Raw genomic sequence first — 212,699 nt, 5'->3', positions numbered from 1 at the left:
GACACCGCCGAACACAACTTGAAAAAGCCCCCCAACATTGTTGGGGGGCTTTTTCGTGTCCCCGAAACACCCCCCGGGATCGAGCGAACGGTACACCCGTCGCCTCGGATCGACCGAACGTACCGTTCGCACCATCACGGGCGGGGCAATCGAGGCGAACCGGACGCTGTCACAGCGCTGATTCCAATGTCTCGCAGAGCATTTCGAGTGCCCGAGGGTACTGGGACGGCGAGGGCGTGCTGTATCCGACAACGATGCCGTCGGAGCCGGCGGAAGACGCGTCGGGGTGCCGGAATGTTGACAGCCCTTCAAGTCCGAGGCCGCGCGAATTCGCGGCAGCCATCACGGATTGTTCGCTGCCACGGGGCAATCGAACTACGGCATGAAGTCCCGCGGAGATCCCCTCGACCCGAACTTCGGGTACTCGCGCAGAGAGGATCGCAACCAGTTGATCGCGTCGTTGTCGGTAGGAAACCCGCATCTTCCGAATGTGACTGTCGAACCGTCCTGACTCGATGAAATCTGCCAGCGTCAGCTGATCGGTTGAACTGACCCAACGCTCGTACGGCCCTTTGACTGCGAGCACGGGTTCGATCAATCTGTCCGGCAACACCATCCAGCCGATACGAATGGCCGGCGAGAGCGTCTTGCTCGCGGTTCCGAGGTAGGCGACGTGTTGTGGGGCGATCCCCTGTAGTGCGCCGACGGGCTTTCTGTCGTAACGGAATTCACCGTCGTAGTCGTCCTCCAGTATTACTCCGCCAGTGCTCGACGCCCATTCGACGGCAGTTGCCCGCCGTGCGGGTGTGAGTGGTCCGCCGAGTGGAAACTGGTGCGTCGGCGTCAGAAGTGCGGCTCCGGCGGTAGTGGATGCCAATTCGTCTGTGCACGTGCCTGATTCGTCAACCGAGATAGGAACGGTTCGTATGCCCTCGTCGATCAGTAACTTCCGGTGTAGATGAAGACTGTAAGCATCCACTGCAAATGTTCCGCCGAGGGTGCGGGCTAGAAGCGCGATCCCGTGACCTGAACCGGCGCTGACCACTATTCGATTCGGGTCTACCCGCACCCCTCTGGTTCGGCCCAGGTACCCGGAGAGGGCGTTGCGAAGTTCGACGCGACCTCGGGGATCAGTGGCTGCAAACGCGTCGTTAGGTGCTGCGGTTAAAGCCCGTCGGGCAGACGAAATCCAGGCCGAACGAGGAAAGGCTGATACGTCAGGCGATCCGGGCATCAAACTGTGTGTGAAGCGCACTGTCGATGGTGCGGGCGCCGCGTCATTGCGGGAGTCCGCGAGCGAAGCGACGACGGTGCCGGAGCCCTGACGTGTCGCGAGCCACCCGGCTGCGGCGAGTTCGGCGTAGCAATCGGCCACGGTGTTTCGCGCTATGCCGAGGTCGTGTGCAAGTGTGCGCGACGGCGGGAGTCTGGTGCCAGGCTTCAAGACACCGCCGTCGATCGCGTCGCGAAGTGCCTGCAGAAGCGCTGCTTTGACGCCGACGCCGTGCGGCAGTTCGATGTGCAGATCGAAACCGAGATTGGCCCACGAATTCACTCGCAAATTGAACCATGTTTGAGGGTCATTGCGAGATTATCGTTCTAGGTATGACAACAACAGGGCAACGACTCAACATCGCACAGCTGGCACCCGACGTTTACAAGGCCATGGTCGCGCTGGACAGTGCTGCACGTAAGGGCCTGGATCCCACACTGGTCGAGTTGATGCTGACGCGTGCGTCGCAGTTGAATCATTGTGCATGGTGCTTGGACATGCACACACGTGATGCGCGCAAAGCCGGCGTGACGGAGCAGAAGCTGTACCTGCTGAACGCATGGGAGGAAGCCCGGGATCTCTACTCCGACAAGGAGCGCGCAGCCCTCGCATTGACGGAGGCCGTCACAGTTCTCACCGACGGGTTTGTTCCCGACGCCGTATACAACGAGGCGTCCGAGCACTTCGCCGACGCAGAGCTGGCTCAGCTCATCAGTGTCATCTTGACCATCAATGCATGGAACCGCATTGCCGTCACTTCGCGTATGGCACCGCCTGTCCGGGACTGATTCCCCTCGTGTGGATAGTCTCGCGGCATGGATCTTCGACTTTCGGGAAAACGCGCAATTGTTGCTGGTGGTAGCAAGGGGATCGGGCTTGCGATCGCCAGAGGTTTAGCCGAGGAAGGCGTCGATCTCGCGATACTTGCCCGAACAGAACAGTCAGTGACCGACACAGCCCGAGAACTGGCGTCGGAGTTCGGGATTCGAGCAATCGGCGTGGCCGCCGATACGCGAGACGACGACGCAATTCAGGCGGCGGTACGTGAGGTTGTCGCGACGTTGGGTGGCGTCGACATTCTGGTCAACTCTGCGGCAACCCCGTGGAGCGCTGGAAGGCCAACGGATTTCTGGTCGACGACCGATGACGTAGTGCGGGGAGAAGTCGAGGTGAAGGTTCTCGGCTATCTCCGTACGGCCCGGGCAGTCGCCCCGCACATGGTGGCGCAGGGCTGGGGCAGGATCATCAACATCAGTGGCCTGGGCGCGCGTACCGCCACCTCGATTGCGCATACGGTGCGCAACGTCAGTGTCTCGGCGCTGACGAAGAACTTGGCCGACGAGTTGGGCCCCAGTGGAATCAATGTAACGGTGGTTCATCCTGGAGTGACTCGAACCGAACGACTGAATGCACGGATCGAAGACGAGATAAATCTGACGGGGCAATCGCTCGCCGAGGTGGAAGCGGGGATTGCCACCAACTCGATTCGCAAGATCGTCGACGCCGCCGAGGTGGCCGACGTCGTCACGTTCCTGGCGTCGCCGCGCAGCGTCGCGATCACGGGTGACGCGGTTGCTGTCGGCGGCGGTATTCCGGGGCCGGTGTACTACTGACCTGCACGGAAGAGTATAAATACATCTTGTGTCTATGTTGCATTCCACGGCGGAGTCGGTATTCCGCGAAGTGAAGGAACTCATCCTGTCCGGGGAGTTACCCGGTGGTGAGCTCATCAGCGAGGGCGAGATCGCCAGTCGAATGGAGTGCAGTCGTACTCCCGTGCGTGAGGCGTTTCTGCGGCTCGAAGCCGAAGGGTGGATGCGCCTGTACCCGAAGAAGGGTGCATTGATCGTCCCCGTGGCGGACGGCGAGGCCGAGCATGTGGTCGCGGCGCGGCAACTGGTAGAGACGCAGAGTGTGCGTGTTGTAGCTGACCGACCGCAGGCTCGTAGCGGATTGATTGCAGCTTTGCAGGCGAGCATGGCCGAGCAGCGCGAGCTAGCCGACGGCGGCGACGTCGCAGCATTCAGCGCCGCCGACGCAGATTTCCATAAGATGATCGTTGCTGCGGGTGACAACCCTCTGCTCGATACCTTCTACGCCGGTCTGCGGGATCGACAGCGGCGCATGACGGCACGATCGATCTCGCTCGACCCAGGCAAGCTCCCCAGGATTCTCGAAGACCATGCCGAACTGGTCAGCCTTGTCGAGGCCGGCGATGCCGATGCATACAACACCGCGGTGCTGGCGCATATGCGTCGTGTTCATGGTCTCGGACTGCGGGGAGGTCTGTGATGAGCGTCGAAACTGTGTTGTCGAACAGGTCAACGGAAAACCGTTCTGCCCGAGCCTGGCTCATGGTTGCCGCCAGTATGTTCGCAGTTGCCTGGGGCGGGAACGAGTTCACACCGCTGTTGGTGATGTACCGAATCGACCACGGCTATTCGCCCGTGATGGTCGACTTCTTCCTCTTTGCCTACGTAGTAGGGATCGTTCCTGCGCTCTTGCTCGGTGGCCCGCTGTCCGATCGGCTGGGTCGACGCCCGATCATGCTCCCGGCCCCGTTCATCGCGATCGCAGGCTCGACGCTGCTGGCTTTCGGAGCAGATTCCGCAGCCGTCCTGATTGTCGGACGTATTCTCTGCGGTATCGCGCTGGGAATCGGCATGGCCGTCGGCGGTTCCTGGGTGAAGGAACTATCTGCAGCTCCTTGGGATCCGGATGCCACCGAGGGCTCTGGTGCCAGGCGTGCCGCGATGAGTTTGACCGCCGGTTTTGCGTTGGGTGCGGGCTTCGCCGGCGTGTTGGCACAGTGGGCGCCACTGCCCAGCGCGTTGGCTTATGTCTTGCATATCGTGATCACTGTGCTTGCGGGAGTTGCCTTGTGGCGCGCACCTGAGACTCGCGCCGCGCAACCGAAGACCGAGCGTCGACGGTTGATCGACGACCTGAAGATTCCGTCCGCCGGTCATCGCCGATTCCTGTACGTAGTTGTTCCGTTGGCGCCGTGGGTGTTCGGAGCAGCAAGTGTCGGGTACGCAGTCATCCCCGCGCTGATGACCGGCCACAGTGGCAACGCGCCGGTCGCTTTCTCGGCGTTCCTCTGTGTTGTTGCCTTGGCCTGCGGATTTGCGATCCAGTCCCTCGGACGCAAGATCGACACGAACAGCAGTGCACGCGGCGCCGTCGTCGCGCTGGTGTTCCTGGTAATCGGAATGGCTGCAGCGGCCTTGGTGGCGTCGTCGCTGACAGTTGCCGCCGCGATTGTTGCGGCTGCGATCCTGGGCTGCGGGTACGGAATGGCGTTGGTGTCCGGCCTGCTCGAGATTCAGCGCATAGCCGGGCCGGATGACCTCGCCGGCCTGACCGCAGTGTTCTACTCGATCACCTATATCGGGTTCGCGGTTCCGGCGGTCTTGGCGATGCTGTCGGAAAGCACTCCGGCGCTGAGCTATACGGCAACCCTGTTGTTCGGCTCTGCGGCAGCTGCGGCCTGCCTCGTACTCGTACTGTTCAAATCCCGGTCGCATCTCCCGGCGGATGAATCGGCTATGGTCAAGGCGGGCTGAGCCTGGCCCACGAATCAGGAGGAATACTCAATGGGGACTTGGGGTTCGGGTCCGTTCGAAAACGACGCGGCCGGCGATTTGCTTGTGGCGGTTCGGGCCGGTGAGTTCGACATCGCCGATTTCACCAGCCATGTCGACGACGAGTACGTCGAGGTGGACGATTCGCAGGCGGCAATCGCGATCGCTGAGATTGTTGCGGTGGCGCACGGACTCCTACCGGCCCCTGAGCAACTCGACGGTATCGATGCCGTTGCCTACACCGCGTCCTTGACCCCGGAGCAGCGCGAATGGATTCTCGCGACACTCGAGCGCACGATTGCCGACCCCGAAACTTCCGAACTCTACGAGTTGTGGGCCGAGAACGGTCCGGAAGATGTCGAGGAATGGCGGGCGCCGATCCTGAAAAGGTTGGAGAGCCTCAAAACCCTGAGCTGAGGTGGACCGATCGATGACTCAGGTCCGGCGAGGTAGGGGTTTCTGATTGAGCCACGCGTCCCACAGTGGACGCAGCGGGATGTCGGTGAATCGTGATGCCAGATCTGTGAACTGCTCGGTGCTGACAGTGCTGTGGCGGTGCTTGGTAGTCCACTGACGGAGGAGCTCGAAGAACTTGTCGTCTCCCAGAACCCCGCGCAAAGTGTGCAGGGTAAGTGCGCCGCGTTTGTAGATTCGATCGTCGAACATCATGGCCGGCCCGGGATTGCCGAGGATGAGATCCTGAGGCTTGCGCATCAGTCCTTGATAAGCGTTGGCCGCAAGGGCTTCGGACGACGGGCCACCAGAGTTCTCGGACCAGATCCACTCCGCGTAACAGGCAAAACCTTCGTGTAGCCAGATGTCGCACCACGCGCCGATCGTGAGGCTGTTGCCGAACCACTGGTGTGCCAACTCGTGTGCGACAAGGCGTTCGGAGCCGCGTCGGCCGGTGCAGTGATTGGCGCCGAAAATCGAGAGCCCCTGTGCTTCGATGGGAATCTCGAGTTCGTCGTCGGTGACCACGGCGGTGTAGTCGGCAAAGGGGTACGGGCCGAACAGTTTGCCGAAGACGTCGAGCATCTGCGGCTGGCGTGAGAAGTCGACGTCGAACTCGTTGTGCAACCGGGGTGGATGAACCGCGAAGATCGGGACCCGGCCGGAGCTGACCTGCCGATGCTCGTACTGCCCGATCTGAATGGTCGCCAAGTAGGTGGCCATGGGCTCGGTCTGCTCGTACACCCAGGTGGTTGCGCTGGCGCGGGTTTGCTTGCGCACCAATGCGCCGTTGGCGAGTGCGTAGAACGGTGAATCGGTGGTGATCGAAATGCGGTACGACGCTTTGGAACTGGGGTGGTCGTCGCACGGGAACCACGACGCGGCCCCGTTGGGCTGGCTCGCGACGAGGGTTCCTTCGGTGAGTTCTTCCCAGCCGACTTCACCCCAGAGACCTTTGATGGGTTCGGGATTTCCGGTGTACTGAACGGTGACCGAGAGCGCTCCGCCGGCGGGAATCTTGGTGCCGGGCGTGACGATCAGCTTGTTGTTCTGGCGGGAGTACTTGGCGCCGCGGGCGCCGTTGACCGACACCTTGGACACCTGCAGGTTCTGGGCAAGATCGAAGCTGAACTTGGATCGGTTCTCGGTGGTGACGGCGGTGATGACGGCTTTGCCGGCCAGACGGTTACTGAAAACCTTGTAGGTCAGTTCCAATTCGTACCGGGATACGCGATATCCGCGGTTGCCGTTCTGCGGCAGGTACGGATCGATCGGCTCGTCGAGCATCTTGTTCGGCTTCACGAAGCCGCCCATGGGGCAATGGGGTTGCCCTGCCACCGGGTCGACGGCGGAACGGTGTCACCTCGCATGACCAATGATGCAGGTCCGACGGTTGCGCCTGCGCCGATTCCGGCTGCGGGTAGCGCGACACAGTGTGGTCCCAGCGTTGCTCCTGCTCCCAAGGTGACGGTGTCCATGGCCATAATCCGATCATGGAAGAGGTGAGTTTGCACGACGCACCCCCGTTCGACGGTTGCCCCGTCACCCAAAGTCACGAGATCTGCTTCGGGTAGCCAGTACGACTCGCACCAAACCCCTTTGCCTATTTTGGCGCCGAGTCCGCGCAAGAAAATGTTCAGTACGGCAGTGCCAGTTGCTGCTCGTGCGAACCAGGGAGCGGCAACAGTCTCGACAAAGGCGTCAGCAACCTCGTTGCGCCAGACGAAGGAACTCCAGAGTGGATGCTCCACCTTCTTGATCTTGCCGACGACAAGCCACTTGGCCGCGACGGTGATCGTCCCGGCAACGGCGCCCGCGATCAGCAAGACGACGCCACTGAGCAGAGCGGCGAACCAGAATCCGACAGCGCCGGCGAGGGCTTCGAGTGCAAACAGCACGCCAAGGCCGATGCCGAAGGTGACCATGACGGGGATGAGTCGGCAGGTTTCCACGACGCCGCGGGCGATCTTGAGACGCGTCGGGGGATTGAAGGTGCGGGCCGCGTCGGTGTCTCCGACTGCACGACGCAGGCGCACGGGCGGGCTACCGAGCCAGGAGGATCCGGACTTCGCCTTCGACGGCGTCGCGGACAACACCGCAACAAGCCCGTTCTTGGGGACGCGTCGGCCGGGGGCGGTCATTCCGGAGTTGCCGAGGAATGCGCGCTTGCCGATCTTGGCGTGCTCGATGTGCATCCAGCCGCCGCCGAGCCCGTAGCTGGCGACCATGGTGTCGTCGGCGAGGAACGCGCCGTCTGCGACGGTCGTGAACTTGGGAAGGAGCAGGACGGTGGACGCTTCGACGTTCTTGCCGATCTTGGCGCCGAGGAGGCGCAACCAGCCGGGCGTGAGCAGGCTGGCGTACAGCGGGAAGAGGAAGGTGCGGGCGGAGTCGAGTAGACGCTCGGTGGCCCAGACCTGCCAGCCGATCCGGCTGCGGACGGGGTGGTATCCCTCGGTCAATCCGATCGACAACAGGCGTACTGAGACTAGCGTGATGACGGCAAAGACCAGCAGGCTCAGAATCGTCGCGAAGGGAAGCATGATGAGCGACTGGGCAATTGCGCTACCGAGGGTTTCGGTGTTGCGAATCCACCAACCGATCAACACGATTCCGGCAACGAGAGCAAAGATCGGGACACCGGCAAGGAAGACGGACGTGATGCCGTACACCGGAACCCAGCCGGGGGCGCGCTTCGGATGTTCCGACGGCCAAGGATGATTCGCTTTGCCGACCTTGGTGGCTGGCGAACCTGCCCACTGCTGATTGGCTTTCACCCGGCCGAACACAGCTGATCCGGGTTCGACGACGGCGCCGCGTCCGACACGGGCACCGGGCAGAAGTGTGGAACGCGAACCGATAGAAGCACCGGCCCCGATCTTGATCTCACCGATATGAATGAGATCGCCGTCGATCCAGTGACCGGACAGGTCGACTTCGGGTTCGACGGAGCACCCGTCGCCGAGTTCGAGCATGCCGGTGACGGGCGGCAACGTGTGCAGGTCGACGCCGTGGCCGATGTCGGCTCCGAGGGCTCGCGCGTAGTACAACATCCACGGTGCGCCCGAAAGATTTGCTGCGCCACTGGCTTCGGTGAGTCGCTGAGCGATCCACAGTCGCATGTGTTCACTGCCGCCGCGCGGGTAGGTGCCCGGCTGTAGGTTGCGCAGCAGGGCTCGGGTGCCGATCACCGCGATGGTCATACGGCCGATCGGCGTGATGAAGACGATGAATGCCAACAGAATCCACCACCACGAGACCGTCGGCGCCCAGCTGACGTCGACGAACCACGCGAGAACGTTGTTCGCGATCGCGATCCAGGTAACCCACTGGAGTCCGGCCAGGGTGGTGATCGGAACCGTTGCCGCAACCTGAGCCAGTTGGGTTTTCAGAGGCGTGGGCGTGACGATACGTGGTTCGACGGTTTCCGTAGGAGCCAATTCGTCGAGGTATTCGGCCAGGGACCCCAACCGTGGATGATCGTAAAGCTGGGCGACGGTGACCTCGGGGAAGCGTTCGCGTAGTGCCGTCACCAGCTGGGCCGCGGAGAGTGATCCGCCGCCCACTTCGAAGAAATCGTTGTCGAGGCCGGTGATCTGGGCGCCGAGGATGGAACCCCACAGTCCCGCGACCCAGGCCGCGGTTCCGTCGAGTCCGAGTGCGGCTCCGGCATCTTCGCCGGCACCGGGAAGGGGCCAGGGGAGAGCGTTGCGGTCGACCTTGCCGGAGGTACGCGTCGGGAGTTCGTCCATCAACGCCAGACGCGGGACGAGCGCTGCCGGCAACTGTTCGCTGAGCGTCGCGTGCGCTGCCTTGAGGTCGAAAGCGGGGTCGGTACTCGCGATGTATCCCACGAGTATTTGGTTTCCGGCCGCAGTCTTCTTGACCGCGGCTGCGGCACCACTGACACCGGGAAGGTTCTGCAGCGCGTTGTCGACCTCGCCGAGTTCGATCCGTCGGCCACCGAGCTTGACCTGATCGTCGGCCCGGCCCTGGAACATGAGCCCCTCGAGCTCGAGCCGGACGAGGTCGCCACTGCGATAGGCACGCTCCCAACCGAGTGAGGGCATCGACGCGTACTTCTCGGCGTCTTTTGCCGGGTCGAGATAGCGGGCGAGGCCGACGCCACCGATCACCAGTTCGCCCACCTCCCCGACTGCGACGGGGTTGTTCTGAGCGTCGACGACTGCAAGGTCCCAGCCGTCGAGGGGGAGCCCGATGCTGACGGGACTCTTGCCGTCCATCAAAGCCCCGCACGCAACAACCGTCGCTTCGGTCGGTCCGTACGTGTTCCACACCTCGCGGCCTTCGACGGCCAGGCGTTCGGCCAACTCGGGCGGGCAGGCTTCACCGCCGAAGATCAGGAGGCGGACAGCTTCGAGGGCCTCGGCCGGCCACAACGACGCCAACGTGGGAACAGTGGAGACGATGCTGACGTCGCGGGAGACCAGCCACGGCCCGAGGTCCATGCCACTGCGCACGAGTGATCGCGGTGCGGGAACCAGGCAGGCGGCATGACGCCACGCGAGCCACATTTCCTCACACGACGCGTCGAAGGCGACGGACAGTCCCGCGAGAACACGGTCACCGGGCCCGATCGGCTCGTCCTGAAGGAACATGCGGGCCTCGGCGTCGACAAACGCTGCGGCATTGAGGTGGGTGACGGCGACGCCCTTGGGTGTGCCGGTGGACCCGGAGGTGAAGATGATCCAGGCGTCGTCTTCGGGCAGGGGATCGCGCACGGGTGGGTGCTCCAGCCGCTTCGGTGCCGTGCCAGGCCCGATGCCGTCACCCGTGATGATCGCGGCTACCTGGGCTTCACCGAAAACGAGTTCGGCGCGCTCTTCCGGATCATCGGCGTCGACGGGTACGTAGGCAGCGCCGGCCGCGAGGATCGACAGGATTGCCACGTACAGCGAACGCGAACCGGACGGCATCCGGATGCCGACGCGATCACCCGCGCCGACTCCGGCATCGGCGAGCCAGCGCGCGCCCTGTTCGATTTCGCCCAGCAGTTCGGCGTACGACAGCGTCGTCTCACCGTCGTCGATGGCAGGTGCTTCGGGGTTGGCCTGCGCGGATGCCCGCACGATGTCGATGAGGGTGCGCGGCGCAGGTGCCTGCGTCGAGCGGAGAAATACGGACGGAATCCCGAAAGACGATTCCGTTTCCGCGTGCGGCTGGAGTGGCAAACCCGTTGATCCTGTTCTGCTCATGAATCTCAGTCGTGCGACCTGTCGAGTTGTTATCTCATGACAAGTTTGCGAGTTGGTGAACAGTTCTGCCTAATGCAACATGCCGACGCGGCGCTTATTCCGAATTCGTGACGCTCTGCAGGTGTCCTTCGGCCGAATCGGCGAACTCCGGAGTGTCGAACACTTCGCCGCCCAGCGGGTCGACGGCACGAGAATCTGCGGAGATGTCGACGACGCCGGTATCCGGGTTGATGTTGACCGCGTGCTGCGGGACTTCGTGGACTGCGACGAACATGTGGGTATCACTCGGATCAGTGGTGATTCCTGATTGCGACGGCGTCAGCCCGGCGAAGCTCGACGAGATGTTCAGGTCGCGCAATCGTTTGGTCGACGGTTGTGGCACGTCGACCGAGCTGTTGGTGGTCGAGATCCGCAAGTACCGCGGAGCCGCGGCAACCTCGTATCGGAACGCCTTGAGCATCGACAGGCACGCCAGCACCATGATGATCGAGAACGGAACCGCCGTCGCGATAGCCACGGTTTGCAGGGCGGTCAGTGATCCACTGCCGCCGACCAGAAGCAGAACAGCCGCGGCGGCGCCGGACAGGAAGGTCCAGTAGACCCGGGTGATCTTGGATGTCTCGAGATTGCCGCCCGTCGCGAGAATGTCGATGACGATCGAACCCGAGTCGGCCGACGTCACGAAGAAGAACACGATGACAACGATCGCGAGAACACTCGAGATAGTGCCGAGCGGAAGACCGTCGAGCAGCGTGAACAGCGACGTGTTGGTATCGACGGCGCCGGACGCGTCGAGCATGGTGCCCTCGTTGCGCTGACGCAGGATGCCGGAGTTGCCGAAGATCGTGAACCACAGCGAACCGACGAGTGTGGGCGCGAGCAGAACACCGAACACAAATTCACGGATGGTGCGTCCACGCGAAATGCGGGCGATGAACATGCCGACAAACGGCGCCCAACTCATCCACCATCCCCAGTAGAAGATCGTCCACGCGCCGGCCCAGCCGTCGTCGGCAAACGGTGAGGTGCGCAGCATCAGTTCCGGAAGGGCCTGAACGTAGCCGCCGAGGTTCTGCACCCAGGACTGCAGGAGGAACAGCGTGGGGCCGAGGATCAGCACGAACAGAGCCAGAACCGCGGCCAGGATCATGTTGATGTTGGAGAGCCACTTCAGTCCTTTGGTGACACCGGAGACCACGGAGAAAGTAGCCATACCGGTCACGATGACAATGATGGCGATGACCAACCAGTTGTCGGTCTCCACCCAGCCGAGGTAGTCGAGGCCGGCGGTAATCTGCTGAACACCGAATCCGAGCGAGGTCGCGACGCCGAACAGGGTGCCGACGATCGCAACGACGTCGATGGCGTGCCCGATCTTGCCCTCGATGCGGGCGCGTCCGAGTAGGGGTTCGAGGAGCCAGCGGATCGACAGCGGGCGACCCTTGCGGTAGGTCATGTACGCCAGTCCGAGGCCGACGACAACGTAGATTGCCCACGCGTGCAGGCCCCAGTGGAACATCGTCAGTTCCATGGCCTGATTTGCGGCCGCGTCGGTCGATCCTGCTACCCGGCCCGCGACCGGCGGGTCCACGTAGTGCGAAAGTGGTTCTGCCACTCCGTAAAACACCAGACCGATGCCCATGCCTGCACTGAAGAGCATGGCAAACCAGGACATCATGCCGAACTCGGGTTGTTCGTCGTCGCGGCCGAGTCTGATGTTGCCGATCCGGCTGATCGCGCAGTAGAGCGCAAAGACCACAAATCCGGTGGCAGACAGGATGTACCACCAGCCGACACCATCGGTGATGGCGTTGTTGAGGCTCTGGAAGGCGTCGGACGCAGTCCCGGAGTAGATCACAGCAAAGGCGATCAACCCGAAGATCACTATCGATGCCGGGACGAATACGGGTTTCCGTAGTCCCCTCCACGCGTTTTTGACCGCAGTCATCTCGCTCCTTCATACAGTTCAGCGTTCTTGTCGCACTCCGGCGACATCGTCGACGCGCTCAGCCCTCGTACGGCGGCCACAGGTCACGTAGGTGGGCATGCGCTCGCACCATCGCAGTAAAGACCGGGCTATTGCTTTGCAATTCAACGTAGCTGCGCAGTTCTGTCGACTCAAATGAATGAAAGATGGTGCAGTGTTGACGAATCTGCCGGTCTTGTTCGACTATCGATCTGTATTTTGTTGCTGTTTAAGGATTCTCGTAATCGTTTGCTCGAAATCTGTTCGAATCTCTCTGGAATACAAGGAATGAAGGGTCAATGCGAGATTCGGAACGAATCGTATTTGTCAAACTCGGTGAATGATTCTGTAGGTCAAGCGGTTATGGCCCGTGAATGCTCCTCGGAAGGTTGCGGTGCCACGGAGGCCGAAACGTTACCGTGATGGTGGTCACCACGAAGAGATGTCGGGCGATTTGTCGGAGTCGAGAGCGTGTTCTGCGTTGGGGTTGACAAGCCGGTTGACTCCTGCCATTCTCGTTTGCAGGTCACGAGTACCAGTGTTCAGCCCCGGCTTGCTGGTCGGCAACCCTCCTCCGCGGTGGGGTGCTCCGGGTGACGACCCGGCTGTATCCGAAAACGGATTCGGCAAGCGCGGACTCTTCCGGGGACATCACCCGAACGAATGAGTCCTTGAACGTGAGGATTGTCTTCGATGACTGCTGTTCTGAGTGCCGATACCTGCACCGCTCCCATTGCCAAGGTTTCTGGCGCCGACCTACAGGTTCCCCTCGTCCAGGGTGGCGAGTGTTCCTACGCGAACTTCGACTACGCAGCGAGCGCGCCCGCATTGGCCCAGGTCACCGACCGCATTGCAGAACTTCTTCCCACGTACGCCAGCGTTCACCGCGGTGCCGGATACGCCTCCCGGATCTCCACGCTGACCTACGAGAACGCTCGCGAATCGGTTGCTCGCTTCGTGAACTGCGCTGACGATCAGGTTGTCGTCTTCACCCGCAACACCACGGACTCGCTCAATCTTCTCGCTCAGTCCGTGCCCGGCAGCACCGTCGTTCTCGACGTCGAGCATCACGCAAACCTGTTGCCCTGGAACGACGCTCGCATCGTCACGGCCGCCGATACCGTCGAAGAGACCATCGAGCGCCTGATCGCGGAACTGTGCACCAAGCCCGCCGCGCTCCTCGCCATCACGGGAGCGTCCAACGTGACCGGCGAGATCCTGCCGATCGCACGCCTCGCGGACATTGCACACCGTTGTGGTGCACGCATCCTCGTCGACGCCGCTCAGTTGGCTCCCCATCGTCGTATCGATCTGCAGGAATGCGGAGTCGACTACCTCGCGTTCTCGGGTCACAAGCTGTACGCACCGTTCGGTGCCGGCGTCCTCGTCGGTCGCCGCGACTGGCTCGACGAGGCCAAGCCGTACCTTGCCGGTGGCGGCGCTGTCCGTGAGGTGACGCTGGAATCCACCGAGTGGGCCTGTGCTCCCGCCCGTCACGAGGCCGGTTCGCCCAACGTCCTCGGTGCTGCTGCAATCGCCGCAGCCTGCGACGCCCTGACCGCGCTCGACTTCGACGCCATCTCGGAGCACGAGAAGGCGCTCACCGCTCAGCTGACCGACGGACTGGCCGCCATCGCCGGCGTCAACTTGCTCCGGTTGTGGGCCGATGCTCCCGACGCCGTCGGAATCGTCACCTTCACGGTCGACGGCTACGAGGCCGGCGAGGTTGCCGCATTCCTCTCCGCAGAACACGGCATCGGCGTCCGCGACGGACGCTTCTGCGCGCACCCGCTGCTCTCGCGTCTCGGCCTGTCCGGCGGTGCCGTGCGCGCCAGCCTCGGATTGGGCAGCAGTTCCGACGACGTCACCCGCCTGATCAACGCCGTGAGCATCCTGGTTTCGAATCAGCGTGATTGGAACTACGAAAAGACCGCCGGTGCATGGAATCCCGTGCCCGAGACCCGCACTTTCCTTGGTGGCACCGCCGGCGACGCCGGCGCAGCCGAATGCGTCTGAGCCCACATCCGGATGCACTGATTGAAATAGGCAACTAACATGGCAGACATGACAACTGCGACGTTTGGAATGTGTACGAGCTGACGATCGTCTCGCGCTCACCCCTCCCTCCATACTTTCGGAGAAACACATGTCTTCTATCGCATCTCATTCCCTGCATGTAGCTGTTGAACTCACCGGATTCGGCCACCACCCCGCCGCCGAAGGAGCTCCCGGAAACCTTCCGCTCATCGGCGCGGATTACTGGGTGGATCTCACCGAAGGTGACACCCTTCTCGATCTGACGGCCTTCCCCGTCAATGTCATTCGTATCCGGGCCACCGACCTGCGCGACGCGCAGGCTCAGCGCGCCCAGATTCGTGCAGCGATCGCCGAGGACGGCCGCGATCCCGACTCTGTTGCAGTGTTGGTCGATCTCGAAGTTCTGATCGCTCCGGAAGCGCGGGCCGCGCGTAAAGAGTTGGCGCAGTTGGACAGTGCGCTGAACGTCCCGCGAGTCCCGGCGTCGCTGCATTACGTCGGTACGCCGTCCGGGCTCGGCAGTTTGATTGCCGATATTCGAGCTGCCGACGTCGCAGACGGTGTGACTTTGCTCCCGTTGTCGTTGCCTCGAACCCTCGAACATCTTGTCGGCGAAACCATTCCGTGGCTGCAGTCGCGGGGATTGGTGACTCCGGCCACCGCTGTCGACGAAGTTCTCGGTCGCTTCGGATTGCCCCAGCGTCAGCGCACTCTCGCGTCCTGATCACCGATTGCATCTGCGTACAGGTGGAACAGCGAGGGTAGTTGGTCGGCGCCGTCCACCTGCGCCAGAAGTGTCCAGCACTGCGCAGTGATCGACCGCGCTCTCTTGCCGATCCAGTTGGTGGGCAGTAGTTCCGGTGGCAGGAGCGGATCGGGTTCCATTGCTCGCGTGAATTCCGCGGCGAGTTCGACGGTCATCGTGACGGCGTCGGTGGCAGTGAAGGCTGAGGTGTTCCGCAGTTTTTGCAGGCGCGAGGTCGCCACGTTCAGTAGCTGATCGTATCCGGCCACGATCTGATCCAGCGGCCACAATTGTGCGGCAATCTTCGACGGGTCTTCGAGGGTGCCCACTTTCAGATCGCGAGTGGTAAGCGAAGACAGATACTGTTCGACGTCGAGTTGGGCGGCCGCATCGAGAACATAGGGTTCCCACGCGTGCGGCGAGACGTACAAGCCGCCCTGCACCAGGGCTCCACCGAGATAGGTCACCCTGGTGCGCAGTGCATCTCGCGCTTTCCGCGACGACTCCGGAATTGCGAATCCCACCACATGCCAGCGCCCATCCCACGGCGCCTCGGTGCCTCGATCTTGTTGAAAGGCGAGCCGAACGAACTCGACGTCGGGTTCCATCTCCCGCACGGCTTTCGCGGTTGCCCGCAGCGTGGCCTTGCGCCCACGCCCCTCCTGTGTGAACTTTCCCTCGGCGACCAACCGCTTGATGCACAGTCGAACCTGCTGGTCCGTCATGTCGAGGGCGCCGGCGGTGGCATACAGGGTGTGCCCGTCGACAGTTCCGTCTGCGCGCAGAAGTCCCTCGATCAGAATCCGCGTGGGTACGTCGACAGCTGTGTCGGTCATTGCCCGGCCCTTTCTTTTCTTATCGACATCTTCGCCCCTAACTGTACTATCCAATTAGAAACGATCGTTTGACATTCGTACGTTAGGGCGGGGAGATGGCGGTGCAATCGGTGAGCGAGAGGACGAACATCCCACGTTTACGCAGGTGGGTGATCACTTCTCTGGGGGTGGTCGTTCTACTGATCATTGGTCTGGTCGGCTGGACCCTGTACCAAAACACCTACGACATCCGTGAGGAAAAAGTGACGATCACCGGGGGATTGGTGCCGCTTCAGGGAGTCCTGGCACTTCCCGATCGCGGTGACGGTCCCTTCGGGCTCGTGGTTTTTGTCCACGGAGACGGACCGATCGATGCAACACACGAGACCTTCTACCGGCCGCTCTGGGAGTCGTTCGCGCAGGCAGGCTACGCGTCACTTTCGTGGGACAAACCGGGGGTCAACGGGGCGCCGGGCAATTGGCTGGATCAGAGCATGGATGATCGAGCCGCGGAGACAGAAGCGGCGATCGAGTGGGCGCGGGGACGCTCGGATATCGATCCGGCTCGCATCGGCCTGTGGGGTGCAAGTCAGGCAGGCTGGGTGATGCCCAAGGTGGTAAACCTCGATTCGGACATCGCGTTCGTCATTGCTGTGGGTCCCGCGATCAACTGGCTAGAGCAAGGTGAATTCAATACTCGTGCAGAGCTTTCCGAACGGAATGCGTCGGCCGACGAGTTCGGGAAGGCCCGGGCCGACCGAGCGAAGAATTTGGAACAGTTGGCCAGGGACGCGTCGTTCGACGATCTCGTGGTGTCAGGTGAGGCTGACGGTCTCACCGAAGATCGCTGGAACTTCATCCGGAAAAACTATCGGTCTGATGCCCGAGCCGATCTCGAAACCGTGGATGTTCCGGTGCTCTTGATTCTCGGCGGACATGACGTGAACGTCGACGTGGCAGATACGGAATCGGTGTATCGCGAATTGCTCGACTCACCAGGGCAATTGGTGGTCAAGAAGTACCCTGAAGCGACTCATTCGCTGGTGGAAAAGAACCTCGAAGACTCCGAACTGATGTCGACCCTGGTGGCCGTCCTTGCACCTCGTTCGCTCTTCGCGCCCGGGTATCTGGCGGACCAAACCGCATTCTTGGCGGGAATTCAGGGCTGAGTGAAGTGACGGACTGTGATGCCGTGCTCGTCGATCCGGACGGTTCCGTCCTCGTACATACGCTCAGATGACCATGTGGCAGTAGATGCGGTCGCCACGGTGCACTGCCCCGGTTGCCAGTTCGGCAAGCGCGGCGAGAAATGGCACCGATTCCTCGGAAGGCTCGACCGTCTCGTCGATTGCCCAAGCGCGAGCCGCTGCCATCACACCTTCGGCATCCAAACCGGCTAGTGCGTCCCGTAGTTCGTCGGCGACGGTCAGGACGTAGGCGTCGCCGTCGTCGTTGACGGCAACCAGCGATCCTCGCCTGGGTCCGGCTGTGATCTCGTCATATGCCTTGCCGGTGAGCACCGACTCGAGGCGGCTGAGCGAGACGATCGGGTCGACGCCCTTGGCTTGCACAGGGTCGATCGGCCCGTCGTCCAATGCGGTGGCTGCGGCGGCATCCGAGGGGGCTGCGAAGTAATCGGTGATGGCAGACATACGCCGCATATTCTCACATCTGTCTGACCGCCGGTGGGCCTGGAGATTAGGAAACCGTCGGCACCTGATGGTGTCGACGGCTTCGCAAGTGTCAGTGCCCGCCTTGCGCCTCTCGGCAAGTGGCCGCTCGAAGCGGCATTTCTGGGGTGGTACCCGGGGCAAAGAACCGAACACCGACAGCCAGTACAACGACCGGGTCCTGGAAGTTATTCCGCAGCCGTCACCTGCGGGTATTGATCATCCGAAGCGCAAAACGGAACAAGACCGCAGCGCCAAGGCCGACAGCGAGGCCCGCAAGAACGTCGGTGAGAAGGACTCCGATACCAACACCGAGGACCGTCGCGGCCGCGACGGCAAGGGCGACATCAGCGCGAGGAGCGGCTATCGCGAGGTCCTTTCCCGAGAATCGAACGAGTGCCGGTCCAGCGGAGCATGCCATAAATCCGTTCTCTGTGGGTGTGACGCGGCGGGCGAGGCCGACTCCGACTTCTCTGAGACAAACGCGAAGCGGGACGCAGTCCGAGTCGCGTAGGCGTCATTTGCTGTTTCGGCAAGGAACGTTGCACCAACCGTGGAGATTACTCATCCTGGAATGCATGAGCCCCGAACACCATGACCACGAACACCATGACCACGAACACCATGACCACGAACACCATGACCACGCACACCAGAACCACGACAACCACGCTGACGCGACCGAGAACCCGTATGCCAAGGCGGATGCCCAATTCTGGAACTCGCTGTATGAGGAACGCCCAGCACGGTGGAGCGGAAACCCCAACCCGCAGTTGATCGCCGAGGCTTCCGACCTCGCGCCGGGTACCGCACTCGACGTCGGCTGCGGCGAGGGCGCCGACGCTCTGTGGTTGGCACGCCGCGGGTGGAAGGTCACGGGCACGGATATTTCGTCGGTGGCGCTCAGTCGCGCTAAGGCCCACGTCGAGGGCTCTGGCGTTGATATCGAGTGGCTGGAAGCAGACCTGACCAAGTGGGATCCGCAGGGCCGTTCGTTTGATCTGGTGTCCGCGCAGTTCTTTCACATGCTCGAACCCGCACGCGGGGAACTGTTCCGAGCGCTCGGTGAACTGGTTGCGCCGGGTGGCCATCTGCTGATTGTCGGCCACTCGCCCCACGAGTCGCCGACGGAGCACCATCGGGCAATGCTGCACACGCCGGACTACGTGGAGTCGCTGTTCACGGATGGGTGGAAGGTGTTGGTCTCGGAGTCGCGGGAGCGCGATCTTCCCGCGAACCCCGAGATGCATCACACCACGGATACCGTTGTGCTGCTTCAGCGATTGAGTGCGAGTACCGACAGCAGCTCGTAAGCGACGTGAGCCGCTGCGATACCGGTGATCTCGGCGTGGTCGTATGCCGGCGCGACTTCGACGATGTCGGCGCCGACCACGTTGAGGCCCACCAAACCTCGCAGTGTGTTCAGCAATTCGCGCGACGTCATGCCGCCCGCTTCGGGTGTTCCGGTACCCGGAGCGTGGGCGGGATCGAGTACGTCGATGTCGACCGAGACATACACCGGGCCACCGTCGAGGCGCTTACGCATGCGATCGACGATGCTGGCGACGCCGTCGACCTCGTAGTCGTCGCTGCGAATCACCTGGAAGCCGAGCACTCGGTCGTCCTCGAGGTCCTTCTCGCTGTAGAGCGGTCCGCGGATGCCGATGTGCTGTGAGCGCTCCATGTCGATGAGGCCCTCTTCGCTGGCGCGGCGGAAAGGTGTTCCGTGCGTGAAGGGTTGGCCGAAATAGGTGTCCCACGTATCGAGGTGGGCATCGAAGTGCAGCACGGCGATGGGTCCGTGATCGCGTGCGAGTGATCGCAGGATCGGCAGCGCGATGGTGTGGTCGCCACCGAGTGTGAGCACCGAGGAGCCGTCGGCGCGCAGGTCGGTGACCGCGGATTGAATCGTCGTCAACGCTTCCTGGATGTCGAAGGGGTTGACGCCGATGTCGCCGAAGTCGGCAACCTGCTGGTTGGCGAAGGGGGAGACCTTCAAAGCCGGGTTGTACGGACGCAGCAACTTCGACGCAGCGCGGATGTGACCAGGGCCGAAGCGCGCGCCGGGACGGTAGCTGACCCCTGAGTCGAAGGGGATCCCCAGGATGGTCACGTCGGCGCGCGACACCTCGTCCAGACGCGGCAGGCGCGCAAAGGTGGTCGGTTCGGCGTATCGGGGGACTCGAGTCGCGTCGACTGGGCCGATGAATGATCCGGCGTCGTTGGTGGCCATGTGTGGGGTCCCTGCTTGTGAACGGCACATCGGTGATGTAGCTCTCTGTGCAAGTATGGTTTCTTCAAGAAGCCTATTTGTCAACTCTTGTTTCCTATAAGGGACAGATTGTGTTGAAGGAGTTACCGCGTGGTGAAGATGAAGGACAGCTCGGAGCCTGGTGGGCCGCAGATCGGGGCCAGGCTCAAGGCTGCCCGTCAGTCGAAGCGGTTGACCCTCGACGACCTGGCCGCTTCGTGCGGAGTGACCAAGGGATACCTGTCGAAACTCGAGCGCGATCACGTCAACGCGTCGGTGGCGACCCTGATCAAGGTGTGCGCTGCACTGGAGATCCCCGTCGGCTCGCTGTTCGAGAACGCGACAGCAGGTGAGGTGGTGCGCGCCGACGCTAGGCCACAGATCAGCTTTGGCGGCGAAAAGATGGCGGAATTCCTGCTCACGCCGTCGAATGAGCGTCGCATCCAGGTGCTGATGAGCGAAATCGAACCCGGTGGGGGAAGTGGGCGGGAGTACTACAGTCTGCCGGCCGATGTGAACTTCGTTCACGTCCTCGAAGGTGGTTTGCGGGTGTCGTTCGAGGGTGGGAGAACCGACCCGGAAAGTGAGTCCGTCGACGCGGAGGACGTGGTCCTCCAGGTGGGGGATTCGTTCACCTTTGCTCCGCGTCACAACCACAGTTTCTCGGCTGAGGGCACCGTGCAGGCCAAGGTTCTGTGGGTGTTGAATCCGGCTTTGCCTGAGGGTCCACGCGTTCCTGCCTGATATCCCAGGTTGATTTTTAGGAAACTCTAGTTGACAGATTGGTCGTTGCCGATCACCCTTTGTAGTCGTCCCCGTCGCATACTGACGTCACGGAACTTCTCGAGGAGCGCACGATGAAGGTCGATTCCCTCCGTGTCGGACTGTTTCAAGGCCCGCTCACGTCGAAAGATGCCATTGCGTCGGTGGAGTGCAATGTGGAGGCGATCGGGGCCGCAGCACGCGCAGTGGCGGCGTCGGGGGCATCCATCCTGGTGACGCCGGAGATGTCCGCAACGGGATACAACATCGCTGGACTGGTCGGAACGCGCGCGGAACCGGCGGACGGACCGATCTTCGATGCGATTGCGGCGGTCGCGGTCAGCACCGGAATCACCATTGTCTACGGCTATCCTGAACTCTCCGGCAGCGATGTCTACAACAGCGTGCAGGTAGTAGGGCGCAACGGCCTCTCGCTTGCCAACTACCGCAAGACGCATCTCTTCGGGGCGCTCGATCGTGAGAATTTTGTGCCAGGCGACACTTTGGTTATCGGATTCGATCTCGACGGAATCCGGTGTGGTCTGTTGATCTGTTACGACGTCGAATTCCCCGAAGCTGTTCGTGCCCATGCTGATGCCGGAACCCAGTGGTTGATCGTGCCCACCGGACTGATGGCTCCGTACGAACACATTGCACAGCAAGTTGTTCCGGCTCGTGCCTACGAGAACCAGATGTTTGTGACCTACGTCAATCGCTGTGGTTCGGAGTCCGAACTCACCTATTGCGGGTTGTCGTGTGCGATCGATCCGACCGGTAGGGAACTGGCCCGAGCGGGTGCCGCGCAGGAACTGATTCTTACCGATATCTCCGCCGCGGTTGTCACTCGATCACGTTCGCTCAATACACATCTCGATGATCGTCGACTCGATCTGTATCCCGACTATCGCTCCCAGCGAGAGGGCCGCCGATGACCGTTCCCGTAGCTCCGGACAGTTCCTCCGAGCCGGGGCCGTTGCCTCCGCTGACGATGTTCGGCCCCGACTTTCCCTTTGCCTACGACGATTACGTGGCCGACCCGGCTGGGTTGGGATCGGTGCCCGACGTCGCGTTCGGTACCGAAATCGCGGTGATCGGCGGCGGGCTTGCCGGCATGATCGCGGCGTACGAGCTGCTCAGAATCGGACTCAAACCGGTTGTCTACGAGGCAGATCAGATTGGCGGCCGAATGCGCTCGGTCGAATTCGACGGCTACCCGGGCGTAGTGGCGGAAATGGGTGCGATGCGATTCCCGCCGTCGTCGACAACGCTCTTCCACTACCTCGACGAGATGGCGCTAGAGACCCAGGAGTTCGCCAACCCGCTGGCGGAGGTGACCCCGAGTACCGTCATCGACCTCAAGGGCGAAAGCCACTATGCGCACACACTCGAGGATTTGCCGCCGATCTTCACCGAGGTCGCACAGGCGTGGGCACGCACTCTGGAAGACTACGCCGATTTGATTCCCATGCAGCAGGCAATTCGGGACCGCGATACCGCTGAGATCAAGCGGATCTGGAACGAGTTGGTGGTGCGATACGACGACCAGACGTTCTACGGATTCCTCGCCGCGTCGAAGCACTTCAAGTCCTTTCATATGCGGGAAGTGTTCGGGCAGGTAGGATTTGGTACCGGCGGCTGGGATACGGATTATCCCAATTCGATCCTCGAGATCCTTCGTGTGGTCATCACAGCAGCCGATGACGATCACCGTGGCATCGTCGGTGGATCGCAGCAGTTGCCGTTGCGGCTGTGGGACCGAACCCCCGCGCAGATGAGGCACTGGCCGGCAGGCACAACGGTTTCTTCGCTGAATGGCGGGAAAACGCGGCCCCGTGTCACTGAACTGCGACGTACCGAACCGTGTCGGTTCACGGTTGTCGATGCCGAGGGTTTCATCCGAACATATGCGAGTGCCATTGTGACTGTGCAGAGCTGGATGCTTCTCAACAACATCCGCTGCGCCGACGATCTGTTCCCGATCGATCACTGGACTGCGATCGAGCGAACCCATTACATGGGCTCGACCAAGGTATTTGTTCTTGTCGATCGTCCGTTCTGGAAAGACAAGGATCCCGAGACCGGTCGCGATTCGGTGTCTATGACACTGACCGACCGCATGAGTCGCGGCACGTACCTCCTCGATCAAGGGGAAGGGAAACCCGGCCTGATCTGTCTGTCGTACACGTGGTCGGATGATTCGTTGAAGTTGTTGGCGCTGAACGCTACCGAGCGCATGGAGATCATGTTGCGCTCCTTGGAAGAGATCTACCCCGGCGTCGATTTCCGTAGTCACATCATCTCCAGTCCGGTCACGCTGTCCTGGGAAACCGAACGCGACTTCATGGGTGCCTTCAAGGCAAATCTGCCCGGGCATTACCGGTACCAGGAGCGGCTGTTCTCGCACTTCGTGCAAAGTGACCTGGAACCGCGTCATCGCGGAATCTTCCTCGCGGGCGATGACATCTCCTGGACGGCGGGCTGGGCCGAGGGAGCGATCCAGACGGCGATCAACGCAGTGTGGGGCGTCGTCCACCATCTGGGCGGTTCTACGCCGTCCGGGAATCCTGGTCCTGGGGACGTCTTTGCGGATCTGGCGCCGATCCGGCTGGGTGACTGACCCGAGATTTGCAACTGCCGGATTGTCGTGTCCGGGGAGGGTTTGTACTCCTATCGGGCACGAACTTTATTCGGTGATGCACGTAACACTGGAAAGTGTTCGGATCCAATACTTTCCAGGAGGGTGTTCAATGGCGAGCACATCAACGGCAACCAAGTCAGAATTCGCGGACTCAGCGGATCCAGCGTTGGGACTGGTTGCCGAGTTGGCAGCAGCAGGGCAACGACTGGTATTTCGTCAGGGCGACGAACTGACCGGCGTGGTTCTGTGGCCGTCCGGAGAGCCCTCCCTCTCCGACCTGTGCGAGAACTTCGAATCCCTCGGACTTCGAGTGTCGACGCACCGCCCGCTTCCGACAGTTCTCGGATCGGCGCATCATTTCACCTTCGAGCCCTGCGCCTTCGACGGCGGTGCACTCGAGAAGATGGCCTCGGCTTTCGAAGCTGTTGTTGCCGGTAGGACCCGGATGGACAACTTCTCCAGCCTGATCGGCCGAGCCGACATCACGTGGCGTGACGCAGAGTTGCTGCGCGCGGCGTGCCGGTTCCTCGCGCAGGCACGCATCGGGCTGTCCGAAGGCTACATCGTGGGAGTACTGCAAGCGAAGCCCCTATTCGTTCGGGCGGCACTCGGACTGTTCACTGCGCGATTCGACCCGGCAGTGCCGAAGCGCAGTGTGGCGGTTGCCGCCGCGATCACCTTGATCGACGAGTTGGTCGACAGCGCAGACACTCTCGACGAAGATCGGGTTCTTCGCGGTGTTCGCTCGTTTCTCCAGGCAACATTGCGGACCAACTGGTACCTGCGCGACGGCGCCGGCAATCCGCTGTCGTATGCGTCGTTCAAGATCGACTCCCAGGTTCTGTCGACGCCGCAGAAAACCGTTCCGTTCCGCGAGATCTACGTCAGCGCACCCAACGTCGAGGGCGTTCACCTGCGTAGCTCGTCGGTGGCCCGTGGCGGCCTGCGATGGTCCGATCGCTTCGAGGACTTCCGCACCGAGGCCTTGAGCCTCATGAAAACCCAGAGTGTCAAGAACTCGCCCATCGTTCCGACCGGAGCCAAGGGCGCTTTTGTCGTGCGCGGAACATCCACGCCCACACCGGACCAGGTGCAGGAGTCGTACAGCACGTTCATTCGCGGACTGCTCGACGTGGTGGACAACATCGTCGACGGCTCGCCGGTACATCCGGCCGAAGTGATCGCCTACGACGGTGAAGACTCGTATCTTGTCGTGGCAGCGGACAAGGGAACCGCCCGGTTCTCCGACGTGGCGAACGGCATTGCGATCGAGCGTGGTTTCTGGCTGGGCGACGCCTTTGCGTCGGGTGGTTCGGCCGGCTACGACCACAAGGCCATGGGCATCACCGCCCGCGGCGCGTGGGTGGCTGTGCGACGCCATTTTGCCGAACGTGGTGTGGACGTCGACACTGATCCTTTCACCGTCGCGGGGATCGGCGACATGTCCGGCGACGTGTTCGGCAACGGAATGTTGCTCTCGCACAAGATTCGTCTGGTTGCGGCGTTCGACCACCGCCACATCTTCATCGACCCGAACCCGGACCTGGAGGCCACGTTCAGTGAACGCGCCCGCCTCTTCACCGTGCCGCGCTCGTCCTGGGACGACTTCGATCGCACCGTGATATCGAGCGGCGGCGGCGTGTGGCCGCGCAGCGCAAAGTCCATCAGTCTTCCGCGCGAGGCCCGCGACGCACTCGGAATCACCGAGGAGAAGCTCACCCCGCAGGAATTGATCCGGGCGATCCTGTGTGCGCCGGTCGACCTGTTGTGGAACGGGGGCGTTGGCACCTACGTGAAGGCGTCGGGCGAGAGCAACGTCGACGCGGCCGATCCGTCCAACGACGGTGTTCGTGTGAGTGCGGACGAATTGCGTGCCGGCGTGGTGGGGGAGGGCGGCAATCTCGGTTTCACACAGCGCGCGCGGATCGAATACTCTGCCGGCGGTGGACGAATCAACGCCGACTTCATCGACAATGCGGCCGGTGTTGCGACGTCGGACCGAGAGGTCAACATCAAGATCGCTCTTGCAGGGTTGGATTCCGGCTCACGAAATGCGCTTCTGGCGTCGGCCCAGGACGAGGTAGCCGCGTCGGTACTGAAGGCCAGCGAGGATCAAACCCTTGCCATCAGCCTGGCCGAGCATCGGGCACCGGCACTTCTCGACCAGCACGAGCGGCTGATCGAGAATCTGATTGCGGCGGGCGCCATGAAACGCGTCGAAGAATCGCTGCCGGATGCCAAGTCGCTTGCCGTGCGGGCCCGGGCAGGTCAGGGGCTTCTTCGCCCCGAACTTGCTGTGCTGGTTGCTCAGTCGAAGAATGTGCTGACTGCCGAGTTGGGTGCTTCCGAGGCCCCTGACAACAAGATCTTTGCCGACCGGCTGACGCAGTACTTCCCGCCGTCGGTGGTCGAGGCAGCGCCAGAGGCTGTGCAGGCGCACCGACTCGGACGCGACATCATCATCACTTCGGTGGTCGACGAACTGGTCAACCGCGTAGGGCCGGGTGTGCTGTTCCGGCTGGAAGAGCACTTGGGTGTGCGCAGCCCGGAAGCGTCGTTGGCGTATGCGGTGGTCAGTGAGGTGCTCGGCACCGAGGGTCTGCGCCGCGACATTCTGAACTCCGATCTTGATGCTGCCGAACAACTTCAGGCACTTGATCGACTGCAACAGTTGCTCGAGTCCGAAATGAGCTGGGTGCTGCGACGGCCAGGAGCGGCCGGACGGTTTGCGGTGAACCCGCGGGCAGACATCGATCGATGGTCGGGGCCGGTGCGCGAACTCACGGCGGGGCTGAACTCGAGCGAACGTATCGAGGTGTCCTTCGGAGCTCTGGCGTTGGCCGACCTTGCACTGCAGGAGAATACGTCGGTCCAGGCGGCTGCGACCGTCTACCGTGAGCTCGCTGCAGAGCTTGATCTGGGTGACGTACTCGGCGGCGTCGACGTTGCCGTCGGAGCTTCACACTGGGAGGTCATGGGCAGCGCTGCCGTTCATGCTCGATTGACGACGCGATTCGCGGATCTGGTATCAGGTGCTCTCGACGACGATCGCGACGGTGTGGTGCAGCGGTGGTCGAGCGCCAATCTCGATGCTGTGCACCGATTTACGACGTTGATGTCCAGTGTTCGCCGCAGCGGTTCGCTCGACACTGCGCGACTGTGCACCGTCGACGCGGAACTCGAACTGCTGATCCGCGGCACATCGTCGTTCTTGTCAGCGGCTCTCCCAAGCGAGTAGCGACAGCAGCAGTTCAGCTCTGACCCTGGCCTCGCCGAGGTCGCATCGCAAGAGTTCTTCGACGCGGGTGATGCGACCTCGGAGAGTGTGCCGGTGGATACCGAGTTCGGAAGCGGCAGATTCCCATTGGCCGTTGGCCTCGAGGTAGGCGCGGAGCGAGATCGCGAGGGCTGTTCCGTGTTTGTCGTCGTGTTCGGTCAGCACGGGAATCGTGTCGGCGGCCATGGCAACAAGCGCTTCTCTTGCGGGTTCGGACGCAAGAATCGTCGAACCCGTCAGTGCATCGAATTCGAGAATGCGCGCTGTAGCCGTTGTGAGGTTGGCTGCAGCGCGGGCTTGGACAAGTGCGCGCGAAGCGTCGAGGATTGGGTGCGGCGTGCTGATCCCGGCGCGAACAGCTTTGGATTCGCTCGGAGACAGCTGCGCCAGAAGCGCTTGTGCGGTGTCGACGGTATCGGTGCCACGAAGCAGCACGGTGAGTGCGGTGTTCTCCACTTGGGCAAAAAGAGGCCTTCCTGCGCGTGCAAGTGCGCTGTCCAGCTCGCGTAGAGCAGGTCCCAGCGCTGATCCTCGGATGTGGACGACGCGTACCAATCCGTTGGTGTCGCTCGCTTCGCCGAGATACGACGGCACGGAGTCTTCGGCGATTCGTCCGTCGAGTAGCAGTCCGAATGCCATCGAGTTCAGTTTGGATCGTTCGGCCCGCAGGCGCACTGGCTTCTCGAGTTCCAGGGTCAACAGTGAAACAGCATGTCCGAGAAGCACTCTGTCGATGTTGCTCAGTGGCCCCGAACCGGCCAGTGCAAGGTAGCCGTGCCAACTGTCGATCACGCCGACCGGGGAGAGCGTAAGCGTCCGCTCGGGGGTGCTCTGCGAAATCGATGCCGGTGCATTGGGATCGCGAGTGGTCGCGGCCACGGCACGCACCTCGGCGATCAGCGACTTCTGATTTGCGGGATGTACGGCGGTAATGCGGTCGCCGACAAACGCAACCGAAGTTTTTGTCGCCGTGGCCAGTTCGCGCACGATCGCGGAGACACCGCCGCGCAGCGCAACCCGGGTGATGCGCGTCTGTACTTCTGCCGCGCGCAGGACGGACTCGTACTCCTGCTGACTCAGCCGGGTCATCACCGCGCGGGTGACTGCCGCGAACGGGGTGGTGAACGGAACGTCGAGCAGGGGAAGTCCGCGACCGCGGGCAGCTGCGAGAAGTTCCGGCGGGACCTCTTTGTGAGAAAGTCCCGTTCCGAACCCCAGTGCTGACACTTCCGCCGACGCCAAACGGTCGACGTAGTCGGCAAAATCAGCGGCAGTAGCGCCCACGAATGCAAGCCCGGTAGTGAGCACCAGTTCCCCGCCCGAGAGCCACGGAGTGGGGTCCGTCAGCTCTGTGGCCTGTGCAAACGTGACCGGCTGAGTGGATGACGACGGGTCGGTCAGCAATGTCAGCGACAGGTGCTTCTGACGCAGTAGCCAGGAGATCGGAACGGTCACGAGTTCAAGGCTAGCGGGAGCTGCCGATATGGAGTAGGCCTGAGTATGTAGATATCCATTTCGGCACTGCTCGATGGTGCTCGCGCGTCGCATACTCGAATGCAATACACAACCGAGAGGGTGGTCACATGAGTGCAATCGAATACCGGCTTCCGCAGGAACGTCGCATCGTCACGGAGTTCCCGGGCCCGCGCTCGGCTGCGCTCGCAGAGCGTCGTAAGAAGGTTGTCGGAGCAGGCGTCGCGTCCACCCTTCCGGTGTACGTCGCTGACGCGGACGGCGGAGTGATCGTCGATGTCGACGGCAACTCGCTCGTCGATCTCGGTGCCGGTATCGCCGTGACCAGCGTCGGTGCATCCAACCCGGCTGTTGTCGCCGCAGTTCAGGATCAGGTTGCACACTTCACCCACACCTGTTTCATGGTCGCTCCGTACGAGGGCTACATCGAGGTCGCCGAGCGCCTGGCCGAACTCACCCCCGGTGACCACGAGAAGCGTTCCGTTCTGTTCAACTCCGGCGCCGAAGCCGTCGAGAACGCCGTCAAGATCGCGCGTCACGCAACGGGTCGCGACGCCGTTGTGGTGTTCGATCACGCGTACCACGGCCGCACCAACCTCACGATGGCACTGACGGCAAAATCCATGCCGTACAAGAGTGGCTTCGGTCCCTTTGCCCCCGAGGTCTACCGCGTTCCGATGTCCTACCCGTACCGCGAGGGCCTGAACGTCGACGGTTCGAAGATCACCGGTGAGCAGGCCGCACAGCGCGCCATCACGATGATCGAGAAGCAGATCGGCGCGTCGAACACGGCAGCCATCCTCATCGAGCCCATCCAGGGTGAGGGCGGATTCATCGTTCCCGCAGAAGGATTCCTCCCGACGCTCGTCGCGTGGGCCAAGGAAAACGGTGTCGTCTTCATCGCCGACGAGGTCCAGGCAGGCTTTGCTCGCACCGGTGCCTGGTTCGCCAGCGACCACGAGGGAATCGTCCCGGACCTGGTCACGCTTGCCAAGGGCATCGCCGGCGGCATGCCGCTCGCAGCTGTCACAGGCCGCGCCGACCTGATCGACGCAGTCCACCCGGGCGGTCTCGGCGGCACGTACGGCGGTAACCCCGTCGCCTGCGCCGCGGCGCTGGCATCCATCGACCAGATGCACGAGCTGGACCTCTGTGGTCGCGCCCGCACCATCGAGACCACCGTCGTCGGTCGAATGAACGCGCTGGCAAAGGAACTCGACGTCATCGGCGACGTTCGTGGACGCGGCGCCATGCTCGCCATCGAGCTGGTCAAGCCCGGCGGACAGGAGCCGGATGCCGACATCACGAAGGCCATCGCAGCTGCGTGCCTCGCGGCAGGCGTTGTGATCCTCACGTGCGGCACTTACGGTAACGTCATTCGTCTACTCCCTCCGTTGGTCATTTCCGAAGAACTGCTCGACGACGCCCTGACCGTCCTCGAGTCTGCTATTCGCACTGCAGCACAGGAGAACTGACATGTCGAACGTCTCGGAACTTCTCGATTCCGTACCCCAAGGTCTCTGGCTGGGCGGCAAGCTCACGCCGGCCGAGAAGACCTTTGCGGTCTACAACCCGGCAACCGGCGAAGAGTTGGCTCAGGTAGCCGACGCCACTGCAGCTGACGGTATCCGCGCCCTCGATCTCGCTGCTGCGGCACAAGATGATTGGGCCGCGACGCCTGCTCGGAACCGTGGCGAGATCTTGCGTCGCGCGTTCGAGTTGTTGCACGCCCGCGCCGAGGACTTCGCGCTGATGATGACCCTGGAAATGGGTAAGTCGTTGGCCGAGAGTCGCGGTGAGGTCAACTACGGTGGCGAGTTCCTGCGTTGGTTCAGTGAGGAAGCCGTCCGCATCGGTGGACGTTTCACACAGGCTCCGGCCGGTAACGGTCGCATCCTTGTCACCAAAGAAGCCGTCGGACCGGTTCTGGCGATCACGCCGTGGAATTTCCCGTTGGCCATGGGAACCCGAAAGATCGGACCGGCACTTGCGGCCGGCTGCACCATCATCGTCAAGCCGGCCGAGGACACTCCGCTCACCATGCAGCTTCTCGGCCAGGTATTTGCCGACGCCGGCCTGCCTGACGGTGTGCTCTCGATCCTCCCGACCTCCGACGCCGCAGCTATCAGCGGACCGCTGATGGAAGACGCACGTCTGCGCAAGGTTACGTTCACCGGTTCCACCGGCGTCGGAAAGCTGTTGGTGCGCAATGCCGCTGACAAGCTTCTCCGCACGTCCATGGAACTGGGTGGCAACGCTCCGTTCATCGTCTTCGACGATGCCGACATCGATGCAGCTGTCGACGGTGCGATGCTTGCGAAGATGCGTAACGGCGGCGAGGCGTGCACCGCAGCTAACCGCATTTACGTTGCCAACTCGGTGCGCGAAGAATTCACCGACAAGTTCACCGCCAAGGTTGCGGCCTTGAAGGTGGGCGCAGGTGACGCCGAGGGTACCAACATCGGCCCGCTGATCAACACCAAGCAACTCGCCACCGTCACCGGACTCGTCGACGACGCCGTGTCCAAGGGTGCGCGCGTTCGCACCGGTGGATCGGCGCCCGAAGGCCCGGGGTTCTTCTTCACCCCGACCGTTCTCGACCAGGTGCCCGCCGACGCGCGCCTGCTGAAGGAAGAAATCTTCGGACCTGTTGCAGCCGTAGTCGGTTTCGACACCGAAGACGAAGCCATCGCCGCAGCGAACAACACCGAGTTCGGGCTTGTGGCGTACTTCTACACCCGTGACATCGATCGCGCGATGCGCGTCTCGGCGAAGCTGGACACCGGCATGGTCGGCGTCAACCGCGGCGCGATCTCCGATGCCGCAGCACCGTTCGGTGGTGTCAAGGAATCAGGCTTCGGTCGCGAAGGCGGAACCGAAGGTATCGACGAGTACCTCGACACCAAGTACGTAGCGCTGTAAGTTCTTCCGCGAACAACGAAGGCCTCGCCGGATTCCCGGCGAGGCCTTCGTTGTTCGAGGTTATTGTCCCAGCGGAGTGGGGCGGTAGTACTTGCCCTCGTGATAAAGAAGCGGCGCCGCGGCGGAATCATCGTCTTCGTCGGCGTGAACTCGGGTGACAAGCCCGACAACAAGGGTGTGGTCGCCCACCGGAATCAACTGATCGACCGTGACGCGCATCCAACTGGGCGTGCCGTGCAGAACCGGCTCGCCGGTATCGAGGACAGCCCAGAGTGATTGATCGGCAAAACGCTGATCGGCGCTGCGCGCAAAGCGCTGGGCCAAATGTTGTTGGTGTTCACCGAGAAGATGAATCACCAAGGACTTTGCGGCCTTCAGGGCGGTGATGCTCGACGACGTCTCCGCGATGTTGAACGACACGAGCGGCGGCTCGAGCGAGAGCGACGAGAACGAGGTCGCCGTGAACCCTACCGGTCCGGTGCCGGAGTCGAGGGTGACAACAGTGACTCCCGCGGGGTGACGGCCCAGTGCGGCCCGGTAGTCGGCGGCGCAGATGCCGGTGGACAACTCGGGCGCGGTGGTCGCGTCGGGTGTGGTTGGGTTGGAAATATCGTTCGGCGTGTCAGTCAACGGGGCTCTCCGGTGGGAAATTTGGTCTTTCGACCCACTATAAGCGCGCGTCTGACCGTCCTTAGTCCATATCCACGGCAAGGCCGGCCGTGATGCGCAGCAGTTCCGGATACGTCGTGCGGAAGACTGTGTTCGGATGGCCCGCCGCGGCCCACAGGATCGGATACTGCTCGAGCGCGGTGTCGACGTACGTCGGCAGGTTGGTGGGGTGCCCGAGCGGCGCCACTCCGCCGATGGGTTGACCCGTTGCGGCCTTGGCCATCTCCAGCGGAGCCCGGGTCAGTTTGCCTTCGAGGCGCTCACCCGTTGCCTGCAGATTCACCTGGTGCGCGCCTGAGACCAGCAACAACACTGGATCGTCGTCGAGTAGGAAGACGAGTGACTTGGTGATCGCGCCCACCTCCACCCCGACAGCTGCCGCTGCTTCTTCGGCAGTGTGCGTCGCGTCGGCTTGCGTGACGATGACGCCGTGATGACCGCGAGCGATCAGGGTTTCGGCGACGTGCGAGGCGTTGGGGTGGAGGAGGCTCGTCATGAATTCAAGAGTAGGACTAGTCGGCGATTGTCACAGCCGGAGTTGGCACTGTGTCGGCGGACTTTCGGTTCTTCCTGATTGTAAATCCGAACAACATGGCGGCGCCGACCACGGCGTACAGGAAAAGCGTCAGCACGGGCTGGCCGACTCCGACGTTGCCGAAGTACACGATGCTTCGAACACCCTCGGTGCCGGCGCCCGGAGTGATCCACCGGCCGATCGCGGCATAGAACGACGGGAGCACATTCGAGCCGAAAGCGCCTCCGGCACTGGGATTGCCGAGGATGACAAACACTGCGATCGCCAACGGGACGGCGAGAACGCCGATTGCCGCGCGGAGTCCGACCGTGAACATTGCCGTACCGAACACGACGGCACTTCCCAGCAGCGAGAGCGGGAGCCAGTGCCCGGCAAAGGTCCCGAGAACATGCGACGTGATGAGTGCGCCAAACGCCCCGGAAATCACCGAGTACACGGCGATCACACCGGTATGCGCAGCTGCCTGGCGAAGCGTCTTCGGTGCACCGATGAACAGGCCGATTGCTGCGGCAAAGAGGTAGCCGCCCACAACCCAGCCGATCGAGAGGTAGAAGCCGGACAGGCCGCGGTTGTCGTGAGCGCCCACCGGGATCTCGTCGCGCACCACGAACTCGCGGTTCTGGCTGCTCTCGACCTGGGCAAAGATGGATTCGAGTGACGTCGCAATGGAGCTACCGCCCGCGCTGGCGGTGATCAGGGTGTCGGCTCCCGCCGGATTGATGACAAACGCACCCTGGATCTCGCGATCGTGGAGCATCCGACGCGCTGCGGCGGTGTTGTCGCCAACGCGCGCGTCGAGCGGGCTGCCGTCGATGGCGTTGAGCTTGTCGGCGACCTGCTGATCCATGCCGGCCGGTGTGCCCTGATCTGCGATGACCACAATCTCGATGTCACGTGGCGTCGGCTGATGGAACGCGGCGACATAGCTGAGGATGAAGCCCATCTGGAGCAGGATCATGCCGACGAACAGCGCGACCATGACTTTCGGGGCGCCGTATTTGGCCAGCAAGTTGTCGCTGGGGTGTTCGTGCTGCGGCGTGGGTGTTTCCGGTGCGGCGTGTGCCGGATGCGTTGTGGTCACGATGAGTCCTGATCTTGTCGAAAGTAAAGAGCTTGTCAATACCCGAGGTATTGAATACTCTAGGTATCGTGACTGAATCCCGTCAACCGGACTTCGTACCGGTAACCCGCCCCGGACGCGACGTTGTGCGGCAAAGACTGCTCGACGCTGCGGCGGAAGAATTTGGGGAGCAAGGATTCAGTGCTGCACGTCTCACCGAAGTGGCCCGCCGAGCGGGCTTCACGAAGGGCGCCGTCTACTCCAACTTCGATTCCAAACAAGATCTGTTTGCCGAACTTTTTGCGCAACGGTCACTCGAACTTGCCGGGAGAGTGCTCGCCGAAATCGCCGGCATGAGTCCCACCGACGCGGCCGGTAAGGGTGGCGAGGCAATCGCGTCGTGGATGGCCGGCAACCCCGGGTGGTTGCTGCTCGTCCTCGAATTCGGGGTCCTCGCCGGACGTGACCCCCAGATCGCCCAGGCGTACCTCCGAGAGCGTCGGCACCTACGTAGTCAACTGGTGGAATTGATCGGAGCGCGAGCCCGGGAATGGGGCGTCGAGGATGCCTTCGATGTGCGGACTACCGCAATCTCCTTGATGGCCTTGATATCCGGATTGGTTCTCGAACACTCCGTGGACCCGGAAGAAGTCGATCAACAAGCAATGGGCGCCGCAGTGACCGCTCTGTTTGCAGGCGCAGTCGCGCGGGCCGGTTTGCCAACCAGCTAACGCATCGGCGTCTGGGTGGCGTCGCAGTCGCGGATATTCGGCGCCGCGCGCCAATTGTGCGCCCGCAGGGACAACTAGCCGCGCGGCTGAACATTAGCCGCGCGGCAACCGCATCAATTCCGACATAGCAAACAAAACGCCCGCGACCGGAATCGGCCGCGGGCGTTCGAGCAAAGAAACTCAGACTGTTGCTGGAGTGTTCTCGTCGAGTTTCGGATCTTCGTTCGCGATCCGCTTGTTTCGGATAACGCTGCTGATAAAGGCCGCGCCGATCAAGAAGACACCAACAAGGCCGGTGATGATCTCGTTGATGTGAACACCGATGGACACCATCAGGATGACGGCCAGAGCGCCGATGGCCCAGTGAGCGCCGTGCTCGAGGTAGACGTAATCGGACAGCGTGCCCTTGCGGACGAGGAAGACGGTGATGGAGCGGACGAACATCGCGCCGACAAAGCCGAGGCCGAGAGCGATGATGATCGGGTCCGAGGTGATCGCAAACGCGCCGATGACGCCGTCGAAGGAGAAGGACGCGTCGAGGACCTCGAGGTACAGGAACAGGAAGAATCCGGCCTTACCTGTTGCCTTGGCCAGCTCGGTGGGTCCGCCGGACCTGACGGTCTCTTCGTCTTCGTCCTCTTCGGGAAGGTTGAAGAGTTCACCCAACCCGTTGACGGCGATGTACGTGATCATGCCGAGCACGCCGGAGATCATGACCGTCGTGACCTTGTCGTCTGCGGCGAGGAACGAACCTGCCAGAACCAGAGTGAGGCCGGCAACGACAACTGCGAGCTGATCCAGCTTGCCGATCCGCGCAAGGGGCTTCTCGAGCCAGGACAGCCAGGTGATCTCACGCTCTTCGAAGATGAAGCCGAGGAACAGCATCAGCAGGAACATGCCACCGAAGGCGGCGATGGTCGGGTGAGCGTCGGTGATCAGTGTTTCGTAGCTCGGATCGCCGTTGGGGAAGTAGGCGGCGTCGTCGGCCGGCGGGTTCAGCGCGAGGTCGAGTGCCGCGATCGGACCCAGGCCCGATGCCGCCCACACGATGACAAGCGGGAACACCAGACGCATACCGAACACCGCGATCACGATGCCGACGGTGAGGAAGATTTTCTGCCAGAAATCACTCATTCTTCGCAGAACGGTGGCATTGATGACGGCGTTGTCGAAGGAAAGCGAAATTTCCAGAATTGACAGGATGACAACGAGGAACAGAGCCTCGGGTCCGCCGTAGATGAACGCGACGATCATCGCGATGATCGAAATGCCGATCGATAAACCGAATATTCGCAGTACCACGGAGCGTGGCCCTTTCTAGTTGGTCAGTGCGCAGTGGTTACTGCAGCGGTTATCTCACCGCAATCGATACGAAGCCGGGGAGAGTTCCACAGCGTACTGCGGAACTCTCCCTTTGGTCAGCTCGACGGTAGGTCGACTATCAGACGTTGACGCCGTAGTCGCGTGCGATGCCCGCGAGGCCCGAGGCGTAGCCCTGGCCGATAGCGCGGAACTTCCACTCTGCGCCGTTGCGGTACAGCTCGCCGAAGACCATGGCGGTCTCGGTGGAGGCGTCCTCGGACAGGTCGTAGCGGGCAAGTTCGTTGCCGTTGGACTTGTCGACAACGCGGATGTACGCGTTGCGGACCTGGCCGAAGGACTGCGAGCGTGCTTCTGCGTCGTAGATCGAGACGGGGAAGACGACGCTCTCGATGTTGGCCGGAACAGCGGCGAGGTTCACGTCGATCTGCTCGTCGTCGCCTTCGCCTTCACCGTCGGTGTTGTCACCCTTGTGCTCGATCGAGCCGTCGGGCGAACGCAGGTTGTTGAAGAAGATGAAGTGCTGGTCGGAGACGACCTTCTTGTCTGCACCTGCGCCGATTGCGCTGGCGTCGAGGTCGAAGGCTGCGCCGGTGGTGGAACGTGCGTCCCAGCCCAGGCCGACAACCACTGCGGTCAGGTTCGGGGCCTCCTTCGTGAGAGAGACATTGCCGCCTTTGGTCAAGCTGACGCCCATTCAGGGGTCCTTTCAAGAGAAGAGACATGGCCCGCGACGACGATTGGCCGTCTTGGGAATGTGTTTACCTCCTCCACCCTAACGGCACTTCGGGTGTGGCTGCGGTAACAGTGGAAATCGAAACGGAAGCGCAAGCAGTCGGCCCCGTAGGATTCAATCGTGGTAGGCAGATGGTCGGAGCGCTTCAATCGGGGGGTGAGCGTGGAGGAGTCGATCAGTCGTGCGCGGGAGGCGCAGACTGCGATGGTCTCGGCGTTTCTCGACATGGACAAGCGTCAGACGATTGCTTCCGCTGCTGTCAAAGCGTCGACCGAGCTCTTCCCCGAGCGTGGTCTGGGCGAGGCCTGGAAACCGGTGAGGGACAAGTGCTACGTGGCGGTGTCGAACTACCTGTCCACGAGCGAGCAGTACGGGAACGACCAAGCTCTCCATCGTGATGCGCGCACTGCCACTGCGGCCTTCGAGAAGTCGGTGGCCGAACTGGTATCCGCAGCTCAAAGCATTGATGCCTTCTACAACGGCAATCGAAGCCACCTCGAGCAGGCCACGGCGACGATGTCCACGATTCCGGTTCTCGGTCAGCAGGCGCGCACGGCTGCCGAAGCCGCTCGCCGCGCGTTGAGTGATACCGATCGGCGCTATTGCGAGTACCCGTCGGTAGTTGCGTCGTCGGAGCATCTGGACGCGTCCGTTGCCGCGCTCGCTCGGGCGGAACACGGTGAGCGGGCAGACGAAATCCGGGTCGAAGCCGAGCGGGTCAACGCCGCGGCAGCAGCACTCACGGAAGCATTGGCCCAGGCACCGTCCACACAGCGACATGCGCAGACGACGGTGTCGGCTGTGTCGACGAGGCTGGCGGCGGTGCGAACGCGGGTGGACCGCCTCGACCCTGCGTATTCGGCATTGCTCCGGGAGTTCAATGCCGCGAGTTCAGCAGATCTGGTCAACAACAGCAGTCGGAGTCGTGAACATATCGATAACGCCGCTGCCGATTTGAACGAGGCAATGCAGGCTTTGGATGTGGGCAATCCGGAACATGCGTTGGCGTTGATGGCAGATGCGCGTCTTCATCTTGCCGAGGCGGAAGCCTGCGTCGATGCTGTGACGGATCGTTTGACAACACTTCGGGCAGTTCGGGCAGATCCGACAGAAAAAGAGCGTCAGGTCCGTTTTCGTTTGAAAGACGCGCAGATGTTTGCCGTCAATCACGGTTTGGTGGCGGAATGGGGGTCCGTGCTCGATGCGCAGTTGGCGCGGATCGAACGGGCGGCTGCGTCACTGACGGGAACTCATCCGGACTACTGGTCGTATGTCATGCAGTTGGATTCGGTTTCGGCGTTCATCGCCGAAGTCGTCGAAAAGATGCGAACGCAAGCAGGAAGACGCTGACCAAGAACTGAATATGCAGGTCGGGGCCGATCGGGGGATCGGGATGGACACCCGAAAAATCAAGTGGGGGATGAAACGTGGAATTGCCATCGGTCATAGAGAGAAGAGACATGCAGCACTTTCAACACCTCGAGGATGATGTGCGGGAACAACTGTTCCTGCATGCTCCCCGGACCTTCAGCGACTCCGACGAGCGAGACCTGCTGGCGATCGCTTTGGGCGCGACTCTCTACGTTCCCGCCACGCGGGCAGGGTTGGCCGAGATCGTGGAGAAGCGCGCTGGCGAAGGTGTCAGTTCGATGGTTCTCGATCTCGAGGACGCCGTCGCGGACGACGAGGTGGAAACTGCGCGGGCCAATGCCGTGGCCGCGCTCGACAAGATCGCGGCAACGGATGCGGTCGGCATGTTGCTCTTCGTCCGGGTCCGTGAAGTGTCCGACATCGCGGACATTGCACAATCGCTGACGATTGGGCGCGCTGCGCTGACCGGATTTGTCATCCCGAAATTCGGGAGTGAATCCGGCGAGTCATTCCTCGATGCCGTCGCTGACGCGTCGGAAGCGCTCGGAAAGCATCTGTACGCCATGCCCGTGCTCGAATCGCCGGAACTGGTACACCGTGATACCCGCGATCATGAATTGCGCAGTGTCCAAGAGCTTCTGGCTCGTCATCGGGATCGCATTCTCGCGGTTCGCATCGGCGCCACCGACATGTGCAGCACGTTCGGTATCCGCCGTGACCGCGACTTGACGATCTACGACGTGCGTGTAGTTGTCGATGTCATCGCCGACATCGTCAATTACCTTGGCCGAGCCGATGGTTCGGGTTTTGTCATCACCGGGCCGGTGTGGGAGTACTTCGCGGACCACGAGCGTATGTTCCGCCCGATGCTGCGTGCGACGCCGTTCGAGGAGCACGACGCGGTGCGGTTCCGGCAGCACTTGGTGAGCCGCGACCTGGACGGTTTGTTGCGGGAAATCGCTTTGGATCGGGCCAACGGCATTCAAGGTAAGACGGTTATCCACCCGTCGCACGTTGCCGCGGTCAATGCGTTGTCCGCAGTCACCCATGAGGAGTACCACGACGCTCTCGACATTTTGGGCGTCGAGGTGGGTGGGGTGCAGGCGTCCGGCTACCGGAACAAGATGAACGAGATGAAGCCGCACCGCAACTGGGCTAGGCAGACAGCCTTGCGTGCACGTGTTTTCGGCGTGACCAACAAGGGGATCACGTTTGTCGAACTGCTGACGGCGTTGGTTGATCGATGACCAGCAGCGTGGGGTCGGTTCCCTGGGCCACAGAAGAATTCGGATTGGATCTTGTACACGGCGACTCCGCTGTCGGACGGACGGTGCCGGAGTTGGTGATTCCCGGACTGCGTCGCAATCCGCGCCGTGCGCACCTGTTGGTGTCGACGGTACTCGGCAAGCACATCCCGACGCCGCCATCGGTTGTCATCGGGGCCGCCGACGATCTGGGTGATCTGGTGCGCGAGCGCCTGGGCGTCGGCGTTGACGTTGTTGTGCTCGGATTTGCCGAAACTGCAACAGGTTTGGGCCATTGTGTTGCTGCCCGCCTGCATGCTCACTGCTACTTGCATTCGACGCGCCGCGACGTACCAGGGGCTACTACGTTGGCCGGGTTCGAGGAGGGGCACTCGCATGCGACAAGTCACCTGATGCAACCGACGTCGGCGGAACTGTTCGAGAACAATTTGCCCCTGGTGTTGGTAGACGACGAAATATCGACCGGTGCAACAGCTATCGATGCCATTCGCGCACTGCACGGCCAGTGCCCGCGCGAGCGGTACGTCGTGGCCTCGCTGGTGGACATGAGAACCGACGAGCATCGCGCGGCCAGTGAGGCTGCCGCGGCAGAATTGGGAGTGGCTATCGATTACGTCAGTCTCGCATCGGGTTCCACTGTTCTGCCGCTCGGTCTGACGGAACGAGTGACGGCGCTGGATGCTCCCACTCTCAATATTGCCGGTACCGATCGCGGTTCGGTCACCAGAGTGGACATTCCGTGGCCGGCGGCAGTACCGGACGGAGGCCGTCACGGATTCCTCGACGCGGATTCGGCAGGTTTCGACAGCGCGGTCGAAGCCGCTGTCAGGGTTCTGGATTCGACGGTGGCACCAGACCGTGCACTGATCGTGGTCGGTCACGAAGAGTTGATGTATCTCCCTCTTCGCATTGCGAGCGGTCTCGAACGCGGCGGCCGCCAGGTGCGGTACCAGACGACCACGCGGTCTCCGGCATACGTCATGGACCATGTGGGCTACCCGCTGCGTCGTGGATTCACCTTTGTCGCACCGGAATCCGGCGAGAACGAGCCGCGCTTTCTGTACAACGCGCAGTGGCCGGACGTGGCCGTCGACGCACTTGTCGTGCTGATCGTGGACGAACCTGCCGACACCGATCGCCTGATGGCGTCCGGCGGTGTCGTGGAGGCACTGAGAAATGCCGGGACCGATGTTGTCGTGGCAACGGTGCGCGGCGCAGACCCGTCGACGTTGCGGGATTCGAGAGAAGGTGAAGGCACATGACGGCGCCTCTGGTCGGACCCGAGTTCGGTTCGTATGCACCCGATGAAGTGACATGGTTGCTCAAGGACCTGTCTCATGTAGACCTCGAGGCGGACGTTGCGCTGCGGGAGAAGCGTATTCAGTCGGGTGAAGCACATTATGCCGAATCCCTTCCCATCGAGTACCAGCCCGATGCGGCGTATCGCGAACTGTTCGAAACCGTGTTGTCGGAGAGTGCGCCCAGGTTGGCGCGTGCGGTCGGAACGGTCACAGACCTGGTGCTGGCCGAGCGCGGCTCCGACGTCGTATTGGTCTCGCTGGCCCGCGCGGGCACTCCGGTGGGAATTTTGATGCGGCGGTGGGCGCAGCACGTCCACGGATTGACCTTGCCGCACTACGCCGTGTCGATCGTGCGGGGTAAAGGCATCGATTCTGTCGCGCTCGATTATCTTGCGCGCCATCATGATGCGTCGAACATCGTCTTTGTCGACGGCTGGACGGGCAAGGGTGCTATTGCCCGGGAACTCGAGGCCGCTCTCGCCGAATATCATGCGGCGGGCGGCGCCGAATTCAATCCGGACCTCGCTGTTCTCGCGGATCCCGGATACTGCGTTCGGACCTACGGCACCCGAGACGATTTCCTGATCGCGTCGGCGTGCCTCAATTCGACTGTGTCCGGTCTGGTCTCACGGACGGTTCTCAACGACACCCTCATCGGACCCGGGGACTTTCACGGCGCGAAGTTCTACGCCGATCTGGCCGACGTCGATGTGTCCAACCGTCTACTCGACGTCGTCTCGGCGGAATTCGACAACGTACGGAGTGATGTCGCGGATTCACTTGCCGCTGTGCGCGCTTCGGATCGGACACCGACCTGGGCAGGCTGGGAATCGGTGGAGAAGGTGCAGGCGGAATACGGGATTTCGACCGTGAACTTCGTGAAACCGGGTGTCGGCGAGACCACCCGCGTGCTGCTTCGCCGACTGCCCTGGAAGGTGCTCGTTCGCGAGAGCAGAGCACCCGAACACGCACACATCCGTCTGCTGGCCGAAGCTCGCGGCGTCCCGGTCGAGGAAGTACCCGATCTTGCGTACTCCTGCGTCGGATTGATCAAGGACATCACATGAGTGCGTCACCGGTACTGGTTGCGACCGATCTGGATCGCACGATGATCTATTCGAAAAACGCGATCGGCGGGGATCCCACCGGCACCGATCTGACCTCGGCACAGCACTACGTGTGCGTCGAGTACTACGACGGCGGTCCGCTGTCCCACATGAGCACCGAGACCATCGATCAGCTCCGGGCGCTCAGCGCGGCAACGCCGGTGATTCCCACGACCACCCGGACTATCGCGCAGTTCCAGCGCATCGACCTGCCGGGCGCTCCGTGGAAATACGCGATCACGAGCAACGGCGGCAACATCCTGGTGGACGGAAAGCCCGATCTCCGCTGGCGCAGCGAGATCGACCGATCGACCCGCACTGCCGGGATGGAGCTGGCGCACGTTTACAGTGAACTGGAAACCCGCATCGACGTCAGCTGGGTCAGTTCCATGCGGGTGGCAGACGAGCTGTTCCCGTACTTGGTAGTGGACTTGTCGACCATCCCGGCCGATTTCGAAGCGGACTGGAGTGCCTGGTGCACCTCACGCGGTTGGAACGTCTCGCGACAAGGCCGGAAGATCTACACGATGCCGGACGCGGTCTCGAAATCTCGAGCCCTCGCCGAGGTGCGAGCCCGCCTCGTCGACGCGGGCGAACTCACGCCGGACGCCACTGTCCTGTCGGCCGGAGACGGTGCACTCGATGCGGACATGCTCGAATATGCGGACTTCGCGATCCGGCCCCGGCACGGTGAGCTGGAAGAACTCAACTGGCAACGGCCGACCGTTACTGTGACAGAAGGATCCGGTATCGCGGCGAGTGCGGAGATTGTGCGTTGGTTCTCCGCCCACGTTGCCGCGATGACGGTCGGAACACCGCAAGAGTCCGAGCAGCTCTCTAAGTAATGCACGCTCTGAAATGAAGGAGATGTAGTTGTCTGTATCGCTTGCCAAAGGTCAGAACGGTCCGTTGGATGTGCCGGAGGTGATTGTCTCAGTGCAGTTGGCCGCCGCCGCTGACCTCTCCGCACTGCTCGTGGCCGGCAACGGCAAAGTGCGCTCCGACGCGGACTTCGTCTTCTTCAATCAGCCCACCGGGCCAGGCGTGCAGTTGGTTCCCAACCCGGGTGGCATCGCGTCGCTCAAGGTTTCGCTGGCCGGTGTGCCTGCCGACATCGAGCAGGTTCGTGCGGTGATCACTCTCGACGACACTTCCTCGAATTTCGGGCGCACCGCGGCGCCGACGGCTCGGGTATCGGATGCCGCCGGAAACGTGCTGTACGAGTACGTGATCGACGGGCTGTCCAGCGAGTCCATCGTCATCGCGCTCGAGGTGTACCGACGTCAGGGCGCGTGGAAGGTCCGCGCCGTCGGGCAGGGCTATGCCGGTGGATTTGCAGCGTTGGTGACGGATCACGGTGTCTCCGTCGACGACGCACCAGCACCCGCTGCCCAGGCCGCACCCCCGCAACCGGCCTACAGCCCGCCGCCGCAGCAGCAGCCGGTCTACAACCAGCCTCCCCAGCAGCAGCCGGCCTACAACCAGCCGCCGCAGCAGCAGCCGGTCTACAACCAGCCGCCGCAGCAGCAGCCGTCGTACAACGCGCCGCCGGCCCCGCCCGCGCCGCCGGTGTACAACCAGCCTCCTGCCGCACCGGCTGAGGTGAGCCTGGTGAAGGGTCGCCCCGTCAGCCTCACCAAGGGGCAGAAGGTCACGCTCCGCAAGGAGGGCGGCGTTGCACTCACTCTGATCCAGATGGGGTTGGGCTGGGACCCGATCAAGAAGAGCGGCATGTTCGGCAGCCGCACGGCCAATGTCGACCTCGATGCGTCGGCGCTCCTGTACGCCGACGGCAATCTGGTCGACGTCTGCTACTACGGACAGCTCACGTCGAAGGACGGGTCGGTGCGTCACATGGGTGACAACCTGACCGGCGACGGTGATGGTGACGACGAAGTGATGACGGTCGATCTCCAGCGCGTGCCTGCGCACGTCAACGCGGTGATCTTCACGGTTACGTCGTACCGCGGGCACACTTTCGAGCAGGTGCAGAATGCGTTCTGCCGTTTGGTCGACAGCACCACCAACTCCGAATTGGCTCGGTACACGATGCAGGGCGGTATGGCGTTCACCGGAATGGTGATGGCAAAGGTGTACCGGCAGAACGGTGAATGGAAGCTGCAGGCGATCGGCGAGGGCATCCAGGCAAAGCACGCCGGCGAAGCCGCACCACAGCTGGGCCGTTTCCTGATGGCGTAGTGAGTGAAATTCGGTTGGGGTGTGAAAGGGCTTGGCTCGGTAGATGATTAATCGTGGGATTCGGTTCGGTTCAGTTGCGGCCACCGTGGTGGGACTGGTTCTGACGTTGGCGGGTGCCGGCGCCGCACACGCGTCGGTTCCCGTGGACTCCGGAGAGAACGCAGGCATCAAGTACACCGCTCTCGGAGACTCCCGGGCGTCGGGACCACGCTTGGAACCGATGTACCCCGACGGGTGCTCGCGGTCGTACGAGAACTTTGCGGGCAAAGTATCGCGCGAACTCGGAACCTCGGAGTTCGCGGACGTGTCATGCAGTGCTGCTCGTAGCGAGAACATCATCTCCACACCCCAACTGATTCCGACGCAGTGGCCGGTCCAATTGGATGCAGTACACCCGGACACAAATCTGATCACCCTCTCGGTCGGGGGCAACGACTCGAACACCCTGATCGTGGGGGCACTGTGTGCTGCTCCCGCACCGGGCGTCGATCGCGGATGTCGCAACGATCCGCTCACCGAGTCCCTTGCGCAGTCCGGCATCGATCAGGCTGCCGATTCGCTCGACAAGACTCTGGCTGCGCTGACGCAGCGGGCTCCGCAGGCGCGGATCTACATGGTCGGAGCAGGCGGGATGATCGGTGCCAGGGCGTGCTGGCCCAATGTTCCGTTCTCGGACGGTGACGCGGCGTGGTTCATGAACTACTACGCGCGTTTCAACACACAATTTGCCGCGATCGCCGGCCGGTACGGCGTTCACGTCATCGACATCGCCACGGACGCGGTAGCGGGTGGACACGACGCCTGTGCTGCGCCGGAACAGCGGTGGTTCGAGGGCATGTTCTCGGAGTCGACGGCGCAGCGTTTGCATTTCACAGCGAGCGGAATGACCGAAGTTGCAGGCCGAATTGTGGCAGATCTGCGAGCGAACCCCATCGGCGTGGCATAGTTCTCGGCTGTGACTGTGGAGTTCGTTCCTGGACAGAATGCGCCGCTGCAAACATCCGTCGTGACGTTTCGTGCGTCCAGCCAGACGCCGTTCGACGTGTCTGCGATGGTGACGGATACGCGCCTGCAGGCCCTGTCGTCCGACGCTTTTGTCTTCTACAACCAGCCGTCGACGGCCGGCGTGCAGCTGACAGGCGACGTCGTCCGGGTCGATCTCGATCGTCTTCACCCCGATGCGGCAGCGGTGCTGTGCATCGTGAGCGTCGATCCGAGTGCCGCCGCAGCCGGGGCCTTTCGGGTTGCCGGTTTGTCTGCGCGGCTGAGCGATGAATCCGGTTCGGTACTCGGCGAATTCGACATTCCCACCGCAGGTTCGGAGACCGCAGTCATCTGCTGGGAGTTGTACCGGCGAAACGGCGCGTGGAAGGTTCGAGCAGTCGGACAAGGCTATGCGGGCGGTTTGGCCGAACTCATCGGCGTTCACGGAGTCGAGGTAGACGACGCGCCGGCAAACGCGGGAAGCCCTACTGCGCCGGTGCGCGACGATCAGGTTGTGGAGCCCGTCGAAGAGGGCCGCGCACTCGAACGTATGTGGATGATCTTCGAAGACGCATCGAGGTCGGCGGCGTCGCTGATATCGAGCAGCGAATACGCGATGACGAGGTTGGACGAGGAACTGTCGGTAGCGGTAGCTGACGCGAGCACCCGCAACTCGCCGGCCGGTATTGCCGCCCGTGAAGCTGCGCAGAAGCGTCACGACGAACTGGTGGCGACAGCCCGCGAGAGCCATACGCGAGATTCCGCGCAATTGGCCCATGAGCTGACCGTCGTGGATTCGGTGATTCCGCGGGCGATGGCGTCGTGGGAATCACCGGTATGGGCGGCGGGTTCGGCGAGGGAATCTCTGACGTCGAGTGATGGTGTGCGACTTGGCATGTTGTCCGCACCCGACCGAAGTTCGCTGAGCGTGCCCTACTGCATGCCGCTCCCACTGCCACGGCCGATCTGGGTGGACAGCACCTCCGGGGCAGCGGCGGTCGCTGTGGTCAGTGCGTTGACGCTGCGAATCATGGCTGCCGGGCCGATGCCATTGCTTGACGTCGTCGATCTGACCGGGTCGTACACGTTGCTGACGGATCGTTTGTCCGCGCAGTTGGCCGGGCCGGTAATTCGCACGCATCAGGAGATTTCTGCGCGGTTGACGGAGTTGGCCCAAGCTGTGGATTTGGCGGGGCTGGCAAGAAACAGCGGCCAGGAGTTCGCGATGTCTCACGACGCCGGCCCGAGCACTCCACGACTACTGATACTCGGCGACTTCCCGCATGGGTATTCGGCGCAGGACGCCGAGGCGATCATGTTTCTCGCCGAGCACGGACCGATGATCGGATTGTCGATACTGCTTGTCGGAGATGACGAGTCGAGCTCGACCGAGGAGAGCATCGTGGCCTTGGCACATGGGTGCCGCCACGTTCCGGCGGCCGGTGAGATCGACGTCCACGATCCGTGGACGGGCTCGCACTGGGTCTTGGTCCCGGACACCCTCAATCCGGCCACGCAACCGCAACTCTTTGCCGCGTTCGACAAACTCTGACTCGATCAGAGTTCGTCGAGCGTAATAATCCCGTCCTGCAATGCACGTGCAAGCAGGCTCATCTTCGTGGGGGCTCGCCGACCGACGGCCGCGTATTTCCCTCGAATTCGCATCAGATGTGTGTTGATTGTCCCGATCGAGATGAGCAGCTGCGCGGACACGACGGTCTTACTGTCGGATTTGAGCCAGTGCCGGAGCACTTCGATTTCGCGGCTGGAGAGACCGGGATCGCGTGGCGGCGCAGCGGGTTGTTCGGGCGACCCGGTCACGGAAGTGCTCCTCGATCTTGACTGATTGCAGGGCCGCAAGCATATAAGAACCTACCGGAAGGTTTTAATTGCAGGGGTGGATGGCAAAATTCGGGGCTCCCAGGCAAAGTGGTTGGTACGACTACGCGCGGTGCGTGGCGGCTCTACCCGAGGAGACTCATGGCATTCTGGGATCAGCTGAAGGCTAAGGCTCAGGAAATGAACAGCCAGCTCAAGACCAAGACGAGCCAGTTCCAGAACAAGGAGTTCAAGAACGCAAGTATGGCGATGTGCGCGTTGATCGCGGCCGCAGACGGCTCGATCGACCCGGCGGAGCGTCAGAAGACGTCGGCATTGATCATGAGCAACGAGTCGCTGGCGGTCTTCCCGCCGGCAGAGTTGAGTCAGCAGTTCGATTGGTACTGCAGCAAGCTGACGTCGGACTTCGAGTTCGGAAAGCTAGAGGCAACCGCGGCAATTTCCAAGCTCAAGTCCAAGCAGGATCAGGCTCGCGCGGTCATTCAGATCGGCATCATCATCGGCGGCGCCGACGGCAACTTCGATCAGCATGAGCGCGCAGTAGTGCGGGACATGTGTTTTGCGGTCGGAATTGCTCCCTCGGAATTCGATCTCTGATAGTTCTCTTGCAGAAAGCGGGTGCGGTGCCACTGGCACCGCACCCGCTTTTGTCTCGTCAGTACTCCGGGTAACCGTCCTCGGGGCCGAGCATGCGCTCGATCCGGGTACATGTGATCTTTGCCAACTCGTCGACGCAGATCTTGCGTTCCACGGATGCCGGATTAGTCAGGCGGACGCGGATGTTCTCGAGGAGATCCTGGGCATCGTGCCCGTGTGAGCACCAGATGTATCGGAACCCGAAGGTCGACTCGTATTCCTCACCGGCTCGGCGGATGGTGGCCATCAGTGATTCGTCGGAATCCCAGATCGCGCATTGTTCGAGGTGGGATGGCACACTTTGGGCGCGGACGCCGACGGGCGGATGGCAGTGCAGGGCATTTTCGACATCTGTGTCGGACAGGTTGAGCAGTGCGTTCTCCGCTCGGGCCAGGATCTCCGCGTAACTGGCAAACGGGCGACCGTCGCTGACCCATCCAGCCCACGTCATCGAGCAACAGCATTCGTACAGCGCATGGATTGCCTTCGGGCGGGGCAGTTCGTTGAAGCGTTCCAACCCGATCGACTGATGTAGCAGCATGTGCCCTCCCGGTCGGTTCCTGAGGCAGTGTTGGGCGTCCTGCCACGGGTTAGCCAGATGTGCGATCACCATCGATGATCCGACGTTTACCTGCGAATGGGAAGGTTTGCCAGCTCGAATTTTCAGGTTCTTAACACGTGGGAAATCCGTTCAACCGACGTGAACATGGGGCCGGCGGGAGCGTCGACGTTCGGCGCGGCGCAGTACTTCGCGGGTTACCGGAGCGGTTTCGCCTTCGCCGATGAACAGGAAACGAAGCAGGTTGGTCAGAGGATTTCCCTCGGACCATTCGAAGTAGACATCCGGGATCACGCCAGTGAGATCGCGAGCCTTCAGGAGAACGGCTGCGATGGTGTTCGGCACTGCCGGACTGTCCACTCGCAGGACGCGGTGTCTGCCGCGGCGTCGGCCGTGGACAACAAGATCGGTGCTGAAATCGGAGGAGTCGGTGACATTGACTTCCATGAAGATGATCGATTCCCCTCGGGGGATGTTGCTGTGCACTCGTTGCTGGAGTTCCTTGACTCGGTACTCCTTTTCGCTGAGGTGGGCGGCGTCGTGCGCGACAATTGCGAGATAGCCCCGGTGCGTGGCTTCGTTGATGAATTGCACAGCGGTGTCGTCGAATTCGACGGATTTAGCGCGCAGCTCGAACGCGCGTGTCACCCTCGACAGGAGGGATACGACCATGATCGCAGCGATGAAGAACGATGCAACTTTCACCCCGTCCGGTCGTTCGATGATATTGGCGATGGTTGTGTAGACAAAGAGAGCTGCAACAAAACTGAAGGCTACGAACAGTTTTCGATTTCCACGTCTGCGCACGGACAGGGTGACTGCCACCGCCGCGGAGGAGATGAGAACCAACACGCCGGTTGCGTACGCGGAACTCTGGGCGTCGACGCTTGCATCGAAGTAGAACGTCACGGTGATCGCGATGACGCTGAACACGAGCACGAGTGGGCGGACCGCGCGAGCCCACGACGGGGCCATTCCGTACCGGGGGAGATATCGGGGAACAAGATTGAGGAGACCGGCCATCGCGGAAGCGCCGGCAAACCACAGGATGAGGATCGTGCTGAGGTCGTAGGCGGTGCCGAATATCTGCCCGAGATAGTCGTGAGCAAGAAACGCCAAGGCACGCCCATTTGCAGCGCCACCCGGCTGAAACTCGTTCTCCGGGATGAGAATTGTTGTCACCAGGCTCGACGTCAGCAAGAACCCACTCATGATCAAGGCGGCCGCGGTGAGTAGATGTTTAGTGCCGCGGATACGGCCCTCCGGTTGCGCTTCGGTGTCGCGTGGCCCGCCTTCGATCTGCGGCATCACGGCAACACCGGTCTCGAAACCCGAAAGGCCCAGAGCAAGTTTCGGGAATACGATCAGAGCGATCAGGATCATCATCGCGGGATTGCCGTGTTCCGTCGACATGGCTCGGGTCCAATCGGTGACCAATGCGGGAGCGCTCACGATGTGCCACAGGCTCACGCCGATCACCACGAGATTCAGCGTCAGGTACACCGCGACGAGTCCGACCGCGATGCCGATGGCCTCGGTGAAACCGCGAAGGAACACCGCTGACAGCAGTGCCAGGAGAACCAGCGTGATGACAACGGTCTGTCCGGAGAGAAATGTTGGCGCAAAAGGATTTTCGACGAGGTGGGCGGTTGCATCCGCAGCCGAGAGCGTCATCGTGATCATGAAGTCCGTTGCGGCAAATCCCAGTAACACCAAGACGAATATCTTGCCGCGCCACTTCGGAAGCAGTCGTTCGAGCATGGCAATCGAACCTTCGCCGTGCGGACTCTCCCGTGCCACGCGTCGGTAGACGGGTAGTGCGCCGAACAGGGTGAGAAGGATGAGCACAACCGTGGCCAACGGGGCCAAGGTGCCGGCTGCGAGGGCGGCGATCCCAGGTTGGTACCCGAGCGTGGAGAAGTAATCGACCCCGGTCAGGCACATGACTTTCCACCACGGGTGGCGATGTTCCTGCTTTGACGTGATGCGGTGTGGACCCAGGTGTCCGCCGGGTTCTTCGGTGATGTCTGCGAGCATCCACGACCTCAGCCGACGTCTAGGAGTGTCCGGTTCGGCGGTCGTCGCCATAGTGATCGCTCCTCGTGCGCAGGCTCGATCAACCGGGTACCCGTTTTCCGGTTCTCAGCATTTCCGGTTCTCAGCGGATTCGCAGGAATCTCGAGCTGAATTCTTCGGGAAGCGGGTCTACATTGAAGTAGTCGAACTTCGCCGCAGGCTTGACTTTTGGAACCTGCGACGAGAATGCGGAGTCGAGAGGATCGCGTAATGGCTACTACTGTGGAGACCAGGAATCCGAGAAGTTCGAGCGTGCGGACCGTCCCGCTGGCTCAGTACATCGAAGAGCACCCGACGGTGCGGGTTTTTCCTCCGACGAGCGAACGCGCCGCGCGGATCGCGATGCAGACGATGTGGGCGCTGATTGCCGTGTCGCTTGTGATCTTGGTGCTGGATGAGGCCGGGCTCTTCGGCTGATCGCAACTCGAGGTTACTCTTGAGTAATGAGCGAACAGAAGAGCTGGAATGCGTTCACCGTAGAGCGCGAAGACCACATTGCCCAGGTCACGTTGATCGGCCCGGGCAAGGGCAACGCGATGGGCCCGGATTTCTGGAGTGAACTTCCCGAGATCTTTGCGGACCTCGACGCCGATCCCGATGTGCGCGCTGTCGTCATCGCCGGTTCCGGCAAGCACTTCTCGTTCGGTCTTGATCTGCCGGCGATGAGCGGTGAATTCGGTGCTGTCCTCGCGGACAAGGCTCAGGCCGGTCCGCGAACCAAGTTCCACGACATGATCAAGCGCATGCAGTCCGGCATCAATGCAGTCGCGGATTGCCGCAAGCCGGTGATTGCCGCAGTTCAGGGTTGGTGCATCGGCGGCGGCGTCGACCTCATCACGGCAGCAGACATTCGCTACGCAAGCGCCGACGCCAAGTTCAGCATCCGTGAGGTCAAGGTCGCCATCGTTGCGGACATGGGCAGCCTCGCCCGTCTGCCCGCGATCATCGGCGACGGACACCTGCGCGAACTCGCGTTGACCGGCAAGGACATCGACGCTGCGCGCGCCGAGAAGATCGGCCTCGTCAACGACGTGTTCGACGACGCAGACGCCGTGCTTGCCGCAGCCCGCGCAACTGCCCAGGAAATTGCGCTCAACCCGCCGCTCGTCGTCCACGGCATCAAGGACGTGCTCGATCACTCGCGCAGCGCGAGCGTCGACGACAGCCTGCGCTACGTCGCAGCCTGGAACGCGGCGTTCCTGCCGTCGCAGGATCTGACGGAAGCCATCACCTCGGTCTTCCAGAAGCGCCCTCCGGTCTTCACCGGGGAGTAGGTCAACGGGGAGTAGGCAAACGAAAATCCCCGCGCACCGGAAGGTGTGCGGGGATTTTTTGTGCGCAGATCTTTCAGTGACCGCCGTTGGCAGCGAGACGTTTGATCGAAGCCTCGACCTCGGCCTCTGCCTCGGCGCGGCCGACCCAGTTTGCAGCCTCGACGTGCTTGTTCGGCTCCAAGTCCTTGTAGTGGACGAAGAAGTGCTTGATCGCGTCAAGCTCGAACTGCGAAATGTCGCTGAGGTCCTGGATGTGATCCCAACGCGGATCACCTGCAGGAACGCACAGGACCTTGTCGTCTCCGCCGGCTTCGTCGACCATTTTGAACATGGCAACGGGACGAGCTTCGACGATTACGCCGGGGTACACCGACTCGGGCAGCAGAACCATGGCGTCCAGAGGATCGCCGTCCTCGCCGAGGGTGTTCTCGATGTATCCGTAGTCAGCCGGGTAGCCGAAGGCGGTGTAGAGGTAACGGTCCAGCTTGACGCGGCCGGTCACGTGGTCGACCTCGTACTTGTTGCGCTGACCCTTGGGGATCTCGATGGTGACGTCGAACTCCACGCCGATTCCTCGCTGTCGTGTCGGTAATGATTCGTCCGGAAGGATATCGGGTCAAGGATAAGGTTGGCTGACCACCCAGCAGGGCGAGCACAGACGGAGGGGCGTTGGCGGGCCAGGGAAAGAAAAAGATCGGCTCGTTGGAAGAGCGCAAACGACGCACAGTGCGCATTCTGCTGGCGGTGTGTGTGGTCGCGGTAGTCGCGATCGCGGCAGTGTTGGTTGTCGCACTGGGAACTTCCGAAGAACCCACGCAGAACGCGATTGTCACGACATCGCCACAACCGAGCCCGGTGACGCCGTCGCCGCAGGTAGTTCCTGTTCCGGCAGACGCGCCGATACCGTCGGAGGCTGGAATTGCCGCGGCCATCGGACCGGCTGTCGCGAACCCCGACCTGGGGAAATTCACCGGCGTTGTCGCTGATGCGCTCACCGGGCAGGTTCTGTGGAGCGCCGACCCGTCGACGCCCATGACACCGGCATCCACCACCAAAGTGCTGACGGCAGCTGCTGCGCTGCTGGCATTGCCGCTCGATCATCGACTGTCGACGACAGTGGTCCAGGGTGCTGCGCCGGGGCAGTTGGTGCTGGTCGGTGGCGGTGACCCGACATTGACCGCAACGCCGAAGGGGCAGAGCGGGTACTACGCAAACGCTGCGCATATTGCCGATCTTGTCGATCAGATCAAAGCGTCGGGAACGCCGGTGGACAGCATCGTCGTCGACAGCGGTCTGTTCAAAGGTGACACCATGGCGCAGGGATGGTTCCCGGCCGATATCGCTGCGGGATACATCACACCCATCGAATCGGTGATGATCGAGGGCGGTCGATTCGACGGCTCCATGGACGAATCACCGCGTTCGGAAACTCCCGCATTGGACGCGGGGAAGGTTCTGGCACAGGCACTGGGCGTCGACGCGGCCAAAGTCTCGGCAGGAACTGCGCCCGCCGGCGCCAAGGCGATCGCGAGCGTGCAGTCCGCACCGCTCAGTGACCGTCTGATCCAGATGATGGAACATTCCGACAACGTGCTCGCCGAGACCATCGGGCGCGAGGTGGCGATTGCGTCAGGCACCGAAGCGTCGTTCGCTGGGGCAGTGGAGGGAACCGCCAAGACTCTGCGCGCCGCCGGCTTCGATTACACCGGTGTGACGCTGTTCGACTCGAGTGGACTCTCCGTCGACGATCTCATTCCCGCGGAGGTTCTCGATCGAGTGATGACCGCCGCAGCGGGAGACGGCGACCCGAAGCTGCGGCCGTTGCTCGACTATCTGCCTGTTGCCGGTGGAACCGGCAGCTTGTCCGACCGATACGCGTCGGGCAATCGGACCGGCGCAGGCTGGGTGCGTGCCAAGACGGGAACTCTGTCGACGGCTAGTGCGTTGTCAGGTTTTGTGGTGGATCAAAACGGGCGAGTGCTCACCTTTGCGCTCATGTCCAACGATCGGCCACCGGAAGTCAGCCGTCCGGCTTTGGACGCCATCGCCGGAGCATTGAGGAATTGCGGGTGCCAATAGTGGCAGCAGAGAACGACTCGACAACTCTGGGTGGAGCGGTCGACTGGAGTCTCGCGACCAAAGCCGGCATCAAATTGGCGCGCGGTGGTCCGGCCATGTCGCGCTACACCGCCGAAACCGCCACCGCAGAGCTGGCTGACGCGTCGAAGCGTGCCGAACTGCCGGTGCGCGATGTCACCGGTCTGGCCGACGGCCTGCCCGTCCCGGCAGCGGAGGTTCTCGACCGCGCCGGCTGGATCACTGCGGCGTCGCGGTCGATGGCCCATCTCACCGGCGCCGATCCGGACGGCAACGGAAATCTGCTGGTCGGCAAACCCGCGGGTTTGCAGGCAGGTGCGATGCTCGCCTACCTGTCGTCGGCGATTCTCGGGCAGTACGACCCCTTCACCGGCGAAAACGGCACGCTGCTTCTGGTCACGCCGAACATCGTGTCCGTCGAGCGTTCGCTCCGACTCAACCCGAGTGATTTCCGGCTATGGGTCTGCCTCCACGAAGTGACGCATCGCGTGCAATTCTCGTCGTCACCGTGGTTGGCGGATTACATGAAGGAATCCGTCGAAACATTGAGCGCGAGCGTCGACGAGTCGATGACGGATGTCGTTGGTCGTCTCACCGCCGAACTGCGGTCCAGGAAGAACCCTGCAGCCGACGGTGACGACGCCACCCCCGGCGGAATCATCGGGCTGCTGCGTGCGTCGCAGGCGGAGCCGCAACGCGAAGCACTTGATCGCATGCTGGTTCTCGGCACTCTGCTCGAAGGTCACGCCGACCACGTGATGGATGCAGTCGGGCCTGCCGTTGTGCCGTCCGTCGCCACGATTCGCGCCGCCTTCGACAAGCGCCGGCAACGCAAGTCCAATCCGGTCCAGCGCATCATCAAGATGCTGCTCGGCATGGACGCCAAGATGGCGCAGTACGTCCGAGGCAAGGCGTTTGTCGACGCCGTGGTTCTCAAAGTCGGGATGGAGCAGTTCAACACCATCTGGACCGGCCCGGAAACACTGCCGTTGCTCGACGAGATCGACCATCCCGACGCGTGGGTGACACGCGTTCTCGGTTAGACGGTGCTGCCTGAAACTGCGTCACTGCTGGAAATGCGGCTGGCGCTGCGGGGGTGGCTGCGTCGCTACCACTCCCACGGCCGGGTGTGTGTGGCGCTGTCCGGTGGTGCTGATTCCTTGGCGCTCACTGCCGCTGCGGTGGCCGAAGCGGAGTCGGTGGACGCGCTGATCGTCGACCATCGTCTGCAGGAGGGCTCGGACGTCGTCGCTCGCGCCGCCGCTGATCAGGCACTGGCTCTGGGAGTTCGCTCGGCGCGGGTACTCACTGTCGACGTCCACGGTAACGGCAGCCTGGAGGCCGCCGCCCGCGATGCGCGCTACGAGGCACTGGACGGCAGTCGGGGAGATGCACCGGTTCTGCTCGGACACACCCTCGACGACCAGGCCGAAACGGTTCTTCTCGGACTCGCCCGCGGATCCGGTGGTCGATCCATTCAGGGAATGCAGGCCTTCGACGATCCGTGGGGTCGGCCGCTGCTCGGCGTGCGACGCGGCGTGACCCGAGCCGCCTGTGAGGACCTGTCGATCACGCCGTGGGAGGACCCGCACAACACCGACGACGAGTTCACGAGGGTTCGATTGCGGCACGAGGCCTTGCCGCTACTCGAGGAAATTCTTGCGGGCGGAGTTGCCGAAGCACTGGCCCGCACTGCCACACAACTACGTGAGGACGGGCAGGTTCTCGACGCGCTTGCCGGCGCCGTACTGCTTCGCGTTGTTGTCGACGGGGAAGTGGAAGTGGACACACTTGCCGAATCGGCCGGCGCGATCCGACGGCGCGTTCTTCGGAGCTGGCTTCTGGGCAGTGGTGCAAAAGCGTTGACGGACAAGCAGTTACGAGCCATCGATGCCTTGATTGCCGATTGGCGGGGGCAAGGTGGTGTCGCGATCGGTGGCGGAACCCCGGAGTCGAGGTTGGTGGTGGTTCGTCGACGTGGCAGGCTGACCGTCGGATTCGAAGACCGACGAAGGGTTTGACGCGTGTACGAGGGTGACATCGCATCGGTACTGATTACCGAGGAACAGATTCGTCAGCGAACGGCCGAACTCGCGGAGGAGATCGCGGCGCGTTACCCCGTCGGTGCACCCGAGGGTGACCTGCTTCTGATCGGTGTTCTCAAAGGCGCAGTCTTCTTCATGACGGACTTTGCCCGGGCTCTCCCGATTCCGTCTCAGATGGAGTTCATGGCCGTCAGCTCTTACGGGTCCTCGACCTCGTCTTCGGGCGTCGTCCGCATTCTCAAGGACCTCGACAAGGACATCGCCGGCCGCCACGTGCTGATCGTCGAGGACATCATCGACTCCGGTCTCACGCTTTCCTGGTTGATGCGCAACCTCAAGACCCGGAACCCCGCGTCGCTCGAGGTCGTCACGCTGCTCCGCAAGCCCGACGCCGTGAAGATCGACGTCGACGTTCGTGACGTGGGCTTCGACATTCCCAACGAATTTGTCGTCGGTTACGGACTCGACTACGCCGAGCGTTACCGCGATCTGCCGTACATCGGATTGCTGGATCCCGAGGTCTACGGCGGCTGAACTCGCTGCCTCGCGTGAGGTAGGAGTGTGTGTTCGGTCGCTGAGCACGACTTTGGAGTGTGTGTTCGGACGCTGAGCACGACTTTGGAGTGCGTGTTCGCTTACAGGGAACTATGCGCTGTGGTTGCTCGGGAACCTCGTGGTCCTGGTCGTCGTTGAAATTGCAGACGATCGTTTCGATCGACCTCGACGGCTGCTGACGGGCACAGACAGGACCGACCACGGTAACCTGCAGGTGTCCGGTTGACAGCCGGCGGCGACCGGCAGACCCGCACTCCCGAAAGGACCGGCCACATCGGCCGACCTGTATGAACCGTAAGACTGTGTTCCGTAACGTGCTACTCGTAGCCGTCGTGCTGATGGTGATCTACGCCTTCAGCTACTTCGGTAACGACACCCGTGGCTTCAAGACCGTCGATACGTCGGTCGCGATCTCCCAGATAGACGCTAAAAACGTCACGTCTGCGCAGATCGACGACCGTGAGCAGCAGGTTCGCCTGTGGCTCAAGGAAGGTAACGACGCGACTGGTGGTCAGACGCAGATCTTGGCGAAGTACCCCGAGAGCGCGTCCCAGCAGATCTTCCAGGACATCGAGGGTGCCGGGCTCGAGAAGTTCAACACCACCGTCACCACTCAGAGTTGGCTGACGTCGATTCTGTTGTTCGTCCTGCCGATGATCATTCTGTTCGGCATCTTCTTCTTCGTCATGAACCGCATGCAGGGCGGCGGGGGACGTGGCGGTGTGATGGGCTTCGGTAAGTCGAAGGCCAAGCAGCTGTCCAAGGACATGCCCAAGACCACGTTCGCCGATGTCGCCGGTGCGGACGAAGCTGTCGAAGAGCTGTACGAAATCAAGGACTTCCTCCAGAACCCGACGCGCTACCAGGCCCTCGGTGCCAAGATCCCGCGCGGTGTGCTGCTGTACGGGCCTCCCGGTACCGGTAAGACGCTCCTCGCTCGCGCTGTTGCAGGCGAAGCTGGTGTCCCGTTCTTCACCATCTCCGGTTCCGATTTTGTCGAGATGTTTGTCGGTGTCGGCGCGTCGCGTGTTCGTGACATGTTCGAGCAGGCCAAGCAGAACAGCCCTTGCATCATCTTTGTCGACGAGATCGACGCCGTCGGTCGTCAGCGTGGCGCAGGCCTCGGCGGCGGGCACGACGAACGTGAACAGACTCTTAACCAGTTGCTCGTCGAGATGGACGGTTTCGGCGACCGCACCGGGATCATCCTGATCGCCGCAACCAACCGCCCCGACATTCTCGACCCGGCTCTGCTACGTCCGGGCCGCTTCGACCGCCAGATTCCCGTCGGTGCCCCCGACCTCGCCGGCCGACGCGCCATCCTGCGTGTTCATTCGCAGGGCAAGCCGATCGATCCCAACGCAGACCTCGAGGGTCTCGCCAAGCGGACCGTCGGTATGTCGGGTGCAGATCTGGCCAACGTCATCAACGAGGCCGCACTGCTCACGGCGCGTGAGAACGGCACCGTCATCACGGAAGCCGCACTGGAGGAATCCGTCGACCGCGTTGTCGGTGGACCGCGTCGCAAGAGCCGCATCATCAGCGAGCACGAGAAGAAGATCACCGCGTACCACGAGGGTGGACACACACTCGCGGCGTGGGCGATGCCCGACATCGAGCCTGTCTACAAGGTCACCATTCTCGCTCGCGGTCGCACTGGCGGCCACGCGATGACGGTGCCAGAGGACGACAAGGGTTTGATGACGCGCTCCGAGATGATCGCTCGCCTCGTGATGGCGATGGGTGGACGCGCCGCGGAGGAATTGGTCTTCCACGAGCCCACCACCGGAGCGTCGTCCGATATCGACATGGCCACCAAGATCGCTCGCGCGATGGTCACCGAATACGGCATGAGCGCCAAGCTCGGTGCAGTCCGCTACGGGCAGGAGGGCGGCGATCCGTTCCTCGGCCGTTCGATGGGCGTGCAGTCCGACTACTCGCATGAGATCGCCCGTGAGATCGACGAGGAGGTGCGCAACCTCATCGAGGCCGCGCACACCGAAGCGTGGGCAATTCTCAGCGAGTACCGTGACGCCCTCGACCTCATTGCCAGCGAACTGCTCGAGCGTGAGACGTTGACCCGCAAGGATCTCGAGAAGATTCTTGCCGGCGTCGAAAAGCGTCCGCGCATCACGGCGTTCAATGATTTCGGTGGCCGCACGCCGTCGGATCGTCCGCCGGTCAAGACGCCTCGCGAATTGGCGATCGAGCGTGGCGAGACGTGGCCGGAGCCGGCTCCGGCGCCCGTGCTCGTGAAGTCGGGTGCGCCCGCTGCCTCGAGCATCGGCGGTTCCAACGGTTACGCGCAGCCCAATGCTCCGCAGCAGCAGCCTGCGGCCCCCCAGCAACCCGCACCTGCGCCGGGTACTCCCGACTACGGAGCACCGGCCGGTTGGTCGGCTCCGGGTTGGCCGCCGCGCGAGAACGAGACGCAGGCGTACCCCGGCCAGCAGACCGGCGGATACCAGGGCACGCCCAACCAGGGCGCTCCCAACCAGGCACAGCCTGCGCCGGGCCAGTACGGTCAGCCGGCACCGGGTCAGTACAGCCAGCCGGCACCGGGTCAGTACAGCCAGCCGGCACCGGGTCAGTACAGCCAGCCCGCACCCGGTCAGTACGGTCAGCCGCAGAGCCATCCGGGTGAGCAGGCCTATGGTCAGCAGAATTCGGGCCAGCAGCAGAATCCGGGCCAGCAGTACCAGGGCCAGCCTCAGTACCCGACCCAGCATTACACGGGTCAACAGGGTCAACCGAGCTACCCGGTGCAGTACCCGGACGGTGGGCCGTTTGCCGATCCGAACCGTGGAAATGCCGGTGGAAACACGGGCGTCGAGGGTCAGGATCAGTGGCTGGCGCCGGAGTCGGATCCCAACGCCGCGTCGAGCGACGACGGACCGAGCACCATGCGCTGGGACGGACCGGACGGATCTCGCTGACCAACCGCCGTTAGGCTCATGCGGCGGGGTATGAAACAAACTCTCGAGGAGCGTTCGGTTGTCGGTGAATGAAGTGGTCAGTGAACTGGTATCGGTTGAAACAGGGCGGCCGTTCGATCAGGCCCGTGCAGAAGCAGCGGTCCGTGAACTGTTGATCGCGGTGGGCGAGGATCCGGACCGTCCCGGTTTGCTCGACACACCCGCACGGGTGGCTCGGTCGTACAAGGAGATCTTTGCCGGGCTGTACTCCGAACCGGATCAGGCACTCAACACCACGTTCGACGAAGGACACCAGGAACTGGTGCTCGTGCGAGACATTCCGATGTACTCGACCTGCGAGCACCACTTGGTCTCGTTCCACGGAGTGGCACATGTCGGCTATATCCCGGGTAAATCCGGCAAGGTCACCGGACTGTCCAAGTTGGCGCGAGTTGTCGATCTGTACGCAAAGCGGCCGCAGGTCCAAGAACGGCTGACAAGCCAGATCGCCGATGCGTTGATGCGCAAGCTCGATCCGCGCGGTGCCATCGTCGTCATCGAGGCCGAGCATCTGTGCATGGCGATGCGTGGTATCCGCAAGCCCGGTGCGAACACGACGACGTCGGCTGTTCGTGGGCTCCTGCAGTCCAGCGCGGCCTCGCGTTCCGAGGCTCTGGACCTCATTCTTCGTAAGTGAGCGCAGTGAACTCGGCGGGCGGCGTGTCGACGGATCCGGGTCGGACGCTGGTGATGGGGGTCCTCAACGTCACCGCTGATTCATTCTCGGACGGTGGACAGTTCCTCGATCGAGATGCGGCGCTTGCCCGCGGACTGGAACTGAAAGCTCTGGGCGTAGACATCGTCGATGTCGGTGGCGAATCGACCCGGCCCGGAGCCTCGAGGGTTGATCCGAAAGTGGAAGCGGGACGGGTAGCGCCGGTCATCGAGGAGTTGGTGGCCGCGGGCATTCGCGTCAGCGTCGACACCATGCGCGCATCGGTTGCCGCTGCCGCGATCGAAGCCGGCGTCGACATCGTCAACGACGTATCCGGCGGTCGCGCAGATGCCGACATGGCGTCGGTGGTTGCCGATGCCGGGATTCCGTGGGTTCTGATGCACTGGCGTTCGGCGAGTGACTACGTTCACCGCGGCAGCGCCGATCACTACGACGACGTTGTCAGCGACGTTCGTGACGAACTGCTGACTCAGGTCGACCTCGCGCTGAAAGCGGGTGTCGATTCCTCTGCCATCATCCTCGATCCGGGCCTGGGGTTCGCGAAGAACGCCGACCACAACTGGGCACTGCTGCGGGCGTTGCCGGAGTTCACGGCGTTGGGTTTTCCTGTTCTGGTGGGGGCGTCGCGTAAGCGTTTCCTCGGGTCGCTGCTCAGCGATTCCGACGGGACGCCGCGGCCGCCGGCCGGCCGTGAAACTGCGACGGCGGTGGTCTCCGCGCTTGCCGCACGTGATGGCGCGTGGGGTGTTCGTGTTCACGACGCCCAGGCGTCACTCGACGCTATCGCTGTTGTGGAAGCGTGGTCTCGTGGACGGGAAAGGGACTGACATGGGCGATCGGATCGAGTTACGAGGATTGAAAGTCCGTGGCAATCATGGTGTTTTCGACCATGAGAAGCGTGACGGTCAGGACTTCTTCATCGACATCACGGTGTGGATGGACTTGGCCCCGGCAGCCGCGTCGGACAATCTCGAACACACGCTGCACTACGGCGAGTTGGCCGAGGCTGCCGCAGCGATTGTCGGTGGACCGTCACGCGATCTCATCGAAACCGTTGCTGCCGAGATCGCCGACAACGTCATGACGGATACGCGGGTGCAGAGCGTCGAAGTTGTTGTCCACAAGCCGTCGGCACCGATCCCACTCGTGTTCGCAGACGTTGCTGTCGTTGCTCATCGGACGAGGCAGAAATGACTCGGGCCGTTCTGTCGATCGGCTCGAACATCGGCGATAGCCTGGCCCATTTGCAATCTGCGGTCGACGGTCTCGGAGACGCCGTAGTGGCTGTGTCACCGGTGTATTCGACCGCGCCGTGGGGTGGCGTCGAACAGCAGGATTTTCTCAACGCCGTCCTACTCGTGGACGATCCGACGGCCGGAAGCTACGACTGGCTGCTGCGGTCGCGCAAACTCGAGGAAGACGCCGATCGGGTGCGTGATCAGCGATGGGGCCCGCGGAGCTTGGACGTCGACGTGGTGGATTGTGAAGGAATTGTCAGTGCTGATCCGGAGCTGACGCTGCCGCACCCGCGGGCACATCTGCGGGCCTTTGTACTCATTCCCTGGCTTGACGTCGAACCAGGTGCAACCCTGATGGTCGATCAGGAGGTTCGGGCTGTTGCGCAGGTGCTCGCGAACCTCGATCGCTCGGAGCGCGACGGAGTTCGCGTCACGGATTCGGTGCTGATTCGGTGACCGAACAGGATCGGGGCATGAAACCGACAAAAATCAGCGAGCTACTGGTTTTGACCGGTGTGGCCGCGGTTGCCACCTGGATTCTGATTCGTGTGTTCTACGGTTCGATGCCGCCCATCCCGGTGTACGCGGGCGCGTCGCTGTATCTGGCCGCGATCGCCGAGGTGATCCTCGCGTTTGTCATTCGGTCCCGGATCAAGGGAAGCCAGATCGGCGACGGTTATCGACAACTGCACCCGATCGCTGCGGCACGGGCCCTCGCGCTCGCAAAAGCGTCAGTACTGGTCGGTTCAGCTACCACCGGGGTGTGGATCGGAGCACTGGTGTATCTGATCCCACAACGATCCGTTTTGAAAGCTGCCGCCGAGGACACGCCGGGGGCGTGGGTCGGACTTGGTGCAGCAATTGCGCTGGTAGCAGCCGCGCTGTGGCTCGAACACTGTTGTAAGACGCCAGAAGATACACCTGACGAGCCGGCGCACTGAGCGCTGCGGTAGGCGAATCGCATGGGTAAGGTCCATGGCACCTGCGCTCTCGACAAGTACCCTGGCAACCATGACGAATTCTGGTCGATCGAAGTCTGCGCGCCGTAGCAAGCGCAGCGCGAGCCAGATGATCGTTGCCGGTCTTCTTGCTCTCGCCGTCATTGCATCACTGTTTCTGATCTTCAGTAACAGTGTTCAACTCCTTCGTGTCGGACTGGTGGTGGCGCTCTGGGCAGCCACGCTGGGTGCGATCGCGATGACGAAGTACCGCCGCGAATCGGCGCTCGACAAAGCAAAGGTCGCGGATTTGCAGACCGTGTACGAGCTGCAGCTGGAGCGTGAGATTTCCGCTCGACGCGAATACGAGTTGAGTGTCGAAAGTCGTATCCGCCGCGAAGTCGGCACCGACTCGGCAGAACTGTCGGCACTTCGCGAAGAATTGGTGGCGCTGCGACGCAATCTCGAAGCGCTCTTCGACGGTGGATTACTCCCCGAACGCCCGGCTTTGAAGGCCGACTCGACGCGCGTTGGAGAACTCGGCGGCGGTTCCTACAGCGCATATCAACCCGCAGCATCGGGCCTGTACGTACCCGGTGCCGGTCAGAACGCCACCAATTCCCCGAGCCCTCAGGTAGGTGGGTTGGCGTCGCCGAACGACGGTCCGGTCACCGCCGAAACCACCGTCGTATTCGAGGAAGTCGCGTGGCGCGAGGTAGCTGCGAAGAATGCGGCAGTGAAAGATGCTCAGGTCAAACGCAATTCGCAGCAGGCGCAAGGTGCGCAGCGCGGCGAGAACCGTGAGCCTGCTGTTGCCGCAGTGAAGCCTGTGGTTGTCACGCCGCCGATCGCGAAGCCTGCAGTTGTGAAGCCTGAGACCGTCAAGCCTGTCGCCAAGCCTGTCGCCAAGCCGGTCGCCAAGCCGGTCGTTGACGAGCCAGTAGTCGAAGAAGTGGTCGAGGTAGTCGCCGAAGTAGTCGAAGAGCCAGTGGTCGCCGAAGTTGTCGAAGAGCCAGTAGTCGCACCTGCAAGCAGTGCTCCTGAGCCAATTGTCACACCTGCAAGCAGTGCTCCTGAGCCAATTGTCACACCTGCAAGCAGTGCTCCTGAGCCACCATCCGAACCCACGGAGGAACCACGTCGTCGGCGTCGCGCAGTCCCAGACAGTGCCGACAGCGGTGCTCACTCCAACGGTTTGACGGTGGCCGAGATCATGGCAAATCTCAGTTCTGCGAATCCGGCGGAAGGCTCGGGGCGTCGTCGGCGCCGTGAAGATTGAGAGCCGTTGAGTCCTAGATCACTCGCTCGTCCATAGCGTCGCGTCTGGCGCGGGGGATATCCTCGTCGAAGAACGTCTGGTACCCGCAGAGCGGGACTGGAACGAACGAGAGGAATCCGGTGACTTCCTTCGGGATCACTAACGGACCTGTGCCTGCGCGATTGACGGTTGGAATTGTCTCGGCAGGGCGGGTCGGAACTGCTGTAGGCGCCGCACTCGAGCGCGCTGGACACATTGTCGGCGCATGCTCTGCTGTCTCTGCGGCATCAGTTGCGCGGGCGGCTAAACGACTGCCCGATTCCGAGATCCTGCCTGCCGCCGATGTTGCAGCTCGTTCGGAATTGTTGATTCTTGCAGTTCCGGACGATCAACTGGCGGATCTGGTCAAGGGCCTGGCAGCTACGAACGCAGTCAAGCCAGGGACACTTGTGGCCCACACATCCGGTGCCAACGGGATTTCGATCCTGGCTCCGTTGACGGAACTGGGCGCGCTGCCATTGGCTATCCATCCGGCGATGACGTTCACCGGGCATGACGAGGACACCGCACGGTTGTCGTCGGCGTGCTTCGGGATCACCGCTGCAGATGACATCGGGTACGCGATCGCTCAATCGCTGGTCCTCGAGATCGGCGGCGAACCGGTTCGGGTCCGCGAGGAGAACCGTGCGCTGTACCACGCTGCATTGGCGCACGGCAGTAATCACCTCGTCACGCTGGTGGTGGATGCCGTCGAGGCGCTGCGCGCGTCGTTGCAGGGAGATGAGCTGCTCGGTCAGCAGTTGATCGACGGCGATCCCGGAGGAGTTGCAGAGCGGGTTTTGCAGCCACTTCTCTCCGCTGCCTTGGACAACGCATTACGACGCGGCCCGTCGGCATTGACGGGTCCGGTGGCTCGCGGTGATGCCGCGGCTGTCGAGACACATTTACGAGTACTGACGGATCTCGACCCGGAGCTTGCAGCCGGATATCGAGCGATGTCCTTGCGATCGGCCCAGCGGGTGGGCGCCCCCACCACATTGTTCGACATCTTGACTGAAACGGGAGGTGACCGTCGTGAGTGATTTGCAGGGCGGATACAAGCGCGGCGAACTGACAGTGCACCACGAGCCGGACATGATTCGGCGTGTGTCGAAGGCCTTGCGCGGAGTGGGTCGCCAGGTGGCGTTGGTTCCGACGATGGGCGCTCTTCACGCGGGGCACATCGAGTTGGTTCGTCAGGCCAAGATCACGGGAGCGGTTGTCGTCGTCTCCATCTTCGTGAATCCGCTGCAGTTCAGTGCGGGCGAGGACCTGGACGCGTACCCGCGCACCCTCGACGCGGACCTCGATCTGCTTCGGGCCGAGGGCGTCGAGTTGGTGTTCGCGCCGAGCGCGAAGACGATGTACCCGCGCGGTCAGCGCACGACAGTAATGCCGGGTCCGTTGGGCAGCGAACTCGAAGGCGGCGCCCGCCCGACGCACTTCGCAGGCATGCTGACGGTGGTGGCGAAGCTGCTGCAGATCGTGGCTCCCAACCACGCGTACTTCGGGGAAAAGGACTACCAGCAGCTGACGCTGATCCGTCAGATGGTGTGGGATCTCAACTTCGACGTGCAGATCATCGGTGTTCCGACGGTCCGCGAGTTCGACGGACTTGCATTGTCTTCCCGCAACCGTTATCTCGACGAGAGCCAGCGGACCGCGGCCGTGGCATTGTCGGCGGCGTTGATCGCCGGCGCTCATGCTGCCGCCGGTGGTGCGGAAGCGATCCTCGAGACTGCGCGCGCCGTTCTGACCGCGGTGCCCGAGATCGAGGTCGATTACCTCGAAGTTCGTGGTGTTGATCTCGGACCCGCCCCGGAGCGCGGCGACGGCCGACTGTTGGTGGCCGCCAAGCTCGGCACCACCCGGTTGATCGACAACGTGGGAGTCGCGGTGGGAACCGGATTCCTCGAACGTGACACCGACCCTTCCGCCGACGCTGTTGACGACCTGCTGTCTCACTGAGCCCCCTCACGAGTAAAGGACCTTGGATATGTTTCGCACCATGATGAAGTCGAAGATCCACCGCGCGACGGTGACTCACGCCGATCTGCATTACGTCGGCTCGGTCACGGTCGACGAGGATCTGATGGATGCCGCCGATCTGCTCGAAGGTGAGCAGGTGTGCATCGTGGACATCGACAACGGTGCCCGCCTCGAGACCTACGTCATTGCGGGTGAGCGCGGCAGCGGTGTCATCGGAATCAACGGTGCGGCAGCGCATCTGGTCAAGCCGGGCGATCTCGTGATCCTCATCGCGTACGGCGTGATGAACGCGCAGGAAGTCAAGGAGTACAACCCGCGAGTCGTGTTCGTCGACGCCGACAACAACCAGGTGGAACTTGGTTCCGACCCAGCGCACGCACCCGAAGGTTCCGGTCTGATCACTCCTCGTATGCTGTCGACCCTGGACGCCGAGCGCGAATCCAGTCTGGTCTAACCGTGCTGCTCACGGTCGACGTGCGGAACACCAACATCGTTCTGGGATTGTTCTCCGGGGTTGGTGAGTATTCGAAGTTGTTGCAGGACTGGCGGATGCGTACCGATCCGCGGATGACGGCTGATGAATTGGCGTTGACCTTCCGCGGGCTGCTGGGGCAGCATGTCGATCAGATCACCGGTGTCGCGGCGTTGTCGACGGTACCGTCGGTGCTGCGTGAGATTCGCGTGATGCTCGGGCGGTACTGGGGACATGTTCCGCACGTTGTGGTTGAACCAGGTGTGCGAACCGGAGTGCCGCTGCTGGTGGACAATCCCAAAGAGGTGGGTGCCGACAGGATCGTGAACAGCCTTGCTGCGCATTATCTTTACGAGAGCCCCTGCATCGTTGTCGATTTCGGAACGTCGACGTGTATCGACGTCGTGTCGGGCAAGGGTGAGTTTCTGGGCGGCTGTATTGCGCCGGGCCTCGAGATCTCGACCGACGCCTTGGCGTCGCAGTCTGCCGCACTGCGGAAAGTGGAATTGGTGCGTCCGCGTTCGGTGGTCGGAAAGAACACCGTGGAGTGCATGCAGTCAGGAGCGGTGTTCGGCTTTGCCGGTCTTGTAGACGGATTGGTACGACGCGTTCGTGAGGAGTTGCCGGAGTTCGGTGGCTTGGACGTCGCGGTGATCGCCACGGGAGACAGTGCACCGCTGATCATTCCGGAGTCCGCCACCATCGAGCACCTCGAACGGGATCTCACGCTCGAGGGGTTGCGGTTGGTGTTCGAGCGCAATCAGGCGCGTAGGGGATCGGGTCGACGGCCGATAGCGTGACCGTCCATGTGTGACGTAGGGAATTCTCTCCACAGGTTTCGCGATCGCAGAAGTTGTGCCACAATGGTCAACGTGAATCGCTGCATGAGTGCTCAGGAGTGTTGTCGAGGCTGACCGCTGCCTTGACCAATTCACATCTCCTTGGAGCTAGCTCGTGCTACCCACATATTCTGCAGATCTCTCTGTTTTGACCCCTACTCTTGCATCTGGTCGTGGTGTTTCCGCAGGTAACGGTGCTAATCGCGGTTCGTCCGGACGACGTCAGAACCGGGCTTCGTTGCCCACCCGCTTGCGTCCCGCTGATCTTCTGCGCCTCACTGACGAGGGTGCAAACGGTGTTCTCGACGGACGTTTCGATCACCTCATTCCCGAGGCGTTCCCGACCGTCGAGCGGTGGTCCACTCGCTTGTATGCCGACGACGACGTCGACGTCTGGCTCATCAGCTGGGTTCCGGAACGTAACACCGAATTACACGACCACGCAGGTTCTTTCGGGGCACTCACGGTTCTCAGTGGTTCGCTCACCGAATATCGCTGGGCCGGTGAAGAATTGGTGGAGCGTCAGCTCGACGCCGGCGATCAGGCGGCATTCCAGCTCGGGTGGGTACACGACGTCGTATGGACACCGCCGCAGCCCGGATCGAAGATCGAAATAAGCTCTGATTCACCGACTTTGAGCGTCCATGCCTACTCGCCGCCATTGACGGCAATGTCCTACTACGAAGTCACGGACAACAACACACTTCGTCGCACACGTACCGAGCTGACCGACCAGCCCGAGGGAGTTTGAAAATGACTATCGACCAAATGCTCGACGACGCTCGCGCACAGATCGATCGTATGTACGTCTTCCAGCTCACCGAAGCCTTTCATCGCGGGGCGATCTTCGTCGACATTCGCCCGCAGGCGCAGCGCGCCATCGAGGGAACTCTTCCCGGCGCACTCGCGATCGAGCGGAACGTTCTCGAGTGGCGACTCGACCCCACCAGCAGCGCACACCTCGCGTTGGCCACCGACCACGACGTCGAGTGGGTGATCGTCTGCTCGGAGGGCTACACCTCGAGTCTGGCCGCTGCGTCGTTGCAGCAACTCGGCCTGCGTAACGCCACCGATCTGGTTGGCGGATACAAGGCGATCAAGGCTGCGGGCTTGCTCGGTGCGCTCAGCGGAGTGCGTCATTGCACCCGTGAGTTGGCGGCGGTTTCCGCCCACTGAGGCGGCCGGCGGGTTTGCCGGAACGCTTTCGGGCTCACCCCGTGATGTCGGGTGAAGGCGGTTGTGAGGGCAAAGGGGCTCGAGTAACCCACTTCTCGCGCGATCGACGACACCGTTCGTGCCGGGTCTGCGAGCAGATCTGCCGCCACCGACAAGCGCCACTCGGTCAGGTAGCCAACCGGTCCGATCCCCATGAGACCGGTGAACCGGCGCGCGAAGGCGGCTCGCGAACAGCCGGCTTCCTGGGCCAAAGCCGCGACCGTCCAGGGGTGTTCCGGCCGATTGTGTATGAGCCGCAAGGCATGCCCGATGATGGGATCCTCGTAGGCCTTGATCCATCGCGGTGATCGATCCGGGTTCGCCGCGAACCAGGTACGGACCGCCGAGATCAGAACCAGGTCGAGGAGCCTGTCCAACAACACTTCCTGTCCTGGCCCGTCCGCGGCGATTTGTTGTTCCAGAAGCGTCGTCATCGGCGTGGTTTCCATGCTGCGACGGACTACCGCGACGGGTGTCAGGCTGTCGAGAATCTGCCCGCTGACGTAAGAGTCCAAACGGTATGTGCCCGTGAGCATGACGGTCTGGCCACTGGTCGAGTTGCCCCAGGTGCGAACGCCGAGAACTGACATGTCCTCGAGTGGCGATCCGTCGACTGCGGCGCAGTTTTGTGCCTCGTCGATGAGTACGTGGACTGGCGTGCCCGGGTGATCGGCGACCGTATAGGGGTCGGGGCCGCGCAGGAGTGCAATGTCGCCGGCCTCGAGGTTCTCGGTCTGTCCGGTGTCCGAGACGACGACTGCGGTGCCGCGAACCAGAATCAGCACGGTGACGGGTGCGTGGTCCTCGATACTTAATGACCAGGGCGGATCGAGCAGCGAGCGCAGCAGAAAAGCGCCCTCCGCCCGCGATCCGGCCAGCATCATCGACAATGCATCCATGATTGGACGGTAGACGCTGACGTATGTTTTTGCGACCTTCAGCTATGGATCGTATTGCCTCCGCGCGATCGAATGAGTTCATGACTACAACAAGCGACATTCAATCGGCAGTGGTGATCGGTGGTACCGGCAAGACCGGTGCGCGCGTTGCGCAGAGGCTGACGGCGGTGGGAATCCGTACCCGAATCGCGTCGAGAACATCCGGGACGCGTTTCGACTGGAACGATCAGACGACGTGGCAGCCCGCGATGTCCGGTGTCGAAGCGGCATACGTGACCTATGCGCCGGACCTCGCAGTGCCGGAATCGAGCACCCACATCGAGGAACTCGCGGAGCTTGCGTACAGCGAAGGGGTTCGTCGCATGGTGCTCCTGTCCGGGCGCGGTGAACCGGCGGCGCAGAAAGCCGAGCAGGTTCTGGCCGACAGCGGTCTGGAATGGGCTGTGGTGCGGGCCAGTTGGTTTGCCCAGAACTTCAGCGAGGGGTATCTACTCGATCCGATTCGGGAAGGCCACCTGGAACTTCCGGTAGGCGGGGTGGGGGAGCCGTTCATCGACGTCGACGATCTCGCCGATGTGGCGGTGGCCGCATTGACTCGGACCGACCTCCTCGGCCGAGTTCTCGAGGTGACGGGTCCGGAGTTGCTCACCTTCGCGGAGGCCGTTGAGGCGATTTCGGCGGCGTCGGGGCGTGCGGTGTCATTCGAAACGATTGGACTGCAACAGTTTTCCGACGGCATGGAAGAAGTTGGCGTCCCGAGTGATGTCGTCGAGTTGCTCACGTACCTGTTTGCCGAGGTTCTCGACGGACGAAATCAAAGTGTGACCGGCGTCGTCGAAGAGGTCCTGGAACGACCCGCTCGAGATTTCACCACTTTTGCCGCCGAGGCTGCTCGAACGGGGGTCTGGTCGTGAAGAAATCCGAGATCTTCTTGGAGTTGCTCGTCGGCGTGACTGCGCTCGGCGCACTCGTTGCCGGTGGCGCGTTGTTCGCGTTCTCATCCTTCGTAATGCCCGCTCTGCGGTCGGTCGATGCACACGCCGCGATCACGTCGATGCAGGCGATCAACGTCGAAGCACCGCGGAGCGCCTTGATGCTGCCCCTCGTCGGATCGGCGCTCACCGCGATCGCCGCCGGAATCTGGGCATCGATCTCGAGACCGGACGGTTGGGTGCTCGCTGTTGTCGGTTGCGTCGGGGTGCTCGCGTCCTTCGCGGTGACAGCGATCTACCACGTCCCACGCAACGACGCTTTTGCCTCGGTCAGGGCTACCGACGCAGGCGCATGGTCGTCGTACGAGGCCGGTTGGACGATATGGAATCACGTCAGGGTTGGGCTGTACCTGTTGTCGGGAATCGTGCTCGCGGTGGCCGCGGTGCTACCAGCAACAAACGCGGTGGACACGGCCCAGTAGTCTTGTACCCCGTGAGTGATGTAGAAGCCCAGCCAGTCGACGACACCCCCGAGCAGCTCCGTATCCGGCGCGAGAAGCGTGAGCGGATCCTGGCGCAGGGGCAGGAGGCGTACCCCGTCTCGGTTGATCGCACGCATACTTTGGCGCAGATCCGTGCCGAGTTCCCGGAACTCGAAGCTGACACCGCTACCGGCGTGATTGTCGGCGTCGTCGGCCGCGTCATCTTCATGCGCAACACCGGCAAGCTGTGCTTCGCGACTTTGCAGGAGGGCGACGGTACCCAGCTGCAGGCCATGATCAGCCTCGCCGGCGTCGGCGAAGAGGCACTGGCCGCCTGGAAGTCGGACGTCGACCTCGGCGACTTCGTCTTCATCCACGGTGAGGTCATCAGCTCCCGTCGGGGTGAGCTCAGCGTGATGGCCGACGCGTGGCAGATCGCGTCCAAGGCGCTGCGTCCCCTGCCGGTCGCTCACAAGGAAATGAGTGAAGAGTCCCGTGTGCGTCAGCGCTACGCGGACCTGATCGTTCGGCCCGAGGCTCGGGACAACGCCCGCAAGCGTGTCGCTGTTGTCCGTGCGCTGCGTAATGCGCTCGAGAGCCGCGGCTTCCTCGAGGTCGAGACGCCGATGCTGCAGACGCTGCACGGCGGCGCGGCAGCTCGCCCGTTCGTCACGCACTCCAACGCCCTCGACATCGACCTGTACCTGCGTATCGCGCCGGAACTGTTCCTCAAGCGTTGCGTCGTCGGCGGTATCGAGAAGGTCTTCGAGATCAACCGCAACTTCCGCAACGAGGGCGTCGACTCCACTCACTCGCCCGAGTTCGCGATGCTCGAGACGTACGAGGCCTACGGCACGTACGACGATTCCGCGAAGATGATTCGTGAGCTCGTCCAGGAAGTTGCGCAGGAAGCATTCGGCACGCAGGTCCTCACCCTCGCCGACGGTTCCGAGTACGACGTCAGTGGCGAGTGGCAGGTTCTCGAGATGTACCCGTCGCTGTCGGCTGCCATCGGCACCGAGGTCACGCCGGATACGACGGTCGACGAGCTTCTCGCCTTGGCGGAGAAGGTCGGCCTCGAGGTTCCCAAGGACAAGGGCTACGGCCACGGCAAGCTTGTCGAGGAGCTGTGGGAGCACCAGTGCGGCGATCAGCTGTACGTGCCGACGTTCGTGCGGGACTTCCCGGTCGAGACGTCGCCCCTGACTCGTGATCACCGCAGTAAGAAGGGTGTCACCGAGAAGTGGGACCTCTACATTCGCGGATTCGAGCTGGCGACAGGCTACTCCGAGCTGGTCGACCCGGTCATCCAGCGTGAGCGTTTTGTCGATCAGGCGCGCCTCGCGTCGGCCGGCGATGACGAAGCAATGGTGCTGGACGAGGAATTCCTTGCCGCCATGGAGCAGGGCATGCCGCCCACCACGGGAACCGGCATGGGTATCGATCGACTACTGATGGCGCTCACCGGTCTCGGAATCCGCGAGACGATCCTGTTCCCGATCGTGCGTCCGTCTGCTCGCTAGATTTTCCTGAAAAGGGTTCGACCGCACACTGTTGTGGTCGAACCCTTTTTCTGTTCCCCGACGGATTCGGGCCCGCCAGTTCAACGAACTGTTGCGTCCGTGGTCTCCGACTTTCGGATCGTCGAGATGATCTGGTCGATCGCTGCCTTGTCGAGGGACTCGGGGTGACCCTGATCTGACTGGATCAGGAAGATCATCACTTCCGCCGTGGCGTATCCAGGTGTGGCGACGATGTCGAATGTTGCTGATGACGGGTCGCATTCGTTGTCTGGGGGGATGTTGGTGGCGGTTGCGGTGTATCGGACAGCGGGGCGTCCGGAAATGGTGAAGTGAGTTGGTTCTCTGTAGGCGATGGTGGCGTGGGTGCCGTGCTTGTCGGAAAAAATGAGATCGGCTTTGTGGACCCATCCTTGTGCGACGGTGTCGATGTCGACGCCGTTGCGACCGGTTGTCCCCAAGTGCGCCAAAGATAATGGTGTCCTCAGTGGTGGTCCACCCGGCGACTGAGTCTGAGTTATTTCGCCAATCGGGTGGAATGTCATAGGTGAGACCGAATTTGGTGGCGATAGGCTGAGGTTGGCCGGGTTCCACATCGATCTTCGGTGGTGGCCGATCCAGAGGGTTGAATCAGCACATTGTGGGCGCGTTTTCCGAAAAGCGATTGATAACGCGTTCTAGTTTGTTAGCGTCTGCACGGTTTGTATCTGCCGTCAGAGGAGTCGATCGTGCGCAGAACTGGGATTTTCGGGGGAGTTGTACTCGCGGCGGCGATCCTCGTCGGGATGGGGTCGATGGCGTCGGCGCAGGCACCGTTGCCCGTTCCCAGTGCGTTTCTTGCCGGCGTTCCCCAGGAGTTGGGGAATCCTGGTGGTTCGGCTCCCGGATCCAACGACTTTTCGTGTAAGCCGACTGCTGAACATCCGAATCCCGTTGTGCTCGTGCATGGTACGGCCGGCAACCGGGCGACCAACTGGGCTACCTATTCGCCATTGCTCGCCAATGAGGGTTACTGCGTTTTCGCGCTGACCTACGGCAATTTTCCGGAACAGCCGTGGCCGCTGTCGGCGATCGGTGGAATGCAGGAAATACCTTCCAGTGCAGCGCAATTGTCGAGTTTTGTCGATCAGGTTCTTGGTGCTACCGGAGCGTCGTCGGTAGATCTGATCGGACATTCGCAGGGCACGATCATCAACGGGTATTACGCGAAGTTCCTCGGTGGCGCCGACAATGTGGACAACATCATCTCGGTTGCGCCGCTGTGGAAGGGAACGCTCGGAAACGAGCAGGTCAGCATCGGGCGCACCATGCGTGATCTCGGGGTGTCCGAGGCAGCGCAGGCCGGATTCCCGATCTGTAAAGCCTGCTTGAACATGGGCGCGGGATCGGAGTTCATCGAGAATCTTCGTGCCGGTGGCGTCTACGCGTCGGGTGTTCACTACACGAACATCACGACGCGATACGACGAGCTGGTTCTTCCGTACACAAATGGTCTCGAGCCTGGGCTGAACGCCACCAACATTGTTGTCCAGGACGGTTGTGAGCAAGACATCTCCGATCACCTCGCCATCGCGGCATCGCTGCGCGCCGCGACATTTGCTCTCAATGCGCTCGATCCATCGCACCCGCGACCGGTACCGTGTCATCCGGTGTGGCCCATCGTGGGTTGAGCAGAGCATGGAGGCGTGCGATGGGCATACGGGCACTAGCCTGCGCGGCGGTTGCGGCAGCAGTACTGGGGGCTGCTGCCGCGCCGGAACGTGCGTCGGCGGATACGCCGCCCGTGACTACACCGTCTGTCACTTCAACACTGCCTGTTCCGTTCGGTTTCGCCAGCGGGATTGCGCTGGAAGCGCTCGACCCGGGGGGATCAGTGCCGGGAACCAACAACTACTCGTGCACGCCTTCGGTGGCGCATCCGGATCCCGTGGTCCTCGTCCACGGAACCGCGGCAAACCGTCAGACCAACTGGGCGGTACTTGCGCCGGTTCTCGCGAACGAGGGTTATTGCGTTTTTGCACTCACGTTCGGGAACCGATCCGACCTGCCATGGCCGTTGTCGGCTGCAGGTGGCCTCGCGCCGCTGCCGGAGAGTGCACAGCAGTTGTCGGACTTCGTCGACGGAGTACTGGAGGCGACGGGTGCCTCGAAAGTCGATCTCGTCGGACATTCGCAGGGGACGACCGTCAGTGGGTACTACGCCAAGTTCTCAGGCGGTGACGACAAGGTCTCGAAGATCGTGTCGATAGCCCCGCTGTGGAACGGTTCCGACGTCGGTCCGCCGAAAGGCGTCGGCGGTCCGGATTTCGACAACGCGAGCTTTGTGTCCGAGCTGCGTGACGCCGGCGTGTACGCGGACACCGTCGAGTACTCCAATATCGTGACTCGCTACGACCAAGTAGTGGTTCCGTACACCAGCGGAATACTCGCGGCGTCGAATGCGTCCAACATCGTGGTGCAGGATGGTTGCCCGCAGGACCGGTCGGACCACATTGCCGTGGTGGCGTCACAGAGAACGGCAGCGTTGACGCTGGCGGCACTCGATCCGTCGACGACCCGTGAAATCCCGTGTGATCGAGTGCTCCCGATTATCGGCTGATCTCAGCGCCGAACTCGATATACGTACCTGTTCGCTTCAGGCGTACAGGAAGTGGGAAACGATTGCCGGAGCTGCGACGTTGTGAGATGTAAGTAAGCCGGTATCCCCTGCCAATCGGGTGGAGGAGCAGCAGGTGGACTTCGCGCCCTCTAGAGTAATAAGTGGGGTCGTGCAACCTCAGTCGATTCGTAGACGCCATGTCTGCTGACCGGCGAGGCGATCAGTCTGTAGTGCCGGAGCGAAACGCGGCGACCAGGGACGAGACATCCGGTCTCGAACCTGCCCGCCGGAGAGTGTGAGGGAGAGCGATGTTCGAGAGGTTCACCGATCGCGCGCGGCGCGTTGTTGTCCTGGCTCAAGAAGAAGCCAGGATGCTCAACCACAACTACATCGGTACGGAGCACATCCTCCTCGGCCTCATTCACGAGGGCGAAGGTGTTGCCGCCAAGTCGTTGGAGTCGTTGGGTATCTCCCTCGAGGGAGTCCGCAGCCAGGTCGAGGAGATCATCGGCCAGGGCCAGCAGGCTCCGTCCGGTCACATCCCCTTCACACCGCGCGCCAAGAAAGTCCTCGAGCTGAGTCTGCGCGAAGCGCTGCAGCTCGGACACAACTACATCGGTACGGAGCACATCCTGCTCGGTCTCATCCGCGAGGGTGAGGGCGTTGCAGCCCAGGTTCTGGTCAAGCTCGGTGCCGATCTCAACCGTGTCCGCCAGCAGGTCATCCAGCTGCTGTCGGGCTACCAGGGCAAAGAGCCCACCGAAACCGGTGGCACTCGCGGAGAGGCCGGCACGCCGTCCACCTCGCTCGTGCTCGACCAGTTCGGTCGCAACCTGACGCAAGCTGCCCTCGAAGGCAAGCTGGACCCGGTCATCGGCCGCTCGAAGGAAATCGAGCGTGTCATGCAGGTTCTCTCGCGTCGTACCAAGAACAACCCGGTCCTCATCGGTGAACCCGGTGTCGGTAAGACCGCTGTTGTCGAGGGCCTGGCTCAGGCAATCGTCAACGGTGAGGTCCCCGAGACCCTCAAGGACAAGCAGCTGTACACGCTCGACCTCGGGTCGCTCGTGGCCGGCAGCCGTTACCGCGGTGACTTCGAAGAGCGCCTGAAGAAGGTTCTCAAGGAGATCAACACCCGCGGCGACATCATCCTGTTCATCGACGAGCTGCACACTCTCGTGGGTGCGGGCGCGGCTGAGGGCGCTATCGACGCGGCCTCCATCCTCAAGCCCAAGCTTGCCCGCGGTGAGCTGCAGACCATCGGTGCCACCACTCTCGACGAGTACCGCAAGTACATCGAGAAGGATGCCGCACTCGAGCGTCGTTTCCAGCCCGTTCAGGTGGGCGAGCCCACCGTCGAGCACACCATCGAGATCCTCAAGGGTCTTCGTGACCGCTACGAGGCTCACCACCGTGTGTCCATCACGGACGGTGCTCTCGTGGCAGCTGCGACGCTGGCCGACCGCTACATCAACGACCGCTTCTTGCCGGACAAGGCGATCGACCTCATCGACGAGGCGGGCGCGCGAATGCGCATCCGTCGGATGACTGCACCGCCGGACCTGCGCGAATTCGACGATCGCATCGCCGACGCGCGTCGCGAGAAGGAGTCCGCGATCGACGCGCAGGACTTCGAGAAGGCCGCGAACCTGCGTGACAAGGAAAAGACCCTCGTTGCTCAGCGCGCTGAGCGTGAGAAGCAGTGGCGTGCGGGCGACCTGGACGTCATCGCTGAGGTCGACGACGAGCAGATCGCCGAGGTTCTGGGCAACTGGACCGGCATCCCCGTCTTCAAGCTCACGGAGGAGGAGACCACTCGTCTGCTCCGTATGGAAGAGGAACTGCACAAGCGGATCATCGGCCAGGAAGAGGCAGTCAAGTCCGTCTCGAAGGCGATCCGTCGTACGCGTGCAGGTCTGAAGGATCCCAAGCGTCCCTCGGGCTCCTTCATCTTCGCCGGCCCGTCCGGTGTCGGTAAGACGGAGCTCGCGAAGTCGCTCGCTAACTTCCTGTTCGGCGACGACGACGCTCTGATCCAGATCGACATGGGCGAGTTCCACGACCGCTTCACCGCTTCGCGTCTGTTCGGTGCCCCTCCCGGGTACGTCGGATACGAAGAGGGTGGCCAGCTCACCGAGAAGGTCCGTCGCAAGCCGTTCAGCGTCGTGCTGTTCGACGAGATCGAGAAGGCACACCAGGAGATCTACAACACCCTCCTGCAGGTGCTCGAGGACGGCCGTCTCACCGACGGTCAGGGTCGTACCGTCGACTTCAAGAACACGGTGCTGATCTTCACGTCCAACCTCGGTACGTCGGATATCTCCAAGGCTGTCGGCCTGGGCTTCAGCTCGGGAACGGGCACCGGCTCGAACTACGAGCGGATGAAGCTCAAGGTGCACGATGAGCTGAAGAAGCACTTCCGCCCCGAGTTCTTGAACCGTATCGACGACATCGTCGTGTTCCATCAGCTCACGAACGAGCAGATCGTTCAGATGGTGGACCTGATGCTTGCTCGCGTCGAGAAGGCACTCAAGAACAAGGACATGGCCATGGAGGTCACCGACAAGGCCAAGTCGCTTCTGGCCAAGCGCGGATTCGATCCGGTACTGGGTGCGCGGCCGCTGCGTCGCACCATCCAGCGCGAGATCGAGGACCAGATGTCCGAGAAGATCCTCTTCGGAGAGATCGGACCGGGACACATCGTGCTCGTCGACGTCGAAGGCTGGGACGGCGAAGGCTCGGGCGAGGACGCGAAGTTCACGTTCACGCCTACGAAGAAGCCGATCGACGTGCCGGACGCACCGCCGATCGAACTGTCCAAGGCAGGCGAGAGTGAAAGCGCCGCAGAGTAAGTAGTACAGAGCTGTAAACGAAAACGGGCGGCACCCTTACCGGTGCCGCCCGTTTTGTGTATCACGGGGAGAGAGCATATTCATGAACGAGATCGAGATGGGCCATCTGCGACGTTGTGTCGAATTGGCGCGAGAGGCATTGGACGAAGGCGACGAACCGTTTGGATCGGTACTTGCTGCCGCTGACGGGACTTTCCTCGCGGAAGATCGAAACCGAATTGCGGGAGGCGACAGCACACGACATCCGGAATTCGAGTTGGCGCGGTGGGCCGCGCAGTATCTGACGACGGAAGAGCGCTCTACGGCAACGGTATTCACCTCCGGCGAGCATTGTCCGATGTGTTCGGCTGCTCATGCCTGGGTGGGATTGGGCCGGATCGTGTACGTGTGTTCGTCTGCGCAGTTGAGTGAATGGCTTACGGAGTGGGGAGTGGCCTCGGGGCCGGTACGATCCCTCCCGATCAACGAGGTTGCGCCGAATCTTCCGGTGGAAGGGCCGGTTCCGGAGCTGGTCGATGAGGTCCGCGAACTGCACCGCATGCTGCATTCACGCGGCGCCTGACGACACGCAAACGGACGGCACCTCTCGATCGAGATGCCGCCCGCTCTATGACGTTCAGGACATGACGTTCAGGACACTACGTCTACAGCCCGAGCCTGTTCACGCAGTTCGCCCTTGACTACCTTGCCACTTGCATTGCGCGGCAGGGCTTCCACGACGATGATGTCCTTGGGGTGCTTGTACCGTGCCAGGCGATCATTGAGGAAGGTGCTCAGCTCCTCGATGGTCAGGTCCACGGTTGAACCGGGGGTCATCGCGATGATCGCTACCGGTACCTCGCCCCACTTGGCGTCGGGACGCCCGACGACCGCGGCTTCGACTATCAATTCGTGTTCGTACAGAACGTTCTCGACCTCGGCGCAGTAGATGTTCTCGCCGCCGGAGATGATCATGTCCTTCTTGCGGTCGACGACGTACACAAATCCTTCGTCGTCGACACGGACCAGGTCGCCGGAGTGAAACCACCCGCCGTGGAAGGCATCTGCGGTGGCCTGGGGGTTATTCCAGTACTCACTCATCATTGTGGGTCCGCGGTAGACAATTTCCCCGATTTCGCCGGGTGCCACGTCATCCATGTTCTCGTCGACGACGCGAGCCGAGATGGTGGGGATGACCCGGCCGACTGAACCGAGCTTACGGATGGCGTCATCGCCGTCGAGTACGCAAGTGATGGGAGACATTTCGGTTTGCCCGAAGACTGCGACGTTGAACGCATCAGGGAAGGTTTCGGCCATCGCCCGCAAGATCGTGTCCGACGACGGGGCGGCACCCCAGGAAATGTTCTTGAGCGAGAGGGCTCGAGGTTGGGCTTTCTGAACTGCACACACCGCCTGCCACTGCACGGGCACGAGGAACAAGCTGGTGACCTTCTCGGCTTCGAGGATATCGAGAAGCTGACCCGGGTCGAATGCGCCAACCGGGTGGATCACCGTGGTAGTGCCCAGTTGCAGGCTTGGGGCGATGGAACCGAGGGCAGCGATGTGGAACATCGGCGACGCACAGAAGCCGATGGAATCCTCGTTGAACAGGTGGAAGGCACGAATGCAGGTCAACGCTTGTGACGAGAGATTGGAATGCGAGAGCACGGAACCTTTGGGGCGTCCTGTGGTTCCCGAGGTGTACATGATGAGAGCCGGTGTGTCGTCCGGGATGTCGATCAATGCATGAGGTTCACCCGGTTCGCTGATCAAGTCCTCGTAGTTCAAGCTGTCGCCCTCAGCGGGTGCGCCCACCGTGATGGAGATGTCGATGCCCTCGGACGCTGCGCGGGCTGCGCCGGCCAACGGAGCCAACGGGCCCTCCGCGACAATGACTTTGGAGCCCGAGTCGTTGACAAGGTAGGCGACCTCAGGTGGGGTCAGTCGGAAGTTCACCGGGACAGCGATCGCGCCCAACGCATTGGTCGCGAGAACAATCTCGAGGTACTCGGGGCGGTTCAGCATCAGGATCAGAACGCGGTCACCAAAACTGACGCCGCGCCGGGAGAGCGCGTCTGCCAGTTTTTCGACGCGCTCGTTCAGCGTGCTCCAGGTGATGGAATCGCCCTGGAATCGCAGCGCGATGCGGCCCGGGATCATCTGCGCGTGGCGGGCAACCTGATTGTTCCAGTTGGTGCGTCGCAGGCGCTGTACCTCGGACGCTGTATCGGTGGAGGGCATCTACTGTTTCCTCTCAATCACTTGAAGTGGGGTGCGCGTTTCTGAAGCATTGCGGTCGCGCCTTCGGCGAAGTCGGCTCCGACAAGAAGTTCTGCTTGACCGGTCTTTTCGAGTTCCAGAGCGGAGTCGATGCGATCGAGTGTTGCGGCGTTCAGTGCGGCTTTGGTGAGTTGGAGAGCACGACGGGGCGCTGCGCTGGTGCGCTTCGCGACGGACTCGATGTGTGCAGCGAACTGATCGTCGGGAAGGGTTTTGGAGACGAGCCCGAATTGCGCTGCATCTGTAGCGGATAGACGCTCACCCAGCAGAAGCATCTCGGCTGCACGCGCCCGGCCGATCGCTGCCGGAATCAATGCGCTGGCGCCGCCGTCTGACATCAGTCCGATGTTGACGAAAGACATGAGGAAGTAGGCACTTTCGGCAGCATAGGTCAGGTCTGCGGCGAGGGCGATGGAGACGCCTACACCTGCGGCAGGTCCGTTGACTGCGGCGATCACGGGCACGGAGGTGCTGGTGATAGCGCGAATCACGGTGTTTGCGGTGTCCATGACGATCTGGGGATCTGTCGGATTGGTTGTGATAGCTGCGAGGTCTGCTCCCGTGCAGAAGGCGCGGCCTGCTCCGGTGATGACGATGGTGCGCACATCCGGGTTGTCGCCGGCGTCGGTAACAGCGTCGATGAGACTTTTCATGGTCTCGAAGTCGGCTGCGTTCATGCGTTCGGGGCGGTTGAAGGTCAAACGCAGAATGCCGTTGTCGAGTTCCGTCAGGAGACCCGCTTCGGACGAGGTCATGACGAACTCGGGAAAACGGTACAACACATGCGAATCATCAGCACACAGCTTCCTTCTCACGGTTGATCTGGCGAAATGTGTTCCCTTGGCGTAGGCCGTAACTCGTGCCGCAGGAGGGTCTCTTCAGTGGTGAATCTATCTGCGAGATTGTGCGAATAGCGGTTAACATAACACCTCGAGTGGCAGTGTCAAGGGTGTTCGGAGAATCCGATACGGTAGCTGTGAAACGAATGGAGGGATTCATGCCCGGACGGACACGCGTCGTGGCACGTGGCGATGAATCCACTTCGCGTACGCGGCCGAAGAATCGCAAGGCTCAGATCGCGGCGGTTGCAGCCGAGGCGTTCAGTGAGCGCGGGTACCACGCGGTGGGTATCGACGACATAGCGTCTGCCGTCGGCGTGTCCGGTCCCGCGCTGTACCGCCATTTCCCCACCAAATACGCACTGTTCGTTCACGCGGTCGAAAACTTGTCTCGGGCACTGCTCGATGCGGCCGATTCCGCGCACTGCGAGAGCGACGATCCACGGCAACAGTTGCAAGCCGTCATGGTCGCGGTCATCGGTGTCACCCTCGAGAATCGGCGTCGGGGCGGGCTCTATCGTTGGGAAGGCCGCTACCTCGAGAAGGTGGATCGCGAGAACCTGCGCCTGGAGGTGGTGGCGTTGCGCTTGCGGGTGTCAGAGCCGTTGGCTGCGGTCCGCCCGGAGCTCGGTCGTGCCGATCTCGACCTCGTCACGGCAGCGATTCTGAGTGTGATCGGTAGTGTCACGGGGCATCGATCGGCGTTGCCGCCCAAGCAGATCGAGTCCTTGATGCTCTCCGCCTGCTGGTCTGTGATCGATATGGAACTCCCGCGGCGAGCCTCGTCGGTAGTGCCTTTGCAAGGCGTCAATACGATTCCAGGACTCGAACGTACATCGAAACGTGAAGTGCTGCTTCGCGAAGCGGTGCAGCTTTTCCATGAACGTGGGTATCACGAGGTCAGCATCGAGGAAATCGGAGCCGCCGCCGGGATCACCGCATCGAGTGTGTACCGGCATTTTCCGAGCAAGGCAGACCTACTGGCCGCAGCCTTTCATCGGGTGTCCGAACAATTGACCGTCACGTTGGGCTCCGCCCTGGCAGAATCCGAGACTCCGCGCCAGGCTGTGCACACACTTGCTGAGCTGTACGTTGCCGTCTTCTTCGCTCAGAGTGAGTTGCTTGCCGTCTATTTCGCGGAAGTCGGAAATCTCCCTGCCGATGCCGGCAAGGAGCTACGGAAGATTCAGCGACGCAATGTCGAGGAGTGGGCGCACCTGTGCGTCGACGCCCGGCCCGAACTCACTGTCGCGTCGGCTCGATTTCTTGTTCACGCGGCGCTGGGACTGGTTCTCGATGTCGGCCGCGTCGTCCGATTCGCGGAAGCCGAACGCGTCGCGGCACTTCTGTCGGTGACACTTCTCGGATAGTCGCGGGTAAGTTCGAGTGGCAAGGCGTTTCACACAATCCGCAGACGGAAGTAGGGACACCCAATGCCAACTCGTACCGCACGCACTGCCTGGAACGGCACCTTGGAAGCCGGATCGGGGCAGGTGGAACTCACCAGTTCCGGAGTCGCGACATTCGACGTGTCGTTCCCCAAACGAGCAGCTGAGGAAGCCGGCGGAACCACCAGCCCAGAAGAACTGATCGCCGCGGCACATTCGTCCTGCTACGCGATGCAGTTGTCAGCGCTCATCGCCGAGGCCGGGGGAACTCCGCAGAGCCTCGACATCACGGCGGATGTCTCGTTGGGCCCCGACACGGTCGGCTTCAAGCTGACCGGAATCAAGCTCACCGTTCGCGCCGAGGTCGACGGCCTCGACGCCGACGGTTTTGCCAAGGTAGCCCAGGCCGCAAAGGAAACATGCCCGGTCAGTAAGGCTTTGACAGGCGTCGACATCACATTGGATGCAGCGCTGGACTGATCTTCTCGTGCTCGGGCGCCGTTTTCGGCGCTCGAGCACCTCTGATCACCAGGTAGCTCGCGAGCAGTATCGGGAGCACCCACAGATCCGAAGGATCGCGGACGACGAGGATCGGCAAGAGGTTTCCGCGTAATCCTGCTGCGGCCCAACGGAGAAATCCGATCACCCACTCGTACGCGTCGCCAACCGGCGCAACCATTTTCACGGCGGCAAAGCCTATTCCCGTGACTGCGATGGACCAGGCGATCGCTGCTCGCCCCACCAGGCTGCGTCTGGGCACCTCGAGAACCGAGAGCAGAAGCAGTGGAAACAGGAACACACCGGCTATGTCGGACAGCTTGCCCGTCATCGTGTTTCCGAAGGCGTCCTTGAGCACGTGGTCGTTGATCAGAATGATCGCCACCGAAACCAGGGCCCACGGACTCAGCAGCAGATCGCCCGGACGCCTCACGACAGGTTGATGGTTGCCGAGCCGGACGAGAACAGATCGCATTTGAACTGCAAACGCAGACCGGTGGCGGCTTCGGGGACCTCATACGACAATTCACCGCGCTTGGCCGCACCCGGCGCTAGCTCTCCGTCGACGCTCGACGTGTTGCTGTCGGTGAACGTGATGTTGTACGACTTGTTTGCCGAGTCCTGCAGTTCGAAGCACATCATCGACGACACCGCGGCGGGCTTGTCACTGTTGTTGGTGACCTCGGTGTCAACCACGACGTAGCGGTTTCCGGGATCAGCGGTGATGAACTGATTGGTCGAGACGTACGGATCGACAACGCCGTGTACCTGAACGCGCCAGTCACCGAGTTCGACGACGTCACCGATACCGAAAGCGGCAGCGGGCGCGGGCGCGGCGGACGAACCGTTGTCGTCGACCTTCTTCGCTTCATCGGTTTCGCCTGACGCGATGGTTGCGAACAGGGCTGCGCCGACGGCGAGGACGGCGAGGGGAGTGCGGAGTGATCGCATGATGGGTGCCTTTCGAGAGCGGGTATGGCACTAGTCAACGATGTCCGGGATGCCTTTCGCGTCAGCCGAAAGATCGGGTGATCTCCTCCTTTCGGTCGTTGTTTGCGCGCGTGGTGGTCCAATCGGCTGATTCGAGGAGTCGGTGGTGGTCTATACGCTTACTCGGTGATCACCACCCGAGGAACTGCAGTGCGACGACGCGTATGGACAACTGTCGCCGTCGCATTCAGCATTTTCTGCTCGATCATGACGGCGACTATCGCCGGCTCGTCGGGAAATGTGCCACCGGTGCTGGTCGGAATCGGCTTTGTTCTCGGCGCAGCTGGTGGGATATCGCTGGTGTGGCGGCGTCAACGTCCCTGGGCGGTTCTGGCGATCACGCTGGTCGGTCCTCTGTTCTTTCCGACAGATGCCACGGCGGCGCTCATCGCTTTGTTTGCAGTTGCTCGAATCGCGCGCGGAAATCAATTGGCGGTCGCGGGCGCGGCGGTGTACGTCGCATGCGGAATCTCGTTGACCTACGACGCCTTTCGGGATCGCGAGTTTTCGGTGCTGACGATCGGAACTGCTGCGCCGAAGGACGGCACAGAGCTCGCGCAGTACAACCTGGCGCTGTGGATTCCATGGCTGGTCGCAGCCGTCATGGTCGCCGTCGTGGTGGCGCTCTCGCTTCTCGTTCGTACCAAAACCGAACTCGTCGAGGCCGAGCACGTGCGGGATCTGGCGACGGAACAGACCGATGCGATGCGCGACGAAATGATTCGCACCGAGGAACGCACCCGGATCGCCCGCGACATGCACGACACAATCGCGGCCAGCTTGAGTCGAATTTCGTTGTTTGCCGGCGGGTTGCAAGTCAGTGCTGCAGACAATCCGGAGAAGGTCGTCAATACCGCAGCCATGATCCGAACTACCGCACACGAGGCTTTGGACGAATTGAAGGGCATCGTCGGAGTGCTCAGGGGAAGTGGTGATCGTCGTGAGCACGGTGGGCATCAGGGCATCGATGCGATCGGTGATCTGGTCAACGGTGCTCGTGCGGCCGGCATTCACTGCCGTCTGGAATCGGAACTGCTTCCGGGTGACGTGGGAATGTTGGCTGGTCACGTGTGTTATCGCGTAGTGCAGGAAGCGCTCACCAATGTTCAGAAATACGCGAGCGATCAAATGCTCGTCATTTCCGTCACTGGATCACCGCATGACGGAATTCGCATTCTGGCACGCAACAAGCTCAGCGATCTGCCTCCGATGACGTCGATCGGTTCGCGTTCGGGGCTCCGCGGATTGGCCGAGCAGGCACGCGAGATCGGCGGCAAGGTCGAGGCCGGCGCGCTGGGGGAGGACTTCCTCGTCAGTTGCTGGGTGCCCTGGTTCGCATAATTTTGTCGGTGGCACTCGGTAGTCTTGCGCCCACCATGAACACAGACTCGCGGGTGACGACGCTGATTGTCGACAACGACGCCTGGGTGAGGCGCGGGATGAAGGACATCCTCGAAGCCACACCCGACATCGTGGTGGTTGCAGAGGCCGAGGACGGCGACCAAGTGCCGGCCAAGGTCACTCGATTTCGTCCCCACGTGGTACTGATGGACCTCAAAATGGTCCGCGTCGGGGGCTTGGAAGCAACTCGCCAGTTGATGTTGATGCCCAACCCTCCCAAGGTCATCGCAATGACGGCTTTCGACGTCGACGGCCTGGTGATCGAGGCGGTCGAGGCCGGCGCGCACAGCTTCATGCGGAAAGATGCTGCACCCGAAGCCTTTCAGCAGGCCGTGCGCGTCGTTGCATCCGACCATGCGCTGTTCAGCCGGGATTCTCTGCGGACTATCGCCGAGTCCACTCCCCGTGAACCTGTTCGGGACCAGACGGCGTTGGCGGTGCTCACCGACCGTGAGCGCGAAGTTCTGGTGCAGTTGGCCACAGGTCTGGGAAACGGTGAAATCGCGGAGCGTATGTACCTCGGTGAAACAACGATCAAATCGCACGTCTCGTCGTTGTTCTCGAAACTCGGAGTGAACAATCGGGTGCGTGCATCGTTGGTTGCGTACCGCTGCGGTCTCGTCGTGTGATGTAAGGACTAATCTCGCCGCTGCTGTTGTTGGACCTTCGGTGACTGATCAAATCGTGATTGACCAAGACGTGACCATCGAAGTGTGGTCGGACGTTGCTTGTCCGTGGTGCTACATCGGAAAGACCAGGTTCCTCTCGGCCCTGGATCGTTTCGAGAACAAGGACCGCGTCAACGTCATCTGGCGCTCGTACCAGCTTGCGCCGGAGACTCCGGTGGGAGAGGGCCGCACGGAACTCGACGCCTTGGTCGAGATGAAGGGAATGGCGCCTGATCAGGTACGCCAGATGTTCTCGCATGTGAGCGCGACGGCCGCCGAGGTCGGATTGACCCTGGACTTCGACACCGTGATCGCCGCCAACACTTTTGATGCGCACAGACTGCTACATCTCGCCGGTGAGCGACAGAACGAACTCCTCGAAGCACTGTTCAAGGCTCACTTCAGCGACGGAAAGGTGATCGACGATCGTGAGGTGCTGGTAGATCTGGCTGTGAGCGTCGGCCTCGACGCGGACACCGTGCGTGAGCAGCTCAACTCCGATGCCGCCGCCGAGTCAGTGCGCGAGGATCTGTCCATGGCCCGCCAGCTCCAGGTCAGCGGCGTTCCGTTCTTCGTCGCCAACCGTGCGGTCGCTGTGTCCGGCGCTCAGCCCGAAGAGGTGTTCCTGCAGCTGCTCACGCAGGCTTCCGAGCCGGCCTGACAGCGAACATCCCTGACAGCGCGTGCGCAGAGGCGCTGTCAGGGATGGGTCACGGCCGCAATACGCAGCGAGTTCCCCCGTAGATCGTGGTAATACATTTGTTGCAGTGAATGCAGAGCGTCTGCCCGTGACCTTCTTCCTCGATCGTCTTGATCAAGTTCGGGTCGCTGAGCAGTGCGCGGCCCATTTGGACGAACTCGAATCCCTCACGCATGGCGAGGTCGATCGATTCCTTGCCCGTGATTCCGCCGAGCAACACCAGCGGGAGGTCTACTGCGTCGCGGATCTGGCGCGCGTGATCGAGTAGGTAGGCGTCGGTGTACGGGTAGGTGCGCAGGAAGTGCTTTCCCACCAGTTTGATTCCCAGCTTCTGTGGCTGCGGCATGAGTGCCCCGAATTCCCGTAGCGGTGCGTCACCTCGGAACGTGTAGAGGGGGTTCTCGAGTGAGCTTCCGGCTGTGAGGACCACCCCGTCCAGGGTTCCGTCTTCTTCGAGCCAGCGCACAACTGTGATTGCCTCTTCGAGCCAGAATCCACCAGGCACGCCGTCATCCATGCTGACCTTGGCGATCACGGCGATTTTCGTACCGACCGCGTCTCGGACGGCGCGTGCGGTTCGACGCGCGAAGCGTGCCCGATTCTCCAGGCTTCCCCCGTAGGAATCGGTGCGGTGGTTCAGTTTCGGGCTCAGGAATGAACTGATGAGGTAACCGTGACCGAAATGTAGTTCGATGGCATCGAAGCCTGCCTCGACGGCCGCTCTGGCAGCGTGGGCGTGAGCCTCGACGATCCGATCGATGTCTGCCTCGGAGGCGGCTTCGGCAAAACTGAGGGTTGTCAGGTGAAAGTGTCTACTCGCTGAAAGTGCCTTCTGGCCAGTCGCTTTCGGTGGTGCGACAGCACCCGCATGGCCGATCTGCGCTGAGACTGCCGCACCTTCGGCGTGAATCGCATCAGTCAACCGGCGCAACCCGGGCGCGGTTTCCTCGGTCCATTGGAGTTGCCCGCCGGCCGCACGCCCTTCCGGTGCGACGGCGCAGTAGGCAACTGTTGTCATACCGACGCCGCCGGCAGCGAACTTGCGATGAAAGTCGATCAGTTCGTCGGTGACGACGCCGTTGGGTGTCATTCCCTCGAACGTGGCCGATTTGATGATTCGGTTCCGGAGCGTCGCCGGTCCCAACTTCGCAGGCGCGAAGGCCTCCAGTGTGGTCATCGGCTCGTATCCAATTCTGCGACAGCTGCTTCGAGCTTCTTGATCTGGTGTGCCAGCCACCCGGATTCCCAGAAGTTCGCCTCGGTGGACGGCTGTGTCAGCAGTTCCCGGTGGCAGGCCAGGAGGACGCGGGTAGCAGGTCCGTTATCGGGCTCGAATGCGAGAGCAGCCTCGGACAGCGCGGTGGCTTCGACCACTGCTCCTTCGGCGAGTCTCGTTTCGGCGAGTTCGATTGCACGCTCCACTCCGGCCAGTTCGACGAGATCAGCCAGAGTCTTCGTTCGGGGCAGATCGTAGAGCGCTGTGGTGGAGTCGTGATGGAACCATCCCAGGTAGGTTTCCCAGATGGTCTTGACTCCCCACTTGACCTGACCGTAGCCCTGTCCGACGTAAAGGTGTGGCGGCAAGGCGATTTCGCGCATCAGCGATTCGACGGACTTACCCGCGTTGATTCCGTCGAGCGTCGTGCGGTGAACGTAGTCGACGGCGTCGTACATCCGCTTCAAGACGGCGTCGATCAGTTCTTCGCCCTCGATGGGCTCGCCGCGGCCGGTGATCAGTGTCTGCGGACGCAGATCACGCAGCGTGCGAATTGTCTTCAGGTACGGCTCGACAAAGCGGTATCGTTGTCCGCGAACGGTATTGAGATTGGGGAAGTGGCCGAAGAGAGGGCCGAGCAGATTGCTGATCATCGCGATGCGATGCTGCGGAAGCCACACCATTGCGCCGTCGACTGTTTCGCCTACACCAGAATGTAATTCGACATCCAGTCCGCCGACCGTGAGGTCGAGACGATCTGTGAAAGTGAGATCCGGGATCGGCTCGTCCTGTGCATTGGACACGGATGGGAATTCTGCGGCAAAGCGTGCGACGGTATCGCCGTCCCGGCCGAACCATACGGGTGCCCATTGACGCATCCGCTTGATGACACGAGCATCGTCGAGCTGAACGGACTGGTTCAGCTCGTTGGCCACGTAGACGGCACCCGGCTCACGAAAGGCGTGAACTCCACCGACGTGGTCGGTATGGCCTTGAGTGGTGATGATGTACCTGGTCGGCCCGGAGTAGATGTCGTCGAACAGCTTTCGATGATGCGGTCCTTCGAATCCGCAGCCGGTGTTGACGATGATCCGGCCGGCCGGCGTGACGATCATGTACGCCGAGCTGGTGCCGCCGCTGCGGTAGATGAAATCGTTGATCGTGATCGCTTCGTCGGTGTACTCAGGTTCGAGCAGGGTCTTTCCCGGTCGTTGCGCGATCAGAGCGTCGACTTGATCGGAGATGTGCTGGTTCACAGAACCTCTACTTTCACAGAGAAGGCGTCAAAATAGTTGGCAAATCGAGTGCGCAGTTCGGCCGGTTCTCGGCCGAAGTCTGCTCGCAGGTCGTACACAACCTGACCGCCCGAACCGCGTTTGTGACTGGACATGTACTCGCGGATCTCTCCTCGCGCCTGCTCGGTCATCTCGAGGCCGGCGCGGTTGTAGATGTGCTCGACAGTTCCGATGTCGTTCGCCATGAATTGGTCGAAGTACACATCCACTCGCCGCTCGTCGGGGATCAGGGCGAGATCGCGGGTTCCCGCATCGAGCAACCGGCTGACGCGGTCGATCCAGTAGTCGCACACCGCATCCAGGTCGAGCTCGTGAAAGTTCATCCGGGCGCCGTAGCCGACCATCGTCGCTGCAGACTGGACTACCGACACCGGATCGCGGTGTGTCATGACGACGGTGGCGTCGGGGAAGGTGTCCATGAGTGGACCGAGTTGCTCGAGGTGCTGCGGGCACTTGAGAATCCAACGGTTCGGACCACGTAGCCACTGAAGGAGTTTGAGCATCGTCTTGATGAACTCGTAATGGGGGCGCTGATCGTGGGCGAGATAGTAATCGCGCCAGCGAGGTGCCATCGACGACATCCACTCGAAGTTGTAACTCGAGAAATCGAGGCTTTCGAGTTCGAGTTCCTCGTGAATATGTTCCGGGGTCATCGGATGCATTGCTGCCACCAGAGGGCTCTTGGCCTGCATCTGGTTCCAACGTTCTTGGCTCCGAAGCAATCTCGGGTCGACGCCGTCCACGCCGAGTTCGTCACCCGCGAAGGGGACGGGTTCCTGACTTTCCCAGAGTGGCAGCGACCGGAAACGGGAATCAGCCGACATGAGGTTCAGGAGATGCGTGGTACCCGAACGCGGCAGTCCCACAACGATGATGGGAGCCACGATCTCCTCGTCGTGAATCTCGGGGTGGCGACGCAGGACATCCAGTACTCGAAGTCGGTTGGCCGCGTAGCGGGTGCACGCTGCGTGAGTAGTCATCCGGGAGACCGGTGAACGGTTGGGATCGGCGTCGATCTCGTCGAGCCACAACGCCAGTCGCTCGCGGAAGTCGTCAGGACCGAAATCGCCGAGGCCTGTTTGTTCTCGCGCGGCGGAGAGAACGCTGTCCACGGACAGGGTTATCGGGTTCGCTTCGGCGTAGGCCCACGTCTGTTGCTGGGATTCGGTGAGTACGGGGTAACGGAGGTCGGTGATGCGCACGCGTTTCGGTGAGGTTGCTTCAGGTTGCGCGGTGGACGACGGCATCGAAGTCATCCTCTGATCGAGAATCCGCCGTCGACGGGCAAGGTCTGTCCGGTGACGAATTGTGCGGCCGGGCTGGCAAGAAACAGGACGACGGGAGCGACGTCCACGGACGGGTCTGCCCACCGGGCCATCGGGGTGCGATCGAGTGACGGTTTGCTGTGTTCAGGGCGCTGCTGGAGTCCAGCCGTCATCTTGGTTGCGGTCAATCCCGGAGCTATGGCGTTGACTCGAATTCCGTCCTTGGCCCAGCTCGATCCCATCGTCTTGGTCATCTGGACGACGGCACCTTTCGATGCGCCGTATCCGGGCACGACGTCGACGGCGAAGTACGACGCCATCGACGCGACGTTGATGATGGAAGCGCCGCCGCTCTGGGTGCTTTCCTTGAGTAGTGGGAGAACCGCGGAAGACATCCGGAATCCGCTCACGACGTTCACGGTAAGCGATTCCTCGAATACCTCCGGGTTCCACTCGCCCTTCTGGGTAAGTGTCTGACCGGCGTTGTTGACCAAGATGTCCAGTGCGGACAGCCCTGCCGCGACGGCGGCGATCTGCTCGCGATCTGTCATGACGCACTGCCGGTAGACGAATGCCGAGAGGTCGTGCTCGTAGTCGTCGGCCGACGCTTTGGTTCCGGTAATCGTCACGTGCGCGCCGGCGTCGACGAAGCGGTGTGCAATCGCAAGTCCGAGGCCGTTGGACCCTCCGGTTACGAGAACTCGGGAGGAAGAAAAGTCGAATGCCACAACACTTTTCGCAATAGAATCAGTTGCTCTGTCTTCGGTGCTTGATGTCATGAGGTGTGACAGTAGCCAGTTTGTGAACAATGTTCAATAGCTGTTGAACATTGTTTAGCGAGCAGCTAGTGTGTGTGGATGAACGCAACGAACACCACGTCTGTCCGCGGAGATACGGAAGCACGGCGCCGAGGGATCCTCGATGCTGCAGCAGCCATCCTGGATGTGGGTGGCTACGCCGCACTGACGATTCGGAGCGTCGCCAAAGAAGCCGGTATGAGTCCCGGACTCATCTACCAGTACTTTGTCGACAAACGCGACATCTTTGCAGCTCTCCTCTTCGAGAGTCAGCAGGAGTTGACCGTGTTCATTGCCGAATTGCCACGCGATCAAGGCATATCGGCCCTGATCGCAGCTATCGTGCCTGAAACCACCAAGCAATGGGCCCGAGTCGGGCACGTGGCATCTGTGTGGAGAACGACCGAAGACGCTTCGAACTCCGACGGGCAAGCGGTCCAAGACTTACGACATTCCACCGAAGCACAATTTGCAGAGTTGCGGACAGCTCTCGAAGACGCAGCGGGTGCACAGGGGCTTTCACTCCGTGAGGGACCTTCCCTGATCCCCTTCGTCTGGGCCGGCCTCATGGGGCTGGCCGACACCATCGTCAACAACTGGGCCCAAGACCTCGATCCGACGGAGTACATCACGTACTCGGCAGACGGGCTAGCGAGGGCAATTACACACTGACTGGAGCATCGATGACGCGAACTACCACGCATCATGACGACCCACCCGAAATGACGTGCGATACAACCGCTGCCATCGATATCAGCACTGCCGCAGGAGAACTGCTCCTCCGGTATCGCGAAGCGTTGACTTCCGACGATGTCGAGCCCGTCGCATTCCGAAAGGGTGCAGACCGAGTCAGTCAGGAATTCATCGCTGGGGAACTGGCTCGCCGATTCAACGACGACGCGGTGCTCTCGGAAGAATCACCTGACAATGCTGTGCGGCTCAGTGCGTCGCGCGTCTGGATCGTCGACCCACTCGACGGAACCCGCGAGTTCGGTGAGATCGGCCGCAGTGACTGGGCTGTGCACGTTGCATTGTTCGAAAACGGCTCTCTCACAGCAGGAGCCGTGGCGCTCCCGGGTCTGGGAATAACACACTCGAGTAGAGACCCGGTACCGCTGTACAACGTCGTGCCGTCCAACCCTCGGGTTGTCGTAAGTCGCACTCGGAGGCCGGAGCCAGTGATGGCACTGGCCCGAGCGTTGGATGCCGAGTTGATCGAGATGGGCTCGGCTGGAGCCAAAGCCATGGCGGTAGTGCGCGGCGACGCTGACATCTACGCCCATGCCGGCGGACAGTACGAGTGGGATTCTGCCGCCCCGGTTGCCGTGGCTCAGGCTGCCGGCCTGCATGTTTCACGAATCGATGGCTCTGCTCTGCACTACAACCAAGAGAACCCTTGGTTGCCCGACTTGTTGATCTGCCGCCCTGAACTTGCTGCTACCGCACTGGAGGTGCTGAACCGATGACTACCACGCTGACGCATCTCGAACGGCTCGAAGCCGAGAGTATCCATATCATGCGAGAAGCGGTCGCCGAGAGTGAAAATCCGGTGATGCTGTACTCGGTGGGCAAGGACTCCGCCGTGATGCTGCACTTGGCGCGCAAGGCGTTCTACCCGTCGAAGCTTCCGTTTCCGTTGCTGCACGTGGACACTACGTGGAAGTTCCGCGAGATGTACGGCCTTCGCGACGAGACAGCAGCGGCGCCGGACCTCGATCTCCTCGTGTACAAGAATCCGGAATGTGTGGAGAAGGGAGTCAACCCCTTCACCCACGGCAGTGCCGTCCACACCGACATGTGGAAAACCGAGGGACTCAAGCAAGCCCTCGATCACTACAAGTTCGACGCCGCATTCGGTGGCGCCCGCCGTGACGAAGAAAAATCCCGCGCCAAGGAACGGATCTTCTCGATCCGATCGGCAGCGCACCGCTGGGATCCCAAGCAACAGCGCCCGGAATTGTGGCGGATGTACAACGTCCGCAAATCGCCGGGGGAGAGCTTGCGCGTGTTCCCGCTCTCGAACTGGACCGAGCTCGACGTGTGGGAATACATACGCCAGGAACAGATTCCGATTGTCCCGCTGTACTTCGCCGCCAAGCGTCCCGTCGTCGAACGTGACGGCGCGTTGATCATGGTCGACGACGACCGGATGCCGTTGCTGCCGGGTGAAACACCGGAACTCAAGAGTGTTCGTTTCCGAACCCTCGGGTGCTATCCGCTGACCGGCGCTGTCGAATCGACCGCGACATCCTTGACCGACATCATCCAAGAGATGTTGTTGACCACCACATCCGAACGCCAAGGCCGGGTCATCGACCACGACTCGAGCGCGTCGATGGAGAAGAAGAAGCAAGAGGGGTACTTCTGATGACCGTTTCCTCGGATCTGATTGCCGACGATATCGAACAGTATCTCGAACGTCATGCCAACAAGACGATGCTCCGCTTCATCACCTGCGGCAGTGTCGACGACGGCAAGAGCACGCTCATCGGTCGCCTTCTCTACGAATCGAAATTGGTTTTCGAAGACCAACTTACGGCTCTGGAAAACGACTCACGCAAGGTCGGCACCCAGGGCGAAGGTCTCGATTTCGCGCTCCTCGTCGACGGACTGGCTGCCGAACGTGAGCAGGGCATCACTATCGACGTCGCGTACCGGTACTTCACGACCGAGCGTCGCAAATTTGTCGTCGCCGATACTCCTGGTCATGAGCAGTACACCCGCAACATGGTCACCGGCGCATCGACAGCTGACCTCGCGGTCATCCTCATCGATGCTCGCAAAGGTGTGCTCACTCAAACCCGCCGCCATTCGTACTTGGTTTCACTGCTCGGTATTCGACATGTAGTCATCGCCGTCAACAAACTCGATCTTGTCGACTACTCGCAGGAGGTGTTCGACAACATTGTCGCCGAATACCGTGCTTTTGCAGACGAAATCGGTTTGAAGAACGTCGTTCCGATTCCCATGTCGGCATATATGGGGGACAACCTCACCGAGCGCAGCGCGAATACCCCGTGGTACGACGGTCCGACACTTATCGATCACCTCGAAACCGTCGAGATCGACGATGATGTGCAGCAACGCCCGTTCCGTATGCCGGTGCAATGGGTCAACCGCCCCGACCTCGATTTCCGCGGCTTCTCCGGCCAGGTCACTTCCGGCATCATCCGCCCGGGTGATCGGATTCGAGCGCTTCCCAGCGGAAAGGAATCGACCGTCGCGCGCATCGTCACGATGGACGGTGATCTCATCGAAGCCATCGCCGGCCAATCCGTGACCATCACACTGACCGACGAGATCGACATCAGCCGCGGCGACATGCTCGCTTCATCGGATGCGCTGCCCCCGGTAGCCGACCAGTTCGAAGCCCACGTGGTGTGGATGGGTGAGCATGAGATGCTCCCGGAGCGGCCGTACCTCTGCCAGATCGGCACTATGACGGTCCAGGCTCGAATCACCAAGCCCAAGCACAAGATCAATGTCAATACTATGGAGAAGACGGCGACCGACACGCTTGCACTGAACGAAATCGGTGTCTGCAACCTGAGTTTCGACCGTCCGGTGCCATTCGACCCGTACGCCGACAACCGTGATACCGGTGGATTCATCCTCATCGACAGGTTGACGAACACCACCGTCGGCGCCGGACTCATCCAGCATTCTCTTCGGCGTTCGGACAACATTCACTGGCAGGCCGTCGATATCGACGAGAAGGCGCGAGAGACGCTCAACAGTCACAAACCGTGCGTAGTGTGGTTCACCGGGTTGTCCGGCTCGGGTAAGTCGGCGATTGCCAACGAGTTGGAGCGTAAACTCCATGCGCTAGGCTGCCATACCTATCTTCTCGACGGCGACAACGTTCGCCACGGACTCAACCGTGATCTCGGATTCACCGAAGCTGATCGTGTCGAAAACATCCGCCGCGTAACAGAAGTCGCTAAACTTATGGCCGATGCCGGACTGATCGTCCTCGCTTCGTTCATCTCACCGTTTCAGATCGAACGTCAATCCGCCACGGAAACCATCGGCGCCGATCAGTTCTTCGAGGTGTTCGTCGACACCCCGCTGGCTGTCGCCGAAAAGCGAGATCCCAAGGGGTTGTACAAGAAGGCGCGCAGTGGTGCGTTGAAGAACTTTACCGGCATCGACTCGCCGTACGAAACTCCGGTCTCGCCGGATATTCGTATCGATACGACGTCATCGTCGACTCTCGATGCCGCTGATCAGATAATCCGGCATCTGCTCGAACGCGGAATCATTCACTGATTTCTCGATCTGCTGATAACTCAACCCTCAATTAAGGAGTCCTACATGCCTTCTCGTGACGAGATCTGCGCCGTTGTCGACAGCTACGTCAAGCTGCTCGGATCGCACCAGATCGATGAGTTGATGGAATTGTTCCATCAGGGTGCTGTGCAGCACGAGCCCGTCGGTGTTCGCACCAATCGGGGTTTTGACGAGATTCGGGCATTCTTCGCCGAGAGTGAGGACACGCCGTTCACCGTGAGTCTGCTGACCCCTGTCACTGTTGTGGGCAAGTTTGCTGCGATGCAAATGCGTGTCGAGCGCGAAGGTTTGGAGGATTTTGCGTCTACAGATCTCTTCGAGTTCGATGACAACTGCAAGATTCTCTCGATCACTGCAGTCCCCGACATCAAGGCCCTCATTCCCTGATTCGGGCGGCCCGGACGGCTGGAGCGTTCGAGAACGGGAGCAGATGTGCACCGATGTCGGGGCAGGAGAGCGTGACCTGCGCTGCATCGACAAACCGATACGGTTGTGCTGCAACTACTCCAGCAAGATTCTTGCGTAGGCGGGACATCTCGGCCCGTACGGTCACCGTGCGGGCTGGGTCGTCGAACAGGTCCTGAGCTAATTGCGACGCGGTGCGCCCTCTTCGCTCCGATCCCAGGAGAAACAGAATTTCCGCATGGCGCTGGGTGGGGGAGTACGTCCATTCACCCAACTCCGAAGACACTGTTACCGACATGCTCTCGGAATCACGCAGATCGACGTGCACTGTGGGAGCAGCGACGTTGCTTCCGGTGGAGGTCGGCCTGATCAGCCAACCTCCTGGTAGCGGATCCAATTCGCACAGCCCGAGGGCCGGGAACCACGTCCGGCCGGGAGTCAGCGCCGAGGGCAGCAGGATTCGAGTGCGATGTGGCAGAGAATCGACCGCCGCAACCCAGCCATGAGCGTCGGTGACCAGTGCGGGTGATCCGCCGCGTGCGAGCATCGGCGCTGCAACAGAACGTAATTGGTCGAGGTTGTCGCGGTGCTTGTCACGCAGGTGTGATTGGGCAAGACGTGCGACGGCGTCGACCAAGGCGAGTGTGGTGGGGTGAATGGTCTTGGCCGGCCCGCTGATGTCGACCACGCCGATTACCCGATCGTCTCGTGGATCTCGAATAGGTGCACCCGCGCAGGTCCACGGGTGATGGCTGCGCGCATAGTGTTCCGCCGAAAAGATCTGAACGGCTTGATGCGACACCAATGCGGTACCGATGGCATTGGTGCCGACAGAGTCCTCGGCCCAGTTTGCACCCTCGATAAATCCGAGCCGCCCCGCCTGATCCAGGACCCGATTGGATCCGCTGCGCCACAGCACTGTTCCACGTATGTCCGCGACAACCATGATGTTCTCGCCGCTCGCAGTCACCGATTCGAGTCCGCGGGTCACGTCGTCGAGTACGTCGTACAGGCCCGATTCACGGCGACGTAGGTCGAGTTCTGCCACATCCATCGACGGTTCGATTCGGCTCTGTTCAGGATCGACTCCCAGCTCTCTCAGCCGCTGCCAGGACTTGCGGATCACGTCGCGGGGACGCGCGGGGGATCGATCACCGGCCATCGTGGCGTCGTACACCGCGGCGAGGGTCCTCGCGTAGTTGCGAGGATCCTCACCGGGTGGCATCGCGGGCTCGGGCAACCGCGTTGTGGGTGTGGCCATGTCAGCGATATACCAACCCTCCGTCGATGAGTCCGGCTTGGCCGGTCATGTAATCAGAATCCGGTCCGGCCAGATAGGAGACGAACCCCGCCACGTCGTCGGGAGTCTCGGCTCGACCCAGAGCAATGCCGCCGACAAACTTTTCGTAGGTCGCACCTTCCGGTGCCCCGGTGAGTTCGGAGAATCGCTTGTCGATGGTGACCCACATGTCGGTTCCCACAACTCCGGGGCAGTACGCGTTGACTGTGATGCCGTCTGATGCGTATTCCTTGGCCGCAGCTTGGGTAAGTGCCCGGACGGCGAATTTAGTTGCGCTGTACACACCCAACATGGCAAAACCGTCGTGGCCTGCAATGGACGATGCGTTGATGATTTTCCCGCGCTGACCGAGTTCCTTGAACTTCGCGGCCGCGGCTTGAATACCCCACACCACGCCGTCGACGTTGACGCTCCAAATCTTGGAGACTTCCTCGGGGGTGACGTCGGACAGGGGGCCTACCAGTGCTATTCCGGCATTGTTGACGATGATATCGAAGCCGCCCAACGTTGAATGTGCGTGTTCAATGCTTGCCTGCACCTGGTCGCGGTCGCTGACATCGGCGATGAACGTGGTTGTCCGACAGCCGATTTCGCGAATCTCTTTGGCGACGGCATCCAGCTTGGTCTGGTCGAGATCGACTAGCGCGATGTCTGCGCCGTCGTGGGCGAGCCGGAGTGCGATTCCACGTCCGATCCCTTGGCCTGCTCCGGTGACCAGTGCAACTTTGCCGGTGATGCTCATATTCAGTGTCTCCTCGTTGGCGGGTAAGCCGATGAGTGAGTTATATGTGATGACGACCACACTATAGAAGGGTTGCATCGCGTTGCAAACCCGAACAATCGGACATCGATTGCAACTGTCGGCAACTCTCCCTGTGTCCGGTTCGGTGCCTTCATAGTTGCGCGACCACTTCGCGAATTGCTTTGTGGCACAAACCGGGAGAAGAAGATATGACTGCAACAGTCGATGTTCCGAAGGGTTCGGCGACGCCGAGCCGTCGACCCTCGCGCCGCTGGATTCCGTTCGGTGCTGCAAATCTTGTGATCGTTCTGGTTCTGGCTCTGGCGAGTTGGTATCTTCTGGCCGATCCGGTGACCAGCCCCTGGAATTTCTATCCGTTGCCGTTCAATGCAGCGCTGTTCTGGGCCATACTTTTTGTGGTGTTCATCGGCTTCAACTGCGAGTTTGCCGGATTCGATCAACTGCCGCAGCCGGCCAGAGGCGTTGCAATCATGGCAGCGACAGCCGTGTTCGCGGTTGTGGTGACGTGGTTGCTCGCCAACGGAATCGGGAGTCTGTATCCGGACTTCGCGGCAGACCGCGCCGGCGGTCTCGGCTACTTCGCCGGTGCGTTGTTTGTGCTGTTCGGGTTCGGAACCTGGGTGATGGTGGTGCTGAACTGGCAGCATTGGCCGTGGGTCTCCATCGGGATGAAGCAGCCGTTGGTGGGTCTGTGCGAGATCGCGTTTGTCGCGGTACCGACGCTTGCCCTGTATTTCGTTTTCGGGCTGCCGTCCGTATCGCTGTCCGCAACCAATCCATTGATGACCGTCGACACCGTGCTCGGGTGGTTCTACTGCGTTGTGGTGGTCGTGATCTTGACCGGTCAGACTCTGGAAAATTGGCCGTGGCGGCTGTTCGGTGGTGGAGGGAAAACCGCACTCGCGGCTACGGTGGGCAATTTTGCACTGGGAACCGGGCTGTACTTCGTGGCACTGTCTGTTGTGAAGGTTCTGCTGGGAAGTGCTGCGGTTGCCGAGTTGGGTGGCGTCGTGAATCAGTTTCCGGCCCAACTCGGTGTGTGCTGGGCCTTCTGGATGATCTTCTGGGCCAATGCATTCGGAAACAGGCCGACTGGGTTCGCTGACGGGGTGAACCTGTTGATCCGCGCAGTGCTCACGTTGGGGCTGGCAGTGGTGACGTTCCTCTTCTACTACCGTTTTGCTGCCGAGCACATTCTTCACGAACCCGCAGTGGCCGACGGATTGCACGGCAATGCACTGGGTTTCGTGGACTGGGCGGTGCTGTGGACGTTGTTCTACGTTGTCGGTTTCCAGTCGCTGGGGCTTGGCCGATTGAAGCCTGAATCCGTGTGAACTGGTTGCCCGCAAATGTATGCGGGCAACCAATCGCGTAGGTCAGACTTTCGTGAGGGGTGCTGACTCTGCGGCAGTTTCCTTCTGCGCCGCGTTCTTTCGTGCGGGAATCAGCAGCGTGATTGCGCCGGCGATCAGTGCGGCACCGCAGGCGATGAGCAGACCTGTACGGAACCCGGCTTCCGTCGGGAGGGTGTGACCGGCGAAGTCCATACTCATCTGAGCCAGGACAACGCCAACGACAGCGGCGGAGATCGAGGTGCCGACGGACCGCATCAGGGTGTTGAAGCTGTTGGCCGACGCCGTGGCGGACGGCGGAACCGCGCCCATGATGAGGGCGGGCATCGAGCCGTAGGCAAGGCCGATTCCAGCGTTGCAGATGCAGGTCACGATCAGCAAGCCCCAGGTCGATCCCATGAGAAGCATCGAAGATCCGTAACCCAGTGCGATGACCAGGGTTCCGAGAAGCAGTGTCATCTTGGGGCCGCGGGCGGCGGAGAGCTTTGCCCCGGCGACGGAGACGGCCATCATGACAAACCCGCCGGGCGCCATCCACAGACCCATTGCGAGCATTGATTGACCCATGCCGTAGCCGGTCGCGGCGGGCAACTGAAGAAGCTGGGGCAGGATCAGTGCCTGGGCGTACATCGCTAAGCCGACGGCTACGGAGGCGGCTTAGTGAACAGCACCTGCGGCCTGGCGGTGACGCGGAGGTCCACCAGCGGATCGTCGGTCTCGAGTTCCCACCAACCCCACGCTGCGAGGACGATGACGGTGGTCGCGAAGAGGCCGAGCGTTGTTCCGCTGCCCCAGCCCCAGTCCGCGCCTTTGGACACAGCCAGCAGAAGCGAGACCAATCCGACTCCCAGTCCGAGTGCTCCGATCAGATCGAAGCGTCCGCCGGTGTTGTGTACCGGGGTGGCGGGAACGAAGAACCAGATCAGCACGGCGATGATCACGCTGAGAACGGCGGAACCCCAGAAGAGGACACGCCAGTTGGTGTGCTCGGCCACGGCAGCTGCCATTGGCAACCCGAGTGCGCCGCCGATGCCCGTCGTGTCGAGATTCGGTGCGCGGATCGAGAATGGATCGGTAGAAGGACTGGCATGGACAAGCCCACGCATTTGATCGAGTTCGAAACCATGCTGCTCGGGCGATACGTCGGCCTCCATCCGCCGCAGTACAAGCATGGTGGCAATCACCTCGATCGAAGTGCGTACAGGTTGCTCAGTCGCATCGACATGCAAGGCCCTATGTCGATCGGTGAACTCGGCGAGGCCTTCGGGCTGGATACATCGACACTCAGTCGCCAGACGTCCGCAATGGTGAATTCGGGTCTGGTTCAACGTATTTCCGACCCCGATGGCGGTATGGCGCGAAAGTTCCGCATCACCGACGAAGGGATGCGCCGACTCGGTGCGGATCGGGCTGGCAACGTGGACGGCCTGGATCGGGTCGTGGCCGATTGGGAACCTGAGGATGTGGCGACGTTTGCGATGTGGCTTCGGAGGTTCAATTCCGACGTCGAGAAACTAGCCGGACGTCCCTGGCCGCGAACGTAGCGGGGCACAGTCCGGGAGAACTTCAACGGCCCGGGGATTGCAACGGATTGCAACGCTTGTGACCCGGGCCACTTATGCGATGTGCTGTGTATCACATTCCCAAAGAAGGAGAAGTGATGACGCAAACCATCGATTCCGCAGTCGTAGCCGCGGAAAGCTCGACGGCTGTGACACCTCAGGAGCGCGTCGACGCCTGGCTGGCGGATTTCGAGTCGGCGCTCGCCGCTCGTGACATCGAACGGGTCGCAGCAAAATTCGCCCTCGACAGCTTCTGGCGAGACTTGGTTTCGTTCACCTGGAACATCAAGACCGTCGAAGGTCGCGAGCAGATTGCCGACATGCTTTCCGAGCGTCTCGACGACACTGATCCTTCAGGATTCCGGACCACCGAGACCCCCGACGAAGCCGACGGCGTCACGTCGGCCTGGATCGAATTCGAGACCTCGACGGGCCGCGCGCACGGACACCTTCGGCTCAAGGACGAACTCGGCGATCCTGTTGCTTGGACACTGCTGACGTCATTGCAGGAACTCAAGGGACACGAAGAGGGCAAGGGCACCCGCCGGCCACGCGGCGCGAAGCACGGGGCAGACCCGGACCGCATCACCTGGGCCGAACAGAAGGAGATCGAGGACCGCGAACTCGGCTACACCACACAGCCTTACGTCGTGATCGTCGGCGGCGGCCAGGGCGGAATCGCGCTCGGAGCGCGCATGCGTCAGCTCGGAGTTCCGGCCATCGTGATCGACAGCCACGAGCGGCCGGGGGATCAGTGGCGCGGACGCTACAAGTCCCTGTGCCTGCACGATCCGGTTTGGTACGACCACCTGCCCTACATGCCGTTCCCCGACAACTGGCCGGTGTTCGCGCCCAAGGACAAGATCGGCGACTGGCTCGAGATGTATACCAAGGTCATGGAGGTTCCGTACTGGAGTTCCACGACCTGCACGTCGGCGTCATTCGACGAGAAGGCCCAGGAATGGACCGTCGAGGTCAACCGCAACGGCGAGAAGCTGACCCTGCGTCCCAAGCAGTTGGTGATGGCAACCGGGATGTCCGGCAAGGCAAACGTTCCGACGTTCCCCGGTCAGGACAAGTTCCTGGGCGATCAGCACCACTCGAGCAAGCACCCCGGCCCGGATCAGTACGTGGGTAAGAAGGTTGTGGTCATCGGGGCGAACAACTCCTCGCACGACATCTGCGGCGCTCTGTGGGAGAACGGCATCGACGTCACGATGGTGCAGCGCAGCTCGACGCATATCGTGAAGTCGGATTCGCTGATGGATCTGGGCTTGGGTGATCTGTATTCGGAACGCGCACTCGCTGCCGGTATGACGACACACAAGGCCGACCTCACGTTCGGTTCGCTGCCGTATCGGATCATGCACGAATTCCAGATCCCGGTGTACGACGCAATCCGTGAGCGCGACAAGGACTTCTACGATCGCCTCGAAAAGGCAGGCTTCGAGCACGACTGGGGCGACGACGGTTCTGGCCTGTTCATGAAGTACCTAAGACGCGGCTCGGGTTACTACATCGACGTCGGCGCTGCCGAATTGGTTGCCAACGGAGACATCAAGCTCGCGCACGGCAACATTCGTGAGCTGACCGAGAACAGCGTGATTCTCGAAGACGGAACGGAACTACCGGCCGACGTGGTGGTCTACGCAACCGGCTACGGCTCGATGAACGGCTGGGTGGCCGATCTGATCGGTCAGGACACTGCTGACAAGGTGGGCAAGGTCTGGGGTCTTGGGTCGAACACCACCAAGGATCCAGGACCGTGGGAGGGCGAGCAGCGCAACATGTGGAAGCCGACGCAGCAGGAAGCGCTGTGGTTTCACGGCGGCAATCTGCATCAGTCTCGCCACTACTCGCTGTATCTGGCGCTGCAGTTGAAGGCGCGCTACGAGGGCATTCCGACGCCGGTGTACGGGCTGCAGGAAGTGCATCATCTGAGCTGAAAACAAACTGCTGTGCGCCTTTTAACCGCCCGCGGTTAAAAGGCGCACAGCAGGTCAGCGCAGGGCGAACTTTTTCGCGACGTCGGCATCCTTGGTCGCGCGCTCGGTGAGGAAGGCAAATGCCAATCCGAGTGCAAGCCACAAGGTTGCCTGTGTAGCGAGGGACGAGAGGCGGAACTCCCACAGCAGAGTTGCCGGGAAGTCGTCGCCCACCTCGTTGATCGTGGGCAGCGAGAGGTAACCGATTGCCACGATGACAAGGAACGCAGCCACCGGAGCGGCGACGCGCACACTGAGGAACTCGTGGGCGGATACAGCTTTTGCCGCCGCGGCGGCCGCGGTGACGGCCAGCAGTCCGAGGATCACGGTCGCGAGCCACAGCCAGGTTCGCTGGTTGATCGTGTCGGGATCGCCGACGGCTGGTGGGTTGGCCGGGTACTTGAAGAAGGGCACCGCCTCGATGGCGAGCCAGCCTCCCAATGCGATGGCCATCACCAACAACGGTCCGGACATGGTGGTGATCCGCCGCGCGTAGTTGGCGACTACGGCGAAGATGGCACCGAGGGCCAAGCCCGCGAGCGACGTTGCGAGGAAGAGTCCAGCGCGTTGACCGTCACGACTGACGAGTGGAGCTTCTTCGTCGCCGTGCGAGTGTCCGGCAGTTTCGCCGGCGGCACTGTTGGCTTCTTCGATCGCGATGGCAGCGTTGACGTGCGGTTCACCCAGCACAAATGCAACTCCGCCGGCAAGGATGCCTGCGATCAAACCAGCCAACAAGCCACGAATCAGAAGCTTCGTGAAATTGTCGACTAGTGGCACGGGAGGCCCATCAAGTGGCGTCCGTCGTGCATCAGCTCATGCATGTACATGCCTGTGCGTGAGATTGCGCCCTGGTCGAATCCGACCAGGTAGAGAGCCAGCATCGCGAACAGCACAACAGCTGCGGCGAGGAAGGCAAGACGAGTCGAATCGATCGACGAGTCGGGAGAGTAGGCGAGTGCCATCGAAGCCTCCTGGGATTTTCGCGTCCCCTAGGTCAGATGCGATGGCCGGAGTGTCTGGCTGTCGAGGTGGTTTCACCTCGAATTACAGTGGCGCGACCGCTCCGGGCTTTCACCGGATTCCTGTCGACCATCGCGTGTACAGAGCGCACTTTAGCAGTGAACACACGAAAATCGTGAAGGATTTTGTTCGCTAGGCGACCAAAACCCTTCACGATCACGGATCAACTCTTGGCGGGGACGTCCAGAACTACCTCGAACTCGAGCAGCGACGCTCCCGAGGCGACGGGCTTGGCGCGCTCACCTGAGTGCGCTGCGCGGGCCGGGCCGTCACGCCAGTCGGCGAACGCCTCCTCGTTTTCCCACTGCGTGACCACGAAGTAGCGGTTCTCTCCGGCGGTGGGGCGCAGGAGCTGGAATCCGAGGAATCCGGGAGAGTTCTCCACGGCATGAGCGCGTGCTGCGAAGCGCTTTTCCAGTTCGGGGCCCGCGCCCTCGGGGATTTCGATTGCATTGATCTTCACGACTGCCATGTAAGCGACATTACCGCGCGGTTCCACCGCGTACGGTGACATTCGTGTTGCATGACGAAGGTGGTACCGGCCAGCCGATTCTGTTGTTGCACGGCCTCATGGGCAGTGCCCGGACGTGGCGCCGGCATGTGCCCTGGATTCGCGAGTTCGGCCACGTCTACACGTTCGACGCGGCCGGTCACGGACGGCCGGCGCCCGCAGAATTGACGACCGAGGCCTTTGTCGAAGACCTTGCGTCGGCCGTCACGATCATCGACGAGCCGATGATCGTGATCGGGCACTCGATGGGTGCCCTGCACGCGTGGTGTTTTGCCGCCGCACATCCGGACCGAGTGCGTGCGTTGGTTCTCGAGGACATGGCACCGGATTTCCGCGGGCGCACTGCGGAGGACTGGGCTCAGATGGTGTCGTCGTGGCCGCAACCGTTTGCCACCGATGACGCGGTGAAGGAATTCTTCGGTCCGGTTGCAGGACAATACTTTCTGGATTCGTTCGACCGCCGCGACGACGGGTGGTACCTGCACGGTGACGTGTCGACCTTCCGCGATATCTCGGAAGAATGGGGCACGCGACATTTCTGGGATCAGTGGAGTGCAATCGAGGTGCCCACCCTTCTCGTCGAGGGTGAGTTCACGATTACCCCGCAAGGCCAGATGCGCGAGATGGCAGAGCGTCCGGGAACTCGGTATGTGCGCATTGCCGACGCCGGTCACCTTGTCCACGATGATCAACCAGACCGGTACCGCGACGAAGTGACGGCGTTCCTGGTTGATCAGAGCTGACTTCGGATCGACGCTCCCGCTTCTTCGAGTTCGACGGCTCGCCTCGCCAGGAGCCCGGCTGCGAACTTGGCTTTGTCTCCGCTGTGTCGCGGCACGACGTGCAGATGGGAGTGAAAGACGGTCTGACCGGCAGCACGACCGTCGTTGACCAGGATGTTGACGCCGTCTGCAGCGATGTCGCACCTCCGCAGCGCGCCGGCGATGAGTGTGCCTACCCGGAACATCTCTGCGCCCTCGTGGTTTTCGAGTCCGTCGAGGTTGGTGGCGTGGCGTTTGGGCACAACAAGGGTGTGTCCGCGACTGACCGGGCGGGCGTCGAGAAAAGCGAGCACGGTTTCGGTTTCGAAAACACGAATTGCGGGCTCGTCTGCCGAGATGATGTTGCAGAAGACGCAGGTATGGCTCATGACTACAGAATGTATCCCGTCGGTGGATCAGAGCAGACGTAGCTCCCGTCCGCGTGCGAGTGCTTCGCGTCGATTGTGGACTTGAAGCTTTCGGTACAGCGTGCGCACCTGCGTCTTGACCGTGTTGACGGAGATGAAGAGTGCGTTTGCCATCTCCGTCAAACTGGCGTCGGACGCGATCAGATCAAGAACTTGTCTTTCTCGCTCGGTCAAGGTGACCAGGTTCAGTTCGTGTGGAAATGTCTCTTCTGGAGCAAGTTTCAGGAATTTGGCAAGTGCGCTCGATCCGGTACCCGCTATGGATTCAAGGTGATCGACGTCGTGTCGAGATATGGTCGAGAACGATCGGAGATTGCCGGTTTGGTCTGCGATGCTGCAGGCATTCGACCAGGCTTCGGCGGCGCGTCGCGGCTCGCCACCTCGTGAATGCGCGACGGCTTGAATCAGGAGTGCCTCGATTTGTGGGCGTGGGTACGACTCTCGCGCCCAATCGAATTGGTGGCACAGCGCGATTGCAGATTCATTCTGACCGGCCCGCTGATACAGGCGCGCGACGGAAACCAGTGTCCAGGGGTTGGCGGCCGGCTCGGCAATGTCCGACGACAGTGCCATTGCCAAGTTTCCGTCCCCGAGCGCGAGGGCGAGATCGATTTTGGTGGAGCGCAACAACGGTAGCGCAAACGAATCGGGTTTCAGCTTTGTGGGGTTGTCGGAAATTGCCTTGCGCAGCAACGTGATAGCTGCGGCTTCTTCACGGCAGGCGAGTGCGTACTGGCAGTGTGTGTAGAGGACAAATGCCCACAGTTCCTCGTTGTTGTCGGGCTCTCCCAGGGTTGCGACGGCCTCACGTGCATCCTCGAGGTCGAGAGTGCACAGTGCAGTCAACGCACGGGCTACCAGTCCTGGCGTTCGTACCATCGAGTGGAGCCATCCATATGTGTTCGGATGTTTGCGCTCGAGCCGTGACCATCCCTGCGACAGAGTGGGTTCCCCGACAATCGCCCAATTCATGGCTACACCTCCCGCCGCATTGCGGGCGATGAAGTCGATGCCTTGTGATTCACCGCCCCAGTACGCCATGCGCATCTCGGTGGTGGATTCGGTGAACCGTCCGCTCAGTTGAAAGGTGATACCCCATTGCACGCGCATCAACGGGAGTTGCGGGCTGACGTCGTCGGGGTTCGTAGCGAGAGCGCTTCTGCTGATCTGGGCCAGGCGGCGGGTCGTTTCGGCTGCAGGCCCGTATTTTCCGGCGACGCGCAGCCTGATCGAGTGAACACAGCCGACATTGAGTACGTCGCGGGCGTCCTTGCTTGCACCGATCGCTCGGAGTTCCTCGGCAGAGCGAGGCAGCGCGGTGATCGGCTTGGGGATGTCGCCCGGCTGCATGGTGAACAGGTCGCGGCCCGCCAGAGCAATCGAACTCTTCTTCGCCGTTGCGGGCGGTATCTGTTGCAATGCGCGGCGTACGATATCAAAGCTTTCGGAAAGCATTGTTACCCAATTATTTTCGATAATATTGATGGCAAGATCCCAGTCGCCGCCTTCGGTCGCGTACTTCAGCGCCGACGCGTGTCGGCCGGAATCGAGTCGGAAATGTGCCAGCGAGGACAATTGCTCTGTCGGATCAAGTCCGAGCTGTGGTTGCGTTGCCATCAGTGACGCGCGAACTGCCGCTGGAAGTTCCCAGCTTTCGTCAGTTCCGATTTCGATCCGGGAGAGTGTGCCGGCCGATTCCAGCTCGAGTAGACGTTCACGAATCCGGTCACGGGATTCGGGGGAGGCGAACAGGTGCGCTGCAGTGCTCACATCGAGGGTTCGCGCTGTCGAGCAGGATACGAGGAAGGCCCGATGGTCAGCGATGTCGGTGTTATCGAGGGTCGTGCGCCGGGTGTACTCGTCGATCGTCTGTTGCAGGTTCAGCTCGAGGAGTTGATCTCGATCATGTTGTGTGGGTAGTAATTCGACGACCGCGGCGCCGGCATGTACGAGAGTTGGTAGGCCGCCGGTCATAGTCGTGATCTTCTCGGCTTCGCCGGGAAGGGGATTCGACCCGATGAACGTCAGTAGGTTTGCCGTGTCGGCCGAGTTGAAGAGTAGTTCCTCGGCACGGATCAGTTCGTGATCTACCTCGAGGAAATATGGTTCGGCAAACAGGGTGAGTCCCGACAATGTCACGGCGATGTCCAACTGGTGGCAGCGGGTGACTAGTTCGACAAGTTGCTCTTCGAGTGCGTGGTTTGGGATGAGATCCGGCCGAATCAATACCAGGAGAACTGGATTGGTGACGGCGGAGAATGCGGCGGCGAGGTCGGTGAACGGATCGCCGGATACGTGTGGGGCAACAATGCCGGACTGCCTGCTCTGGCGGAGGATCGTGGTGAGGTATTCCGATGCGCTCGAATTGAGCGGTGGAGCCGGAACCCACACGAGATCGTGGTCCGAGGTGTCGGAAGATTCGAGCCAGGATTTCAGGAGGTCGGATTTACCGTATCCGTTCGGGGCGCGCACAATTGTCAGGGGAGTCCGGCGATCCAACTTTGCAAAGAGCGCCTGACGGGGGAATGGTCTGGTGATGGCAGAGTGATTGACGCCCTCGACAGTTGCGTCCCCCTCCCGCCCCGACATCCTTGTGTTCCTAATCCCCGTTGTGCTCGTGCTTGCAATCTTCGGACCGACAGGCACAGAGAGATTGGGTGAAATGTCCAATTCTTCGTGTGCTTCCGAAATAGTAACTGGTACGGAGAATTGATGCCCTAATTAGGGCAATTCGGGCACAATTCTTCTCAAGGGAATCCGGTGTCCGGCCGATAATCCAGCCTCACCACGGGCTTTTGTGCCCAGAGAGTGAGGACGTAGGGCCATAGCTCGAGATTCGCCGGAGTGTTAGCGCTCAACCCGCTGTCAGAGGTTGCCCTCACCGGCCAGTGCAAACAGGCCGTCTTCGGTTTGTTCCACCAATCCGTCGACAAGCAGTGAATGCAGTGCGCGGTCGCGTTGACCGGGGTCGGTGAGCCAGACGATGTCGAGGCGCGCACGTTCGACGGGATGGTGGGTCTCTCGAAGAACAGCCATCAACTTGCCGCGGACCTGGCGATCGGTACCGGCGAATTTCTGCACTTTCTTCGGTGGACCGGTGTGTGCCGGTTTTCCGGAGGCAACCCAAGCGCAATTGGGCAGCGGGCAGTTGTCGCAGCTGGGTGTACGCGCCGTGCAGATCACGGCGCCGAGTTCCATCAGCGCAGCACTGTAGGTTGCCGCTCGTGCGCGGGTGCGGGGCAACAGTGCGGCGACGTCCGCGAGATCGCGCGTGTTCGACGGATTGCCCGGCTCTGCGTTGCCGTGCACGGCACGAGCAACAACGCGGCGAACGTTGGTGTCGACGACGGGAACTCGTTGTCCGTAAGCAAAGCACGCCACGGCACGCGCCGTATAGGAGCCGATACCCGGCAGTGACAGCAAAGTGTCCACGTCGCTGGGGACCACGTCGCCGTGTTCGGTGGCCAGGACGCCGGCACACTCGTGCAGGCGCAGTGCGCGTCGTGGGTAACCGAGCTTGCCCCACGCCCGCAGTACCTCAGCCTGGCTCGACGCCGCCATTGCCGACGGAACCGGCCAGCGCTGGACCCATTCCTCCCAGATCGGCGCGACCCGTACCACCGGCGTCTGCTGGAGCATGATCTCGCTCATCAGAATCTGCCAGGCACTGACTCCGTCGCGTCGCCACGGAAGATCACGGGCGCTATCGGCATACCACTTCAGCAGCACCGAAGATTCCACTGCCACCTTGACTGACACACTCCTAGGGCCTGGTTACGCGCTCGGCGACGTTCACCAAGACCCTATCGTTACGCTCCGACATCCAACATGCGCACCTGATGCAGAGAAAACGGTGGGTGGGCGGTATCAAGAACCGCCCACCCACCTCGTCGTTTCGATCAGGACGCGTACTGTGCATCCGTTCGTGTCGCGGTCGACGCGGGCGTCGACGTTCCCGAGTACCGGCGAACGATGATGTAGAGGCAGATCAGTCCGATCGCTCCGGCAGCGGCAAGGAATGAACCGACCTTCCACGCATTGTCCGGATTACCGTTGATCAGCATCACCATGATCATCGGCGCAAAACCGCCGATGATGGCCGAGATCTGATAGCCGAGCGACGCTCCGGAGAATCGGATCTCCGGCGGGAACAATTCTGCGAAGAGTGTTCCCTGAGTGCCGGTTTGGAGCGACATCGCAACGACGCCGACGATCACGGCCACTGCGAACGGCCAGATCGTGTCCGGACTGGAGCCGCCGATCATCAGCCACATCGGAATGCCCCACAGCATCATCGCCGCGGTGCCGAGACCGAAGACGAGCTTGCGGCCGTACAGATCGGAGAGGTAACCGGCCAGCGGGACCAGGGGAATCTGAATGGCGCAGGCAATCAGGATGTACGTCAATACCGTCGACCGCGGGATATCCAGATACGTCGTCGCGAACTGCACGGATCCGGTGATCATCGTGTAGAAGAAAATCACACCGATTGCATTGGCGCCTGCCGCGGCAAGAACCGTGCCCGGGTTCTTCTTGAGGACCTCGAGAATGGGGGACTTGCGGACAACCGGCGATTCTGCGAGCTTCTCGGCAATAGCCTTGAATTCAGGCGTCTCCTCGAGATAACGGTGAATGAGGAACGCGACCGGGAGCATCACCAAACTGATCCAGAACGGGATGCGCCAGCCCCAGGCGAGGAACGAATCCGCGGCGAGAGTGGCTGTAAGAATGAGGAAGACGATATTTCCGAGCACGACGCCAATCGGAACGCCCAGTTGCGCAAAGCTTCCGAACAATCCACGACGGTCGGCTGGGGCGTTCTCGGTTGCCAGCAGCACTGCGCCGCCCCACTGTGCGCCGACGGCCAAGCCCTGGCAGATTCGCAGAGTGACAAGGATAGCCGGGGCCAGCCAGATCACATTGGTGTTCGGGACGAAGCCGACCAGCGACGTGGCAATGGCCATCAGGACAACCGCGGCCACCAACACCGGCTTGCGGCCGTAGCGGTCACCAAAATGTCCCGCGAGCACGCCGCCGATGGGGCGAGCGATGAAACCGACTGCAACGGTGGCAAACGAACTCATTGCTGCAACCACCTCGCTGTCGGTGGCGAAGAACGTCGAGTTGAACACGAGTGCCGCAGCAGTCGCGTAGATGAAGAAGTCGTACCACTCCAGGGAAGTGGAGATGGCCGCTGCGAAGGACGCGCGCCGGGACCTACCCTGGCGCTGCACCGCTGATTCGGTGTTGTTGGTCATCACGATTCACTCTCTGTGGGATCGTTCACTTGGGTTCGTTGAGGACTGGAGTTGCGGCGAATTCGGCGCGAGCGAGCGAGCGACGGTGGACTTCGTCCGGGCCGTCCGCGATCTGCAGGAACCGTGCCTGCGCATACAGGACCGGAAGAATGGTGTCCTGCGACAGCCCGGCGCCGCCGAACACCTGAATGGCGTTGTCGATGATGTCCTTGACTGTCAGTGGAACCAGAACTTTGGCCGCTGCAATGTCATGGCGCGCAGCCTTGTTCCCCTCGACGTCCATCCGCCAGGCGGCGCGCAGAACGAGCAACCGGGCGGCGTCGAGCTTGATCCTGGAATCAGCAAGGTTGGCCTGTACAACACCGAGATCGGCAAGGGGAGACCCGAAAGCGACTCTGGTCCTGGCACGTTCGGTGAGCAGTGCGATTGCGCGCTCTGCCATACCGATCAACCGCATGCAGTGATGAATGCGTCCTGGACCCAAGCGTGCCTGAGCGACTGCAAAACCCCGACCGCGGGGACCGAGCAGGTTTTCCCTGGGGACACGAACACTGTCGAAGACGATTTCGCCGTGTCCACCCTCGTGGCGGTCGTCGAAGCCGAGAACCGTTGTGGAACGGACGATCTGCAGGCCGGGGGTGTCCATGGGTACCAGCACGATGCTGTGGCGGCTACCGACCGGAGCATCGGAGTCGGTCACGCCCATGACCATCGCAACCTTGCAGTCTTCGCGAAGGGCAGCAGTGGACCACCACTTGCGTCCGGTCAGCACCCACTCGTCACCGTCCTCCGCGATATCGAGACACACGTTGTTTGCATCGGAACTCGCGACCTCGGGTTCGGTCATCGAGAAGCACGATCGGAAATCGCCGTCGAGAAGTGGGGTCAGCCACTCGGCCTTCTGCTGCTCGGTGCCGTAGAGATGGAGCAGTTCCATATTGCCGGTGTCCGGTGGATTGCAGTTGACGGCTTCGGGACCGATCAACGGACTCCAGCCCGTCAATTCCGCCAACGGTGCGTATTCGAGGTTGCTCAGGCCGGCGCCCTCGCGGGCCGGGAGGAAGAGGTTCCACAGGCCCGATTCCTTGGCCGTTGCCTTGAGTTCGGCCATGATCGGTGGTGCGCCCCAGTGGCTGGGGTCTGCCGCCAATTGCTGCGCTGCAACGGCTTCGGCGGGTAGGACGTGCTCTTGCATAAAAGTCGTCAGCTTCTGTTGCAGCTCTTTGACTTTCGGACTGTATTCGAAATCCACGTCGGTGGTTCCAATCTCGGGGCGCGTCGCACAAAAAGTCAGCGGCGCAGTTCGTGAACAGAGGAAGTGCGGGTCAGATCGAGCGCACGCTGTAGAAGCGGGCCGACCATGTCGGCGACGTCGTCGAATCCTTCGCCGACAGTGTCGCCCTTGGCGTGTCTGGCATTGATGCCCTCGAGGATGACGGCAATCTTGAAGTCGGCGAACACCGTGTACCAGTCGATATCCGGCAGATCGATGTTCCGGCGGTCGGCATATCGTTCGAGTAACGCAGCGCGACTGGGAAATCCGTCCAATCGAGCAAGTCCGCGAGTGATCGGGTTGTCGACGGCTCCGGGTTGATCCCAGAAGCTGAGCATGATGCCGACGTCGGCGAGTGTGTCTCCGAGTGTTGCCATCTCCCAGTCTAGAAGGGCAACAATCTTTCCGGGATCGGAGCGGGAGTAGAGAACATTGTCGAGTTTGACGTCCCCGTGCACGATCCCGGGTAGGGATGTGGTGGGAACGGCACGGCGAAGTTTGTCGAGGAGTGCCGCGACCTCGGGGCGATCAGTGGTTCGAGAGGCGTCCCATTGCCGCGACCATCGGTCCAGTTGTCGCTCCAGGTATCCGTTGGTTCGCCCGAAAGTGTTGAGTCCCACTGAATCAGGATCGACAGAATGAAGGTCGGCGAGGACATCGGCAAAGGCAAGTCCGGCGCGTTCTCGATCGGCCGGAGACAGGGCGGCGGCGGATTCCGGGATGCCGATGGAATTGCCGTCGATCAGTTCCATCAGATAGAACGTCGCGCCGAGTACGTCTTCGTCCTCGCAGAGAAGGAACGCCTCAGGTACCGGCACCGACGTGGATGCGAGCGCGTCGATGACGGTGAATTCCCGAACCATGTCGTGAGCGCTCGGAAGTACGTGACCGAACGGCGGACGCCGTAATACCCAGGTGTTCGAGCCGTCTGCGACGCGGTAGGTGGGGTTGGATCGCCCGCCGCTGATGAGTGACGCCGTGATCTCTCCGTCGATCCCGCCAGCGAGATGTGTCGACAGGTACGTGGAGAGTGCGTCGAGGTCGAGTCCGGAGACGACGCGGCCTGCGTCGGACGTCGTCGATGATGCCGCGGACATTCGATGCACGCTCCTTTCGATGGAAACACAGCCGAACGATCGTTCGGCTGTGGATCATCATCAATGGAACGATCGACAAATGTCAACCATGAATAAATATCGAACTTCCTGCGAACATTGGTGCGGGAGCAACGGTGATCGAACCGCTTGCCAAACGATCGTTCGCCTGACATTATGGGCATTTAGTGACGCAGGTCTCACGGATGGTGGAGGTGTGGATTCCGGTGAAACGCGTGGAAAGGAAGGAGTGTTCGGGCCGGTCAGGCCGGTTCGACCATCGCGGTGGCCAAAGCGCAGTAGCGATCCGCAAGGTCCTGCGCGCTCAGTGGGCCGTCGGCACGCCACCACACGCAGACCTGCTGCCCCATGTTGATGATGGCGCGAACGGCGTCTCGTGGGTATTCGGTGCGAAACGCGCCTTCTTCCACTCCGCGTTCGATGACATCCCGGAAGATGTTCTCCTGCTCGTCGCGCAGTGCGACTACCAGGCGGTGTCCCGGCTCATCGAGACTGCGCAGCTCGGTTGCTCCGACAAGAGCGTCTTCGCGCCGCGTCGTGTGGAACATGACCCAGGCGCGAACCAGCGCTTGCAGTTGGTCTTTCGGCTCTCCGCCCGAGCGGAGCAGCGCGCTACGCGTCATGCCGTGAGCGTCTCGCAGTGCCTGGAGCATTATTTCCTGCAGAATGTCCTGCTTGGATTTGAAGTGGTGATAGATGGATGCGACTGTCAGATCGGCGCCTGCAGCGATGTCGCGCATGGATGTGCCGTGGTAGCCGCGTTCGTTCATGTTTCGGACGGCGGAATCGAGAATGAGCTGCCGGACTGCGGCAGTTTTTGCCACGCTCATTTTTCGAACTCCTCGCGTTCTGCACGTCTTCCGGTATCCGGACACAGCGTAGTAGCCGAACGATCACAAGGTTCGACGGGCAGCAAATATCCGCCGTGAACTGTGAAGATCCACGTCCTGTGAGCTTATCGTTCGTTAACAAGAGGAGAATTGCCTGTGCAGCACATATCGCTGACCGTGGACGATGGCATTGCCGTCATTACTCTCGATCGACCGGACAAGCTGAACGCCTTCACCACAATCATGGAAAACGAGCTGATCGAGGCGTTCGACATCACCGACGCTGACGATTCCGTACGCGCCGTGATTCTGACCGGAGCAGGCCGAGCGTTCTGTGCCGGCGCCGATCTGTCCTCCGGGCCGGATACCTTCACCGAATGGAGCGCCGAGCAGAACGAAGCAGAGGAGAGTAGTGCCGGCGAACGGCGCGATGGCGGCGGTCGTGTGGTGTTACGGATGTTCGACTCCCTGAAGCCGATCATCGCGGCGATCAATGGTCCCGCGGTCGGCGTCGGTATCACCATGACTCTCGCAGCGGACTTCCGCTTGGCGGCTGACGACGCCCGGATGGGGTTCGTCTTCAATCGCCGAGGCCTTGTGCCCGAATCTTGTTCCTCATGGCTGCTGCCGAAGTTGGTTCCGCTGCAACGAGCGCTCGACTGGATTTACTCCGGGCGTATCTTTCCGGCTACCGAAGCCCACGCCGCCGGATTGGTCTACCAACTCTATTCTGCCGACGATCTGCTTGGTGAGGCTATTGCCCTCGCGCGCAGCCTTACTCGCCACAGCGCTCCGGTTTCTGTTGCTCTCTCGCGTCAGATGGTCTGGCGCCTGCTGGGCGCCCCACATCCCATGGTGGCGCATCGGATCGAGAGCATCGGGATCAACGCCAGAGGTGCGCAGGAGGACGTCCGGGAGGGCATCAGCGCCTTCCTCGGCAAGCGTGACGCGAACTTCCCAGATCGGTGCAGCGACGCGATGCCTGACCTGTTCTCGGAACATCTCCCGCGACCGCAGTGGTGACGGAAACACAGTGGTGACGGAATCACAGTGGTGACGGAATCACAGTGGTGACGGAATCACAGTGGTGACGGAAACCCTTACCCGCCACCGGAATCGAGGATTCCGGTGGCGCATAGGGAACGGCTCAGCGGCCGGTCCAGACAGCCGGGCGCTTCTGCGCAAAGGCCAGCGGGCCTTCCTGTGCGTCGGCGCTGGTGAAGACCACCTTCATTGCAGCGGCGTTGGCTGCCCACACATCAGGCTCCCAGTCCGATGCCGTTGCGGTTCGATGGATCATCGACTTCGACTCCCGCACCGACAGCGGCGCGTTTGCCGCAATCTGCTCCGCCAATTCGAGTGCAATGTCCAGTGCGGTTCCCGCCGGTGCCACTCGGTTGACCAGGCCGAGTTCCTTGCCCTGAGCGGCCGTGATCGGTTCGCCGGTCAGGGCAATTTCGAGCGCCACCTTCCGTGGGACTTGTTGCTGCAGCCGGATTACACCGCCGGCAGCGGCGAACAATCCGCGCTTGACCTCGGGCAGGCCGAGCTGCGCGTTCTCGTCGACCACTGCAAGGTCGCTCGCGAGCACCAGTTCGGTGCCACCGCCGAGTGCAAATCCGTTGACCGCGGCTATGGTCGGCTTGCTGATCCAGTGCTGTACGTAACCCGCGAAACCCCATTCGGGATGGCCGTCGGCGTCGGTGCTTTCTCCCTCCGACAGAGCTTTGAGGTCCGCGCCGGCGCAGAACGCGCGTCCGGAACCGGTGATCACGACGACGCGCACGTCGGCGTCGGCTTCGGCCTGTTCCAGCAAGGTGCCGACCGCGGTCGACAGAGCCGCGTTCACCGCGTTCAGGGCCCGCGGCCGATTCAGGGTGATGATCGCAACCTGCCCACGAACCTCGTACAGTGCTGCTGCTTCGGATGTCTGGTGCTCGGGCGTGATTGCCATGGACTGCCTCTCGTCGTAAAGTCTTACCTAGCGCTCGTTAAACTGTTATCACGGGCGTGCCCGAACAGTCAAAGATGTCGGATCACCACGAGGAGCATGTATGCACGCGGTCCAGCTAGCCGAATTGATCGGACCGGAAGGGTTGCGTTCGGTGGATATCGCCGAGCCGACAGACCCGACGCGGATAGTGGTGGATCTGCATGCCGCCGGAGTGTGTTTTCCGGATCTTCTGCAGACCACCGGCAGTTATCAGATGGCGCGTGACTTGCCATGTGTTCTCGGGTTGGAAGGCGCGGGAGTTGTTCGTAGTGTGCCGGCAGGGTCGGATCTGTCCCCGGGTGACCGCGTAGCCGTGTTGTCCACGGAGGACGGATCCTGGCAGCGTACTGTGGCCGTGAAGCCGTCCTCGGTCTTCCCGCTCCCTGATTCCGTTTCTCTCACAGCAGGATCCGGATTTCTGGTCAACTACCTGACTGTGCATTTCGCGCTCGACGAGCGAGCTCGGTATCGAGCTGGTGAGACGGTGTTGGTTCACGGCGCTGCAGGTGGAGTGGGTATTGCCGCATTGCATGTCGCTGCCGCGCTCGGGCTCGAAACCATTGCGGTCGTGAGCACGCCGGAGAAGGCCGCACTGGCTGCCGAGTCGGGAGCATCGCATGTCGTCTTGGTTGACGGCTGGAAAGATCAAGTTCGCGAGATCACGAACGGTCGCGGCGTCGATATCATTCTCGACCCCGTCGGTGGTGATCGTTTCACGGACAGCTTGCGCAGTCTCGCTCCCAACGGTCGCCTGATCGTCTTGGGCTTCACTGGCGGTGAGATACCGACTGTCAAGGTCAATCGACTTCTGCTGAACAATATTTCGGTGATGGGCGCCGGATGGGGTGAGTATCTGCGAACCGATCCCGGATACCTTGCCCGTCAATGGAATGTGCTTTACCCTTTGCTCGAGTCCGGAGTTCTGCGAGTGCCCGAACCGACTCTCTATCCGTCAGATCGTGCCGTGGATGCGTTGACATCCCTGAAAGACCGGTCTGCTGTCGGAAAAGTGGCTCTGTCCTTCGAATGAGCTGGAACCATTCATCTTTCGTGAACGAAACCTTGGAGTGAAAACCATGTACCCCGGAGCCTATGTCGCAACAACCCCGGACAAAGCTGCTGTCATCGTCGCGGAGACCGGTGCGGTGGTGACGTTTGCGGAGTTGGAAGCGAATTCGATTCGCATCGCGCGTGTTCTGCACGAATTGGGTTTGCGACGCGGCGACAATCTGGCGGTACTCGCGACCAACAACATTCAAGTTTTCGACATCTACTGGGCCGCCATGCGGTCGGGTGTTTATCTCACGATGGTGAACTGGCATTTGACCGCTCCCGAGGGTGCCTACATTGTCGAGGATTGTGACGCCAAGATTGTCATCGTCGATTCAGCGCTACCCGAATTGGCGGGAACATTGGCCGATCTCATTCCGGCGAATGTGATTCGGTTGTCCTTCGGCGGCGAGCTCGAGGGATATGCCTCGCTCGACGCGGCGGCGGCGCTCGAGTCCGATGTGCCGTTGCCGGATCAGCCTCGTGGTGCCGACATGTTGTACTCGTCGGGAACGACCGGTCGGCCCAAGGGGATCAAGCCTGCGTTGCCTGATCGTCAGATTCAGGATGCCGGTGATCAGATGACGGTGATGAATCAGACTGCTTGGGGCGTTACGGATTCCGATGTCTATCTTTCGCCGGCTCCGCTGTATCACGCTGCGCCGCTTCGTACCTGTGCATCGGTACAGGCGTTGGGCGGAACCGTCGTGGTGATGAACAGGTTCAATGAAGAGAAGGCACTCGAGTACATCGAGAAGTACCGCGTGACGTACAGCCAGTGGGTTCCGACGATGTTTGTTCGGATGCTCAAACTTCCACAGGAAACGCGAGAGCGTTACGACATTTCGTCGTTGCGTCTGGCGGTGCATGCTGCGGCGCCGTGCCCGGTTGACGTGAAGCGTCGGATGATCGAGTGGTGGGGCCCGATTCTCGACGAGTACTACTCGTCGACGGAGTTGAACGGTATGACTATCGTCCATTCCGACGAATGGTTGCGTAAACCGGGAACGGTGGGCCGGGCGGCCTTGGGTGTTCTGCATATCTGCGGCGAGAACGGTGAGGATCTGCCTGTGGGAGAAGTGGGCACCCTGTACTTCGAACGTGATGCACTTCCATTCAACTACCACAACGCACCTGAAAAGACCCGGGAGGCACAGCATCCCGAACATCCGACATGGACAACGACGGGTGATGTCGGATATGTCGACGAGGACGGCTATCTGTTCCTGACTGATCGTAAGTCGTTCATGATCATCTCCGGTGGTGTGAACATCTATCCGCAGGAAATCGAGAACGCGCTGATCGAACATCCGTCGGTGTTGGATGCGGCAGTGATCGGTGTTCCCGACGACGAGATGGGCGAGATCGTGATGGCAGTTGTGGAGCCTGTTCCCGGTCTGGAAGCAGATGATGCGCTTCGCGACGAATTGCTCGATCATCTGCGGGGGCAGATTGCGAAGTACAAGCTGCCGAAGCGGCTCGTGTTCAGCACCGATCTTCCGCGCACCCCTACCGGAAAACTTGTCAAAGGTACACTGCGTGCTCGTTATTCAGACAATGCCGGCGCACGATGAGCGGCCCGTTGCATGGAGTGCGCGTACTGGAGTTCGCCGGCCTCGGGCCGGGACCGCACGCTGCGATGATGCTGGCCGATCTAGGAGCCGATGTCGTCCGCGTCGAACGTCCGTCGGGCGGGCTGGAAATCTCGCCCAAGGATCAGGACCAATTGTTGCGCGGTCGCCGCTCGATCGAGGCTGATCTCAAGACCGACGCGGGACGGGAACTCGTCAGGGCCCTTATTGCGAAAACCGATGTGTTGGTGGAAGGTTTCCGCCCCGGCGTTACTGAACGGCTGGGGTTCGGTCCGGACGACTGCAGGAAGATCAACGACCGACTGATCTACGCCCGCATGACGGGTTGGGGGCAGGACGGCCCACTCGCTCAGCGCGCGGGGCACGACATCACTTACCTTGCGCTGACCGGTGTCCTCCATACGATCGGCCCAGCCGACAAGCCCGTGGTCCCGTTGAATCTCGTGGGCGACTTCGGTGGTGGCTCGATGTTCTTGATCCTGGGAATCGTCTCCGCGCTGTACGAACGCGAGAAGTCCGGTAAAGGCCAGGTGATCGACGCAGCCATAGTCGACGGAACGTCAGTACTGGCACAGATGATCTGGTCGCTGCGGGGCAGCGGGCAGTGGAGTGATTCTCGCGCAACCAATCTGCTGGACGGTTCGACTCCGTTCTACGACACGTATCGCTGCTCGGACGGCAAGTTCGTTGCTGTCGGTGCACTCGAACCGCAGTTCTATCGAGCGCTGCTCGACGGTCTGGGATTCGATCCCGCGTCACTGCCCGAACAGATGGATCAGGATGGCTGGCCGGAACTGCGCGAGCGATTCACGGAAGCGTTTGCCACACGTACACGTGACGAGTGGACGGCGCTCTTCGAATCGACGGATGCGTGCGTTGCGCCGGTGCTGAGTCCGGCGGAAGCTGCAACTCACCCACACCTGGCGCACCGTGGAACTTTGGTCGAAGCCGACGGAATAGTGCAGTCGGCGCCGGCACCGCGATTCTCCCGGACAGCAACGACTCAGCCCGCGGGGGCGCCCAAACCCGGCGCGGATACAGCAGCCGTGTTGAGCGACTGGCTTGGGGCCTGAAGTGGTGGGCACCTGAAATGGGGGGACCTGAAGGCAGGTTCCCCCCAGGTCGTCAACGCCGCCGGTAGGTCGGAGCCCGCTTCTCGAGAAATGCCGCAGTAGCTTCTGCAGCGTCCTCGGTGAGAGCGGTAATGACCTGCTGGCGGTTCTCGAACTCGATCGCCGCATGCAGGGTCGGGGTTTCCAGTGCCAACCACATGCCCTTCTTTGTCATCTCGACCGAGACCGGCGGATTGTTCAGGATCTCACCGGCGATTCGAAGTGCTTCGGTGAGAAGGTTTTCCGAGTCGACAACTTGGGAAACGAGCCCGATGGATCGCGCATGCGCGGCGTCGAATCGACGCCCGGTCAGCATCAGTTCGTGTGCATTGCCGGCCCCGACGATGCGTGGCAACAACCACGAGACGCCGATATCGCACGCCGAGTATCCGGCGGTAATGAACGAGACCGCAAATACTGCCTCGGGTGCGGATATCCGGATGTCACTGGCGCAGACGAGTGCTAGTCCGCCACCCGCCGCCGGCCCGTTCACCGCGGCGATCACAGGCTGGGGGAGTGAATTGATTCGCTCGGTCAGATGTGCAATGTCCTGCTGTCGTCCGAACGCCGCAAGGGTTCTGCCTTCTGCCTCGTCTCGCTCGGAGTCGCCGTAGCCCTTGAGGTCGAGCCCAGCGCAGAACGCTCGTCCCGCACCGGTGATGACCACGACACGACATGTTCTATCCGACGCGATGTCGTCCAGCGCTGCAGTTAGTGCCGCGACCAGATGGACGTCGAGCGCGTTGAGTCGTTCGGGTCGATTGAGAGTGAGCAGGGCAATGCCCGGCGTCGGTGTACTGATTTCGAGTAGGTCGGACATAGCCTGTTTCTCCTTGTTACTTATCGCTCGCTAAGGTATGAATATCAGTGAATCGCTTACTTCGGCAAGACTCTTCCGTCGCCGCTTCCTGCCGCGACCGGACGACTGCCTGAACGACAAGGACCCGACATGACTGCAACACGACCAGACGTCTACTCGACCCATGACAACGGCGTACTTCGTGTTGTGATCAACCGCCCGCATCGAATGAATGCGGTGAACACCGAAGCGTTGCAGAATCTCTCTACGATCTTCGACGATCACGCGCGTCGCGGCGACGTACGGGTAGCGGTACTCGAGGGAGCAGGCAGAGCATTCTGCACCGGGGCGGACCTCGCGGATGCAGTGTTGTCGGGTCCGCCCTCCGCGGACACCATCGATGCAGCCAACGACCTGGCGCGTGCCATCAGGTCGTTCCCCACCCCCGTGATCGCAGCGGTGCGAGGTCCCGCTGCAGGAGTGGGTGTTTCACTGGCATTGGCGTGTGATCTCACCCTAGCTGCGGAGTCCAGTTACCTCCTGCTCGCCTTCACCAAGGTGGGCTTGATGCCTGACGGCGGTGCAACAGCTCTTGTTGCGGCGTCGATCGGCCGGGCTCGGGCCATGCGAATGGCACTCCTAGCGGAAAAACTTTCGGCACGAGACGCTTTCGACAGTGGACTGATCTCGCAGATCTGCCCGGACGACGCATTCGACGACGAGCTTGCGGAGCTGATTCGTCGCCTGGGTAGCGGGCCGGGCAAGGCATTCCAGCAGACCAAGGACGCGATCAACGACGCCACCCTGACCGAACTGGACTCTGCCTTCGAGCGTGAGCGTGCCGGACAGATCTCACTACTCGCCGGTGCTGATTTTGCGGAAGGTGTTGCGGCGTTCCAAGGCAAGCGGGCGGCGGTGTTCGGTGGGTAGCAGTAGGCCGGGTGAACTGAGCGACGGGTTGCCGTCCGTGAATATTTGCAATACATCTCAGCTTTGACGTGGCACACTGGGTGACTCACAGCCGACGCACACGATCAGGAAGGACGCTCGAATGCACGCCAGCTTGTACTCGTACCGCAAGTCGCAGTCGATGATTCGTTTCCTGGACCGGCTGGCGGAAAACTCCGGCACGGCCGCCGGATTCCGCATGTGCTGAAGCCCCACCACTCGGGGCGTGCGCGTCCCGATACCAGCTCACCCAACGGGTGACCTCACGGCCGACCTCGGCCACCCCGGACGATCACACCTCGAGAACCACCACTCCCTCTGTGAGAGAACAAGGTTGTCGATTGTCATGCCTCGCCCACCCACCGCCATCACCACCCGAACCTGGATGAACGCGCACGTGCGAGTCCTCAACGCCACCTACGAGGACTTCGACCTCGTACCCGCCGCTCGCGCGGTCGTGCTGCTCGTCGAGGATCTTGCACTCACTCTGGTCGAGCACTCTCCGCGCTTCGTCGTGCGCTCCCAGCATGTGGCCATCCCGCTGCCACGGACGATCCAGCTGTTCGAGTACGTGCACACCCCGCCACGTCCGACGATCGACGACGACACCCGCGCGAGTTTTGCCGGCGTTCTGGCGCGAGACCACTATCGGTGCGCGTATTGCGGCGCGGCGGGGGCGACGACGGTCGACCACGTGTACCCACGTAGCCGAGGCGGAAACAACAGCTGGTCGAACCTCGTAGCGTGCTGCCTGACCTGCAATAACGCCAAGTCCGATCAGACCCCGGAAGAGTCAGGCATGCCGCTCCTCTGGGTACCTCGAACGCCTCGCACCGACCGCAAACGCCAACACACGATCTGGCGTGAATTGACTCCTCATCTCTGAATTGCCTTGGAAGGAGGCACATCCCATGACGACGATGATGACCTTGGCTGACCTGCTGCCTGTCTCGGAGGAGGTCGGAGACTGGGCCGTCGCCGCCTGCCGAGGTGATCGGCACCCAGACCGGTGGTTCCCCCACCCGAGTGAGGCGTTCGACTACGCGGCCGAGACCTGCGCCCGGTGCCCCATCACCATCGCGTGCGGCGCCTACGCGGCCGATACTGCGCAGACCGGGGTCTGGGGCGGCTGTGAGTACCGGCAGGGCAAGATTGTCCGCTGACTGCACGTCGGACCCATACCAGTGGTGGTGTGGGTCCGACGGTTTCGATCGTCTCAACGCCTGTCAGTTCTTGGCGATGTCCCGACCGATGATCTCCTTCATGATCTCGGTGGTCCCACCGTAGATCGTTTGAATTCGACTGTCGACGTAAGCTCGCCCAATCGGGTATTCCATCATGTAGCCGTACCCGCCGTGCAATTGGACGCATCGGTCCACGACACGCTTTTGTAGTTCACTTGCCCACCATTTTGCCTGCGCCGCTTCGACGGCGGAGAGTTCCCCGTCGTTGATCGCCAGGACTGCATTGTCGACGTACGCCTGTGTCACGTCGATTTCGGTGAGCATCTCGGCGAGCGCAAATCGTGTGTTCTGGAAGTCGCCGATGGGCTTTCCGAAGGCACGGCGGTCGAAGGCATAGGCCTTGGTCCATTCGTAGGCTGCACGTGCCACGCAGATTGCGCTGACGGCAATCGAGAGTCGCTCGCGGGGAAGTCGTTCCATCAAATGGATGAGTCCGCCGCCCTCTGTACCGAGTAGGTTGCTTGCCGGAACACGGACGTTCTCGAATGACAATTCGGCTGTGTCCTGGCCTGCAAGACCCACTTTGTGGAGCTTGCGACCGCGGGTGAACCCTTCCATCCCACGTTCGACGACCAGGAGGCTGAAGCCGCGCGATCCTGCGCTGGGATCGGTACGGGCAGCGACGATCACGATGTCGGCATGGATACCGCTCGTGATGAATGTCTTCTGGCCGTTCAAGATCCAGTCGTCTCCGTCACGAACGGCAGTGGTCTTGATGCCCTGCAGATCGCTACCGGTTCCCGGTTCGGTCATCGCAATGGCGCAGATGATCTCTCCGGCAGCCATTCCCGGAAGCCAGCGTTGTTTCTGCTCGTCGGTACCGAGATCGGCGATGTACGGGATGACGATATCGTCCTGGAGTCCGAGCCCGGCGCCGAACGAAGTGGTGGCGCTACGGGCGATCTCTTCGGCAACGATGTAACGGTAGCGGTAGTCGAGTTCTCCTGACCCGCCGTACTGTTCGGGTACGGCCAAGCCGACGATGCCCATCTTACCGGCGGCAAGCCATGCCGATCGGTCCACGAGACGGTTTGCTTCCCAGTCGTCGTAGTGTGGGCTCACCTCACGGGCGATGAACTCGCGGACGGAATCTCGATAGGCTTCGTGATCTTCGGTGAAGAGTGTGCGACGCATACTTCCCCTCCTGTCCTAGACGGAAACGCGTTCGGTCATCGAGCGCAGACGCGCTCCGATGATGTCCTCGGCTTCGGAGACCATGCGCTGCACCATGTCGTCGACGGTAGGGATGTCGTGGATCAGCCCCTGCGAGGTTCCGACGGTCCAGATGCCGGCGTCGGGATCGCCCTTCTCGTAGACGGTGCGTCCGCGGGCGCCGGCGACCAGTTCGCGGACGTCTTCGAATTGTCCTCCACGTGAGAGGATGTCGACCACCTCGCGGCTGACCGTGTTGCTGGCGACGCGAGCGGTGTTGCGCAGTGGCCGGAAGATGAGTTCGGTCTGGGTCTCGTCGGCGGCGACGATGGCTTCTTTGATGTTCTGATGAATCGGCGATTCGACGGTGCACATGAAGCGTGTGCCCATGTTGATGCCGTCGGCGCCGAGAGCAAGGGCGGCGACGAGTCCGCGGGCGTCGGCAAATCCGCCGGAGGCGATCATCGGAATCGAAATCTTCTCTGCCGCTGCGGGGATCAGAACCAACCCGGCTACGTCGTCTTCGCCGGGGTGACCGGCGCATTCGAAGCCGTCGATGCTGATGCCGTCGACACCGAGGTCCTGAGCCTTCACCGCGTGGCGCACGGTGGTGCACTTGTGGAGCACCTTGATTCCGGCGTCGTGGAACATCGGCAGGTGCGGTCCGGGGTTGGAGCCGGCGGTCTCGACGATCTTCACGCCCGAATCGACGATCACCTGGCGGTACTCGTCATATGGCGGCGGTGTGATGGACGGCAGGATCGTGAGGTTGACGCCGAAGGGCTGATCGGTGAGGTCACGGCAGCGGGCGATTTCGTTGGCCAGGTCCGCGGGTGTCGGTTGTGTCAATGCGGTGATGAATCCGAGTGCGCCGGCATTGGCTACGGCAGCAACGAGTTCCGCTCGCCCTACCCACTGCATACCGCCCTGCACGATGGGATGGCGAACACCGAACGTTTCCGTGAATGCTGTTGAGATCATGAGGGTCCTTGCTGTTGCGTCGGAGTGGAAGTCGGTCAGAGGTGGCTGATTCCGGCCAGGTCGCTGACGTAGTTTCGTGCCTTCGTGGAATCGAAGGAGCGTGCGATCTGCAGTTTCTCGGCTTCTAGTGAGCCTTCTGCGTGGGTTGCGAGTACGGATTGGTATCCGCCGTAGTCGCGGGCGGTGAGGTCGGCGATGAAGTTGAGTAGCCTCAAACGCTTTTCGGCAGGAACTGCTGCAGCGTAATACTTTTCGAGTACTGCGCGAATGTCGGGGTTGTCCCAGTCTTCGCCTCCGGGACCGGTGGCGAGCAGGCCGCCCGAGAGGTCGGTGAGTATTGCGACCGCGTTGTGAAATCCGTGGGCGAAGTGGTATTTGGCCATGTTGACGGCGAGCGGATCGGGCTGCTGAACGCCGTGCGCACCCGGCTTGGACCGGACGGCGGCCAGTTGCGCCAGCCCACGGACGGTTTCGCTCCAGGTGATCAGTTCCGTGATCTTGCCTTTGACGTGGCCGGCTTTGCTGATGCCGTTGGCTTCGGCGATCAGCGATGCCGCGCCGACCATGATGTCGAGCAGTGGCAGTTTGTAGTTGATGGCGGTGAAGCGGTGGTAGTCGACGAAAGCCAGTGCGAGCGGGCCGGCGAGTTCGGGTTGGCGGTTGAGGAAGACCCGATTCTTCGGTACGCGTACGTCGTTGAAGACGGTGAGCGATTCGAGCAGCTTGTGCTTCGTGGAGATCGGGAACTCGAACGAGTTGCGTTCCCCGGCAGCGTACGGGGAGACGTACAGTTCGAGGCCCGGCGTGTCGATCGGGATGGCGAAGGAGACCGCGTAGTCGGCGTCGTCGGGTCCCATGGCGCGGGTGGGTAGCACGATGAGCTCGTCGGCGTTCGCGGAGAACGAGGTGTGGCATTTGGCGCCGCGCACGGTGATGGAGTCGGCGTCTTCGTCGACGATGTGCAGGTAGAGGTCGGGGTCGGCCTGTTGACGCGGCGCGAGTGAACGGTCGCCTTTGACGTCGGTTTGGGCGACGGCCAGGGACAGGTCGCCTTCGCACACCCGCTGGTAGAAGGCGCGGGCGTTGTCGAGCCCTTCGCCGGTGGTGGCGCGTAGGAGTGCAAACAATGCGTCGCTGCCGACCTCTTTGAGGACGATGGTTCCGCCGCCGCGTCGTGATACCTCTTCGATGAGTGCTCCGCGGCGCACGAGGTCTTCGGCGGAGTTCGGTGCGACGTAGAACGCGCTGACTGGTTCGCCATCCACGTCGGTGATCGCGAGGTCGGGTCGGTCGTCGGCGATGTCGTAGCACAGTGCCGAATGATCCACTGCAAGAGTCAGTTCAGGCTCCGCGTAGACGTCGGATATCTTCTTCCCTCGGTAGAAGACCCGACGGTCGTCGTTGAGGCCTTTTCGGTACTGGTCACTGGACCGTATGCCCACGGGATACTTCCTTGCTCTTCGGTCGCGGTTATTGCCCTGAACATAGCTTAGCGATCGCTATATAAGCTATGTTGCACGGTCTTCAGATGTCAATGGGTTGGGTGAACGGCCATGCATCAGCGTGGTGACCCGTTCGGCGGCTTCGCGCACAAGTACGCCGAGTTCGGTAATGCGTTCCCCGGTTACGGATGACGGTGCGTCGACCAGGCAGAGAATCAGTGCGGGTGATGTGTCTTGATCGAATGCGGTCGCGTTCACGGACAGCAGTTGGTAGTGCGCGTTCGGGTCGATTGTTCCCACGGCAACGTCCGCGGACAGCAGTCGACGTGCCTCTCTCAGTGCGAGCGCGGCCCGCTGTCCGCCGACCCCCGGTGTGCGCAACTCTGCGACCGCATCGGAGATCGAACGGTCCTGTTGCCAAAGGCATTCCACGGCAAATCCGCGCTCCCGGACAGTGTCGAGGATCGGTTCGTACTCTGCCTGTAAAAAGTCGGTCTCCGTGCTCAGGGCTTTTGTACCGAGTTGGAGCCACTCGTCGAGTTGATCCTGCCCGTACCAAGCTGCCAGTGCGGCGCCTAATGGTGGTGCCATCAACACCTTGTCGCCGACGCGTAGTCCGAGCGTTCCGCTGCGTCCGGAGATCGGTTGAACAACTTCTGCGACAACCAGATCGGCGCCTGACCGGATGAATCCCAGGCATGCCAGTTCTGACGTGTCGGCCAATTCATGCATGACGGTTCGGGCGAGATCGACGACATCGGTTGCGCGAGAGGCGGCCTGACCGATCGGGACCAGGGCGGGGCCGAGTTGGTACGTCTTGCGAACGGGATGGCGGACGAGCCAGCCCGACTCCGCCAGCGCGACGACCATGGGATAGCAGGTTGCCTTTGCGACCCCTAGGTGCCGAGCAATGTCGGCGAGGCTTCGCCCAGTTTTGGGATCGGATGCCAACAGTTCGGTGAGCATGACGATGCGATCGGTCTGCGGTGAGTTACGTGCCATGTGTTCGCATAATGCCACTCTGGCGCCGCACTGTGACCCACGCTACTGTTCAGATACTTAGCGATCGTTAATCAAGCGCCATGATTTCCGGAAGGACAACACATGACTGTCAATGGTGGCGAACTACTTGCCAGAGCCCTGGCCGAAGCTGGAACTACCGAGGTATTCACCCTGCACGGAGGGCATTTGGATGCTTTCCTCGTTGCCTGTCGGCGAAACGGCATTCGCCTCACCGACACCCGTCACGAAGCCACTGCCGGACATGCCGCCGACGCCTACGCGCGGGTGACCGGGACGTACGGCGTTTGTGTCGTCACGTCCGGTCCTGGCTTTACCAACGTCTACACCGCGCTGACAAATGCGCTCCTCGATCGCACCCCGACCATCTTCGTTGTGGGCGCTCCGCCGATGCGCGAGACCGAGACGAATCCGCTGCAAGGTGGGTTCGATCAGATAGCAGCGGCCACACCGGTGACCAAGTGGGCCTATCGCATAACCGACCCCGCACGCGTGCCCGAAATCGTTGCACTGGCTATTCGTAAGGCTACGACCGGAATTCCGGGTCCGGTGCTGCTCGAAGTTCCGATCGACGTGATGTTCGGCGAGGCCGACGAAAATGCCGTGAGATTCCCCGCGAACTACACAGTCGACGCCCGGCCCGGTCCAACTGCCTCGGCCGTCGAAGCCGCACTCGATGTTCTTGGCGAAGCGAACAATCCTGCGATAGTCATCGGCGGTGGTGTCACGTTCTCCCGCGCCGGCGAGGCTCTGGTGGCATTCGCGGAAGCAGTGGATGTACCAGTGTTCTACCCGGGAAAGTCGGATGGAGCGATACCCGCAAGTCATCGTCTCGCCGGCGGTGGACTGTTGGCGATCGGGTCTTTGCCTGCGCTCGGACAGCCCACTCCCGACGTAGTGCTGATAGTCGGAGCCCGGGCCGGAATGTTCACCGGCGGGCGCACCAGCTTGTTCCCTGGCGCGCGATTGATACAGATCGACGTCGACGCGTCCGAAATCGGACGTATGCAGGATGTCGAGGTTCCGATCCTCGCCGACTGCCGCGAGGCGCTCGTTGCGTTGAAAACTGCTGCTGATCAACGTCAATGGCCCGACTGGAGGACCTGGGTCGAGGCCGCCACCAGTGCGAAGCACGCACATCGTCATGGATTCACGGATGAGCAGACGCAGACCGGCAAGGCGCATCCGTACTTTGCGGCGCGCGCGATCGTAGAGGCTTGCCCTCCCGGCACGACCTTTGTCATGGACGGTGCCGAGGCGCCGTCATGGGGTGAATTCTTCACGACGACAGAACAAGTGGGTGGCGTTCTGCGCCTCGGATATCTCGGTTGTCTGGGAGTCGGGCCGGGATTTGCCATCGGCGCACATCGTGCGCGCCCGGAATCGCCCGTCGTGCTGATCACCGGCGACGGTGCTGCAGGATTCCACATCCAGGAATTCGACACCATGGCCCGTCACGGAATACCCGTTGTGACAGTGGTATTCAACAACGCAGTGTGGGGGATGTCGATCCATGGTCAGGAAGCTGTGTACGGGGATGAAGGTATCGTCGTCTCAGAGCTCGCGGACAGCGCATATGAGAAGGTTGCCGAGGCCTTCGGCGGGTACGGCGAGCGAGTGAAGGATGTTGCATCTATCGCCGACGCGATGAAGCGTGCATTCGACGCTGGGGTGCCCGCATGCATCAACGTCGAGGTGGATCCACACGTCGTCCACCCCATTACGACAATGATGCTCGGCGACGTCACCAGCACGGACGAAATCGTGGTCCCCTACTACGAGAACATTCCTCGCTGATGTCGACACGTGTTGCGGGGAAAGTGGCGGTCGTCATCGGCGGAGCATCCGGCATCGGTTGGGCAACAGCACAATTGCTGGCGTCAGAAGGTGCAACTGTCGTGATCGGAGACATCGATGTCGAAGGTGGACGGTCCCGCGCCGTCGAACTCGGCAGGGGAGCCGAAGCCGTGTGCGTCGATGTTGTCGACGAGGAATCGGTTCGCACGGTCTTCGAAGAAACTCGGGCGAGGCTCGGTCGGGTGGACATTGCGGTCAACTGCGCCGGCTTGAATCTGCCCGGATTCATCACCGAGTTGGACGCCGATACGTGGAGGCGCACGGTGGATATCTGCCTGACCGGTGGGTTCTTCGTCATCAAACATGCTGCCCGAGCGATGGAGGCCGGGGGAGCGATCGTCTCGATCACCTCTCTGAACGCACGCCAGGCTGCCGCAGGGTTTGCGGGATACTGCTCCGCCAAAGCAGGTCTCGCCATGCTCACCGAGGTTGCAGCGCTCGAGCTCGGTGAGCGCGGAATCAGGGTTAACGCCGTCTCACCCGGTCTGGTCGAGACACCCCTTGTCGAGGGGCTGACATCTGTCCCGGTCATCCAGGCAGATTTCACGGAGAACACCCCGCTCGGACGTAACGGGTCGCCGCGCGATGTTGCGGAAGCTGTGCTCTACCTGGCCTCCGACGCGTCGTCGTGGACAACGGGGGAGGTTCTCGACGTCAATGGCGGTGCGCATTTGCGTCGGTACCCCGATGTCATGAAACACCTCGGGGCCCTGTCGTAGCGGCAAGCTTCGCGGCTGCCCTGCCGCACATGAATCCGCTCCTTCGAACTGAGAAAGATCTACTCACATGATTACGGAGTACCGCCTCGCCGACGAGAGTCGTCGTCATGCTCTTGCTCGACCCGACGCCCTTGCTCTGACTGGCCGTGATGGTTCGATCACTTTCGCGGAGTTGGACATTCGAACAAACAGGCTTGCGAATGTTCTGATCGCGCTCGGTTGTGGTCCGGGCTCTCGGGTGGCGGTCGTGGACAGAAGTTCCACGCAGGTGGTCGAGGCAGTGCTGGCCGCGGCGAAGATCGGGGCAGTGACCATCCCGGTGAATTGGCGATTGTCCGGTGTGGAGGCCGCCGAGGTGCTCGCCGATTCGGAAGCGCAAGTGTTGTTCTTTCACAGTGAATTCGACGGGGTGGTCTCCGCAGTCCGGGAATCCGGAGCGCCGATGCAGCGGTTGGTTCAGATCGACGGCACCGGCCCATTGGACTACGAAGCTCGATTGGCTGGTGCGAGCGCGGTGGATCCCGGTTGGCGTGGAGGCTCGGATGACGTTGTTCTGCAACTCTATACGTCCGGTACGACGGCAAAGCCCAAAGGTGTTCTCACGTCGAACCGGAACCTCGGGGCGTGCACACAGACCGGTGGCCCGTGGGGATTCGACGAATCATCCGTCAGCTTGTGTGCGATGCCGCTGTTTCACATCGGTGGATTGGGTTGGGCCCTCGTCGGTCTCGCGAACGGCGCGCACAACGTGATTCTGTCGGAGTTCACGCCGCCTGACCTGCTGGACGTGTTGGAGACCATGAGCATCACGAATACATTCCTGGTGCCTTCCGTGATCGGGATGATGGTCGAAGTACCGGGCGCGCGAGACCGAGATTTTGCAGCGCTCAGATCTATCGCCTACGGGTCCTCGCCGATCACACCGGCAGTGTTGAGGCGAGCTCTCGACACATTCGACACCCCGCTGTTTCAGGTCTACGGTTTGACCGAAACACACGGAGCTGTAACACAACTCGATGCGGCCGACCATTCGGTTGACGGAGAGAGAGCCTCGCTGTTGCGGTCGGTGGGCAAGCCGTACCCCTGGGTGGAGTTGAAGGTTGTGGGCGCGGGAACATCCGAAGGAATGCTTGGAGAGTCGGTAGCACTTGGAGAGTCGGGGGAGATCTGCATCAGATCCGAGCAGACTACGCAGGGCTACTACGAACGTCCGACTGAGACGGCGGCTGCGATCGATGCAGACGGTTGGTTTCACACCGGCGATGTCGGACGGATCGACGACGATGGATACGTCTACATCACCGATCGGATCAAGGACATGATCATCTCCGGTGGCGAGAACGTGTACCCCGTCGAGGTCGAATCGGTGATCGCCGAATATCCCGGCGTTTCACAGGTTGCCGTTGTCGGAGTGGAGGATCCGGTCTGGGGTGAGGCAGTCAAGGCGGTGGTGGTCGCTGCTGCAGATCACGAACTCGATGCCACCGCGATACTCGCATTCACGCGAGCACGTCTCGCCGGATACAAGTGCCCGAAATCGATCGACGTCGTTGCTGAACTTCCACTTGGCGCTACCGGAAAGATACTCAAGCGCGAACTTCGAGCGCAGTACGCAGCACTGTGAGAACTAGCGAGTCCGCTTGCGGCGAGGCTTGTATCCCACCGTGTTCAGGGCGATCTCTGCGTATTTCTTGGCGACTTCCTCCGGGCTGAGTTCGCCTTCCGCGTGGTACCACCGCGGAATGGACTGACACATGGCGAGTAGTGCGCGAGTGGTCTCGGCTGTATCGGCGACAGAGAACACTCCTCGTTCGACGCCATCGCTGACGATGGCGAGGGCGAGTTCCTCGATGCCCTTGCGGACAACGCGGTATCGCTGCCGGTTCTCGGGGCTGAGGTACCGCACCTCACCTTCGAGGGCAGCCAGGCGCGATCGGGTTGTCATGCGCAGCACGATTGCTTCGACGACATTCGTGAGCTGTTCGCACGGGTCGTCACCGCCGTCGGCCGATGCGGTGTGTGCACGCGCGAGCACGTCGCCGGTCGAGATCTCCAAGAGCGCGAGGAGGATCCCTTCCTTGCTCTGATGGTGGTAGTACAGCGCAGGAATCGTGACACCGACGCGACGCGCGATGTCTCGCACGGAGGTGCCGTGGAAGCCGTTGTCGTAGAATCCTTCGAGGGCAGCTTGGAGGATGGGGCTCAGTTCGAGTGGCTCGATCCGTCGCCAACTGGCCTCGGTGGTGGCGATTTTCGCCGAATTCTTCGTGACCATGACTTCTCCATTAGCTATCGTTCGATAAGGTTTGGGGGGATCGTACGCTGCGGAGGTCCATGCTCCTTCGTGCGGCGGACTACGGACAAGGCGGTTGGTTTCCGCGACCAGGCCCTTCCCGATGTGTCGGAATATCGCGGCGGGTGCACAATATTGAAATGCCGAATTCAAGTCCTAAGTCCGCCTGGAAGTCCCTCCGTGAGGGAAACGAGCGATTTGTGGGCGGCGAGTCCATCCATCCCAGCCAGGGAATCGCGGATCGCGCGAAGCTGGTCAACGAACAGCACCCCACCGCCGTGCTGTTTGGTTGTGGTGATTCACGTGTTGCCGCCGAGATCATCTTCGATCAGGGGTTGGGTGACATGTTCGTCGTCCGCACTGCAGGTCACGTGCTCGACGATTCCGTTCTCGGTTCCATCGAGTACGCCGTCCATGTTCTCAACGTGCCTCTCATCGTTGTGCTCGGGCACGACGGCTGTGGCGCCGTCAAAGCCACGCTCGACGCTCTCGACAAGGGCGCAGTGCCAGACGGTTTCATTCGCAGTGTGATCGAACGCGTTGCGCCGTCCATTCTCATGGGACGCAACGAAGGCCTGAAGACTGTCGACGAACTCGAGGGCCGGCACGTTGTCGAGACGGGCTCGCTCATCATGCAGCGGTCACGAATCATTGCCGACAAGGTGGCCAAGGGAGAGTGCGCGATCGCAGGTGTCACCTACACGCTGTCCGACGGACACATGCGCCTGCAGGGCGTAGTAGGCGAAATCGGCGAGTAGGCCGGGATAATCCCCGCAGTCCTTCGTCACACGGTGCCGACACGCCGTCTCAGCTGACCGTTTGTGAGCCTTTCGCCAACTACCGTTGAGACCGTGTTGGAACCGAATGGACCACTGCCCCCTCAGATCTACTGGCGTCGCCGGGCTCTGGCCATCGGTGCTGCCGTTATCGCCCTGGTGTTGCTGATCTGGGCGATTTCGGCACTGGTCGGTGGGGGAGACGATCCTGCCGAAGCAGATGCCGCGGCCGCGACTTCCTCACTGACGTCGGAGGTGTCGTTCACGCCGAACCCGTCAGGAAGCAACAGCTCCGGCGGCAACGGTGGCGGCGGCAGTGGTGATTCCGGTTCGAATGGTTCTGCGACGTCCGCTGCTGCGAGTTCGACAACCTCGGCGACCAGTGCGGCTCCGGTGCCTGCTGGGCAGTGCGCCGACTCGTCCCTCGCAGTCAAGGCAACCGCAGACAAGCCGACCTTCGCCGGTGGTGAGGAACCGACCTTCACGATTGTCATCACGAACATCGGTTCCGCCGCGTGTGACCGCGACCTGGCCGGCGGACTCCAGCAGGTGCTTGTCTACAGCATCGACGGTAAGAACCGACTGTGGTCCAACGTCGACTGCTACCCGCAGCCTGCTCCGGATGTGCGCAACCTCGAACCGGGTGAGCAGGCCGCCTTCAAGGTTGCCTGGTCTGCCACGACGTCGACTCCGGACTGCGCCACTTCGCAGAATCCGCAGCGCAATCCCGTGGGTCCCGGCGCGTACACCGTCGTCGGCCAGCTCGGTGCACTACGTAGCGGCGCGGAGCCGTTCAATATCGCCTAGTAGCGGCGCGGAGCCGTTCAATATCGCCTAGTAGCGGCGCGGAGCCGTTCAATATCGCCTAGTTGAACGAACCGGTGATCGAAGATTCGGCGAGCCGTGACAGACCTTCGCGGATGTGACGGGCCCACAGCCCACCGATACCTTCGACTGATTGAAGGTCGGCCGCAGTAGCAGCCAACAGAGCTTGCAAGGTGCCGAATGATCCGACCAATCGGTGGATCTGATGGAACTGAAGCCGCGGTACCCGCATGAGAACCCGGTATCCGCGGGGTGTCATCGGGGTATCGAGGGCTTCGATCGTGCCCGGGTAACCGAGCACTCGGGCGAGTGTTGTCAGGTCGAGGAGATCGGCATCGGTGACACGGTCCAGGGCAGCGAGCACATTGTCCATCGCGGCGGTTCCGACCGGCTCGGGGCCGGCAAGGTAGTCGCGAACGATGAGCTGACGCGCAATGTCGTTGTCGCCGACCAGTTCTTCGAGCTGAAGGGCGAGCTGGCGACCGTCGGTGCCGAGTTCGAGGACGTCCTGTTCGATCTCGAGCGATACGCGTCGAACCATCTCGAGTCTCTGCACCACTGTCAGTGCGTCGCGCAGCGTCACGAAGTCCTCGATCTCGACGACGGACAGCGATCTGGTGACCTCGTCGAGGCGTGCCTTGTATCGCTCGAGTGTCGCAACGGCTTGATTTGCCCGGGAAAGGATCGTGGCGGAACCTTCGATGACGTGTCTGATGCCGCCGACGTAGACGCTCACGATCGACATCGACTGGCTTACCGACACGACCGGGTATCCGGTCTGGATTGCCGTGCGTTCCGCTGCCCGGTGCCGAGTGCCGGATTCGACGGTCGGGATTTTGTGGTCCGGAACGAGTTGAACATTTGCGCGGACGATGTGCGAGCCGTCCGTGGACAGCACCACGGCACCGTCCATCTTCGAGAGTTCCCGAAGGCGGGTGGGCGCGAACTCGACGTCGAGGTTGAAACCACCGTCGCAGAGCGCTTCGATCTCGTCGTCGTAACCGAGGACGATCAGGGCGCCGGTGCGACCTCGAAGAATGCGTTCGAGGCCGTCGCGCAGCGCGGTTCCGGGGGCCAATCTGGCGATGGTTTCTCTCAACGCCGGCGACGACTGGGGATCCGCCATCGCACTGATCATTGAGAAACTCCCTGCTGAGGTCGATGTCACTAAGTCCGGGTCCGATAGCTGGTACTGGCAGATCCTTCGATTAGATTACCTATCCGTGAGTAGCACCTGGACTTTGCCTGACGACCTGACCGTGCCCGTGCCCGTCGAATTCTTCCCGGCGGCGGGTGAGAAGTTGCCTCAGCACTGGTCGAAGTGCTTCGGTTGCGGCGACGATCAGCCGGCCGGGATGGCGATGAGTTTCAAGGCGGGCGAGGGCCTCGAAGTGACCGGACGCCTCGAAGTCGCGAAGAAGTACCAGGGTGGACCCGGAGTCATTCACGGCGGAATTCTGTCCACCGCTTTCGACGAGGTGCAGGGCGTGGCATGCATGGTCCTCGGCACTCCGGTGGTGACCGGTCACCTCGAGATCGACTTTGCTCGGCCGATTCCGCTTGGTTCGGTTCTCGAGTTTCGGGCTCGCGTCGAGGGCACCGTTCGCCGCAAGGTCTACACCAGCGCAGAAGCTGTCATCGTCGAAGGTCCAGCCGCTGATCCGGACGTCATTGTCGGAACGTCGCGCGGACTGTTCCTGACCATCACACCCGAGCATTTTGCACAAACCCAGGAATTTGTCGACGGCGTTCCGACGTCGCCGTTCGGGACCTCGTCCGTCTGATTGCCCTGTGCTGAGCACCTCCGTCATTTGACGGGGGTGAGCTTGGGTCGAGGCGCGCCCTGCTTGCCACCGAGCAAACCGGCGTAGGTCAATGCTTCGGCTATGTTCGTCACTTCGTTGACTCTCATACCGGGAATGTTCGGCCCGGAGTCGACCGGCACTATTGCGCTCGTGAATCCCAATCGGGCAGCTTCGATCAGTCGTCGGTTGACGCCGGCAACTCGGCGAACCTCACCGGCGAGTCCGACTTCGCCGAGGATCACCATTCCCTTGGGAACTGGCTTTCCCTTCACTGCGGACGTCACGGCGATGGCGAGGGCCAAATCGGCACCCGGTTCCGTCATTCGCATGCCGCCCACCGTTGCCGCGTAGACGTCGGCTTTGGCGATCGATACTCCGGCGCGTCGCTCGAGTACCGCTAGAACCATGGCGACGCGCGCGGTGTCCAGGCCGCTCACAGCGCGGCGGGGAGTGGGGAGTGGGGTAGGCGCCACTAATGCCTGTACTTCGCCGAGCAGCGGGCGTTTGCCGTCCATCATCACGGTGACAGCAGTGCCCTCCACCATCTCTTCCCGATGGTGAAGGAACAATCCGGACGGATCGCTGATCTCGTTGATGCCTTGTTCGGTGAGTTCGAAACAACCCACCTCGTCGGCTGCTCCGAATCGGTTCTTCACGCCGCGGACCATGCGAAGCGTGGAGTGTTTGTCTCCTTCGAAATGTAGGACAACGTCGACGAGATGCTCGAGCGACCGTGGGCCGGCCACGGCTCCGTCCTTGGTGACGTGGCCGATAAGGAGTACGGGGATTCCACTGGATTTCGCCAACGACGTGAGCGCGCTGGTGACCGCTTTGACCTGTGTGACGCCACCGACAACGCCGTCGACGTCGGCCGCGAGCATGGTCTGCACGGAGTCGACGATCACCAGGGTGGGTTTGACCTGCTCGACGTGGCCGAGGATGGTCGCGAGATCATTTTCCGCGGCCAGATACATCCGTTCGTGGACGGAATTGGTGCGATCGGCCCGGAGCCTGACCTGCCCGGCCGACTCCTCTCCGGTGACGTACAGCGCGCGGTCTTGCGGACTCCGCATCGCCCACCGGTAGACGACCTCGAGCAGCAGCGTGGATTTGCCGACGCCAGGTTCCCCGGCGAGCAGGACGACCGACCCTGGAACGACACCACCGCCGAGAACTCGATCGAGTTCACCGATCCCGGTGGGCTTGGCCTTGGTGCTCTGGCTGTCGATCTGGGTGAGCGGAGTGGCGGGTGTGGTGGGCAGGACAGCGGCCGATCCGGCCTTGGCGAGCGATGCTCCCGCGCGACTGGCGACCGGAGCGACGACGGACACTTCGGACATGGAGCCCCACGTGTCGCACTCGGGGCAGCGGCCGACCCATTTGGGCACGACGGATTTGCATTCGGAGCACCGGTAGTTCGATTTCGCTTTGGCCACCGGAACAGACTAGAGGCGAGGTCCGACATGGACCCCGCCTCTAGTGTGGCAATTCGTGACCTTGGCGAAACGCAGTGTCCGCCTGAGGTTTACAAGCTCAGTGTCCTGAGCCCTCGACCGGTGACTTCTCGGACACGTCACGCTCGAGTTGCGGGCCCGCATCGACAGGAACCTGAACCGTGACGGGGCCGGCCTTCTCGAAGGTGAAGGTGATCGGGATGGTCAGGCCCGGGCGAACGCCGGCCTTGATGTCTTCGAGGACCACGAGCACGAGCGCTGCGGGAGCGTCTGTGTTCTGGTCCTTGTTCTCGATCTGCTTCTCGGCTTCGGCCTCGGCGGACTCGCCCGCGGGAAGCTCTCCGGCCTGCAGGGATGTCTGCGGCTTGAGCACCAATCCGGCGACCTCTTCACCGGCGACAACGCTTGCAGCGTAGTCAGTGGTGATGCTCACCAGCTTGTCGGTCGTCTCCGTGCTCTCGTTCACGATCGTGAAGGCCAGCACGGCCTTTCCGCCGGGTTCGATGCTGTATTCCTCGGACGAGGGGTAAGCGATATGCACGTTGCGCAGGGCGATGTCACCAACGGTGGCACTGTTGCCGTTCACGGCGGCCTGCTGGACGGCAGTCTGGCTCACCTGTCCCGAGCCGCATGCGGACAGCGCGATGGCTGCGCCTGCAGCCAGTGCAATGGCGGTAGCGACTCGGCGAGTCGGCTTGCGGATAGCAGTCACGGTTTGTCCTCCAGGGCGTCAGGTTCGCACTCCACTAGGCAGAGTAGTAGTCAGCTCTCGCGGGCCGGTCGCTGGGTAGCCACAACGGTTGTCCGCGTGGGCTTTCACGCCGCCGTGAACAGGCCGTCGACGCTGGTTGAATGCACGTCCAACAAGCACTGTCAACCCCTACGCTCGAGCAAGGATGCCCCTGACCTGCGCCGTTGATGCATGGCTGGTTCTTCGACGTGTTAAACTAGTGGAATCGAAAGGGGCACGGGACACATGATTTTCAAGGTCGGAGACACCGTCGTATACCCCCATCACGGTGCGGCGCTGATCGAAGCTATCGAAACCCGCACCATCAAGGGTGAGCAGAGGGAATATCTCGTTCTGAAGGTTGCTCAAGGCGATCTGACAGTTCGAGTTCCCGCAGACAACGCAGAATACGTCGGAGTTCGCGACGTCGTCGGCCAGGAAGGCCTCGACAAGGTTTTCCAGGTTCTGCGTGCACCGCACACCGAAGAGCCCACCAACTGGTCTCGTCGATACAAGGCGAACCTCGAGAAGCTTGCTTCAGGTGACGTGAACAAGGTCGCCGAGGTTGTTCGTGACTTGTGGCGTCGTGAGCAGGATCGTGGACTTTCTGCTGGTGAGAAGCGCATGCTTGCCAAGGCTCGTCAGATTCTCGTCGGGGAGCTCGCGCTCGCCGAGGGCACTGACAACGAAAAGGCCGAGATCATTCTCGACGAGGTCCTCGCGACCGCGTCCTGAATCAACACCACAACAAAGCTGACAGTGTCGGTAGTCGCACTGGTTCCTGCCGCAGGTCGGGGATTGCGCTTGGGTGAGCAAATACCCAAGGCATTCGTCGAACTCGGTGGGCGCACCATGCTTGCACGCGCGGTTGACGGGCTCCGGAAATCCGGAGCGGTCGACCGCGTTGTTGTGATTGTGCCGCCTGAACTTCTCGGATCAGTCAAGGCTGATCTCGGGCGTAGCGACGACGTCGACGTGGTTGCAGGTGGAGCAGAGCGCACGGATTCCGTGCGGGCCGGGCTCGAGGCGGCCGGAGACGCAGAGTTCGTACTCGTGCACGATGCTGCGCGAGCTTTGACTCCGCCGGCGATGATTGCGCGGGTTGTCGCAGAACTGAAGGCGGGTAGCGCTGCGGTCATTCCCGTGCTGCCGGTCACGGACACCATCAAGTCTGTCGATGTTGTCGGCATGGTTACCGGTACCCCGCTTCGCAGCGAACTTCGTGCGGTACAAACTCCCCAGGGCTTTTCCGCGCAGGTATTGCGCCAGGCCTACGATGCCGGTGATCTGGCGGCAACGGACGACGCGTCGTTGGTCGAGCGACTCGGCGTTTCCGTACAGACCATCGCCGGTGAAGCTCATGCCTTCAAGATCACGACGCCACTCGACCTGGTACTTGCCCGAGCACTTCTGGACGCGGATTCGTAAGGACGGAAACTAGATGCGAGTCGGTCTGGGGACGGATGTTCATCCCATCGAGGTAGGACGGCCGTGTTGGATGGCCGGTTTGTTATTCGAGGATGCTGACGGCTGCTCCGGGCATTCCGACGGCGATGTTGCCGTTCACGCGTTGTGTGACGCTCTTCTCTCCGCGGCGGGATTGGGCGACCTCGGATCCGTCTTCGGTACCGGGAGGCCGGAATGGGACGGAGTGAGTGGCGTCCGGATGCTCGCCGAGGTTCGGCGGTTGCTCGAGGAAAACCAGTTCACGGTGGGCAATGCCGCAGTTCAGGTCATCGGGAATCGCCCCAAGATCGGTCCGCGTCGCGATGAGGCGCAGCGGGTCCTCTCCGAGGTTCTCGGTGCCCCGGTTTCGGTCTCCGCCACCACCACCGATGGACTCGGTTTGACCGGGCGCGGCGAGGGGATCGCCGCCATGGCCACCGCGTTGGTCATGACAACCGGCAACGACAGGTAAGATCGCTGGTCGTGACCCTGCGCCTATACGACACCGGTACGCGGGCCCTGCGGGATTTTGTTCCGTTGGTCCCCGGACATGCATCGGTGTACCTGTGTGGGGCGACAGTCCAGGGTGATCCTCACATCGGACACGTGCGTAGCGGCGTCGCATTCGACGTGCTGCGCCGGTGGTTGCTAGCGCACGACAACGACGTTGCATTCGTGCGCAATGTGACGGATATCGACGACAAGATATTGAACAAGGCTGCCGACGCCGGCCGTCCCTGGTGGGAGTGGGCCACGACGTTCGAGCGTTCCTTCACGTGGGCATACGACCAGTTGGGTGTATTGCCGCCGTCGATCGAACCGCGGGCCACCGGTCACGTCACGCAGATGGTCACGATGATGGAGCGTCTCATCGCGAACGGTCATGCGTACGCCGCGGGCGGTGACGTCTACTTCGACGTGCAGAGCTACCCCGAATACGGCGCACTCTCCGGGCACAAGCTCGACGACGTCCATCAGGGTGAGAGTGCTGCCGAGGGCAAGCGTGACCCGCGTGACTTCACGCTGTGGAAGACGGCCAAGCCTGGCGAACCCTCGTGGCCGACTCCGTGGGGACCCGGCCGTCCCGGTTGGCATCTCGAATGCTCGGCAATGGCGGAGTTCTATCTCGGCGCCGCATTCGATATTCACTGCGGTGGAAGGGATTTGGTCTTCCCTCATCACGAGAACGAGATTGCCCAGGCAAAATGCGTCGGCGACGATTTTGCTCAGTACTGGCTGCACAACGGCTGGGTCACGATGAGTGGCGAGAAGATGTCCAAGTCGCTCGGCAATGTGCTGTCGGTGCCGAATGTCTTGAAAAAGGTTCGCCCGCAAGAACTTAGGTACTACCTCGGTAGTGCTCACTACCGTTCGAATCTCGAGTACTCGGACGAAGCCCTCGAAGAGAGTGCCAAGTCGTACCAAGGACTCGAGGCGTTTGTCCTGCGTACGCACAAGCGCGCAGGTGGCGTCGAACTCGGAACGTGGACAGAAGGTTTCGCGGAAGCGCTCGACAACGACTTGTCGGTCCCGATCGCGTTGGCCGAGATTCACGGCAAGGCGAGTGCGGGCAATACCGCGCTCGCAGCGGGAGACCTGGGCGCGGCGCGCGTGGCGGCAGGTCAGGTGCGAGCGATGCTCGCCATCCTGGGCGTCGACCCCCTCGACGCGCATTGGTCGCAGTCCGGTGGCGACACCGAGGCGGCAATGGAAGCTTTGGACGTGTTGGTGCGCGCCGATCTCGATCGGCGGCAGCAGGCACGGACGGAAAAGAACTGGGCGGTGGCGGATGAAGTCCGTGATCGCCTCATCAAGGCGGGTATCGAAGTAACCGATACTCCCGACGGACCCGAATGGTCCCTGAAGGCAGGGCAGTAACAATGGCTGGAAACTCGAGCAGGCGCGGCGCAGTCCGTAAGGGCGGCACCAAGAAGGGCCAGGTTGCCGGTTCCGGCGGTAAGCACCGTCGCGGTCTCGAAGGGCGTGGCGCTACGCCACCCGCCGAGGCACGCACCAAGCATCCCGCGGCGAAGCGTGCAGCGCGCGCCGCACGGGCCGACGAGAAGCAGGGTCGTGGTGGCCGTCCGGGTCCGGGCCGCAAGGTTCTCGACGGTCCCGAGACAGTGCTCGGACGCAACCCGGTGGTCGAGTGCCTGCGCGCTGGCGTTCCGGCGACGGCGCTGTGGGTTGCCGTCGGCACCGAGAGCGACGACCGCCTGAAGGAATCCGTTCAGCTTGCCGCTGATGCCGGAATCTCCATTCTCGAAGTACCGCGTACCGATCTGGATCGCCTGAGTGCCAACGGTCTTCACCAGGGCATCGCGCTGCAGGTTCCGCCGTACCGTTACGCACATCCGGACGATCTCCTGTCCGAGGCGCGTAAGCACGCCGAGCCGCCGTTGCTCGTCGCGCTGGACAACATCACCGACCCCCGCAACCTGGGCGCCGTCGTGCGCTCGGTCGCGGCTTTCGGTGGACACGGCGTCGTGATTCCCGAGCGTCGTAGCGCCAGTGTCAGTGCCGTCGCTTGGCGTACCAGTGCCGGTGCTGCTGCTCGTCTGCCGATTGCTCGCGCCACCAACCTCACTCGCACGCTCAAGGACTGGGCGTCCAAGGGTGTACAGGTTGTGGGCCTCGACGCCGGTGGCGACACCACTCTCGACGATTTCGACGGCAGCGGTCCAGTGGTGATCGTGGTCGGTTCAGAGGGCAAGGGACTCTCACGTCTCGTCCGCGAGAACTGTGACGCGATTCTGTCCATCCCCATGGCTGGACCGGTCGAGTCGCTCAACGCTTCGGTTGCTGCCGGAGTTGTGTTGGCCGACATCGCGCGTCGTCGCCGTAGCAGCTAGGGCCTTCGGCCCGGTGCGCGTTTCCGGTAGTGGGAACGACCAGAAACGCGCACGGGGGGCTTAGCCGAATTCGATTGACGTGTTGATTTCCTCGACCTGGTCGGAGAGCGCCATGTCTTCCTTATCGGTGAACTGATTCGCGAAGCTCACCAGGTACACGGGAGACGATTCGTCAGCCTGGTAGGCGATGACGGTCATGACCGCCAACAGGGGAACGTCAACGTTCGGCGGCGACCAGGTTCCGGCGATGCGGATCGCCTTCTGTCCGTCGATGTCGAGGTCGACCTTGTTCACCTCGGTCCATCCGTTGAGCATGCCGAGCGACGCCTGGGCGCCGGCAAGAACGTCGTCGGGGCTTGCGGTGCCCTGGCTTTCCACCGTCAATGTCGTGTTCGGCATGAAGCCGTTTGCATCGGCCTGGTTGCTGGACAGGATGTCCGTGACGCTTCCGGTGGTGACTTTCTGGGTCTGCGACCATCCGTCCGGAAGGCTGACGCTGATGGCCGGTGCGTCGGCGTCGGTGCCGGAGTTGAGGGTGACACGTTCGCCGCTGAAGCTGATGCTGTCATCCGACGTTGTTGCCGCGGCGGCCGAGGTAGTTGCGGAGGTCGCTACCGAGGTGGCCTCCGAGACAGCCTCGCCGTCGTCGGAGCTGCTGCATCCCGAGAGAACAAGTGCTGCGGTGATCAAACTGGCTGCGCTCAGAGCGATTGTGCTGCTCTTCATACTCATATGTCAGTTTCCTTCGGCTTATTCACGACGGCCGTGCGCCGACGCCAGCAGTGGCTGAGACTATCAGCGCCGCCTACGCCACCCGGAAGGTAACCGAACTTCCCGGTCTCATTTGCGCCAGCGTGGCGATTCCGGGGTCGGTGACCACTGCGATCACCGGATACCCGCCGGTTACGGGATGATCAGCCAGGAATATCACGGGGTGACCGTTCGGGGGCACTTGAACCGAGCCGGAGACGACGCCTTCGCTGGGCAATTCGCACGTACGTGAGCGATGCAGCGGTCCGGGGCCGCGTAGCCGAACGCCGACTCGATCGGTGTCTTCGGTGACGGTCCAGGCGTGGTGCAGCAATGCGTGGACGGAGGCGGGTGTGAACCAGTCGTCGCGCGGTCCGAGGGTGATGCCGAGCGGAACGGGGCATGGGGTGGGCGCCGGCGGTGGGATGAAATCCTCGATCGGCCACTCGGCTTCGCCAACTCCGACGAGCAGGTGATCGCCCGCGCGGACGGGCGCTGGGCCGAGTTCGGCGAGTGTGTCGGTGGAGCGAGAGCCGAGAGTTTCCGGGACGTCGATGCCGCCGCGGACAGCGAGATATGTGCGCAGTCCGGTTGTGCTGTAGCCGATTTCGAGGAGGTCGTCGCCATCGAGTCGGAGGGTCGAGTAGTCGGCAACGGGACGTGCGTTGACTGTCACCGGTGCCCTCGCGCCGGTGACTGCAACGGTCAGCGGCCCGACGGCCTGTGCGGCGAATCCACCTGTCGTGATTTCGAGCGTGGCGGCATGAGGTGCGTTTCCTACCAGCCTGTTTGCCGCGTCGTGGGAGATCAGATCAACCGCGCCGGAGCGGCCGACGCCGCTGGCCGCGCAACCTACCCGTCCATGGTCCTGGACGGTGGTCAACGGGCCGGGGCGAACGACATCGAGCCATGCCATGAAGCCATTGTCCCTCAGCGAGGAGTGCGGGCGCAGGAATCAGGTGAAGGGCGTGATCGTCACGTCGGACGCGGTGAGCAGTCTCCGGATTTCGGTGGCCATGTCGACGGCGGCCGGGGTATCACCGTGGACGCACACCGAGTCGGCGCGGACCGTCACGCGGCTGCCGTCAATGGCGTCTACGACGCCCTCGAGCACTATCCGGCGCACGCGTTCGGCAATGGCAAGAGGGTTGTGAAGCACTGCCCCTGGCTGGTTTCGGGGCACCAACGTCCCCTCCGGCGTGTACGCGCGGTCGGCAAAGGCCTCGGTCACAACTGTCAGACCGGCCGCTTCCGCTTCGGCCAGGAACACCGAACCCGGGAGCCCGAGAACGGGGAGGGACGCGTCGTAGCTACGAACGGCGTCGACAACGGCGCGCGCTTGTTCACGGTGATGCACTATCGCGTTGTAGAGCGCGCCGTGAGGTTTGACGTACGTGACGCGGGAGCCGGCGACACGGGCCAGTCCGTCGAGTGCCCCTAGTTGATAAATGACATCGGCCGCGAGATCGGTGGGTGAGACGTCGATGAAGCGTCGGCCGAATCCCGAAAGATCGTTGTATCCGACCTGCGCGCCGATCCGTACGTTCTGCGCCACAGCGGAGCGGCAGGTCGCCAACAGTGTGGTCGGGTCACCGGCGTGAAACCCGCACGCGATATTGGCGCTGGTGACCACGGTCAGCATGGCGTTGTCGTCACCGAGCGTCCAGGCGCCGTATCCCTCGCCGAGGTCGCTGTTGAGGTCGACGCGGATCGTCATGCGTGCGCCGGAATCCGTCCGGCATTCTTGCGTCGCGCAGAACCGGTGAGGCGGCACACCAGGTAGATGACAAACGACACCGTGGTGACAAAGCTGGACACCGGAACTCCGGGTGCGAGGGAGAGCAGGATGCCGCCGACAGCGGCGAGTTCCGCGAAGACCACGGACAAGATGGTGGCCTTGAGCGGGCTTGCGGTGACGTACGCGGCCGCCGCGGCGGGCGTGATGAGCAACGACATCACCAGCAGCGCGCCCACGATCTGCACACCCAGAGCGGCCGTGATGCCGACAAGAACCGCAAAGACGATGGACAGCGCGCGTACCGGAACACCGCGTGCCGCAGCCACTTCGGGATCGGTGCTGGCGAACAGCAAGGGGCGGTAGATGAATCCCAGCGTGCCGATCACGATGACTGCGCACAGAAGAAGCAGTTCGAGTCCGCTGTTGCCAGGTGCCACGATCTGACCGACCAACAACGAGAAGCTGGTTCCGGTGCGGCCGTCGTACGCCCAGAGGAACAGCACCGACAGTCCGAGCCCGAAGGCCATGATCACGCCGATCACCGAATCGCGGTCTCGCGCTTTGGCTCCCAGTAGTCCGAAGAGAACTGCCGCGACCACCGAACCCACAATTGCTCCGGCGCCGACACTCACTCCGACCAGCAGGGCAGCCGACGCGCCGGTCAGTGACAGCTCACTGGTCCCGTGAACGGAGAACGACATCTGCCGGCTCACGATCAGCGGGCCGATGATGCCGGCCAGCAATCCGAGAATCGCCCCGGCGATCAATGCCTGCTGGACGAAGTCGTACTGCAGAAGGTCGACAGTGGCGGACACGTCGAACATCCGCGACATCGCATCGGTGAATTTGTTGCTCACGCGTGATCCTCATCGCTGTGGTGGACGCCTTCGCCCGGACGCAGGCCGCCCGCGCTGCCGAGAGCGTCGATGGCGTCGCCGGTGCCGACGACAACCAGGCGGCCACGAACCTGCAGTACCTCGACGTCGGTGTTGTACAGATCAGAGAGAACCTCGGACGTCATCACCTCGGCCGGCGTTCCGATGCGGAACTTGCCGTCGACCAGATACAGCACCCGATCGACCAGCGGAAGGATCGGATTGATCTCGTGGGTCACGAACAGTACGGCCGTGTTGTGGGTGCGTCGACGCTTGTCGATCAACGTCGACACCAGATGCTGGTTGGCGAGGTCGAGGCTGAGCAGCGGTTCGTCGCACAGCAGGATCTTCGGATCGCCGACCAGTGCCTGCGCAATACGCAATCGCTGTTGCTCACCGCCGGACATGGATCCGATGGGGGCGTCCGCGAACGCTTCGGCGCTGACCTGCGCGATGGCGTTGTCGACAATCGCGCGCCGACGCCCCCGCCGAAGCAGGCCGGTGCCCCACTGATGTCCGTCGACCCCGAGACCGACAAGGTCGCGCCCGCGCAGCGGAAGTCCGTCGTCGATGGATTTCTGCTGCGGGATGTACCCGACGTGCGAGTTTCCGGCGCGGGCCGGGGTTCCGGCGATTTCTGCGCTGCCGCCGCTGAGTTGTAGCTGCCCCAGCAGAATCTTCAGAAGTGAGGTCTTGCCGGAGCCGTTAGGGCCGAGCACTGCGATGAACTCGCCGGGCTGAACCTCGAGGTCGAGGCCGTCCCAGAGGGTGCGGGCGCCGAAGGACAATCGGGCGTCTTTCAGGGCGACTGCTGGCATGGCGTTTGTTGCCGGCGCCGTTGGATTCGCGGAGGTTTCTGTCACAAGCCGATCGGTTCTTCTCGGAATTGAGTGGGCAAGAAATTACTGGGCAGAGAGGGCGTTGGCTAGCGACTCCGCGGTCTGCGTCTGCCACTGAATGTAGTCCAGGCCTTCGGGGAGAGTCTCCGTAACCTCGACGACGGGCACGCCTGCTTTCTCGGCGGTGGAGCGCATGTCCTGCGTCACTTTGTCCTGCGTCTGAGTGTTGTAGACGAGGGCCCTTGCAGCCTTGTCCGACAGCAATTGGCGCGTTGCGGCGATCGCGGCCGGTGACGGATCGTTGCCGTCTTCGATCGCGCTGGTGAATTCCTCGGGGGTTGCGTCCTTCAGCTCGGCGGCAACCAACAGGTAGTGCGCGATGGGTTCGGTCTGCGCGACCGACTCGCCGCCGTGGGCAGCGGCAATCGAATCGGTGACGGCGGTGATGCCGGCCAGTTTCTGGCTGTATGCCTGTGCGTTTGCCTCGTACGTCGACGCATTGTCGGGGTCGAGTGCACTGAGTTGGTCGGCGACGGAGTGGGCCACTGCGTCGACGGTGGGGATGTCGAACCAGACGTGCTCGTTGACGGCGCCGTGCGTGTGACCGTCGTGCGATTCTCCCGAGGTCTCGCCTGCGTGGATTCCACCGTCGAGCAGGTCGTACGCGTTGACGGTCTTCTGGTCGCCCTTGCCTGCGTCGAGGATGTCGGTGACAAATTGGTCGTAGCCACCACCGTTGTAGACGACAAGGGAGGCGTCGGTGATCTTGGCAGCCTGAGCCGGGGTGGCTTCGAAGGAATGCGGATCCGCGGACGGCTCGTCGATGATGGAGGTGACGGTGAGAACGTCACCTGCGACGGCCTGCGCAACATTGCCCCACACGTTTGTGGAGGCGACGACGGAGATGCCATCGTCCCCGGTCTTTTCGGAGCCGCAGGCCGTCAGTGCCATGGCCGCTGCGACCGAGATGGTGGCGAGGGCGGCGATGCGGATTTTGGACGACGAGCGCACGAATTTTCTCCTGAACGAAGGGTGGGCTAAATGCTATTGGAAACCGTTACCGTTACACATTAGCGCATAGTCGCTGGTAGGTCATGTTCGGTTCAGCCCCGTCGTGCCGACTTTGAGGGGTACCGATAACGTCCGTCTATGCCCCGGTCCCGTCAGCCACGCCGTCAAGCCACTTTGGCGTCGCTCGCCGCCGAGCTCAATGTGTCGAGAACAACAGTCTCGAACGCGTACAACCGACCCGATCAGCTCTCCGTCGAGCTTCGGGATCGAGTGCTCCAAGCGGCCAAGCGACGCGGATATCCCGGACCCGATCCGGTCGCCCGTTCCCTACGTACCCGTAAAGCCGGTGCCGTGGGACTTCTCCTCACCGAAGCGCTCAGTTACAGCTTCCGTGACCCGGCTGCCATGAGCTTCCTGGCAGGCCTCTCGGAATCCTGCGAGGAAGCTGGGCAGGGGTTGCTCCTGATTCCTGCCGGACCAGGGCGAGACGACGTGGATGCCGCCGCGGTCGTGCAGCAAGCCGGCGTCGACGGTTTTGTCGTCTATTCGGTTGCCGACGACGACCCGTATCTTGCCGCCGTCCTCGAACGTCACATCCCGATCGTGGTGTGCGATCAGCCGCGCGAGATTCCCGGAGCGTCTCTCGTGGGCATCGATGACCGCGCTGCCATGCGCAAGGTTGCCGATTACCTCATCGGTCTGGGCCACACCGAGATCGGTGTGCTTTGCATGCGGCTGGGGCGAGACCGGATGGATGGTGTTGTCAGTCAGGAGCGCCTGAAGTCGCCGCATTTCCACGTTCAGCGTGAGCGGATCGAGGGAGTGCGCGACGCGATGTCGACGGCGCAGATTGATCCGTTTTCTCTGACTGTGATCGAGCGGTACGTCCACACCACGCAGTCCGGGCACTCCGCGGCGGCGGAAGCGCTCGCGACGAATCCGAAGATCACGGCATTGATCTGCACTACCGACGTACTTGCCCTCGGCGCTTTGGACTGGGCGCGTTGGCAGGGCATCGACGTGCCTGGTCAATTGTCAATCACCGGATTCGACGGCGTGGGCGAGGCGCTTCGTGAATCGCTGACCACCGTGCGCCAGCCTCAGGAGGAGAAGGGCCGGCGCGCGGGTGCACTGCTGATGTCACCGTCCGGTTCCGGTGTGCCGATCATCGAGATGCTCGAAACGGAACTACTGGTCGGCCGTACGTCGGGTCAGGCCAAGATCTGAGCGGGTAAGTCCAAGAGCTGAGCGCAGCGCAGTAGGCCGAGATGGCTGTAAGCCTGGGGATGGTTGCCAAGTGACCGTTCTGCGACCGGGTCGTACTCTTCCGCGAGAAGACCGGTAGGACCTGCTGCTGCGACCAGTTGGTCGAACAACGCCTCTGCTTGCAGGCGTTGTCCGATCAGCAGGTACGCCTCGACCAACCAGGCCGCGCAGAGGTGGAATCCACCCTCGATGCCGGGCAGGCCGTCGTCGTGGTGATAGCGGTACACCGTTGAACCGCTACGCAATTCGGCTTCGGTGGCAACTACCGTCGCGGCAAATCGCGGGTCCTCCGGATCGATCAGCCCGGACAGACCGATGTGCAGGGTTGCGGCGTCGAGATCTACACCGTCGTATGCGGCGGTGTACGACTGGACGTCGTCCTTCCATCCCTTGTGGCGCACCTCGTCGGCAATCTGATCGCGCAATTCGGCCCACTCGGGCAGTGCCGTTCGGCCGAAGCGGTCGGCCAGTTTCACTGCGCGGTCGACGGTCACCCACCCCATCACCTTGGAGTAGACGTGATGGCGCGGGTTGTCGCGGATCTCCCAGATGCCGTGATCGGGTTCGAACCATCGTCGTTGCACGGCTTCGACCATGGCGCCCACCAGTTCCCAGTCCCGATCGCTCAAAGGCTCGGCAGCCCCGGCCTTTTCGCGGGCATCGGCAAGGTGGACGATCAGTTCTACGATGGGGCCGAAGACGTCGAGTTGGACTTGCTGATTGGCAGCGTTGCCAACCCGCACCGGGCGGGAGCCGGCGTACCCGGGCAGGGAGTCGATGACGGCCTCAGGCGGCAGTGACGTGCCGTTCAGCGTGTACAGCGGGTGTAGACGCTCGGGGCCCGGCAATGTTTCGAGGACACGGTGGACCCAGTCGAGGTACTCCTCGGCTTCGTGCGTCGACCCGACACTCACGAGAGCTGTTGCGGTGAGTGCGGCGTCGCGCAACCAGCAGTAGCGGTAGTCCCAGTTTCGGACGCCGCCGATCTCTTCGGGAAGTGACGTGGTTGCCGCTGCCATGATGGAGCCTGAGTCGGCGTGGACGAGTCCGCGCAGCGTGAGAGCGGAGCGTTTCATCAAGTCCGGCTTGAGTTTCGGCAGCTCGAGGGTTTTAGCCCAATCGGACCAGTAACTTTCCGACCTGGCGCGCCGGTCTGCTTCGGGCGCCGGTGACGGGTCCATATCTGTTGTGCCGCAGCGCAGTTCGAGAACGATATCGCCGGCTGACGGCGTGACGATTGCATGGGCGGTCTGCTGGTTGCCGTCGGTTGCGATATTCCACTGCACACCGGGGGATCGCAGCACGTACGGCTCGTTGGTGCCCAGGACGCGGATGCCATCCTCCACGATCTCGAGGGTGACTTGAGCTTGGCCGAACTCCGGGCGCGGTGCAAACGAGACCACGGCGTCGGCTCTACCGGAGATGATGCGGGTGAAGTCGGTTCGGCCCTGTTGCACGTCGTGGGGGAGGTAGTCGGTGACAGACAGGCTGGCCCACCGCGTTTGAACGGTCATGGTGCCGTCGAGGTACTTCTGGCTCAGCGGCAGCGCAGTCCGCCGGGGACCGACGCTGAAATGTCCGGCTGCTGTCCCGCCGAGCAGGTGGGCGAATACCGCTGCGGAGTCGGGTTCGGGGTGACACAACCAGGTCAGGGTGGCGTCGGGCGTCACGAGGGCAACCGTGCGGGGGCTGGCAAGCATGGACAGCCGCTCGATGGGCGGCGCGTCTGCACCTGAAAGCCACGTGCGGCGCTCTTCGAGCAGAAACGCCAACGCGGCCGCGACGTCCTCGGTGCTGTCGACGCGGAAGGCGGCCATGGTGTCGCCCGGGCCGACCTTGACGCCGATGTCCGGGCCGGACAGCCTGGCGAACGCCTTTTCATCGGTGACGTCGTCGCCGATGAACACGGCAGCGGTTGCGCCGTCCTGGTGCCGGATGAGATCAAGCGCTTGGCCTTTGTCGGTGGCGATGACAGCCAGTTCTACGACGGACTTGCCTTCCGTGACCTGCACTCCCGGCCAGAGCGCGGATTCCGTTCGCACCGCGATCAGGGCTTTTTCGGCGTCGTCTTCGGGGGAGTTTCGAACGTGTAGAGCGATGCTGGCAGGTTTCTTCTCGACGGTCGCGCCGGGAGTGCGGGACGCGATCCGGGTCAGTTCGGTGCTGATCTCGCCGAGCAGTTTCTTGGCGTCGGCGTCGATGGCGTGAACAAATCCGATGTCGAATTCGGAGCCGTGACTGCCGACCAGCTGTACTTCGGCGGGGAGTCGGGAGAGCGCGGCGAGGTCTTTGAGGGCACGTCCCGAGATGACGGCCGCTGTCGTGGAAGCCAGGCTGGCGAGCGAGCGAAGGGCACGGACCGATTCCGCGCGTGGATACGCCTTCTCCGGATCCGCGACGATGGGCGCCATGGTCCCGTCGTAATCGGAGGCAACCAGCAACCGTGGCGTCTGCGCCACGGCTGAGAGGGCTCGACGGAGTTCGATGGGGAGATCCTGTGCGCTCACCTCTTCAAATCTAGGTGATTGCGAGCGTCCTGGCTCGGTACGTCGGCTCGGCAGGTGCCCAGAGCCGATTATCGATCCGGATTATCCCTATGCAGGTCTGCGGGATCCGTCGCCGAGCAACAGTTCAACGGTCAATTCGAGTCGATTGGCGACGTCGGTGGCCGATGATCGGCGTGTGAGCCAAGCCACGAGGTTGGACAGCCACACATCGGAGATCACGCGGGCGATAGCCAACTGTTCGTCGTTCGGTTCCTCTTCGGTCATCGCGCGTGCAAACAATCGGTCCATCAGTTGGCCCACGTGATCGACCTCGGCAGCAGCAGACGCGTCGGCGAACATGAATGCGCGGGTCATTGCTTCGGTGAGCAGCGGATCGCGTTGCATTGCTCGGGTGATCAAACTCAGGATCAGCTGCATGCGCTCGAGCGGGCTTGTTCCGGGCGGAATCTTGCCTCTGGAGTCGATCTTCTCGAACTCACGCGCCAGAGCGGAAACCAGGAGGTGCACCTTCGACGGAAAATATCGGTAGAGCGTTCCGACGGCAACATCCGCACGCTCGGCCACCGCGCGCATCTGAACGGCTTCGTATCCGCCCTTGGATGCCAATGTCAATGTCGCATCGAGAATCCGCTTGCGACGTTCGCGTTGCGCGTTGGAGCTGAGATCGTCCTCTCCGAGCGTCGCGGATGCGACGGCAGTGGAGCGGGATCGAGATGTTGCGGTCATCGACAAATTCCTTCGCGCCTTGACTCATGGCCAGGTGTCATATTAGAACACGTTCTAAACAATTGTGTCACTAATGGAGAGGTGGGAACCAGTTGTGACTATCGCCACGACCGATGAACAACGGGCAGTCCAGGAGTCGATCGAGGCGTGGGCGCGATCAGCAGCGCCGATGGACATGGTACGCCGTGGACCAGCGAATTCGTGGCGCCAGGGTTGGCCGGATTTTGCCTCGTTGGGGCTTTTTTCCGTTGCTGTGCCCGAGTCGGTTGGCGGTTCCGGAGCTGAGATCGTCGATCTGGCGGCGATGATCGAGCAGGCTGCGATTGAACTCGTTCCGGGTCCTGTTCTCACTACGGCACTGGCCGCGTTGGTGGTCGGGCGCAGTGCAACTCCCGCGGCAAAGCGCTGGTCCGAGGCGCTTGCAGACGGTGCGATTCCCTGCGCCGTCGTATTGGACGAAAGACCAGTTGCTGCAACGGCTACCGAATCCGGAGGGCTCGAACTTCACGGTGACGGAGGTTTCGCGTGGGGCGCAGATGCCGGAGTGTCGGTACTGGTTTCCGCCGACAGCGGCAATGGTGTCGTGTGGGTGCTCGTCGACGGTGAATCGAGTGGAGTCACGTACGACGCGCTCGACACGATCGACAAGTCCCGTCCGTTGGCGAAGGTCTCCTTCGATCGAGTGGTCGTGGATGCGGATCGGATCATCGGCGACATAGCAACGGGATCGGTGGCTGATCTCGCTGCGACGCTCGCGTCGGCAGAGGCTGCCGGAATTGCCGCGTGGAGCCTGCGGACTGCGGTGGAGTACGCAAAGATTCGCGAGCAGTTCGGCAAACCGATCGGTTCCTTTCAGGCGATCAAGCATCTGTGTGCCGAGATGCTGTGCCGGGTTGAGAACGTCGGTGCAGTCGCCTGGGACGCTGCCGTGGCGGCAGAGTCGGGTGACGAACTTCCGATCGCCGCAGCAGTAGCCGCCGCGGTTTCCCTGGATGCGGCAGTCGACACGGCGAAGGACTGCATCCAAGTGCTCGGCGGCATCGGGTTCACCTGGGAGCACGAGGCGCATTTCTACCTTCGTCGCGCCGTGTCGCTGCGCCAGATGATGGGCGGCTCGTCTCGTTGGCGCGCCAGGGTGGCGGAGTTGACGCTCGCGGGATCGCGTCGTCACCTGCAGATCGATCTCAGTGCGTTGGAGTCCGATCGCGCCGAAATTCGCAGTGAAGTAGCACAACTGGTCGCTCTGCCGGAGTCCGAGCAGCGCACTGCCTTGGCTGAATCGGGTTACCTCGCGCCGCATTGGCCGGTGCCGTACGGCAAAGGGGCGAAGGCAGCTCAGCAGATTTTGATCGAGGAAGAGTTGGCCGCGGCAGGCGTCGGCCGACCTGACCTGGTCATCGGATGGTGGGCCGTGCCAACCATTCTCGAGCACGGCAGTGTCGAACAGATCGAACGGTTTGCCGTCCCCACCTTGAAGGGGGACATCACGTGGTGTCAGTTGTTCAGCGAGCCGGGAGCTGGATCCGACCTCGCCGCGCTGCGCACCACTGCCGAGAAGGTAGACGGTGGATGGAAGCTCAACGGGCAGAAGGTGTGGACTTCGCTTGCGCGTGAGGCTGATTGGGCGATCTGTCTGGCGCGTACCGATCGTGGTGTACCCAAGCACAAGGGCATCACGTACTTTCTGCTCGATATGAGAACACCGGGGATCAGGATTTCGCCGCTGCGGGAAATCACAGGCGATTCGCTGTTCAACGAGGTGTTCCTCGACGACGTTTTCGTCCCGGACAACTGTGTCGTCGGAGAGCTCGGTGGTGGTTGGAAACTGGCCAGAACCACACTCGCCAACGAGCGGGTCGCGATGAGCGGTGGCTCGTCACTTGGTGGTGCGATGGAGGAATTGCTTGTTCTGGCAGGAAGTCCCGATCCTGTAGTCGCGGACAAGCTGGGCGGTTTGATCGGCACCGCGATGGTGGGATCGCTTTTGGAGTTGCGAACCACATTGCGGCAGTTGGATGGCCAGGATCCAGGACCGGCGTCGAGCGTCCGCAAACTGGTCGGTGTTCGGCAGCGTCAGACCGTCGCGGAATTCGCGATGGAGTTGGGCGGTCCGGCTGGTTGGGTCGAGGGGCCGTTGTCCCGGGAGTTCCTCAATACGCGTTGTCTGTCCATCGCCGGTGGTACGACGCAGATCCTGCTGACCGTCGCGGCTGAGCGAATTCTGGGGCTACCGCGGGAGTAGTAGGTCTACAAATTTGGTCCCGTTGGTGATACAACTAGAACACGTTCTATATCGACGACGGGAATTTGCCAGCGTGGACTTCACCAGAGATGAAACCCAGGATGCGGTAGCCGAGGTGGCTACCGCACTCCTGGCCCGCGAACTACAGCCGGATGCCTTGTGGGCGGCCTTCGCCGAGGCGGATCTGCTCACGTTGGCGCTACCGGAGCGACTCGGAGGGGAGGGTCTGTCCGTCACCGACGTGGGCGCCTTGCTCACCGAAGTCGGCCGAGCGGCAGCGCCGATTCCAGCGCTGGCCACACTCGGATTCGGGGTGCTGCCCATAGTCGCGCTGGGCAGCGACGCACAGCAGGACGAACTTCTGGCCGGTGTTGCCGCGGGACGGGTGTTCACGGCTGCCTTGGCTGAGCCGGGCCGCCAGTTTCCCGAGCAGCCAGCCGTTACGGCAAGGAAGACCGGTGAGAAGACCGGTGATCGGTACCGCGTCAACGGGACTGTGCTCGCGGTCCCCTTCGCTGCGAGTGCGCACCGCGTATTGGTTCCGACAGACGTCGGTGTTGTGTTGATCGACCCGAACTCGGCAGGTGTGACGCTTACACCGATGCCGAGTTCGTCCGGCAGTCCCGAGTTTGCGATCGTTCTCGACGACGCCACAGGTGAGCTGCTGGGCGCCGGTACGGAAGCCCTGCAGACGCTCTATCGCATCGCGTTGGCGAGCATCGGAGCTGTGGTCGACGGATTGGTTTCCGGAGCCGTGGATCTCACTGCTGCCCACATCGGATCCCGCGAGCAATTCGGTAAGCCGCTCGCGACCTTCCAGGCCGTCGCACAACAGATCGCCGACGCCTACGTCACGTCCCGGACACTGCACGTTGTGTCGCTGTCGGCATCGTGGCGCGTGTCGGAAGGGCTTGACGCGCAGTCCGATCTGGATGTGATGGCGTACTGGATAGCTCAGGAAGTTCCTGCGACCATGCAGGTTCTCCATCATCTGCACGGCGGTTTGGGAGTGGATGTCACCTATCCGCTTCATCGCTATTACGGGGCAGCAAAAGACTTGGCGCGCCTGCTCGGTGGCGCTTCGCATCGACTCGACCTCGTGGGGGCCCGGTGTTCATCGATCTGACCGACAGTCAGCGCGCGTTGCAGGCTGAACTTCGTCGTTACTTCTCGACTCTGATCTCGCCAGACGAGGCGAAGATCATGCGTACCGAACGGCACGGACCCACCTACCGCGACGTGATCCGCCGAATGGGCAAGGACGGGTGGCTCGGTGTCGGCTGGCCGGTCGAATACGGCGGGCGAGGCTTCGGCGAGGTGGAGCAGCAGATCTTTGTCAACGAGGCTGTGCGAGCAGATGTTCCACTGCCGTCGGTTACGTTGCAGACGGTCGGACCGACGTTGCAGAAGTACGGTAGCGAGGAGCAGAAGCAGAAGTTTCTTCCCGCCATCCTGGCCGGCGAAGTGCATTTTGCCATCGGATACACCGAACCTGAGGCCGGAACCGACCTTGCGGCTTTGCGTACCGGTGCCGTCCGCGCGGGTGACGAGTACATAGTCAACGGTCAGAAAATCTTCACCACCGGTGGACATGATGCGGACTATGTGTGGCTGGCTGTGCGAACGGGAGCAGCAGACTCGCGGCACCGGGGTATCTCGATCCTGATCATGGACACGAAGGATCCTGGGTACACCTGGACGCCCATCATCACCTGCGACGGCGCCCATCACGTCAATGCCACCTACTACGAGGACGTTCGCGTTCCGGTGAACATGCTTGTGGGCGAGGAGAATCAGGGCTGGCGCCTCATTACCACCCAGCTCAATCACGAGAGAGTCATGCTCGGACCGGCAGGCCGCGTCGGTGGCATCTACGATCATGTCTTCGACTGGGCTCGCCGCGAGAATCTTCTCGATCACACCGACGTGCGACGCACGCTGGGGGAGATCCACGCAACCTATCGACTGAACGAACTCCTCAATTGGCAGGTGGCATCGAGTGATTCGGACTCGGTTGATGTTGCCGACGCCTCCGCGACCAAAGTATTCGCCACCGAGCGTATTCAGCGAGTCGGCCGACTGGCCGAGGAAATTGTCGGTCGATACGGCAACCCTCTCGATCCGGAGACGGCTGATCTCATGGAGTGGTTGGACATGCAGATCAAGCGCAATCTGGTGATTACCTTCGGCGGCGGGGTCAACGAGGTGATGCGTGAACTGATCGCGACCGCCGGCTTGAAGCTGCCAAGAGTTCCGAGATAGGAATTGACTGTGTCAGATCCCATTCTTACTGCTGCAGAGCAGGTTCGCGCCGCCGGACCGAGCGCGCCACGCACCGGCCGAGATCCCGTAAACGTGCCGATGGTCCGCAACTGGGTCGAGGCGATCGGCGACAAGAACCCGATCTATGTCGATGAATCCGCAGCACTCGCCGCCGGGCATGGCGGGCTGGTCGCTCCGCCGGCCATGGCGCAGGTGTGGACGATGCGAGGACTGGGCGCTGTACGCGAATCCGATGATCCACTCGGCCGTATGACGGAGATCCTCGACGAAGCCGGCTACACGTCGGTCGTTGCAACCAACTGCGATCAGACCTACCACCGCTACTTGCGACCGGGTGAGGACGTGACGATCTCGTCTGTCTTGGAAGACGTTGTGGGGCCCAAGAAGACGGGCCTCGGTGAGGGCTGGTTCTTCACAACTCGAAGCCTGTGGCACGTCGGTGACGAATTGGTGTCCGAGATGATGTTCCGGATCCTGAAGTTTGCTCCGGCGGCCGGTGAGACGGTTCCATCGGATGTGCCCGAAGATCTGGATTCTTCTCGAATGCTGCGCCCCACGCCGTCTCTGGACACACAGTTCTTCTGGGACGGAGTTGCCGCGCACGAGCTTCGGATTCAACTGCGCCCTGACGGTAGCGTTCAGCATCCACCGGTGCCCGCGATCTGGAAGGACAAGTCGGCGCAGACCGACTACCTCGTGGCTTCCGGGCGGGGAACCGTATTCAGCTTTGTCGTCCATCATGCGCCCGCAGTGCCCGGTCGCTCACTGCCGTTTGTGGTTGCACTCGTCGAACTACCGGAAGGCGTGCGTATGCTCGGCGAACTTCGAGGTGTCGCACCTGTCGATGTCTCGATCGGGATGTCCGTCGAAGCAACGTATCTCGATTTTCCGGGAGATGAAGAGACTGGCGGAACTCCGTGGACTCTGTATGCGTGGGTACCGGTTTCGCGGCAGGAGGAAGCTCGATGACTTCGGTTTCGGACATCACTGTGGGAGAGCAGCTTCCGGCGTTGGAGATCTATGGCGACCCGACGTTTGTCGTGTCCGCCGCTTTGGCAACGCGCGATTTCCAAGACGTGCATCACGATCGCGACCTGGCGCAACAGCGCGGCTCGAAGGACATCTTTGTCAATATCCTCACCGACACCGGGTTGGTGCAGCGATTTGTCACTGATTGGGCGGGGCCCCGTGCCGTCATCACCTCGATCAAGCTCCGCCTCGGGGTGCCGTGGTACGCGTACGACACTTTGTCGCTCAGCGGAACCGTCACCAGCTTCGACGAGGCGCTGGTGACGGTTGCCGTGGTGGGCAAGAACAGTCTGGGTGATCACATCACCGCCCAGGTCATGCTGACATTTACCCCGCTGACTTCCACGACGGCCGGAGATATCGAATGAGTGCATTGTCGGGGAAAGCCGCAATCGTCGGTATCGGCGCGACGGATTTTTCGAAGGACTCCGGCCGAAGTGAACTTCGCCTGGCGGCGGAGGCCGTCCAAGCAGCTTTGGACGACGCGGGCCTGACCCCTGCCGACGTCGACGGGCTCACCTCGTTCACGATGGATACCAATACCGAAGTAGCCGTGGCACGTTCGGTCGGAATCCCGAACCTGAAGTTCTTCAGTCGCATCCACTACGGCGGCGGGGCTGCTGCGGCTACGATCCAGCAGGCTGCAATGGCTGTCGCGACCGGAGTCGCTGACGTCGTTGTTGCCTACCGTGCTTTCAACGAACGCTCCGGTGCCCGGTTCGGCCAGGTGAACTCCGGTCTTGTGGCACAGGTCAATTCATCGGGAACGGACAACGCCTTCTCGTACCCGCACGGATTGGGAACTCCCGCTTCGTTTGTCGCGATGGTGGCGCAGCGGTACATGCACGTCTACGGTGCGTCGAGTGAGGACTTCGGCCGCGTTGCCGTTGCTGATCGCAGGCATGCTGCCACAAACCCGAAGGCCTTCTTCTACGGAAAGCCGATCACACTCGAGGACCACCAGAATTCCCGGTTCATTGCCGAACCGCTACATCTACTGGACTGCTGTCAGGAATCCGACGGCGGTGTTGCCATCGTGGTCACCTCAGCCGAACGGGCCAAAGATCTCAAGAACACCCCGGCCGTCATCGCGGCCGCAGCTCAGGGCAGCGGGGCCGATCAGTACATCATGACCAGCTATTACCGTGACGGTCTGACCGGACTGCCGGAAATGGGGCTTGTGGGTGATCAACTCTGGGCGCAGAGCGGTTTGCGGCCGGCGGATATGCAGACCGCGGTTCTGTACGACCACTTCACGCCCTATGTGCTGATGCAACTCGAAGAACTCGGCTTCTGCGGTAGGGGAGAAGCCAAGGACTTCATCGCCGGTGGCGCGATCGAACTCGGTGGGAAGCTTCCGATCAACACTCATGGCGGTCAACTGGGCGAGGCATACATTCACGGGATGAACGGCATAGCCGAGGGTGTCCGTCAGATCCGCGGGACTTCCGTGAACCAGGTCGACGCTGCCCAGAACGTATTGGTCACTGCCGGTACCGGCGTGCCGACGTCGGGACTGGTTCTCACTCGGTAGGCATAGTCTCTCTGCTGTGTCGTTGTCCATCGGGACAGGTGACCCGATCCGGTTGTGGTGCGATACTCGGAACATGTTCGAGAATGCCTTGCTGATCGACGCGGCGGGTCGGCAGACCCAGCGGCACCACCAGGCCTTTTCTCAGGACTGGGACCGCATCAAGGAGTGGTCCGACAACGTCTACATGCCGTATACGGTCACGCCCATCGGTAGTCGATTGCGTCCGGCGTCAGACATGTATTCGGCTACCGTCGGTCGGATCGACGTCACCCGGTTCTGCTACGGCATTCCGGTCACGGTGGGTGAGTGTTCGCCCGAAGCTGGGAACATTCTGGTTCTGACGACGATTCGCGGGAACGGGCGGCATGCCCTTGGTGGGGGTTCGTCCGTGAATACCGCTGTCGGAGAAACGTTTGTGGCGGACTGCAGTCGGACGGACTACTTCGTGGAGTTCGACGAGGATCATCTGCAGTTGAATCTGACTGTGCCGCATCAGCTTGTCGCCGATCACGCCCAACAGTGGTACGGCCGGGCGCCGGATGATCGTCTGTGGCAACACAAGTGCTCGATCGGTGGGCGCGGATCGAGCTGGCTGGCACTGATGGATTACGTGGTGCGGGCGGTCGCAGAGTCGCCCGAAGCCTTGTCGCGCGAGCGGTTGGGGGCGCGGGTGCAGGAACTGATCACTGCGCAACTGCTCGAGGAGTGGGCGGCGCAGGCCGGTATCGCACTCGGTGCGGGTATCGATTCTGCGGAGCCCGTGTATGTACGAGCGGCGGAGGAGTACATCGACACTTTCGCTCGTTCGGTTCCGACTGCCTCGGAGATCGCGGCTGCGGTCGGAGTCAGCGTTCGGGCACTCACCGCGGGCTTTCGCCGATACCGTGACACAACACCCGGCCAGTTGTTGCGAGAGCGTCGGCTTACCGGAGTGCGAAGTGAACTCCTGTTTTCGGACGGAAGAACAATTTCCGATATCGCCAACGCCTGGGGGTACGTCAACCTGGGCATTTTTGCTGCCGGATACCGGAAGCGATTTGGGGAATTGCCGTCGCAGACCAGGTCGCGAGTCTGAACGTGTGGTCTTGGGGAAGCCGTGACACCCCGTTTGCCTCTCCGAGGATCTAGGTCGATCCGTTGTTTCTTGTCGGAGCCTTCTGCAAGGATTGACGGTGAGAGTGACAGCAGGCCCGGAACATCAATCAGACCTCGCATTAGGAGCTCAATCATGGCATCTCGACTCAATCCGTACATCAGTTTCAACGGCGACGCCCGTGAAGCGATGGAGTTCTACAAGAGCGTTTTCGGTGGCACGCTCGCGCTGAACACCTTCGGCGAATTCGGCCAAGAGGGCGCCGGCTCGGACAAGATCATGCACGCAATGCTCGAAACCGACGAGGGCTACACCGTGATGGGCTCGGATACTCCTCCCGGCATGCCGTACAACCCGGGTGACAACATCACGGTCAGCCTCAGCGGCGACAACGGCGATGTACTGCGCGGCTACTGGGAGAAGCTGTCTTCCAGCGGAAACGTGTCGATGCCGCTCGAAAAGCAGATGTGGGGCGACGAGTTCGGAGCCTGCGTCGACAAGTTCGGAATTAACTGGGTCGTCAATATCGGCACTCCGCAGAGCTGAGTGATCCGGTCCGGTTCTGCCGAAATCAGACGGAACTTCTGCCGTTTCGAGGCAGAGCCGGGCATGTGATCGTCGTTACATTCTCTCTGACAGAAGAGTTTTCAGTCGGATGGAGAAGTGTGATGACGATCGAAGATGTTGCAGGAAAGGCTTTTTCGAAGGAGCGTTTCGACGGTCTGTTGGCAGATGCCGTGCGCGGACCCGCTGGCGTCCCCGGTGTAGTTGCCATGATCACCGATCGTGACGGCAACGTCTACGAGGGTTCCGCAGGCGAGCGCGCTGCAGGCTTCGGAGACCCGATGTCCACGGATTCGGTCTTCGCCCTGTTCTCGACAACCAAGGCCATCACCGGAACTGCGGTACTGCAGTGCGTCGAGGAAGGTTTGCTCGATCTCGACGCGCCGGCGGCCATGTACGTTCCGGATATCGGTGAGCTGAAGGTTCTCGACGGATTCGGCGATCAGGGTGAGCCGATTTTGCGGGAACCGAAGCGAGAGATCACAACTCGCATGTTGATGCTTCACACAGCCGGATTCGGCTACGACTTCTTCAACGAGTCGTACAACCGCCTCTCGCAGGACCATGGTCAGCCCAGCGTGATCACCTGCACCAAAGCTGCGCTCACCACTCCGCTGCTGTTTGATCCGGGCGAGAAGTGGGAGTACGGAACCAACATGGACTGGGCCGGTCAGGTCGTGGAATCCATTCGTGGACAACGACTCGGCGACGTCATGCGAGAGCGGATCTTCGAACCGTTGGAGATGGCGGACACCGCATTTTCGATGACTCCGTCGATGAAGGACCGCCTTGCAACCATTCATCAGCGAGAATCCGACGGAACGCTCACTCCGCTCGTAGGATTCGAACTGCCCGCAGAGCCCGAGGTACACATGGGTGGACACGGGTTGCACGGCACCGTCGGTGACTACATGAAGTTCATCCGGATGTGGCTGAACGACGGTGCCGGCAATCAGGGGCGGGTGTTGTCGCAGGAAACGGTGGCAGCAGCAACCAAGAACGGCCTCGAAGGCCAACATGTCGGTCTTCTGCCTGGCGTCATCCCGACATTGTCCAACGACGCCGAGTTCTTCCCCGGAGTGCCCAAAGGATGGGCGTACTCGTTCATGACAAACGAGGAAGTGGCTCCCACCGGGCGACCAGCGGGTTCACTTGCCTGGGCGGGACTGGCCAACCTCTACTACTGGATTGATCGGCAGAGCGGCGTTGGTGGATTCTGGGCCACGCAGATCCTGCCGTTTGCAGATGCGGGTTCGGTTGGCGGGTACTTGGATTTCGAGTCGGCCGTGTATCGCTGACGGCAGAGCTCCCGCTGTTCGGGATCGGAGACGGGAACGCTTGGAGTTCGGAGTACTCATGCAGTAAGCGAATGTGTACAACGAACTAGGAGATGGCATGAACAGCCTCGAGGGTAGTTTCGAAGGCAAGGTTGCACTGATCACCGGTGCCGCTCGCGGGCAGGGACGAGCTCACGCAGTTGCGTTTGCCGAGCGCGGCGCCGACATCGTGATCTGCGATCGCTGCGAGAACAGTGACGCCGTCGCCTACCCTCTTGCGACCGAAGCTGATCTCGCCGAAACAGTGCGTCTCGTCGAGGCCACGGGGCGTCGTTGCATCGCGGTCAAGGCAGATACCGCCGACCGTGAGGCAATGGACGCCCTGGTGGCCCGCGCGGAAGCCGAGTTCGGCAAGGTCGATATCGCTGTCGCCAATGCCGGTGTATCCGTTCCAGCCCCCATTACGTCGATGACGTCGGCGCAGTGGAACGAAGTCATTTCCTCGAACCTCACGGGTGTTTTCAACACCGTCGCCGCCGTGTCCGGCGGAATGGCAAAGCGTGGTTACGGCCGTATCATCACGATCTCCTCGATGATGGGTCGATCCGGTGGCACTCAGATGGCCGCATACGGCGCCTCCAAGTGGGGTGTCATCGGACTGACCAAGAGCGTGTCCCTCGAGCTCGCGAATTCCGGCGTCACAGTCAATGCGATTGCGCCGGGCAATATTTCGACGCCGATGATCCACAACGACATGATGTACCACATGATGCGTCCGGATCTCGAAGAACCGACCATGGCTGACGTCGAACCGGTATTCGCGACATTGCACGCGCAGCCCGTGGGGTGGCTTGATCCGTTCGAGATTACGCGCGTCATTCTGTTCCTCGCGGCTGATGCCAGTGCCCACATGAGTGGCATCGTTGTTCCTGTCGACGCCGGAGTCGCTGCTCGTTCGAACGCTTGACCACAGTGTCGTCCCGCCGACATGTGCGGGCGTCGTGGGTTGTCGGAGTCTTGAGTCTGAGCGGTGTGGTGGTCGCACTGCAACAGACTTTGGTTGTTCCGCTTCTCCCTGAGTTCGCGACGGCATTGGGAGTCTCCAACTCGACTGCGTCGTGGTTGGTGACATCAACTTTGTTGACCGGTGCCGTCGCAACTCCACTTATCGGCCGGCTTGCCGATATGTACGGCAAGCGGGCCATGATGTTGCTGTGTCTCGGCGTCATGGTCGTGGGCTGCTTGATTGCCGCGACCAGTCAGAGCTTCCTCGTTCTTGTACTCGGTCGATCGATGCAAGGATTTGCCTCGGCGTTGTTGCCCGTGGGAATCAGCATCATGCGCGACGCACTGCCGCCCGAAAAGCTCAGTGGTGCAGTTGCTCTCATGAGTGCGACCGTGGGTATCGGCGGAATGGTCGGCATGCCGATGGCAGGGGTGCTCTCGGCGCATTGGGGCCTGTCCTCGCTCTTCTGGGTGACCGGTGCCGTCGGAATTGCTGTCGCAGTTGTACTGCCTTTTGTCGTACCGGAATCGGCGGTGAAAAGCCGCGGACGCTTCGACTTCCTTGGCGCAATAGTCTTCACGGCGGCTATGACCAGCCTGCTTCTTGCCATCTCCAAGGGCACGGAATGGGGTTGGGGAAGCCCGGTCATTCTCGTGCTCATTGCGGCGGGAATTGTGTTGCTGAGTTCGTGGGTACCGTGGGAACTGCGCGCGTCGGCGCCGCTCGTGGATCTACGAACATCGGTCCGCGCCCCGATCCTGGTATCGAATATCTGCGCGCTGCTGCTCGGATTTGCTATGTTCATCAGTTCCCTGGCTGCTACGCAGGAACTGCAGCTTCCCGCGGAATCCGGATTCGGACTCGGGCTGTCTGCGTCAGCAGCGGGACTGGCAATGTCGCCGGGTGGGCTCTTGATGGTCCTCCTCGCGACCGTTTCACCTAAGGTCACTCGCCGCTGGGGAGCCAAGACAACACTGGCGACCGGTGCCATCGTCATCGCTTTCGGCTATGTCCTGCGTGTATTCCTCGCTCCGACGCTGTTCACCATCATTCTCGGCACAGCGATTGTGTCTGCAGGCGTCGCATTTGCCTTGGCGGCGATGCCCACATTGATCACCGAGTCGGCTCCGCTCGACCAGACTGCTTCCGCGAACAGCGTCAACAGCTTGCTCCGTTCCGTGGGTACTTCGACCGGAAGTGCAGTCGCTGCTGCGGTATTGGCCAGTTCGACCGTGTTGATCGGCGTCGCGGTTGTGCCGACGCTGCATTCGTTCGAGGTTCTCTACTCGATCGGGGCGGGAGCTGCGTTACTGGCTGCGATAGTGACAGTCGCGGTTCGTGTCGAACGGAAAGGCGATGTTCAGCGGGATCGCTCCGCAGAGAACGTTCAGTCCGGAGAAGCTGTCCGCGAGTAATTCCGTAGAAATCTGTCGGGGCTCTGCGTCACACTGGGGTCTCGGGTTGGATTTGTGCTGACGCGGGAGGACGCATGACCGGAGCGATTGTGGCCGAGGGACTGGTCAAGAAGTACGGCGAGCTGACGGCGTTGGGCGGCGTAGATCTGGAAGTGCGCGAAGGCTCGGTGATGGCACTTCTTGGACCCAACGGCGCGGGAAAGACTACAGCGGTTCGCATATTCACCACGCTGCTCACTCCTGACGCCGGCCGCGCCGAAGTCGCCGGGCTGGACGTCGTCCAGGATGCGCGGGCACTGCGATCCAAGATCGGGGCGTCAGGTCAGTACGCCGCAGTCGACGAATACCTCACCGGGTACGAGAACCTCGAGATGGTCGGACGGCTGTATCACCTGGGAGCAAAGAAGAGTAAGGCGAGGGCGCGCGAGCTACTTGACCAGTTCGACCTGGTCGAAGCCGGTGATCGCCCGGTCAAGGGCTATTCGGGCGGTATGCGCCGACGCCTCGACCTGGCCGGTGCCTTGGTGGCCCGGCCGCAGGTTCTTTTTCTCGACGAACCGACAACAGGACTCGATCCGCGAGCGAGGCTCGGCCTCTGGGATGTCATCGAAGGACTGGTGGCACAAGGCACGACACTGCTGCTCACGACGCAATACATGGAGGAAGCCGAAAGGTTGGCCGACCAGATTGCGGTGATCGACCGCGGTGTGGTGATCGCGCGTGGAACCTCCGATCAACTCAAGGCACGGGTTGGTGGCGAACGTATCGAACTGAGCGTGCACGAGAACGAACATCTCGACATCGTCCGGGAGGAATTGAGGGCACTGGCCGTCGGGGAGATCCAGATTCAGGAGAACGTCCGACGCATCACCGTGCCGGTCGACGACGGAACCGATGCATTGGTCACCGCCCTCAATCTGCTGTCGGCTCGCGGAATCAAAGTATTCGATGTCGGGTTGCGTCGGCCGACACTCGACGACGTTTTCCTCACGCTGACCGGGCACCAGGCTGAATTGGAGGACCAGAAATGACGGTGCAGATGGCACTCGAAGACGGCCTGACCATTGCCAAACGAAACCTGATCAAGATCAAGCGGGTTCCCGACCTTCTGGTGTTCACGACACTCTCGCCGATCATGTTCGTGTTGTTGTTCGCGTACGTGTTCGGCAGTGCGATCTCCGTTCCGGGGACGTCGTACCGCGAGTTTCTGATCGCCGGAATCTTCACGCAGACAGTTATATTCGGTTCCACCTGGACTGGTCTGGGTATGGTCGAGGATCTGCAGAAGGGGATCATCGACCGCTTCCGTTCCCTGCCCATGGCTCCTTCAGCAGTGCTGATCGGCCGCACGTCCAGCGATGTCCTGATCAACGTGATCAGCCTGGTGGTCATGTCGATCACCGGTCTGCTCGTGGGGTGGCGCATTCACTCCAGTTTCTTCGAAGCGCTGGCCGGATACCTACTTCTCTTGTTGTTCGCGTACGCGTTGTCCTGGGTCATGGCAGTGGTCGGCCTGTGGATCAGGACGCCGGAAGTGTTCAACAACGCCAGCTTCGTCGTCATTTTCCCGCTCTCGTTCATCGCGAATACATTTGTCGAAACCACCAACCTGCCAGGGCCTTTGAAGGTGATCGCGGAGTGGAATCCGGTGTCGGCCGTGACTCAGGCGGTGCGCGAGCTTTTTGGCAACACCAACCCCGCCATGACCGTTCCCGATGCATGGCCACTGCAGAATCCGATTCTCGCGTCGCTGTTGTGGACGGCCGGCTTGCTGATTGTCTTCGTGCCGTTTGCAATCCGTCGATATCAGAAAGCCGTCAGTAGGTGACTCGTGCTGCGGGTTTGGTGCCGGTCACCACTGTCGACGAGGTGGCATCGTGTGCGGAAATTTTCACGAGAAGTCCTCCGTGAGTGAATGATTCCACGGTGCGGTCCACCTGTTCGTTGCTTGTTTCGACAAGCAGGTGCCCGCCGGGTTTGAGCCACGTCGCTGCCTCGTCGGCAATCCTTCGTTGGATATCGAGTCCGTCGACACCGCCGTCGAGGGAGACACGGGGTTCGTGGAGTCGCGCTTCGGGTGGCATGAGACGGATCGAATCGGTGGGGACATACGGTGCGTTTGCCGCTATGACGTCGATCCGTCCGCGGAGTTGGGTGGGCAGCGGATCGTAGAGATCGCCAGCGAGAACCTGGCCAGGCTCGGCGATGTTGCGCCGTGCGCAATGAACCGCAGCGGGTTCGATGTCGATGGCGTACAACTCGATCGCCGGGACGTTCGCCTGCAGGACCGCCCCGACTGCACCCGAGCCGCAACAGAGATCAACGGCAACACCGCCAGGGGCAGTCAACGAACATGCCTGCCTGGCCAAGAACTCAGTGCGTCGGCGTGGCACGAATACCCCGGGTTCCAGCACTATTCGCAAGCCGCAGAATCCTGCCCAGCCGACAATGATCTCGAGTGGTTCGCCGGCCACCCGCCGAGCGATCATGACGTCAAGCTCGGCGGGGGATTGTGCGGCATTCAGTAGAATTCGCGCTTCGTCCTCGGCAAATACACATCCTGCGCGGCGCAGGACGGCGGTGGTGGATTTTTGCCGAGGACGAGAGTGCATCGGTGCGGACATAGGAGAGTGCCTTTCGGGAATTACCGTATGGGCGCTCTCGACCGCTACCGGAAGCTGAACGGAGGAGGCGGCGCCACTACTGACCTAGCGGTAATGGGACTCACCTCCTGAGTGTCTGCGTATCGACTGTGTCTGCATGTCGACTGTCTGCATGTCGACCTGCGCGTATTGAACGTCGATACTCTATCGAATCATGGTCGTCTGCGCGCGCCATTGAGCGCATTCACTCTGAATTCGGCGGCGATTTCCGGGTTGTCGAGCGGCCGAACCATCTGTTCAGACGGGTATTCAACTCTGACTGTTCGTCTCCAACCCAGGCCACATGGCCGTCGGGACGAAGCAACACGGCGGGAGCATCCAATTCGGTACTGGTGTCGACGATGTGGTCGACGCGATCGTTCCATCCATCGACCGACAGTTGACCACCCTGGTCGATCAGCAATCCGCGGCCGGAGTGCATCAGGTCGTAGAGGTTGCCGCGGGTCAACGCGATGTTCTTCAGCCGCCGGCCTAGTAGGTCATGGTCGTCGCCGAAGTCGTAGCGAATCGAGATCGCCGTGATCTTCTCGGTCAGGTAGCGGTTGACGTCGTCGAAATCCATCAGCTCGGAGATCAAGCGCCGCACAGCTTGTGGGCCCGCTGCGGTGGAGATCAACTCCGCCTGTGCGCGCGTGTTGTCCAGTACGTCGGAGGCCACCGGACGCCGTTCGGATTCGTAGGTGTCGAGCAGGCTTTCCGGTGCCCATCCGTTGATCTCTGCGGCGAGCTTCCAGCCGAGGTTGAACGCGTCCTGGACGCCGAGGTTCAGACCTTGCCCTCCCATCGGCGGGTGGATATGGGCGGCGTCGCCTGCGAGAAATACCCGGCCACGACGGTAGTGATCGGCCAAACGGGTGGCGTCGCCGAAGCGTGAGAGCCAACGCGGCGAGTGCACGCCGAAGTCGGTGCCGGCGATGACACGTAGCTGTTGTTTGATGTCGTCGAGGGTTGTCGGGACGGCACGACCGTCGGCAATATCGGCTGCGGGCACCACGACGCGATGAGCACCATTGCCGGCCGGGCCGATTCCGAATCGCTTGTGAGTTTCGCGGATCTTGGCGACCACGGCTGCCAGTTCGTCCGCCGGCATGGTCACGTCCATTTCGCCGATCAACGTGTCGGCCGTCGACGGCTCGCCGGGGAACCCGACGTCGATCAGCTTGCGCACGGTGCTGCGCCCACCGTCACAGCCGACTAGGTAGCGCGCCTGAAGTGTTGTGCCGTCGTCTAATTCGGCAGTTGCGCCGTTGTGGTCTTGCCGGACCGCGACGACGCGCTTCCCGCGCCGAATGTCCGCGCCGACTTCGATGGCGTGTTCGGCGAGAATCCTGTCGATCTCGGGCTGGGGTATGCCCAGTACGTAACCGTGCTCGGTATCCAAGTAGGTGGGTGCGGGTTTGGAGATACCCGCGAAGAATCCGCCGAGTGGATACTTTCGGCCGTGTGCGAGGAATCGGTCCAGCAGCCCGCGCTGCTCCATGATCTCGATACTGCGCACATGGATGCCGAGGGCGCGGACAAACGGAGTCGGCTGCTCGGCCTTGTCCAGCACCACGACGTCGACACCCTGAAGCCGGAGCTCACCCGCCAGCATCAATCCGGTTGGTCCGGCACCGACAACGATGACGTCACTCATGTAGACCCCTCCTGTGGGCAAGGCATGCGCTTGCTCGCAGCGGCGAGTCTGCACCATCACCCGGGCCTTGCCGCAAGCCCCGGGGTACGCGATATGGTGAAAGGGGCGGAGGTTCGAAGGCCCGGAAGTTCGACGGCCCGGAAGTTCGACGACTCAGTGCCGAGCGGTTGCGGTGTCCGTTCCCGCGGTCCCTCGACTCATGGCCAGAACCGCGTCACGGCGGTCGATGCTTCCGAACGGTGACCCGCCGGTCGGGTTCTCACTTCCGAACAGCCAGGTGGGTCCGTCGGCCAGATGGTCGAGAGCTTCCCGGGCAACGTCGGCGGGATCGGCAAGGTCGGCACGCGATGTGGCCCGCGCGCCGAGTGCACGATGGAGAGATGGGGTGTCTGTTGCGCCAAGCACGAGGGACAGAACGTCGACGCCCTTCGGATGCCATTCCGCCCAGAGACTTTCGGCGAGAATGAGATCGAATGCCTTGGTGGCGCCGTACGTGGCGTGTGTTGCGCCCCCGGCCCAGGCTGCTCCGGAGGTCAGTAACACCACGGCGCCCCGTCCTCGGGCGACCATCGGCGCGCCGAAGCGGTAGGTGGCCTCGAGCACGCTGGTGCAGTTCCGATGAACGAGAGACAGATGTTTGTTCAGATCCTTGTCGAGGAATTCGGCGCTGTAATCGTCGCTACCGGCGTTGTACACAAAGAGTCCGACCTCGAGATCGGCTGTTATCCGTTCCAGTTCGGACATTGCGGCCGCTGCGCTGAGATCTAGTGCAACCGTGCGTACTTCGACATCGTGCTGTGCGCGGATGTCGTCGGCGAAAGATTCCAAGACGAGCGCTCGCCGGGCGACAAGAACGATGTTCACGCCGCGAGTGGCCAGTTCGTGAGCGAATGCGGCACCAACCCCGTCGGATCCGCCGGCAATGATCGCCCACGGTCCGTACTTCTGTGCGAGATGTGTTGGCATTGTGTGATTCCTTTCAATGTGGACTCTGTTCGACGTGTGTGGTCAAAGCGCGAATTGTCGTGCTGGTGCATCGCTCACGTCGAGGGCGCCAGCATGTTGCGGTGCTCGGGCGTCCCGTCCAGGTTGGCATTGATTCGCTCGACGGTTCGCCAACCCTCCGCGGTGCGCACCCACCGCCAGGTGTTGGCCGAGACGCGAGCCACCCAGAAGCGGTCCGCGTCACTGTCCCAACGGATGTTGAGTGCGTAGTTGCGTCCCGTCGCGTTGTCGCCGTCGATCTCGATGTGCGGTGCGGTCAATACATGACCGCACCCGTTGCGGATCAGACTCTGGTGACCGTCGCCGAGCACCATCTCGGCGATTTCTTCTCGACCCTTCATGTGACGTTGGGGGACGGCGTCGAAGGTGCCGTCTTCGGTCCAGAGTGCCGCAGCAGCCGCACCGGAACCACTGTCGACGGCCGGACCGTACTGCGCGACGAGTTGCATGATCTCGACCTGGTCTTCAAGAGTGCGAACTCGGTTCGTCAGATTCGTCACCGCGGTCCGAAGGTCTTCGTTCTCAACCATTTTCACACCTTTCCAGGAACGACGACTATGCGTGCCGGACCGTTGGCGTCGCGCGACGCATCGAGTGCCTCCGCGACTTCGTGGAGTCCGACCGTCCTTCCGAGCATCGGGCTGATGTCGACCTCGCCGGAGCACACTGCGTGGAATGCTTCGTCCCAGTGGGCAGGAAGTGGGCCTCCGCCGAATTGGATGTTGAGGCCCTTGCGCTTAGCGGTGAGCGTGTGGAGGTGATCGCCCTCCGGCGGTCCACCGGAGGAGAATATCCTGGTTCCACGCTCGCATCCTTTGACGATCGAATCGAGAACACCTGGTATTCCGACACATTCGAAGATGACGCAGCCTGGTAGTGCGGCTATCGCCATCATGTCCTTCGTTGTATCCGGCGATCCGTGTGCCACATCTCGCCAGGCTTGGTACGGGGAGATTTCGGCGGGATCTATGACAGCGTCAGCCCCCATTGCCATCGCGGTCTCGCGGCGAGAGGCAATGAAATCCACGGCAATGATCGGGCCGATTCCGAGACGTTTGAGGTTCGCAATCGTAGAAAGGCCGATGGCACCGCAGCCGATGACCAGCGGAACCTCGCGGGTACCCATCTGCGCACGTGCTGCTGCGGACCATCCGACCGAGAGTGCGTCGGCAACGCAGATCACCTCGCTCGGAAGGTCCGAGCGCACCACGCGTGTAATCGATTCGTCGAGGAGTAAGAACTCACCGAAACCGCCGGGCGATTCGGGATTCTGCCCGATGATCTTGCGGCCCAAGGGTGTGGCGAGCACCGGGAGGGAACTTACTCGGGTGCCGACGGGGATTCGCCGGTCGGTGCCGGGTCCGTAGTCGACGACTTCGGCGCAGTATTCGTGGCCCATGACGATGTCGACGTTCTGATCGTACGTGGACATTCCGCTGTCGTCGTGGATGCCGGCGTCCGGGTTGTCCATGAAGTGAAGGTCCGACGCACAGATTCCGCAGGCCAGCGAACGAACAAGTAATTGGCCGGGGCCGGGAACCGGATCGTCGACCACTCCGACGTCTACGGTGCCTTCTCGCAGTACTGCAGCGCGCATTCGATTCTCCTCCGCGAATATGTAGTTCTCATTCTGTGGGTGAACTGTATCCATGGATTGGCACTTACGGAAGACTCTCTCCTGTAAATTTAATAGAGCAATATCTCCTGTAAAGGTGCTGCGCACTTGCTGGCGGTCACTACACTCACTGGCATGTCAGAACCTCATCGCCGTCTGGGGCGACCCCGCGACATCAGCATTGACGAGCGAGCTCTCGAGGCGACGCGCGCACTCTTGATCGAACGAGGCTTCGAGGCGACGACGATTCAAGCCGTTGCCAGTCATTCGGGCGTGCATTCGTCGGCGATCTACCGCCGATGGTCGTCGCGGATCGAGTTGATCGAGGAAGCGGCGTTCCCTCGATTCACCTTTGCCGGCATCGTGCCGAGTGGGGATCTTCGACGCGACCTTCGCAGGTTCATCCGTGCGTACGTCGCGGCCTTCAGTGCGCCGGCGGCGCGAGCGGCCGCTGCGGGGCTTCTTGCTCATCACCAGAAGCCGGATCGCGATGCGTCATCAGAGGTGTATCCGAGGATGTCGGTGCGGCCGCTGTTCGAGGACATTCTGCGCGCCGCAGCTCCCGGAAGTGTTGATCCCGCAGTCGATCCCGACGACGCCTTCGACATGCTTCTCGGTGCAATTCTCACTCGCACAGTGGTATTCACGCCGACGTCGAGGCAGCGTCCCATTGAGCGCACGGTCGAGATGATGGTGCGATTGTTACGCCCGGTCGACTGAAGGTCCCTTCGCTAGCGGGCGCCGCGCAGATACGCATCGATCGGGATCCTCAGTTGAAGAACGAATTCCGACGATTCGGCGTGATGGGTCGGGGTTGATCTCGCTCCGATGCATCGATCGAATATCAGTCCTTCCAGCAAACTGACAAGATCGGTTGCCGCGCTCTCCGGATTCGTCACGCCGTGACGTACGAAGATCTCTTGCGCTCTGGCCGTGGAGAACAGGCTTTGCGCCAGGGCGTCGTGCAATTCGCGATTGCTTCGCGTCTCGAGGAGAAGTGCGTACCGGGCGATCAACTCGTCGCGGCGACGGGACAGGAGATCGCCGAGATATCGGGCGATCAGAGTTGCCGGATCGGAATTCGTCTCCAGCAGTTCGTCGAATGTCGATTGTGACCGTTCGACGATGTGTTGCACTGCAGCTGTCAGCAGCGCTTCTCGGGTTCGAAAGTAGTACGAGGTTGAACCCTGCGGGATACCCAGGGCGGCATCGACGGCGCGATGAGTCAATGTCCGCGGACCGTGTTCAGCGATGATCGTGACAGCGCACGCTCCGATGAGGTGTCTGCGATCTCCAGTCATGCCTATCCCGTTCTGCGTAGTGCGGATCACGTTGACTTGGCTCCGAGCCGGTCTCTAGCCTCAACTCTACAGATGTAGAGGAGGGTCATGCGACTGGACGAAGAGCAGTTGTCGGCACGTGCATCACTCGACGCCCTGCGGGCCCGGATTGCGATCGGCGGCATCGGGGGTGGGATCTACCTCTGGGGTGGTGTCGGACGTGGAAAGACCATGCTGATGGACGAGTTCTACAACAGTGTTCCAGTGGCGAAGCGGCGCATTCACTTTCACCAGTTCTTTGCCGATCTGCACACCCACGCGCACAGTCTCGGGTCGATGGGCAAGGCGCTGGATCAGGTGGTCGACGGGATTCGGCTGCTGTGCTTCGACGAGTTCCACATCGACGACATCGCTGACGCACAGTTCATGGCGAGAGTTCTGGAGAACATTGTTGCGAAAGATGTGACTGTTGTTGTCACGTCCAATGTTCCGCCGTGTGATCTCCTTCCCAATCCACTTTTTCACGATCAGTTCGTGCCGTCCATCGAGTTGATCGAGAGGGTGTGGGAGGTGATCGAGTTGGGTGGAGCGGTTGACTACCGAATGCTGGGGGAACCGCGTCAGCGGGATCGACGGTTCGCGTCGGGAGCTTTCCACTCGAGTGCAGGTGCTTTTGACGGTGAACCGGTCGAATTAACAGTGGGGTCACGCACATTGATGTGCTCTGCGCTTCGCGACGGAGCCGTGTGGTTCGATTTCGATGTGCTGTGCGGTGGTTCGACGTCGGCGGCCGACTACCTCGATCTTGTCACCCGCTTCGATGAATGGGTGATCCACGGTGTGCCGATCCTCAGCACCGCAACGGAATTCGCAGTGCGGCGTTTCGGGAACGTCGTCGATGTTCTCTATGACGCCGACGTGCGGTTGACATTGTTCGCCGAAGGAGGCCTCGAGGACGTAGCCGGCCACCTTCGTGACGCCGCGGGGCTTGCCCGGCTGTTCAGTAGGTTGTCGCTGCTTCAGTCGATGGGGGTCATGGTGCGGTCAGAACAGTAGTCAGCGCGCTCGACAGTGCTGCCTTCACGTATGGCGTGAGGTTCTCGACGAGCCGCGACGCGATCGCGGTGGCGACCTCCGCCGGCTGTAGCGGAACAGTCGGTGATTCGGGAAGGCCAGGCTGCGGCGGCGGAGTGCTATTGGTCATCATCGGCTGATACGTACCGTGTTTCGTGAAGTAGCCGAAAACCGAGTCCACAAACTCTTCCGGCGCATCGCGTGGTTTGGGCATGTTGCAGATGCCGTCTCCTTCGATGCATACCTCCTGGACGGGTATGTCGCCGAAGCCGGCGCGCGTCCCGGACATCGTTGCACCGGGAACAACATTCGGGATCACGGTTTCGATGCCGCCGTGAGAGTTTCGCGGGTCTGAATACAGGACGCCGGTCACCTGGGATTGGGGAATGGACCCGTCGCGGGCGATGTCACCGAGAACGTCGCCTGCAATCCGTGCACCTTGGGAGTACCCGGTGATGACAACGTCGCTCCCGGGGCACTGGTTGTGAAAGGTATCAACTTCAGCATGAAGTGCTTGGACGCCCACAGCCACGCTGGCGTCGTAGGTCTGGTCGCCGAGAGGCCAGAAACTAGCGGGGTAGCTCACGGGTTTTGCGACGTATCCCTGGGCGGCATAGCGATCGGTGACGGGTTGTGTGGTCTGGCCGGTCGGGTCCCAGGTTCCACCAACTGCGAATACCGCGCCGGTCGGGCATGAGTTCGGTGATGCCGTCGCAGCATTGGCGGACAGCAGCGCGGTCCCCAGGGCGAATGTGCACACCACTGACAGCGAGTATTTCCTCATCGGGCCGTCCCAATCCATCTTTTGCTCTCGTAGCTCCACTGGGAAGCTCGCGGTCCGACGCGGGTTGTTCGGTACTGAGCGCAATGGTGACGGTGTGATGAGTCCTGGAGGTATTCCTCAGGTAAATACGACGTTGCCAGTCACAAGAATGGCAGTGACAGAGAAAACTTGCTCTTACGGCCCTGGCACCTGCGGCGGGTTGTCCGGAACCATGACAGCACCGATGGCGTTGCTGATGGGGACAGCGTTGTTGCCGTTGGCGTTGGCTGTGGGGCCGAGGGTGGCATAGATGACAATGGTGGTTTCGGACTTCGGTTCGTAGAGCGCAACACCGTTGTATCCGCCGTACGACGGGTTCATGACAAGCCACCCGCCCAGGTGCGCCGTTCCGAACGTGAAGAACTTGTCGTCGGTCAGAGGTCCGAGACCTGCGGTTGTCGGGGCCATCTGTTCGTCGAAGACTGTGTCGGAGAGCAGCTCGCCGGTTCCGAGGGCGCGAACCCATTTCCCGACGTCGGTGACTGTCGAATTCATATTGCCGCTGTGTAGGAAGGCCGTGGGATTCCAGAACGTCGAGTCCTCGAAGACACCGCGTTCAGTGGTGTAGCCGTGCAGGACGGGATCCGGGATTTGCGGGTTGAGCGCAACCCGACTGTCGGTCATGCCGAGTGGGTCGAAAATACGCTGTTGCAGTAGGTCACTCAAAGATTGCCCGGTCGCCTTCTGGACAACTTCACCGAGCAGGGTCAGGTCGCTGTGTGAGTAGGCAAAACTCGTTCCGGGCGCGAACAGCGGTGGACGGGTGTTGGCGAGATCGAGGATTTCCTGTGCGGTCCACCCCAGGATCGGGTTGGCGTAGAAACGCTTCTCGAATTCGGGGTTGGTCACGTAGTCGGAGATTCCGGTGGTGCTGTTGGCGAGCATTCGCGGTGTGATCTGGTCGGAACGCGGAAAGCTCGGTTCCCACTTGGCAATCGGTTCGTCGAGTGGGAGAGTGCCGGACTCGTCGAGTTGGAGGAGGACGGTCGACAGCATCGGTTCCATGGGCTGTCCGACGCGTAGTTGCATATCGGTTGTTGCTGGCACGCCGAGTGGGGATTCGCCGACAGCGCCGGTGACCACGTTGGTGTCACCGCGCCACACCCCGTACACCGCGCCGCTGAGGCCCAGTTCGGTCACCTGGGTGCGGACAATGTCATCGATCTTCTGTGATTCGGGGCTGACGGTGCTGGACGCGGGACTGCTCGTGCCAGTGGTGGTGTCCTCGTTGGATCCGCAGGAGGCAAGAACTGTCACGGCGAGTGCAATCACGGCCAATCGAGTTCGTCGCTGTCGCGAGGTGGACTTCATCCGTGGCGATCCCTTCGTGTCCTCAGCGGAAAAGGAATGTCGCAATTGACTGAATCTACCGCGACCGGACAGTGCTCGTCGCTGAATTAAACGGGTGGAGTCAACAGAAAAGCCCGGCACCTTCGTAGAAGGTGCCGGGCAGTGCTGATCGAGGGCTTGTCGGCCGAAAACTACGGAAGTAGTTGGTCGAGGAAGGTGTTGCTGAAGACCTTGTGCGGGTCCAGTGCGTTGAAGGCGGCGTTGGCAGTGTCCCAGTTGTCGCTGGTGGGGACGCCGTCGCGGTAGGTCTGGGGGAGGGCGTTTTCGATGATCTGCGTGTCGGTGTACGGCTTGTCGGCGCTGAATGCCCAGCCCTTGGACCATTCGGGGCGGAAGGTAGCGTCGTTGTTGTTGTAGTGGCCGCGCATCCATTGCTCCATTTCGCGGTAGAACGCGAACATGCCGGGTGTTCCGGGGACTCCGAGGACGTTGAGCCAGATGGCGGTGTCCCATTCGGGGTGGTCCGGTCGCGGACGCATAGCGGAGATCGTGGGGGCGCCGGCGGATGCGACTTCGACGTCGGATGACTCGTCGAGGCCGCAGCATCGGATTTCGACGGGTCCGTTGAGAGGGAATTGCCCGATGGAGCGGTAGTACTCCATGCGGCCGTTGAACCACTGCGTGAAGTCGTGGATGACCTGGCCGATGTTGGCGCGGGACGTGATGACGGCGCCACCGCCTTCGGTCAGGCGCAAGGTGGTGGCCCGGATGTAGAACTGAACGTCCTTGGACCATCCCCATAGGTCGTTGGCGAAGGTCGCGGCAAGGCCGGCGACGGTGGTGGCGTACATAATCTGCCCGAATGCGGGTGCGATGCCCGGGTTTCCGGAGTTGATCTGTCCGATCATGTCGGTGATCGGTTCGGGGAGGTTGTCGGAGAAGATGTAGTTGTACGGTCCGGTGACTTCGCGGGAGAAGCGAGGCTTTTCAGGAGCGAGGGACCACACCTTCATCCACGGGCGTTCGGTGAAGGGGTACCAAATTGCCTCTGCGCGACCGTTTTCGCGGACGAACTTCTCGAAGGTACGTCCGGAAGCCCCGCGAGCGCCGAAGAGTTCCTGCCAACCGATGTCCGTGTGGCTGACGCAGCGCATGCGGTAGTTGGGCGCAGCCTGCAGTGTGACTGAGGTGAGGAAGGTGCGGCCGAGGTGAGTCAGGAGTGGCTTGATGGCGGTATCGGCCCGCGAGTACGTCTTCAGTGCGTATTCGTTGCCGTTCCAGACCACTGCGGTCAGGGAGGTGACGAGGTTGGAGAGTGAACCGAAAGTTTGTCCGGGAACGTGTGCTTCGCCTTCCGCGGGAAGGGCTGCGCCGTGGGCGTCGACGGCGAGGCAGCCTGCGATGGACAGGACGCCGGGCGCGGGGAGATTAGCGAAGCCAAGGCCCTGGGCCTGAAGTGCTGTGGTGATGGCGTCGAGGGTGGCACCGGGTCCCGCGGTGACCGTCGCCGGTGACCCGCCGGCGTCGACGTTGACCCAGTTCAGATGAACCATGGTGTCGGCGAGAATGACCTTGTCGATGGAAGCGCCGTTCACCACGGTCAGGGGTGTCCAGCCGTGCATGGCTCCGCGGGGCCGGATGGTGTAACCGTTGGCATGTCCCCAGTTGGCCAGGCGTACTACGTCTTCGGGTGTCTTGGGAGCGCAGGTCCAGATGGTGTCGAGCATGATCTCTTTGGACCAGTTCTGGTATGCCTGCTGGTAGAGCGCGATGCCTTCCGGGAAGGCCGGGGGTGCAGCGAGTGTGGGTACTTGTCCGCCACTGGATCCGAACGGAATTGCGTAGGCGGGGGTCCAGCTGCCGGCAAGGGCGGTGGCGGCGACTGCGCCGGCTCCGGCGGCGAGGAATCCTCGTCGGGACAGTCGGGTTGTTTCGTCTTGGGCCGTCATCTTCGGGCTGCTCCATCGGGGGTTGGGAACTGCAATGAGTTCGACAGGTGAATCTCAGGCAAGAGTGAGAACTACGTCAGCTAGGGCGGGGGCGTCGCGCTCTGCGACAGATGCGGAGATCAAGAGTTGCCCTTCGCCTTTCCAGATTCGGATGCTCAGGTTCTCACCCGGGAATACCACCCCGGCAAAGCGTGCACGGAACCCGGCCACCTGCGTGCTGTCGCCGTCGAGCATTGTGTCCACTGCGGCCTTGCAGACCATTCCGTAAGTACACAGTCCATGCAGGATAGGCGCTGGAAAGCCTGCAGCGGAGGCGAATTGCGGATCCGAGTGCAATGGATTGCGATCGCCGCACATGCGATACAGCAAGGCCTGCTGCGGAAGTACCGGTATCACGACCTCACCGTCGGGCCTGTGATCAGGCAACGGAATCGACTCCGACGGCCCGCGCTGCCCGCCGAATCCACCTTCGCCGCGCGCGAAGATCGACGAACGGGCAGTCCACAACGGGTTGCCCTCCACGTCGACGGTGACTGATTCCTGCACGATGACTGCAGCTTTGCCCTTGTCCCAGATCTCGGCGATCCGAGTTGTGGTTCGCCCGGTGCCGCTGGCCGGAATCGGCTGATGGACCGTGACTTCCTGGCTTCCGTGAACAACTTTCGCGAGATCGATCTCGACACCGGGGAACGAGACCTTCGGTGCTTGGGTGGCGTGAAAGTTGGCCGCGACGGTGGCGAAGGTGGGCAGCACTTGTGGCTTCTCGTCGTCGAGGTATCGCAGTTCGTTCGGATCGAGCGGACGAGCCCCAGCGCCGAGCGCCAGGTGGTAGTGCTGCACGTCCGACGGCGTCCACGAGAACTCCTGTGGCGCAAGCTCTGCGCCGAGTGCGACAGAAGGATCAATTGGCATGATCGACCGCCGTGTTTGCAGCCTCGGAGGCCTCAGGGGTCTCGGCGGCCGTTGCGGTTTCTGTGACCTCGGCGGTCTTCACGCGCTCTGCGATGTCCAGCACTGCCAGGTAGCCGAAAGTCATTGCGGGACCGATGGTCGCGCCTGGTCCGGCGTACGTGTGACCCATGACCGGTGCGCTGGCATTGCCTGCGGCGTAGAGACCCTCGATGACGCTGCCGTCTTCACGCAGTGCTCGGCCGTTGACGTCGGTGCAGATTCCGCCCTTGGTGCCGAGGTCGCCCGGAACCATCTTGATGGCGTAGAACGGGGCCTTGCTGATTTCGGCGAGGCTCGGGTTCTTCAGTCTCGGATCGCCGTAGTACGCGTCGTAGCCGCTGTCGCCGCGCCCGAAGTCCTCGTCCTTGCCGTTGCGCGCGAAGCCGTTGAACCGCTCCACCGTTTCGGTCAGGGAAGCGACGGGAAGTCCTGTCTTCTCGGCCAATTCGGCGATCGTTCCCGCCTTGACCACGATGCCGGCCTTGAGCCAGCGGCTGGGGAAGGGGGACCGGGGAGTAATGCCGGCAAACGTGTAGCGGTTGCGGTAGCGCTGATCGAGGATCATCCAGGTCGGGATGTTCTCGCCGGGGCCTTTGCCCTGGCCGTACTCGCCGCCGTACATCGCATGCGTTGCCTCGACGTACGGCGCCGCCTCGTTGCCGAAGCGCTTGCCCGACAGGTTCACCATCATGCAGCCGGGAAGAGTGCGCTCGGACAGGGCGAACCACGGTCCACCGGTGAGTGGGATGGACGGGCCCCACCAGGCGTCGTCCATGAAATCGACTGCGGCGCCGATCTCTTGGCCCGCTCGGATGCCGTCGCCGGTGTTTGCCTTCGCGCCGACGGTCCATTCGGTGCCGATGGGCCCGCGCTGGTACTTCTCACGCATTTCCTTGTTGTGCTCGAATCCGCCGGAGCCCAACACGACTCCGTGGCGAGCACGGATGACCTGAGCTTCGCCGTCGACGAGAACATTGACGCCGCGAACCACGCCGTCTTCGGTGTAGAGGGACGTCAGGGGTGTGTTCAGCAAGATGGGAACACCGGCGGACTGAAGGCCGAGTCGAATGCCGGCGACGAGTGCCTGGCCGCGAACCAGCAGATCCTTCTTGGTGGCCTTGGCTGCGAGGAATCGCATGCCTACCTTCATGGCGCGCAGAGGTCCGCGAGGATTGCGCATCAGCAGGTTGAGCCACTTGTAGTCGGCCTGGGTGATGACAAAGTTCTTGGGTGCCTTGACGTAGTCGGGTTCGAGATTCTTGCGATCGGCACCCAACTTGTTGCCGTCGAAAGGGGTGGGCTCGACACTGCGTCCACCGAGGCGTCCACCGGGAGCTTCCGGGTAGTAGTCGGAGTAGCCGGGTACCCACTGCAGTTGGAGCGGAGTGTTCTTCAGAACGAACGAGAGCATCTCGGGCCCACGCTCGAGGTAGGTGTCGATGCGCTCGGGAGCGACGACGTCGCCGATGATGCTGTGCAGGTAGGAACGTGCGGCATCGGGTGTGTCGGTGACACCGTCTGCCTGCAGTGCCTCGTTGTTGGGGATCCAGACTCCGCCACCGGAACGGGCGGTCGATCCGCCGTAGTGGGCGGCTTTCTCCACGATGACCACACTCAAGCCCTGATGGGCTGCGGTCAAGGCCGCTGTCATACCTGCGGCACCACTGCCGACGACGACGATGTCGTATTCCTGCTTGCTCATGTAGAACACGTTATAGAATGATGGGGGTGTCAGTCCATGCTTTCTGCCAGGAAGTATTTACGAACGTTGCCTTCGATAACGAAACGCGTTGCAGTAAAATTGAGGATGGTGCAGTGTGACCTGGGATACTTCGGTTGATGTCCTCGTTGTCGGATTCGGCGTGGCGGGGGCAAGCGCCGCACTCGAAGCGGTGGCGGCCGGTTCATCGGTGATGGCGATCGACCGGGCATTGGGAGGTGGCGCCAGCACCATTTCCGGTGGAATCTTCTATGCCGGTGGCGGCACCGCGATTCAGAGAGAAGCCGGTATCGAGGACACTCCGGAAGCCATGCTCGCGTACCTGAACCGCGAGGTCGGTGATGCGGTGACGCCCCAGACCTTGCGTCGGTTCGTGGAGGAGAGTCCGGCGACAATCGACTGGCTGCGCGGTCACGGTGTGCCGTTCGAGGCGTCGCTGTGCCCGTACAAGACCTCGTATCCGAGCAACAAGCACTACCTGTACTTCTCGGGCAGCGAATCGGCCGGCGGGTTCCGGGACATCGCCAAACCTGCTCCGCGTGGGCACCGTGCCAAAGGCCGAGGAACGTCGGGGAAGATGCTCTACGGCCCGCTTGCGAAGTCGGCCCAGGCCAAAGGTGTGCGGTTTCTCGGTCAGACCCGAGCAGATCGGTTGATCATCGAGGACGGCCGGGTGATCGGCGTCGAGGCGCTGACGCTTCGGGATGCACCCGCCGGGGTCCGGCGGCGTCACGCTGCGCTCAGTTCGATTTCCGCCAAACCGGGTGTGTATGCGCCCCAACTGCGTTCGATTGTCGACGCCCAAATCAGCAAGATCGAGAAGAAGTACGCCAAGAAAATCCGCATAAAGGCGCGTGGCGGCGTGATCCTCAGCGCGGGTGGATTTGTATCCAACCGCGAGATGATGCGCACTCACGCACCCGCGTACAAGGGTGGGATCCCGCTCGGCACGTCGGGCGACGACGGCAAGGGAATCAACCTCGGAATCGAGGCGGGCGGCGCCACCGACAAGCTCGGTAACGTTTCCGCATGGCGGTTCATCGTCCCGCCCAGCGCTTTTCTCGGTTCGATACTGGTGGGCGAATCCGGAGCGCGAATCGTCGACGAATCGCGTTACGGTGCGGCGCTGGGGCAAGCAATGGTCGAGAAGAGCAACGGAATCGGTTGGCTGCTGGCGGATTCCGACCTCGTTCGTGAAGCGAAAGCGCAAATCCCCGATCAGTCCATGTGGTTTCAGCGGGTGCAGACCGCCGGCATGATGCGTACCGCAGTACACGGCAACACGATTGCCGAAGTGGCGCACAAGGCGGGAATCGATGCAGCCGGCCTGTATGAAACGGTCGATGCGCACAATACTGCTGCGGCGAACGGTCAATCCGATCCGATGGGCAAGCCGTCCGACTTCATCAGACCGATACTCAACGCCCCGTTCACGCTGTACGACGTCTCGATCAAGCCCAACATGATGAATCCGTGTCCCATGCTCACACTTGGTGGATTGGTGGTCGACGAATCGACCGGCCTGGTGAAAAATGAAGCCGGGGAATCAATCCTGGGACTCTATGCAGCCGGACGCACAGCCGTCGGTATTTGTTCCAATTCGTATGTGAGTGGCTTGTCGCTCGCTGACTGTGTGTTCTCCGGCCGTCGCGCCGGACTTCATGCGGCCACGGTCACCGCGATGGCCCGTTTCAGTTCACCCCCCAGCTTCAGCTCATCTAGGGAGTAGTCATGACCAAGGCAAGTGTGGCGATTGTCGGGTCGGGAAACATCAGTACCGATCTGCTGTACAAACTGCAACGTTCGCAGTGGCTGGAGCCGCGGTGGATGATCGGAATCGACCCGGAGAGCGAAGGATTGGCGCGCGCCGCCGCGATGGGGCTCGAGACCTCCGCCGAGGGGGTCGACTGGCTGTTGAATCAGGCGGAGAAACCGGACCTGGTATTCGAGGCGACGTCGGCCTACGTTCACCGTGACGCGGCTCCGCGTTACGAGGCCGCGGGAATCCGCGCTGTCGACCTCACCCCGGCTGCTGTCGGCCCGGCGGTAGTTCCTCCGGCCAACCTCCGCGAGCACCTCGACGCGCCGAACGTCAACATGATCACCTGCGGCGGGCAGGCAACTATCCCGATCGTGTACGCGGTATCTCGTGTGGTGGAAGTGGCTTACGCCGAGATCGTCGCCTCCGTTGCATCACTGTCAGCCGGACCGGGAACCCGCGCGAACATCGACGAGTTCACCAAGACCACCAGTCGCGGTATCGAGACGATCGGCGGCGCCCAGCGAGGCAAGGCGATCATCATTCTCAATCCCGCCGACCCGCCGATGATCATGCGAGACACCATCTTCTGCGCCATCCCCGAAGATGCAGACCACGCCGCGATCACCGACTCCATTCATCGCGTCGTCAAGGACATCCAGCAGTACGTGCCGGGCTACCGGTTGCTCAACGAGCCGCAGTTCGACAAGCCGAGCGTCGTGTCCGGCGGATATGCAACGGTCACAACGTTTGTCGAGGTCGAAGGTGCAGGCGACTTCCTGCCGCCGTACGCCGGAAACCTCGACATCATGACGGCGGCAGCCACCAAAGTGGGCGAGGAGATCGCCCAGAAGCTTCTGAGCGTGAAGGCATGAGCGACATGATTCACTTCGATTCGAGCTGGGACATCCGCGTCACCGACACCTCGCTGCGCGACGGTTCCCATCACAAGCGTCATCAGTTCACCCTCGAGGAAGTCCGGGCGATCGTCGGTGCCCTCGACGGAGCCGGTGTGCCGGTCATCGAGGTCACCCACGGTGACGGTCTCGGCGGGTCCTCCTTCAACTACGGCTTCTCGAAAACGCCCGAGCAAGAACTCATCAAAGCTGCTGTGGAGACGGCAAAAAACGCAAAGATCGCCTTCCTGATGCTGCCGGGGCTGGGTATCAAGGACGACATCGTCATCGCTCAGGACAACGGCGCGTCCATCTGCCGTATCGCCACTCACTGCACCGAGGCGGACGTCTCCATTCAGCACTTCGGCCTTGCTCGTGAGCGTGGACTCGAGACCGTCGGATTTCTCATGATGGCTCATTCGATTCCGCCGGAGACGCTCGCCAAGCAGGCGCGCATCATGGCCGACGCCGGTTGCCAGTGTGTATACGTGGTCGATTCTGCGGGTGCTCTTGTTCTCGAGCAGGTGTCCGAACGGGTCGAGGCGCTGGTCCAGGAACTCGGCAGCGACGCTCAGGTCGGCTTCCACGGACACGAGAACCTCGGTTTGGGTGTCGCGAATTCGATTGCCGCCGTGCGCGCTGGGGCCAAGCAGATCGACGGCAGCACCCGCCGTTTCGGTGCCGGTGCTGGTAACGCGCCGGTGGAGGCGTTTGTCGGAGTCTGCGACAAGATCGGCGTCAAGACCGGTATCGACTTCTTCGCGATAGCCGACGCCGCCGAAGATGTTGTGCGACCGGCCATGCCGCAGGAATGTCTACTCGACCGCCAGGCGCTGATGATGGGCTACGCCGGCGTGTACTCCAGCTTCCTCAAGCATGCTGAACGTCAAGCTGAGCGGTACGGCGTGTCCTCTGCCGAGCTACTCGTGCGCGCGGGGAAGCGCAAGTTGGTTGGCGGACAGGAAGATCAGCTGATAGATATCGCGTTGGAGCTTCAGCGGGAGGCCGCCGCGTCGTAGACTCGGTGTGTGGCTGACGTACTGGACGGAAAAATTGCACTGGTGACCGGCGCGTCCTCGGGGTTGGGGCGCGCCGTCGCCGAGATCCTGAACGGCAGAGGCGCCAAGGTTTTCGGAGTTGCCCGGAGCAAGGACACATTGCACCAGGCAATGACCGAACTGACGGGAAGTGACGGTGCGGGCCGTTATTCGGCTTCCGACGTTTCCGACTCCGCTCAGTGCGACGCCGCTGTGCAGGCTTGCGTCGACGCCTTCGGCGGAATCGACATCCTCGTCAATGTGGCTGGTTCACATACCATCCGCCATACCGCAGACATTGCCGATGACGACTGGGCACATGACCTCGCGGTCAACCTGAACGGGCCGTTCTTCCTGTCACGAGCTGCGCTGCCCCATCTTCTCGCGCGGGGCGGCAACATCGTCAACGTTTCCTCGATCGCTGGACTCGAAGGGCAGGCATACTCAGCAGGGTACTGCGCTGCCAAGCACGGGCTGATCGGGCTCACCCGAGCGATGGCTATGGAGTTCACCGGGAAATCTCTGCGCGTCAACGCAATCTGCCCTGGCGGCATGATGACTCCGCAGGTCACGGGATTCACCTTCCCGGACGGCGTCGATTTCGATCTGATCATGAAGGTCGCGTCACCGCGCGGACTGATGGAACCGGAGGACGTGGCGAAGATGGTGGCCTTTCTTGCTTCCGATGATGCCTCTGCGATTCACGGCGCGGTGTATTCGGTGGACAACGGAAAAATGGCATGACCCCGCTGGTTTCGGGACCGATCTTTCAGATCTGTTGGGTAGTAGCCGACATCACCGCAGCGGAAGAGGAGTTCTCCGAGAATTGGGGCGTTCAGCGATGGCTACGGATGCCCGACCTTCACTTCGGTCCGGAGACCACGACTTATCGGGGCCAGCCCGCCGATTACACAGCCCACATTTCCCTTGGTTATGCGGGAACTCAGCAAATTGAACTGATCCAACCGGTTTCGGGGCGCAGTCTTTATTCGGAGTTCCTCGACACCCATGGTGTTGGCGTTCATCACGTGGCATTTGTTCCGGACGATTACGACGAAACCTTGGCGGAGGTAGAGCGTCGGGGAATGTCGGTGTTGCAGCAGGGGCGCATCGAAGACGTGGGAATGGAATTTGCCTACGTCGACGCAGGCCCGACGGGCGGCTACGTGGAACTCATGAAGCTCTCGCCCGAGATCCGCTTGATGTTCGATTCGCTCATCACGTATTGAACGCAAAGACTTTCGATAAGTAGCCGGAGATACCGGCGCAGTCACCTCGGTATCCGAGGTACCCGTCCGGTCGGATTACCAACGCACAGTTCTCTTCCACGCCGTAGGCGGCACACAGCTGGGAATCGGTGTCGCGAATGATCGGCAGTGTCGAATAGACGGAATCAGACGACGGTGGTGCGATCACGTACACGTCGAGCTGTCCGTGTGCCGCGTGAACAGCAGCGGCAGAATGCTTTTCGCAGTCACCGATGCTGTCTTCGGATCCGTCCGAGCAGAGAAGAAGCGTGTGGTTGACACCGGCCAGCAATTCGAACAACCGGATGGGGAACTGCACGCAGTCGCGGGTTAGCCCACGTGCGTCCGGTGCCCGTTCGCCGGGGTGAACGTTCGAGACGTTCCCGGTTTCTCCGCCGTTGAGCGGACTGTCGGGATAGGCAACCAGTAGTTGTGCCTGCCGACGCATCGCGGTCTCGATCGAGGACTCTCCAGCGCCGATCCCTTCGCGGGCGTTGCGGACGGTCATTCCGACAACTTCTTCACCAACCGGCCGTCTTTCGGCGTCGTAGGTGTCGAGAAGGCCAGGGGAAGCGAAGTTCTGGGTTGCCAGTGCCAGTTTCCACGCGAGGTTGTGCGCATCCTGGATTCCGGTGTTCATACCTTGTGCGCCGGTGGGCGGATGAATATGCGCGGCGTCACCGGCGATGAAAACCCTTCCGCGACTGTAGGCATCGACAATGCGGTGGCTGATCCGAAAGACCGACGACCACCGCATCGCCGACGCTGTCGTAGGTTCGGGCGACAATCGGTCGAGCACAGCCTGAATGTGGTGGAGTTCGGGCGCCTTTCCGGACGAAAAGCCGTGTGCAATTCCGTCAAGTCCGGCAGGATCCGGGAGAAGCTCGTCGGGAACCAGCATCGACATCCGATATCGTTTGTGACCGGGGAGCGGGATGCACACCAGGAGATCGTCGGTAGTTCCAGCGTCGTCGACATGACTGGCGCGAATCGCGTATCCGCTGGGCATCGACCAGTCAACTTCGACGTCGCCGAGCATGTAGCTTTCGGCAAAAGCTCCACCCTCGAAGGTCAATCCCAAGCCCTTACGGACAACACTGTGCGCACCGTCGCATCCCACCAGATACTTGGCCCGCACGGTACTTCCATCGTTGAGTATGCAACTGACTCCGTCGTCGCTGTCCTCGAAACTGTCGAGTGAGAGCCCGCGTTCGATCGAGGTTCCGAGTTCTCGCAGCCTGGCCGTCAGGATTCTTTCGGTCTCGTACTGGGGGAGTCCGCAAAAGGTGTACGGCACGTCGCCGGGGAGTGTGAGATCCATCCGCCCCACTTCGGAACCGTTGGTGTAGCTGATCTGCCCGCGCAAGATGGTGGCGGCATCGAGAACCTGTCGCAGTACGCCCATGTTCTCGAATACTTCGAGGGTGCGGGGTTGGATGCCAACTGCTTTGGCGTACTGCGGAGGTTCGCCGAGCGGGTCGACGATCCGAACGTTCACCCCGCGACGGCGCAGTTCGATGGCGGCGGTCAGCCCGATCGGGCCGGCGCCTGCGACGAGTACATCGATATCCATGTGCACCTACTGGGTAGGGGGAAGCATCCATTCCAGTATGGCGAGCGAAATTTTGAGGCGTGGGAAATCTCGCAAATCCGGCATCATGCCATTCGAGTGAAAACGCGTCGAGGCAGAACTCAGGGAATCGGGGTCGACGCGTCCACACTGGCTCGAATGCTCTCCATTCGCTTCTCGACGTAGTCGAGATAATGCGGGTGCGTGACGATGTACGGGAGATTCTGCGCTATCCCTCGAACAACGTATGCGCCTGCGGTCGCGGGCTCCATGCCGATGTTTCCCGTTCCTTTGATGTGGCTGACATCCTCGACCTGACCACCCAATTCGGTGGTGTTCCGATCGAGATTCGACATGACCAATCCCGGGCACAGCACGGAAACGCCAACACCGTGTGGCGCCATCTCGCTGCGCAGTGCTTCGGACAGAGCAATGACTGCGCTCTTTGCGGCACTGTATGCGCCCCGCCCGGGAGCGCCTGCGGTCAATCCCATGACGGAAGCGGTGTTGACGATATGCCCGTATCCACGTGCTCGCATATCCCCGCCGAAGGCGGACACGCCGTTGAACACTCCGGTCAGATCGATCGCGACAAGATTGTCGAAGGTCTCCGGATCCATGTCGACCACGTCGCGCCCGTTGAAACCGATGCCCGCGTTGTTGACGAGGATATCCACCGGGCCGAAAGTATCTTCGGACGTTGCCTTGGCCGCTGCCCAGGCCTCGCGATCACGGACGTCGAGTGAGACGGCACTAAACCCGACACCTCGGGAAGCGATCACCGAATCCAGCGACTGCCGATTGATATCGGCGACCGTGACGGATAACCCGCGCTCTGCCAGCGCGTCGGCGATGCCGAGGCCGATACCGCTCGCGCCGCCGGTAATGAATGCGTGCCGCGCCGAGGACAACTCCATGCTTTTCCTCCAGTGAATACTGTTCGATCAGAACTCGGTGACACCCGCGTCGGGTGCTAATTCGTGTGCGGTGATGTACTTCGATTCGTCGGATGCCAAGAACAACACCGTGTCTGACACATCTTCGGGTGCGATGATGTCGACGGGCAGCATGTTGATCATCATCGCGCCGATACGACTGTTGCCGGCAATCGCCTTGTCGAGCTGCCCGCCGAGGCCACCGTCGTTGACCATGGGCGTGTTCACTCCGGTGGGATGGACGCTGTTCACCCGAATGCTGTGTTGAGCGAGTTCCGCGGCGAACGCTTTTGCCATTCCGCGTACTGCCCACTTGCTCGTGGTGTACGGCATGGTGAACGGCTGAGCCTTCAATCCCGCTGCGGAACTGATCAAGATGATCGATCCGCTACCGCGCTCGACGAGATGTGGGGCCGAGACCATGACGGTGTTCCAGACACCGGTCACGTTGGTACCTATTGTGTCCTCGAAGGATTCGGGGGTTACCTCATGCCAGGGAGCGGCAGAGCAGATCGCCGCGTTCGCGACGACGACATCCAGACGGCCGAGACGAATGACGGCATCGTCGACGATCCCACGAAGCTTCTCGAGGTCCCGCACGTCGACGATCGCTGAAATTGCCTGCTGTCCAGTCTTTTCCACCAGTCGAACGGTCTCCTGTAGATCCTCGGGGGTGGCCGGTGCATACGGGACACCTCGGATGGGTGCGCACAGATCGACGACAATGACGTCTGCGCCCTCGGCCGCCAAGCGAACGGCGTGCGCTCGTCCTTGTCCGCGGGCGGCACCGGTGATCAGGGCGACTTTGCCGGATACACGCCCGTTTACGCGCTCGGTCATAGGTTTACCTTTCAGGCCGGCGACTTGGCGGGGTGGTTCGAGAACCACAGGTTCTCCTCGGTCACCCGAGCGCTCTTCCAGCCGTCGGCGGTGCGAACGACCTCATGGTGGTAGTTGCCGCCGCAGTAGGTCATCTCCGCAGCGCCCGGGAGTTGCATCGGGTTGTAGAACATCGCCCGTACGTTGGCGGTGTCACCGTCGAGTTCGACCTCGACGTTGGTGACAAAATGCTGAGTCATCGGAACCTGGCCGAGTGCTTGTGTGAGCAGCGTCAGCACTTGGTCCCGGGATCCGGCCGGGTAGCCGACGGCGCTGTAGTCGAGATGCGCATCCTCGGTGAACACGGTAGTCAGCAATTCCCAATTCTTGGTGTCCACGGCGCGGGCGTATCGGTAGATCAGTTCGGCGATCTCGATCTTGTCCTGAACAGTCTGCAGATCCACGAAGTTCCTTTGCTGACGGTGGGTTCCTGGCCCTCGTTTGCTCGATGAACTCTCGGCGAGGCGTCACGTTCATGAGAACGCAATTCTCATAAAGTAGAACATGAAGTGTGAAAAATCTATCGCCGCCGGATCTGGTGACGGGTTGCGGCTTCTGTCGACCTATGTGACCTCGTGCGAATTGCGATTGGATGTACCGATTCGACTGTCGAACAGCGTTGTCTTCCAGTACTCTACGCTGCTCATTTCGGCGTAGCCGCACTTGGAGAATGTGTTCGGTGTTGCAACCAGAAGGATATTCTTGAGATGGAGAATGGCCTTTTCAAAGTGTGGTCGAATCAGGCATGATTCACCTATGAGTACCTTGGAACATCTCCACGACCTGACCGGCAAAGTTGCGATAGTCACGGGTGGATCCCGTGGGATCGGCCGAGCGATTGTCCAGATTCTTGCCGAAGCGGGAGCTGACGTTGTCATCGCGTCCCGCAAACTCGACTCGTGTGAACGCGCCGCCGACGAGGTCATGGCGTCGACCGGGCGAAAGGTTCTGCCGGTTGCGTGTCATGTCGGACGTTGGGACGATTGTGAGCAGTTGATCGACCGGACGCTCGAACACTTCGGCCGACTCGACGTGCTGGTGAACAACGCGGGTATGTCACCCCCGTACAAGAACCTCGACGATATTACCGAGGACCTGTACGACAAGACTCTCGGCGTTAATCTCAAGGGGCCCTTTCGTCTTGCCGTGCGCGCCGGAACGTACATGGCCGAGAACGACGGCGGTTCGATCATCAACGTCGGCACCGCGGGCTCCCTCGTCGCCAGCGTTCGAGAGTTGCCATACGCGTGCGCCAAGGCGGGCCTCAATGCCCTCACTGTCGGACTGGCTGAGGCCTTTGCGCCGACGGTGCGCGTCAACGCAATTCTTCCCGGGCCCTTCCTGACGGATATCTCCAAGTCCTGGGCTCCGGCCGAGGGCGAAGATGCGCCATTCGTGCCGCTCCGTCGGATGGGCCGTCCCGAGGAGATCGGCCCACTTGCACTCCATCTCGCAAGTGCGGCTTCCAGTTACACCACCGGGGCGATCATCCGCGTCGACGGTGGAGTTACCCGCAAGGTCTGACGAAAGGGAAACATGACCGACAACCTCCTACTCGAGGGCAAGGTGGCCATCGTTACCGGTGCCGGCGGCGGGATCGGCCGCACCTACTCTCAGGGACTCGCCGAGGCCGGCGCCGCCGTGGTGCTCGCTGACGTCAACCTCGAGGCCGCCACTGCAGCAGCAGGCGAACTGACGGCGGCCGGTCACCGCGCCCTTGCGGTGCATGTCGATGTCCGGGACGAATCGAGTACGACCGAGATGGCGGCTACCGCGGCCCGGCACTTCGGGTCCGTCGACATTCTCGTGAACAACGCCGGATTGATGGCCGAAGTGGTGGGCGAGGGATCCCTGACCACTATGGATCTCGAACTCTGGAACCGCACGCTGGCAGTCAATCTCACCGGTCCGCTCTTGTGCGCCCGTGCGGTAGTGCCCTATATGAAGGAACGCGGATACGGCAAGATCGTGAATCAGTCGTCGAGCGGTGCATTCATGGCTGCGCAGGCGTACGGCATCACGAAACTCGGCCTGGTGAGCATGACTGTGTCGTTGGCGCGAGAGTTGGCGCCGTTCGGTATTCGTGTCAATGCGATCGCTCCGGGAATGGTCAACACCGAAGCGGGTTCGATCGCGTCACCGCCGGAACTCAAGGAAATGGTCAAGCACGCCATTCCGTTTCCGTTCGGCGAGCCGGAAGAGCTGATTCCCGGTCTGTTGTACCTCGTCTCGTCGGGTAGTAACTGGGTGACCGGCCACACGCTCAACATCGATGGCGGTTGGGTTGTTCGAGTCTGAATCTGCACTGCCACCAGTACTTCTCATAGTGAGGATCCACATTGAAGCATTATCTGGTTGTCGAATCGCATCCCTCTCATCCGGATCGGCTGGACGAGTTCAATCGGTGGTACGACGAGATCCACATACCTGAAGTAGTGGCTCTTGACGGATTTGTCGGCGGCACCAGACTGGCAGCTGCCGACGCAGATGGCGGTCCTTCCGTGACGCTCTACGAGCTCGAGGGTGATCCCCATGAGGCAAAGCGAAACGTTCATATCGCCGCTGCGGCAAAGAAGTTGAATATGTCGGACTCGCTGAGCTACGGCCCGATTCCGAAAATGCGGATCATGGCCGTGCAATCGGAGTATTCCAAGCCGCGTTGATCGTGGAAGGCACAGAAAAGGATCCGAGGCCGCCGTCGCACTGCGACGGCGGCCTCGGATGGTGCGGGCGGTCAGCTCGGCAGATTTGCCGGGATCCAGTTGGGGTCGCGCTTTTCCATGAAAGCGCGCATTCCCTCACGGGGCTCCGGTGACGTTTCGAGCGCGCCGAACATGGTTTCGTAGTCGAACAGTCCGTAACGCTCGTTGAGCATTCGCTTGACCTGGGCACGGGCCAGTGGCGCGCTCTGCAATACCTCGCGTGCGGCCTGGAGCGCGGCAGTTCGGAGATCCTCGTGCGGCACGACGCGGGAGATCACTCCGAGCCGAAGTGCCTCTGCGGCATCGAATTTACGTGCGGAGAGCATCAGATCGCGCGCAGCTGCAATGCCGACGTGAGCGGGCAGTACGGCGGCATAGGTCGCGTCAGGGATTCCTCGCAGAAGTTCGGGAACGCGGAATGTGGCCCGATCGCTGGCGACGGCGATGTCGGACATCATCGCAACAAGGAGGCCGCCGGCCTGACAGATTCCGTTGACCGCGGAAATCACAGGCGCGCGGCTGTCACGGATGGTCATGAACGGGACGACGTCGTTGCCCGAAAGCCCCTCCGGCATATTGTCTCCCGGATCGGAGCGTCCACCGAGATCGCCGCCGGGCGCAAATACGTCGTCGACGCCGGTGATGATCAGTGCTCCCAGATCAGGATCGGAGTTCACGAGGCGAACTGCTCGTTTCAGTCCGTAATACATTGCGGGGGTGAATGCGTTTCTCGCCGTTGGTCGGTCGATGGTGCACCACCCGATCGCGCCTTCGCGCTCGAACCGTAAACCGTCTGCTCCCAAGTCGTCTCCCATACGAAGAGCATACGTCATTCTCTGATGTAAGAATCACAATCTCGTCAAAAAGTAGGGCCCAGGAACACTGCTGTTCCCGGACCCCACTGATGACTTCTGCCTGTCAGGACGTCAGGTCGATGAGGACCTTCCCGACCGCCTGGCCGTCGGCGACCATCCGAAGAGCATCAGATGCCTTGTCCAGCGGGAACTCGGCACCGATGTGGGGAACTGTGCGGCCGGCGACCAGTAGATCGGTGAGTTCGGCTTCATTCCGACGGTATTCTTCCGGCGGTATGTCCTTGAACTGGAATCCGTTGACCTGCACACCCTTTACCAAGATCAGATTGAGCGGAATCTTGGGGATGACACCGGACGCGTACCCGATGGTGACAAAGCGGCCGCCCGGACGCAAAGCACGAAGCGCAGGTTCGGAGAGGTCGCCGCCGACTGGATCGGCAACAACGTCTGCTCCATGCGGGAGAGCCTTTTTCAGTGCCGTGCGCAGGTCCTCGGTGCGATGGTTGACGAGGTGCCCGGCGCCGTACGACGCCGCGACGTCAAGCTTGTTCGTGCTCGACGCGACCGCAGTGACCGACGCCCCGAGCGCAACACCGAGCTGAACGGCGGCAAGGCCGACACCGCCGCCGGCGCCGAGAACGATCAACTCGTCTCCGGGTTTGATGTGAGCCACGGATCGGAGCGTGTGGTACGCCGTGCGGTGAGCCACACCGAAAGCGGCGGCAATGCGTGTCTCGACACCGTCCGGGATGCGGCCCAGCGTGAGTTTGTCCGACGCTATAACAATTTCCTCCGCAAACGCACCGACAAAACCGGTGCCGGTGACGCGGTCACCCACGGAGACAGCTGTGACGCCTTCGGCAATCTCGGACACGACACCGGCGAACTCACTGCCGGGCGTGAATGGCGGTGGGACACTGACCTGATACTTGTTAGCGATCAACAACACATCGGAGAAGTTGACGGCTGCGGATTCGATACGGATCCGAATCTGCCCGGCCTCGAGCGGAGCCGAGGGGAGTGTTTCGACGGTGACAACCTCGGGAGGTCCGTACGCCCCGCACACAGCAGCGCGCATCGCAGGTTACCTACCCTGCCAGATCGGTGTGCGCTTCTCGATGAAAGCAGCAGCGCCCTCCTTGGCGTCACCACTGCTGAACACCGTTGACTGCCATTGCCCGAGTTTCTGTGCAGCGCTGGTTGAATCGGTTACCGCGAGGCGGACGAGTTCCTTGCATGCAGCCAAGCCGAGTGGAGCGTTTGCGGCGACGCGTTCGGCATATCCCACTGCGGCCTCCAGAACCTGGTCCGGATCTACGACGGCGTTGATCAGTCCGAGTTGGTAGCCCCGGTCAGCCGTGATGAGATCGCCGGTGAGGGTCAACTCCAGGGCGACGTGCATCGGGATTCGGGTTCCGATGTCGGTGCCGCCGCCGCCGGGGAACAATCCCCGTTTCACTTCGGGGAAGCCGAATTTCGCGGCCGACGACGCGATGATGATGTCGGAACCGAGGAGGAGTTCAAGCCCGCCGCCGATGGCGGTGCCGTTGGCGGCACCGATCACCGGGGTTGCGAGTTTGCCCGCTGCGAGTCGAGCGAAACCTTCGGAGGTGAAGGCTCCCTCGCCTTCCGTGGCAAAGGCCTTCAGGTCCATGCCTGAGCAGAATGCGCGGTCACCGGTGGCGGTGATGACGATTGCGCGGATGTCCGGGTCGGTGTCAGCGGCCAGTACTGTATCGCCGAGTTCGCGATACAGGCTGCCGGTGAGCGCATTTCGTGCGTCCGGACGGTTGAGACGCAGGATCAGGATCTGTCCGCGTCGTTCCTGGATCAGTTCGGGGGTTGTGTCGGTCATGACTTGTACTCCGTTGTCTCGGCGAGTTCGGCAGCAGCGATCATCGATTGGGCGACAATGGGACCGAAGGCAAGGAGTTTCTCGTTGTCGCCGGCGCGCTGGAACCCCTGTTCGAGGATGATCGCGAGTTTCCACTTGGCGAGGATTCGGTAGTAGTCCAGGTCGTCAACCTGGCGACCCGAGATCTCGGAGTAGTGCCCGGCCAACTGTTCCATCGACGGCATGCCCTGCAGGTTAACGTAGCTGCTGGTTGCTGCCTCTGGAGCGCTGGTGTCCTTGGGCCAGCCCTCTAGCATCCAGGCGAGGTCCAGTTTGGGGTCGCCGACCGTTCCCATCTCCCAATCGACGATGGCGGAAAGCCGGGCCGGTGCGCCGTTTTCGAACATCACGTTCGCGAACTGGTAGTCGCCGTGCATGATTCCGGGGATGAAGTCGAGCGGCTTGTGGTTCCGCAGCCACTCGGTGGCGACTTCGATTCCTTCGAGTTCGCGGCCCTTGATCTTCTCGAACAAGCTGGTCCAGCGATCGACCTGACGCTCGTGGAAACCGTCGGGTCGACCAAGATCCTGGAGGCCCTTGGCTTTCCAATCGACCTTCGACAGAAGTGCGATGCCTTCGGCCAGCTGGTAGCCCAGTCCGCTCCGTGCTTCGAGGTCGCTCTTGAAGGGCTCCGGCCAATTCCGGTCGTCCATGGGGGACCAACCGTCGACAAATCCCATGAGATAAAACGGTCGGCCGAGTACGGAGGCGTCCTCGCACACGGCGATTGCCTCGGTGTGGGGCACATCGGTGCCGTCGAGTGCCGAGATGATCTGCCACTCGCGGAGGATTCCCTTGTCGCGGTTTGCGGGAGCCTCCGGCGGTGGTATCCGGATCACGCAGCGAAAGTCGTCACGGGTGAGTTCGTAGATTTCGTTCTGGGTACCGCCGGAGAGGTATCGGTGCTCGAGCGGCGCGCCCTTGCCGAGGCCCTCGCCGTCCATCCAGTCCGAAAGCCGTTGAAAATCGATCACAGGTTCCCCACTTCCAGTTCGATGTAGTCGGCGTACTTTGCCTTAGCGGCTTCTTGCTTGCGCGGGATCCATTCCGTAGGCCAGAGGTCGTCACTGGGGCTGTAATCCCGCAGTACCTGCTTGGCGACGGTGGTCTTGTGTACCTCGGTCGGGCCGTCGGCGAGGCCCATCACTGCGGCACCGTGAATCATCTGGAAGAGCGGAAGCTCGTTGGTCACACCGAGCGCACCGTGTATTTGCATTGCCCGCCAAGCGATGTCGTGCAGCACAGTCGGCATGATGACCTTGGCGGCGGCGATGTCCTTGCGGACCTTCTTGTAGTCGTTGTACTTGTCGATCTTCCATGCCGTGTGCAATACGAAGAGCCTGAACTGAGCCAGTTGGGCGTAGGAGTCCGCGATGTAGCCCTGCACGAACTGCTTGTCGGCGAGCCGACTGCCCGCGGTTTCGCGGCTCAGTGCGCGCTCGCACATCATGTCGATTGCCTTCTGTGCAAGGCCGATCGTCCTCATGGCGTGGTGGATTCGTCCGCCGCCGAGGCGCGTCTGTGCCACGGCAAATGCCTGACCTTCGCCGCCGAGGAGTGCATCCTCGTGTACCCGGACACCCTCGTAGTGGATGAGGGCGTGGGTGCCGTCGTTGAGGGGCTCACCGTACAGACCCACGTTGCGGACGATGTTGATTCCCGGTGTGTCCGACGGTACGAGGAACATCGACATGCCCTTGTACACACTGACATCGGAGTTCGTGACGGCCATGACAATCAGGAACGACGCGGTTCTCGCGTTGGAGGAGAAGTACTTCATTCCGTCGATGACCCAGTGGTCGCCGTCCTTGACTGCGCGCGTGGTGAACTGCGCGGGGTCGGCACCGGCCTGTGGTTCGGTCATGGAGTAGGTCGAGAACATCTCGCCGTCGAGTAGTGGCTGCAGGTAACGCCGCTTCTGCTCTTCGGTGCCGTAGTGGGCAATGATCTCGGCATTGCCGGTATCCGGTGCCTGGCATCCGAATACGATTGGTGCCCAGGATGATCGACCTAGAATCTCGTTCAACAGAGCCAGCTTGAGTGCGCCGTATCCCTGGCCGCCCATGTCGGGTCCGAGATGCGTGGCCCACAGTCCTTGCTTCCGAACCTGCTCCTTGAGCGGGTCGATCGCTTTACGCCTGGCTCCGTCCAACGGCACGAACTGCTCGTGCGGCCAGACCAGGTCGAGCGGCTCGACCTCTTCACGTACGAACTTGTCCGCCCAGTCCAGTTTCGCTTGGTACTCGGGGTCGGTCTCGAAATCCCACGCCATGTGCGCCTCCTTGGTTACTTGGAGAATAGCGTTCTTATTGATAAAAATGCAATTCTTTTCGGGCAAAATTCTCATTCTTGATCGCCACGACGGTCGGTGTGTGATCCAGTCAAACCTGTTGGGCTGGTGAGGTTCTCCAGCAGGCGCACCGACCGCGTGTGGGTACGACAAATGCCGCCGACACGGGTGTCGGCGGCATTTGTCCAAGCGTGGAGGCTACGAGTTGGCGAGCTCGTAGCGTCGACGGTATTCGGCCTTGGATGTCTCGCTGATGTCGACATCGGTTGCCCGTGCACGCAGGGCGCCCACGGTGGCGTCCTCGCGCTTGATGTGCTTGAAGGGATCCCAGTCGAAGAACCGGGCAACGTTTCCGAAGGTGATCTTGTCGATCTCCTCGTCGGTGAGCTTGGCGTCGACGAGTTCTTCCATCAACATCTCCGGCGAAATCGGCCAAGTGGAGTCGGAATGGGGGTAGTCGCATTCCCAGGCGATGGTGTCGATGCCGAGGCGGTCACGGTTGTTCAGTCCGCTCGGCTCGGTGATGTAGCACGCCAGGAAGTTCTTGCGCCACACGTCGGTTGCCGTCATTCCCTTGGGGAGGAAGCTGGTTCCGGTCCAGGACTGGTTGACGACGTGGCGTTCGACGCGGTCGAGCCACGGTGCAACCCAGCCGACGCCACCCTCGCTCATGGCGACCTTGAGATCCGGGAACTTCTGGAAGGCTCCGCTGAGCATCATGTCGTTTGCCGCGATAGTCGAAATGAGCGGTGTCAGAACCATCATGTCGTCGATGTTGAAGCCCTCGGGGCGCTTGACCAAGCTGAAGCCGCCACCGATGTGCAGGCTCAGGACGATGTTGGTCTCGACGCATGCCTTGAAGATCGGATCCCAGTAGCCGGACTTGAAGTCGGGGTAGCCCTCACCCACTCCGTACGGAGTTTCGGGGATGCTGATGGATCGGCAACCCATCGCGGCGAGACGGTGGATCTCCTTGACGGATTCCTCCACGTCGAAGAACGGGATGATGCCGAGGGGGATGAAGCGCCCGGGGTGAGCATTCGGTACCTCACCGACGACCCAGTCGTTGAAGGCCCGAGATGCCGCTAGGGACAACTTCTTGTCCGGCAGGCTCGCAAGGTGGGTTCCGGCGAATCCGGGGAAGGTGGCAAAAAGTGTTGCGGCCAAGGTGCCGTTGGCATCCATGTCGCGTACACGCAGGTCCATGTCGTAGACGCCGGGACGCATCTCGGCGTAGCCCGTGGGATCCATGCCCCATTCTTCCTTGGGCCAGGAGACGACGGCGTTCAGGCCGGAACTGCCGACCACCGTGTCCTGGAAAAGCCAGGCCTGCACGTTGGGGTTGCGGGGGTGGGCCGTCAGCTTGGGGGCCTGGTCCATGAGGCTTTTCGGGAAGTGCTTTTCGAAGATGTCAGCCGGTTCGACCACGTGGTCGTCGATGCTGACCATCACCATGTCGTCAATGTTCATTGAGAATCCTCTCCTGCGCTGCGCAGAGATGCCCGGCAGCGGCGCCTACTGCAATGAGAATATTGTTTTCGCTATTGAGAATCAATAGCTGGACGAGCGGAGAATCACATATTCGCTGTGTCCGGTCACCGCAACACCGTGCCGCCGTCGACGTTGACGACCTGCCCGTTGATCCACTCGCCGTCATCCGACATCAGGTAGGCGACCATGCTCGAGATGTCGCTGGGTCTGCCTCCCCGTGTACTGCGAGAACGCGCGATCAACGACTGCAGCAGTTCGGGCGACGCGCCCTCCTCGATCTCTTTGGTGAGGATCAGGCCGGGAGTGATGGCGTTGGCGCGGATGCCGTCGCGGCCCCAGCGCGACGCGACGTGCCGGGCCAGGGAGTTGATAGCGGCTTTGGTTGCCGAATAGGCAGGACGCTGCGGATCACCCGTGAACGAAGCGATCGACGATGTATAGACGATCGTGCCGCCACCGCGTGCGAGGAGTTCGGGAATGGCGTGCCGGGTCACGAGCATGTGGCCGCGGAGGTTGACGGCGATGGTGCGGTCCCAGACCTCGAGGTCGATGTCGACGATATCGGTGTCCTTGGACACCGAACCCATATCTCCGGCATTGATATGGACGGCGTCAAGGCCGCCGTAGGTCCGGACGCTGAATGCCACCAATTTCTTGACTGACGTGTCGTCGGAAATGTCGAATTGTGCTGCAACGGAACGCCCACCGGCTTCGTTTATTGCCGCAGCGGTCTTTTCGGCACCTTCGAGGTTGAGATCACCGATCACGATCTGTGCGCCCTCGTTTGCCAGTCGCTGCGCGGAGGCGGCGCCGAGGCCGGTGGCGCCGCCGGCAATCAGAATGACCTTGTCTGTCAAACCCTGCACGAGGGTCTCCTGTTCTGTCGTCAAGCGATAGGGGTGACGTTGCTCGCCCGATAACGGTCACGCAACAGGCGCTTGTACAACTTGCCGTTGGGATCTCGGGGGAGGGCGTCGACAAAATCGATACTTCGGGGGCATTTGTACGACGCGAGCGCTTTGTGGCAGTACTCGATGAGCTCGGCGGCGAGGGTAGCGTGGGCTGCCGCTGGATCGACCAGTTGCACAACAGCCTTCACCGACTCGCCCATCTCGTCGTCGGGTACGCCGATGACTGCGACATCGGCGACGGCAGGATGCCCGGCGAGTTCGTTCTCCGCTTCTTGCGGATAGATGTTCACTCCACCCGAGATGATCGTGTGCGCCTCGCGGTCGGTCAGATAGAGGTATCCGTCCTCGTCCAGACGCCCGATGTCGCCGAGTGTGCGCCACCCGCGGTCGTTGGTGACGGACGCGGTCTTCTCGGGATCGTTGTGATATTCGAACGGCCTGCCGCCGGAGAAATACACCGAGCCGACCTGTCCGACAGGAAGTTCCGCCCCGTCCTCGCCGACGATGTGGCATTGCTGCATCGGTCGCCCGACGGATCCGGGGTGCGTCAGCCACTCCTCGGGTGTGATGGTCGAAGCGCCGACATCCTCGGTGCCCGAATAGTATTCGTGGATTATCGGCCCCCACCAGTCGAGCATCTGCTGCTTCACGAGGATCGGGCACGGCGCCGCTCCGTGTATTGCGTTGCGCAGGCTCGACAGGTCGTATCGCGCTCGCTCCTGCGGTGACAACCGAAGCATGCGCACGAACATGGTCGGCACGAACTGCGCGCTTGTCACTCGGTGACGCTCGATCAGTTCAAGGCATTGGAGTGGGTCGAAGTTCTCCATCACCACGACCGTGGCGCCGAGACGGTGCCATGACATCGAAAAGACCAGGGGCGACGCGTGATACAGCGGTGCGGGCGACAGGTACACCGCATCGGTGACGGTGTTGCCGGCCATCAGGCCCCTGGCGATCAAGACGGGTGCGGCACTCGGATCTCCGAATGCCGTTCCTGGCAACGGTTTACGCACACCTTTGGGACGTCCGGTGGTCCCGGACGAATACAGCATTTCGCGGCCCTCGCACTCGTCGTCGAGTGGTGTGGCCGTCTCGCCGGCCAGCACGTCGTCGTACCGATCGAATCCGGAGATGTCACCGAGCGCCGATATCCGGATGGAAATACGCGAGACGTCGAGGCCGGCCACGACGTCGGCAAGTGCTTCGCTCGAGATCAAGGCGCGGGCACCACAATCGTCGAGAACGTACTGCACCTCGAGCGGGCGTAAGTGGCGGTTGATCGCGGTGTAGTGAATGCCGGATCGCTGCGCTGCCCAGGCAATTTCGAGAAAGGGGCGGTTGTTCTCCATCAGGATCGCGATGTGGTCGCCGACGCCCAGCCCGCGTGCCCGCAATGCCCGCGCAAATCGCGTCGAGCGTTCGTCGAGTTGGGCGTATGTCGTGACCTCACCGCTCGAAGCCATCACGATGGCCGGGGTGTCCGGGCTCCGGCGAGCGTGGTAGCTGGGTGTCATCGTCGCGGTCGTCATTGACGCGCCTCCACTATCGATCCGTTCGAAGGAGCATTGCGCCGCCGGGGGACAGGCCACCCGTGGCCGCGACGGCGACCTTGGCGCCGACGACCTGACGTTCACCGGCCTCGCCGCGCAACTGTGTGACCGCTTCGTGAATCAGCCCCATGCCGTGGGTGCGGCCGTGTGAGAGTTGTCCACCGTGCGTGTTGAGTGGGATCACGCCGTCGCGGGCAATGTTGTGGCCGCCGTCGAGGAAGTCCTTTGCTTCGCCGATGCCGCAGAAGCCCAGCGCTTCGATCCAGGACAGGCAGTTGAACGAGAATCCGTCGTAGAGTTGCGCGACGTCGACATCACTGGGGCGCATCGTGGTTCGTGTCCACAGGTGAGCAGCTGGGCCGAGAACCTGAGGCTCGTGTGTCAGTGTGCTCTGATCCCATTCGATACGTTCGACAATCTGCGTTCCGACAGCTTCGACGAGTACCGGCGGCTTGGCAAGATCGTGTGCTGCATCGATGGCGGACACGATCACAGCGACCGAAGCGTCGCACGGTACGTCGCAGTCGTAGAGACCGAATGGCGTGGTGATGGTGCGGGCCGAGAGGTAGTCGTCCATCGTCATCGGGTCGCGATAGATCGCGCTCGGATTGAGTGCGGCATTGGCTCGTTGGTTCAGCGCAATCCAGCCCAAGCTTTCGCGAGTTGTGCCGTACTTGTGGAAGTGGCGCTGCGCATTCTGCGCGAGAGTGTGTGCTGCGGAGGTCGCTCCGAACGGGAACATCCAGCTCGGGGTGCGACTCGGCGCGGGTGGGCTGATTTCGCCCAGACGCATCAATTCGTTGTGGGTGGCTTCCCAGACGGTTCGGTAGCACAGCACGTGGCGGGCAAGGCCGCTGGCGACGGCGATCATCGCCGCGATCACCGAACCGCTGGGGCCGAAGGTTTCAATGCCGCCGTTATGCCAGGTCGGCCGGATGCCGAGAGCCGCCTCGACGCCGGTCACCCCGCCGCCCTCGCCGAACCCCCCTACCGGTCCGGCGCCGGGATAGCTTGCGAGACCGTCGATGTCGTCCATCGTGAGGCCGGCATCGGCGACAGCGCGTTCGCACGCCTGCACCGTCAGCTCCATGGGGGAGAGCATCAAGCGTCGGCCGATCTCGGACATGCCGATGCCGGTGAGCGCCGCCTTGTCCTCGAACTTCACGGTGGTGGACATCGGTCGCACGCGTCGCCGGATCTCTTCCGGATCACCCTCGGCCTGTGGCAGCGGCGCAGGTTCTGGTTGCTCGGCCGTCGGCCGGAACAACGGGAGCCACACATCCCCGTCCTGGTGGAAGACAACTTCCATGCGCATGCCCAAGTGCAGCTGCGCAGGATCGCACTCGATGACGTTGGTAGTCAGCCGAACCCGAGGATCGTCTTCGATCGCGACCTGAGCCACCACGTAGGGTGCCGGAAGCCCAGGCATGCTGAAGCGTTCGTTGACCGTGAATCCGATGAGGGTGGCGTAGCCGGAAACCACGCGCACGCCCATCTGATGTGAACGGCAGTACCTGCAGACCGGCTGCGGCGGATGGATGAGAGCCGTACAGGACTCGCACTCCTGTACGCGCAGCCGGCCATCCGCGCCGGACGTCCAGTAGAACCGGTTTTGCCGGGTCACAAGGGGAAGAGGACGCCCCGACTCGGCTACCTTGTTCTCGTTTACCGGATCGACTACCGCGGAATCAGTCACTTACTTCAGTTTCCTTACTTCTGCGCAGTGATCGGTGCGGCGAGTCCCTGCTCGTCGACGATCAGTTGGATTTTCTCGAGGGTCTCGTCGAGGCCGGCACCGAGACGCGGGCCGGGGGTGAAGGTCGCCGGGAGGTGACGCATGCCCTGGATGACGCCGATGGAGTCGTAGTGCACGGTGCCTTCGGGGTCGCACGTGAAGTCGGGCATCCGGTCGAACACTGCGACGAGCATGCGCTTGAAGACCGTTCGGGCCAGGTTCGAGCCGATGCATCGGTGTACTCCCAGACCGAAACTGAAGTGTCGGTTGGCCGTTCGTTCGAGGTCGACGGTATTCGGGTCCTCGAAGAGTTCGGGGTCGCGGTTGGCCATTGCCCAGGAGAGCCAGAGTCGATCGCCCTCTTTGAACTGCACGCCGCCCAATTCGCCGTCGGCGGAGAAGGTGCGGCCGTCGCCCGGTGTCGGGCAGAAGAAGCGGAGAAATTCTTCCGTTGCCGAGTCCAGCATGGTGTCGCGTTCCCGGCTGAGAATCTCGCGCTGATCCGGGTTCTGTGACAGCCACTCGAGTGCGTGTGACGTGAGCGCCGTTGTCGTGTCGAACCCGCCGCCGATGAGCAGGCTGAGGACTCCGAGAAGTTCGAGATCGTCTGGCTTCTCGCCGTTGACGGTGGCTCGGGCGATCGCGTCGACCATGCCGGGCCTGGGGTTCTCGCGGATCTGGTGGAGATTGGTGAGGAGGTCCAATCCCATGGCGCGGTGGAGTTCACCGATCCGGGCGATGTCAGGTGAATCCGGCGGGGTGTACATAGCCGCGTGTACCGGCTCGCAGTAAACGGACCATTTGACGACGGGGATACCGAGCATTGCCAGCGTGATGACGGCCGGGACGATGTTTGCCAGATCGTCGATGAAGTCGATCTTGCCGGACTCGATCTTCTCGTCGAGGCTGGCGCGGATCACCTCGTCGATCAGCGGAACCCACTTCTTGATAGCAGCAGGAGACAGGTAGGGGTTGAGAACCGCACGGAACTCGCGATGCTCGGGGTCGTCCATTTCCAGGATGCCGCCACGGACACCGGACGCGCGTTCCGCGGTCGGAATCATGATTCCCTTGTAACCACGACGAACTCCCTTGAGGTCGTGATCATTCGAGATGTCAGCGGACCGAGCGAGAGCGAAGACCTCGTCGCCGCCCGACGCAACCCAGTGCCCGCCGTGGGTATCGGACCAGGCCATCGGACACTTCGAGTGCATCTCCTGGGTGATGTCCAGGAAGTTGTCGCGATAGTCCGCTGCGTGCCGGTCGAACTGGAATACGGGCTTCTCGTGGTTGTCTTGCGCTGGCGCATTGTCGATGCTCATGGAGCTGTCCTCTCTGGCGTCTTGGCGTCGGCGTTCTCGGAGGCGGAGTTGCTCGCAAAGATGGTGATGGCCTGCTCCGGGCAGGAATGGGCAGCTTCCCGCACCTTGTCCTCGAGATCGGCAGGAACATCGCCTTCGATGGCCGTAGCGTGGCCGTCGATGTCGCTCAGTTCGAACACATCCGGTGCAGCCATAGCGCACAGTGTGTGCCCTTGGCACAGTGCTGGGTCGACCTTCACCTTCACAATATTCCTCCTGTTTGCACGTGAATCTTTTTGTTATTCAGGCTGTTTCGACTAGCTGATCGGGGACGGCCGGCAATGACGATGTTGATCGAACTTGCGTCGTAGACGGACGGAAGGTGGGCACAGAACGTGTCCATGCCGCGAGATGGGCTGGGCTGGGAAATGGCTCGGGCCTGAGTGCGTGACTCACCGGCGACGGGGCTGCCGTCGTTACAGGTGAGCGTTCGAGTGTCGCATTCTGGTTCACAAGAATCTCCAATTCAATTTTGGAGAATCCTACTCTCGCTCTGACGTGGCCGCAAGATCCCGAGTAGAGACTGCTCAGGTGCAATGCAACCTTTCGGTGGGGGGTATGCGTACGACTTCACAGTTGCTACATTCACACCACCAGGATGCAATATTCTCGAATATGAGAACTCTATTTTCATACTTTAGTGAGGAGAACGGATGTCATCTCAGGAAACGGTGTCGGGCAACGAGGGCACCGCCGTGCTGGATGTCGATCGGCGTTTGCTCATCGACGGAAAGCTCGTGACAACGGAGCAGACGTTTGCATCGATCAATCCCGCTACCGGTGAGATCCTCGGTTACGCACCGAATGCGGGTGTCGCGGAGGCAGAAGCCGCTATCGCAGCAGCGCGCAAGGCGTTCGACACCACCAGCTGGGCAACCGATGTGGAATTCCGCATCAAGTGCCTCGACCAGCTGCACCAGGCAATGCTCGACAATCTCGAAGAGTTTCGTGCGCTGACGATCGCCGAGGTCGGAGCCACCTACATCAATACGCAGGGTAACCAGCTCGAGGCGCCCATCGGCATCATCCGCTACTACGCCGATCTGCTGCGCACCTACCCGCTGACCGAACAGCTCGGCGAGGTAGACATCAAGGGGCAGAAGCACAATCGCTGGATCGAGAAGGAAGCCGCCGGAGTCGTTTCCGCGATCATTGCGTACAACTACCCGAATCAGCTGGCGTTTGCCAAGCTGATTCCGTCGCTCGCCGCCGGTTGTACGATCGTCCTCAAGGGCGCTCCGGACACACCACTCATCACATTGGCGCTGGGCGAACTGATTGCCAATCACACCGATATTCCGGCCGGCGTGGTCAACGTACTGTCTTCGTCCGACGTGGAGACCGGCAAGATCATGACCACCCATCCCGACGTGGACGTGGTCACCTTTACCGGATCCACGCCCGTCGGCGCGTCGATCATGGCTGCGGCAAGTGCGAGCCTCAAGAAGGTCTTCCTCGAACTCGGTGGCAAGTCGGCATTGATCGTGCTCGAGGACGCGGACTTCGGCACCGTTGCACAGTTCGCGGCATTCTCCATCTGCTCCAACACAGGTCAGGGCTGTGCGCTCACCACCCGGCTGCTCGTGCCGCGGGCACATCACGACGAGATCGTCGCGAAGGTGGCCGGAATGATGGCGCACGTGCCGGTCGGAGACCCGACCAACCCGAAGATCTACATGGGCCCGCTCATCAGCGAGAAGCAGCGAGACAAGGTCGACGGTTTGGTTCAGCGGGCCGTCGAGGCGGGCGCGACGCTCGTGACCGGTGGCACGCGGATCGATCCCGGCTACTTCTACACGCCGACCCTGCTGGCAAATGTCCACCCGGACAGCGAAATTGCGCAGGAAGAGGTCTTCGGACCCGTGCTCGCAGTCATCCCGTTCGATGACGACGATCATGCCGTGGAGATCGCCAACAACTCGAAGTACGGACTCTCCGGTGGCGTGCTTGGTGCCGACGACGATCGCGCGATCGCCATCGGCCGCCGTATCCGCACCGGAACCTTCAGCGTCAACGGTGGCAACTACTTCACCCCCGATGTTCCGTTCGGTGGGTACAAGCAGTCGGGCATCGGCCGTGAGATGGGTACCGCCGGACTGGAGGAGTTCCTCCAGACCAAGGCTTTTGCGACGGTGGTCAAGTGAAGCCACTCGAGGGGATCCGCGTTCTCGAGGTCGCGATGTACGGCTTCGTTCCGTCGGCGGGCGCAGTGCTCGCCGACTGGGGCGCCGAGGTCGTCAAGGTGGAACACGCCGTCACCGGTGACCCACAGCGCGGCCTTCGTCAGGTCGGTGCGTTGAAGGTCGAGGGGGATCCCAACCCCAACGTCGAGCACGCCAACCGAGGCAAGCGCAGTATCGGCATCGACATGGGAACCGCCGAGGGTAAAGAGGTGTTGGATGCACTGATCCGCACAGCGGACGTGTTCCTCACAAGCTTCCTGCCCCAGGCTCGGACCAAGTTCGGAATCGACGTGGACGACGTCCGCGCCGTGAACCCGAAGATCGTCTACGCCCGCGGCAGTGCACTCGGGCCGCGCGGTGTCGAGTCCGACAAGGGTGGGTACGACATGACGGCCTTCTGGGCCAGGGCCGGAATTGCCGCTACTCTCACGCCTCCTGGAGTGGACGGCATGATCACCCCGCCGGGGCCGGCGTTCGGTGACACGATCTCCGGCACGAACCTTGCCGGCGGTGTTGCGGCAGCGCTGCTCAAGAGAGAACGTACGGGCGAGACCTCGGTAGTCGACGTCTCCCTCCTGGGCAGCGGCGTGTGGGCCATGGGACACGGGATTGCGTTGTCGGCGCATCTCGACCAGGCCATGGTGGCGCCGGTGCCGGGTGGTCATGGTGCACTGACCAATCCGTTGTCCGGGTTGTACCGCACATCGGACGGGCGCTTCCTTTCGTTCGTGATGCTCCAGGCCGGCAAGTACTGGGCCGATGTGTGTCGCCACATCGATCGCCTCGACCTCATCGACGACCCTCGTTTTGCCGATTCCAAGCAGATTGCCGCCAATACCGAAGCCGCAGTGGCTATTCTGCGTGAGGTACTGGGCAGCCGCACACTCGCGGAATGGTCGGAGAAGTTTGCCACTCTTGCCGGTCCGTGGGCGCCTGTGCAGGACTCGTTGCAAGTGTCGAGCGACGCGCAGGTTCTGGCCAACGAATATCTGCTCAAGGCAGGGGAACTCGAACTGGCCGCAAACCCGGTGCAGTTCGACGTCACTGCACCCGAACTGCGTGCAGGACCGGAATTCGCCGCTCACACAGACGAAATTCTGACAGAGTTGGGATTCGACTGGGAACGTGTCATCGCTTTCAAGATCGCGGGAGCAGTTACCTAGGAACTGTGACCACACCTGACAAATGAGGGCCGACCCGTTGGGGTCGGCCCTCATTTCAGTTCTCGTGCAACTGTTCGCGGTGCTCAGCTGTTTTCGGCGTCGCGAACCGTAATTGTGCCGTCCCTGACGGCGTCGGCGATGCTCTCATGGAGCATCGGGCAGCCGTCCTTGAGTGCAGATTTCTGCCCCGACGCGATGGCGTCCTTGAACGTGTGACACCGACGTGCCGGGTCGGAGGTCCACTGAATGCTGGTGTGCTTGTACGTGTTCTTGCGAACCAGTACGCACGCGCCGCATGTCTTGCAATCGACTTCCTGCATCCCCGAGTCGAGGTATTCCTGCTTGTCCTCGACGGTCTGGGCTTCGATTGCGCCCCGCCGTTCCGGTTGCCCGGCAAAGTCCGGAGCCTTGGCCCAACGGAGGTCACGGATCGAGGCGCTCACGACTAGACCTCTGCTTCCTTCTTTGCAGCGGCTTCCTTCTCGGCCTTCTGACGGGCGAGGTTTTCCTCGACCTCAGCGTGCCAGGCTTCGTTGGCCTTGGTGGTGTCCACTTCGAACTCGAAGCGCTGCGTCATCTTCTCGGTGACGTCGGCCTTGTCGACGTAGAACTGCTCGTACCAGCGTCGTAGCTGGTAGACGGGGCCGTCCTCCTCGCAGAGGAGTGGATTTTCGATCTTGGTCTTGTTCTTCCAGATCGCGACGTCCTGAAGGAATCCTTCGCTGATGCCCTCGGTGAACTTGCCGGCCAACTTGTCGGCCATTTCGTCGGAGACGCCCGTCGGCTTCTTGACCGTCACGCCCCACTGCAGCACGAATGAATCCGGGCTGATCGGGTAGTGGCAGTTGATCAGGACGCTTTCGACCTCGTATCCGCTGTAGCTGTTCCACAGAGGATTGACCATGTACGACGGTCCGTAATACGCAGCCTCGGAGCGAAGTAGCGTATCGCCGCCGTACTGGGATGCCATTCCGATGTCGGGACGGCCCGTGGTGTTGAGGTACTGAGTGGCGATCTCACCTTCGAAGACGTTCTTGAAGTACGTCGGGAAGGCATAGTGGATGTAGTAGAAGTGCGCCATGTCCACGACGTTGTCGATTATCTCGCGGCAGTTGGAACCCTCGATGACCATGGAGTTCCAGGTCCAGTCTGTCCACTCGTCGCTGTACGCGCCCTCGATGCGAGGGATCACGATTTCCTCGGGCGGAGGATTGCCCTCCGGGTCGTTCCAGACGAAGAGCTGAGCGTTCTGTTCGAGTGTGTGCCACGCCCGGGTGCGGGCGAGCGGGGGCACGCGGCGGGCGTAGGGAATGCCGGTGCACTTTCCGTTTCCACCCCAGCGCCAGTCATGGAACGGGCACGCGATGGAATCGCCTTTGACCTCGCCTTGGGTGAGGTCACCGCCCATATGTCGGCAGTACCCGTCGAGGACTTTGATATCGCCCTTGCTGTCGGCGAACACCACGAGCTTGGTACCGAAAGCCTCGATCGCGTGCGGTTTGCCGTCCTTGAAGGTCTTCAGAAGACCCAGGCAATGCCATCCACGCGCGAACCGTGTCTGCACCGTTCCCACGTCGATCTCGCGAATCTGCGCCATAGTGACCTCACATCCCTTCTAGCTGTTAATAGAACACGTTATAGAATGAACTCTGATTTCGCTAGATTTCGGAAGCACTTGTTACAGCGTTGCGGCCCTCAATGACGCGATTTGCGACATCTCGACAGAAAAGAGAACGTGTTCTAGTCTCAAAGGTAAGTGAACTATCCGAGCGAGACAGACGGGAGCGTCGAAGTGGGTAACCATGACAGCCACGAGGTGATGCAGAAGCTCGACGCATTGTTGCCGGCACTACGTGAGCGGGCGCAGGAGACCGAGGATCTTCGTCGTATCCCTGACGAGTCCGTCAAGGCATTGCAGGAGACCGGTTTCTTCCGTCTACTGCAGCCGAAGCAGTGGGGCGGATACGAAGCCGATCCGGTCCTGTTCTACTCGGCGGTCAAAAAGATCGCGAGCGCCTGCGGATCGACGGGGTGGGTCTCCTCGATCATCGGTGTTCACAACTGGCACCTGGCGCTGTTCTCTCAGCAGGCGCAGGAAGACGTGTGGGGCAAGGACTCTGACGTTCGCATCTCGTCCTCCTACGCGCCCATGGGTATGGGTGAGGTAGTCGAGGGCGGATACAAGGTAAACGGCGCGTGGGCGTGGTCGTCGGGTTGCGACCATGCAACGTGGGCAGTTCTGGGCGGGCCGGTCTTCAAGGACGGTCGCGCCGTCGATTTTGTCAGCTACCTGATTCCCCGCGAGGACTACCAGATCGACGACGTCTGGAATGTGGTCGGACTGCGCGGAACCGGCTCCAATACCGTTGTGGTCAAGGATGTATTTGTTCCGACCCATCGCGTGCTGAGCTTCCGGGCGATGAGCGAACTGACTGCTCCCGGACTCGAGAACAACACCGCTCCCGTCTACCGGATGCCGTGGGGCACCATTCATCCCACTACGATTTCGGCCCCGATCGTCGGAATGGCTTACGGCGCTTACGAAGCGCACGTCGAGCATCAGGGCAAGCGGGTTCGCGCAGCCTTTGCCGGCGAGAAGTCCAAGGACGATCCGTTTGCGAAGGTACGTATCGCCGAGGCATCCAGCGACATCGATGCAGCCTGGCGTCAACTGTCCGGCAATGTCGCCGACGAGTACGCGTTGATCCTTGCGGGCGAAGAGGTTCCGATGGAACTGCGTCTGCGAGCGCGACGCGATCAGGTCCGGGCCACCGGTCGCGCGATCGCGTCCATCGACAAGCTCTTCGAGAACTCCGGAGCAACAGCACTGCAGAACGGCACGCCGATTCAGCGATTCTGGCGCGACGCTCACGCCGGACGCGTCCACGCGGCCAACGATCCAGAACGCGCATACGTCATGTTCGGAACAGGCGAGTTCGGTCTGCCGATCACCGACACGATGGTCTAGGGGAGACGTCCGTGACAACCACCGAAGAAGTGTTCACCTACGAATCCACGTCGCGTTTTGCGCAGGTGCGCCCCGACCTGAAACTGCATTTCCACGAAGCCGGGGTAGGGAACGATCGCACCATCGTGCTGCTGCACGGAGGCGGTCCGGGAGCGTCGTCGTGGTCGAACTTTGCCCGCAACATTCCGGTGTTGGCGAAGAACTTTCACGTCATCGCGGTCGATCAGCCCGGCTACGGACAGTCGGACAAGCCGACCGAGCATCCGCAGTACTTCGTGCACAGTGCGTCGGCGCTCAACGACCTCCTGGACACGCTCGAGATCACCGGTCGCGTTGATCTTCTGGGCAATTCGCTCGGTGGTGGCGCTGCTGTTCGCTTTGCGCTCGACTACCCGGACCGTGCCGGCCGGCTGGTCCTCATGGGGCCAGGCGGTCTGAGTGTCAATCTCTTTGCACCCGACCCCACCGAAGGCGTCAAGAACCTCGGGAAGTTCAGCTACCAGCCCACACGTGAGAACCTCGAAGCATTCCTCCGGATCATGGTCTTCGATCAGAAGCTGATCACGCCGGAACTCGTCGACGAACGTTTTGCCGCAGCCAGTACTCCCGAGTCCCTGGCTGCGGCCAAGGCGATGGGTAAGTCCTTCTCCAGCGGTGACTTCGAGCTCGGCATGCTCTGGCGCGAGGCGTACAAGCTTCGTCAGCGTGTGTTGCTGATCTGGGGCCGTGAGGATCGGGTCAACCCCCTCGACGGCGCACTGGTTGCGCTCAAGATGATTCCGCGCGCGCAACTGCATGTCTTCGGTGGTTGTGGGCACTGGGCGCAACTCGAGAAGTTCGACGAATTCAACCGGCTCGCAACCGACTTCTTGCTCGACGGAGGTAAGTGATGGGTATTCGATCTCTGGCATACATGCGTATCGGGGCCACCGATATGGGCGCGTGGCGCGAGTACGGGCTCAAGGTTCTCGGCATGAGCGAGGGCAAGGGCGTCGACCCCGATTCGCTGTACCTTCGCATGGACGATTTCCCGGCACGTCTGGTCATCGTTCCGAACGAGACGGACCGTCTGCTCGTCTCCGGGTGGGAGACAGCGAATGCGGCTGAGCTGCAGGATATCCGTGACAGGTTGTCGGCAGCCGGAGTTCCCTTCAAAGAAGGCACGTCGGAGCAGTTGAAGGACCGTCGCGTGGTCGAGCTGATTGCGTTCGAGGACACCTCGGGGAACTTGCTCGAGGTGTTTCACGGTGTAGCGCTCGAACATCGACGCGTCGTGAGCCCGTACGGACACAAGTTCGTCACGGGGGAGCAGGGGCTCGGACACGTCGTGCTCACCACCGATGACGACGACGCGTCGTTGCGCTTCTACCGCGACGTCCTCGGATTCAAACTGCGGGACTCGATGCGTCTGCCACCGCAAATGGTCGGCCGACCCGCTGACGGCGATCCGGCGTGGCTGAGGTTCCTCGGCTGCAACCCACGTCATCACAGCCTGGCGTTCCTGCCGTTCCCCAATCCGACGGGCATCGTGCACCTGATGCTCGAGGTGGAGAACTCAGACGACGTCGGACTGTGCCTTGACCGTGCGCTGCGCAAGAAGGTCAAGATGTCGGCGACCCTCGGGCGCCACGTCAACGACGAAATGCTCTCGTTCTACATGAAGACTCCCGGCGGCTTCGACATCGAATTCGGTTGTGAGGGACGCGAGGTCGAAGACGAGAGTTGGATCGCGCGGGAAAGTACGGCAGTGAGTCTGTGGGGTCACGACTTCACGGTCGGACTGAAGCCGTGAGTGCCCCTGCACTCGACCCGCGGCAGTTCCGTACCGTCCTGGGCCAGTTCTGTACCGGTGTCACCATCATCACGACCGTCGACGACGGCGTGCCGGTGGGTTTTGCGTGTCAGTCGTTTGCCGCGCTCTCCCTCGACCCGCCCCTGGTGTTGTTCTGCCCCACCAAGGGTTCTCGGTCGTGGGCGGCAATCGAGAAGACCGGAAAGTTTGCCGTCAACGTGTTGGCGGAGGAACAACAGTCGGTATGCGCGCGCTTCGGTTCGCGTGAGCCGGACAAGTTCGCCGGTATCGACTGGACACCGTCGCCGTTGGGTTCACCGATCATCGACAAATCGCTCGCGCACATCGACTGCACCGTCGAAACCGTCCACGACGGCGGCGATCACTTCGTGGTCTTCGGTCGGGTCTCGTCGATGAGTGAGGTCAAGACCGAGCGTCCACTGCTGTTCTATCGCGGGCAGTACACCGGGATCGAACCGGACAAGACCGTCCCCGCGCATTGGCGGGACGATCTCGAGGCGTTCCTGACAACAACGACGGAAGATACCTGGCTGTAGGGGCCTGCGGCCCCTGTGCGCCTTTTTGGTAGTGGGGACTGCCGGAAAGGAGCACGGGGGCGGAGCCCCTACAAGGAAAAACACGTCTGGCAGAAGTCCTCACCGAACGGCGTGAGCAGGATGCTACGACGCACTATCTTGTTGGACCGGCCCGCGCGTCGCACGGCGTCGATCACCGCGGGCTGGACTTCGACGACCTGATATCGATCTGCTTCGACAGGTTCTCGAGAGAATGACACCAGCCCGAGTCGGTGCAGGTTGTTGAGGTAGGCATTCGTGCGATCCAGGTGCCGGCACCCGGCGAGATCGCCGATCATCGACAGGCCTTCGTCGATCATTTCCGACCCGACGCCGAAGGGCCGGGCTGTCCGGACGTCGACGCTCGGTTGCGCGCCCGACAATGCGAGCAGGCGCAGGATGCGTGCTTCGTCCGGTGCAATCTCGTCGAGGATTCGGTCGTAGGCGGGGTGAAGATCGTCGCGGTCGGTGACATCGGCGGAACGGTCGAGCAGGTTGTCGCCGCGCTGGCGAAGGGCTGCGAGCATGGCCTCGGTGCTCTGTTTACCGGTGGGGCGAGCGCGCATGGCCGATCGCAGGTTTTCGGATCGGGAGGGCCCGGCACTTGCCGGTCGCTTTGTCGAAGGTTGAACGTTGGCGGCTTCGGCGGCCTCTGCTGCCGCGTCTGCGGCGGCTGCAACGATCTGCCGCGTCGCCTCGCGCGCTGTGCCCAACGCCCACCCCGTTATTTTCAGGGAGGTGAGTGTGGTGGTGGCGGTCAAGCCGACCAGGCTACGGATCAACCGCTTTTCGACGGATTCTTCGGTGCCCGTGTCGATATCCCAGTCATACGTGGGTTCTTCGCGCTGCTCACTCATTCTCATACTCCGAATATCGCGAGGTGCAGGAAACCGGCCAACGAGCCGAGTACCGCTCCGTGGACGAACAACAACCATTCATCTTGTTTGACGGCAGATCTCAGCAGTTCGCTGAAGTCTTCCGGTGACAGTTTGTTCATTTGCGCCGTGACGAATATCCGGATTTTCTCGGACTGACTTTCGGCAAAAGCCGCGTCCTCGAATACTCGTGGAACGAGGTCGAGCACTTCGGTTGTCGCGAGGCTCGGCAGACGCTTGTAGCTTTGCGAGCCGACCGTCATTTTCACGACGGATCGTGCCCATCCGACGGCGTCGTCGACGGATTCACGCAGTACCTGATCGAGCATTCGGCGGGTTCGGTCCGAGCGTGGTCCTTCGAGAAGTTCTGTGCCGATGTTCTCGAGTGTGATGACGTGATCGGCGAGCGTTTTTGCGTACCCCTCGATGATCTCGGTGCGTCGTTTGAGGAAAAGACCTTGCCGCCACGGCACCCATCGGCTGGGCGCGATGGGCTCGAAGATCATTGTGATTCCGAGGTAGTTGACGATGTAGCCGATGATGACGCCGCCGATGGGCAGGATCCACCAGTACGGCAGGAAGTGCAGTACGGCCACCAGGACAAACCCCATCGGAAACCCGAAGTAGAAACCGAAGTTCTGCATGAATCGCAGTTCTTTGTTTCCCATGGTCCGGAAAATGTCGTTGAGTAGTTTCGGGTGCGACGACAGGTACCGGATCACCATGAGTTTGGCGTCGATGAATTCGTCGATGTTCTCTTCGATGCGGTCCGTTATGGTGCGGACACTGGCTGGCAGATCTTCCTCGACCTTCCGGAAAACGGCTTCTTTCACCGGGTTCGGAAGGTTGTGCCAGAGCTGAGGATTCTCGGCGGTCATGATTCTGGTGACCACGCCGCGGACTTCGCTTCGCGAGATGGTGACCAGATGTTCGGCGATGCTGTCCGGATCGAGTTCACGGTAGAAGTCGGCGATGCTGCCCACTTTTGCCAACGATTTGTCCACTGCGATCGACGCCATTTTCTCGGCCCGGGAGGGCACAATTCCTTGCCAACCGAAGCGGCCGTCGCTGGTGATCGCCGGGATTACCTGGACCCGGCGCGGGAGCAGTGGGAACAGGATCTTGAGGCCCGGAATTCTGACTCCGTGGAATTCGAGTGGGGCGAAGAGCATCAGAACGCCGGACCAATTGGTGATGTACCCGATGATTCCCGTGAACAAAGGAATGGTGATCAACTGTTCGAGCAAGTGGTCCGGCACCGTCGCCCATCCTCCTCATATCC

Annotated in this window: 201 protein-coding genes, 2 pseudogenes and 2 riboswitches; of the genes and pseudogenes, 113 read left to right on the top strand and 90 right to left on the bottom strand. The window is 61.7% G+C overall.

Annotation, left to right across the window (positions count from 1 at the left end; genetic code table 11):
• Positions 1–169: 169 nt before the first annotated feature.
• The gene (locus FEZ60_RS09475) at positions 170–1,555 is read right to left on the bottom strand and encodes an aminotransferase class I/II-fold pyridoxal phosphate-dependent enzyme (RefSeq protein WP_172935965.1); all 1,386 of its coding nucleotides are present in this window, start codon (positions 1,553–1,555) and stop codon (positions 170–172) included.
• 50 nt (positions 1,556–1,605) lie between these two features.
• Between FEZ60_RS09475 and FEZ60_RS09470 the strand changes: the two genes are divergently transcribed.
• Genes FEZ60_RS09470 through FEZ60_RS09450 form a run of 5 tightly spaced genes read left to right on the top strand, consistent with a single transcriptional unit; the run spans position 1,606 to position 5,274 of the window.
• Positions 1,606–2,061, top strand: a complete 456-nt coding sequence (locus FEZ60_RS09470) for a carboxymuconolactone decarboxylase family protein (protein WP_095888120.1) — start codon at positions 1,606–1,608, stop codon at positions 2,059–2,061.
• Positions 2,062–2,088: 27 nt separating this feature from the next.
• Positions 2,089–2,886, top strand: a complete 798-nt coding sequence (locus FEZ60_RS09465) for an SDR family oxidoreductase (protein WP_033236277.1) — start codon at positions 2,089–2,091, stop codon at positions 2,884–2,886.
• 34 nt (positions 2,887–2,920) lie between these two features.
• A complete protein-coding gene (locus tag FEZ60_RS09460; protein ID WP_172935964.1) occupies positions 2,921–3,565 on the top strand; it encodes a GntR family transcriptional regulator in 645 nt (214 codons plus the stop codon).
• Positions 3,565–4,839, top strand: coding sequence for an MFS transporter (locus FEZ60_RS09455; protein WP_172935963.1), 1,275 nt, complete (start codon positions 3,565–3,567; stop codon positions 4,837–4,839). The genes FEZ60_RS09460 and FEZ60_RS09455 overlap by 1 nt, the downstream gene beginning before the upstream one ends.
• A gap of 30 nt (positions 4,840–4,869) precedes the next feature.
• Positions 4,870–5,274 carry a DUF4259 domain-containing protein gene (locus FEZ60_RS09450; RefSeq protein ID WP_141486602.1) on the top strand — a complete coding sequence of 135 codons (405 nt, stop codon included), beginning with the start codon at positions 4,870–4,872 and terminating at the stop codon, positions 5,272–5,274.
• 18 nt (positions 5,275–5,292) lie between these two features.
• On the opposite strand, the gene FEZ60_RS09445 is transcribed toward FEZ60_RS09450, so the two are convergent.
• From FEZ60_RS09445 to FEZ60_RS09435, 3 genes are all read right to left on the bottom strand, one after another.
• On the bottom strand, positions 5,293–6,624 hold the full coding sequence (locus tag FEZ60_RS09445; protein ID WP_095888122.1) for a M1 family metallopeptidase: 1,332 nt from the start codon (positions 6,622–6,624) through the stop codon (positions 5,293–5,295).
• Positions 6,609–10,526 carry a Pls/PosA family non-ribosomal peptide synthetase gene (locus FEZ60_RS09440; protein WP_172935962.1) on the bottom strand — a complete coding sequence of 1,306 codons (3,918 nt, stop codon included), beginning with the start codon at positions 10,524–10,526 and terminating at the stop codon, positions 6,609–6,611. The genes FEZ60_RS09445 and FEZ60_RS09440 overlap by 16 nt, the downstream gene beginning before the upstream one ends.
• Positions 10,527–10,620: 94 nt before the next feature.
• Positions 10,621–12,474, bottom strand: coding sequence for a BCCT family transporter (locus FEZ60_RS09435; RefSeq protein WP_095888124.1), 1,854 nt, complete (start codon positions 12,472–12,474; stop codon positions 10,621–10,623).
• Between the two features lie 542 nt (positions 12,475–13,016).
• A riboswitch (SAM riboswitch) is annotated at positions 13,017–13,131 on the top strand.
• 54 nt (positions 13,132–13,185) lie between these two features.
• Here FEZ60_RS09435 and FEZ60_RS09430 point away from each other — a divergent pair.
• Together FEZ60_RS09430 and FEZ60_RS09425 are read left to right on the top strand one after the other, a co-directional pair.
• Positions 13,186–14,508, top strand: coding sequence for an aminotransferase class V-fold PLP-dependent enzyme (locus FEZ60_RS09430; protein ID WP_033236282.1), 1,323 nt, complete (start codon positions 13,186–13,188; stop codon positions 14,506–14,508).
• A gap of 130 nt (positions 14,509–14,638) precedes the next feature.
• Positions 14,639–15,253 (top strand): LLM class flavin-dependent oxidoreductase, encoded by a 615-nt coding sequence (locus FEZ60_RS09425; RefSeq protein WP_092805979.1) that lies wholly within the window; start codon positions 14,639–14,641, stop codon positions 15,251–15,253.
• On the opposite strand, the gene FEZ60_RS09420 is transcribed toward FEZ60_RS09425, so the two are convergent.
• Entirely contained in the window at positions 15,232–16,110 is an 879-nt protein-coding gene (locus tag FEZ60_RS09420; protein ID WP_141486601.1) for a PaaX family transcriptional regulator C-terminal domain-containing protein, read from the bottom strand. The two genes, FEZ60_RS09425 and FEZ60_RS09420, sit on opposite strands and share 22 nt — an antisense overlap.
• Positions 16,111–16,205: 95 nt before the next feature.
• Here FEZ60_RS09420 and FEZ60_RS09415 point away from each other — a divergent pair, with 95 nt between their 5' ends.
• Complete coding sequence (locus FEZ60_RS09415) at positions 16,206–17,258, top strand: alpha/beta hydrolase (protein WP_172935961.1); 1,053 nt, start codon at positions 16,206–16,208, stop codon at positions 17,256–17,258.
• 63 nt (positions 17,259–17,321) lie between these two features.
• On the opposite strand, the gene FEZ60_RS09410 is transcribed toward FEZ60_RS09415, so the two are convergent.
• Together FEZ60_RS09410 and FEZ60_RS09405 are read right to left on the bottom strand one after the other, a co-directional pair.
• On the bottom strand, positions 17,322–17,741 hold the full coding sequence (locus FEZ60_RS09410) for a hypothetical protein (RefSeq protein WP_172935960.1): 420 nt from the start codon (positions 17,739–17,741) through the stop codon (positions 17,322–17,324).
• A gap of 220 nt (positions 17,742–17,961) precedes the next feature.
• Positions 17,962–18,180, bottom strand: a complete 219-nt coding sequence (locus tag FEZ60_RS09405; RefSeq protein WP_033236287.1) for a hypothetical protein — start codon at positions 18,178–18,180, stop codon at positions 17,962–17,964.
• A 157-nt stretch (positions 18,181–18,337) separates the two neighbouring features.
• Here FEZ60_RS09405 and FEZ60_RS09400 point away from each other — a divergent pair, with 157 nt between their 5' ends.
• Positions 18,338–19,072 (top strand): class I SAM-dependent methyltransferase, encoded by a 735-nt coding sequence (locus FEZ60_RS09400; protein WP_242484474.1) that lies wholly within the window; start codon positions 18,338–18,340, stop codon positions 19,070–19,072.
• Here the strand turns inward: FEZ60_RS09400 and speB are convergent.
• Positions 19,036–19,992, bottom strand: a complete 957-nt coding sequence (speB, locus tag FEZ60_RS09395; protein ID WP_172935958.1) for an agmatinase — start codon at positions 19,990–19,992, stop codon at positions 19,036–19,038. The two genes, FEZ60_RS09400 and speB, sit on opposite strands and share 37 nt — an antisense overlap.
• Positions 19,993–20,130: 138 nt before the next feature.
• On the opposite strand from speB, the gene FEZ60_RS09390 reads away from it, so the two are divergent.
• The 4 genes from FEZ60_RS09390 to FEZ60_RS09375 all read left to right on the top strand — a co-directional run bounded on the left by FEZ60_RS09390 (position 20,131) and on the right by FEZ60_RS09375 (position 26,648).
• Positions 20,131–20,754, top strand: a complete 624-nt coding sequence (locus FEZ60_RS09390; protein ID WP_092806789.1) for an XRE family transcriptional regulator — start codon at positions 20,131–20,133, stop codon at positions 20,752–20,754.
• A gap of 113 nt (positions 20,755–20,867) precedes the next feature.
• The gene (locus FEZ60_RS09385) at positions 20,868–21,704 is read left to right on the top strand and encodes a carbon-nitrogen hydrolase family protein (RefSeq protein WP_172935957.1); all 837 of its coding nucleotides are present in this window, start codon (positions 20,868–20,870) and stop codon (positions 21,702–21,704) included.
• Positions 21,701–23,389: an NAD(P)/FAD-dependent oxidoreductase gene (locus FEZ60_RS09380; protein ID WP_045068264.1), complete on the top strand. Its 1,689-nt coding sequence runs from the start codon at positions 21,701–21,703 to the stop codon at positions 23,387–23,389. Before FEZ60_RS09385 ends, FEZ60_RS09380 begins: the two co-directional genes overlap by 4 nt.
• 130 nt (positions 23,390–23,519) lie before the next feature.
• Positions 23,520–26,648, top strand: coding sequence for an NAD-glutamate dehydrogenase domain-containing protein (locus tag FEZ60_RS09375; RefSeq protein ID WP_033236292.1), 3,129 nt, complete (start codon positions 23,520–23,522; stop codon positions 26,646–26,648).
• On the opposite strand, the gene FEZ60_RS09370 is transcribed toward FEZ60_RS09375, so the two are convergent.
• Positions 26,625–28,142 (bottom strand): PucR family transcriptional regulator ligand-binding domain-containing protein, encoded by a 1,518-nt coding sequence (locus FEZ60_RS09370; protein ID WP_172935956.1) that lies wholly within the window; start codon positions 28,140–28,142, stop codon positions 26,625–26,627. The two genes, FEZ60_RS09375 and FEZ60_RS09370, sit on opposite strands and share 24 nt — an antisense overlap.
• A gap of 128 nt (positions 28,143–28,270) precedes the next feature.
• On the opposite strand from FEZ60_RS09370, the gene gabT reads away from it, so the two are divergent.
• Positions 28,271–29,635 (top strand): 4-aminobutyrate--2-oxoglutarate transaminase, encoded by a 1,365-nt coding sequence (gene gabT / locus FEZ60_RS09365; protein ID WP_033236294.1) that lies wholly within the window; start codon positions 28,271–28,273, stop codon positions 29,633–29,635.
• 1 nt (position 29,636) lies between these two features.
• Complete coding sequence (locus tag FEZ60_RS09360; RefSeq protein ID WP_033236295.1) at positions 29,637–31,082, top strand: NAD-dependent succinate-semialdehyde dehydrogenase; 1,446 nt, start codon at positions 29,637–29,639, stop codon at positions 31,080–31,082.
• A gap of 60 nt (positions 31,083–31,142) precedes the next feature.
• Here the strand turns inward: FEZ60_RS09360 and dszD are convergent, their stop codons facing one another.
• From dszD to FEZ60_RS09345, 3 genes are all read right to left on the bottom strand, one after another.
• Positions 31,143–31,712 (bottom strand): NADH:FMN oxidoreductase DszD, encoded by a 570-nt coding sequence (dszD, locus tag FEZ60_RS09355; RefSeq protein WP_033236296.1) that lies wholly within the window; start codon positions 31,710–31,712, stop codon positions 31,143–31,145.
• Positions 31,713–31,773: 61 nt separating this feature from the next.
• On the bottom strand, positions 31,774–32,247 hold the full coding sequence (locus FEZ60_RS09350; RefSeq protein ID WP_033236297.1) for a YbaK/EbsC family protein: 474 nt from the start codon (positions 32,245–32,247) through the stop codon (positions 31,774–31,776).
• Between the two features lie 16 nt (positions 32,248–32,263).
• Complete coding sequence (locus FEZ60_RS09345; RefSeq protein WP_172935955.1) at positions 32,264–33,367, bottom strand: hypothetical protein; 1,104 nt, start codon at positions 33,365–33,367, stop codon at positions 32,264–32,266.
• Between the two features lie 68 nt (positions 33,368–33,435).
• On the opposite strand from FEZ60_RS09345, the gene FEZ60_RS09340 reads away from it, so the two are divergent.
• Entirely contained in the window at positions 33,436–34,077 is a 642-nt protein-coding gene (locus tag FEZ60_RS09340; RefSeq protein WP_172935954.1) for a TetR family transcriptional regulator, read from the top strand.
• Positions 34,078–34,257: 180 nt separating this feature from the next.
• On the opposite strand, the gene FEZ60_RS09335 is transcribed toward FEZ60_RS09340, so the two are convergent.
• Positions 34,258–35,379 carry a DUF475 domain-containing protein gene (locus tag FEZ60_RS09335; protein WP_033236299.1) on the bottom strand — a complete coding sequence of 374 codons (1,122 nt, stop codon included), beginning with the start codon at positions 35,377–35,379 and terminating at the stop codon, positions 34,258–34,260.
• 139 nt (positions 35,380–35,518) lie between these two features.
• Positions 35,519–36,094 (bottom strand): TerD family protein, encoded by a 576-nt coding sequence (locus FEZ60_RS09330; protein WP_033236300.1) that lies wholly within the window; start codon positions 36,092–36,094, stop codon positions 35,519–35,521.
• 243 nt (positions 36,095–36,337) lie between these two features.
• Here FEZ60_RS09330 and FEZ60_RS09325 point away from each other — a divergent pair, with 243 nt between their 5' ends.
• From FEZ60_RS09325 to FEZ60_RS09290, 8 genes are all read left to right on the top strand, one after another.
• Positions 36,338–37,483 carry a hypothetical protein gene (locus tag FEZ60_RS09325; RefSeq protein ID WP_033236375.1) on the top strand — a complete coding sequence of 382 codons (1,146 nt, stop codon included), beginning with the start codon at positions 36,338–36,340 and terminating at the stop codon, positions 37,481–37,483.
• Positions 37,484–37,593: 110 nt separating this feature from the next.
• Positions 37,594–38,751 carry an HpcH/HpaI aldolase/citrate lyase family protein gene (locus tag FEZ60_RS09320; protein WP_172935953.1) on the top strand — a complete coding sequence of 386 codons (1,158 nt, stop codon included), beginning with the start codon at positions 37,594–37,596 and terminating at the stop codon, positions 38,749–38,751.
• Positions 38,748–40,031 (top strand): phosphoribosyltransferase family protein, encoded by a 1,284-nt coding sequence (locus FEZ60_RS09315; RefSeq protein WP_141486595.1) that lies wholly within the window; start codon positions 38,748–38,750, stop codon positions 40,029–40,031. The genes FEZ60_RS09320 and FEZ60_RS09315 overlap by 4 nt, the downstream gene beginning before the upstream one ends.
• The gene (locus tag FEZ60_RS09310) at positions 40,028–41,137 is read left to right on the top strand and encodes a cysteine protease StiP family protein (protein ID WP_172935952.1); all 1,110 of its coding nucleotides are present in this window, start codon (positions 40,028–40,030) and stop codon (positions 41,135–41,137) included. Before FEZ60_RS09315 ends, FEZ60_RS09310 begins: the two co-directional genes overlap by 4 nt.
• Positions 41,134–42,021 (top strand): HAD family hydrolase, encoded by an 888-nt coding sequence (locus FEZ60_RS09305; protein ID WP_172935951.1) that lies wholly within the window; start codon positions 41,134–41,136, stop codon positions 42,019–42,021. The genes FEZ60_RS09310 and FEZ60_RS09305 overlap by 4 nt, the downstream gene beginning before the upstream one ends.
• A 28-nt stretch (positions 42,022–42,049) precedes the next feature.
• Entirely contained in the window at positions 42,050–43,375 is a 1,326-nt protein-coding gene (locus FEZ60_RS09300; RefSeq protein ID WP_033236305.1) for a TerD family protein, read from the top strand.
• Positions 43,376–43,418: 43 nt separating this feature from the next.
• Entirely contained in the window at positions 43,419–44,321 is a 903-nt protein-coding gene (locus FEZ60_RS09295) for an SGNH/GDSL hydrolase family protein (RefSeq protein ID WP_172935950.1), read from the top strand.
• A gap of 9 nt (positions 44,322–44,330) precedes the next feature.
• Positions 44,331–45,911 (top strand): TerD family protein, encoded by a 1,581-nt coding sequence (locus tag FEZ60_RS09290; RefSeq protein WP_346343339.1) that lies wholly within the window; start codon positions 44,331–44,333, stop codon positions 45,909–45,911.
• A 5-nt stretch (positions 45,912–45,916) separates the two neighbouring features.
• On the opposite strand, the pseudogene FEZ60_RS09285 reads toward FEZ60_RS09290, so the two are convergent.
• Positions 45,917–46,138 (bottom strand): annotated as a pseudogene (locus FEZ60_RS09285) (LuxR C-terminal-related transcriptional regulator); the annotation flags it as partial.
• A 201-nt stretch (positions 46,139–46,339) separates the two neighbouring features.
• Here FEZ60_RS09285 and FEZ60_RS09280 point away from each other — a divergent pair.
• The gene (locus FEZ60_RS09280) at positions 46,340–46,795 is read left to right on the top strand and encodes a TerB family tellurite resistance protein (RefSeq protein ID WP_033236309.1); all 456 of its coding nucleotides are present in this window, start codon (positions 46,340–46,342) and stop codon (positions 46,793–46,795) included.
• Between the two features lie 58 nt (positions 46,796–46,853).
• Here FEZ60_RS09280 and FEZ60_RS09275 read toward each other — a convergent pair whose 3' ends face one another.
• A complete protein-coding gene (locus tag FEZ60_RS09275; RefSeq protein ID WP_172935949.1) occupies positions 46,854–47,375 on the bottom strand; it encodes a 2-oxo-4-hydroxy-4-carboxy-5-ureidoimidazoline decarboxylase in 522 nt (173 codons plus the stop codon).
• A gap of 150 nt (positions 47,376–47,525) precedes the next feature.
• Complete coding sequence (locus tag FEZ60_RS09270; RefSeq protein ID WP_172935948.1) at positions 47,526–49,481, bottom strand: amino acid permease; 1,956 nt, start codon at positions 49,479–49,481, stop codon at positions 47,526–47,528.
• 198 nt (positions 49,482–49,679) lie between these two features.
• Here FEZ60_RS09270 and FEZ60_RS09265 point away from each other — a divergent pair, with 198 nt between their 5' ends.
• Positions 49,680–49,886, top strand: coding sequence for a hypothetical protein (locus tag FEZ60_RS09265; RefSeq protein WP_092806021.1), 207 nt, complete (start codon positions 49,680–49,682; stop codon positions 49,884–49,886).
• Positions 49,887–49,912: 26 nt separating this feature from the next.
• A complete protein-coding gene (locus FEZ60_RS09260) occupies positions 49,913–50,743 on the top strand; it encodes a crotonase/enoyl-CoA hydratase family protein (RefSeq protein WP_095888142.1) in 831 nt (276 codons plus the stop codon).
• A gap of 73 nt (positions 50,744–50,816) precedes the next feature.
• Here FEZ60_RS09260 and FEZ60_RS09255 read toward each other — a convergent pair whose 3' ends face one another.
• Positions 50,817–51,308 carry an inorganic diphosphatase gene (locus tag FEZ60_RS09255; RefSeq protein ID WP_033236312.1) on the bottom strand — a complete coding sequence of 164 codons (492 nt, stop codon included), beginning with the start codon at positions 51,306–51,308 and terminating at the stop codon, positions 50,817–50,819.
• A gap of 104 nt (positions 51,309–51,412) precedes the next feature.
• On the opposite strand from FEZ60_RS09255, the gene dacB reads away from it, so the two are divergent.
• The 11 genes from dacB to FEZ60_RS09200 all read left to right on the top strand — a co-directional run bounded on the left by dacB (position 51,413) and on the right by FEZ60_RS09200 (position 62,546).
• Positions 51,413–52,822, top strand: a complete 1,410-nt coding sequence (dacB, locus tag FEZ60_RS09250; protein ID WP_045068291.1) for a D-alanyl-D-alanine carboxypeptidase/D-alanyl-D-alanine-endopeptidase — start codon at positions 51,413–51,415, stop codon at positions 52,820–52,822.
• Positions 52,822–53,883 (top strand): zinc-dependent metalloprotease, encoded by a 1,062-nt coding sequence (locus FEZ60_RS09245; RefSeq protein ID WP_045068293.1) that lies wholly within the window; start codon positions 52,822–52,824, stop codon positions 53,881–53,883. The genes dacB and FEZ60_RS09245 overlap by 1 nt, the downstream gene beginning before the upstream one ends.
• Positions 53,884–53,916: 33 nt before the next feature.
• Positions 53,917–54,861 carry a tRNA lysidine(34) synthetase TilS gene (gene tilS, locus FEZ60_RS09240; protein WP_172936000.1) on the top strand — a complete coding sequence of 315 codons (945 nt, stop codon included), beginning with the start codon at positions 53,917–53,919 and terminating at the stop codon, positions 54,859–54,861.
• A 3-nt stretch (positions 54,862–54,864) separates the two neighbouring features.
• Complete coding sequence (gene hpt / locus FEZ60_RS09235) at positions 54,865–55,419, top strand: hypoxanthine phosphoribosyltransferase (RefSeq protein WP_033236316.1); 555 nt, start codon at positions 54,865–54,867, stop codon at positions 55,417–55,419.
• A gap of 308 nt (positions 55,420–55,727) precedes the next feature.
• Positions 55,728–58,376, top strand: a complete 2,649-nt coding sequence (ftsH, locus tag FEZ60_RS09230; protein ID WP_172935947.1) for an ATP-dependent zinc metalloprotease FtsH — start codon at positions 55,728–55,730, stop codon at positions 58,374–58,376.
• A 58-nt stretch (positions 58,377–58,434) separates the two neighbouring features.
• The gene (gene folE / locus FEZ60_RS09225) at positions 58,435–59,052 is read left to right on the top strand and encodes a GTP cyclohydrolase I FolE (protein WP_033236318.1); all 618 of its coding nucleotides are present in this window, start codon (positions 58,435–58,437) and stop codon (positions 59,050–59,052) included.
• A gap of 53 nt (positions 59,053–59,105) precedes the next feature.
• Positions 59,106–59,918 (top strand): dihydropteroate synthase, encoded by an 813-nt coding sequence (gene folP / locus FEZ60_RS09220; protein ID WP_051730707.1) that lies wholly within the window; start codon positions 59,106–59,108, stop codon positions 59,916–59,918.
• A gap of 1 nt (position 59,919) precedes the next feature.
• Positions 59,920–60,285: a dihydroneopterin aldolase gene (folB, locus tag FEZ60_RS09215; RefSeq protein WP_033236319.1), complete on the top strand. Its 366-nt coding sequence runs from the start codon at positions 59,920–59,922 to the stop codon at positions 60,283–60,285.
• Complete coding sequence (gene folK, locus FEZ60_RS09210) at positions 60,282–60,785, top strand: 2-amino-4-hydroxy-6-hydroxymethyldihydropteridine diphosphokinase (protein ID WP_033236320.1); 504 nt, start codon at positions 60,282–60,284, stop codon at positions 60,783–60,785. The genes folB and folK overlap by 4 nt, the downstream gene beginning before the upstream one ends.
• Positions 60,786–60,802: 17 nt before the next feature.
• Positions 60,803–61,270 (top strand): DUF3180 domain-containing protein, encoded by a 468-nt coding sequence (locus FEZ60_RS09205; protein ID WP_033236378.1) that lies wholly within the window; start codon positions 60,803–60,805, stop codon positions 61,268–61,270.
• A 70-nt stretch (positions 61,271–61,340) separates the two neighbouring features.
• On the top strand, positions 61,341–62,546 hold the full coding sequence (locus FEZ60_RS09200; RefSeq protein WP_202025796.1) for a DUF6779 domain-containing protein: 1,206 nt from the start codon (positions 61,341–61,343) through the stop codon (positions 62,544–62,546).
• 13 nt (positions 62,547–62,559) lie between these two features.
• Here the strand turns inward: FEZ60_RS09200 and FEZ60_RS32875 are convergent, their stop codons facing one another.
• Positions 62,560–62,685: a hypothetical protein gene (locus tag FEZ60_RS32875; RefSeq protein ID WP_255285245.1), complete on the bottom strand. Its 126-nt coding sequence runs from the start codon at positions 62,683–62,685 to the stop codon at positions 62,560–62,562.
• On the opposite strand from FEZ60_RS32875, the gene FEZ60_RS09195 reads away from it, so the two are divergent.
• From FEZ60_RS09195 to FEZ60_RS09170, 6 genes are all read left to right on the top strand, one after another.
• Positions 62,666–63,607 carry a DUF2520 domain-containing protein gene (locus FEZ60_RS09195; protein ID WP_033236322.1) on the top strand — a complete coding sequence of 314 codons (942 nt, stop codon included), beginning with the start codon at positions 62,666–62,668 and terminating at the stop codon, positions 63,605–63,607. The two genes, FEZ60_RS32875 and FEZ60_RS09195, sit on opposite strands and share 20 nt — an antisense overlap.
• On the top strand, positions 63,600–64,532 hold the full coding sequence (gene panC / locus FEZ60_RS09190) for a pantoate--beta-alanine ligase (protein ID WP_172935946.1): 933 nt from the start codon (positions 63,600–63,602) through the stop codon (positions 64,530–64,532). The genes FEZ60_RS09195 and panC overlap by 8 nt, the downstream gene beginning before the upstream one ends.
• Positions 64,533–64,560: 28 nt before the next feature.
• Positions 64,561–65,007 (top strand): aspartate 1-decarboxylase, encoded by a 447-nt coding sequence (panD, locus tag FEZ60_RS09185; RefSeq protein WP_033236324.1) that lies wholly within the window; start codon positions 64,561–64,563, stop codon positions 65,005–65,007.
• Positions 65,008–65,009: 2 nt separating this feature from the next.
• Positions 65,010–65,825 (top strand): type III pantothenate kinase, encoded by an 816-nt coding sequence (locus FEZ60_RS09180; RefSeq protein WP_033236325.1) that lies wholly within the window; start codon positions 65,010–65,012, stop codon positions 65,823–65,825.
• Between the two features lie 277 nt (positions 65,826–66,102).
• Positions 66,103–66,615 (top strand): cysteine dioxygenase family protein, encoded by a 513-nt coding sequence (locus FEZ60_RS09175; protein WP_033236326.1) that lies wholly within the window; start codon positions 66,103–66,105, stop codon positions 66,613–66,615.
• Positions 66,616–66,617: 2 nt separating this feature from the next.
• Positions 66,618–67,040 carry a rhodanese-like domain-containing protein gene (locus FEZ60_RS09170; RefSeq protein ID WP_092806033.1) on the top strand — a complete coding sequence of 141 codons (423 nt, stop codon included), beginning with the start codon at positions 66,618–66,620 and terminating at the stop codon, positions 67,038–67,040.
• Here the strand turns inward: FEZ60_RS09170 and FEZ60_RS09165 are convergent.
• Positions 67,001–67,978 carry an AraC family transcriptional regulator gene (locus FEZ60_RS09165; protein WP_172935945.1) on the bottom strand — a complete coding sequence of 326 codons (978 nt, stop codon included), beginning with the start codon at positions 67,976–67,978 and terminating at the stop codon, positions 67,001–67,003. The two genes, FEZ60_RS09170 and FEZ60_RS09165, sit on opposite strands and share 40 nt — an antisense overlap.
• Before the next feature lie 80 nt (positions 67,979–68,058).
• On the opposite strand from FEZ60_RS09165, the gene FEZ60_RS09160 reads away from it, so the two are divergent.
• From FEZ60_RS09160 to lysS, 3 genes are read left to right on the top strand one after another with little or no spacing between them, the layout of a single operon-like run.
• Positions 68,059–68,892: an NAD(P)H-binding protein gene (locus tag FEZ60_RS09160; RefSeq protein WP_172935944.1), complete on the top strand. Its 834-nt coding sequence runs from the start codon at positions 68,059–68,061 to the stop codon at positions 68,890–68,892.
• Positions 68,889–69,392, top strand: coding sequence for an anthrone oxygenase family protein (locus FEZ60_RS09155; protein ID WP_172935943.1), 504 nt, complete (start codon positions 68,889–68,891; stop codon positions 69,390–69,392). Before FEZ60_RS09160 ends, FEZ60_RS09155 begins: the two co-directional genes overlap by 4 nt.
• An 11-nt stretch (positions 69,393–69,403) precedes the next feature.
• Complete coding sequence (gene lysS / locus FEZ60_RS09150; protein ID WP_033236329.1) at positions 69,404–70,915, top strand: lysine--tRNA ligase; 1,512 nt, start codon at positions 69,404–69,406, stop codon at positions 70,913–70,915.
• A gap of 80 nt (positions 70,916–70,995) precedes the next feature.
• Here lysS and FEZ60_RS09145 read toward each other — a convergent pair whose 3' ends face one another.
• On the bottom strand, positions 70,996–71,373 hold the full coding sequence (locus FEZ60_RS09145) for a hypothetical protein (protein WP_172935689.1): 378 nt from the start codon (positions 71,371–71,373) through the stop codon (positions 70,996–70,998).
• Between the two features lie 324 nt (positions 71,374–71,697).
• Between FEZ60_RS09145 and FEZ60_RS09140 the strand changes: the two genes are divergently transcribed.
• From FEZ60_RS09140 to FEZ60_RS09125, 4 genes are all read left to right on the top strand, one after another.
• A complete protein-coding gene (locus FEZ60_RS09140) occupies positions 71,698–72,582 on the top strand; it encodes an alpha/beta fold hydrolase (RefSeq protein WP_172935998.1) in 885 nt (294 codons plus the stop codon).
• A 20-nt stretch (positions 72,583–72,602) separates the two neighbouring features.
• On the top strand, positions 72,603–73,511 hold the full coding sequence (locus FEZ60_RS09135; protein WP_033236330.1) for an alpha/beta fold hydrolase: 909 nt from the start codon (positions 72,603–72,605) through the stop codon (positions 73,509–73,511).
• A gap of 308 nt (positions 73,512–73,819) precedes the next feature.
• Positions 73,820–76,363, top strand: coding sequence for an ATP-dependent Clp protease ATP-binding subunit (locus FEZ60_RS09130; RefSeq protein WP_033236331.1), 2,544 nt, complete (start codon positions 73,820–73,822; stop codon positions 76,361–76,363).
• Positions 76,364–76,445: 82 nt separating this feature from the next.
• Entirely contained in the window at positions 76,446–76,925 is a 480-nt protein-coding gene (locus FEZ60_RS09125; RefSeq protein ID WP_033236332.1) for a nucleoside deaminase, read from the top strand.
• Between the two features lie 68 nt (positions 76,926–76,993).
• Here the strand turns inward: FEZ60_RS09125 and fadD5 are convergent, their stop codons facing one another.
• Both fadD5 and FEZ60_RS09115 read right to left on the bottom strand, forming a co-directional pair.
• Positions 76,994–78,583 (bottom strand): fatty-acid--CoA ligase FadD5, encoded by a 1,590-nt coding sequence (gene fadD5 / locus FEZ60_RS09120; protein ID WP_045068318.1) that lies wholly within the window; start codon positions 78,581–78,583, stop codon positions 76,994–76,996.
• Between the two features lie 17 nt (positions 78,584–78,600).
• Positions 78,601–79,377, bottom strand: a complete 777-nt coding sequence (locus tag FEZ60_RS09115; protein ID WP_045069609.1) for an enoyl-CoA hydratase — start codon at positions 79,375–79,377, stop codon at positions 78,601–78,603.
• 242 nt (positions 79,378–79,619) lie between these two features.
• Between FEZ60_RS09115 and FEZ60_RS09110 the strand changes: the two genes are divergently transcribed.
• Both FEZ60_RS09110 and FEZ60_RS09105 read left to right on the top strand, forming a co-directional pair.
• A complete protein-coding gene (locus FEZ60_RS09110) occupies positions 79,620–80,831 on the top strand; it encodes a TetR/AcrR family transcriptional regulator (protein ID WP_172935942.1) in 1,212 nt (403 codons plus the stop codon).
• Between the two features lie 63 nt (positions 80,832–80,894).
• Positions 80,895–81,329, top strand: coding sequence for an OsmC family protein (locus FEZ60_RS09105; protein WP_007726950.1), 435 nt, complete (start codon positions 80,895–80,897; stop codon positions 81,327–81,329).
• Here the strand turns inward: FEZ60_RS09105 and FEZ60_RS09100 are convergent.
• Together FEZ60_RS09100 and FEZ60_RS09095 are read right to left on the bottom strand one after the other, a co-directional pair.
• Complete coding sequence (locus FEZ60_RS09100) at positions 81,304–81,780, bottom strand: hypothetical protein (RefSeq protein WP_045068321.1); 477 nt, start codon at positions 81,778–81,780, stop codon at positions 81,304–81,306. The genes FEZ60_RS09105 and FEZ60_RS09100 overlap by 26 nt on opposite strands.
• Positions 81,777–82,298, bottom strand: a complete 522-nt coding sequence (locus FEZ60_RS09095; RefSeq protein ID WP_172935941.1) for a DUF4352 domain-containing protein — start codon at positions 82,296–82,298, stop codon at positions 81,777–81,779. The genes FEZ60_RS09100 and FEZ60_RS09095 overlap by 4 nt, the downstream gene beginning before the upstream one ends.
• A gap of 165 nt (positions 82,299–82,463) precedes the next feature.
• On the opposite strand from FEZ60_RS09095, the gene FEZ60_RS09090 reads away from it, so the two are divergent.
• From FEZ60_RS09090 to FEZ60_RS09080, 3 genes are all read left to right on the top strand, one after another.
• Positions 82,464–83,678 carry a histidine kinase gene (locus tag FEZ60_RS09090; RefSeq protein ID WP_045068327.1) on the top strand — a complete coding sequence of 405 codons (1,215 nt, stop codon included), beginning with the start codon at positions 82,464–82,466 and terminating at the stop codon, positions 83,676–83,678.
• Positions 83,679–83,713: 35 nt separating this feature from the next.
• Entirely contained in the window at positions 83,714–84,367 is a 654-nt protein-coding gene (locus FEZ60_RS09085) for a response regulator transcription factor (protein WP_172935997.1), read from the top strand.
• 70 nt (positions 84,368–84,437) lie between these two features.
• Positions 84,438–85,067 (top strand): DsbA family oxidoreductase, encoded by a 630-nt coding sequence (locus FEZ60_RS09080; RefSeq protein ID WP_245005902.1) that lies wholly within the window; start codon positions 84,438–84,440, stop codon positions 85,065–85,067.
• Positions 85,068–85,116: 49 nt separating this feature from the next.
• Here FEZ60_RS09080 and FEZ60_RS09075 read toward each other — a convergent pair whose 3' ends face one another.
• From FEZ60_RS09075 to FEZ60_RS09060, 4 genes are read right to left on the bottom strand one after another with little or no spacing between them, the layout of a single operon-like run.
• On the bottom strand, positions 85,117–86,283 hold the full coding sequence (locus tag FEZ60_RS09075; RefSeq protein ID WP_033236337.1) for an NADH:flavin oxidoreductase: 1,167 nt from the start codon (positions 86,281–86,283) through the stop codon (positions 85,117–85,119).
• On the bottom strand, positions 86,280–87,578 hold the full coding sequence (locus FEZ60_RS09070) for an alkyl sulfatase dimerization domain-containing protein (RefSeq protein WP_051730701.1): 1,299 nt from the start codon (positions 87,576–87,578) through the stop codon (positions 86,280–86,282). The genes FEZ60_RS09075 and FEZ60_RS09070 overlap by 4 nt, the downstream gene beginning before the upstream one ends.
• On the bottom strand, positions 87,575–88,864 hold the full coding sequence (locus FEZ60_RS09065; protein WP_172935940.1) for a sulfotransferase: 1,290 nt from the start codon (positions 88,862–88,864) through the stop codon (positions 87,575–87,577). Before FEZ60_RS09065 ends, FEZ60_RS09070 begins: the two co-directional genes overlap by 4 nt.
• Before the next feature lie 5 nt (positions 88,865–88,869).
• The gene (locus FEZ60_RS09060; RefSeq protein ID WP_207185751.1) at positions 88,870–89,661 is read right to left on the bottom strand and encodes an SDR family oxidoreductase; all 792 of its coding nucleotides are present in this window, start codon (positions 89,659–89,661) and stop codon (positions 88,870–88,872) included.
• A 78-nt stretch (positions 89,662–89,739) separates the two neighbouring features.
• Between FEZ60_RS09060 and FEZ60_RS09055 the strand changes: the two genes are divergently transcribed.
• From FEZ60_RS09055 to FEZ60_RS09035, 5 genes are read left to right on the top strand one after another with little or no spacing between them, the layout of a single operon-like run.
• A complete protein-coding gene (locus tag FEZ60_RS09055) occupies positions 89,740–90,351 on the top strand; it encodes a TetR/AcrR family transcriptional regulator (RefSeq protein ID WP_033236338.1) in 612 nt (203 codons plus the stop codon).
• 50 nt (positions 90,352–90,401) lie between these two features.
• Positions 90,402–91,145 carry a 3'(2'),5'-bisphosphate nucleotidase CysQ gene (locus FEZ60_RS09050; protein ID WP_172935996.1) on the top strand — a complete coding sequence of 248 codons (744 nt, stop codon included), beginning with the start codon at positions 90,402–90,404 and terminating at the stop codon, positions 91,143–91,145.
• On the top strand, positions 91,142–92,047 hold the full coding sequence (gene cysD / locus FEZ60_RS09045) for a sulfate adenylyltransferase subunit CysD (protein WP_045068338.1): 906 nt from the start codon (positions 91,142–91,144) through the stop codon (positions 92,045–92,047). The genes FEZ60_RS09050 and cysD overlap by 4 nt, the downstream gene beginning before the upstream one ends.
• Positions 92,047–93,948 carry a sulfate adenylyltransferase subunit CysN gene (gene cysN / locus FEZ60_RS09040; RefSeq protein ID WP_172935939.1) on the top strand — a complete coding sequence of 634 codons (1,902 nt, stop codon included), beginning with the start codon at positions 92,047–92,049 and terminating at the stop codon, positions 93,946–93,948. Before cysD ends, cysN begins: the two co-directional genes overlap by 1 nt.
• 45 nt (positions 93,949–93,993) lie before the next feature.
• Positions 93,994–94,356, top strand: a complete 363-nt coding sequence (locus tag FEZ60_RS09035; protein WP_033236342.1) for a nuclear transport factor 2 family protein — start codon at positions 93,994–93,996, stop codon at positions 94,354–94,356.
• Here the strand turns inward: FEZ60_RS09035 and FEZ60_RS09030 are convergent.
• Positions 94,346–95,599, bottom strand: coding sequence for a GAF domain-containing protein (locus FEZ60_RS09030; protein WP_080711836.1), 1,254 nt, complete (start codon positions 95,597–95,599; stop codon positions 94,346–94,348). The genes FEZ60_RS09035 and FEZ60_RS09030 overlap by 11 nt on opposite strands.
• A gap of 37 nt (positions 95,600–95,636) precedes the next feature.
• The gene (locus FEZ60_RS09025) at positions 95,637–96,416 is read right to left on the bottom strand and encodes an acetoin reductase (RefSeq protein WP_045068340.1); all 780 of its coding nucleotides are present in this window, start codon (positions 96,414–96,416) and stop codon (positions 95,637–95,639) included.
• A 209-nt stretch (positions 96,417–96,625) separates the two neighbouring features.
• Here FEZ60_RS09025 and FEZ60_RS09020 point away from each other — a divergent pair, with 209 nt between their 5' ends.
• A complete protein-coding gene (locus FEZ60_RS09020; RefSeq protein WP_045068342.1) occupies positions 96,626–97,771 on the top strand; it encodes a hypothetical protein in 1,146 nt (381 codons plus the stop codon).
• A 42-nt stretch (positions 97,772–97,813) separates the two neighbouring features.
• On the opposite strand, the pseudogene FEZ60_RS09015 reads toward FEZ60_RS09020, so the two are convergent.
• Positions 97,814–98,829: pseudogene (locus FEZ60_RS09015) on the bottom strand (MFS transporter); the annotation flags it as partial.
• A gap of 48 nt (positions 98,830–98,877) precedes the next feature.
• Here FEZ60_RS09015 and FEZ60_RS09010 point away from each other — a divergent pair.
• Together FEZ60_RS09010 and FEZ60_RS09005 are read left to right on the top strand one after the other, a co-directional pair.
• Positions 98,878–99,333 (top strand): MarR family transcriptional regulator, encoded by a 456-nt coding sequence (locus tag FEZ60_RS09010; protein ID WP_172935938.1) that lies wholly within the window; start codon positions 98,878–98,880, stop codon positions 99,331–99,333.
• A 116-nt stretch (positions 99,334–99,449) separates the two neighbouring features.
• Complete coding sequence (locus FEZ60_RS09005; protein WP_116104149.1) at positions 99,450–101,297, top strand: NAD(P)/FAD-dependent oxidoreductase; 1,848 nt, start codon at positions 99,450–99,452, stop codon at positions 101,295–101,297.
• 54 nt (positions 101,298–101,351) lie between these two features.
• On the opposite strand, the gene FEZ60_RS09000 is transcribed toward FEZ60_RS09005, so the two are convergent.
• From FEZ60_RS09000 to mhuD, 3 genes are all read right to left on the bottom strand, one after another.
• Complete coding sequence (locus FEZ60_RS09000) at positions 101,352–102,116, bottom strand: CbtA family protein (protein WP_045068352.1); 765 nt, start codon at positions 102,114–102,116, stop codon at positions 101,352–101,354.
• Positions 102,107–102,301, bottom strand: a complete 195-nt coding sequence (locus FEZ60_RS08995) for a CbtB domain-containing protein (RefSeq protein WP_033236349.1) — start codon at positions 102,299–102,301, stop codon at positions 102,107–102,109. The genes FEZ60_RS09000 and FEZ60_RS08995 overlap by 10 nt, the downstream gene beginning before the upstream one ends.
• Positions 102,302–102,326: 25 nt before the next feature.
• A riboswitch (cobalamin riboswitch) is annotated at positions 102,327–102,448 on the bottom strand.
• A 74-nt stretch (positions 102,449–102,522) separates the two neighbouring features.
• A complete protein-coding gene (gene mhuD / locus FEZ60_RS08990; RefSeq protein ID WP_033236389.1) occupies positions 102,523–102,831 on the bottom strand; it encodes a mycobilin-forming heme oxygenase MhuD in 309 nt (102 codons plus the stop codon).
• A 44-nt stretch (positions 102,832–102,875) separates the two neighbouring features.
• Between mhuD and FEZ60_RS08985 the strand changes: the two genes are divergently transcribed.
• On the top strand, positions 102,876–103,613 hold the full coding sequence (locus FEZ60_RS08985) for an alpha/beta hydrolase (protein ID WP_045069618.1): 738 nt from the start codon (positions 102,876–102,878) through the stop codon (positions 103,611–103,613).
• On the opposite strand, the gene FEZ60_RS08980 is transcribed toward FEZ60_RS08985, so the two are convergent.
• The 7 genes from FEZ60_RS08980 to FEZ60_RS08950 all read right to left on the bottom strand — a co-directional run bounded on the left by FEZ60_RS08980 (position 103,604) and on the right by FEZ60_RS08950 (position 112,535).
• Complete coding sequence (locus FEZ60_RS08980) at positions 103,604–104,020, bottom strand: HIT family protein (RefSeq protein WP_045068355.1); 417 nt, start codon at positions 104,018–104,020, stop codon at positions 103,604–103,606. The genes FEZ60_RS08985 and FEZ60_RS08980 overlap by 10 nt on opposite strands.
• Positions 104,021–104,047: 27 nt before the next feature.
• Positions 104,048–106,648 (bottom strand): LuxR C-terminal-related transcriptional regulator, encoded by a 2,601-nt coding sequence (locus FEZ60_RS08975; RefSeq protein ID WP_172935937.1) that lies wholly within the window; start codon positions 106,646–106,648, stop codon positions 104,048–104,050.
• 276 nt (positions 106,649–106,924) lie between these two features.
• Positions 106,925–107,806, bottom strand: a complete 882-nt coding sequence (locus FEZ60_RS08970) for an A/G-specific adenine glycosylase (RefSeq protein ID WP_172935936.1) — start codon at positions 107,804–107,806, stop codon at positions 106,925–106,927.
• Between the two features lie 152 nt (positions 107,807–107,958).
• Positions 107,959–109,317, bottom strand: coding sequence for an MFS transporter (locus tag FEZ60_RS08965; protein ID WP_033236351.1), 1,359 nt, complete (start codon positions 109,315–109,317; stop codon positions 107,959–107,961).
• 25 nt (positions 109,318–109,342) lie between these two features.
• The gene (locus tag FEZ60_RS08960) at positions 109,343–110,569 is read right to left on the bottom strand and encodes an acyl-CoA dehydrogenase family protein (RefSeq protein ID WP_033236352.1); all 1,227 of its coding nucleotides are present in this window, start codon (positions 110,567–110,569) and stop codon (positions 109,343–109,345) included.
• 38 nt (positions 110,570–110,607) lie between these two features.
• The gene (locus FEZ60_RS08955) at positions 110,608–111,687 is read right to left on the bottom strand and encodes a phosphotransferase family protein (RefSeq protein ID WP_172935935.1); all 1,080 of its coding nucleotides are present in this window, start codon (positions 111,685–111,687) and stop codon (positions 110,608–110,610) included.
• A gap of 260 nt (positions 111,688–111,947) precedes the next feature.
• Positions 111,948–112,535, bottom strand: a complete 588-nt coding sequence (locus FEZ60_RS08950; protein WP_095888161.1) for a TetR/AcrR family transcriptional regulator — start codon at positions 112,533–112,535, stop codon at positions 111,948–111,950.
• Between the two features lie 156 nt (positions 112,536–112,691).
• Between FEZ60_RS08950 and FEZ60_RS08945 the strand changes: the two genes are divergently transcribed.
• Positions 112,692–113,558, top strand: coding sequence for an enoyl-CoA hydratase-related protein (locus tag FEZ60_RS08945; protein ID WP_172935934.1), 867 nt, complete (start codon positions 112,692–112,694; stop codon positions 113,556–113,558).
• A 124-nt stretch (positions 113,559–113,682) separates the two neighbouring features.
• Here the strand turns inward: FEZ60_RS08945 and FEZ60_RS08940 are convergent, their stop codons facing one another.
• Positions 113,683–114,489, bottom strand: a complete 807-nt coding sequence (locus tag FEZ60_RS08940) for a crotonase/enoyl-CoA hydratase family protein (protein WP_172935933.1) — start codon at positions 114,487–114,489, stop codon at positions 113,683–113,685.
• A 100-nt stretch (positions 114,490–114,589) separates the two neighbouring features.
• Here FEZ60_RS08940 and FEZ60_RS08935 point away from each other — a divergent pair, with 100 nt between their 5' ends.
• From FEZ60_RS08935 to FEZ60_RS08925, 3 genes are read left to right on the top strand one after another with little or no spacing between them, the layout of a single operon-like run.
• Positions 114,590–115,558: an NADPH:quinone oxidoreductase family protein gene (locus FEZ60_RS08935; protein WP_172935932.1), complete on the top strand. Its 969-nt coding sequence runs from the start codon at positions 114,590–114,592 to the stop codon at positions 115,556–115,558.
• A gap of 46 nt (positions 115,559–115,604) precedes the next feature.
• On the top strand, positions 115,605–117,152 hold the full coding sequence (locus FEZ60_RS08930; protein ID WP_095888164.1) for an acyl-CoA synthetase: 1,548 nt from the start codon (positions 115,605–115,607) through the stop codon (positions 117,150–117,152).
• The gene (locus tag FEZ60_RS08925; protein WP_172935931.1) at positions 117,149–118,243 is read left to right on the top strand and encodes a CaiB/BaiF CoA-transferase family protein; all 1,095 of its coding nucleotides are present in this window, start codon (positions 117,149–117,151) and stop codon (positions 118,241–118,243) included. Before FEZ60_RS08930 ends, FEZ60_RS08925 begins: the two co-directional genes overlap by 4 nt.
• Positions 118,244–118,295: 52 nt before the next feature.
• Here the strand turns inward: FEZ60_RS08925 and FEZ60_RS08920 are convergent, their stop codons facing one another.
• The gene (locus tag FEZ60_RS08920) at positions 118,296–119,102 is read right to left on the bottom strand and encodes an enoyl-CoA hydratase/isomerase family protein (protein ID WP_092806076.1); all 807 of its coding nucleotides are present in this window, start codon (positions 119,100–119,102) and stop codon (positions 118,296–118,298) included.
• A 129-nt stretch (positions 119,103–119,231) separates the two neighbouring features.
• Here FEZ60_RS08920 and FEZ60_RS08915 point away from each other — a divergent pair, with 129 nt between their 5' ends.
• The 3 genes from FEZ60_RS08915 (at position 119,232) to FEZ60_RS08905 (ending at position 121,192) form a co-directional block, all read left to right on the top strand.
• On the top strand, positions 119,232–120,011 hold the full coding sequence (locus tag FEZ60_RS08915; protein ID WP_172935930.1) for an enoyl-CoA hydratase: 780 nt from the start codon (positions 119,232–119,234) through the stop codon (positions 120,009–120,011).
• A 364-nt stretch (positions 120,012–120,375) separates the two neighbouring features.
• Positions 120,376–120,915 carry an HNH endonuclease gene (locus tag FEZ60_RS08910; protein ID WP_242484473.1) on the top strand — a complete coding sequence of 180 codons (540 nt, stop codon included), beginning with the start codon at positions 120,376–120,378 and terminating at the stop codon, positions 120,913–120,915.
• A 25-nt stretch (positions 120,916–120,940) separates the two neighbouring features.
• The gene (locus tag FEZ60_RS08905) at positions 120,941–121,192 is read left to right on the top strand and encodes a WhiB family transcriptional regulator (RefSeq protein WP_033236363.1); all 252 of its coding nucleotides are present in this window, start codon (positions 120,941–120,943) and stop codon (positions 121,190–121,192) included.
• A 63-nt stretch (positions 121,193–121,255) separates the two neighbouring features.
• On the opposite strand, the gene FEZ60_RS08900 is transcribed toward FEZ60_RS08905, so the two are convergent.
• The 4 genes from FEZ60_RS08900 to FEZ60_RS08885 all read right to left on the bottom strand — a co-directional run bounded on the left by FEZ60_RS08900 (position 121,256) and on the right by FEZ60_RS08885 (position 125,850).
• Positions 121,256–122,407: an acyl-CoA dehydrogenase family protein gene (locus FEZ60_RS08900; protein WP_172935929.1), complete on the bottom strand. Its 1,152-nt coding sequence runs from the start codon at positions 122,405–122,407 to the stop codon at positions 121,256–121,258.
• A 15-nt stretch (positions 122,408–122,422) separates the two neighbouring features.
• Positions 122,423–123,406: a nitronate monooxygenase family protein gene (locus FEZ60_RS08895; protein ID WP_033236365.1), complete on the bottom strand. Its 984-nt coding sequence runs from the start codon at positions 123,404–123,406 to the stop codon at positions 122,423–122,425.
• A gap of 35 nt (positions 123,407–123,441) precedes the next feature.
• Entirely contained in the window at positions 123,442–124,848 is a 1,407-nt protein-coding gene (locus FEZ60_RS33090; RefSeq protein WP_172935928.1) for a 4-hydroxyphenylacetate 3-hydroxylase N-terminal domain-containing protein, read from the bottom strand.
• 66 nt (positions 124,849–124,914) lie between these two features.
• A complete protein-coding gene (locus tag FEZ60_RS08885; RefSeq protein ID WP_045068383.1) occupies positions 124,915–125,850 on the bottom strand; it encodes a helix-turn-helix domain-containing protein in 936 nt (311 codons plus the stop codon).
• A 102-nt stretch (positions 125,851–125,952) separates the two neighbouring features.
• Between FEZ60_RS08885 and FEZ60_RS08880 the strand changes: the two genes are divergently transcribed.
• From FEZ60_RS08880 to FEZ60_RS08870, 3 genes are all read left to right on the top strand, one after another.
• Complete coding sequence (locus tag FEZ60_RS08880; RefSeq protein ID WP_045068385.1) at positions 125,953–127,665, top strand: thiamine pyrophosphate-binding protein; 1,713 nt, start codon at positions 125,953–125,955, stop codon at positions 127,663–127,665.
• Positions 127,665–128,444: an SDR family oxidoreductase gene (locus tag FEZ60_RS08875; RefSeq protein ID WP_033236369.1), complete on the top strand. Its 780-nt coding sequence runs from the start codon at positions 127,665–127,667 to the stop codon at positions 128,442–128,444. The genes FEZ60_RS08880 and FEZ60_RS08875 overlap by 1 nt, the downstream gene beginning before the upstream one ends.
• A 67-nt stretch (positions 128,445–128,511) precedes the next feature.
• Positions 128,512–130,068: a long-chain-fatty-acid--CoA ligase gene (locus FEZ60_RS08870; protein ID WP_172935927.1), complete on the top strand. Its 1,557-nt coding sequence runs from the start codon at positions 128,512–128,514 to the stop codon at positions 130,066–130,068.
• 3 nt (positions 130,069–130,071) lie between these two features.
• Here the strand turns inward: FEZ60_RS08870 and FEZ60_RS08865 are convergent, their stop codons facing one another.
• Positions 130,072–130,719, bottom strand: coding sequence for a TetR/AcrR family transcriptional regulator (locus FEZ60_RS08865; protein WP_172935926.1), 648 nt, complete (start codon positions 130,717–130,719; stop codon positions 130,072–130,074).
• Positions 130,720–130,877: 158 nt separating this feature from the next.
• Between FEZ60_RS08865 and FEZ60_RS08860 the strand changes: the two genes are divergently transcribed.
• A complete protein-coding gene (locus FEZ60_RS08860) occupies positions 130,878–131,495 on the top strand; it encodes a carbonic anhydrase (RefSeq protein WP_033232570.1) in 618 nt (205 codons plus the stop codon).
• Between the two features lie 93 nt (positions 131,496–131,588).
• The gene (locus FEZ60_RS08855) at positions 131,589–132,320 is read left to right on the top strand and encodes a DUF4232 domain-containing protein (RefSeq protein ID WP_172935925.1); all 732 of its coding nucleotides are present in this window, start codon (positions 131,589–131,591) and stop codon (positions 132,318–132,320) included.
• 58 nt (positions 132,321–132,378) lie between these two features.
• On the opposite strand, the gene disA is transcribed toward FEZ60_RS08855, so the two are convergent.
• A complete protein-coding gene (gene disA / locus FEZ60_RS08850; RefSeq protein ID WP_033232701.1) occupies positions 132,379–133,464 on the bottom strand; it encodes a DNA integrity scanning diadenylate cyclase DisA in 1,086 nt (361 codons plus the stop codon).
• A gap of 97 nt (positions 133,465–133,561) precedes the next feature.
• Between disA and FEZ60_RS08845 the strand changes: the two genes are divergently transcribed.
• A complete protein-coding gene (locus tag FEZ60_RS08845; RefSeq protein WP_033232699.1) occupies positions 133,562–134,122 on the top strand; it encodes a PaaI family thioesterase in 561 nt (186 codons plus the stop codon).
• Between the two features lie 23 nt (positions 134,123–134,145).
• Here FEZ60_RS08845 and radA read toward each other — a convergent pair whose 3' ends face one another.
• Both radA and FEZ60_RS08835 read right to left on the bottom strand, forming a co-directional pair.
• A complete protein-coding gene (gene radA / locus FEZ60_RS08840; RefSeq protein ID WP_033232563.1) occupies positions 134,146–135,579 on the bottom strand; it encodes a DNA repair protein RadA in 1,434 nt (477 codons plus the stop codon).
• 97 nt (positions 135,580–135,676) lie between these two features.
• Entirely contained in the window at positions 135,677–136,309 is a 633-nt protein-coding gene (locus FEZ60_RS08835) for an LpqE protein (protein ID WP_033232562.1), read from the bottom strand.
• A 264-nt stretch (positions 136,310–136,573) separates the two neighbouring features.
• On the opposite strand from FEZ60_RS08835, the gene FEZ60_RS08830 reads away from it, so the two are divergent.
• The 5 genes from FEZ60_RS08830 to rlmB are packed head-to-tail and all read left to right on the top strand — an operon-like array spanning position 136,574 to position 140,625.
• A complete protein-coding gene (locus FEZ60_RS08830) occupies positions 136,574–137,062 on the top strand; it encodes a CarD family transcriptional regulator (protein WP_033232561.1) in 489 nt (162 codons plus the stop codon).
• Positions 137,063–137,086: 24 nt separating this feature from the next.
• On the top strand, positions 137,087–137,755 hold the full coding sequence (gene ispD / locus FEZ60_RS08825) for a 2-C-methyl-D-erythritol 4-phosphate cytidylyltransferase (RefSeq protein WP_116104129.1): 669 nt from the start codon (positions 137,087–137,089) through the stop codon (positions 137,753–137,755).
• A 13-nt stretch (positions 137,756–137,768) separates the two neighbouring features.
• Positions 137,769–138,245: a 2-C-methyl-D-erythritol 2,4-cyclodiphosphate synthase gene (ispF, locus tag FEZ60_RS08820; protein ID WP_033232559.1), complete on the top strand. Its 477-nt coding sequence runs from the start codon at positions 137,769–137,771 to the stop codon at positions 138,243–138,245.
• Positions 138,246–138,256: 11 nt separating this feature from the next.
• Positions 138,257–139,651, top strand: a complete 1,395-nt coding sequence (gene cysS / locus FEZ60_RS08815; protein ID WP_033232556.1) for a cysteine--tRNA ligase — start codon at positions 138,257–138,259, stop codon at positions 139,649–139,651.
• 2 nt (positions 139,652–139,653) lie between these two features.
• The gene (gene rlmB, locus FEZ60_RS08810) at positions 139,654–140,625 is read left to right on the top strand and encodes a 23S rRNA (guanosine(2251)-2'-O)-methyltransferase RlmB (RefSeq protein ID WP_033232555.1); all 972 of its coding nucleotides are present in this window, start codon (positions 139,654–139,656) and stop codon (positions 140,623–140,625) included.
• 60 nt (positions 140,626–140,685) lie between these two features.
• On the opposite strand, the gene FEZ60_RS08805 is transcribed toward rlmB, so the two are convergent.
• The 6 genes from FEZ60_RS08805 to FEZ60_RS08780 all read right to left on the bottom strand — a co-directional run bounded on the left by FEZ60_RS08805 (position 140,686) and on the right by FEZ60_RS08780 (position 145,838).
• Positions 140,686–141,357, bottom strand: a complete 672-nt coding sequence (locus tag FEZ60_RS08805) for an LpqN/LpqT family lipoprotein (protein WP_033232551.1) — start codon at positions 141,355–141,357, stop codon at positions 140,686–140,688.
• A 73-nt stretch (positions 141,358–141,430) separates the two neighbouring features.
• Positions 141,431–142,291 carry a biotin-dependent carboxyltransferase family protein gene (locus FEZ60_RS08800; RefSeq protein ID WP_141486562.1) on the bottom strand — a complete coding sequence of 287 codons (861 nt, stop codon included), beginning with the start codon at positions 142,289–142,291 and terminating at the stop codon, positions 141,431–141,433.
• 39 nt (positions 142,292–142,330) lie between these two features.
• Positions 142,331–143,092: a 5-oxoprolinase subunit PxpA gene (locus tag FEZ60_RS08795; RefSeq protein ID WP_116104126.1), complete on the bottom strand. Its 762-nt coding sequence runs from the start codon at positions 143,090–143,092 to the stop codon at positions 142,331–142,333.
• Positions 143,089–143,970, bottom strand: a complete 882-nt coding sequence (locus tag FEZ60_RS08790) for a metal ABC transporter permease (RefSeq protein ID WP_033232545.1) — start codon at positions 143,968–143,970, stop codon at positions 143,089–143,091. Before FEZ60_RS08790 ends, FEZ60_RS08795 begins: the two co-directional genes overlap by 4 nt.
• Entirely contained in the window at positions 143,967–144,806 is an 840-nt protein-coding gene (locus tag FEZ60_RS08785) for a metal ABC transporter ATP-binding protein (RefSeq protein ID WP_033232697.1), read from the bottom strand. Before FEZ60_RS08785 ends, FEZ60_RS08790 begins: the two co-directional genes overlap by 4 nt.
• Before the next feature lie 84 nt (positions 144,807–144,890).
• Entirely contained in the window at positions 144,891–145,838 is a 948-nt protein-coding gene (locus FEZ60_RS08780) for a zinc ABC transporter substrate-binding protein (RefSeq protein ID WP_033232543.1), read from the bottom strand.
• A 138-nt stretch (positions 145,839–145,976) separates the two neighbouring features.
• Between FEZ60_RS08780 and FEZ60_RS08775 the strand changes: the two genes are divergently transcribed.
• A complete protein-coding gene (locus tag FEZ60_RS08775) occupies positions 145,977–147,065 on the top strand; it encodes a LacI family DNA-binding transcriptional regulator (RefSeq protein WP_033232541.1) in 1,089 nt (362 codons plus the stop codon).
• Here FEZ60_RS08775 and otsB read toward each other — a convergent pair.
• Together otsB and kstR are read right to left on the bottom strand one after the other, a co-directional pair.
• Positions 147,050–149,611 (bottom strand): trehalose-phosphatase, encoded by a 2,562-nt coding sequence (gene otsB / locus FEZ60_RS08770; RefSeq protein WP_045068411.1) that lies wholly within the window; start codon positions 149,609–149,611, stop codon positions 147,050–147,052. The genes FEZ60_RS08775 and otsB overlap by 16 nt on opposite strands.
• Positions 149,612–149,698: 87 nt before the next feature.
• Positions 149,699–150,337 (bottom strand): cholesterol catabolism transcriptional regulator KstR, encoded by a 639-nt coding sequence (gene kstR / locus FEZ60_RS08765; RefSeq protein WP_033232537.1) that lies wholly within the window; start codon positions 150,335–150,337, stop codon positions 149,699–149,701.
• 94 nt (positions 150,338–150,431) lie between these two features.
• On the opposite strand from kstR, the gene FEZ60_RS08760 reads away from it, so the two are divergent.
• The 13 genes from FEZ60_RS08760 to FEZ60_RS08700 all read left to right on the top strand — a co-directional run bounded on the left by FEZ60_RS08760 (position 150,432) and on the right by FEZ60_RS08700 (position 164,608).
• Positions 150,432–152,579 carry an acyl-CoA dehydrogenase family protein gene (locus FEZ60_RS08760; protein WP_172935924.1) on the top strand — a complete coding sequence of 716 codons (2,148 nt, stop codon included), beginning with the start codon at positions 150,432–150,434 and terminating at the stop codon, positions 152,577–152,579.
• Between the two features lie 73 nt (positions 152,580–152,652).
• Positions 152,653–153,705 (top strand): acyl-CoA dehydrogenase family protein, encoded by a 1,053-nt coding sequence (locus FEZ60_RS08755; protein ID WP_172935923.1) that lies wholly within the window; start codon positions 152,653–152,655, stop codon positions 153,703–153,705.
• Complete coding sequence (locus tag FEZ60_RS08750) at positions 153,690–154,841, top strand: acyl-CoA dehydrogenase family protein (RefSeq protein WP_045068414.1); 1,152 nt, start codon at positions 153,690–153,692, stop codon at positions 154,839–154,841. The genes FEZ60_RS08755 and FEZ60_RS08750 overlap by 16 nt, the downstream gene beginning before the upstream one ends.
• Positions 154,842–154,850: 9 nt before the next feature.
• Complete coding sequence (locus FEZ60_RS08745; protein WP_095888178.1) at positions 154,851–155,831, top strand: OB-fold domain-containing protein; 981 nt, start codon at positions 154,851–154,853, stop codon at positions 155,829–155,831.
• Positions 155,828–156,259, top strand: coding sequence for a MaoC family dehydratase (locus tag FEZ60_RS08740; RefSeq protein WP_045068418.1), 432 nt, complete (start codon positions 155,828–155,830; stop codon positions 156,257–156,259). Before FEZ60_RS08745 ends, FEZ60_RS08740 begins: the two co-directional genes overlap by 4 nt.
• A complete protein-coding gene (locus FEZ60_RS08735; RefSeq protein WP_045068420.1) occupies positions 156,256–157,425 on the top strand; it encodes a lipid-transfer protein in 1,170 nt (389 codons plus the stop codon). Before FEZ60_RS08740 ends, FEZ60_RS08735 begins: the two co-directional genes overlap by 4 nt.
• A gap of 73 nt (positions 157,426–157,498) precedes the next feature.
• On the top strand, positions 157,499–158,500 hold the full coding sequence (locus tag FEZ60_RS08730; RefSeq protein ID WP_116104115.1) for a helix-turn-helix transcriptional regulator: 1,002 nt from the start codon (positions 157,499–157,501) through the stop codon (positions 158,498–158,500).
• 153 nt (positions 158,501–158,653) lie between these two features.
• On the top strand, positions 158,654–159,064 hold the full coding sequence (locus tag FEZ60_RS08725; RefSeq protein WP_033232525.1) for a VOC family protein: 411 nt from the start codon (positions 158,654–158,656) through the stop codon (positions 159,062–159,064).
• A gap of 122 nt (positions 159,065–159,186) precedes the next feature.
• Positions 159,187–160,380 carry a serine hydrolase domain-containing protein gene (locus FEZ60_RS08720; protein ID WP_051730367.1) on the top strand — a complete coding sequence of 398 codons (1,194 nt, stop codon included), beginning with the start codon at positions 159,187–159,189 and terminating at the stop codon, positions 160,378–160,380.
• A gap of 97 nt (positions 160,381–160,477) precedes the next feature.
• A complete protein-coding gene (locus tag FEZ60_RS08715; protein WP_033232524.1) occupies positions 160,478–161,326 on the top strand; it encodes a mycofactocin-coupled SDR family oxidoreductase in 849 nt (282 codons plus the stop codon).
• A gap of 5 nt (positions 161,327–161,331) precedes the next feature.
• Positions 161,332–162,780 carry an MFS transporter gene (locus FEZ60_RS08710; protein ID WP_346343338.1) on the top strand — a complete coding sequence of 483 codons (1,449 nt, stop codon included), beginning with the start codon at positions 161,332–161,334 and terminating at the stop codon, positions 162,778–162,780.
• A 74-nt stretch (positions 162,781–162,854) separates the two neighbouring features.
• A complete protein-coding gene (locus FEZ60_RS08705; protein WP_033232523.1) occupies positions 162,855–163,811 on the top strand; it encodes a daunorubicin resistance protein DrrA family ABC transporter ATP-binding protein in 957 nt (318 codons plus the stop codon).
• Complete coding sequence (locus FEZ60_RS08700) at positions 163,808–164,608, top strand: ABC transporter permease (RefSeq protein ID WP_033232521.1); 801 nt, start codon at positions 163,808–163,810, stop codon at positions 164,606–164,608. The genes FEZ60_RS08705 and FEZ60_RS08700 overlap by 4 nt, the downstream gene beginning before the upstream one ends.
• On the opposite strand, the gene FEZ60_RS08695 is transcribed toward FEZ60_RS08700, so the two are convergent.
• From FEZ60_RS08695 to FEZ60_RS08675, 5 genes are all read right to left on the bottom strand, one after another.
• Positions 164,598–165,404, bottom strand: a complete 807-nt coding sequence (locus tag FEZ60_RS08695; RefSeq protein ID WP_116104112.1) for a putative protein N(5)-glutamine methyltransferase — start codon at positions 165,402–165,404, stop codon at positions 164,598–164,600. The two genes, FEZ60_RS08700 and FEZ60_RS08695, sit on opposite strands and share 11 nt — an antisense overlap.
• A 223-nt stretch (positions 165,405–165,627) precedes the next feature.
• The gene (gene iri, locus FEZ60_RS08690; protein ID WP_172935921.1) at positions 165,628–167,079 is read right to left on the bottom strand and encodes a rifampin monooxygenase Iri; all 1,452 of its coding nucleotides are present in this window, start codon (positions 167,077–167,079) and stop codon (positions 165,628–165,630) included.
• A 153-nt stretch (positions 167,080–167,232) separates the two neighbouring features.
• Positions 167,233–168,045, bottom strand: coding sequence for an SDR family NAD(P)-dependent oxidoreductase (locus FEZ60_RS08685; RefSeq protein WP_172935920.1), 813 nt, complete (start codon positions 168,043–168,045; stop codon positions 167,233–167,235).
• Positions 168,046–168,119: 74 nt separating this feature from the next.
• The gene (locus tag FEZ60_RS08680) at positions 168,120–168,614 is read right to left on the bottom strand and encodes a nuclear transport factor 2 family protein (RefSeq protein WP_033232513.1); all 495 of its coding nucleotides are present in this window, start codon (positions 168,612–168,614) and stop codon (positions 168,120–168,122) included.
• A 2-nt stretch (positions 168,615–168,616) separates the two neighbouring features.
• Positions 168,617–169,681, bottom strand: a complete 1,065-nt coding sequence (locus tag FEZ60_RS08675; RefSeq protein WP_172935919.1) for a zinc-binding dehydrogenase — start codon at positions 169,679–169,681, stop codon at positions 168,617–168,619.
• Positions 169,682–169,834: 153 nt separating this feature from the next.
• Here FEZ60_RS08675 and FEZ60_RS08670 point away from each other — a divergent pair, with 153 nt between their 5' ends.
• Positions 169,835–170,419 (top strand): TetR/AcrR family transcriptional regulator, encoded by a 585-nt coding sequence (locus FEZ60_RS08670; protein ID WP_172935918.1) that lies wholly within the window; start codon positions 169,835–169,837, stop codon positions 170,417–170,419.
• 11 nt (positions 170,420–170,430) lie between these two features.
• Here the strand turns inward: FEZ60_RS08670 and FEZ60_RS08665 are convergent, their stop codons facing one another.
• The gene (locus FEZ60_RS08665) at positions 170,431–171,000 is read right to left on the bottom strand and encodes a TetR family transcriptional regulator (RefSeq protein ID WP_172935917.1); all 570 of its coding nucleotides are present in this window, start codon (positions 170,998–171,000) and stop codon (positions 170,431–170,433) included.
• Positions 171,001–171,087: 87 nt separating this feature from the next.
• Between FEZ60_RS08665 and zapE the strand changes: the two genes are divergently transcribed.
• On the top strand, positions 171,088–172,035 hold the full coding sequence (zapE, locus tag FEZ60_RS08660) for a cell division protein ZapE (protein WP_172935916.1): 948 nt from the start codon (positions 171,088–171,090) through the stop codon (positions 172,033–172,035).
• On the opposite strand, the gene FEZ60_RS08655 is transcribed toward zapE, so the two are convergent.
• The 5 genes from FEZ60_RS08655 to kstD form a co-directional block, all read right to left on the bottom strand.
• On the bottom strand, positions 172,013–172,837 hold the full coding sequence (locus FEZ60_RS08655; protein WP_242484472.1) for a PE-PPE domain-containing protein: 825 nt from the start codon (positions 172,835–172,837) through the stop codon (positions 172,013–172,015). The genes zapE and FEZ60_RS08655 overlap by 23 nt on opposite strands.
• Before the next feature lie 174 nt (positions 172,838–173,011).
• Positions 173,012–174,187 carry a serine hydrolase domain-containing protein gene (locus FEZ60_RS08650; protein WP_172935915.1) on the bottom strand — a complete coding sequence of 392 codons (1,176 nt, stop codon included), beginning with the start codon at positions 174,185–174,187 and terminating at the stop codon, positions 173,012–173,014.
• Positions 174,188–174,357: 170 nt separating this feature from the next.
• Positions 174,358–176,115 (bottom strand): cholesterol oxidase substrate-binding domain-containing protein, encoded by a 1,758-nt coding sequence (locus FEZ60_RS08645; protein WP_172935914.1) that lies wholly within the window; start codon positions 176,113–176,115, stop codon positions 174,358–174,360.
• Between the two features lie 54 nt (positions 176,116–176,169).
• Positions 176,170–177,027, bottom strand: a complete 858-nt coding sequence (locus tag FEZ60_RS08640; protein ID WP_045068442.1) for a MaoC/PaaZ C-terminal domain-containing protein — start codon at positions 177,025–177,027, stop codon at positions 176,170–176,172.
• Positions 177,017–178,768, bottom strand: a complete 1,752-nt coding sequence (kstD, locus tag FEZ60_RS08635) for a 3-oxosteroid 1-dehydrogenase (RefSeq protein ID WP_172935913.1) — start codon at positions 178,766–178,768, stop codon at positions 177,017–177,019. Before kstD ends, FEZ60_RS08640 begins: the two co-directional genes overlap by 11 nt.
• A 115-nt stretch (positions 178,769–178,883) precedes the next feature.
• Between kstD and FEZ60_RS08630 the strand changes: the two genes are divergently transcribed.
• From FEZ60_RS08630 to FEZ60_RS08610, 5 genes are read left to right on the top strand one after another with little or no spacing between them, the layout of a single operon-like run.
• Positions 178,884–180,515: an FAD-binding protein gene (locus FEZ60_RS08630; RefSeq protein WP_172935912.1), complete on the top strand. Its 1,632-nt coding sequence runs from the start codon at positions 178,884–178,886 to the stop codon at positions 180,513–180,515.
• Between the two features lie 2 nt (positions 180,516–180,517).
• Complete coding sequence (locus FEZ60_RS08625) at positions 180,518–181,420, top strand: acetaldehyde dehydrogenase (acetylating) (protein ID WP_045068448.1); 903 nt, start codon at positions 180,518–180,520, stop codon at positions 181,418–181,420.
• Positions 181,417–182,460, top strand: a complete 1,044-nt coding sequence (gene dmpG, locus FEZ60_RS08620; RefSeq protein ID WP_033232497.1) for a 4-hydroxy-2-oxovalerate aldolase — start codon at positions 181,417–181,419, stop codon at positions 182,458–182,460. The genes FEZ60_RS08625 and dmpG overlap by 4 nt, the downstream gene beginning before the upstream one ends.
• A 9-nt stretch (positions 182,461–182,469) precedes the next feature.
• Complete coding sequence (locus FEZ60_RS08615) at positions 182,470–183,222, top strand: SDR family oxidoreductase (protein WP_033232495.1); 753 nt, start codon at positions 182,470–182,472, stop codon at positions 183,220–183,222.
• Complete coding sequence (locus FEZ60_RS08610; protein ID WP_045068453.1) at positions 183,219–183,707, top strand: VOC family protein; 489 nt, start codon at positions 183,219–183,221, stop codon at positions 183,705–183,707. Before FEZ60_RS08615 ends, FEZ60_RS08610 begins: the two co-directional genes overlap by 4 nt.
• Here the strand turns inward: FEZ60_RS08610 and FEZ60_RS08605 are convergent.
• The 4 genes from FEZ60_RS08605 to FEZ60_RS08590 all read right to left on the bottom strand — a co-directional run bounded on the left by FEZ60_RS08605 (position 183,697) and on the right by FEZ60_RS08590 (position 187,513).
• Complete coding sequence (locus tag FEZ60_RS08605) at positions 183,697–185,298, bottom strand: FAD-dependent monooxygenase (protein ID WP_033232491.1); 1,602 nt, start codon at positions 185,296–185,298, stop codon at positions 183,697–183,699. The two genes, FEZ60_RS08610 and FEZ60_RS08605, sit on opposite strands and share 11 nt — an antisense overlap.
• A gap of 119 nt (positions 185,299–185,417) precedes the next feature.
• Positions 185,418–186,212, bottom strand: coding sequence for an SDR family oxidoreductase (locus FEZ60_RS08600; protein ID WP_116104098.1), 795 nt, complete (start codon positions 186,210–186,212; stop codon positions 185,418–185,420).
• A gap of 27 nt (positions 186,213–186,239) precedes the next feature.
• A complete protein-coding gene (locus FEZ60_RS08595; RefSeq protein WP_045068460.1) occupies positions 186,240–187,070 on the bottom strand; it encodes a mycofactocin-coupled SDR family oxidoreductase in 831 nt (276 codons plus the stop codon).
• A gap of 11 nt (positions 187,071–187,081) precedes the next feature.
• Complete coding sequence (locus tag FEZ60_RS08590) at positions 187,082–187,513, bottom strand: nuclear transport factor 2 family protein (protein WP_033232488.1); 432 nt, start codon at positions 187,511–187,513, stop codon at positions 187,082–187,084.
• A gap of 352 nt (positions 187,514–187,865) precedes the next feature.
• Between FEZ60_RS08590 and FEZ60_RS08585 the strand changes: the two genes are divergently transcribed.
• Genes FEZ60_RS08585 through FEZ60_RS08575 form a run of 3 tightly spaced genes read left to right on the top strand, consistent with a single transcriptional unit; the run spans position 187,866 to position 189,772 of the window.
• On the top strand, positions 187,866–188,633 hold the full coding sequence (locus FEZ60_RS08585) for a glucose 1-dehydrogenase (RefSeq protein ID WP_033232487.1): 768 nt from the start codon (positions 187,866–187,868) through the stop codon (positions 188,631–188,633).
• Between the two features lie 12 nt (positions 188,634–188,645).
• On the top strand, positions 188,646–189,407 hold the full coding sequence (locus FEZ60_RS08580) for an SDR family oxidoreductase (protein ID WP_172935911.1): 762 nt from the start codon (positions 188,646–188,648) through the stop codon (positions 189,405–189,407).
• 41 nt (positions 189,408–189,448) lie between these two features.
• A complete protein-coding gene (locus FEZ60_RS08575) occupies positions 189,449–189,772 on the top strand; it encodes a hypothetical protein (protein WP_045068465.1) in 324 nt (107 codons plus the stop codon).
• Positions 189,773–189,843: 71 nt separating this feature from the next.
• On the opposite strand, the gene FEZ60_RS08570 is transcribed toward FEZ60_RS08575, so the two are convergent.
• From FEZ60_RS08570 to FEZ60_RS08520, 11 genes are all read right to left on the bottom strand, one after another.
• On the bottom strand, positions 189,844–190,626 hold the full coding sequence (locus tag FEZ60_RS08570) for an enoyl-CoA hydratase/isomerase family protein (RefSeq protein ID WP_045069635.1): 783 nt from the start codon (positions 190,624–190,626) through the stop codon (positions 189,844–189,846).
• 103 nt (positions 190,627–190,729) lie between these two features.
• Complete coding sequence (locus FEZ60_RS08565) at positions 190,730–191,704, bottom strand: NADPH:quinone oxidoreductase family protein (protein ID WP_172935910.1); 975 nt, start codon at positions 191,702–191,704, stop codon at positions 190,730–190,732.
• Between the two features lie 6 nt (positions 191,705–191,710).
• Entirely contained in the window at positions 191,711–192,481 is a 771-nt protein-coding gene (locus FEZ60_RS08560; RefSeq protein WP_172935909.1) for an enoyl-CoA hydratase-related protein, read from the bottom strand.
• Positions 192,478–193,494: a phosphotransferase family protein gene (locus tag FEZ60_RS08555; protein ID WP_336880696.1), complete on the bottom strand. Its 1,017-nt coding sequence runs from the start codon at positions 193,492–193,494 to the stop codon at positions 192,478–192,480. Before FEZ60_RS08555 ends, FEZ60_RS08560 begins: the two co-directional genes overlap by 4 nt.
• Complete coding sequence (locus FEZ60_RS08550; RefSeq protein ID WP_045068471.1) at positions 193,491–194,792, bottom strand: acyl-CoA dehydrogenase family protein; 1,302 nt, start codon at positions 194,790–194,792, stop codon at positions 193,491–193,493. Before FEZ60_RS08550 ends, FEZ60_RS08555 begins: the two co-directional genes overlap by 4 nt.
• A gap of 216 nt (positions 194,793–195,008) precedes the next feature.
• On the bottom strand, positions 195,009–196,280 hold the full coding sequence (locus FEZ60_RS08545) for an amidohydrolase family protein (RefSeq protein WP_033232474.1): 1,272 nt from the start codon (positions 196,278–196,280) through the stop codon (positions 195,009–195,011).
• A 125-nt stretch (positions 196,281–196,405) separates the two neighbouring features.
• On the bottom strand, positions 196,406–197,167 hold the full coding sequence (locus FEZ60_RS08540) for an SDR family oxidoreductase (RefSeq protein WP_033232472.1): 762 nt from the start codon (positions 197,165–197,167) through the stop codon (positions 196,406–196,408).
• 20 nt (positions 197,168–197,187) lie between these two features.
• On the bottom strand, positions 197,188–198,744 hold the full coding sequence (locus FEZ60_RS08535) for an acyl-CoA synthetase (RefSeq protein ID WP_080711652.1): 1,557 nt from the start codon (positions 198,742–198,744) through the stop codon (positions 197,188–197,190).
• Positions 198,745–198,757: 13 nt separating this feature from the next.
• Complete coding sequence (locus FEZ60_RS08530; RefSeq protein ID WP_045068474.1) at positions 198,758–200,461, bottom strand: OB-fold domain-containing protein; 1,704 nt, start codon at positions 200,459–200,461, stop codon at positions 198,758–198,760.
• A 14-nt stretch (positions 200,462–200,475) separates the two neighbouring features.
• A complete protein-coding gene (locus tag FEZ60_RS08525; RefSeq protein WP_033232470.1) occupies positions 200,476–201,822 on the bottom strand; it encodes a cytochrome P450 in 1,347 nt (448 codons plus the stop codon).
• The gene (locus tag FEZ60_RS08520) at positions 201,819–202,067 is read right to left on the bottom strand and encodes a ferredoxin (RefSeq protein ID WP_045068478.1); all 249 of its coding nucleotides are present in this window, start codon (positions 202,065–202,067) and stop codon (positions 201,819–201,821) included. Before FEZ60_RS08520 ends, FEZ60_RS08525 begins: the two co-directional genes overlap by 4 nt.
• Positions 202,068–202,514: 447 nt before the next feature.
• On the opposite strand from FEZ60_RS08520, the gene FEZ60_RS08515 reads away from it, so the two are divergent.
• Positions 202,515–204,005, top strand: coding sequence for an aldehyde dehydrogenase family protein (locus tag FEZ60_RS08515; RefSeq protein WP_045068480.1), 1,491 nt, complete (start codon positions 202,515–202,517; stop codon positions 204,003–204,005).
• Positions 204,002–205,207 (top strand): CoA transferase, encoded by a 1,206-nt coding sequence (locus FEZ60_RS08510; RefSeq protein WP_045068482.1) that lies wholly within the window; start codon positions 204,002–204,004, stop codon positions 205,205–205,207. The genes FEZ60_RS08515 and FEZ60_RS08510 overlap by 4 nt, the downstream gene beginning before the upstream one ends.
• 83 nt (positions 205,208–205,290) lie before the next feature.
• On the opposite strand, the gene FEZ60_RS08505 is transcribed toward FEZ60_RS08510, so the two are convergent.
• Together FEZ60_RS08505 and FEZ60_RS08500 are read right to left on the bottom strand one after the other, a co-directional pair.
• Positions 205,291–205,650, bottom strand: coding sequence for a hypothetical protein (locus FEZ60_RS08505; protein WP_033232465.1), 360 nt, complete (start codon positions 205,648–205,650; stop codon positions 205,291–205,293).
• A 2-nt stretch (positions 205,651–205,652) separates the two neighbouring features.
• A complete protein-coding gene (locus FEZ60_RS08500) occupies positions 205,653–206,804 on the bottom strand; it encodes a Rieske 2Fe-2S domain-containing protein (protein ID WP_033232463.1) in 1,152 nt (383 codons plus the stop codon).
• A gap of 195 nt (positions 206,805–206,999) precedes the next feature.
• On the opposite strand from FEZ60_RS08500, the gene hsaA reads away from it, so the two are divergent.
• Genes hsaA through hsaB form a run of 4 tightly spaced genes read left to right on the top strand, consistent with a single transcriptional unit; the run spans position 207,000 to position 210,524 of the window.
• The gene (hsaA, locus tag FEZ60_RS08495; RefSeq protein ID WP_045069644.1) at positions 207,000–208,175 is read left to right on the top strand and encodes a 3-hydroxy-9,10-secoandrosta-1,3,5(10)-triene-9,17-dione monooxygenase oxygenase subunit; all 1,176 of its coding nucleotides are present in this window, start codon (positions 207,000–207,002) and stop codon (positions 208,173–208,175) included.
• Positions 208,176–208,186: 11 nt separating this feature from the next.
• Positions 208,187–209,065, top strand: a complete 879-nt coding sequence (hsaD, locus tag FEZ60_RS08490; protein WP_033232461.1) for a 4,5:9,10-diseco-3-hydroxy-5,9,17-trioxoandrosta-1(10),2-diene-4-oate hydrolase — start codon at positions 208,187–208,189, stop codon at positions 209,063–209,065.
• A complete protein-coding gene (gene hsaC, locus FEZ60_RS08485) occupies positions 209,065–209,967 on the top strand; it encodes an iron-dependent extradiol dioxygenase HsaC (protein WP_033232459.1) in 903 nt (300 codons plus the stop codon). The genes hsaD and hsaC overlap by 1 nt, the downstream gene beginning before the upstream one ends.
• Positions 209,964–210,524: a 3-hydroxy-9,10-secoandrosta-1,3,5(10)-triene-9,17-dione monooxygenase reductase subunit gene (hsaB, locus tag FEZ60_RS08480; RefSeq protein WP_033232457.1), complete on the top strand. Its 561-nt coding sequence runs from the start codon at positions 209,964–209,966 to the stop codon at positions 210,522–210,524. Before hsaC ends, hsaB begins: the two co-directional genes overlap by 4 nt.
• Positions 210,525–210,592: 68 nt before the next feature.
• On the opposite strand, the gene FEZ60_RS32425 is transcribed toward hsaB, so the two are convergent.
• Both FEZ60_RS32425 and FEZ60_RS08470 read right to left on the bottom strand, forming a co-directional pair.
• Complete coding sequence (locus FEZ60_RS32425) at positions 210,593–211,399, bottom strand: Abi-alpha family protein (protein ID WP_033232455.1); 807 nt, start codon at positions 211,397–211,399, stop codon at positions 210,593–210,595.
• 2 nt (positions 211,400–211,401) lie between these two features.
• Positions 211,402–212,676, bottom strand: a complete 1,275-nt coding sequence (locus tag FEZ60_RS08470) for a hypothetical protein (protein WP_033232453.1) — start codon at positions 212,674–212,676, stop codon at positions 211,402–211,404.
• Positions 212,677–212,699 lie beyond the last annotated feature (23 nt).

Origin of the sequence: Rhodococcus sp. MS16 (genome assembly GCF_013277795.1) — a bacterium.
Lineage (GTDB): Bacteria > Actinomycetota > Actinomycetes > Mycobacteriales > Mycobacteriaceae > Rhodococcus_F > Rhodococcus_F globerula.
This window is presented reverse-complemented; position numbering and strand designations above follow the sequence as displayed.

Coding starts and splice junctions, on each gene's coding strand:
- FEZ60_RS09470 (WP_095888120.1), top strand. CDS start 1,606: ATGACAACAACAGGGCAACGACTCAACATCGCACAGCTGGCACCCGAC.
- FEZ60_RS09465 (WP_033236277.1), top strand. CDS start 2,089: ATGGATCTTCGACTTTCGGGAAAACGCGCAATTGTTGCTGGTGGTAGC.
- FEZ60_RS09460 (WP_172935964.1), top strand. CDS start 2,921: ATGTTGCATTCCACGGCGGAGTCGGTATTCCGCGAAGTGAAGGAACTC.
- FEZ60_RS09455 (WP_172935963.1), top strand. CDS start 3,565: ATGAGCGTCGAAACTGTGTTGTCGAACAGGTCAACGGAAAACCGTTCT.
- FEZ60_RS09450 (WP_141486602.1), top strand. CDS start 4,870: ATGGGGACTTGGGGTTCGGGTCCGTTCGAAAACGACGCGGCCGGCGAT.
- FEZ60_RS09445 (WP_095888122.1), bottom strand. CDS start 6,624: ATGGGCGGCTTCGTGAAGCCGAACAAGATGCTCGACGAGCCGATCGAT.
- FEZ60_RS09440 (WP_172935962.1), bottom strand. CDS start 10,526: ATGAGCAGAACAGGATCAACGGGTTTGCCACTCCAGCCGCACGCGGAA.
- FEZ60_RS09435 (WP_095888124.1), bottom strand. CDS start 12,474: ATGACTGCGGTCAAAAACGCGTGGAGGGGACTACGGAAACCCGTATTC.
- FEZ60_RS09430 (WP_033236282.1), top strand. CDS start 13,186: ATGACTGCTGTTCTGAGTGCCGATACCTGCACCGCTCCCATTGCCAAG.
- FEZ60_RS09425 (WP_092805979.1), top strand. CDS start 14,639: ATGTCTTCTATCGCATCTCATTCCCTGCATGTAGCTGTTGAACTCACC.
- FEZ60_RS09420 (WP_141486601.1), bottom strand. CDS start 16,110: ATGACCGACACAGCTGTCGACGTACCCACGCGGATTCTGATCGAGGGA.
- FEZ60_RS09415 (WP_172935961.1), top strand. CDS start 16,206: ATGGCGGTGCAATCGGTGAGCGAGAGGACGAACATCCCACGTTTACGC.
- FEZ60_RS09410 (WP_172935960.1), bottom strand. CDS start 17,741: ATGTCTGCCATCACCGATTACTTCGCAGCCCCCTCGGATGCCGCCGCA.
- FEZ60_RS09405 (WP_033236287.1), bottom strand. CDS start 18,180: ATGGCATGCTCCGCTGGACCGGCACTCGTTCGATTCTCGGGAAAGGAC.
- FEZ60_RS09400 (WP_242484474.1), top strand. CDS start 18,338: ATGAGCCCCGAACACCATGACCACGAACACCATGACCACGAACACCAT.
- speB (WP_172935958.1), bottom strand. CDS start 19,992: ATGGCCACCAACGACGCCGGATCATTCATCGGCCCAGTCGACGCGACT.
- FEZ60_RS09390 (WP_092806789.1), top strand. CDS start 20,131: ATGAAGGACAGCTCGGAGCCTGGTGGGCCGCAGATCGGGGCCAGGCTC.
- FEZ60_RS09385 (WP_172935957.1), top strand. CDS start 20,868: ATGAAGGTCGATTCCCTCCGTGTCGGACTGTTTCAAGGCCCGCTCACG.
- FEZ60_RS09380 (WP_045068264.1), top strand. CDS start 21,701: ATGACCGTTCCCGTAGCTCCGGACAGTTCCTCCGAGCCGGGGCCGTTG.
- FEZ60_RS09375 (WP_033236292.1), top strand. CDS start 23,520: ATGGCGAGCACATCAACGGCAACCAAGTCAGAATTCGCGGACTCAGCG.
- gabT (WP_033236294.1), top strand. CDS start 28,271: ATGAGTGCAATCGAATACCGGCTTCCGCAGGAACGTCGCATCGTCACG.
- FEZ60_RS09360 (WP_033236295.1), top strand. CDS start 29,637: ATGTCGAACGTCTCGGAACTTCTCGATTCCGTACCCCAAGGTCTCTGG.
- FEZ60_RS09350 (WP_033236297.1), bottom strand. CDS start 32,247: ATGACGAGCCTCCTCCACCCCAACGCCTCGCACGTCGCCGAAACCCTG.
- FEZ60_RS09330 (WP_033236300.1), bottom strand. CDS start 36,094: ATGGGCGTCAGCTTGACCAAAGGCGGCAATGTCTCTCTCACGAAGGAG.
- FEZ60_RS09325 (WP_033236375.1), top strand. CDS start 36,338: ATGGTCTCGGCGTTTCTCGACATGGACAAGCGTCAGACGATTGCTTCC.
- FEZ60_RS09320 (WP_172935953.1), top strand. CDS start 37,594: ATGCAGCACTTTCAACACCTCGAGGATGATGTGCGGGAACAACTGTTC.
- FEZ60_RS09315 (WP_141486595.1), top strand. CDS start 38,748: ATGACCAGCAGCGTGGGGTCGGTTCCCTGGGCCACAGAAGAATTCGGA.
- FEZ60_RS09310 (WP_172935952.1), top strand. CDS start 40,028: ATGACGGCGCCTCTGGTCGGACCCGAGTTCGGTTCGTATGCACCCGAT.
- FEZ60_RS09305 (WP_172935951.1), top strand. CDS start 41,134: ATGAGTGCGTCACCGGTACTGGTTGCGACCGATCTGGATCGCACGATG.
- FEZ60_RS09295 (WP_172935950.1), top strand. CDS start 43,419: ATGATTAATCGTGGGATTCGGTTCGGTTCAGTTGCGGCCACCGTGGTG.
- FEZ60_RS09280 (WP_033236309.1), top strand. CDS start 46,340: ATGGCATTCTGGGATCAGCTGAAGGCTAAGGCTCAGGAAATGAACAGC.
- FEZ60_RS09275 (WP_172935949.1), bottom strand. CDS start 47,375: ATGCTGCTACATCAGTCGATCGGGTTGGAACGCTTCAACGAACTGCCC.
- FEZ60_RS09270 (WP_172935948.1), bottom strand. CDS start 49,481: ATGGCGACGACCGCCGAACCGGACACTCCTAGACGTCGGCTGAGGTCG.
- FEZ60_RS09265 (WP_092806021.1), top strand. CDS start 49,680: ATGGCTACTACTGTGGAGACCAGGAATCCGAGAAGTTCGAGCGTGCGG.
- FEZ60_RS09260 (WP_095888142.1), top strand. CDS start 49,913: ATGAGCGAACAGAAGAGCTGGAATGCGTTCACCGTAGAGCGCGAAGAC.
- tilS (WP_172936000.1), top strand. CDS start 53,917: ATGCGGCTGGCGCTGCGGGGGTGGCTGCGTCGCTACCACTCCCACGGC.
- ftsH (WP_172935947.1), top strand. CDS start 55,728: ATGAACCGTAAGACTGTGTTCCGTAACGTGCTACTCGTAGCCGTCGTG.
- folP (WP_051730707.1), top strand. CDS start 59,106: ATGGGGGTCCTCAACGTCACCGCTGATTCATTCTCGGACGGTGGACAG.
- folB (WP_033236319.1), top strand. CDS start 59,920: ATGGGCGATCGGATCGAGTTACGAGGATTGAAAGTCCGTGGCAATCAT.
- folK (WP_033236320.1), top strand. CDS start 60,282: ATGACTCGGGCCGTTCTGTCGATCGGCTCGAACATCGGCGATAGCCTG.
- FEZ60_RS09205 (WP_033236378.1), top strand. CDS start 60,803: ATGAAACCGACAAAAATCAGCGAGCTACTGGTTTTGACCGGTGTGGCC.
- FEZ60_RS09200 (WP_202025796.1), top strand. CDS start 61,341: ATGACGAATTCTGGTCGATCGAAGTCTGCGCGCCGTAGCAAGCGCAGC.
- panD (WP_033236324.1), top strand. CDS start 64,561: ATGTTTCGCACCATGATGAAGTCGAAGATCCACCGCGCGACGGTGACT.
- FEZ60_RS09170 (WP_092806033.1), top strand. CDS start 66,618: ATGACTATCGACCAAATGCTCGACGACGCTCGCGCACAGATCGATCGT.
- FEZ60_RS09165 (WP_172935945.1), bottom strand. CDS start 67,978: ATGGATGCATTGTCGATGATGCTGGCCGGATCGCGGGCGGAGGGCGCT.
- FEZ60_RS09160 (WP_172935944.1), top strand. CDS start 68,059: ATGACTACAACAAGCGACATTCAATCGGCAGTGGTGATCGGTGGTACC.
- FEZ60_RS09140 (WP_172935998.1), top strand. CDS start 71,698: ATGGGGTCGATGGCGTCGGCGCAGGCACCGTTGCCCGTTCCCAGTGCG.
- FEZ60_RS09135 (WP_033236330.1), top strand. CDS start 72,603: ATGGGCATACGGGCACTAGCCTGCGCGGCGGTTGCGGCAGCAGTACTG.
- FEZ60_RS09130 (WP_033236331.1), top strand. CDS start 73,820: ATGTTCGAGAGGTTCACCGATCGCGCGCGGCGCGTTGTTGTCCTGGCT.
- FEZ60_RS09125 (WP_033236332.1), top strand. CDS start 76,446: ATGAACGAGATCGAGATGGGCCATCTGCGACGTTGTGTCGAATTGGCG.
- fadD5 (WP_045068318.1), bottom strand. CDS start 78,583: ATGCCCTCCACCGATACAGCGTCCGAGGTACAGCGCCTGCGACGCACC.
- FEZ60_RS09115 (WP_045069609.1), bottom strand. CDS start 79,377: ATGACCTCGTCCGAAGCGGGTCTCCTGACGGAACTCGACAACGGCATT.
- FEZ60_RS09110 (WP_172935942.1), top strand. CDS start 79,620: ATGCCCGGACGGACACGCGTCGTGGCACGTGGCGATGAATCCACTTCG.
- FEZ60_RS09105 (WP_007726950.1), top strand. CDS start 80,895: ATGCCAACTCGTACCGCACGCACTGCCTGGAACGGCACCTTGGAAGCC.
- FEZ60_RS09095 (WP_172935941.1), bottom strand. CDS start 82,298: ATGCGATCACTCCGCACTCCCCTCGCCGTCCTCGCCGTCGGCGCAGCC.
- FEZ60_RS09085 (WP_172935997.1), top strand. CDS start 83,714: ATGAACACAGACTCGCGGGTGACGACGCTGATTGTCGACAACGACGCC.
- FEZ60_RS09075 (WP_033236337.1), bottom strand. CDS start 86,283: ATGACCACACTGGAGGCCTTCGCGCCTGCGAAGTTGGGACCGGCGACG.
- FEZ60_RS09065 (WP_172935940.1), bottom strand. CDS start 88,864: ATGCCGTCGTCCACCGCGCAACCTGAAGCAACCTCACCGAAACGCGTG.
- FEZ60_RS09060 (WP_207185751.1), bottom strand. CDS start 89,661: ATGACATCAAGCACCGAAGACAGAGCAACTGATTCTATTGCGAAAAGT.
- FEZ60_RS09055 (WP_033236338.1), top strand. CDS start 89,740: ATGAACGCAACGAACACCACGTCTGTCCGCGGAGATACGGAAGCACGG.
- FEZ60_RS09050 (WP_172935996.1), top strand. CDS start 90,402: ATGACGTGCGATACAACCGCTGCCATCGATATCAGCACTGCCGCAGGA.
- cysD (WP_045068338.1), top strand. CDS start 91,142: ATGACTACCACGCTGACGCATCTCGAACGGCTCGAAGCCGAGAGTATC.
- cysN (WP_172935939.1), top strand. CDS start 92,047: ATGACCGTTTCCTCGGATCTGATTGCCGACGATATCGAACAGTATCTC.
- FEZ60_RS09035 (WP_033236342.1), top strand. CDS start 93,994: ATGCCTTCTCGTGACGAGATCTGCGCCGTTGTCGACAGCTACGTCAAG.
- FEZ60_RS09030 (WP_080711836.1), bottom strand. CDS start 95,599: ATGCCACCCGGTGAGGATCCTCGCAACTACGCGAGGACCCTCGCCGCG.
- FEZ60_RS09025 (WP_045068340.1), bottom strand. CDS start 96,416: ATGAGCATCACCGGCAAAGTTGCACTGGTCACCGGAGCAGGCCAAGGG.
- FEZ60_RS09020 (WP_045068342.1), top strand. CDS start 96,626: ATGACTGCAACAGTCGATGTTCCGAAGGGTTCGGCGACGCCGAGCCGT.
- FEZ60_RS09010 (WP_172935938.1), top strand. CDS start 98,878: ATGGACAAGCCCACGCATTTGATCGAGTTCGAAACCATGCTGCTCGGG.
- FEZ60_RS09005 (WP_116104149.1), top strand. CDS start 99,450: ATGACGCAAACCATCGATTCCGCAGTCGTAGCCGCGGAAAGCTCGACG.
- FEZ60_RS08995 (WP_033236349.1), bottom strand. CDS start 102,301: ATGGCACTCGCCTACTCTCCCGACTCGTCGATCGATTCGACTCGTCTT.
- mhuD (WP_033236389.1), bottom strand. CDS start 102,831: ATGGCAGTCGTGAAGATCAATGCAATCGAAATCCCCGAGGGCGCGGGC.
- FEZ60_RS08980 (WP_045068355.1), bottom strand. CDS start 104,020: ATGAGCCATACCTGCGTCTTCTGCAACATCATCTCGGCAGACGAGCCC.
- FEZ60_RS08975 (WP_172935937.1), bottom strand. CDS start 106,648: ATGTCGGGGCGGGAGGGGGACGCAACTGTCGAGGGCGTCAATCACTCT.
- FEZ60_RS08965 (WP_033236351.1), bottom strand. CDS start 109,317: ATGACCAACAACACCGAATCAGCGGTGCAGCGCCAGGGTAGGTCCCGG.
- FEZ60_RS08955 (WP_172935935.1), bottom strand. CDS start 111,687: ATGTCCGCGGCATCATCGACGACGTCCGACGCAGGCCGCGTCGTCTCC.
- FEZ60_RS08950 (WP_095888161.1), bottom strand. CDS start 112,535: ATGAGCGTGGCAAAAACTGCCGCAGTCCGGCAGCTCATTCTCGATTCC.
- FEZ60_RS08940 (WP_172935933.1), bottom strand. CDS start 114,489: ATGGCAATCACGCCCGAGCACCAGACATCCGAAGCAGCAGCACTGTAC.
- FEZ60_RS08935 (WP_172935932.1), top strand. CDS start 114,590: ATGCACGCGGTCCAGCTAGCCGAATTGATCGGACCGGAAGGGTTGCGT.
- FEZ60_RS08930 (WP_095888164.1), top strand. CDS start 115,605: ATGTACCCCGGAGCCTATGTCGCAACAACCCCGGACAAAGCTGCTGTC.
- FEZ60_RS08925 (WP_172935931.1), top strand. CDS start 117,149: ATGAGCGGCCCGTTGCATGGAGTGCGCGTACTGGAGTTCGCCGGCCTC.
- FEZ60_RS08920 (WP_092806076.1), bottom strand. CDS start 119,102: ATGTCCGACCTACTCGAAATCAGTACACCGACGCCGGGCATTGCCCTG.
- FEZ60_RS08915 (WP_172935930.1), top strand. CDS start 119,232: ATGACTGCAACACGACCAGACGTCTACTCGACCCATGACAACGGCGTA.
- FEZ60_RS08910 (WP_242484473.1), top strand. CDS start 120,376: ATGCCTCGCCCACCCACCGCCATCACCACCCGAACCTGGATGAACGCG.
- FEZ60_RS08905 (WP_033236363.1), top strand. CDS start 120,941: ATGACGACGATGATGACCTTGGCTGACCTGCTGCCTGTCTCGGAGGAG.
- FEZ60_RS08900 (WP_172935929.1), bottom strand. CDS start 122,407: ATGCGTCGCACACTCTTCACCGAAGATCACGAAGCCTATCGAGATTCC.
- FEZ60_RS08895 (WP_033236365.1), bottom strand. CDS start 123,406: ATGATCTCAACAGCATTCACGGAAACGTTCGGTGTTCGCCATCCCATC.
- FEZ60_RS08885 (WP_045068383.1), bottom strand. CDS start 125,850: ATGGCACGTAACTCACCGCAGACCGATCGCATCGTCATGCTCACCGAA.
- FEZ60_RS08880 (WP_045068385.1), top strand. CDS start 125,953: ATGACTGTCAATGGTGGCGAACTACTTGCCAGAGCCCTGGCCGAAGCT.
- FEZ60_RS08875 (WP_033236369.1), top strand. CDS start 127,665: ATGTCGACACGTGTTGCGGGGAAAGTGGCGGTCGTCATCGGCGGAGCA.
- FEZ60_RS08870 (WP_172935927.1), top strand. CDS start 128,512: ATGATTACGGAGTACCGCCTCGCCGACGAGAGTCGTCGTCATGCTCTT.
- FEZ60_RS08865 (WP_172935926.1), bottom strand. CDS start 130,719: ATGGTCACGAAGAATTCGGCGAAAATCGCCACCACCGAGGCCAGTTGG.
- FEZ60_RS08860 (WP_033232570.1), top strand. CDS start 130,878: ATGCCGAATTCAAGTCCTAAGTCCGCCTGGAAGTCCCTCCGTGAGGGA.
- disA (WP_033232701.1), bottom strand. CDS start 133,464: ATGGCGGATCCCCAGTCGTCGCCGGCGTTGAGAGAAACCATCGCCAGA.
- FEZ60_RS08830 (WP_033232561.1), top strand. CDS start 136,574: ATGATTTTCAAGGTCGGAGACACCGTCGTATACCCCCATCACGGTGCG.
- ispF (WP_033232559.1), top strand. CDS start 137,769: ATGCGAGTCGGTCTGGGGACGGATGTTCATCCCATCGAGGTAGGACGG.
- rlmB (WP_033232555.1), top strand. CDS start 139,654: ATGGCTGGAAACTCGAGCAGGCGCGGCGCAGTCCGTAAGGGCGGCACC.
- FEZ60_RS08805 (WP_033232551.1), bottom strand. CDS start 141,357: ATGAGTATGAAGAGCAGCACAATCGCTCTGAGCGCAGCCAGTTTGATC.
- FEZ60_RS08800 (WP_141486562.1), bottom strand. CDS start 142,291: ATGGCATGGCTCGATGTCGTTCGCCCCGGCCCGTTGACCACCGTCCAG.
- FEZ60_RS08795 (WP_116104126.1), bottom strand. CDS start 143,092: ATGACGATCCGCGTCGACCTCAACAGCGACCTCGGCGAGGGATACGGC.
- FEZ60_RS08785 (WP_033232697.1), bottom strand. CDS start 144,806: ATGCCAGCAGTCGCCCTGAAAGACGCCCGATTGTCCTTCGGCGCCCGC.
- FEZ60_RS08775 (WP_033232541.1), top strand. CDS start 145,977: ATGCCCCGGTCCCGTCAGCCACGCCGTCAAGCCACTTTGGCGTCGCTC.
- kstR (WP_033232537.1), bottom strand. CDS start 150,337: ATGACCGCAACATCTCGATCCCGCTCCACTGCCGTCGCATCCGCGACG.
- FEZ60_RS08740 (WP_045068418.1), top strand. CDS start 155,828: ATGACTTCGGTTTCGGACATCACTGTGGGAGAGCAGCTTCCGGCGTTG.
- FEZ60_RS08735 (WP_045068420.1), top strand. CDS start 156,256: ATGAGTGCATTGTCGGGGAAAGCCGCAATCGTCGGTATCGGCGCGACG.
- FEZ60_RS08730 (WP_116104115.1), top strand. CDS start 157,499: ATGTTCGAGAATGCCTTGCTGATCGACGCGGCGGGTCGGCAGACCCAG.
- FEZ60_RS08725 (WP_033232525.1), top strand. CDS start 158,654: ATGGCATCTCGACTCAATCCGTACATCAGTTTCAACGGCGACGCCCGT.
- FEZ60_RS08720 (WP_051730367.1), top strand. CDS start 159,187: ATGACGATCGAAGATGTTGCAGGAAAGGCTTTTTCGAAGGAGCGTTTC.
- FEZ60_RS08715 (WP_033232524.1), top strand. CDS start 160,478: ATGAACAGCCTCGAGGGTAGTTTCGAAGGCAAGGTTGCACTGATCACC.
- FEZ60_RS08705 (WP_033232523.1), top strand. CDS start 162,855: ATGACCGGAGCGATTGTGGCCGAGGGACTGGTCAAGAAGTACGGCGAG.
- FEZ60_RS08700 (WP_033232521.1), top strand. CDS start 163,808: ATGACGGTGCAGATGGCACTCGAAGACGGCCTGACCATTGCCAAACGA.
- FEZ60_RS08695 (WP_116104112.1), bottom strand. CDS start 165,404: ATGTCCGCACCGATGCACTCTCGTCCTCGGCAAAAATCCACCACCGCC.
- iri (WP_172935921.1), bottom strand. CDS start 167,079: ATGAGTGACGTCATCGTTGTCGGTGCCGGACCAACCGGATTGATGCTG.
- FEZ60_RS08685 (WP_172935920.1), bottom strand. CDS start 168,045: ATGCCAACACATCTCGCACAGAAGTACGGACCGTGGGCGATCATTGCC.
- FEZ60_RS08680 (WP_033232513.1), bottom strand. CDS start 168,614: ATGGTTGAGAACGAAGACCTTCGGACCGCGGTGACGAATCTGACGAAC.
- FEZ60_RS08675 (WP_172935919.1), bottom strand. CDS start 169,681: ATGCGCGCTGCAGTACTGCGAGAAGGCACCGTAGACGTCGGAGTGGTC.
- FEZ60_RS08670 (WP_172935918.1), top strand. CDS start 169,835: ATGTCAGAACCTCATCGCCGTCTGGGGCGACCCCGCGACATCAGCATT.
- FEZ60_RS08665 (WP_172935917.1), bottom strand. CDS start 171,000: ATGACTGGAGATCGCAGACACCTCATCGGAGCGTGCGCTGTCACGATC.
- zapE (WP_172935916.1), top strand. CDS start 171,088: ATGCGACTGGACGAAGAGCAGTTGTCGGCACGTGCATCACTCGACGCC.
- FEZ60_RS08655 (WP_242484472.1), bottom strand. CDS start 172,837: ATGAGGAAATACTCGCTGTCAGTGGTGTGCACATTCGCCCTGGGGACC.
- FEZ60_RS08650 (WP_172935915.1), bottom strand. CDS start 174,187: ATGAAGTCCACCTCGCGACAGCGACGAACTCGATTGGCCGTGATTGCA.
- FEZ60_RS08645 (WP_172935914.1), bottom strand. CDS start 176,115: ATGACGGCCCAAGACGAAACAACCCGACTGTCCCGACGAGGATTCCTC.
- FEZ60_RS08640 (WP_045068442.1), bottom strand. CDS start 177,027: ATGCCAATTGATCCTTCTGTCGCACTCGGCGCAGAGCTTGCGCCACAG.
- kstD (WP_172935913.1), bottom strand. CDS start 178,768: ATGAGCAAGCAGGAATACGACATCGTCGTCGTCGGCAGTGGTGCCGCA.
- FEZ60_RS08625 (WP_045068448.1), top strand. CDS start 180,518: ATGACCAAGGCAAGTGTGGCGATTGTCGGGTCGGGAAACATCAGTACC.
- dmpG (WP_033232497.1), top strand. CDS start 181,417: ATGAGCGACATGATTCACTTCGATTCGAGCTGGGACATCCGCGTCACC.
- FEZ60_RS08610 (WP_045068453.1), top strand. CDS start 183,219: ATGACCCCGCTGGTTTCGGGACCGATCTTTCAGATCTGTTGGGTAGTA.
- FEZ60_RS08605 (WP_033232491.1), bottom strand. CDS start 185,298: ATGGATATCGATGTACTCGTCGCAGGCGCCGGCCCGATCGGGCTGACC.
- FEZ60_RS08600 (WP_116104098.1), bottom strand. CDS start 186,212: ATGGAGTTGTCCTCGGCGCGGCACGCATTCATTACCGGCGGCGCGAGC.
- FEZ60_RS08595 (WP_045068460.1), bottom strand. CDS start 187,070: ATGACCGAGCGCGTAAACGGGCGTGTATCCGGCAAAGTCGCCCTGATC.
- FEZ60_RS08585 (WP_033232487.1), top strand. CDS start 187,866: ATGAGTACCTTGGAACATCTCCACGACCTGACCGGCAAAGTTGCGATA.
- FEZ60_RS08580 (WP_172935911.1), top strand. CDS start 188,646: ATGACCGACAACCTCCTACTCGAGGGCAAGGTGGCCATCGTTACCGGT.
- FEZ60_RS08570 (WP_045069635.1), bottom strand. CDS start 190,626: ATGGGAGACGACTTGGGAGCAGACGGTTTACGGTTCGAGCGCGAAGGC.
- FEZ60_RS08565 (WP_172935910.1), bottom strand. CDS start 191,704: ATGCGCGCTGCTGTGTGCGGGGCGTACGGACCTCCCGAGGTTGTCACC.
- FEZ60_RS08560 (WP_172935909.1), bottom strand. CDS start 192,481: ATGACCGACACAACCCCCGAACTGATCCAGGAACGACGCGGACAGATC.
- FEZ60_RS08550 (WP_045068471.1), bottom strand. CDS start 194,792: ATGGCGTGGGATTTCGAGACCGACCCCGAGTACCAAGCGAAACTGGAC.
- FEZ60_RS08545 (WP_033232474.1), bottom strand. CDS start 196,280: ATGAACATTGACGACATGGTGATGGTCAGCATCGACGACCACGTGGTC.
- FEZ60_RS08535 (WP_080711652.1), bottom strand. CDS start 198,744: ATGACGACCGCGACGATGACACCCAGCTACCACGCTCGCCGGAGCCCG.
- FEZ60_RS08525 (WP_033232470.1), bottom strand. CDS start 201,822: ATGAGCATCGACAATGCGCCAGCGCAAGACAACCACGAGAAGCCCGTA.
- FEZ60_RS08515 (WP_045068480.1), top strand. CDS start 202,515: ATGTCATCTCAGGAAACGGTGTCGGGCAACGAGGGCACCGCCGTGCTG.
- FEZ60_RS08500 (WP_033232463.1), bottom strand. CDS start 206,804: ATGGCGCAGATTCGCGAGATCGACGTGGGAACGGTGCAGACACGGTTC.
- hsaC (WP_033232459.1), top strand. CDS start 209,065: ATGGGTATTCGATCTCTGGCATACATGCGTATCGGGGCCACCGATATG.
- FEZ60_RS32425 (WP_033232455.1), bottom strand. CDS start 211,399: ATGAGTGAGCAGCGCGAAGAACCCACGTATGACTGGGATATCGACACG.